The organism is Kitasatospora sp. NBC_01300, from assembly GCF_041435235.1.
In the GTDB taxonomy this organism is placed as follows: domain Bacteria; phylum Actinomycetota; class Actinomycetes; order Streptomycetales; family Streptomycetaceae; genus Kitasatospora.
The window spans coordinates 849,652-1,080,337 of the sequence record NZ_CP108408.1 but is presented as its reverse complement, the minus strand read 5'-3'; the positions used below and the strand labels follow the sequence as shown (position 1 = coordinate 1,080,337).

Sequence of the window (230,686 nt, the reverse complement as noted above, 5' to 3'; positions counted from 1 at the left end):
CCGACGCGGGGCGGGAGCCCGTGCCGGGAGGTCGGCCGGCGCCCCGGCCGTAGCCATCCACTATCGGGGACCGTAGACGGCGGAGCCCGTGTGGGCGGCCTCACACATCCGGCCGGTCGGGATCGGCGCAGGGTGACCGGCCGGTCACCGCTTCAGGAGGTCGGGTGCGAGCCTCCGGTGGCGGGCGGGGAGGTCGGTTCCGCCGCCGATTCCGGCTCCTGCTCCTGCTCGTCCGCCGGAGCCGCGTCGTGGGCCGTGCCGTGGACCGGGTCGAGGGCGAGGTCGCGGGCCAGGTCCCGGGCCAGCAGGGTGGCGCCCGCGACGGCCCCCGGCATGGCGAGCACCGTCACCAGCGGAACCAGGAACGCCAGGATCAGCGGTGTGCCGAAGCCCAGCGCCAGTCCGAGCCGGGAGCGCAGCAGCCGGATCCGCTCGCGCTGCGGCACCCCGCGCCGCTGGAGGGCGACGGCGACGAGCTCGACGGTCAGGAAGAAGCCGGACACCAGGAAGCCCAGCGCCGGCACCACCGTCTGCCCGATCACCGGGATGAAGCCGCAGGCGAACAGCACCACGCCGAACGCGGCCACCCGGACCAGGACGGAGGCGCTGTCCCGTGCCGCGATCACCAGTTCGCGCCACAGCGGCGACTCCGGCGGGGCGGGCGCACCGCCCTCGGTCTCGTCGACCTTCGCGGACAGTGCCTCGTAGAAGGGCTGCCCGACCAGCAGGGTGACGGCGGTGAAGGTGAGCAGCGAGAGCAGCAGGCCGCCGCCGAAGGCGACCGCGGCGAGCGCGTCGCGCAGCAGGCCCTGCCAGGGCGAGCTCCAGTGGTCGGCGAAGGGGGTGGCCCAGCCGGCGAGGTCCTTCGACCAGCCGCCGAGGAAGACGAGCGCGACGGCGTACCCGGCCAGGGTGAGCAGCGCGGGCAGCATGCCGAAGCCCCACCAGCGGCCGTGCCGGCCGACCCACTTCTGGCCCCCGACCAGGTACTTCATCCCCGCCACAAGATCTCGCATGGGCGATCACCCTAGGGGTTCCCCGTCCGGAACCCCGCATTGCCGTGTTCCTGCCAGTTTCGACCGGCAGGGCCGGGCCCCTCCTGTCGCGACGCCTGCGGGGCCACCCTCGGTGCTCCCCGACCTGTCGATGGAGGAGCCTGATGAAGCGTCAATTCGGAAGATTCATCGTGCTGTTGGCCAGCCTGGTGCTCGGCGCCGGCGCGCTCGTGCTGCCCGCCGCCGCCTCGCCCGCCCCCTCGACGTCGTCGCCGGGCGTGGTCGGCGGCACGCGGGCGGCGCAGGGCGAGTTCCCGTTCGTGGTGCGGCTCTCGATGGGCTGCGGCGGCGCGCTCTACACCCCGCAGATCGTGCTCACCGCCGCCCACTGCGTCAACGGCACCGGCGCCGACACCAGCATCACCGCGACCGCCGGCGCGGTCGACCTGCGCAGCGGCAGCGCGGTCAAGGTCCGCTCGACGTATGTCTACCAGGCGCCCGGCTTCGCCGGGGCGGAGAGCGGCGACGACTGGGCGCTGATCAAGCTGGCCTCGCCGGTCGGCGGCAGCCAGGTGAGCACGCTGCCGACCACCGACTCCACCGCCTACGACAGCGGCACCTTCACCATCATGGGCTGGGGCGCCGCGACCGAGGGCGGCGCGCAGCAGCGCTACCTGCTCAAGGCCACCGTGCCGTTCGTCGACGACGCCTCCTGCGCCAACGCCTACCCGGGCCTGAACAGCGCGGCCTCGCTCTGCGCGGGCTACGTCGACCAGGGCGGCGTGGACACCTGCCAGGGCGACTCCGGCGGGCCGATGGTCCACCGGGACGCGGCCGGCCGCTGGGTCCAGGTCGGCATCGTCAGCTGGGGCAACGGCTGCGCCCGTCCCGGCTACCCGGGCGTCTACACCAAGGTCAGCACCTACGCGGCCGACATCGCCGCGGCGGCGGCCGGGCTCTGACGCCGACGGCCGGAGAGCCGAAGAGCTGAAGAAGCGGAGAACCGGAGCGCCCGAGGGGGGATCCCCACCGGGCGCTCCGGCGCGTCAGCCGTCAGTGGTCAGTGGTCAGCCGTCCGCCGGGGGCCGGTGCGCCGTCGAACCGCCCAGCCAGGCCCGGGCCCGGCGCCGCTCGTAGGCGATCCGGCCGGTGGCGTCCGGCGGCAGCCGGGAGAGGACGGCGGCTGCGGCCTCGTGGCGCCCGGCCCGGGCGTACGCCCCGGCGAGGCGGCCGGCGACCAGCGCGTGGTCGTGCGGGTGGGCGGCCTGGTCCAGGCGCCCCAGGGCGGCGCCCAGGTGGGCCACCGCCGCGTGCGCGTGGGCGGTGTGGCCGGTGCGGACGGCGAGGTCCCGGTGGCAGGTGCCGTGGGCGACGCCCAGCACCAGGGCGGCCCGGGCGGCCCCGGGCGCCGGCTCGCCGGCCCGCAGGGCGGCCTCGGTCAGCCGTTCGGCGTCCGCCAGCGCCCGCCACGTCTCGGGCGCCGCGCCGGCCAGCGCGTGGGCGTGCGCCTGGGCGAGGGCGGCCCAGGCGCGCAGGCCGGGCAGGGTGCGGGCGGTGGCGTGGGCGGCCTCGGCCAGGGCGAGGGCGGTGGCCGGGTCGCCGCTCCACCAGTGCAGGGTGCTCTGCCGGGCGAGCAGGGCGGCCGCGGTCGGCTGGTCGTCGGCGGCGCGGGCCCACTCCAGCCCGGCCGCGTACCAGCCGAGCGCGCGGGTGCGGCGGTCCCCCTCGAAGTGGGCCCAGCCCGCGAGTTCGGCGTAGCGGGCGGCGAGCGAGCGGACGGCGGGGGCGGTTTCGCGCGGGGCGGCGTGCTGCCAGGCGGCCAGGGTGCGGGCGTGGTGTTCGAGGACGGTGGCGAGCTGTTCGCCGCCGGTGTGGGTGGCGGCCGCGCGGTAGACGTCGAGCAGGTGGCCGAGTACGGCGAAGGTGGCGGCGTCCGGGCGGCCCGCCGGGGGCCCCGTGCCGCTTCCGCCGAGGGGTGGCGGGGTGGGGGCGGCGAGTTCGCCGAGGTGCTCCCGCTCCTGCCGGACGGGCTGCCAGAGGGCGGCCAACTCGCCTCCGGTGAGCAGGAGTTCGTCGGCCCGGGCGGGGAGTCCCGGGGGTGGCCAGCGGCGGGCGTTCTCCACTCGGCTGATCAGTGAGTTGTGGTAGCCGAGCAGGCGGCCGAGTTCGGCCTGGCTGAGTCCGCGGGCCTCGCGCCAGTGGCGCAGCCGGTGGCCGAAGCGCAGGCGCGCGGACGCGGGGGCGGGGAGGGGTGGCAAGGGGTCTCCCGGGGGGTGGGGGAGCGCTCGTGGGGGAGCGCCATGCCCAGGTATCCCCTTTGACGTGCCATTGTCAAACTGTGGTTCGCATCCCTCGAACGGCACCGGGCCCGGGAGCCTCCGCAACGGCTCCCGGGCCCGGCACCGTCGCGCGGCGCGGACGGGTCAGGACTCCGCCGCCACCGCGGCCCGCCGCCGTCGGCCCACCACGGCCGAGGCCGCGAGCACGATCGCCGCGGCGACCAGCGACAGGTACATCTGCTTGCGCCCGTCGGCGTCGGTGAACATGTACGCCACCACGAACCCGATCATGCCGATGGCCGTCCAGGTCAGATAGGGGTACAGCCACATGCGGACGGTCAGCCGCTCGGGAGTCTCCCGCTCGATGATCCGGCGCATCCGCAGCTGGGAGAAGCAGATCACCAGCCAGACGAACAGCGCAACCGCGCCGGAGGAGTTGAGCAGGAACGCGAACACCGTGTCCGGCGAGGTGTAGTTGAAGAACACCGCGACGAAGCCGAAGACCACGGAGGACAGGATGGCCACCCGCGGCACGCCCCGCTTGGTCACGCTCGCGAAGGCCTTGGGCGCGTCCCCGCGTTGGCCGAGCGAGAAGGCCATCCGGGAGGCCGTGTACATCCCGGAGTTGAGGCAGGACAGCACGGCCGTCAGTACGATCACGTTCATCACCTGGCCGGCGCCCGGGATGCCCACGTGCTCCAGCACCGCCACGTACGGGCTGCCCTTGACGGCGTCCGAGTCCCACGGCAGCAGGGTGACCACGAGCAGGATCGAGCCCAGGTAGAAGATCCCGATGCGCCAGATCACGCTGTTGGTGGCCTTGCTGACCGCGCGCTCCGGGTCCTCCGACTCGCCCGCGGCCAGGGTGACGATCTCGCTGCCCATGAAGGCGAAGACCACCGTGAGCATGCCGGTGAACACCGCCCCCACGCCGTGCGGCAGGAAGCCGCCGTGGCCGGTCAGATTGCTGGTGCCGACCGCGTGGGTGCCGGGCAGCAGGCCGAAGACGGCGAGCGTGGCGATCACCAGGAACGCGGCGATCGCCACCACCTTGATCCCGGCGAACCAGAACTCGAACTCGCCGTAGGAAGCGACCGAGAACAGGTTGGTGGCGGTCAGCACCGCCATCACGAGCAGTGCGAACGCCCACTGCGGCACGCCGGGCATCCAGGCGTTGAGGATCTTCGCGCCGGCGGTCGCCTCCACCGCGAGCACCACGACCCAGAAGAACCAGTACAGCCAGCCGATGGTGAACCCGGCCCAGCGGCCGAGCGCGCGGTCCGCGTACGCCGAGAACGAACCGCTCTGCGGGTCGGCCGCCGCCATCTCGCCGAGCATCCGCATCACCAGCACGACCAGCACACCGGCCAGCGTGTAGGAGAGCAGGATGCCCGGCCCGGTGGAGGCGATGCCCGCGCCGGAGCCGACGAACAGGCCGGCGCCGATCACCCCGCCGATGGCGATCATCGACAGGTGGCGGTTCTTGAGCCCCGCCTTCAGATGGCCTTCGCCGCCGTGCCCGGGCGGCCCGGCCTGCTGGGGGACCTGGGCGGCTGCCGCAGGCCTGGTGGTGTCCGCACTCATCAGATGAGCCCTGTGCCTTTCCCGCGCGCGGCGCGACCCTCGGCTCGTTGCGCCGGAGGGTGGGGGACGGACCCGCGCATTGCGGTGCAACCTAACTTCTACGGCCGGGTATCGGAACAGAGCATCCGTAAATGTTCGGTAACCGGACACAAAAAGCCAGGTCAGAGTGGGTGGAATAGTGGTGCGAAAAGCTCAAATCTGACGCACCGCCAATGAGTTGAAGGCCCTTGAGGGCCCGGTTCGAGCCCCGCCGCGGCTCACGGCCCGCGCAGTTCCAGCACGGTGATCCGCGCCGCGTCCGCGGGTCGGCCGGTCAGCCGCGCCGCCAGGATCCGGGGGATGTCGTCCTCCTGCGAGTATCCGGGTACCACCTCGACCTCCGCGCGCCGGACGCCGGCCTCGCCCCGCACCGCGTACACCACCCGGTACACGGTCCGCTCCGGCGGCGGTGCGCCCTGCCCACGGCTCCGGACGGTCATCGGCATCGACCTCCTCGGCTCATTGTCGGCCCGGTGTGGCCGATCGGGGCAAACCCGGGCACAGTGGGAGTCTCGGCACGTCCTGGGCACGTGCTGGGCGCGTCCTCGGCGCGGGGACGCCGGGCCGGGCGGCAACGCCGGCGACGGGAAACTCCGGCAACGGGAAACTCCGGGAAGGAGCGACCCCCATGCAGACCACCTGGAAGGGGACGATCAGCTTCGGGCTGGTCAGCATCCCCGTCCACCTCTACTCGGCCACCCAGGAGCACGACGTCCCGCTGCACCAGGTGCACGCCAAGGACGGCGGACGGGTGCGGATGAAGCGGTACTGCGAGCGGGAGGAGAAGGAAGTCCCGTACGCGGAGATCGCCAAGGGCTACGAGTCCCCCGACGGCCGGACCGTCACGCTCACCGACGAGGACCTCGCCGACCTGCCGCTGCCCAGCAAGAAGATCATCGACGTGCTGGCGTTCGTGGACGCCGACGAGATCGACCCGCTGATGTTCTCCAAGGCCTACTACGTGGGCGTCGCCGACCAGGCCGCCGCCAAGCCGTACGCCCTGCTGCGCGACGCGCTCACCGCGTCCGGGCAGATCGCCGTCACCAAGATCGCGCTGCGCACCCGGGAATCCCCGGCGGTGCTGCGGGTGCACGACGGCACACTGGTGCTGCAGACCTGCATCTGGCCCGACGAGGTCCGCCCCGCGGCCGGCATCGCGCCCGAGGAGGACGTCACCGTCCGGCCGCAGGAGCTCAAGATGGCGCGCTCGCTGATGGACACCCTCTCCGAGGACTTCGACCTCGCCCAGTTGCACGACGACTACCAGCAGGCGCTCCAGCAGGTGATCACGGCCCGGTTGGAGGGCGTCGAGCTCCCGCACGAGGAGGAGCCGGGCGAGGCGCCCGACAACGTGATCGACCTGATGGAGGCGCTGCGCAGCAGCCTCAAGCGGGCCAAGGGCGGACGGGGGCACACCGCCGGGCCCGACGGGGACCGACCGGCGGAGGCACAGCCCGCGCCCCGCAAGCGCGCCCCGGCGAAGAAGCCCGCCGTCGGGAAGGCCGCTCCGGCGAAGAGCACGGCCCCGGCGAAGAAGACCACGACCGCGAAGGCCACGACCGCGAAGGCCGCGGCGGGAAAGACCGCGACCGGAAAGACCGCGACCGGAAAGTCCACGGCTCCGCGCAAGGCCTCCTGAGCCCCGCGGATCCGGCAGCCCCCCGAGAACCGGAGGCGATCCCGATGGACCTGCTGACGTACAAGGAACTCGACACCGACCCCGACCCCGAGGCCCCGCCGCCGCACCGGAGCCCGGTGCAGCGGGCCTGGCACTGGCTGCTCAGCCTCAACCCGACCGCCGTGGTGTTCATGGTCGCGCTCTCGCTCGGCCTGGCCATGGTCGGCGCCCAGGTGAGCTGGCTGCCGATGCTGGTGCTGATGGCCATCGTCTGGGGGGCGACCGTCCTCGCCCTGGTCGGCGTGATCGCCCGCTGGATGACGCCCGGCCGGGGCAGGCACCGCGTGGCGTCCTGACCCGGCCGCGTCCGCGTCCGGCTCGCGTCCGGTTCGCGTCCGGCTCCTGCCCGGCGGTCCGGGGGTGCTCAGCCGATCCACACCGTGGTGATGTTGCAGAACTCCCGGATCCCGTGCCCGGACAGCTCCCGGCCGAACCCGGAGCGCTTGACGCCGCCGAACGGCAGCGCCGGGTGCGAGGCGGTCATCCCGTTGAAGAACACCCCGCCGGCCTGGATGTCGCGGACGAAGCGCTCCTGCTCGCCCTCGTCCCGGGTCCAGACGTTGGAACTGAGCCCGAACGGCGTGTCGTTGGCGTGCGCCACCGCCTCGTCCAGGTCGGCGACCCGGTAGACCGTGGCGACCGGGCCGAAGGTCTCCTCCTGGTGGATCCGCATGGCCGGGGTGATGCCGGTCAGCACCGTCGGCTCGTAGAAGTAGCCGGTGTCCCAGCCCTCCGGGCGCCCGCCGCCGCACTCGACCCGGGCGCCGTGGGTGCGGGCGTCCTCGACCAGCTCCTCCAGGTCGTCCCGGCCCTGGCGGCTGGCCAGCGGACCGACGTCGGTCGCCTCGTCCATCGGGTCGCCGACGCGCAGCGCCCGCATCGCCTCGGTGAAGCCGGCGGTGAAGCGGTCGTACACGTCGGTGTGCACGATGAAGCGCTTGGCGGCGATGCAGGACTGCCCGTTGTTCTGCGCCCGGGCCCGGACGGCGGTGCGCACCGCCGCGTCCAGGTCGGCGCTGGGCAGCACCACGAAGGGGTCGCTGCCGCCCAGTTCCAGGACGGCCTTCTTCACCTCGTCGGCGGCGGTGGCGGCGACCGCCCGCCCGGCGGGCTCGCTGCCGGTGAGCGTCACCGCGGCCACCCGGCGGTCCCGGATCACGCCCTCGACCGCGCCCGAGCCGATCAGCAGGGTCTGGAAGCAGCCCTCCGGGAAGCCGGCCCGCCGGAACAGCTCCTCCAGCGCCAGCGCCGTCCGGGGCACGTTGGAGGCGTGCTTGAGCAGGCCGACGTTGCCCGCCATCAGGGCCGGCGCGGCGAACCGGACCACCTGCCAGAACGGGAAGTTCCACGGCATCACGGCCAGCACCGCCCCGAGCGGGCGGTAGCGGACGTAGGCGCGGGCGGCGCCGGAGTCGGCGACGTCGGCCGGGGCCGGGTGCTCGTCGGCGAGCAGTTCCTCGGCGCGGTCGGCGTACCAGCGCATCGCCGTGGCGCACTTGGCGGCCTCGGCCCGGGAGGCGGCGAGCGGCTTGCCCATCTCCTCGGTCATCGTGCGGGCGATCGCCTCCCGGTCCTGGTCCAGCAGGTCGGCGGCCCGGCGCAGCAGGTCGGCGCGGGCGGCGAAGGGGGTGGTGCGGTAGCCGTGGAACGCGGCCTCGGCGCGGGCCAGCCGCTGCTCGATGCCGGCCGCGTCGAGCGGTTCGAAGGTCTCCAGGATCTCGCCGGTCGCGGGGTTGACGCTGGCGATGGGCATGCGGGGCTCCCAGGGGGGTCGGGGTCCGGTGCGTCTGCGCCTCTCACCCTCCCCGACGGCCGGCCCGGGGGCACGCCACCACCGCCCGGCGTGTCCCGCCGGGCGGTGGTGGCGCGGGCACGTCTACTCGGGCAGCGACTCGACCCTGGCCGCCGCCTCGCGGGCCCGGGCGCCGGCCCTGGTCCGCCCGGCCGTCACCAGCCGGCTGGGAAAGCGGTGCAGGTACTCGGCCTCCAGCTGCCCGGTGCGCAGGGTGTGCCGCTTGAGGGCCTCCTCCGAGCCGTACAGGAAGGTCTCGTGGCGCGTGCGGTGCAGCTGTTCCAGCTCGTGCAGGAGCGTGTCGTTGCCCAGGGCGTGCGGGGAGACGCCCGCAGGCCGGATGTGCGGATCCTCGACGTGCCGCATCTGGTACCTCCTCGGCGGAAGCCCCCTCCTCCAGGGTGCCCGCTGCCCCCGGCCGGTGCACCAGTTCGGGTGGCCGGGGGCGCGCCCGTCAGGCCGGTCGTGATCGAACGGATCGTAGGATGAATGCTTCTGGACTCTTCGCTCCCGCCCCCTACAGCTCGGACAGATCCCCCATGCCGCTCCCCAAGGCCGAACTCCACCTGCACATCGAAGGCACCCTGGAGCCCGAACTCGCCTTCGCCCTCGCCGCCCGCAACGCCGTCACGCTGCCCTACGCCGACACCGAGGCGCTGCGGAAGGCGTACTCCTTCAGCGACCTGCAGTCCTTCCTGGACCTGTACTACGCGCTGATGGCCGTGCTGCGCACCGAGGAGGACTTCGCCGACCTCGCCGACGCCTACCTCACCCGGGCGGCCGAGGCGGGGGTGCGGCACGCGGAGATCTTCTTCGACCCGCAGGCGCACACCGCGCGCGGCGTGCCGCTCGGCGTGGTGGTCGACGGCCTGACCCGGGCGCTGGCGCGCAGCGAGGAGCGGCACGGGATCAGCACCCGGCTGATCATGTGCTTCCTGCGGGACGAGTCCGCCGAATCCGCGCTGGAGACCTTCGAGGCCGCCCGCCCGTACTTCGACCGGATCGCGGGCATCGGCCTCGACTCGGCCGAGGTCGGCCACCCGCCGGCCAAGTTCCGCGAGGTCTACCGACGGGCCGCCGAGGCCGGGCTGCGCCGCGTCGCGCATGCGGGCGAGGAGGGCCCGGCGTCCTACATCACCGAGGCGCTGGACGTGCTCGGCGTCGAGCGGATCGACCACGGCCTGCGCTGCCTGGAGGACGGCGAGCTGGTCGCGCGGCTGGTCCGCGAGCAGGTCCCGCTGACGCTCTGCCCGCTCTCCAACGTCCGCCTGCGGTGCATCGACACCCTCGCCGACCACCCGCTGCGCGAGATGCTGGAGGCCGGCCTGCTGGTCACCGTCAACTCCGACGACCCGGCGTACTTCGGCGGTTACGTCGACGACAACTTCCGGGCCGTGCAGCAGGCCCTCGCGCTCGACGAGGAGACGCTGCGCCGGCTCGCCGCCAACTCCTTCCGGGCCTCCTTCATCGACGACGAGCGCCGGGCCGAACTGCTGGCCGAGGTCGAGGAGTTCCGGTTCTGAGCGGCGTCTGACGGGCTGGTCGCCCGGCCCCGGAGCGGTAGGGCCCGGGGCCGGGCGGACGAGGTCGGCCGAACGGGGTCAGAGCAGGGTGCTCCAGTAGTACCAGAACCGGTTGAGGACCAGCAGGGCGATCACCGCGTACCAGAGCGCGGGGACGACCCAGTGGTAGCGCGCCGCCTCGCGGACGACCGGGCGCAGGGCGCGGCCGGTGGGGATGATCCCGGAGCGCAGGTTGTGCAGGGTGGTGTACCAGAACAGCGGGATCATCGAGGCCCAGACCACCATGCAGTACGGGCAGAGCGCGCCGATCCGGTAGAGCGCCTGGTACATCAGCCAGGTCACGAAGCCGATGCCGAAGACCGTCCCGGCCTGGAGGCCGAGCCAGAACCAGCGCCGGTACGCCGCCCCGGCGAGCAGCCCGGCGCCGATCGCGATGACGACCCCGAAGCCGACCAGGCCGAGCAGCGAGTTGGGGAAGCCGAAGGCCTCCGCCTGGTCGCTGCGCATGATCGAGCCGCAGCTGATGATCGGGTTGATGTTGCAGGAGGGGACGTACGACGGGTCCTTCAGCAGCCGGATCTTGTCCAGGGTGAGGACCGAGGAGGCGAACAGGCCGACCGCGCCGCCGATCAGCAGCAGCCAGGCGAACGGGCGGCTCGGGCCGTACGTCCGCGCGGCGGGGGCGGCGGCCGTCATCCGGTCACCTGCTTGACCATCGCGGTGAACTGCTCGGGCGTGGCGGCCTTGCCGCCGGTGAGGACGTCCAGCTTCCTGCCGTCCAGCTTGACGGTCGGGGTGCCGGTGACGTCGCTCTTGTTGAACTCCTCGTTGACCTTGGCCGCCCACGGCGCGTAGGTGCCGTCCTGGACGGCCTTGACGAAGCCGTCGGTCTTCAGCCCGGGCACCTGGCCGGCCAGGTCGAGGAGGTGGTTGACGTCGCCGAAGCCGTCGGTGCGCTCGTCGGGCTGGTTGGCGTAGAGCACGTCGTGGAACTGCTTGAACTTGTCCACGCCCTCGTTGAGCGCGGCACCGGCGGCGGCCAGCGCGGTGCGCGAGCCCTTGCCGCCGAGGTTCTTGTCCAGGAACGTCGCCAGGTGGTACTCGATCTTGTACGTGCCGTCGTCGGCGAGCTGCTGGATGGCCTTGCCGGTGGTGGTCTCCAACTGCTCGCAGAACGGGCAGCGGAAGTCCTCGTAGATCTCCAGGGTGTGCGGGGCGTCGGCCTTGCCGTAGGTGATCACGGTGCCGTCCTGGCCGCCCGTGTTGGCGGGGACGACCAGCGGGCCGCTCGCGGCCGCGTCGGCGGAACCGGAGCCGGAGGAGCCGCCGACGGCGAAGGCCACGCCCGCCACGAGGGCGAGCACGGCGGCGGAGGCGCCGCCGACCACGATCCGGCGGCGGATCCGGTCGGAGCGTTCGGCCTGGGCGCGGGCGGCGCGCATGCGGTCGGTGGCGCTGGTCTTGGCGGCGGCCTTGCGGGTGTTGCTCATGAGGTGTCGTCCTGTGCTCTCGGGCGTGCGGGGGTGCGGGCGCGCGGGGCGCGCGGCGAGAGGACCGGCCGGGAGCGGCGCCGAGCGGCGCGCGCCTGTCAGCAGGCCAGGGCGAGCGCCGGCGGACCGCGCCGGACGGTCGGGCGGACGACGACGTCCTCGGCCGGGACGAGGGTCCGGCTGGCCCGGGGGAACGGCACCCGCGCCACCGGACGGGCCGGGACGGGCGCGGCGAGCAGCCGCAGCCAGCGGGCGGCGGCCGGCAGGTGCCGGTGCAGGAAGTCGCCCAGCATCCGGACGGTGCGGGCGAGGCCGGCCAGCGCGGCGTCCGCGCGGCGCAGCCAGAACGCGCCGGCCAGCGCGATCGCGCCGTGCAGCAGCAGGAGCAGCAGGACGCCGATCTGCTGGGAGACGCCGTGGCCGAGCAGGAACCCGCCCAGCGAACCGCCGCCGCACAGCAGCGGCTGGAAGCCGCGCGCGGAGCCGGGCGGCAGGGACGGGCAGGTGGTCTGGGCGAAGTCGAACAGCGCGCTGACGCCCAGCTCCAGCGGCAGGAACACCGCCGCGACCGCCGGGTAGCCGCGCTCGCGGCCGGCCAGCGCGTACGCCACCGCGAACACGGCGACGCAGGCCAGGGCCATCGGGCCGGCCGGCAGCGCGCGGCCGGTGACCAGCACCTGGCCGAGCCCGGCGAGCAGCACGACCAGCGCGGCGAAGACCGCCGCGCGGAGCGTCCTGGTGACCGGGCCGATGTCCATGGCATCCGAGTCTGCCACAGGTTGAAAGCGAAACGGTCGGGCCGGTGGTCCGCTGTGAAGAGCCTCACCACCGGCGCTGAGCTGGGCTTATGCGACCCTTACGCGGGTCGGGCCGCCGTGCTCACCGGGGCTGCCCGCCGCGCTCACCGGGGCCGGCCGGCCGTGCTCACCCGCGTCCGACCGTCGCGCCGACCCGCTCCTCGACCAGATCCCGGAAGTGCTCCAGATCTCCCCGTACGGTCCGCTCGATCGCCCCGGCCAGGGCGAAGCCGCGCGGCCCGCCGAACGCCTCGTGCATCGCCTCCGGGTCGTACTCCACCCGGATCTGCAGCCGGGTGTGCCGGGCGTCCAGCGGCAGCAGCGCGAACGCGCCGTGCAGCCGCGGTTCGTCGAGCGTCCGCCAGGACATCACCCGGCCCCGGCCGCGGTCGGTGATCTCGGTGTCTACCGCCCGCTCGGCGCCGTCGACCTCCAACCCGAGGTGCGCCAGGTTCCGCCCGTGCGGGTGGGCGCTGCGGACGCCGTCGAGGAACTGCGGGTACTCGTGCACCCGGTGCAGTTGCTCCCAGGCGGCGAGGACGGGGACGGCGAGGTCGATCTGTTCCTCAAGGATGCTCATCACGGTGCTCCGTGGCGGGGGCGCAGGGGGGCGCTGGATACGGCGCGCAGTTCCAGCCTGCGCCCCGCGCGGGAGCCGGGCAAAGGCGCGCTCCCGGGCGGGCGGGCGTCGCGGGGCTGCGGGAGACTGGGCGCATGCCGGAGCTGCCCGAGGTCGAGGCGCTGAGCGACTTCCTGTCCGAGCGGCTGACCGGGCGCGTCATCGCCCGGGTGCAGCCGGTCGCGATCAGCGCGCTGAAGACGTACGACCCGCCGGTCACCGCACTGGAGGGGCGGACCGTCGGCCCGGTGACCCGGCGCGGCAAGTTCCTGGACATCGAGGCCGGCGGGCTGCACCTGGTGGTCCACCTGGCCCGGGCCGGCTGGCTGCGCTGGAAGGACGGCCTGCCCGCCGAACCGCCGCGCCCGAGCCCGAGGAACCCGCTGGCGCTGCGGCTGCGCCTGGCCGGGGAGGCCGGCGACGGCTTCGACCTGACCGAGGCGGGGACGAAGAAGGGCCTCGCGGTCTACGTGGTGAAGGACCCGGCCGAGGTGCCCGGGGTGGCCCGGCTCGGCCCCGACCCGCTGGACCCGACGTTCACCCTGGCGGACTTCGCCGCCCTGCTGAGCGGCGACCGGCGCCGGCTCAAGGGCGTGCTGCGCGACCAGGGCGTGCTGGCCGGGGTGGGCAACGCCTACTCGGACGAGGTGCTGCACGCGGCCCGGATGTCCCCGTACAAGCTCGCGTCCAGCCTGACGGAGGAGGAGACGGCGCGGCTCTACGAGGCGCTCGGCGCCACGCTGCGCGACGCGGTGGAGCGCTCGCGGGGGCTGGCGGCGGGGGAGCTGAAGGCGGAGAAGAAGCTGGGGCTGCGGGTGCACGGCCGGACCGGCCTGCCCTGCCCGGTCTGCGGGGACACCGTGCGCGAGGTGTCCTTCGCGGACTCCTCGCTGCAGTACTGCCCGACCTGCCAGACCGGGGGGAAGCCGCTGGCGGACCGGCGGCTGTCGCGGCTGCTGAAGTGAGGGCGCGGGCGGGGCGGGCCCGGTAGGGCCCGCCCGTTCCTGCGGGGCTGCGGTGGGGGCGGGCCCGGCGCGGGTTCAGCGCTTGACGGCGACGCCGCCCCAGTAGTACGCGGCCTTCGGGTCGGCCGGCGGCTCGCCGTCCGGGCGCCAGGCGAGGACGGGGGAGAGGCCCGGCTCGACCAGGTCCCAGCCGTCGAAGAAGCGCAGGACGTCGTCGTGGGTGCGCGGCACGAGGGTCATGCCGCCGGCCCGGGCGGCCTCGGTGACCTTGCCGACCGCCTCCGGGTCGAAGTCCTGGGTGGGGGTGGTGAGGGCGATGCAGCTGCCGGCGGGCAGGGCGTCGCGCAGGGCGGCGACCCGGCCCCACGGGTCGTCCTCGTCGGCGATGAGCATCAGCACGGCGATCATCAGCAGGCCGACCGGCTGGGTGAGGTCCAGCGTGGCGGTGAGCGCCGGGTCGGTGAACAGTTCCTCGGGCTTGCGCAGGTCGGCGTGGATGTAGGTGGTCCGGCTGGCCGGGCTGGACACCATCAGGGCGCGGGCGTGGGCGAGCACGATCGGGTCGTTGTCGACGTAGACCACCCGGGTGCCGGGGCTGACCGCCTCGGCGATCTCGTGGGTGTTGGGCGAGGTGGGGATGCCGGTGCCGAGGTCGAGGAACTGGCGGATGCCGTGTTCCCGGGCGAGGTGGCGGACGGCCCGGCCCTGGAAGGCGCGGTTCGCCTTGGCCATCTCCTTGACGCTCGGCACGGCCTCCTCGATGGCCTGCCCCATGGCGCGGTCCGGCGGGAAGTTGGTCTTGCCGCCCAGCCAGTAGTCGTACACGCGCGCCGAGTGGGGGGCGGTGGTGTCGACGCCGAACCGTTCCCACTGGCTCAGCTCGGCGGGGTCGTCGTCGGGCCGGTCCTGGTCCGGGATGTCCTGACTTGTCGTCATGGCCACGTCCTCTGATGGCAGATCATCACACTGGGGAAGGCACAGCGTAGCGGTCCGGAGGGGAGGCCGGGCGTCCGGTCGGGGAAGTGCTGGGGGAGCCGGGGGAGGGCGGGGTGTGCTTGCGCCGTCGGAGTGGTGATCGGGCCCGTCTGAGGCGCCATCGGGGAGCGGCGGCGGCACACGGGGGATGCATTCGGAATGTTGTCAGATCATCAGATTTCCTCACAAAAGCCCTCGCGGCGACTGCTGCTGGTCGCGGCCGGGATGTCCCTGCTCGGGGCGGCCGGCTGCGGCAGCCCCTGGAGCGACGCGGACGACGCCGGGGCGGGTGCCACGGCGCGGCCGCCGGGTGCCGCGCCGGAGGCCGCAGGGTCGTCCGCCGGGCCGGAGGCGGCTCAGGCCGCCGCCCCCTCTGCGGCGCCCCCGCCCGCCCCCGCGGCTGTGCCGCCGCCCGCCGACCAGCCGATGCCCGCCCGCCGGCGGCTCACGGAGGAGGAGGCCAAGCCGGTCAACGAACTCGACCCGAGCCAACGGGTGGTGGGGCTCACCATCGACGACGGGCCGGATCCCCGGTACACGCCGACCGTCCTGGCGCTGCTCCAGCAGTACGGGATCCGGGCGACCTTCTTCCTGGTCGGCGAGTGCGCCGTCGAGAACACCGGGCTGGTCCGGGAGATCGCGGACCACGGCCACCACATCGGCAACCACACCTGGACCCACCCCGACCTGCGGCACATGTCCGACGAGGCGGTGCGGGACGAGCTGGAGCGCACCTCCGAGCTGCTGTACCGGACCACCGGGCGCCAGCCGTCCTGGTTCCGCGCGCCCGGCGGGGACTGGTCGCCGGTCGCGATCAGGGTGACCACCGAGCTCGGGATGCGGCCGATGGGCTGGACGGTGGACCCGGAGGACTGGGCCACGCCCGGGACCGCGGTGATCACCGAGCGGATCCTCAAGAACGTCCGGCCCGGGTCGATCGTGCTCAATCACGACGGCGGCGGCGACCGGTCACAGACGGTGGCGGCGCTGAAGGCGTACCTGCCGGTGCTGATCGACCAGGGGTACTCCTTCTCGGCCCCGGCGAACTGAGTACGGGCGTGGGGCGGCGGGTGCGGGTGACGGTTCCCGGCAGAAGTCGCGGCTTTGCCGCTTAAACCACCTGAAAGAGTGGATTGGGAGAACCGTTTCTGCTGATTTTTGGCCTCTAGGGTGATCTCGCATCAATGCATCAGGTACCGCCAGGTACCTCCTGAAAGGCCATCAATCATGCGTCTCCGCAACACCGCACTCGCCGTCGCCAGCGCCGTCGCCCTCATCCTCGCGGTTCCGACCTCCGCCAACGCCGCCACCGGCGACTTCCTCTACAAGGTCGGCCGCCTCCCCGGCGTGCCGGCCGGGCTCGCCGACCCGGAGAGCCGCGAGTGCATCAACCTGTTCGGGGCCACCGAGGCGGACCCGGCCTTCGCGCCGCAGAACCTCACCACCTCGACGGCCACCGTCTTCCTGGACTTCGACTGCAGCGGCGACGTCTACTACGTCATGAACCCCGGCAAGAAGCTCGGCGACCGGCTGAAGCTGCGCTCCGTGATCTTCTCCTGAGCGGGGTGGCCCGGGCCGGTCGGTCGGCGTAGCGTCGAACTGTCCGGCCCGGTCGCCGGCGCCCCGCCGTGCCCGTGCGCGGCTCGCTGTGCCCCTGGTCGGGCGCCGAAAGCCTGGGCAGAGCGAAGGAGGGCCTGGGATGACCGGCAACGGCTACGCACACCCCGAGGCGCTGGTCGGTACCGAGTGGCTGGCCCACCACCTGGACGACGGGACGATCCGGGTCGTCGAGGTGGACGAGGACACCACCGCCTACGACCGGGACCACATCCCCGGCGCGATCGGCTGGAACTGGACCACCGACCTGCACAGCCAGGTCGGCCGCGACTACGCCGACCGGGAGGGCGTCCAGCACCTGCTGCGGGCGGCCGGCGTGGAGGACGACACCACCGTGGTGCTCTACGGCGGCAACAACAACTGGTTCGCCGCGTACGCCTACTGGCTGCTGCGGCTGCGCGGCTTCGGGCCCGTGCGGCTGCTGGACGGCGGGCGCAAGAAGTGGGAGCTGGAGGGGCGCGGGCTCACCGAAGAGGTGATGGACTACCAGCACACCGCCTACCGGCTGACCGGGCCCGAGCGCCCGGAGCTGCGGGCGCTGCGGGACGAAGTGCTCGGCAAGGCCGAGCTGTTCGCCAAACCCGGCTCGGACGCGGTGCTGGTCGACGTCCGCTCGCCCGCCGAGTACCGGGGCGAGCTGATCGCGCCGCCGCACCTGCCGCAGGAGCAGGCGCAGGTGCCCGGGCACATCCCCGGTGCGGTCAACGTCCCCTGGTCGCAGGCGGCCAATGACGACGGGTCGTTCCGCTCGGCGGAGGAACTGCGGGCGCTGTACGCGGGGAAGGGCGTGGAACCGGAGCGCGAGGTGATCGCGTACTGCCGGATCGGCGAACGGTCGGCGCACACCTGGTTCGCGCTCACCGAGTTGCTGGGGTACCCGCACGTGAAGAACTACGACGGCTCGTGGACGGAGTACGGCTCGCTGGTGCGGGCGCCGGTGACGCTCGGCGGGTGAGGGAGGCTCGCGCGAGGGGGGCGGGGGTGCGAGGGCGGGGCGTGAGGGACGGGTGGGGCGCCGGGGGCCGGTGGGGTGTGTGACGGTGCCGCGGCGGTGTGATGTCGGCCCGTTTCTTTTCATGAACATCTCACAATTGGGGAGTGGACCGGGAGCCGCCGGGACATGGATCGATCCGACCCATCGTCCCAGTGACCCTGGAGGACCACGTGCGCAAGAGGCTGATCGTCTCCGCTGCCAGCGCCCTGAGCCTGTTCCTGGCCGTCCCCGCCTCGGCGGCCGACTTCCAACCCGGCGCGGCCGGCATCGGAGACCCGTACTACCCGACCTACGGGAACGGCGGGTACCGCGTCTCGCACTACGACATCCGGCTGAAATACCAGCCCGCCACCGACGAGCTGGAGGGCACCACCACCATCCTCGCCACGGCGACCGAGAACCTCTCCCGCTTCAACCTCGACTTCGCGCTGAACGTCCAGGAGGTCCGGGTCAACGGACGTCCGGCGACCTTCGCCACCAGCGGCGAGCAGGAGCTGGAGGTCACGCCCGCCCGCCCGCTCGCCAAGGGCAGCCAGGCCACCGTGGTGGTCCGCTACAAGGGCGTCCCGTCCACCGTGAAGAAGTACGGCTTCACCGCCTGGCTGCGCACGCCGGACGGCGCGGTGGCCGCCGGTGAGCCCGAGTCGGCGTGGTGGTGGTTCCCGAGCAACGACCACCCGAGCGACAAGGCCACCTTCGACGTCTCGGTCCAGGTGCCGGACGGCAACCAGGTGATCAGCAACGGCATCCTGGCCGGTGCCGTCTCCCAGGCCGGCTGGACCCGCTACAGCTGGCGCGAGAACAAGCCGCAGGCGACCTACCTGGCCACCCTCGCGGTCGGCAAGTTCGACGTCACGACCGACTCCACGCCGAGCGGGCTGCCCGTCTACAACGCGTACAGCAAGGACCTCGGCGAGAACACCGACGCGGCCAAGGCGAGCGTCGAGCGCACCGGCGAGATCGTCGACTGGCTGAGCGGCTACTTCGGCGAGTACCCGTTCAGCTCGGTCGGCGGCTACGTGCCCAACGTCAAGACCGGCTTCGCCCTGGAGACCCAGACCCGGGTCTTCTACAGCCCCCGGCAGTTCGCGCGCGGCTCCAACACCTCCGTCGTCGTCCACGAGCTGGCCCACCAGTGGTACGGCGACAGCGTCTCGGTGTCGCACTGGAGCGACATCTGGCTGAACGAGGGCTTCGCCCGGTACTCGCAGTTCCTCTGGTCCGAGCACGAGGACGAGGGCACGGCGCAGGAGCTCGCCGACTACGTCTACGCCTCGCACCCGGCCGACGACCCCTTCTGGACCGTCAAGCCGGGCGACCCGGGCGCCGCCAACCAGTTCGCGAACGCCGTCTACGACCGCGGCGCGGTGGCCATCCAGGCGCTGCGCAACGCCGTCGGGGACGACAAGTTCTTCCAGATCCTGAAGGGCTGGCCCACCGAGCGCCGCTACGGCAACGCCTCCGTGCCGGAGTTCCAGGCGTACGCGGAGAAGGTCTCCGGGAAGAAGCTCGGGGACCTCTTCGCCACCTGGCTGTTCACCGCCTCGAAGCCGGCCGTCGGGCCGGCGCCGGCCGCGGCGGCCTCGCTCGCGCCGGGTGCGGGCGCGGTTGCGGGACAGGACGCCGGGCGACTGCCGGCGGAGCCGAAGTCCTGGAAGAAGATCCAGGAGACCAACTCGCTGCACGACGAGGAGCGTTGATTCCTGGCTCCGTCGAGCCCCCGGATGCGACCGGTGACTTGGTGACCCGGTGACTTCGTGACCTGGTGACGGGCGTGGTCCGGTCGGCCGCTTGAGGAAGCGGGCGGTCGATCGGGCTACGCCGCTCCGGCGCCGTCCGCCGCCAGCAGCTCGGTGAGGCGGCGGACGGCGAAGGGTATGAGCTCCCGGACCGGGATCAGCCGGCAGGGCGCGTTGCCGACCAGCACCTCGCGGATGCCCGCCCGCTCCTCGAACTCCTTTCCCACGACAGGGAAGTGGGTGTCGTTGTCGTCTCCCACGTCGGGTGCTTCGATCCAGACCCGCTCGCCCTGGATCGCCATCGGGAAGCGCCGGAGCTTGAGGCGGCGGTTGGGCGCGAAGGTCTCGGCGTAGTGCAGGAAGGTGTTGCGGTTGTGCCCGACACCGATCAGCAGCACGTACCCGCCGAGGTCGTGCAGCGCGCCGAAGGGCGACTCGCGGCCGACCGCGAAGCCCAGCGAGCGGCGGGCGGTGACCTCGCGGGCGTGCGCCCCGACCGCGGCGACCGAGGCCTGTGGATGCGTGCTGCGCAGGCTCTCCGGCAGCGCGCGCAGCGCCTCCGGTACGGCGCCCATCGGGGAGGGGAGCCCGGGGTGGAACAGCGGGACGGCGGCGCGCCGTTCGGCGACCTCGGGGCTCGGCAGGCCGGTGTGCTCCGGCACTGGGTCCCGGACGAGGGCGGTGGTGAAGGTGGGCACCGCGACCGTGCCGCCGGGCCCGACCGCCTCGCGCAGGCTGGCCACCACGGCCGCGGCGCCGCCGTCGACCCGGCCGAGGCTGGAGAGCGAGGAGTGCACGATCATCGCCATGCCCTCGCGGACGCCCACCCGCCGCCAGCCCTCGACGAGATCGGCGGTGCTGAGCGGCGCTTCGAGCGGTGCGTCGAGGGGCGCGTCGAGCGGGGTGGTGCGCGGGCCGGCGCTGTGCGCGGTGGTGCGGTGCGCGGTCATGGTGCCCCCTGGTGGTGCTGTGCAGGTGCTGGTGGGATCGTTCGGGGCCGACCATAGCGCGTGCCACTGACAACCGGTCAGGACGGGGTGGCCGTCCGGCAGTCCGCCCTGCCCGGTCGTGCGGTGCGGGGCCGACGGCCGTTCAGGGCCTCGAACCCGTCGCTTCGGCCAGCACCCGGGCCTCCTGCTCGGGCGTGAAGCCGTGGCCGAGGGGCGGTTCGCCGCGATCGCGGTCCCAGGCGAGCACGTCGGCGGCGGTGACCGCGAGCGGGGTCGCCGGCATCCCGGCCGCTCTGGCCCGGGCGGCGCTGCGCTGCTGCCCGGGCCAGAGCGGCACGTCCCGGACCAGCGGGAAGAACGGCGGCGGCGCGCTCTCCGGCGGCACCGGGACGACCTCCACCTCGGTGCCCGCGACCTCGGCGCAGGTGGCGATCAGCCCGCCCAGCGTGGTCGGTTCGGCCGGGCCGACGGCGTGGAAGGCGCCCGTCCGGTCGTCCTGGAGCAGCCGGACCACCAGCCGGGCCAGGTCGCGCGCGTCGACCACCTGGACGGGCTGCTCCGGCCGCCCCGGCAGCGCTTTCCGGGGCGCACGATCGTCGCCCGGTCCCCGTAGCGGGCGGTGACGTCGTCCTCGCAGGCCACCTTGAGCCGGCCGTACGTCTCCTCGGTGAGCTGCTCGGCGTCGCGCAGCGGCGCGCGGCGCGGGACGGACTCGTCCGAGCCGGGGGCCAGACCGCTGCGCTCGTACACCGCGTGGCTGGAGATGAACAGGTAGCGGCCGACCCGGTCGCCGAGCGCGTCCATGGCCTGGCCGACCTGGCGGGGGCGGTAGCCGCTGACGTCGACCACCGCGTCCCAGCGGCCGTCGCGCAGGGCGGTGTAGTCGCCGGTGTCGCGGTCGCCGATCAGGTGGGTGGCGGCGGGGAAGAGGCCGGGGTTGGTCCGGCCGCGGGTGAACAGGGCGACCTCGGCGCCACTGCGCAGGGCGTCGTCGGCGATCGCGCGGCCGACGAAGGAGGTGCCGCCTAGGAGGAGGATCCGCATGGGTCCAGCCTAGCGGCGGGGCCAACAGGCCCTGAGGGAAAGGCGGGTGTGGGGTGCCGGAGGGCGCCGCGTGGTGCGCGGCGCCCTCCGGCACCGGGCCTAGGCCGCCGCTCCGGCGGTGCGGGCCTCGGTGAGGATCAACTCCTCGATCCCGTACAGGAAGCGCTCCATCGCCGGGCGGGGGAGCACCGCTGGGTCGGCCGTCATGGCCAGGCTCAGCGCGCCCGGGGACTGCAGCGCGTCCAGGGCGTAGGTCAGGCCGGGGCGGGGCTCGAACTCCAGCGGCCAGGTCAGGGTGGTCCCGCCCTCGCCCTCGCCCGCGCCGGTGTCGGGGGAGGCGGCGACCAGCTCGCGGGTGTCGTTGAAGATGCAGGACCGGTCCGCGAGCGGGACGCCCTCGGCGGCGAGCCGCCCGATCTCGGCCTCCAGCCGGAGCTTGTCGTAGTAGGCGTGGCGGTAGGCGCCGATCGCGGCGGCGTTGGTGCGCCGGACGACGTCCCTGAACTCGGCGGTGGCGTCCGGGAGGTGGAACAGTCCGTCGCCCGCGACCACGCTCACCGCGTTGGTCAGCTCGGGCAGGAAGCGGTTGCTCACCACGACGTTCAGCACCGCGTCCGTCGAGCCCGACAGCCGGGCCGTCATCGCCGCCGTCGCCGCCAGCAGCACCGAGGAGGACGTCACCCGGTGGGCGGCCGCCACCCGGTCCACCGTGCGGGCCAGCGCGGGCGAGCGCAGGACGGCGTTCGGGAACCTGGGGGCCGGCGTGGCGGGCTCGCCGGGCGGGGGGAACAGCCGGGTCGGCGCCAGCCGCAGCTTGCGCAGGAACTGCTTGCGGGCGCCCTCGTCCCGTTGCCGACCGCGCTCCGAGGTCTGGAACGCCGCCTCCTCCAGCGGTTGTTGGGCGGGTTCGCGGATCTCGGCCAGCTCGGCCGGCGAGGTGCCCTGGCAGAGCGCGGTGAGGTCGGCCACCAGGCGGCTCATCCCCGTGCCGTCGACCGCGGTGTGCGAGAGCACCAGGCTCACGTACCGGGCCGACCCGCCCGCCGCCACGACGCCGACCCGGATCGGCCACTGGGTGGCGGTGTCGAACGGCAGCGCCGCCAGCTCCTCGTGCAGCCGCGCGCCCGCCTCGGCCGCCTCGGCCGGTTCCGCGCAGTGCCGCACCTCCACCTCCAACCTGCCCTCGGGGTCGACTACTTGGCGCAAGCGGCCGGCCTCGCCCGGCACCAGGCGGGTGTGCAGCGAGTCGTGCAGGTGGAGCAGCTTCTCCAGGCCGGCGAGCAGGGCGGGCAGCGGCAGCCCGGGGTCGAGCGGCGCCGCCGCGGCGATGTTGTAGCGCGGCGCGTCGGCCGGGGCGAGCCGGCTCACGGCGTCCCGGATGGCCTGTTGGCCCCAGGTGGCAGGGCCGGTCCCGGCCCGGCCGGACGAGAAGGCGATGTGCAGCAGTTGACGAGTGGTCACCGTGTGGCTCTCCGATGTGGCGGTGGATCGTGACGTCGTGCCGGTGCGTTGGGAGCGCGGATGCTGCTGGGGAGAGTGTGGCGCACCGCCCGCCCGCCGTCGAGGTCCGGCGGCCAGGGTGTGGGGCCCGGAGGGCGGGCGCGGCCGGGGCTTCCACATCTATCTCGACGTGAAGTATCTTGATGTCGAGATTGATGTCGATCATGCAACGGGGGCCTGCCATGCGGGGGAACGGACTGATGGCGCAGCTGCGGAAGCCGCCGGGCGGGCGGGACGCGCGGATCATGCTGCTGGCGCAGTGCGTCGACCGGACCGGGAGCGGGGTGTGGGCGGCGGCCTCGGTGCTGTACTTCACCTACGTGTGCGCCATGGACGCCCGGCAGCTCGGCGTGCTGCTGGGCGTGGGCGCGGCGGCGGGGATCGCCGGCTCCCCGCTCGCCGGGCGGGCGGCCGAACGGCTGCCGGTGCGGTGGCTGCTGATCGGGTGCCACCTGCTGCGGATCGGGACGATGGGCCTGCTGCTGGTCGTCGACGACTTCGCCACGCTGCTCCCCGCCGTCGCCCTGACCTGCCTGGCCGAACGGGCGGCCAAGACCCTGGAGATGCTGTTCGCCACCCGGATCGCGGGCGAGCGGCGCGGCACGTACCAGGCGCTGTTCCGCAGCGTGGCCAACGCCGGGTACGCGCTCGGCGCGGGCATCGCGGCGATCGGCCTGGCGATGGGCACCACGACCGCCTACCGCGCGCTGATCGTGGCCAACGCGCTCTCCTTCGTCCTCGCCGCCGTCCTGGTCTGGCGCACCCGGGAGCCGGCCGGGCGCGGCCTGGTCGCGGCGGCCTCCGGCGAGGAGCCCGCCGCCGCCCCGGCGGCCGTGCCCAGCCCCTGGCGCGACCGGGGCTACCTGCTGTTCGTCGCGCTGGACATGCCGCTGAACCTCGACGACTCGATCCTCAACGTCGGCCTGCCGCTCTGGCTCGTCCACCACACCGGCGCGCCGCACGCCGTCGTCCCGGCCTTCCTGATCCTCAACACGGTGCTCGTGGTGCTCCTGCAACTGCGCGTCTCGGCGCGGGCGGAGGGCCCGCGCGGGGCGGCCGCGGCGGTGGGCTGGTACGGCCTGACGCTGCTCGGCTGCTGCCTGCTGACCGCGCTCGCCACCGGCGGCGGGCCGTGGACGGCCTCGCTCGCGCTGCTCGCCGCGGCGATGCTGGTCACGCTGGCGGAGCTGATGCGCTCGGTGAGCTCCTGGGAGCTGGCGGTCGTCCTGGCGCCCCCGGGGGCCCGGGCCTCCTACCTGGGGGTGGCCGGGATGGCCCAGTCGGTGCAGAAGTCGGTGGGCCCGCTGCTGCTCACCGGCGTGGTGATGACGGCCGGTCCGGCCGGCTGGCTGGCCCTCGGCGCGGCGACCGTCGGCCTCGGCGCGCTCCAGCGCCGGGCCAGCCTGCGCCGGCTGGCGGCCCTGGCCGGCCCGGCGGCCGAGCCGTCGCCGCGGGTGGGCGCGGCGGTCGGCTGATCCGGCGCGTCGCGGCCGCCGGGGGCCCGCCGGGCCCGGTGCCACCGGCGGGCCGGAGCGGATGGCGGAGGGGGGCGTCAGGGCCTGGTGGCGTGCGGACGGGGGGGTCGGCCGCGCTGCCGCAGGGCGGCTCGTCAGATCATCTGGCGGGCCATTTCCGCCGGCCCGGGCCGGGTGGCGGTGACGACGTGGTAGTCGAGGAGGCCGCTGCGCCAGGCGGGGAGGAAGTTGCGGCTCCAGTGACCGGGCGGGACGGCGTCGGTGAGGTAGCGGTCGAGGCCGGGCCAGACGGCGTCGCCGATGGACTCGGTGGTGATGGTGGTGTAGCCGGCCGCGGTGAGGTCGCTGGTGAAGGTGGCGAGGGGGTGGGGGACGTCGAGGCCGTCGGCGAAGCTGGCGAGGAGGATGCTCAGGCGCTCGGTGATGTCCGGTCCGGCGGCGGCGAAGAAGGTGGTCACGACGAGGCGGCCGCCCGGGCGTAGGACGCGGGCGGTCTCGCGGGCGAAGCCGGTGAGCTCGCGGAAGTGCTGGGCGGCCTCGACGGAGTAGACGCCGTCCAGGGAGGCGTCGGCGAAGGGGAGTTGGTTGGCCGATCCGAAGGTGTAGGCCAGCCGATCGGGGTAGGTGGCCAGGGCTTTGGCGTTGACGGCGCGGGCGCGCTCGATCTGGTCCGGGTGGATGTCGACCCCGGTCACGCCCCCGAACCGGAACTCACGCAGGGCGAGCGCCGCGCCGAGCCCGCGCCCGCAGCCGACCTCGGCCAGCCGCAGCCGCTCCCGTGGCTCCGCGAACTCCCGCAGGACCCGCCGGTAGAGCTGCTCCTGGCTGTGGACCCGGTCCTCGGTCGTCGGGGCGGTGAGGTCCATGTCCTGCCAGTAGCCGAAGTTGATGAATCCACCGGCGAAGCTCGCGGCCCGGGACAGATCGCCGGCACCGTAGGTCCGGCGTACGGGGGCGGGGATGTGGTCGTGGCTCATGATGGTCGGTCTCCCGGTGTGTGATGTACCCGGTCTCGGCGGTGGAGTGACGACCCCGGACCGGGGGCGCTTGAACGTGCGGTGTGGCGGTGTGGCGGCGCTGCGACCGGCTCCGCGGTGCTCGGCGCCCGTCGGGCGCGCCGAGGTACGTACCCAAACCGGTGGTGATCCGAACACGGTACGTGATGGACCGCGGTCCGGGGCGGGAAAGGGGCGCGGAGGTGGCCCGGGGGGCTCAGAACACCGCCGCACTACCGGGGGCGGCTACCGGGCGCGCGGGACGGCGGCTTCCAGGCCGGTGCGATGCCACCGGCGCCACCCGGGCCGAGGCCTTCGCCGCCCGGCAGGCCGAGGGAGAACACGCGCGCCGTATCGAGCGCGCCGCCGAGACCCTCGACGTCACCGGGGCCAGGCCCGGTGGGACGCCGAGGTGTCGCTGCGGCCGGTGATGTCGCACCTGATCCACGACTGCGCCGGCACAGCGGGCACGCCGACTTCCTCCGGGAGGCGGTCGACGGGGGGGCGTAGCCGCGCCCCGTGGGGCTACCAGCCGAGGAGGTGGGTGCGGCGGGTGAGGGCGGTGAGGATGGATTCGGCGGCGCCGGCGGGGGTGAGGGAGCTGGTGTCCAGGGTGTGCGGGCCGGGGACGGCGCCCGGGGTGGGCTGGAGGACGACGAGGTGGAGGGCGGCGCCGGTGGTGCGGCTCTCGCGGCGGAAGGTGTCGAGGGTGGGCGGGGCGGCCGGGCACTCGACGACGACCTGGTAGCCGCCGGTCGCGTAGGCGAAGGCGGCCTGCGCGGCGGCGGCGAGGGCGGTGGTGTTCTGCCTCTCGGCCTCGGGGAGGTGCGGCGGGAGCTGGCCGCGCCGGATGACCCGCAGGAAGTCGTGCGCACGCAGGTGGACGCTCGGGTGCAGCTCCTCCGCGAGCCGGCTCGCGACCGGGCTCTGGCCGGCCCCGGCCGGGTCGACGAGGACGAGGACGCCGCCGGCGCCCCGGCCGCCCCCGAGCTCCGGCCCACCTACGGTCGTACGGTTCACAGCTGCTGATCCCTTCGCGGGCCGGGGACGGACGGGTAGCCGGGGCGAGGCGGTCGGAGTGCGGACGGGCCGGCCGGCCCGGATACGGACAGCCGACCGCCTCGTCCCTACGACTGGTGCTTTCGGGGATCAACCTAGTCCACGCCGGTGCCCCGAGTCGTCCCCACTCCTGGACCGGAGCGCTCAGCGGTCCTCGACGCGCAGCACGATCGGGTTGGTCAGGGCCGCCATCGGGCCCCACGGGAGGTCCGGGCCCATCGCGTTGCCCTTGCCGGGCGACCCGTCCGGCTTCGGGTGGCGGACCTCGGCCCGGACGTAGGCGGCGAGCGAGGCCGTCGTGCGCCAGACCACCGTGCCGGAGCCGTCGGCGGGCAGTGACTCCTGGTGCAGCTGGCCCTCGTCGGTGAGGAGGCGGACCGTCCCGCCGGGGACGCCGGAGACGGTGAGCCGGACGTCCAGCGGGGCGTCCGCCGGGACGGCCAGCTCCTCGCCGATGCCGGCCCGGCGGCCGTGCCCGGTGACGGTGAACTCCAGCTGGACGGCGGCGGATTCGGCGAGCCAGCTGCGCCCGTCGCGCAGCCCGTCGAGGATCGCGTCCCGGGTGAGGTCCTCGGCCAGGACGACGTTGTGCGGGGAGCCGATGACCTGCGGGGCGCTGTGCGCGTCGCTGTTGCCCAGGGCGGGCAGCCAGGAACGGCCCTCGCGCAGGGCGACGGCGAGCCGGCCGTCCCAGGTGTCGACCGCGGACTCGTCGTCGTACGTCCAGGGCCCGTTCCACACCTCGACGCCGTCGGCCTGCTCGTAGCCGAACTTCCACTGGCAGGCGACGTACGGGCAGTACGGGTGCGCGGGTATCACCAGGCCGCCGGAGCGGTGGACCTGGCGGACGAAGCGCGGGTACTCCTCGTCGCGGGAGCGGTAGCGCCAGTCGACGAACTGGCCCGCTTCGAGACCGAGGGCCAGCCAGTGGCCGTTGCGGGTGGTGATCTCCTCGCCCGGGACGATCAGCAGGTCGGGGCCGGCCAGCGGGCCCCAGACCGCGTGCGAGGAACTGGTGTTGTGGTCGGTGGAGACGATGAAGTCCAGGCCGGCCGCGCGGGCGCCGGCGGCCACCTCCTCCGGGAGGCGCCGTCCGTCGGAGTGCACGGTGTGCAGGTGGCAGTCGCCCCGGTACCAGGCGCGGCCGCGGCCGCGGGCCCGATCGGACGGGTAGAGCGGGGTGAACGCCGGCCCGGGGGCGCCGAACCGGAGGGTGACCTGGACGTGGTAGTCCAGCCCCTGCGGCGCGATCTGGTAGGGGCCGAGGGCGAGGTGCCAGGTGCCCGGGTTGATCGGGCCGGGGAGGTAGCCGGGGGTCGCGGTGTCGCGGGCGAGGCTGAACTCGGTGCGGAAACCGCCGGACCAGCCGCGGAAGCCGGGGCCGCCGAGGTCGGTGCCGCGTTCGTCGAAGATGCCGATGTCGCAGGAGTTGCCGGGGGTGCCGGCCGGGACCGGGGGCTTGTCGTAGCCGTAGCTGACGGCGATCTCGCGGACGCCGGCGGGGACCTCGACGGGCAGGTAGACGAAGTCGGGGGCGCCGGTGGGGAGGTGGCCGGTGAGGGTGAGGGTCCGCTCGGTGCCGGGGGTGCCCGGGGTGCCGGGTGCGGAGGCGGCGGCGGGGGTGGTCGCCGCGAGGCCGAGGGCGGCGGCGGCTCCGGTGGTGAGGCCGGTGCGGAGGAGGTCGCGACGGGCGGGGCGTGGGGTGTCGTGGTCGGCGGGCATCGGGTCCTCCGGGTCGGGGCGGGCGGGTCCGTCCGGGCCCTTACCCGTGGCGGTGAATCAGGGGTGAGCCGGGGCCCACGGGCGGGGGGCGGGTCGGTGAAGGGGGTCGCCGTCGGCCGGGTCGGCGAGTTGCGGGCGGTGACGAATGGTCCGTTCATATTCATAACGAGCGGATCGGATCATCGCGGAGGAGGCGGGTGTGGCACTGAGTCGGCGGGCGCTGCTGGCGGCGGTGGCCGGGAGCACGCTGGCGGGGTGCGGGCGCTCGGTGGGCGGCGGGACGGCGGCCCCGGCGGCGCCGGTGGTTTCCGCTTCGGGTTCCGGGGCCTCGGAGCCATCCGAGCCCCCCGAGGCCTCGGCGATATCGGCGGCGACGCCGTCGGAGCCCCCGACGACCGCCCCGACCGCCGCGCCCACTCCGACCGCTGCGCCCGGGCGCCGGGAGCCGACCCGGGCCGAGCTGGTCGTCCGGTACGGCGGCACCGCGCCGAAGCAGTGGGGGATGGAGGTCACCGGGGTGACCACCAAACTGCCCGACGGCGAGAGCGCGACGGCGCTCACCTTCGACGCCTGTGGCGGCCCCGGCGGGAGCGGGTACGACGCCGACCTGATCGACTTCCTGCGGAAATGTTCCGTCCCGGCCACGCTCTTCCTGAACGCCCGCTGGATCGACGCCAACCCGGACGTGTTCAGGCAGCTCGCCGCCGACCCGCTCTTCGAGATCGGCAACCACGGCACCGTCCACCGCCCGCTCTCGGTCACCGGCCGCTCCGCCTACGGCATCGCCGGCACCGGTGGCGTCGGCGAGGTGTACGACGAGGTCGCGGGCAACGCGCACAAGCTCGCCGGGCTGCTCGGCCACCCGGTGAGCTTCTTCCGCTCCGGTACCGCGCACTACGACGACGTCGCCGCCCGGATGGTCGCCGACCTGGGGGAACGCGCCGCGGGCTTCACCGTGAACGGCGACGGCGGGGCGACGCTCAGCGCCGCCGAGGTGCGGCAGGAGATCGCGGCGGCCCCGCCGGGGGCGATCGTGATCTGCCACATGAACCACCCGGGCGGCGGCACCGCCCCCGGGGTGGCGGCGGCGGTGCCGGGGCTGCTGGCGGCGGGGCGGCGCTTCGTCCGGCTGTCGGACGTGCTGCGGTGAGGTGCGGGGCGGCGCGCTGCGGTGACGTACTGCGGCGACGTGCGCGGACCGCGCTGCGGCGTTAGGCCAGTCGGAGGCCTCCCGGGTGCTCCTCCTCGATGATCCGGACCAGCCAGTCGAACACCGTCGGCCCCTTGCCGGCCCGGGCGGCGGCGAGGTCGGCGCGGACGTGCTCGCGGTTGGCGGGGTGGCAGTGGGCCAGCCGCAGTTCCAGCTGGCGGACCGTCTCCGGGTAGCCGAGGTTGCGCCGGGAGACCGCGTGGTCGCGCCACTCGATCAGGTAGTCGCCGTCCTCGGGGGTGCCGTAGCCGCCGCGCAGGCAGTCGGCGAAGGCGTCGAGGTTCCGGCCGAAGTAGCCGTCGCTGCCGATGGTCTCACCGACCACGTCCCAGAAGTCGTCCAGCGTGTGGATCCGGGTGCCAGCTATCACATAGGTCACGGTCACGGGGTCGAGGATATGCCGAGTGCGGTCGTCGGTGCGCCGCACTACCGGGCGACCGCGATGGCGGTGGCGAGCAGGCCGTCGCCGACGGCCCAGCGGCCTTCGAAGCCCTCGATGCGGCGGCCGTTGACGTTCGGCCCGGGGACCAGCAGGCGGGCGGTGAAGGAGCCGTCGGGGGAGAGGACCAGGTCGGCCTCGCTGAAGTCCAGGAACTGCTCGGTGAGCGGGAACCACGCCTTGTACACGGACTCCTTGGCGCTGAACAGGATGCGGTCCCACGGGGTGTCGGGGTGCTCGGCGAGCAGGTCGACGATCCGCTTCCCCTCCTCGGGCAGCGCGATGACGTCCAGGATGTCGTCCGGGAGCGGCAGGGCGGGCTCGGCGTCGATGCCGACCGAGGCGAGGTCACCGGAGCGGGCGACGGCCGCCGCTCGGAAGCCCTCGCAGTGGGTGAGGCTGCCGACGACGCCGTCGGGCCAGCTCGGGGCGCCGCGCAGGCCGGGGACCAGCGGGCGGTAGGGGATGCCGAGGCGGGTGAGGGCGGTGCGGGCGCAGTGGCGGACGGTGGTGAACTCCCGGCGGCGCTTGGCCACCGCCTGGACGACGGCGGCCTCCTCGGCCGGTTCCAGCCGGGCCTCCGGCGGGTCGTCGTAGGACACCTCGGTCACGACGGCGTCCGGCAGCAGGTCCCCGATCACACGCTCCCCCTCGGTCGGTGCGCGGACGGCCGCCGCGCGGATCGAGCCTAACCCGGGTGGGGGTGGTCCCGGCGGGCCTTCCGGGGAAGATCCGCCAGGGCCGCCAACACGCCGGGGCCGCCGGGCAGGTAGGTGACGGAGTGCAGGCCGCCGGTGTCCTGGAAGGGGCCGTGCCGATCAGTTGGCGGACGGATCCGCGGCCGAGCGTCGCGGTGCTACGGTCGTCCCCACTGGGGCGGTTCGGCAGTGCGGCCGAAGTCGCGCGGGTGGTCGGCTTCCTGGCGGGCGAGGAATCCCCGTTCGTCAGCGGTACCTGCCTCGCCGTGGACGGCGGAACGACCGCGATGCTGCCCGAAGCCCGTTGCGCTGACACCTTGTTCGAGGAGGGCCCGCTGTGCGTGCCGAACCGGTCGCCGACACACCGTACCTGGAGCTGGGCGAGGGCCCGTTGTGGGACGAGCCGGCGCAACTGCTGCGCTGGATCGGCATCCCCGACCGGCGGGTGCTCACCCTGGACCCGGCCTCGGGCGCGATCGGCTCGGTCGAACTCGACGTCACCCCCGGCACCTTGATGCCGTACGGCGACGGCGGGCTGATGCTCGCCACCGAGCGCGGCTTCGAACGGCTCGACCCGGCCACCGGCCGCACCACGCTGGTCGCCGCCGTCGAGGCCGACCGCCCGGACCGCCGGATGAACGACGGCAAGACCGACCCGTACGGCCGACCGGTCGCCGGCTCGATGGGGCGGGGGGAGCCGCGCGAGCCAGGATCGCTGTACCGGCTGGAGCGCGACGGCGGCGTCCGGGCGATCCTCGGCGGGCTCGACATCCCCAACGGCCTCGCCTGGCCGGAGCCCGACCGGCTCTGGCACATCGACACCACCACGCGCCGCATCGCCCTCTACCCCTACCCCGAGCACGGCCCCCTCGGCGAGCGGATCCGCACGCTCGACGTCTCCCACCTGACGGGCTACCCGGACGGCATGACGCTCGACACCGACGGCAACCTGTGGGTGGCGTTCTGGGACGGCTGGGCGGTGCGCTGCCTCTCGCCCGAGGGCGAGGTGCTGGCGTCGGTCGAGCTGCCGGTGCCGCGCGTCACCAGTTGCGCCTTCGGCGGGCCGGACGGGCGGACGCTCTACATCACGTCCGCCCGGTCCGACCAGGAACCGCTCTCCGGAGGCCTGTTCAGCGTCCGGGTGTGAGGGGGCCGGGTCTGGCGGCGCCGGGTTCGAGGGTCTGCGCCCCTACTGCCCGAGCAGGTGGGCGAAGTCCAGCCCGAGGCTGCCGAGCACCGGCAGCGCGCCGAGGTCGGTGACGCCGCCGACGGGGATGCTGTAGCCCTGGTTCACCGCGCGGGGCGCGGGCGCGGCGTCGGCGGGTGCGGCGTTGGCGGGTGCGACGGCGGCCGGGATCAGGGCGGCGCCGAGGAGCAGGGCGGCGAGTGCGGTGCGCATGGGGCGGGGCCTCCGGGGGTGGGCGTGGTGGCCTGTCAACACCCTGTGGCGCGGTGCGGTCACGTATCTTCGCCCCTTCGGCCGTATTGGTAAAGATTCCTGACTTGTGTTCATGTCAACATGGCGGCGGTCTGGACCATGCGGCCGTCGGGTGTATACGTTCTCTCCACTCGGACGGGCATCGGGCGGTTTCGCCGAATCCCCTTGTGGCTTCGGCGACTTCTGTCTGTCATGTCCATGGCTTGAGAACCGGAGGGAACCATGCGCGCCATCAGCAAGAACCTCAGGATCCTCGCGGGCGCCCCGCTCGCGGCCGCCGCCCTCATCGCCCTCACCGCCGGCACCGCCAGCGCGGCGATACCGATCAACACGCCCATGTCCGGCAAGGCCACCTACTACAACGACGCCGGCTACGGCGCCTGCGGCACCCAGATCAACGCCTCCAACCAGATGCTCGTCGCGGTCTCCCACACCTGGTGGACCAGCGCCAACCCCAACAACGACCCGCTGTGTCAGGGCATCTCGGTCAAGGTCAGCTACCAGGGCAAGACCGTCACCGTCCCCGTCCGGGACAAGTGCCCCTCCTGCGACGCCGGTCACCTCGACCTCAGCCAGCCCGCGTTCGCCCAGCTGGCCCCGCTCGGCCAGGGCGTCATCAACGGCCTCACCTGGCAGTTCGTCAAGGCCGGCCTGAACGGCAAGACCGTCGAACTCTCCGAGCCCGTCACCGGCTCCACCATCGGCTGAGACCGCGGATGAGCGACCGTGCCCGCCCCGTGACGCGGGGGCGGGCACGGCCGTCGCCAGGGGGCCGCTTCCGGGCCCGGGTGTCTCACCGTTTCAGCGCCTCAGCGCCTCAGCGCCTCAGCGCCTCAGCGCCTCAGCGCCTCAGCGCCTCAGCGCCTCAGCGCCTCAGCGCCTCAGCGCCTCAGCGCCTCGGGGCCTCACCGGCAGAGCGCGGCGTCGACGGCGTCGGCGACGCGCTGCTTGACGTCGGCGGAGGGCAGGGTGGTGACGGCGATGTCGGCGGCGCGACCGTCCTCGGTGACACCACCGCGGGTCACGTAGCCCGGGAGCGTGCCGCCGTGGCCCCAGTACACACCGCCGCAGGACAACGGGCGGCTGGCGAGCCCCAGCCCGTAACGGCCGCCGGGGCCCATGTACTCGGCGGGGACGGTGACCTGCATCTGGGCGAGCTGGGCCGGGGCCAGCAGCTCGCCGCCGAGCAGCGCACGGAAGAAGCGGTTCAGGTCGCTGTTCGTGGACACCAGGGCGCCGGCCGTCCAGGCCCAGGACATGTCCTGCTCGGTGACGTCCAGCGGCTGGCCGCCGGGCTCCTCGGTGTAGTAGCCGTGCGGGTGGCGCTCGTGCACCACCATGTCGCCCTGGGCGGGGAAGTACGTGTGACGCAGGCCGATGCGGTCGATGACCCGGTGGGTGATCTCCTCGCCCGCGGGTCGCCCGGTGACCTTCTGGATGATCAGACCGGCGAGCAAGTAGCCGGTGTTGCAGTACTTCCAGCCCTTGCCGGGCTCGAAGTCGGGCTTCTGGGCGAGCGCGAGGTCGAGCAGGTCGCGGGGCTCGTGGTACTGGGAGAGGCCCTGGTCGGGCAGGAAGTGGGTGTAGTCGGGCAGGCCGCTGGTGTGCTGGAGGATCTGGTGGACGGTGATCTTCCGCCCGTCGATCTCGCCACCGGCGCCGGTGCCCCGGACGAGGCCCGGCAGGTAGGTGTCGAGGGAGGCCTCCAGATCGACCTTGCCCTCGGCGACGAGCTGCAGGATGACGACGGCCGTGAAGGACTTGGTGTTGCTGCCCGCCCGGACCTGCCCGTCCACGGGCACCGCCGCCCCGGTGGCCAGATCGCCCACCCCGGCTGTGTAGGTGCGGGTGTGCCCGTTCCGGTCGCGTACGGTGGCCAGCGCGCCCGGCACACCGTCCTGCTGGACCAGCGCGTCGAGGCGCTGCTGGACGACGTCGGCTCGGGGCCCCGCCGCCTGGGCCGCGGGCGCGGCGGCCATGCCGAGCAGCAGGGCGCCTGCGGCGACGGCCGCTGCGCTGAGCCGGAGTGGTCGAGTCCTGTACGGCGTGGACGGGTTCACGGAGCGTCTCCTCTCGCCGGGCCGACGCGCCCGGGACCTCAAGGGCATCACGCGGCACCGGCGGCGGTCGTCCGCGCGCAGGAGGAGGACGGGCCGGAGCCGTGGTCCTGACGGTCTACGACCTGCGGTGTACGAACTGCGGTCCGGTCGTTGGTGCGTGACGGTGGGACTCACCCGAACCGGTCGCTCGATCGCCTCGAAGATGTCGGGTTGTCATCGGTCGTGTCCGCATCCCCTCGACGGCCGGTCAGAGCTGCCACGGCTCCTCCCCGTCCCGCAGGTAGCGGGTGCGGCTGTCGGCGAGTGCGCGGAGTGCGGCTTGGAGGCGGGTGCGCTGGCGCGCCCGCAGCCGGGCGGCCACCTCGGGCGCTGGGAGGAAGAGCGCTTCGGAGAGTTCGTCGTCATGGGGGCGGACGTCGGCGGCAAGGGCGGGGGCGAGGGTTCCGGCGTCGAAGATAAACGCGATCTGGTCGTCCCAGGGCCCGTGCGGTGCCACCCAGTCCACGACGAGAAGGGCGCCGACGGTGATGTCGAGGCCCAGCTCCTCCCGCAGCTCCCGCGCGGCAGCCCGGTCAGGTGGTTCGTTGGCCTCGACCATGCCGCCCGGCAGGTCCCAACCGTCCTTGTAGGTCGGGTTGACGGTCAGGAGGCGGCCGCTCACGTCTCGCAGGATGACGTCGGCCGAGACACGCTTGCGGGCCTGCCGCGCGTTGCCTTCGGAGAGGTAGGCGTTCCAGGCTTCGGTGTCGGTGGGTGCGGGCCTCACGATGAACCTCCCCGAGGTGACGGGATGATGTCGGCGAGTAGCAAGAGCCGGATTCTGCTCGCCTCGTCGAATCGTGCCAGGTATTCACGCACCGGGCCGTACTCCCGGTGCGTTCCCAGGAGATCACCCAGGCCGTCCAGTTGCCGGACGACGCGGACGGATCCGAGGGTGGGGCTGGTGGAGAGAAGCTCGGCTCCGACGGCGACGGCAGCGTCGAGGTCACCGTGTTGGGCATGGAGGCGGGCGAGGGTGATGCGGCTGAAGGCCAGCGAACGCGCGCGACCTTCCTCGCGGAGGGCCACGGCCTGTTCGCCGTGCCGGAGGGCGTCGGAGTGGCGGCCGAGGTCGGCGAAGGCCAAGGCGGACTCGCTGGCCAGCGTCGCTTGGTCGAACGGGCTCAGCCAGGGATGCGACTTGTCGGCCGCGACCGCGAGTGCTGCGTGGGCGAGGTCGAGCGATCGAATCGCTGTACCGAACTGGTCGGAGGCTGCGAGCGCGCGGGCGAGCATGGTGTGCAGCCGCGCTGTGAGGCTCGGCAGGCATGGGCCGTGCCGAGCCAGATCGATGCCGACCGTGGCCCAGTGAGTGGCCTGCGTCGGATCGTTGCGATGGAGCGCGAGGTGGCTTGTGCTCGCGGCGATGTGTGCGGCGAGCGGAAGGTCGCCGGCGGCCTGCGCGAGCGGGAACGCGCGGGCGAAGTGGCTGGCGGCGGCACAGTCACGACCCGAGTCGTGCGCCATCCAACCGGCCATCTCGGTGAGTGCGGCTGCGGCAGCGAAGACGTGTGGGCTGCTGCCGATGTCCACCAGCCGGGGAGCCACGCTCGCGGACAGGTGACGGACGACCGCGGCGTACAAACGCCCGCCGCCGGTCTGCCGGTCGGCGGTGCGGAACGCCTCCATGGCGGCGAGGTCGTCGTCGTTCGCCGCCGGGCCCGGAACGTCCGGGCCCGGCGGCGTGGACAGGGGTGTGGGTGGCTCCCACGGCCGTCGGGCGAGACCGAGCAGATGACCGGGGATGTGGAGGGCGTCGGCGATCTGCTCGAACAGTGCGAGCTTTTCGACTCGGGTCTTGCCATTCATGTAGTCATAGAGTCGGCCTTGGGTGATCTCCGCGGCCGCGGCGAGACGACGGGTACTGACACCACGGGAGTTGAGAAGCCGGAAGACGGCTCCCATGTCGCGCGCCGCGCATGCTGACAAGAGCCGCTCGTTGTCGAGCAACCCCGCAACGACCTGACGAGGGTCTGGCTGACGGTCCACCGATGGCTCCCCTGAATGCGTGAACAGATCGTACGGCCACGGAGAGTGTGGTGACTCCGACTTGGAGTCACTGGATCGGAGTCCTGTGCGTGATTCCGAAGAGGGTTGGGTGATTGCGAGCCGCCGAGGCCGGGCCATCCCCGGGGAAGGAACGGGCGGCCAGGTGGGTGGCCTGGGCCTGGCGAGGCCACCCCGAGCGCGTTGAGGAGCGACCGGCGATGACTCGACCCGTCGAGGTGGAGAACGCGACTGCAGCAAGGCGACTTTCGGTGGTGGCGGCGGATACCCGTGCTGGAGCCGTTGGTGCGGTTCCCTTGCCTGCGACCGTGATGCTTCCGTACCTGCCGGAGTCGGCTGCTGCGGCCCGGCGGATGGTTCGGGGGAAGTTGGCGGAGTGGGAGCTGCCGGAACTGGTCGACGATGGAGAGTTGATCGTCAGTGAGTTGGTGGCGAATGCGGCCAAGACCGGGTGTCTGACGCGGATGACGGTCACCATCCGGCGGATCACCGATCGGACGGTGAGGGTCGCGGTGCGGGACGGGTCCGGGGCGTTGCCGGTGCTGATGGTTGCGGGGGAGGACGAGGAGTGCCACCGGGGGCTGGCGTTGGTGCACAAGTTGACGAAGGGGCGTTGGGGAGCCGTGGTGGAGCCGTTCGGGAAGGTCGTGCATGCGGATCTGGTGGTAGGGCGGCCGTGAGGGGCGAGGACGAATGCGCCGAGCCGGCGGGGGTGTGGCTGGCGTGTGGGGTCTCCGTGGCCGGGGTGATGATGCTGATCCTTTGCGAGTCGTACGGGTGGGATGTCCCGGGGGCGTACGGCTGGACGCGGGTGCTGGAGCTGTTGGCGGTCTGACAGGGTGGCTGGCCGGGCGGGGGGATCTTGGCAGTGTGGGGGTGGTCCGGCGGGACCGGTGCGGCGTAGCGTCCGGGCAGGTCGGCGACGGGTGTGGGAGGTTCTGGTGGCGGTCAACGGCGAGGTGTCGTTCTGGTACGCGGCGAGCGGGCTGCCGGAGCCGGGGCCGGCGTTGCCCGGGAGCGCGGACGTCGACGTGTGCATCGTCGGCGGCGGGTACACCGGGCTGTGGACGGCGTACTACCTGAAGAAGGCGGAGCCGTCGCTGCGGATCGCGGTGCTGGAGCGCCGGTTCTGCGGCTACGGCTCCTCGGGGCGCAACGGCGGGTGGCTGTACAACGGGTTCGCGGGCCGGGGCGCGTTCGCGAAGCGGTACGGCCCGGGCGCGGCGGCGGCGATGCAGCGGGCGATGGACGAGGCGGTCGGGGAGGTCGTGGACGTCGCCGCCGCCGAGCGGATCGACGCGCACATCGTGCGTGGCGGGGTGCTCGAAGTCGCCAGGAACATGGCCCAGTTGGAGAGGCTCAAGGCTTTCGCCGCCGCCGAGCGGGCGTACGGCGAGGGCCGCGTCGAGCTGCTGGGCGCGAAGGAGGCCGCCGACCGGATCGCCGTCGCGGGCACCCTCGGCGGCACCTGGACGCCGCACGGTGCGCGGATCCAACCAGCAGAGTTGGTACGCGGGTTGGCGCGGGTGGTGCGGGAGCTCGGGGTGGCGGTGCACGAGGGGACGGCGGTGACGGCGATCCTGCCGGGCACCGCGTACGCCCGGCCGCGCGCGGTGACGCCGCAGGGCACGGTGACCGCCGAGTACGTGCTGCGCGCCACCGAGGGGTTCACGGCCGGCCTGCGCGGCGAGCGGCGGACCTGGCTGCCGATGAACTCGGCGATGATCGCCACCGAGCCGCTGCCGCCCGCCTTCTGGGCGGAAGCGGGCTGGCAGGGCCGCGAGGTGCTGGGCGACTTCGCGCACGCCTACATGTACGCGCAGCGCACCGCGGACGACCGGATCGCGCTGGGCGGCCGGGGCGTGCCGTACCGGTTCGGCTCGCGGACGGACGCGGACGGCGGCACCCAGGTGGAGACCGTGCGCCAGCTCCGGCAGATCCTGAACCGCTTCTTCCCGGCGGCCGCGAGCGCCCGGATCGACCACGCCTGGGCGGGCGTGCTCGGCGTGCCCCGGGACTGGTGCGCCACGGTGGAGCTGGACCGTGCGAGTGGCCTCGGCTGGGCCGGCGGGTACGTCGGCAGCGGGGTGACCACGACGAACCTGGCGGGCCGGACCCTGCGTGACCTGGTCCTCGGCCGGGACACCGGATTGACCGGGCTGCCCTGGGTGGGCCACACCGTGCGCGGCTGGGAGCCCGAGCCGCTGCGCTGGATCGGGGTGCACGCGATGTACGCGGCCTACCACGCGGCGGACCGCCAGGAGGCGGGCGGACGGGCCACCACCTCGCCGATCGCCCGCGTCGCGGACGTCGTCTCCGGGAGGTAGTGAACGCGGCCGCGCGGGTCCGGGCGGGTCCGGGCGGTGGCGAACACGGTGGCGAATCCGGGGCGCGGATCCGCCACCGTACGCGCCACGGCCGTTCGGACGCTCCGCCGTGCAAAGCCGCCAGGGAGCAAGCACGGTGGGGGCGTGCTGAGGAGAACGCTGGTGGCCGTGTGCGCCCTGTGCGTCCTGCTGTTCTGCGTGCCGGCGACCGGCGCGCAGGCCAGGTCGCCCGGGTGGGCGGTCGTGGTGGTGGACCAGGAGTCCCGTAGCGTCCTGGTGCTGCAGAGCGCCGAGGAGCTGATGGCCTACCGGGGCCCGGGGCGGCTGCCGGTCGTGTGGGGCTGGAGCGCCGACCGGGCGGCCGGGCTCGCGGACCTGACGCCCGCGCGGAGCTGGACGAATCCGGACGAGGCGAAGAGCCGGGTGCGGCAGGGCCGGCGCTACCTGCTGACCACCGCCTCCGGCGGCCTGGCCGCCGTCGTGGACACCACCACCGGCGCGACCCGCTGGGCGGCGGACCTGGGCGGGGCGGCCAATCCGCACAGCATCGAGCTGCTGCCGGACGGCAACGTCGCGGTCGCGGCGAGCGGCGGCGGGTGGGTGCGGCTGTACGCGGCCTCGCAGGGGCCGCGTGCCACCGCCCACGCCGGCTACCCGCTGCCGGGTGCGCACGGCGTGCACTGGGACGGCCGGACGGGCCTGCTCTGGGTGCTCGGCGACGACGTGCTGACCGCGCTGCGGGTGGGCGGCACCCCGGCGGCGCCCACCCTGACCGCCGTCCGCTCGACGCCGCTGCCCGACCACGGCGGGCACGACCTCGCGCCGGTGCTGGCCGAGCCCGGGCGGTTCTGGGTGAGCACGCTGACCGGCCTGTGGCGGTACGACCCGGCGGCCGACCGCTTCGCCGCCGTGCGGCTGGACGACCCCAAAGCCGTCCGGGACGTGAAGAGCGTCGGGGACGAGCCCGGCACCGGACGGCTGCTGACCGTGGCCCCCGACCACAGCGGGCCGTGCTCCTGGTGCACCTCGGTGATCACCCTGCACCGGCCGGACGGGACGCGGATGCTGCGCGGGACGCACCTCTACAAGGCGAGGTGGTGGGGAGGCTGGTAGCAGATCCGCGACGTGCAGGTGCCGGTTTCGGGGCTCGGGTCGGCGATGCCACCCGTTCTGCCGACGGCATTCGGATGATGGGGCATATTGTGTACCCCGGCAAACTACTCCAATAGAAGTGAGTTTCCCGTCGCCGTCCGTAAACCATCCGTCGACCGTGTCGGCTGGGATAGCGTCGAAGGCGTCGGGGGGCCGACACCGATTCGGTGTATTCGAACACCAGCTACCGGGCCGTAATGGCCGGAATGAGTCATGGAGAAAAACATGTCGAATTTGATGCCGGACAACATGCCGGAGAAAATGCCGGACACCGTCGACGACCTGCAACTCGCGGCGGAATCGCTGGCCGCTTTCCCGGCCCGGGGCGCGGCCGTCGGCGCCGATGTCACCGAGCGCCTCGCGGCGGTCGCCGAACTCTGCCGGTCGGTCGACGCGGTGCTCGACAGCCTGGTCGTCCAGGTCGCCGCGGAAGCGGCCGAGGAGGGTTGGACGGCGGCCCGGATGGCGGCGGAACAGTCCGGTTACTACGCGAGGTTGCGCCGGGCACTGCTCCCCGCCGCGACCGGCGCCGGGCTGACGCAGCAGTGAGCGCGCTGCACCCGGGCGTGCACGTGCTGTCCTGCCCCACCCGGTGGAGCGACGTCGACGAGAACGGGCACATCAACAACGCCCGGCTGGTCGGCTACGTCCAGGAGGGGATTTACGACATGTTCTGCCACCACGAGACCGCCGTCCGGGACGCCCTGTTCCCGTCCGGATTCATTATCGCGCGGCACGAGATCGATTTCCTGGAGCAGTTGTACCACCGGCCCGAGCCCTTGTCGGTGCAGTTGACGGTTGAACGGATCGGGCGGAGTTCCACGCATATCGTGGTGGATGTCTGCCGTGCCCCGCTCACCTTTATGCGGGCCAGGACCGTGGTGGTCGCACGGGACCGTGAATCCGGCCGCTCGCGCAAACTCAGTTCGAACGAGCGCAGTTTTCTCGAGGCGTTTATGCCGGACGAGGTGCGGGTCCCCGCCGCGCAGGCTGTGCCCGCTGCGCCCACCGCACCGGCCGCACCGGCCGCGCCGGTCGCGGCGCCTCCGCCGCAGCGCGTGGCGGCCCGCTCGGGCGCCGCTCTGCCGCACCGCACCCGCAGGCGGTGTCGGGCGTCGGTGGCCTGACACCCGGGCCCCTGGTGGCCCCGCGCCGGGCAGGGCGCGGGCCGGCGGCGTGATCGACAACGGCGTCGATCCGTCCGGCCGGTCTCCCTGCCGCCGTGCCGCCGTACCGCAGTACGCTGAGCAGCACGGGTACCGGCGAACCCCAGGCGGTCACGGACCGTGACGGCGCAGCCGACCGGACCTGGCCGCCACCAGCCGTCCGCCACGGGCCGTCCGCCACCAGCCGTCCGCCGCCTCCGGGCCACCGGGCCTCCGGGCCTCCGGGCCACCGGGCCGGGGATCGTCCGCGAGAGGGCCGGCGGCCCTCGGCCTCCGGCTTCCGGGCGGAGCGCAGCCGGTCCCCGCCGACCGGAAGGAGGACGCGATGACCATCTCCCCGGAGGACTTCCGCGCCCGCGTCGTCGACTGCGGGGAGTACCCGAGCGAGGCGGAGGCGGAGCACGCCATCCGGGTCGTGCTCGCACTGCTCGGTGAGCACCTGGTCGGGGCCGAACGGGCCGAGCTCGCCGACGCCCTGCCCGAGGCGTACGCCCCGCTGTTGCGCGATGCCGGGCCCGCCGCCGAACCGCTGACCGCCGAGCGCTTCGTGCGCGGCGTGGTCGGCTGGATCGACGGCGCGACCGAGGCGACCGGGCCGTGGGACATCGGGGCCGTGCTCGGCACCCTCGCCGACCTGGCCCCGGGGGAACTGGTCGACCGCGTGGTCGAGCAGCTCCCGGACGGCTACGACCTGCTGTTCGGCCACCCGGTGCCGGCCTGGGCCGGCGCGCCGGTGGTGGCCCGGAACAGCTCCGCACCCCGGCCGGTCAGCTCGACCGGTCCGGCGCCCGGCCGCAGGTAGACGGACGCGCCCCGGGGGAGGTCGAGGTCCGCGAAGCCGGGGGCGTGCAGTCGGGCGCGGCCCTCGACGCACAGCAGGATCTGCGGGGTGGGCAGCTCGGCGCGGACGGCGGCCGGACCGGGGCGCAGTCGGGAGAGTCTGAACTCCTCGGCAGGGGAGGGGAATTCCTCCTCGAAGCGGTCGCCCGGGAGCGCCGTGAGGACCTGCGGTTCACCGGTGCGGAAGGACGTGACCGCCAGCAGGCCGTCGACGTCGACGTGCTTGGGGGTGAGCCCGCAACGCAGCACGTTGTCCGAGTTGGCCATCAACTCCACGCCCACGCCCCGGAGGTAGGCGTGCGGAACCCCGGCGTCCAGGTAGAGGGCCTGGCCCGCCGTGAGCCGGACGTGGTTGAGCAGCAACGCGGCGATCAGGCCCGGGTCGCCGGGGTACTGCGCAGCGGCGCGGGCGTAGCCGGCACAGGCCTCGGCGAACGGGCCGCCCTCGGCCGCGAGCCGGTGCAACGCCCTGGTGACGTCGCTGAGTTGGGTCCGGGTAGGCCGGTCCTCGGCCAGGACCCGGCGCAGCAGCGCGGGCAGGGCCTCGGCGGCGGGGTGCGCGCGCAGGTCGTCCGCCCAGGGGGCGAGCAGCGGGACGGCGAGCGCGTCCAGCAGCCGGGCCGTGTCGGCGGCCGGGCGGAAGCCGCACAGTGCTTCGAAGTCCCCCAGGGCGCAGATGAGTTCGGGCTTGTGCCCGGGATCCTTGAAGACCCGCTCGGGTGCGTCGAGCGGGACGCCGCGAGCCTCCTCGGCCGCGTACCCGGCGGCCGCCTGGGTCCGGGTCGGGTGGACCTGGAGGGAGAGCGCCCGGTCGGCGGCCAGCACCTTGAACAGGAACGGCAGCGTCGGGCCGAACCGCCCCACGGTGTCCGGCCCGAGCATGGCGTTCGGGTACCGCTGGATGAGCTCGTCCAGCGGCTGCGGCCCGCCGGCGCCGTCCGGAGCCAGCAGCTCGGAGGGCGCCGACGGGTGTGCGCCCATCCACAGTTCGGCCTGCGGGGCGCCGGTCGGCGCGGTGCCGGTCAGCGCGGGGATGGCGGTGGGCGAGCCCCACGCGTACGGGCGGACCGGGTTGTGGAGCAGGGCGAAGGGCGGGAGCGACATGGCGCGGCCTCCGAGGGGGTCGGGTCAGCGGCAGAGCGCGGCCGCGCCGATCAGCCCGGCATCGGTGCCGAGTTCGGCGCGGCGGACGTCGAGGCCGCGGATGTAGGACAGCGTGGCGTAGCGGTCGAGGTGGCGGGCGAGCGGTGCGAACAGGACGTCGCCGGCGGTGGCGACGCCGCCGCCGACCACCACCCGGTCGAGGTCGACCAGGGCCGCGGTGGCGGCGATCCCGGCGGCGAGGGCCTGGGCGGCGCGGTCGAAGGAGGCGAGCGCGACCGGGTCGCCCGCCTCGGCGTCGACGGCGACGGCCCGGGCCGAGCGGTCCTCCCCGGCCGGGCGCCAGCCCTCGGCGAGGGCCCGGCGGGCGATCGCGGTGCCGCTGGCGAGGCCCTCCAGGCAGCCGCGCGAGCCGCACGGGCAGGGCTCGCCGTCCAGGTCGACGCTGATGTGGCCGAGGTGGCCGGCGTTGCCGCTGGGCCCGGGGCGGACGGTGCCGTCGAGCACCAGCCCGGCGCCGACCCCGGTCGACACCACCAGGCACAGCGCGTTGGCCGCGTCCCGGGCGGCGCCCTGCCAGTGCTCGGCGGCGGCCATCGCGACGCCGTCCCCGGCCAGTCGGACGGGCAGCCGCCGGGCGGCCACCGCCGGGTGCGCGGCGACCTCGGTGACCAGCGGGAAGTCGAGCCAGCCGGGGATGTTGACGGGGCTGACGGTGCCGGCGGCGAGGTCGACCGGGCCGGCGCTGCCGATCCCGACGGCCGTCACGGCGGCCCAGTCGGCGGTGGCGGCGAGCCGGTCCAGCACCTCGTGCACGACGGCGAGCACGGTCGCGCCCGGCTCCCGGGCCGGGGTGGGCAGTTGGTGCCGGTGCCGCAGCCGTCCGTGGCCGTCGACCAGCGCCCCGGCGATCTTGGTGCCACCGATGTCCACGGCGGCGAACAGCGGGGTGGCGGCGGGCGGCGGGGTGAGGGTCATCGCGGCGGACTCCAGGCGGGTTCGGGCGGGGGTGGCGCCCCGGCGGGCGGGCCGGGGCGCCGATCAGCGTAGTGCGGCATGCGGGGCGCGGCATATGGCGTGCCGGGCCCCGGACAGCGGGGGCCCGGCATGCAGCCCCGGGCGGCGGGGCCCCGAACAGCGGGGCCCCGCACGCCCGTCAGCCGGCCGTGCTCAGCCCGCCGCGCTCAGGCGCAGCGTGACCAGCTCGAACGGCCGCAGCGCCAGCCGCACCGCGCCGTCCTCCACGGCCACCTCGCCGCGGGTGCCGTCCCAGGGCCGCTCCAGCAGGTCGCAGGGGACGGCGCCGGCCAGCGGGTAGGAGGTGGTGAGCAGGCCCCGGGCGCGGCCGCCGCCCGCCTCGTAGACCCGGACGATCAGGTCGCCGCTGCGGTCGTCGGCGAGCTTGACCGCGCTGACCACCAGCGCGTCGTTGTCCAGCCGCACCAGCGGCGCGACCTGCTCGGCGCTGCCGGTGACGCGCCGCTCGGGCAGGCCGATCCGGTAGCCCTCGCGGACGGCGTCGCCGATCGCCGCACCCGGGACGAGGGCGTGCCGGAAGCGGTGCAGGCCCTGGTCGGTCTTCGGGTCGGGGAAGCGGGGCGCGCGCAGCAGCGAGAAGCGGACCGTGGTGGTGGTGCCGCCGTCGGTGTCGCGCACGGCGCGGGTGACGTCGTGGCCGTAGGTGGAGGCGGTGACGAGGGCGACGCCCCAGCCGGGCTCGTCGAGGTGGACGAAGCGGTGGTTGCAGGCCTCGAACTTGGCGGCGTCCCAGCTGGTGTTGGTGTGGGTGGGCCGGTAGAGGTGGCCGAACTGGGTCTCGGCGGCGTACCGCTCGGTGTGCACGTCCAGCGGGAACGCGGCCTTGAGGAACTTCTCGGTCTCGTGCCAGTCGACCTCGGTGTCGATGTCGAGCCGCTGCTCGCCCGCCCGCAGGGTGAGCGTCTGGACGACGGTGGACGAGCCGAAGGAGCGCGCCACCCGGACGGCGGCCTGGTCGGGGGCGGAGAGCGCCGTCAGCGCGTCCACGGCGGTCAGGTCGGTGACGGTGTTGCGGTAGAACTGGTCGACGTCCCAGGCGTCCCACATGTTGGGGAAGTCCGGGTGCAGCTGGAGCAGGTTGGCCCGGGTGCCGGGGGCGACGGTCTCCCGGCCGCTCGCCACCTCGACCACCGACGCCACCAGGCCGTCGGCGTCCACGACCACGTCCAGCAGCCCGTTGCGCAGCAGGAAGCCGCCCTCGGGCCGCTCGACGACCTCGCAGGCGCCCGCGCCGGACCCGGCCGGGGCGGCCCCGCCGGCCGGGACGGCCGAGCGCGGGTGCGGCGCCGAGTTGAACACCAGCTCGCGCCCGCCGGCGGTGTCCCCGGCCAGGGCCTGCTGGGCGCCGTCGATCAGCGAGTCCAGCTCGGCGGCCAGCGCCGCGTACGTCGCCTCGGCCTCGCGGTGCACCCAGGCGATGGAGGAGCCGGGCAGGATGTCGTGGAACTGGTGCAGCAGGACGGTCTTCCAGATCCGGTCCAGCTGCTCGTACGGGTAGGCCGCGCCGGTGCGCAACGAGGCGGTGGCGCACCAGAGTTCGGCCTCACGCAGCAGGTTCTCGCTGCGCCGGTTGCCCTGCTTGGTCTTCGCCTGGCTGGTCAGGGTGGCCCGGTGCAGCTCAAGGTAGAGCTCGCCGACCCAGACCGGCGGGTTCGGGTACTCGGCCTCGGCCTTGGCGAAGAACTCGGCGGGCTTCTCCCAGCGGACGGTGGCCGAGCCCTCCAGGTCCTTCATCCGGCCCGCCTTGGCGACCATCTCGCGGGTGGTGCCGCCGCCGCCGTCGCCCCAGCCGGTCGGGGCGAGCGAGTGCCGGGCCACTCCCTTGTCCTTGAAGTTCTTCGCCGCGTGGGCGATCTCGCTGCCCTTCATGGAGCAGTTGTAGGTGTCCACGGGCGGGAAGTGGGTGAAGATCCTCGTCCCGTCGATGCCCTCCCAGAGGAAGGTGTGGTGCGGGAACTTGTTGATCTGGCTCCACGAGATCTTCTGCGTCAGCAGCCACTTGGAGCCCGCGCTGCGGATGATCTGCGGCAGGCCGCCGGTGAAGCCGAAGGTGTCGGGCAGCCACGCCTCGTGGTTCTCCACCCCGAACTCGTCCAGGAAGAACCGCTTGCCGTGCACGAACTGCCGGGCCATCGCCTCCGAGCTGGGCATGTTGGTGTCGGACTCGACCCACATGCCGCCGGCCGGGACGAACCGGCCCTCGGCCACGGCCTTCTGCACCCGGGCGTACACCTCGGGGCGGTGCTCCTTGATCCAGGCGAACTGCTGCGCCTGGGACATGGTGTAGAGGAAGTCCGGCTCGTCCTCCAGCAGCGCGGTCATGTTGGCGGTGGTGCGCGCCACCTTGCGGACGGTCTCGCGCAGCGGCCAGAGCCAGGCCGAGTCGATGTGCGCGTGGCCGATCGCACTGATCCGGTGCGCGGACGGCACGGCGGGCGCGGCCAGCACGTCGGTGAGCTCCGAACGGGCTGCGGCCGCCGTGCCGTTGACGTCCTGGAGGTCGATCGCGTCGAGCGCCCGCTCGACCGCGCGCAGGACGTCCCAGCGGCGGGCGCCGTCCACCGGCAGCTCGGCCATCAGCTCGCCGAGCACCTCCAGGTCGATCACCAGCTGCCAGACCGTCTCGTCGAAGACGGCGAGGTCCATCCGGGTCAGCTTGTACTGCGGCTGGTCGCCGGCGGTGTCCTTGTCGCCCAACTCGGTGGGCAGGAAGGGGTGGTAGTCCAGGATGACCGGGTTGGAGGCCGCCTCGACGTGCAGCAGGACCTGCTCGCCGCCGGCCGCGGGGGCGGCGACGCGCACCCACTGGTTCTGCGGGTTGAGGCCCTTCACCGGGGTGCCGTCCGGGCGGTAGACCAGGCCCTCGCACTGGAAGCCGGGCATGTTGGCGTCGAAACCGAGGTCGATCAGCGCCTCGACCGTCCGCCCGGCCCAGGCCTGCGGCACGGTGCCGGTCACGGTGATCCAGCTGGTGCCCCACGGCGCGCCCCAGGCGTCGCCGACCGCGATCGGGGTGCGCGGCGCGGCCAGGCCCTCGGCGACCGGGACGGGCTCGCCGGGTGCCGTCCAGATGCCGACCTCCAGCGGGACGGACTCGGGGTAGACGGCCGGGCGGATGCGCTCGTCCAGGACGCGCTTGAGGCGGGACTCGACCAGCGTGCGGTCATCGTGCATGTCAGCGGGCTCCGTTGCGTGACTGAGGGGCGTGTGTGAGGTCGGGACAACAGGGGTCAGGGAGAAGGTACGTCGTCCGGGTGGACCACCTCGGTGATCCCGCGCGCGGCCAGGTGGGCCTGGTCCTCGGCGTGCTCGGCGAGGACGGTGGTCGGGCGGGCGCCCGCCTCGGCGAGGCGCATGAACGCCTCGTAGACGGCGCCGCCGGGCCCGCAGACCGAGCGCTTGGGCGCGGTCACCTCGTCCCCGGTGGCCACCACCACGGCGGTGGTGCGCGGCGCGGGCGGCTGCCAGGAGCGGCGTGCCTCGGCGGCGGCCTCGGCCAGCCGGGCGCCGGCCGGCTTGACCGCTCGGTCGGTGGTGAGCAGGCCGAGGCTGTACTCCAGCTCGGGGAAGTCGGCCAGCGAGCGGTCGACGTCGTGCGAGCACCACCAGGTGACGCCCCACACGTCCGGGCAGTCGAGCACGGCCTCGACGGTGGCGCCGGTGAACCGGGCGGCGTCCTCGGCGGTGATGTGCGGGGCGGGGGCGCCGACCTCCTGCAGCCAGACCGGGCGGGCCGGGTCGTCCGCCCAGGCCTTGGAGAGCTCGACCAGGTAGGCGGCGTGCTGCGCGGTGGCGGTGGAGTGGGCGCCGTAGCGCTGGGCGGTGCCGTTGAACACCCAGGAGTGCACGGCGGTGGCGGCGCCGATCCGGGCCGAGTGCCAGGGGGTGAAGGGGTGTTCGTCCAGGTACCAGGCGGCGTCGTAGCAGGCGTGCAGGTGCATCCGGCCGGGCGCGCCCTGCTCGCAGGCGTCGAGCATCCGGCGCAGCCAGGCGTCGGCCTGCCCGGGGGTGATCCGGTCGGGGTCGGGGTGCGGCTCGCCGGAGAACTGGTTGATCTCGTTGCCGAGCGTCATGCCGAGGAAGTTGGGCCGCTCGTGCAGCGCCTCGGCGAGGGTGCGCAGGTAGGCGGCCTGGCCGTCGAGGACCTCGGGGTCGGTGAAGATGTTCCGCCGGTGCCAGGTCTGCGTCCAGGAGGGCAGGAAGTCGAAGCTCGACAGGTGGCCCTGGAGGCCGTCCACCGCGACGTCCAGGCCGCGCTTGCCGGCCGCGTCCACCAGGGCCGCCAGCTGCTCGACGGCGCGCGGGCGGATCAGGGTGCGGTTGGGCTGGAACAGCGGCCAGAGCGGGAAGACCCGGACGTGGTCCAGGCCGAGTGCGGCGATGGAGTCGAAGTCGGCGCGGACGGCGTCGAGGTCGAAGTCGAGCCAGTGGTGGAACCATCCGGCGCTGGGCGTGTAGTTGACGCCGAAGCGGGGGCGCTGCGGTGCGGGGGTGCTCATGGGCGGGTGATTCCTCAACGGGTGTGGGGCGAACGGGCGGTGGGGTCGGCAATCGTCGGACACGGCCGGACGGGCCTAACCCTTGACGGCTCCCTCCTCGACGCCCTTGAAGAAGAAGCGCTGGCAGACGCCGAACACCACGACGATCGGCAGGAAGGCGATCATGGTGCCGGCCGCGATCAGCCGCGGGTTCGCGGAGAAGGTGCCGTTGAGGTACTGGAGTCCGACGGTGAGGGTGTACTTCTGCGGGTCGTTGAGCACGATCAGGGGCCAGAGGAAGTCGTCCCAGGCGCCGATGAAGGTGAAGATGACGATCACGCTGAGCATGCCGCGCACGTTGGGCAGGCCGATGTGCCACAGGCGCTGCCACACGGTGGCGCCGTCGACCAGCGCGGCCTGGTCGAGTTCGAGCGGGACGGCGGCGAAGGCGGTGCGCATCAGCAGCACGTTGAGCATGGCGATCGCGCCGGGCAGGGCGACGCCGGTCAGGCTGTCGGCCAGACCGAGGCCGCGCACCAGCACGTACTGGGAGACGATGGTGACCTCGCCGGGGAGCACCAGGGTGGCGAGGAAGAGGCCGAGGACGAGCTTGGCGCCGCGGAAGCGCAGCCGGGCGAGCGCGTAGCCGGCCAGGGTGCAGCCGACCACGTTGCCGGTGATGCAGATGGCGGCGACGATCAGCGAGTTGAGGGCGTAGGTCCAGACCGGGATGGTCTCGGCGACCTTGCCGTAGTTGCCGAAGGTCAGCTGTTCGGGGATGAAGCTGGGGGTGCTGGTGTAGACGTCCTCATTGGGACCCTTGAGGGAGGTGGAGAGCTGCCACAGGAACGGCCCGACCACCAGCAGCAGGACGAGCACCAGGAGCAGGTAGCGGCCGGCGGTCTGGGCGGGGGAGGGGGTGTTGAAGCCCCGGGAGCCCCGGAATCCCTGCGGGCTCTGGGAGCTCTGGGAGCCTTGAGCGCGGCGGGCGGCCTTCGAACGGGGGGAGGTCACGGGGTTCAGGCCGCCTTCCGGTTCAGGCGCATCAGCAGCAGCATCGGGCCGAGGGTGATGACGAACAGCATCAGGCTGAGCGCGGAGGCGTAGCCGAGGTGGCCGTTGAAGCCGCGGCTGTACATCTGGATCAGCATCACCACCGACATGTCCCGCCCGCCCGGGCCGCCCTGGCCGTGGGAGAGCACGTACAGCTCGGAGAAGACGCGCAGCGCGCTGACCGAGATGAGGACGGAGACCAGCATCATGGTCGGCCGCACCCCGGGCAGGGTGACGTGCCAGAACCGGCGGATCGGGCTGGCGCCGTCGACGGCCGCCGCCTCGTGCAGTTCGCGCGGGACGTTGGCGAGGGCGGACAGGTAGATGACCATGTAGTAGCCGAAGCCCTTCCAGACGGTCAGGGCGATCGCGCTGAACAGCAGCAGCCAGCGGTCGGTGAGGAAGGCGACCGGGGAATCGGTCATCCCGGACTGCTGGAGCAGGCCGTTGACCAGGCCGCGGTCGTCCAGCACCCAGCCCCAGATCAGCGCCACCACGACGGCGGAGGCGATGACCGGGGTGTAGAAGGCGGTGCGGAAGAAGGTGATGCCGGGGATCTTGCGCTGGACGAGCAGGGCGAGCAGCAGCGGCAGGATCGTCAGCAGGGGCAGGCAGACCAGCATGAAGACGATGCTGTTGAGCAGGGCGTCGGCGAGCTGTTCGTCGTCGAGCAGGCGCCCGTAGTTCTCCAGGCCGGTGAACTGCCCGCCGCCCAGGGGCTTGGCGCTGGTGAACGACAGGATCACCGTGTTGACGGCCGGCCAGAGGTTGAAGACGGCCAGCCAGAGTATCGCGGGCCCGGCGAGCAGCCAGGGGGTGAACCAACGCCGGTGGGTCATGCCGTTGCCTTCCTGGGGGTGGTGCGGGTCATTCCCGGGTGCGGCGGGCGGGGGGTGGCCCGCCGCTTGACCGGTACGGTCGGGGTGGCGGTGGCCGTTAGCCCTTGAGCAGCTTGTTGCACTGGTCGACGGCGGAGTCGAGCGCCTGCTTGGAGCTCGCGTCGCCGCTGATGGCCAGCGCGATCTGCTGGTTGACGATGGTGCTCATGGCGTCGTCGACCTGGACGGGCTGGATCAGCTTGGCCTTGGCGAGCGAGTCGAAGGCGACCACCTTGGCGTCGCCGGCGTTGGTGCCGTCGCTCTTGCTGAAGAACGGGTCGTTCGCGGAGGCCTTGGTGGACGGGAAGACGCTGGTCAGGTGGGAGAACGCGGCCTGGTTCTCGGCGCTGGTGACCCAGCGGGCGAGGGCGACGGCGGCGGCCGGGTTCTTGGTGTTCTTCGGGATGGTCAGGCCCTGCACGTACAGCGGCGGGACGCCCATGGTGGGGGAGGAGACCATCTTCGGGGCCATCGTCGGGTTGTCGGTGGCGAGGCTGGTGATGAAGTTGCCGCCGCCGGTGGTCCAGGCCGCCGTGCCCGCGTTGAAGAGCTTGGAGTTGCCGACGTAGGTGTTGGTCAGCACGTCCTTGGGCAGCAGGCCCTCCTTGAAGGCGTCGCGGTACTTGTCGAGCAGCGCGGCGGCCTCGGGGGTGTTGAAGGTGAAGGACTTGCCGTCGTCGGACATGAGCTTCACGCCGGCGTTGTAGAGGTCGCCGAGGCCCGGCTTGCGGCTCATCAGGTAGGTCTGGCCGCCGGACTTCTCCTTCATCGTCCGGGACTGGGCGATCAGGTCGTCCAGGCTGGCGGGGAGCTTCTTCGGGTCCAGCCCGTTCTTCGTCAGGAGTTCCGAATTCCAGTAGTTCACATCGGTGTTGAGGTACCACGGGTAGCCGAAAGTGCCGTTCAGGCCGGTGTAGCGGTAGGCCTCGACGCCGCCCGCGACGTACTCGTCGGCGAGCTTGGGGTCGGCCTTGAGGACGTCCAGCAGGAGGTCCTTCTTGGCCAGCGGGAAGGCGAAGTCCGGCGGGAGGTTGACCACGTCGGGCAGGCCGCCGGCCGCGGCCTGGCTGAGCACCTTGTCGGAGTAGCCCTCGCCGGGCTGGTCGAGCCACTCGACCTCGACGCCGGGGTACTTCTTCTTGAAGCCGTCGAGGACGCCCTGCATGTAGTCGGTGAACTTCGGCTTGAGCGCCCAGGTCTGGATCGAGACCTTGCCCTTGACCTCGCCGGTGGCGGCCGCACTCGCCACGCTGTCGCTGTTCTTGCTTTCGCTGGAGCCGAGTCCGCAGCCGGTGAGTGCGGCCGCGGTGATCGCCGTCGTGGTCAGTGCCGCCCAGATTCTTCGCATGAGGGTCTCCCGGTCCTGGGGGTGGGTGGGGGATCGTGCCGAGCTCGGGGGGTGGTTTTGGGTCACGGGGGTGGTGCCGAGTTCCAGAACCTGTCTTACTAAACCGGTCTAGCTATGCCAGGGACTATGCTCCCGCCTAAACTTGGATGTCAAGAGAGGAGTCGGGTTCTGTGGCCAGACCGACGATCGCCGACATCGCGCGCCAGGCCGGTGTCTCCAAGGGCGCGGTGTCCTTCGCGCTCAACGGCCGCCCCGGCGTGAGCGAGGCGACCAGGGCCCGGATCCTGCGGGTCGCCGAGGAGATGAACTGGCGCCCGCACAGCGCCGCCCGGGCCCTCGGTGGAGCCAGGGCCGACGCCGTCGGGCTGGTGATCGCCCGCCCCGCCCGCACCATCGGCGTCGAGCCGTTCTTCAGCCAACTGCTGTCCGGCCTCCAGGCGGTGCTCTCGGCCAGCTCCGTCGCGCTGCACCTGATGGTGGTCGAGGACACCGCCGCCGAGATCGAGGTCTACCGGCGCTGGGCCTCCGAGCACCGGGTCGACGGCTTCATCGTCGTCGACCTCCAGGTCCGCGACCCGCGGCTGCCGGTGCTGGACGAACTCGGCCTGCCCGCCGTCGTCCTGGGCGGGCCCGGCAAGGGCGCCGGCCCGCTGCGGATCTGGGCCGACGACCGGGAGGCGATGCTCTCCATCGTCGACTACCTGGCCGCCATCGGGCACCGCCGGATCGCCCACCTGGCCGGGCTGCCGCACTTCCAGCACACCCAGCGCCGGATCCGCGCGCTGCGCGACGCCTCCCGCCGGCTCGGGCTGGAGGAGGCCGTGTCGGTGCCCACCGACTTCAGCGACGCCGAGGGCGCCGCCGCCACCCGCACCCTGCTCTCCCGGCCCCGGCGGCCCACCGCGATCGTCTACGACAGCGACGTGATGGCCGTCGCCGGGCTCGGCGTGGCCGGGGAGATGGGCGTCGCGGTGCCCGCCGAACTGTCCATCGTCTCCTTCGACGACTCGGTGCTGGCCCGGATCGTCCACCCGCCGCTGACCGCGCTCAGCCGGGACACCTTCGCGCTCGGCGAGCAGGTCGCCCGCAGCCTGCTGGCGGCCCTCGACGAGGCCGGCTCCGGGCGCGACCTGCAGATGCCCACACCGCGGCTGACCGTGCGCGAGTCCACCTCGCCGCCGGGGGCCGAGCCACCCGACGGGGTGGTTGCTGCGCGAGTCGTTGACAGCGCTCCTGAACCGGTTTAGGTTCGCTGCGCCGAGCGGCCTCCGCCCGGCGCGTACCCAGGCCCGCACCCTCCGCAGGCCCGCACCCCCGGCGGGCCCGCCGCGCCGCGGCTGCGGCCGGCCGCAGCCGCGACACGGTCACCCCGCGTCCTCGCGCACCGCCACGCCCACATGCACCCGGCCCGTCCACGCCGACGGCCCGCCCCCACCCACCTCCGCTCGATCGGAGCCACCGCATGTCACGACGGATACCCCTGCTGCTCAGCGCCGCCCTCGCGGCCGCCGTGCTGGGCGCCGCCCCCGCCGCCCACGCCGGGCCACAGGCGCCCGCCGCCCCGGCCGCCGGCACCCCCGGCACCCAGCCCTACGCCTCGTACTGGTACCCCTCCACCATCCTCAACTGGGACCCGGCCACCGACCCGGACGCCCGCTTCAACCGCTCCCGCGTCCCGCTCCAGCCGCGCACCAGCGACCCCGCCCTCAAGGCCAACCCCAACGCCCGCACCGGCGAGGGGAAGATCGCCTCCCTGGTCTCCTTCGGGCCCACCTCCAACAACCCCTCCCAGGGCTCCGCCGACCCCAACTACTACGCCTTCGGCTACTGGCAGTACGTCGACAAGCTGGTCTTCTGGGGCGGCTCGGCCGGCGAGGGCCTGATCCTCGCCCCCAACCCGACCGTCATCGACGCCGCCCACCGCAACGGCGTCAAGGTCTACGGCACCGTCTTCTTCCCGCCCGCCGCCTACGGCGGCCAGCTCCAGTGGCTCCGCGACTTCGTCCAGAAGTCCGGCAACAGCTACCCCGTCGCCGACAAGCTCGCCCAGGCCGCCCAGTACTACGGCTTCGACGGCTGGTTCATCAACCAGGAGACCGGCGGCGGCGATTCGGCCCTCGCCACCGAGGTGCGCAACCTCATGCAGTACAGCAAGGCCAAGAGCGGCACCGAGTTCATGTGGTACGACGCCATGACCACCTCCGGCTCGGTCAACTGGCAGAACGCCCTCACCTCCGCCAACTCCCCGTTCCTCCAGGACGGTTCGAAGCGCACCTCGGACTCGATGTTCCTGAACTTCAACTGGAGCTCCGGCGGCCTGAACTCCTCCCGCGCGCTGGCCCGGCAACTCGGCCGCAGCGAGTACGACCTCTACTCCGGCATCGACACCGAGGCCAACGGCTACAACACCGGCGTCGACTGGAAGTCCCTCTTCCCGACCGGCCAGCCGCACACCACCTCGCTCGGCCTCTACCGGCCCGAATGGACCTGGAAGTCCGCCACCGACCGGGCCGACTTCTACGCCAAGGACGCCCGCTACTGGGTCGGCGCCGACAACGACCCGTCCAAGGCCAACCCCTCCGACAGCTGGCCCGGCCTGGCCGGCTACGTCGCCGAGTCCTCGCCGATCACCGCCAAGCCCTTCGTCACCAACTTCAACACCGGGCAGGGGGACTTCTACAACTCCGCCGGCACCCGGGTCGCCACCGGCGGCTGGAACAACCTGTCCCTCCAGGACGTCCCGCCGACCTACCGGTGGATGGTCGACTCCAGCGGCAGCAAACTCACCCCGTCCGTCGACTTCACCGACGCCTACCAGGGCGGCTCCTCGCTGCGCCTCACCGGCACCCTGGACGCCGCCAACACCGTGCGGCTGTACGAGACCAAACTGCCCGTCGCCGCGAACACCAAGCTGGACCTGGTGGTCAAGGCCCCGGCCGCCGGGCCCACCAAGCTCAAGGCCGCGGTCTCCTTCACCGACGCGCCGAACAGCTTCACCACGATCGACGTCGGCGCCAACTCCGGTACCGGCTGGGAGCGGCACACCCTCGACCTCGCCCCGTACGCGGGCCGCACCATCGCCCAGCTCGCCCTCCGGGCCGACGGCTCCGACCCCGCCTACGACGTCCGGATCGGCCAGATCTCCGTCCACGACGGCGACGTGGGCGCCCCCGCGGCGCCCAGCGGCCTCACCGTCCTCGGCGCGAGCGACGTGACGGCGGGCTCCAGCCAGTCGCTGCGGCTCTCCTGGACGGCCGCGCCCGGCGGCGACGTCCACCACTACGAGGTGTACCGGCGCAACGCCGACGGCAGCCGGACCTTCCTCGGCGCGACCCCCAACGACGCGTACTACGTCGGGCGGCTCGACCGGGCCGGCACCGAGGACGCCACCACCCTCGACATCGAGGCCGTCTCCACCACCTACGGCCGCTCCACCGCCGCCTCCACCACCATCGGCTGGACGGGCACGCCGCCCGCGACCGGCGGCAACCTGGCGCTGAACCGCCCGGCCACCGCCTCCGGCCAGTGCAACGCGAACGAAGGCCCGGCCAAGGCCGTCAACGGCAGCGTCACCGGCGGCACCGGCGACAAGTGGTGCAGCCTGAACAGCTCCAAGTGGCTTGAGGTGGACCTCGGTTCGGCCAAGCAGCTGTCGAAGTTCGTGGTCAAGCACGCGGGCGCGGGCGGCGAGAGCGCGGCCTTCAACACCCGCGACTTCTCGATCCAGGTCCGCTCGAACACCACCGACCCCTGGACGACGGTCGCCGACGTCACCGGCAACACCGCGGGCACCACCACCCACCCGGTGACCACCACCGCCCGCTACGTCCGGCTGGTCGTCACCAAGCCCACCCAGAACACCGACCCGGCCGCCCGGATCTACGAGTTCGAGGCCTGGGGCCAGTAACCGGGCACGTCAGCAACTCCCGCCGGGCGCGGCAGCCAATTCCGCGCCCGGCCCAGCGCCCGGCCCCCGTACCTGCACCGAAAGGACCCTCCCCGTGCCGGTCACCATCACCGCCGTCGAGAACACCGACCTCTTCACCGGTCCCGAGGAAGCCCCGCGCCAACTGCTGCGGGTCACCCTCGACGGCCCGGCCGCCCGGATCACCGTCAGCGGTCCGGGCGTGCGCGGCGAGGCGACCGGCACGGGGCTGGTCGAAGTCCCGCTGGAACTCACCGGCGCCCCCGAGCCGGGCACGCAACTCCCCGTCACCGTCGAGGCGGAGGGCGCCTCCGTGGACGCCCTGGTGGAGGTCGCCGAACCCGGCTGGACGATGTTCCTGGTCTCGCACTTCCACTACGACCCGGTCTGGTGGAACACCCAGGCCGCCTACACCTCCCCCTGGGAGCTGCTCTCCGCCGACGCCACCACCCGGCCGCTCTGGGAGCGCAACGGCTTCGCGCTCGTCGACGCGCACATGGACCTCGCGCTGCGGGACCCGGTGTACAAGTTCGTCCTCGCCGAAGTCGACTACCTCAAGCCGTACTTCGACCAGCATCCCGAGCGCCGCGCGACCCTGCGCACGCTGCTGGAACGCGGCCAGGTCGAACTCGTCGGCGGCACCTACAACGAGCCCAACACCAACCTCACCGGCGCCGAGACCACCATCCGCAACCTCGTCTACGGCATCGGCTACCAGCGCGACATCCTCGGCGGCGACCCGCAAACTGCTTGGCAGCTCGACGTGTTCGGGCACGACCCGCAGTTCCCCGGCCACCTCGCCGCGGCCGGCCTCACCGGCAGCGCCTGGGCCCGCGGCCCCTTCCACCAGTGGGGCCCGATCCAGAAGAACTTCCGCGAGGCCAAGGACGACGCCCGGGTGATGCAGTTCCCGAGCGAGTTCGAGTGGATCGCCCCCTCCGGCGAGGGCGTGCTCACCCACTACATGCCGCACCACTACTCGGCCGGCTGGTGGATGGACTCCTCCCCGGACCTCGCCACCGCCGAACAGGCCGTCTACGAGCTGTACCGCAAGCTCAAGCCCGTCGGCGCGACCAGGAACCTGCTGCTGCCCGTCGGCACCGACTACACCCCGCCCAACAAGTGGGTCACCGAGATCCACCGCTCCTGGGCCGCCAAGTACCTCTGGCCGCGCTTCGTCTGCGCCACCCCGCGCGACTTCCTCGACGCCGTCCGGGCCGAACTCGCCGCCACCGGCCGCCGGCCCAGCCCGCAGACCCGCGACATGAACCCGGTCTACACCGGCAAGGACGTCTCGTACATCGACACCAAGCAGGCCCAGCGGGCCGGCGAGGTCGCCGCCGCCGACGCCGAGAAGCTCGCCACCCTCGCCGCCGTCCACGGCCTGGGGCAGTACCCCACCGCCGCCCTCGACAAGGTCTGGCGCCAACTCGCCTACGGCGCCCACCACGACGCCATCACCGGCTCCGAGTCCGACCAGGTCTACCTGGACCTGCTCGGCGGCTGGCGCGAGGCGCACGACCTCGCGGCCGCCGTCCGGGACGAGGCGCTGGACGCGCTGACCGCGCGGATCTCCACCGCCGGCGTCGGCCCCACCGCCGGCGCGGGGTCGGCCGTGGTCGTCACCAACACGCTCTCCTTCGACCGGACCGACCTGGTCGTCGTCCAACTGCCCCCGCAGACCGGGGCGGTACGAGTGCTCGACGACCGGGGCGAGCCCGTGCCGAGCACCGTCGACCGGGGGGCCCTGCGCTTCCTCGCCGCCGACGTCCCCGCGCTCGGCTGGCGCACCTGGCGGCTGGTGGAGGGCCCGGCGGCGCAGCCCTGGACGGCGGCCGAGGGCGTGGTGATCACCAACGACCGCTACCGGGTGAGCGCCGACCCCGTCCGCGGCGGCGGCCTGTCCTCCGTCCACGACCTGCTGCACGACCGGGAGTTGATCCAGGGCGGCCGGATCGGCAACGAACTGCGGGTCTACGAGGAGTACCCGCAGCACCCCGACTTCGGCGAGGGCCCCTGGCACCTGGTGCCCAGCGGGCCGGTGCGCGGCTCGGGCACGGCCCCGGCCGACGTGCGCCGTGAGACCGGCCCGCTCGGCGAGCGGCTGGTGATCGGCGGCACCGTCGACGGGATCCGCTACGAGCAGACCGTCACCCTGTGGCGCGGTCTCGACCGGGTCGACTGCCGCACCCGGGTCGTCGACTACTCCGGCGCCGACCGGCTGCTGCGGCTGCGCTTCCCCGTCGACCTGCCCGGCGCGCTGCCGGTCAGCGAGGTCGCCGGCGCCGTCGTCGGGCGCGGCTTCGCCCTGCCCGACGTCGACTCCGCCGAGGCGCCGTGGACCTTGGACAACCCGGCCAACACCTGGTTCGGCCTCGGTGCCACCGCGCGCGCCGTGCTGTCCGATCCGGCCGGATCGCCGCTGGGGGAGCGGGCGCTGGGCGTCGCCGAGGTGGTCGTGCCGAGCCTGGACGACGCCGCCGACGCCCGCCCGCTGGTGGTCGCCCTCGCCCGGGTCGGCGTCACCGCCACCACCTCCGGCGCCGACTGGGCCCGGTACGGCTGGCTGGACGTCGACTCCAACCTGCCCGACTTCCGGATCGTCCTCGGCGGGCCGGAAGAGAACGACGCCGCCCGGGAGTTGATCGAGCGGGCCGGCGAGGAGTACGCGAGCGTCCTCAAGACGCGCGGCGCGGTCTGGGTGCCCGCACTCACCCCGCTCGCCGAGGTCTGGCAGCCCGGCGCCGACCTGCGGGACCTGCGGGCACTGCCCGCGCTGGTCGTCACGGACGCCGCCGCGCTGGTCGCCGACCTCGCCGACGCCCGGATCAGCGCCGTCTGCCCGTCCGAGGTCGTGGACCAACTCGCCGACCACACCGTCGCGTTGCTCAGCTTCGGCCTGCCCGGCTTCGCGGTCGACAGCACCGGGGCCCTGCACCTCTCGCTGATGCGCTCCTGCACCGGCTGGCCCTCCGGTGTCTGGATCGACCCGCCCCGGCGCACCCTGCCCGACGGAGCCTCCTTCCAACTCCAGCACTGGACCCACGAGTTCAGTTACGCGCTGGTCGGCGGCCCGGGCGACTGGCGGAGCCAGACCCTGCCCGCCCAGGGCCAGGAGTTCAACCACCCGCTCCACGCCCGGATCGCGCCGCCGCAGGACGGCCCGCTGCCGGCCACCCTGTCCTGGCTGCGGATCGAACCGCAGCGCGAAGTCCTGCTCGGCGCGCTCAAGCCCGCCGGCAACCCCATCGCGCACGGGTCGGCGGCGGCGGTCGGGCGCGAACTCGCCGTCCGGCTGGTCGAGTCGACCGGTCTGGGGCGCACGGCGGAACTCGGCGGCGCACTCGGGCTGAGCCACCTGCGGCCCGCCGACCTGCTGGAACGCCCCCTCGGCGAGGCCGTCGATCGCGTCGACCTGGCCGGCTCGCAGATCGCCACCCTGCTCGCCGCCCCCGGCGTCTCCGCCGAACCCGGCGGCCCGGTCCTCGGCCCGGTCGCCGAACCCGCGCAGCCCGTCCACGCCCGCTACTGGCTGCACAACCGGGGCCCGGCGCCGCTCGGCTACCTGCCGGTCTCCGTCGGCGCCTCGCCCGGCCTGCTGCGGACGGACGGCGAGGCGGTCGAACTCTCCGTCGCCCTGTCCTCGCAGCTGCGCGACGCGGCGGTCGAGGGCACGGCCGTCGTCCTGCCGCCCGAGGGCTGGCGGACCAGCCTCGGCAGCCGCCCCTACCGGCTGGAGCCCGGCGGCCACCTGCGCTTCCCGGTCACCCTCACCCCGCCCGCCGAAGCGCTGCCCGGCCTGCACTTCGCCGCCGTCCGGATCGTGCACGACGGCCAGGAGATCGAGGACGTCGTGACCATCGCCGTCGGCGACCTCCCCGACCTGCTGCCCGTCCCCGGCGACACCCCCGAGGACTGGACGATCGCCCAGGGCACCAAGGCCACCACCGGCCGCGACACCGGCCTGGACGTCGCCGTCTCCGAGGAGGCCCTGCGCGTCACCCCGGGCGGCCGCACCACCCTCGGCCTCACCCTCACCAACCGCACCCGCGGCGAGATCCGCGGCGAACTCCAACTCGTCTCCCCCTGGGGCACCTGGGAGGCCATCGCCGACCCGGTCCGCGGCTTCACCGTCCCGGCCGGATCGTCCTCGACCGTGGACTTCGAGATCGCCGCCCCCGAGTCCACCGACCCCGGCGCCTACTGGGCGCTGGCGAAGGTCATGTGGTTCGGCCGCTGCCAGTACGCCCCGACCGTCGCCCTGGAGGTGGAGGCGTGACCCTCGGCCTGCTCGACGGAAAGCCCCTCCCGCGCGCCGCCCTCGACCACCGCCTGGCCGCCCTCCGCACCGGCCCGCGCTCCACGGCCCTGCCCCAGCCCGGCAGTTCGGAGGACCGCCAGCTCACCCGCTGGGTCGCCCAGGTGCTGCTGACCGAGGCGCTGTGCGAGGCGGTCGCCACCGAGCGCGACCTGCCCGTACGGGCCACCGGCCCGGCTCGCCTGGACCAGCAGGCCGCCGTCGAACTCGGCTCCATCACCGCAGCCGCCTACGAGGGCAGCGCGGCCGTCCGGGCCGTCTACGCGGCGGTCACCGCCGACGTCGAACCCTCCGCGGACGACATCGCCCACTACCGCACCCTGACGGCCCGCCCGCAGCCGACCGTCTGGCACCTGGCCCTGCCCGACGGCGAACTCGACGCCGACCCCGACACCCTCCCGACCGCCCTCGCCGAAGCCCTCCGCGAGGCTCCGCCCGGCACCTGGGTCACCGTCGGCCCCTGGAGGGCCGCGCTCCGCTCCGTCCACACCACCTCGGAGGACCGCGACCCCACCGCCGACCTCACCGAAGCCGCCCGCCGAGCCGCCTTCGTCCGCTGGCTCGACCACGAGCGCGCCCGACGCCTCACCCTCGTCGAGGGATTGGAGCACCCCGGCGACCCGGCCCAACCCGACAACCACCACCGCCACTGAGGCACCGCCACTGGGGCACCGCCACTGAGACACCGCCGCTGCCGACCTCGCCGGGATCACCAGCGAGGTCGGCAGCGGAACGGGCGGTCAGACGATCTTGCAGGGCGCGTACGCGGAGCCCAGCTGAACGGCCGCGCCCAGGCGGTGGTTCCCGTCCTGGATGCTGATGCCGCCCGCGCTGACCTGGATCTTGATCGGTTCGAGCGCGGCGCTGTTCTTCATGCCGGTGACGGCGGCGCTGAGCCGCTTCTCGTCGAGCCCGCCCGCCACCGTCTGCGCACGACCGCTGGCCTGTTGCAGCAACGCGACGCTCACCTCGACCAGTTGGCCGGGACGCACGCCCTGCGCGGCGAAGTCCTGCAACTGGTCGATCTGCGCGCCCTCGAAGGTCCCGGCGCCGGCCCGGACGTGGTAGCTGGAGTCCCGCTGCCGGTTGACGTGGCCGCTCAGGTCCGCCTGGGCCTGCTCGGGGCCGATCTCCATGTTGACGAGCTTGTAGTAGGTCTCCAGGTCGTCGTCGGCCTTGATGTACCCGTAGCTGCCGTCCTCGTCGAAGATCACGCGATCCTCGGTGCCCGCCAGCTGGTAGATCTTCTCGTAGTGCTCGTCGGTCAGCTTCTGGTCCAGGATGAGCCGCAGGCCCGGATAGTCGGCGTCGACATGGGTGTGCTCGCCCTCCTCCCCGGCGGGCTTGGCCGTCGGGCGCCGCTGCACCGAGGGCTCGCCGGCCTGCGTGCCGTGCGCGTGGGCCGCGTGTTCCGCTGCGGACTCCCGGGCGAGCGGCCGGGACAGCACCCGGGAGGCGTTCGCCTCGGCCTCGCGCTCGAAGCGGTCCGAGGGGTCGCTGACCCGCAGCCCGCTCCCGTTGTCGGTGCCCGCGACGGGGCCGCTGCGCTGCTGGATGACGTGGGTCAACTCGTGCGCGAGCGTGTGCTTGTCGCCCCCTCCGGAGCCGAGCACGATGTGGCTGCCCGAGGTGTATGCGCGGGCGCCGATCCCGGCCGCCGACTCCCGGGCGGTCGCACCCGTGTGCAGCCGGACATCGGAGAAGTCCGCGCCCAGCCGCGTCTCCATCTCGGCCCGGATCCCGTCGGCCATCGGCGTGCCGGGGCTGCGCAGCACCTCGTGGACGGCGGAGCGCTGCACGTCGGCCGCGGCGTGCTGTTCCTGTTCCTGCTCCAGCATCCGGCTCACCGCGGCATTGCCCACGGCCCGCTGCATGGCGGTGAGCGCCGCGGGCGTCACGACCCTGGCACCGGACGGGCGCCGCACAGGAGTCATCGGCCGACTGCTACGGCCCGGTCGTCGGTCGGCGGCAAGCGCACTGCCGGGGTCATGGGCACGCACAGGAAAGGCCCCTTCGAGGGATCGGCGACAGTCCCACCCAGTCTGTTCGACCCCGCACCGCCAGCGGAAGGTACGCCAGGGCACCATCCGATGTCCCCAGGGGCCACACCCGTCGTCAGCTGGCCGAGCCCGGGCTGATGGCTTAGCTAGGCTGTCGGCATGATTCGCGCAGTGGTGTTCGATGTCGGCGAGTGCCTGGTGGACGAGACCCGGGAGTACGGCACCTGGGCGGATTGGCTGGGCGTGCCTCGGCATACCTTCGTGGCACAGTTCGGGGCGGTGATCGCCGAGGGGCGCGACTATCGCGAGGCCTTCCAGGTCTTCCGCCCCGGTTTCGACCTGTACGAGGAACGGGGGAAGCGGGCGGCGGCCGGTCAGCCCGAGACGTTCGGCGAGGAGGACCTGTACCCCGACGTCCGCCCGACTCTGGCCCGGCTCCGCGCGGACGGCCTCTGGCTGGCCATCGCCGGAAACCAGACCGTGCGGGCCGGGGTGATCCTTCGCCGGCTGTTCTCCGACGACGTCGACCTGATCGGCACGTCCGACGGCTGGGGCGCGAGCAAGCCGGATCCCGCCTTCTTCGAACGAGTCGCCACAGTGGTTCCGGCCGAGCCGGACGAGATCCTCTACGTCGGCGACCGCCTGGACTGCGACGTCCTGCCCGCCGCCCGCGCGGGGATGGGGACCGCCCTGATCCGCCGGGGGCCGTGGGGCTGGATCCAGCAGCACGACCCCGCAGCCGACCGCGCGACGTTCCGGATCGACTCGCTCGCCGAGCTGCCGGAGCTGATCGCGAAGGCTGACGCCGGAGCGAACTGAGCGTCGCGGAGCACGAGTAGAGGCGGCAGAGGGATTGGCGTTCAGACGATCTTGCGGGGGGCGTAGGCGTGGCCCAACTTGGTGGCCGCGCCCAGGCGGTGGTTTCCGTCCTGGATGCTGATGCCGCCCCCGTCGACCCGGATCTTGATCGGTTCGGGCGCGGCACTGTTCGTCATGCCGGTGAGGGTGGAGTAGGTCTTGCAGGCCGGCCCGCCGCGCTCACCCGAGCGCGGCGGGCCGGCCGTGTCGCCAGTGCTGCGACCGGGAAGGTGCGCCGGGCTGCCTGGGCCTCGGGCGTTGCGCGCCGCGCACCGGACGGTTCCGGTTGTCAGCCGGCGAGCGTGGCGTTGACGAGTGCCTTGATGTAGGGGAGGTCGTTGCCGGTCCCCGCCGGGTTGAGGGAGTACACCACGCGGTGTCGGAGGTCGCGGGTGGCGAAGACGCCGTTGTCCCAGCCGGGGCGGGAACCGGTCTTGCCCCAGGCGTACTCGCCGTTCGGGAGCTGGTAGCGCATGAGCCCGCCGATGCTGTAGCAGGCCGTTCGGCCGACGCAGTTGGTGTTGTCGGCGGCGTTCGACACGTTCGGCACCTCGAACACCAGCTTCTGCTGGGCGGGCGGGAGCAGGCGGCCCCGGAACAGCGCGGTGATGAAGTGGTCCAGGTCGGCGGCGGTGGAGATGATGCCTCCCTCGGCCCACGGGTACGGGCTCTGCTCGGTCACGTCCTGTCCGTCGAGGTACACCTCCGCGTGGGGCGAGGGGATGGTCGGGTCGTCGGCGGCGGGCAGGCTGGTGTGGCTCAGGTGCAGCGGCCGGATGATCCTGTGCTCCAGCTCGGTGGTGAGGGAGTGGCCGGTGACCTTCTCGATGATCAGGCCGAGGACCAGGGAGTTGAGCCCGTTGTACTGCTGCTCGGTAGGGGGCGCGAGCGGCACGTCGGTGGCTGCGGTGAACGAGGCGCGCAGGAGGTCTTCGGGCGTCACGGACTTGAGCTGCCATCCGGGTCCGTCGGTCGGGTCGGGAGTCCGGGCGGGCTTGGGCAGGCCGCTCGTGTGGTCGAGGAGCTGGCGCACGGTGACGCGGCCGTACGCCTGGGGCAGCACCTCGGGGACGTACTGCCGTGCCGGTGTGTCCAGGCCGATCCGGTGCTCGGCGACGAGTTGGAGAGCCACGGTGTTGGTGAACACCTTGGTGACGCTGCCGATCCGGAGGTAGGCGTCGGCGGTGACCGGGCCGGCGGTGGCGTCCACCCCGTCCTGCCTGATGAGCGCGCCCGCAACGACGGCGTCGGGCAGGTGGTCGAGGATGCCCTGGACGGTCGGGTTCACCAGCGCCGAGGCGTTGGAAGCAGGTGTGCCGGCGGCCGCCGGCAGGGCCGCGCCGGTGGTGAGTGCGGTGGCCAGGGCGAGGGTGGTGACAGCGAGGCGGATGCTCATCGGGGTTTCTCCGGGGCGGCGTTGACGGACTTGTTGACCGCGTCAACTCTGCTGCGTCCAGCTGCCGTCGCCCATCGGTGATCACCCTGACAACAACCCTGGACTGCCCCTGGGGGCGATCAGACGATCTTTGTTCCTGCCGGGTTGCTCTGACCGGCCCGACGGAGCACGGCGGTGGAATGTGATGGCGCAGCTCAGGGGAGCAGGGAGACCTGGTAGTGGGCGATGGACCAGCCGTCGGGCGAGCGGCGTAGCAGGACGCCGAGGTTGACGGTGAGGGTGGGGCGGTCGGGGAAGGCGAAGTCGACGGCCAGGTAGCCGAGGAGGAGGTCGTCGGTGAGGCGGCGGGTCTCCAGGACGCGGTAGGCGGCGGTCATGCCGGGTGGTTGGGAGGCGTAGTACTCGGCGATGCCGGTGCGCCCGACGGTGTACGGGTGGAGGCCCTGGAAGATCGCGTCCTCGGTGAAGCAGGCGGCGACCTGTTCGGGCCGGTGGGCGTCGACGGCGGCCTTCCAGCGGTCGAGGAGGTCGCGCAGGACGGCCGCGTCGTTCATCGGGTGCCTTCCGGTCGGCCGGGGTCGTTGGGGTGGGGGGAGAGCGGGGTGACGGTGTCCTGGCGCCATACCCGCAGGGGCATGGTGGCGAGCGCCTGTTCCAGCCGCTCCTCGTCGGGGGCGCTGAACAGGCCCCAGGTGCGCCATTCGCCGGGGGCGAGCGGCGGGCGCCAGAGCCGCAACAGGACGCCCTGGGCGGCGAGTTCGCCCGACCGCCGGGCCTCGCGGGCCCGGATGTCGGCGATCGCCTCCTCGGGGGTTCCGTCCGGGACGGTGGTCACCATGTCGACCAGGAATTCCATCGGCGTCCTCTCGTACGGGTCTACCGGAGTATCGAGGGGCGCGGCTGCCGGGAGTGCGCAGGCACGCCGGTCACGGCCGGGCGTCGTGGCCGGCGCGCAGGCTGAGGACGGAGCCGGCCAGGAGCAGGCCGACCATGGTCAGCAGCGGGGCCGTCCAGGAGCCGGTGGCGCTGTGGAGGGCGGCGATGAGGGCGGGGCCGGTGGCGGCGAGGAGGTAGCCGCAGGTCTGGGCCATGGTGGAGAGCGCGGCGACGTGGTCGTGGTCGGTGCCCCGGCGGGCGAAGAGCACGGCGGCCAGGGCCTGGCCGCCGCCCATGCCGATGCCGAGGATGCCGGTCCAGAGCGGGGCGCCGGTGGCGGGGGCGAGCACGACGCCGAGCAGGCCGAGGACGCAGACGGCCACCACGGCGAGCAGGTGCGGCCGCTGGTCGGTGCGGGCGGCGGCGAGGACGGGCGCGAGGAAGCCGCCGACGGCGAGGCCGAGGATGAGGACGGCCTGGTCGGTGCCGGCGGCGGTGCGGCTGAGGCCCGCGTCGACCAGGATCGAGGGCAGCCAGGCGAGGGTGGCGTAGAAGACCAGGGTCTGGATGCCGAAGAAGGCGGTGAGGCTCCAGGCGAGCGCGGTGCGGCCGACGGGTCGGCGGTGCACCGGCGAGGTGGCGGCCGGTATCCGCCGTTCCACCCGCAGTTGCGGTGCCATGCCCGCCGCCGCGAGGACGGCCGGGAGGACGGCGAGGGCGATCGCGGCCCGCCAGGACCACGCGTCGGCGACCGGCGCGACCAGGGCGGCGACCACGGCCGACCCGGCGCCCATCGCGAGGGCGTAGACGCCCATCATGGTGCCGATCCGCCGGGGTGCGAAGCGGGCCCGGACGAACACCGGGATCAGTACGTTGACCACTGCCACCGCGATGCCCACCAGCACCGTCCCCGCGTAGAGCCCGGGCAGGCCCGCCGTGCGCAGCAGCGCGCCCACGACGAGCAGCACGCTCGCCCAGAACAGCCCGCGCTCCTCGCCGATCCGCCGCCGGGCGAGGGCGCCGAGCGGGGCGAACAGGCCCATGCACAGCGGGGGCAGCAGGCCGAGCACGGTGACGGTGCCCTGGCCCCAGCCGGCGACCGGCGCGAGCGGTCCGACCTGCCCGAACGCGACCCGGGTGTTGAGGCTGAGCAGGACGAAGCCGATGACGAGCAGCGCGCCGGAGGCGGGGGCGGCGCGGCCGGGTGAGGTCCGGCTGGGGGCGGAGCTGGGGGCGGAGGCGGTGCTGAGCGGCATGAGCGGCGAACCCTTCGCTGCGGCAGGAAGTTAGGCTTGCCTAAGCTTTCACGCTCAAGTGCGCTTGAGTGCAACCCGCCGACCGTGACCTGTGAAGGAGACGAAGCGTGGAGCAGCTCTACTCGATCACCGAGGTCGCGCAGGCCTTCGGCCTCTCCGTCCCGGCCCTGCGCTACTACGAGGACTGCGGCCTGATCACCCCCGCCGCCCGCCGCGGCCGGGTGCGCCAGTACGACCGGGCGGCCCTGGAGCGCCTCGCCCTGGTCCAGCTCTGGCACGTGGACGGCATGATCCCGCTCGCCGGGACGGCCGCCGTGATGGCCAGCGAGCAGGCGGCGGAGCGGAAGGCGCTGCTGGCGGCGCAGCGGGACGAGATGACGGCCCGCGCCCGCCGCCTGGAGCGGGCCGCGGCCGTCCTGACCCACATGCTCGACTGCCACCGCGACCGCCCGCTGGACTGCCCGGTCACCCACGCGCACATCGGTGCCCGGGTCGACGCCGCCCTCGCCGGCGAGGAACTGGCCGACGACTTCCTCCCGCCCGCGCCCCCGCCCCCACCCGCGACCGTTTCCGGGACCGGGACAGGACCTACCCCAGCACCGCCGGCGTCGGCCCGTCGGGTCGCACGGTGATGCTGTAGGCGGAGCCGGTCGGGACGGAGCGGAACCGCACGGTGTGGGCGGGCAGCAGGAGTTCGAGCAGCGCGGTGGTCTCGCGGACGGCGAACTGGGTGCCGAGGCAGGCGCGGGCGCCGAGGCCGAAGGGGAGGTACGCGCCGTGCTGGGTGGGGCGGGTGCCGGTGGCGGTGAAGCGGGCGGGGTCGAAGCGTTCGGGGTCGGGCCACAGGGCCGGGTCGCGGTGGGTGAGGTAGGGGCAGACCAGGACTTCGGTGCCGGCGGCGATGTGGTGGCCGTCGATCACGTCGTCCTCGACGGCGTGCCGGGGGAGCAGCCAGGCCGGGGGGTAGAGCCGCAGGGTCTCGCTGACCAGGGCCTGCGGGTCGGCGCCGCGCGCCTCGGGGTGGCGGTCGAGGAGGAGGAAGAGCCAGGTGAGGGTGGTGGCGGTGGTCTCGTGCCCGGCGACGAGCAGGGTGACGAGTTCGTCCCGGATCAACCGGTCGGTGTACTCGGGGTGCTGGGCCGCGGCGTCGAGCAGGACCCGCAGCACGCCGGGCTCCTCGACGTCGCCGGCCGAGCGCGCCGCGTCGATGGCGGCCAGCGCGACGGCGTCGATCCGGGCGAGGTCGGCGGCGACGGCGTCCCGGGCGTCCCCGGCGTCGGTGGGCAGGGTCGGCATGGCCGCCACCACCCGTTCCACGCAGCGGAGTTCATGGTCCGTGCGGTCGTCCAGCGGCAGCCCGGTGAGGGCCCGCCAGACGGTGTCGAGGGCGAATCCGCGCATCTCCTCGCCGAGGTCGAAGGTCTCGCCGGTGCGCGCGTACCCCTCCCAGCGGTCGGCCGTCCGGCGGGCGGCGGCGGCGATCCGCTGCTCGTAGCGGCGCATCCCGGTGCCGGTGAACTGGGACTGCAGCAGCCGCCGTTGGCGCTTCCAGGCGTCCCCGCTGGCGGAGAGCACGCCGTCGCCGACCAGCATCCGCGCGCGGTGCGAGCGCTTGACGTAGCGGTCGGGGTGGCGGCCGAGCACGTGCTGCACGGCGGCCGGGTCGGTGACCAGCACGGTGGGCGTGGGGCCGAGCCGGAAGGCGGCGATGCCGCCGATGCCGCGCTGCGCCCGGGCGAGCAGGTCGACGAGGTCGGCCTCCTCGCTGCGCCACTGCTCGACGGCCTCGGCGGCCAGCTCCGGTACGGGGCGGGTGTCGGTGGTCACCGGGAGTCTCCTCGGGGGTCGGCCGTCGTGGGCGGGCGGCCCGCCCCGCAGCCGACTGTACGTCAGCCGAGTGGCGGACCGGTTACGTCCGGTGACCCGGGGGTGCGCCCGGCGCACAGCTGCGCCGCGATCCGTCCCCCTCGACGGACCGCGGCGCAGCGGCTTACGGGGTGTCAGGCGGGTGCCCTACGGGTCACACGGCCTGCCACAGGGCGGGGACGATCGGCGGCTCCCAGCCGACCTGGGCGGTGTGACCCTGGATGCAGCGGTAGCTGACCCCGTTGTAGGTCACGACGTCGCCCGCCTGGTAGGTGGTGCCGGGCGTCCAGGTGCCGCCGGGGTTGGTCGGGCCGTTGCCCACGACCAGCGAGAAGCTGGTGCTGTGGGTGGCGGAGCCGGTGCCGGTGAGCGTGATGCTGTAGGTGCCGGCCGCCGTGTTCGCGGCGGTCGCGATGGTCAGCGAGGCCGAGGCGCCGGACTGCACCGAGGACGGGCTGAAGGAGACCGTCACGCCCGCCGGGGCGCCGGAGGCGGTCAGGTTGACCGTCTGGGCGGAGCCGGAGGTGGTGGCGGTGGAGACCGTCGCGGTGGCCGAGTCGCCGGGGTTGACGGTGGCGGTGGCCGGGTTCACCGCGAGGGAGAAGTCGTTGGCGGGGGTGGTGCCGCCGACGGAGGTCTTCCAGATGGTGTAGGCCACGCCGTCGGCGCTGCGGTTCAGCGCGGTCGGGTCGATGTTGCTGGTGGTGTCGCAGGACTGGTGGTAGCAGGAGTCGTACGAACGGCCCGCGCTGCCGCCCCACTTGGTCGCCTGGCCGGAGGTCTTGACGGCGTCGGCGCCGGCCGCGTAGCCGGAGGTGGGGATGCCGGCCTGCTGGAAGGAGTAGTCGTCCGAGCGGCCCTGGCCCTCGACGTTCTCCTCCGGCTGGAGGTTGAGGGAGTCCCAGTAGGCCTTCATCGGCGCGGCGGCGGCGGAGGTGATGTTGTTGATGAAGTAGCCGGCGTTGGGCGAGCCGACCATGTCGAAGTTGTAGTAGGACTTGATCGCGGAGCGCTGGGTGGAGCTGAGCTGGCCGACGTAGGACTGCGAGCCCTGGAGGCCCTGCTCCTCACCGGTCCACCAGGCGAACCGGACGTGCCGGGTCAGGGTGGGGTTCTGCTGGGCGAGGACGAGGGCGTTCTCCAGCAGGGTGGCCGAGCCGGAGCCGTTGTCGTTGATGCCGGGGCCGGCCGAGACGCTGTCCAGGTGGGCGCCGAACATGGTGACCTGGTCGGCGGGGCCGCCGGGCCAGTCGGCGATCAGGTTGTTGGACTGGTAGGTGCAGGAGGTGCAGGTCTGCTCGGTCACGGTGTAGCCGGCGGCCTGCAGCTTGCCCTTGATGTACGCCACGGACTGGCTGTGCCCGGCGCTGCCGGCCCGGCGGTTGCCGCCGTTCTGGTTGGCGATGGTGTTCAGCTGGGTCAGGTGGGCCTGGACCTTGGCGACGTCGATGTCGGGCGCGGGCCCGCCGGGGGTGCCCCCGCCGCCGACGGTCAGGGTGTACTGGGCGGTGTGGGTGGCCGCGCCGGCGGTGCCGGTGACGGTGATCACGTACGTCCCGGCCGGGGCGCCCGAGGAGGCCGACAGGGTCAGCGTCGCGGACGAACCCGTCTGCACGGAGGAGGGGTTGAGCGTCGCGGTGACCCCGGTCGGGGCGCCCGAGGCGGTCAGGTTGACGGTCTGCGCGGTGCCCGAGGTGACGGCGGTGGAGACCGTCGCCGTGGTCGAGGCGCCGGGCTGGACCGAGCCGGAGGCCGGGCCGAGCGCGAGCGAGAAGTCGTTGTTGCCGGACGGCGTGCAGGTCGGGTCGCCGCTCTGCGCGGGCAGGCTGATCGCGTCCCAGGCGGCCTTGGTCCGGTTGAAGTAGTTGCAGGTCGGGTCGAGGTTCTTGGCGGCGGTCAGGGTGGTGGTGCGGTACCGCTTGTAGGTCATGCCGCTGGTCTTGAGCAGCATGCCGCCGTAGAAGATCTGGCCGGCCTGCTTGACGCCGATGCCGGTGACCGAGGAGTTGTTGCAGGTCGGGCTGGTGGGCTTGCCGCCGCCCGGGTTGGAGCCCATCGCCAGGAGGTAGAACCAGTGGTTCAGCGGGCCGGCGGCCGCGTGCACCTCGGTGCTGGGGATGGAGGAGGAGTAGCAGTTCGGGTCGTTGTTGACCAGCGAGGGCTGGTAGAGGCTGCGGATCGGCCCCTGGCCGACCAGGTTGACCTGCCGGCCGACCTGGTAGTCGGGGTAGTCGTAGGGCGCAGGCTGGTTGACGTACTCCTTGGTGAGCGCGCCGAAGATGTCGCCGGTGCCCTCGCCCAGGCCGTTCTCGTTGTTGGCGCCGCCGGGGGTGTACTGGTCGATGCCGTGGCCGAACTCGTGGCCGACGACGTCCTGGGCGGCGATCCACTCGTTGTTCTGGTTGTGGCCGATGGAGACGGAGCTGCCGTCCCAGTAGGCGTTGACGTCGTTGAGGCCGACCTTGACCGGCCAGCTGCCGCCGTTGCCGTTGTGGCCGTTGCGACCGAGCCAGTCGCGGAGCATGTCCCATTCCTTCTGGGCCGCCCACATGGCGTCGGCGCAACCGGTCTCCTTGCTGGAGGGGTTGCCGGTGCCCCAGGAGTCGGAGGACTTGCTGAACACCTGGCCGCTGCTGTAGTCGGAACAGGTCAGGCCGGGCCGGTTCGGGTCGCGCAGCGAGTACGAGCCGCCGGAGTTGGTGGTGCTGATGGTCAGCGGGCCGGGGCCGTTCCACTTGCTGTTGATGGTGCCGGCGCGGACATCGTCGTAGCTGTCGATCACCTCGCCGCTGGCGGCGTCCACGAAGACGTGCAACGTGCTCGGCGCGCTCTCGGTGCGGCCCTTGAGGACGGTCTCCCAGGCGAGCCGGCTCGCGCCGTCCTTGACCCGGACGACCAGGCGGCGTTCGGCCACCGAGTCCACCGCGGCCAGCTTGGTGCGCGCGGTCTTCTCCGCGTTCGCCGCGCTGACCTGCGGGGTTATCGAGCCGCCGACCGGCCCGGTGGCGGCCGACTGGAGGCCGCGGACCTTGCCCTGGCTGTCGGCGAGCACCACGGCGTCGCCGCCGACCACCGGCAGGCCGCGGTAGCTGCGGTCGTAGGCGACGGAGTAGAGGCCGCCGAGCCAGGGGGTGACGGCCCGGCGCTCGTAGGTCTCGCCGGGGCCCTTGGCCAGTGCGTCCAGACCGGCGGCCGCGGCCGCGTCGGCGGCGTTGACGGCTGCCGCGAGGGCGCTGGGTGGTGCGGGAGAGGGGGTGGGCGCGGCGGTGGCCGGCCCGGCCGTGGCGGCGATCATGCCGGCCAGCACGGTCAGGGTGGTCGCCGTGGTCAGCAACCGTCCTGTGGAAACTCTGCGTTGCATCGAGGCTCCTAGCATGTGGGGGTCCTCGACCGCGGACGGCATGGCTGGTGGCGCACCGCAGGGCCGTGTCTGGGGGACGGCCGTGCGGGCCGTCCGCGTTCGGGTGCCGGAACCCTCACACGGCGTCATGCTCTGGTCAATGGCTGGTGCACGCGATGCATAGGGTTGGCAAATTCCGTCAAGCTGGGCTTTTGCCCGAGTGGTTGAGACCACCTCATGTACGGACGGGGTGTCATCGAGTACCGTCCTGATGGTCGGGAGGTTGGCGAGGGGCCCGGGGGAAGCGACCGGAGGAGGCAGCCGTGCACCGGAACCGCGTGGCCGTGGCACCGGCGTCCGCACCTCCGTCCCCACCCGTCGCCCCGCCTACCGCCCCGTCGGCCCAGGAGCTGGGCGCCTGGCGGGACTTCGGCGCCCGGCTGCGCCACTGGCGGCGCCGGGCCGGACTCACCCAGGCCCAACTCGGCGCCGGCATCGGCTACGACCACACCGCGGTGAGCAAGATCGAGCACGGCGCCCGCCGGGTCACCCCCCGGATCGCCGACCGGATCGATGAACTCCTCGGCGCGGGCGGTGAGTTGCGGGCCGCCTGTCAGCGGGCCGAGACCGCCGAACTGCCCTCCCTGGCGCCCCTCGCGCCCGCCCTGCTGCGGCCCCCGCTGCCCACCGCGGCCGTGAACGGGCCCGGCGGCCCGGCCCGCTGGAGCGCCCCCGCCCAGCCGCCGCCCCGGCTGCCCGACTACGGCCTGCTCTGCCCGCTGCACGGCGCCGACGGCTGCGACGTCCCCGGCCCGGTCGAACTCGCCGCTCTGCACGCCGAGTTCTGCGCCGCGAACCCGGCCGCCGCGCCACCTCTGGACGCCGCCACCGCACACGCCCTCACCGGGCTGCTCGCCGCCCACCTGCGCTCCGGCGAGGCCGGCGGCCTGCCGGGACTGGCCGCCGCCGTCGAACGCACCCTGCAGGCCGTGCTCGCCCGGCTCGCCGCCGCCCCCGCCGCGCAGCGCCGTCCGCTCGCCCGGCTGGCCGCCGAGCACGCGCACGCCGCGGGCGCGCTGCGGATGCAGGACGGCCGCAACGCCACCGCGATGGCCTGCTTCGACCGCGCGCTCGCCTGGGCGGAGCTCGCCGGGGACCAGGCCACCCAGGTCGCCGCGCTGAGCGACATGAGCACCCTCGCCCGGATGGACGGCGACCCGGCCGCCGCCCTCGGCTACGCCCGGGAGACCGGCCGCGCCGCCCCCGGCCGGCACTGGGCCGGCGCGATGGGCCAGATCGGCCAGGCCCGCGCGCACGCCCTCACCGGCGACGTCCGGGCCACCATCCGGCACCTCGGCCGCGCCCGGCTGCACCTGGACCACATCGGCGCCCGGGACGAGGACGACGCACCCTGGCTCTCCATCGCCTCGATGCGGCTGCGGGTGGAGTCCGGCGCGGCCGCCGCGCTGCGCGACCTCGCCGCGGTCGTCGACGACCCCCGGCTGGCCCGCCGGGCGCTGACCGCGGCCGAGACCGCGCTCGGCCTGCTCGGCCCGGCCCAGCTCCCCTCCAGTCGTCTCCTCTTCACCGTCCGGGTGGCGGACTGCCACGCCTGCGCGCACGACCCGCAGACGGCCGTCCAGTTGCTCGGGCCCGCCCTGGAGACCGCCCCGGCGGCGGCCCTGCCGGCCCTGGTCGGGTACGAGCTGCGCGGCCTGCGCGACCGCCTCGCGGCACACCGCCCGGACGCGGCGTGGCGGCTGGCGGAGCTGGCGGGATCCTGACGGGCGGCGCCACCCGCACGGCCCGCGCCCTCGCGCCCGGCTCGCGCTCGCCCGGTGCCACCCGCGCCGTCCTCGCCGGACCGGGGGCCGGATCCGGGTCCGGACCGCTCCCTGTTCCAGGGGGGGGGCGTGCGACCTCGCCCGGCGCGGGTCCGACCGCGCTGCGCTCCGGTTTCTCCAACGTCTGCGAACAAACGCGCCCCTTTCGCGCCGGTCTTGTGTCAACTTCGTGCGCGGATCTTCCTCCGATCGGGTTATTTATGGCGTTAACACGTCGAATGACTGCCGTAGCTGACCGGTCCCGCTAGAGTCTCTGACGTTTCCAGTCATTAGTTCGCGAATAACCAAGGGGGCGCGTGCTGTCCGCCATTGCACGCCGGCTCGCTCATCCGCTTCTGCTCCTGGGGGTGCTGTGCACGGCCGTCGCCACACTGCACTTCCACTGGGAGCCCGACCGGGTCTCCCCGCTCGTGCTGGTCGGCGTCCTCGGGTACCTGGCCGTACTGGAGCGGGTGATCCCGTACCGGACCGACTGGCACCCGAGCGGGCGTGAACTGCGCTGGTACACCGTGTACTTCGTGCTGAGCATGGCCGGCGGTGCGATCGCCCAGGGGCTGGTGACGGCGCTGGTGCAGGTGCTCGGGACGGCCCATCCGGTGCTCCCGTTCGCCGTGGAGATCCCGCTCGCGCTGCTGGTCGGATCGCTCGGCGACTACCTCGTCCACCGCTGGTCCCACCAGAACCGGTGGCTCTGGCGCCTGCACGGCGTCCACCACGTGCCGGACAAGGTGAATGTCGCGAACAACGGCGTGAACCATATTCTCGACGTGTTCGTCGCGCAGTCCGTGGTGCAACTCCTGCTGTCGCTGATCGGCTTCTCGGCGGAATCCGTGTTCGTGGTCGGAATATTCATTCTTGCGCAGGGGTATTTCGTTCACGCGAACATCGACGTCCGCCTCGGGCTCCTCGGCCACCTGCTGGCCGGCCCCGAGCTCCACCGACTGCACCACAGCACCGACCTCGCTGAGGCCGGGCACTACGCCTCCGACCTCTCGCTGTGGGACCACGTGTTCGGCAGCTTCACCTGGCACCCCGGCCGGGTGCCCACCGCCGTCGGCCTCGCCGATCCGGCCGCCTTCCCGGCCACCGGCGAAGTGGGCGCCACCCTGCTGCACCCCTGGCGCCAGGTGAAGACCACCGAGCCGTCCGTCTGACCCTGCCCGCGAGGCCGCTCTTCCTCCGCCCGTGTCCGCGCCGCCACGCCATCACCCTCGGATTGGATCATGACCACCTCGCCCTTCGCCGTGCCCTGCGACCGGATCGCGATCACCGGCATCGGCTGCCGCCTGCCGGGACACGCCAACGACCACCGGACCTACTGGCGCAACCTCGTCGAGGGCCGGGACTGTCTCACCGCGACACCCGCCGACCGCTACGACACCGGCACGCTGGGCAGTCGGGACCGGTCCAAACCGGGCCGCCTGATCGGCGGCCGGGGCGGATACATCGACGGCTTCGACACCTTCGACCCGGACTTCTTCGGCATCAGCCCGCGCGAGGCCGAGCACATGGACCCGCAGCAGCGCAAGCTCCTGGAGGTGAGCTGGGAGGCCCTGGAGGACGGCGGCCTGCTCCCCGGCGAGCTGGCCGGCCGCGACGTCGGCGTCTACATGGGGGCCTTCACCCTCGACTACAAGATCCTCCAGTTCGCCGACCTCGACTTCCGCACGCTCGCCGCGCACACCGCCACCGGCACCATGATGACGATGGTGTCCAACCGGATCTCGCACTGCTTCGACTTCCGCGGCCCCAGCGTCTCGATCGACACCGCCTGCAGCTCCTCCCTGGTCGCGGTGCACCTCGCCTGCCAGAGCCTGCTCCGCGGCGAGACCGAACTCGCCCTGGCGGGCGGCGCGTTGCTGCACATGGCGCCGCAGTACACGATCGCCGAGACCAAGGGCGGCTTCCTGTCCGCCGACGGCCGCTCACGCGCCTTCGACGCCTCCGCCGACGGCTACGTCCGGGCCGAGGGGGTCGGCGTGGTCGTCCTCAAGCGGCTGTCGGACGCGCTGCGCGACGGCGACCCGGTGCACGCCGTCATCCTCGGCAGCGGCGTCAACCAGGACGGGCGCACCAACGGCATCACCGTCCCCAGCGCGGACGCCCAGGTCACCCTGATCGAACGGGTCTGCGCCGAGGCCGGGGTGCTGCCCGGCAGCCTCCAGTACGTCGAGGCGCACGGCACCTCCACCCCGGTCGGCGACCCGATCGAGGCGGCCGCGCTCGGCCGGGTGCTGGGCATCGGCCGCCGCCCGGGCGACCGCTGCTACGTCGGCTCGGTCAAGACCAACATCGGGCACACCGAGGCCGCCGCCGGCGTCGCCGGGCTGATCAAGACCGCCCTCGCCCTCAAGCACCGGCGGATCCCGCCGCACCTCAACCTGGAACGGCCCAACCCCGGCATCGACCTGGCCGCGCTGCCCTTCGACATCCCGACCGCCCCGGTCGACTGGCCCGAGCACGAAGGACCGGCCCGGGCCGGCGTCAACTCCTTCGGCTTCGGCGGCACCAACGCGCACGTCCTGCTGGAGGAGCCGCCGAGCGCCGGGCCCGCCGCCCCGGCCCCGCAGCCGGCCTGCACCGTGCTGCCGCTGAGCGCCAAGGACGCCGCCGGGCTGCCCGAACTCGCCGCCGGAATCCGCCGGGAGCTCGCCGCCGGGGTGCCGCTCGACGACCTCGGCCACACCCTGGCGCACCGGCGCCAGCACCTGCCCGAGCGGCTCGCGGTGGCCTACTCCACCCGGGACGACCTGGACGAGGCGCTGGCCGCCCACGAGCGCGGCGAGGCACACCCCCGGGTGCTCCAGGGCCGCGCCCGGGAGCGCCAACAGCGCCGCCTCGCCTGGGTGTTCACCGGCATGGGCCCGCAGTGGTGGGGCATGGGCCGGGGCCTGTACGAGAACGAACCGGTCTACCGGGCGGCCGTCCAGGCCTGCGACCGGGAGATCCGCGAGCAGGCCGGCTGGTCCCTGCTCGACGAACTGCACCGCGACGAAGCCGACTCCCGGATGGCCGAGACCTGGCTCGCCCAGCCCGCCAACTTCGCCGTCCAGCTGGGCCTGTCCGCGCTCTGGCGCAGCCACGGCCTGCGCCCCGACGCGGTGGTCGGGCACAGCACCGGCGAGGTCGCCGCGTTCCACGAGGCCGGGGTGTACGACCTGGCCGACGCCGTCCGGGTGGTGCTGGCCCGCAGCCGCCTCCAGCAGCGGCTGGCCGGCACCGGCACCATGCTCGCCGTCGGCCTCCCGGAGGCCGAGGCGGAGCGCCGGATCCGCCCGTACCGGGCCCGGGTCTCGCTGGCGGCCGTCAACAGCCCCTCCACCGTGACCCTGGCCGGCGACACCGACGCGCTGCGCGAACTCGCCGAGGAACTGCGCGGCCAGGAGGTGTTCACCCGCTTCCTGGACGTCGAAGTCCCCTACCACAGCGTGCGGATGGACCCGATCCGGGACGAGCTGACCGCCGCGCTCGCCGCGCTCAAGCCCAACGAGGCCCGGCTGCCGCTCTACCTCACCGCCCGCGAGGGCCTCGCCCGCGGCCCCGAACTCGACGCCGGGTACTGGTGGGACAACGTCCGCAACCCGGTGCGCTTCCGCGCCGCCGTCGAACGGATGGCCCAGGACGGGCACGGACTGTTCCTGGAGATCGGCCCGCACCCGGTGCTCGGCCACGCGATCCGCGAGTGCGTCGACGGCGCGCACGCCCTGCCGTCCATCCGCCGGCACGCCGACGAGCCCGCCTGCCTCACCCGCTCGCTCGCCGAACTGCACACCCTGGGCGTCGAACTGGACTGGCGTGCCCTGCACCCGGCCGGCCGCCCGGTGCCGCTGCCCGGCTACCCGTGGCGGCGCGACCGGTACTGGGTCGAGCCGAGCGCCGTCCGGCAGGTCCGGCTCGGCGAGGTCGACCACCCGCTGCTCGGCCGCCGCACCGCGAGCGCCCAACCCACCTGGACCACCGCACTCGACCCCGAGCGGCTGCCCTACCTGGCCGACCACCGGATCGAGGGCCAGATGGTCTTCCCGGCGGCCGGGTACCTGGAGATGGCCGCCCAGGCCGTCCGCGCCCTCACCGGCGGCACCGAGGTGGTGCTCGCCGAGATCGAGCTGAACCGGGCCCTGTTCCTCTCCGACACCGAGCCCACCCCCGTCCAGCTCGGCTACGCGCCGGAGGACGCCCGCTTCACCATCGCCTCCACCCCGGCCGGCGGCGAACCCGTGGTGCACGCCGGCGGCCGGGTCCGCACCGGCCAGCGCCGCGCCCACGGCCCGGCGCTGGACGCCGAGGCGATCCGCGCCCGCGGACAGCGCTTCGACGGCCCCGACTGCTACCGGCTCCTCGCCGCCCGCGGCTACGACTACGGGCCCGCCTTCCAGGCCGTCCAGGAGGTGTGGGCGAGCCCCGGCGAGGCACTGGCCAGGATCAGCCCGACCGACCGGCTCGGCCCCGAGGCGGCCGACCACCAGCTCCACCCGGTGCTGCTCGACGCCTGCTTCCAGACCCTGCTGGCCACCCGGCTGCTCACCCCCGAGGACGGCGGCGTCCGGCTGCCGGTGTCCATCGAGGAGGTCCGGCTCGACCAGGCCGGCGACCGGCCGCTGTGGGCGCACGCCACCGTCACCCGCGAGGGCGGCGGCGAACTCGTCGGCGACCTCGCCCTGTACGCCGAGGACGGCACCCCGGTCGGCCGGATCACCGGCTTCCGGGTCGCCGACGTCGCGCAGGCCCCCGCCTCGGTCGGCCTCGCCACCATCGACGGCTGGCTCACCGAACTCGCCTGGACGGATGCCCCGGCCGCGCCCGCCGACCAGGACCTCGGCGACCTGCTGCTGTTCGCCGACGCCGGCGGCCTCGCCGAACGCCTCGCCGCGCTGGCCGCCGAACGCGGCGCCCGCTGCCACCTGGTCCGCCCCGGCACCGACTACCGGCCCGGCGACGGGCGCTCGACCGTCCGCCCGGACTCCGCCGAGGACCTCACCCGGCTCCTCACCGACCTCGGCCCCGGCTACCGCACCGTCGTCCAGCTGTGGAACCTCGACCAGCCCGCCCTCGACACCACCACGGCCGACCGGCTCGACCGGCTCGCCACCCTCGGCGGCTACGCGCTGATCACCCTCGCCCAGGCCCTGCCCGCCGCCCTCCCGGACGCCCGGCTGCACATCGTCACCCGGGGCACCCAGGCCGCCGACCCCGACGACCGGGTCGAACCGCTCGGCGCACCCGCCTGGGGCATCGGACGGGTGCTCTGGCAGCAGGAACTCGTCGCCCAGCGCGGCACCCTGATCGACCTCGACCCCGCCGCCGACCCGCTCGACCAGGCCGAGGTGCTGCTCGCCGAACTCGCCTCCCGGGACGAGCAGGAGATCGCCCTGCGGGCCGGCCACCGCCGCACCAGCCGGCTCCGCCGGGCCGAGGGCCTCACCCGCCCGCTGCCGCCCGTCCTGCGCCCCGACGGCAGCTACCTGGTCACCGGCGCGTTCGGCGCGCTCGGCCGGCTGCTCTGCCGCACCCTGGTCCGGCGCGGCGCCCGGCGGCTGATCCTGGTCGGCCGCACCGCGCTGCCCGAGCGCGACCAGTGGCACCGGACCGACCCCGCCGGCCCGGCCGGGGAACGGATCGCCTTCCTGCGCGAACTCCAGGCGCTCGGCGCCGAACCGCTGCTCGCCCCCGTCGACGTCACCGACGAGACCGCCCTCGCCGCCTGGCTCGCCGACTACCGGCAGCGCCAACGCCCGCCCATCCGCGGGGTGTTCCACCTCGCCGGGCAGGTCAAGGACGTGCTGGTGCCGCAGATGGACCGGGCCGCCTTCGACGCCGGATACGCCCCCAAGGTGGTCGGCGGCCACCTGCTGCACCGGCTGCTGCGCGACGAACCGCTCGACCACTTCGTGCTGTTCGCCTCCGTCGCCTCGCTGCTCACCACCGCCGGGCAGACCAACTACGCGGCCGGCAACGCCTTCCTGGACGCCCTCGCCCACCACCGCCGGGCCGCCGGCCTGCCCGCGCTCAGCCTCGACTGGGGCCCCTGGGCCACCGGCATGATCGAGGAACTGGGCCTGGTCGCCCACTACCGCGACGCCCGCGGCATGAGCTCGCTCCCGCCGGACGCCGGCACGGCCGTGCTGGAACGCGTCCTCGGCCAGGACCGCGCCCAGCTGCTGGTCGCCACCGTGGTCGACTGGCCGACCTTCCTCGCCTGGTACCCCGCGCCGCCGCCGCTGGTCGCCGACCTGGCCGCCAGCGCCGCCGAGCAGGCCCCGGCCGAGACCGGCGGCTTCCTGGACGCCTACCGCACGGCGGATCCGCCGACCCGGCACCGGCTCGTCACCGAGCGGCTCACCGCCGCCGCCGCGGCCGTGCTGCGGATCGGCGCCGAGCGGATCGCCCCGGACACCAGACTCGGCGCGCACGGCCTGGACTCGCTGCTCGCGATGGAGCTGCGCGCCCGGGTGCACGGCGAACTGGGCGTCGCCCTGCCGGTGGTGGCGCTGCTCAGCAACGGCACCGTCGGCGACCTGGTCGACCTGCTCGTCGCCGGCCTGGCCGAGCGGCTCGACGCCGAGGGCGGCCCCGAGCAGGCCGAGGTCGAGCTGTACACCGACGAGGCCCGCTACCCGCTCACCCACAACCAGCAGGCGCTGTGGTTCCTGCGCCAGCTGCACCCGGACGGCTTCGCCTACAACATCGGCGGCGCGGTGGAGGTGCGCGCCGAGCTCGACCCCGAGCTGGTCTTCGCCGCCTTCCGCGCGCTGGTCGCCCGGCACCCCGGGCTGCGGGCCGCCTTCACCGCCGAGGAGGGCCGGCCGGTCCAGCGGATCCGACCGGAGGTGGTGGCCGACACCGGACTGTTCGACGTCGAGGGCCTCCCCTGGGAGGAGATCCACGCGCTGATCGTCGCCGAGTACCGGCGGCCGTACGACCTCGCGGACGACCCGCTGGTCAGGCTGCGGCTGTTCCGGCGCGGACCGGACCGCTGGGTCCTGATGAAGGCCGTCCACCACATCGTCTCGGACGCGATCTCCACCTTCACCTTCATCGAGGAGCTGTTCGAGGTCTACGAGGCGCTGCGGCACGGCCGCACCCCCGAACTCCCCGCCGTGGCCGCCCGCTACCTCGACTTCCTCAACCACCAGAACCGCTTCCTGGCCGGCCCCGACGCCCGGCGGATGCTCGACTACTGGCGCGGCCACCTGCCGGCCGAGATGCCCGTCCTCGCCCTGCCCACCGACCGGCCCCGGCCGGCCGTGCAGACCCACAACGGCGCCTCGGCGTTCTTCCGGCTCGACGCCGACCTGACCGCCCGCGTCCACGAGCTGGCCCGGGCGCACCACGCCACCCCGTTCATGGTGCTGCTGAGCGCCTACTACCTGCTGCTGCACCGCTGGTCGGGCCAGCAGGACATCGTGGTCGGCAGCCCCGTCACCGGCCGCACCCAGGAGGAGTTCTCCTCCGTCTACGGCTACTTCGTCAACCCGCTGCCGCTGCACGTCAGCCTGGCCGGGGAGCCGACCGTGGCCGAGCTGCTGGCCCGGGTGCGGGAGAGCGTGCTCGGCGGCCTGGACAACCAGGAGTACCCGTTCCCGCTGCTGGTCGAGCAGTTGGGGCTCCAGCACGACCCCAGCCGCTCGGCGGTGTTCCAGGCGATGTTCATCCTGCTCACCCACAAGGTCGCCGTGGAACGCTTCGGCTACCGCCTGGAGTACATCGAACTACCCGAGGAGGAAGGTCAGTTCGACCTGACGCTGTCCGCCTACGAGGACCGCGCGGACGGCTGCTTCCACTGCGTGTTCAAGTACAACTCCGACCTCTTCGACGCCGCCACCGTCGAGCGGCTGGCCGCGCACTACCGCAACCTGCTGGACGCCATGACCAGCGCCGGCACCGACCGCCCGGTCGGCCGGCTGTGGATGCTCGACGAGGCCGAACGCCGCCGCATCCTCACCGGCTTCAGCGGCGCCGACCGGCGGGCGGACCACGACACCCCGGTGCCCGAACTCGTCGCCAAGGCCGCCGCCGAACACCCCGAGGCCGTCGCCGTCACCGCCCCCCGCCCGGACGGCGCCCGCCGCCTCACCTACGGCGAACTCGACCGGCGGGCCCAGCGGACGGCCCTGCGGCTGCGCGAACTGGGCGTCGGCGAAGGCTCGGTGGTCGCGGTCTGCCTGGACAAGTCACCCGAGCTGATCGTCGTCCTGCTGGCGATCTGGCGGGCCGGCGCCGCCTACCTGCCGCTCGACCCCGGACACCCGGCCGACCGGCTCGCCTACCAGGTGACCGACGCCGGAGCCGCCCTCGTCGTGGTCGCCGAGCGGAACCCGTTCGGCACCGAGCCGCCCGTCCGCCCCGTCACCCTGGACGAGCTCGACCGGCCGGCCGCCGAGAGCGGCCCGCTGCCCGCCGCCGACCCGGACCGCCCCGCCTACGTCATCCACACCTCCGGCTCCACCGGCCGCCCGAAGGCCGTGCGGGTCGACCACCGCAACCTCGCCGCCGTCACCGCGGGCTGGCGCGCCGAGTACCGCCTCGACACCGAGGCCCGGGTGCACCTCCAGATGGCCGGGACGGCCTTCGACGTCTTCTCCGGCGACCTCGCCCGGGCGCTGAGCACCGGCGGCACCCTCGTCCTGGTCGACCGCGACCTGCTGTTCGACACCGCCCGGCTGTACCGCACCATGCGCGAGGAAGCCGTCGACTGCGGCGAGTTCGTGCCCGCCGTCGCCCGCGGCCTGCTGGCCCACTGCGAACGCGAGGGCCTGCGGCTGGACTTCCTGCGGCTGCTGGTCGTCGGATCCGACTCCTGGAAGGCCGCCGAGCACCGGCGGCTGCGCGCCCTGTGCGGCCCGGACACCCGGCTGGTCAACTCCTACGGCCTGACCGAGGCCACCATCGACACCAGCTACTACGAGGGCGGCGCGGACGCCCTGGAACCCGGCCGGATGGTGCCGATCGGCCGGCCCTTCCCCAACAGCGCGCTGTACATCCTCGACCACTACGGAGAGCCGGTACCGCCCGGGGTGCCCGGCGAGCTGTGGATCGGCGGCGCCGGTGTCGCCGCCGGCTACCCGAACGACCCGGAGCAGACCACCCGGCGCTTCACCACCCTGGAGCTCGACGGCCCGCCCGTCCGGCTCTACCGCACCGGCGACCTCGGCCACTGGGACGCCCACGGCACCGCCCACCTGCTCGGGCGGATCGACAACCAGGTCAAGGTGCGCGGCCACCGGATCGAGATCGGCGAGATCGAGGCCCACCTCACCGCCCGCCCCGAGCTCGCCCAGGCCTGCGTGACGGTCCGTGAGGACGCCACCGGCGAAGCCGTGCTGGCCGCCTACCTGGTCCCCGTCGAGGGGACCACCCTGGACCGCCGGGAGCTGCGCCGCCACCTGGCCGAGCACCTGCCCACCGTGATGATCCCCTCCCACCTCACCGAGCTGCCCGCCCTGCCGCTCACCCCCAACGGCAAGGTCGACCTGGCCGCCCTGCCCGAGCCCCGGATCGACACCGGCGGCGCGCAGCACGAACCGCCCGTCACCCTCTACGAGATCCGCACCGCCGAGCACTGGAGCAACCTGCTCGGCGTGGCGGAGGTCGGCCTCCAGCACGACTTCTTCGAGCTCGGCGGCAGCTCCATCCGGCTGATCGAGCTGATCCACCACCTGCAGGCCGAGTTCAACATCAGCATCCCGGTCGGCCTGCTGTTCAAGGTCACCACCCTGCACGGGATGGCCCGCACGCTGGAGCAGATCATCACCGGTGAAGTCGCCGGCGGGCAGCCGTACCTCTGGTTCAACCCCGGGGCGCCCGCGGGGCGGACGGTGTTCTGCTTCCCGCCGGCCGGCGGCCACGGCCTGGTCTACCGCCAGCTCGCCGCCCACCTGCCCGACCACCGGCTCGCCGCCTTCAACTACCTGACCGGCGACGACAAGACCGCCCGCTACGCCGACCTGGTCGAGGACCTGGAGGAGGCGGGGCCGTACGTCCTGCTCGGCTACTCGCTCGGCGGCAACCTCGCCTTCGAGGTGGCCCGGGAGCTCGAACGCCGGGGCCGTACGGTCAGTTCCGTCCTGGTGGTGGACTCCTACCGGATCCCCGAGCCCTTCGAGCTCGGCGAGGAGCACCTGGCCGTCTTCGAGCGCGAGCTCCACGAGCACCTGCACCGGCACACCGGATCCCGGATCGTCGCCCAGGAGACCCTCGAACAGGCCCGGGACTACCTGTCCTTCTGCAGTCGCACCCCCAACCTGGGCGTCCTGAAGGCCCCGCTCAACGTGGTCTGCGAGCGGGACCGGCTGGCGCTGCACGCGGGCGGCGAGCACGGCTCCTGGCACGGCGCCTCCCGCGCCGGCACCGCCGTCCACGCCGGGCACGGCAGCCACGCCGAGATGCTGGACGCCGAGTTCGCCGCCCGCAACGCCGAACTCGCGGGCGCCATCCTGGCCGGAGGCACCGCCGATGGCCGGGCCTGAGCGCGGACCGGACTGGTCGAGCCGCGAGCGGGCCCCCGGCGGCCCGCCCCGGGTCATCGTGATCGGCGCGGGCATCGGCGGGCTCTCCACCGGCTGCTACGCGCAGATGAGCGGGCTGGAGACCCGGATCTTCGAGAAGCACGTGCTGCCCGGCGGCTGCTGCACCGCGTGGTCCCGGCACGGCTACCTGTTCGACTACTGCATCGACTGGCTGATCGGCACCGCCGAGGGCACCGGGGCGAACCAGGTGTGGCGCGAACTCGGCGCCCTCGACGGCAAGTCGGTCACCCGCTTCGACGTCTTCAACCGCGTCGTCGACGAACACGGCCGCGCCGTCATCTTCTACGGGGACCCGGACCGGCTGGAACGGCACCTGCTGGCCACCGCCCCCGGCGACGCCAAGCCGATCCGCGCCTTCTGCCGGGACCTGCGCCGCTTCGCCGCCATCGACCTGCCCTGGGACCTCACCCCGCCGCCGCTGCGCGGCCCGGCCGAGCGGCTGCGCACCCTGCGCACCGTGCTGCCCGCGTTCCGGCTCTTCTGGCGGACCGCGACGACCCCGATGAGCGGCTTCGCCGAGCGCTTCCAGGACCCTCTGCTGCGGCGGGCGCTGCCCAACATGTTCCTCCAGGAGCCGGCCGGCTTCCCGCTGCTGCCGTACCTGTACACGCTGGCCGCCGCGCACAACGGCAACGCGGGCTTCCCGCAGGGCGGTTCGCTCGGGCTGGCCCGTTCGGTGGAGGAGCGCTACACCTCGCTCGGCGGGGTGATCGGCTACCGCTGCCGGGTGGAGCGGATCCTGGTCGAGGGGGACCGTGCCGTGGGCGTCCAACTCCGGGACGGCTCGCAGCACTTCGCCGACCACGTGGTGGCCGCCTGCGACGGGCCGACGGTGCTCGACCGGCTGCTCGAAGGCCGCTGGTCCAGCCCCGCCACCGACCGGCTGTACGGCGAGCTGCTGGACAAGCCCGGCAACCTGTACCCGGCCGTGGTCTCGGCCTTCGTCGGCGTGGACGGCCCGCTGCCCGAGGGCGAACCGCACAGCACCACCTACCTGCTGTCGCCCGAACAGGGCGCCCGGCTGCCCGGCTCGCTCCAGCACAGCCTGGTCGTCCAGCTGCGCTCGGACTACGCGGACGGCTTCGCGCCGCCCGGCAAGTCGGTGCTGCACTGCACCTACTTCAGCGACTACCGCTCCTGGAAGGACCTGCGGGTCCGCGACCGCCGCGCCTACCGCGCCCGCAAGCAGGAAGTCGCCGCGTTCGTCCGGGAGTTCCTGGAGCGGACGTACCCGGGGCTCGGCCGCCGGATCGAACTCGTCGACGTCGCCTCCCCGGTGACCACCGAGCGGTTCACCGGCAACACCTACGGCAGCATCCTCGCCTGGCAGGCCTTCTCCGAGGCCGAGGACGCCGCCAACCGGCTGGTCAACCGGGACCGGATGCGGCTGCCCGGTCTGCGCGGCTTCTCGATGGCCGGGCAGTGGGCCGGCCTCGGCGGTCTGATCCGCGCCGCCACCAGCGGCCGGTACGCCGCGCAGTACCTCTGCCGGGAGCTCGGCCGGCCGTTCCGGGCCTGGCCCAGCGACAACCAGGAACCTTGGCACGCGGGCAAGTTGGGCAAACTGCCGCAACTCGACCGGGCCACCGTGGGAGTGCCGGAATGACCGGAATGAGCACCAGCAGGCAGACCATGGTGATCGTCGGGGGCGGGCTGGGCGGCCTGTCGACCGGCTGCTACGCGCAGATGAACGGCTACCGCACCACCGTCCTGGAGATGCACGAACTCCCCGGCGGCTGCTGCACGGCCTGGGACCGCGGCGAGTTCACCTTCGACTGCTGCGTGAGCTGGCTGCTCGGCAGCGGCCCCGGCAACGAGATGCACCAGATCTGGCTCGAACTCGGCGCGCTGCAGGGCAAGGTGATGCGCAACTTCGACGTCTTCAACGTGGTGCGCACCCGGGACGGGCGCGCCGTCTACTTCTACTCCGACCCCGACCGCCTGGAAGCGCACCTGCTCGACCTCGCCCCGGAGGACGCCCGGCGGATCCGGCAGTTCTGCGAAGGGCTGCGCAAGTTCCGCCGCGCCCTGGTCCGTTACCCCTTCCTCAAGCCGGTCGGGCTGATGGGCCGGACCGAGCGCTGGCGGATGCTCGCCTCGTTCCTGCCGTACTTCAACGTCATCCGGCGCTCGATCACGGTGCTGATGAGCGACTACTCGGCGCGCTTCCGGAGCCCGCTGCTGCGCGAGGCGTTCAACTTCGTGCTCTACGAGAAGCACCCCAACTTCCCGGTGCTGCCCACCTACTTCCAACTCGCCTCGCACGCCGGGCAGTCGGCCGGGGTGCCGGAGGGCGGTTCGCTCGGGCTGGCCCGCTCGATCGAGCAGCGCTACCGGCGGCTCGGCGGCGAGATCAGCTACAACACCAAGGTGGCCGAGATCCTGGTCGAGCAGGACCGGGCCGTCGGGGTGCGGCTGAGCGACGGCCGGGAGATCCGGGCGGACATCGTGGTCGCGGCCTGCGACGGGCGCACCACCATGCTGGACCTGCTCAAGGGCCGCTACCTGAACGACACCTACCGCCGGCTGTACACCCGGACCATCACCGAGCCCGGCATGGTCTTCCCCGGCTACCTCACCGTCTTCCTCGGCCTGCGCCGCCCCTTCCCGGCCGGGGACCCGTGCACCACCTACCTGCTGGAGGACGAGGTCGCCGACCGGCTGACCGGCATCCGCCACCCCAGCATCAACGTCCAGTTCCGCAGCCGCCACTACCCCGAGCTGTCGCCCGCCGCGACGACCGTCGTCTACGCCAGCTACTTCTGCGACATCGCCCCCTGGCGGGAGTTGAGCACCGGCCCGGAGCAGGCGCCACGGCTGCGGCGGGGCGAGGAGCTGCACACCCTGCCGGTGGGGCGCGGGCGCGAGTACCAGCGCGAGAAGCGCCGGGTGCGGGACGCCATCGTGGACTTCCTGGACGGGCACCACCCCGGTCTGAGGGACGCCGTCGCCGTCAAGGACGTGTCCACCCCGCTCACCCAGGTCCGCTACACCGGCAACTACGACGGCACGGTGCTCGGCTGGCAGCCGTTCGTGGAGAGCGGCGAGACGCTGGAGGAGGAGATCAAGCGCAACGGGCCCGGGCTGCCGGGCCTGGCGAACTTCTACCTCTCCGGTGTCTGGGCGACCACCGGGGGACTGATCCGGGCGGCCGCCGCCGGCCGGCACGTCGTGCAGTTCATCTGCCGCGACGACGGCCGGCCGTTCACCGCCGCCGTGGACGACAGCGCGCCGCCGCCCACCCTGGTCATCGAACCGGTCGGGCCCGCCGACCGGCGGTTTGGAGTCACCTCATGAGGGTCGAGAAATGGGTCGTCCGCGAGCACGTGGACGGCGTGCCGGACGTCGAGCGGATGTACCGGAAGGTCGTCGAGGAGGTGGACGTCCGCCTCGCCGCGGACGAGATGCTGCTGCGGACCAGGTACGTCTCGGTCGACCCGTACCTCCAGGGGATCGCCCTGGACACCCCGATCGGCGACCACATGGGCGCGGACTCCATCATGGAGGTGGTGGAGGCAGGGCCGGACGCCGCCTTCGCCGTCGGCGACCTGGTGCAGGGCTTCGGCGGCTGGCGCAGCCACGTGATCAGCAACGGCGCCCCGGCGTTCTGGCAGACCGGCACCTTCCCGATGGTCTTCCCCGCCTACCGGCGGCTGGACCGGAGCGACTACGACGACGCCCTGCCGATCTCCACCGCCCTCGGCGTCCTCGGTGGCCCGGGGATGACCGCCTGGGGCACGGTCGAGAAGTTCCTGGAGGTCCGGCCGGGGGACACCGTGCTGGTCAGCGGGGCGTCCGGGGCGGTCGGCTCGGTGGTCGGACAGCTGGCCCGGCACCGGGGGGCCCGGGTCATCGGCACCACGGCCACCCCGGCCAAGGCCGCCCGGCTGCGTGAGCTGGGCTTCGACGCCGTCCTGCTCTACCGCGACGGCGACGACCCCGAGCGGCTGCGGGAGGAACTCGCCGAGCTCGCCCCGGCCGGCATCGACCGCTACTTCGACAGCCTCGGCGGGGCGCTCACCGACGCGGTCTTCTCGCTGCTCGCCGTGGAGAGCCGGGTCGCGGTCTGCTGGCAGTGGGGCAGCCAGGTCGGCGGGGACTGGGCGGGTCCGCGGCTGCTGCCGATGATCATGTTCCCGCGCACCACCATCCGCGGCATCTTCTCGCTGGAGTGGTTCACCGAGGAGAACTGGTCGGCGCTGCGGCAGGAACTGGGCGCCCTGGTCCGCAGCGGGGACCTCGGCTACCAGCAGACCGTCCACCGGGGCTTCGACAACATCCCGGCCGCCTACCGCAGCCTGTACGTGGACCGCTCCGCGAGCCGGGGCAAGGTGCTCGTCGAACTCTGAGCCGGGCGGTCGGCGGGGCCCGGCCGGGGCGGGCGGTTCGTGCGCCCGCCCCGGCCGCGCGCAGGTCAGTTCAGGGTGAACCAGGTGGAGCGGGACTTCTTCCACTCCGGCTGGGCGAGGTCCTTGGCGGCGGTGCCGTCGCCGTACAGGTCGGCGGAGCCGTCGTCGGTGATCAGCTGGGCCCGGGCGCCGGGGGCGTCCAGGTTCGGCACGTCCGGGACGGCCTCCCAGGCGCCGGCGTCGCTGGTCGGCAGGTCGACCAGCTTGACCGGCTGGGAGCCCGGCTGCCCGTTCCAGCGGTAGAGGGCGTACGGGGCGGAGTTGTCCTCGGCGGACCAGGAGCCGGCCACGATCAGGTACTGGCCGAGGTCGTTGCGGCGCAGGTCGCGGATGGAGAGCCCGCCGAGGTCCAGCTCGACCGGCTCGCCGAAGGTCGCGTGCGAGGCCGAACCGGACAGCAGCGACGGGAGGTTGGTGACCGGGACGAGCAGCGCGCGGCCGCCGGTGACCGCCGGGGTCAGCGGCGCGCGGAAGCCGATGTACGCGGTGGTGGTGCTGCCGGGGGCGAACTCCAGCCCCTCGACGTTGAACCCGTCGATCTGCTTGGGCGCCTGCCCGTCCGCCGCGCCCGCCGCGAACCCGTAGCGGTCGCCGTGGGCGCTGTCCCAGGCGATCAGGTCGTCGCGCAGGCCGTGGTACGAACCGGCCAGCGACAGCTGGGTGTCGGCGCCCGAGCCGGTGACCTTCGTGGTGAACAGGGTGTGCCGGTCCGGCTTGACCTTGCCGTCCTTGTTGTTGCCGAGCGAGCCCGTCCAGTAGATCGTGTCGCCGACCCGGGCCGCGGCCTCGATGTCGATCTCCTTGGAGACGCCGAGCGCGGAGCTGAAGTCCCAGGTGCGGACCGGCGCGCCGGAGGCGTTGCGGTCGTACAGCCGCAGCACGTTGGACTCGTCGTCGCCGACCAGGATGTAGCCGCCGCCCGCGTCCACCGCGGCCGAGGCGTCGCTGGAGCCGGTCAGGTAGCGGCTGGCGGCCGAGAACCGGACGGCGGGGGAGGCCGCGTAGTGCAGGGTGCGGGTCGCGGTCTTGCCGCCCAGGCCGGTCACCTTGATGGTGAGGTCGGTGTAGCCGACGCCCTGCGCGGCGACCGCCAGGGTGCGGGTGCCGCCGGTGCCTGTCACCGCCACGTCGCCGGTCCGGGCGACGGCGCTGCGGGTGCTCGCCGACGCGGCGACGGTCAGCGCCGAGGCCGCGGCCCCGCTCTGCGCCACCGCCACGGACACCGTCGGATCGCCGGTGGCGCCGACCGCGCCGGACAGGTAGCCGGCCGAGAAGGTGATCGTCGGCGTGCCGTACGAGGCCGCGGCGGCCGGGACGACCGGCAGGGCGAGCACGGGCACGGCCGCGACGGCGACGGCCAGCGGCAGCAGACGGCGGGGGGAACGGGACACGGTGACAGCCCTTCGACGCACGGAGAGGAGCGGGGGCGGTGCGGATCCGGACCAGCCTGGGCGGCCGCGGCGAACGCCAACCCTACGCGGGCGGACCGGACGGCGAACAGCAGGCCTCCAACGCCGGAAGGGAGTTGGTGCAAAGGCTCGTCAGCCTCGGATTCCGGCCGTGTGCAGGCGGCGGCGGACCTCCTCCCACTCCGGGGCGACCGGCGCGGTCGACCGCGCGCCGACACCCCGGTCCTTGAAACCGCTGGACGTCGACACGCACACCACCGGCCCCTCGGCCTCCCCGGGGCCCTCGACGCCGCCGAGGCTGCGCAGCCCGGCGAGCCCGGCCGCCGCGGACAGCTCCGTCCAGAGCCCGGCGCGGGCCAGTTCGGCCTGGGCGGCCGCGAGTTGGCCGTCGTCCAGGGTCAGCACCCGGCCGCCGCTCTCGCGGACCGCGACCACGCCCCGGTAACCGCCGACCGGGGAGGCGATCGAGTACGCCTCGCTCGGCCCCACCGTCACCCGGGCCGCCGGCAGGCCCTGGCGGACGGCCAGGGCGAGCGGCGCGCCGGCCGCGGACTCGCAGGCGAGGATGCGCGGCACCCGGTCGGCCAGGCCGAGCCGGTGCAGTTCGCTGAAGCCCTTCCAGACGCCGAAGAGCAGCTCCCCGTAGCCGGTGGGCACGAACACCGCGGCGGGCACGCCGATGTCCCGGAAGATCTCGTACGCCACGGTCTTGTAGCCCTCGGGGCCGTACGCGTGGCCGGTGTGGGTGGTGGTGAGGTTGCTGACCGGGTGCAGGCCCAGCCGGTCCACGACCTGGCGCAGCAGCGGCCAGCGGGCCTCCCACGGCACCGGCAGCACGACGGCGCCGTAGGCGTTGAGGAACGCGTCCACGGCCGGCGGCAGGTCGGGCCCGGTGAACACCACGCAGCGCAGCCCGGCCCGGGCGGCGTAGGCGGCGGCGGACGCGCCGTGGTTGCCGGAGGAGGCCACCGCGATCCCGGGCGCGCCGACGCCCACGGCGGCGCTGGTGGTGCAGCGGTTCAGCCGGTCCTTGTGGCTCCAGGTCGGGTTGCGGGCCTCGTCCTTGACGTACACCCCGGGTTCGAGCTCGACCAGCGGTGTGCCGCCCTCGCCCAGGCCCGGCGCGAGCAGCGGCGGCAGCAGGGGGGCCCACCGCTCCAGCCCGCCGCGCGGCGCCCCGGCGTCCGCGCCCGGGGCGAACAGGGCGGCCGCGTCGGCCTCGCGGTAGGCGTAGTCGACCTCGACGGGGTAGGAGACGTCCTCGGTGCCGGTGCGCGGACAGCCCGCCGTGAGCGGGGGCCACAACGGGTAGTCGAGGGCGGGGTCGCCGAGGGAGCGCTGGCCGGTTGCGAGGGAGCCGTCTGTCGCCATGTCAGGAGCCTAACCGGGCCCGCGCCGCCCGGTCCGGCGGATTCCGGGGCTCCTGCGGGCCTGCGGGCCGCTCCTGGCCGCTGGGGCCGCTACTGGGCCTGCCGGACGGCCGAGACGTCGAACTCCAGGACGACCTTGTCGCCGACCAGGACGCCGCCGCCCTCCAGGGCCGCGTTCCAGGTCACCCCGAAGTCCTTGCGGCTGATCGTCACCGAACCCTCCAGGCCCACCCGCAGGTTGCCGTAGGGGTCGACGGCGTTGCCCGTGTACTCGACGTCGATGGTGACCGGGCGGGTGACGTCCTTGACGGTGAGGTCGCCCGTCACCCGGAACTCGCCGTCCCCGTGCGGCTCGACCGCCGTCGTGGCGAAGGCGATGGTCGGGAAGTTCGGCACGTCCAGGAAGTCGTTGGTGCGCAGGTGCTGGTCGCGCTGCTCGACGCCGGTGTCGATGCTCTCCGTCCGGATCGTCACCCGGGCGGTGGAACGGCCCGGGTCGGCGCCGTCCAGGTGGGCGCTGCCCTCGAAGGCGGTGAAGGAGCCGCGGACCTTGGTCACCATGGCGTGGCGCGCCACGAAGCCGATCCGGGTGTGGGCGGGGTCGAGGACGTAGTCCCCGGTGAGCTCGGACAGGGAGACGGTCATGGTCGGCTTACCTCCTGGGCGGGTGTGGGGCCTCGACGGGGGCGGGGGTCGGGTCCTCGGGGGTCGCCGACCCCGGCGGCGCTGCCGCCCCGGTCGCCCCGGACCACGCTAGGTGCTGCGCCCCGTCCCCGCCCGTCGGGCCCGGGGCGCTGTCTTCCACGCGGGTGCCCCCGCCCGGGGCGGGCGGGGGCACCGGCGGGCGTCCGCGAGGTTCAGCGGTGGCTCGGGAACTGCACCACCTGCTGGTAGGTCGGACGGTTCTGCCAGGTGGTCCTGTCGTCCGTGACGCCGCCGAGCGGACGCTGGATGATCGTGTCGGCGCACCACTGGTCGCCGGCGGAGCAGTCCGCGTCGCCCGGGTAGACCTGGGCCGGGGTCTGGGCGGCCGCCCGCTTCAGGGTGTCCAGCAGCACGCCCCGGCAGGCGGCCAGATCGCCCCCGCCGCAGTAGGGGCGGGCCAGCGGGCCGGCCACCTGGTCGCCCAGGACGGACCGCAGGTCCTTGTCCAGGTAGCTCCACCAGCCGTACTGGAAGGCCGAGCCCTTGTGCGGGATCGCCTCGTTGGCACTCACCGGGCCGCCGCTGCCGGGGCCGCTCTGGCCGCCGGAGGGCGACTCGTTGATCTGCAGGGCGCCGGTCAGGGCCGTGAACAGCTGGTCCCCGAGGCCGGGCCGCATGACGCCCTCCGCGACCAGCGGCCACCAGGCGTCCAGGACGCGGATCGCGGCGGCGTCCGCGTAGCCGTGGCTGCCGGGCGACGTCTCCTTGCGCTGGGCGCCGCCGGCCAGCCAGGCCTCCAGCTGCTGGAGCGCGGTGGCGGCGGCCGGATCGGTGACGGGGGCGCTGCGCAGCACCCGGATCAGGTCCGGCAGGACGTCCTCGGCGCGCAGGTCGGCCAGGGCGGCGCTCGCCATGGCCTGGGTGAGCGAGACCCGGCTCGCCTTGCCGCCGTTGCGCAGCAGCGCCTTGACCCGGTCGTCGAGCAGGTTGCCGCGGTGCACCGAGCCGTTGCCGAACCCGGCCGAGGTGAAGCCGTCGGCCTGCTTGTTGTTCCAGGAGATGTAGTAGTCCTGGTTGACGGACTGCGGGTGCTCGGCCGCCGGGGTGTACCGGGCGGTGTTGGTGACCGGGTCGAAGTCGGCCCACTCGTAGGCCGGTTCGGCGCGCAGCGGCAGGCCGGCGTCGACCCCGGGGGCGCGCACCGGGTTGCTGCCGGAGTTGTAGTACGCGATGTCGCGGGAGTCGGCGTAGAACCAGTTGAAGGTGTAGTTGATGTCCTGCGCCGCCTGTTGGAAGCTCGCCGCGTCGTGCACCGCGCCGGGGTCGTTGAGCTCCTGGAAGCCGATGATGGAGTCCGCCTCGTGCCGGTAGGTGGAGCGCAGCGAGGTGAAGGCCACGGGGGCGCCGCCGACCGTGCCGCGGGCGGTCACCAGGCCGTACCTGCTGCGGTACATCACCAGGGTGTAGGAGCCGGCGGCGGTGGAGTCGGCGGTGGTCGGGTTCCAGGTGTTCTTGCGTTCCAGCCGGTCGAAGGGGACGCACTGGCCGTGCCAGAGGTAGGAGTTGGCGGCGGTGGTGGCCGGGGAGCCGTCGGTGGTGCAGAGCGGGACGGCGTAGGTGTCGGTGATGTCCTGCCCGGCGGAGGTGGCGCTCCAGGCGTAGTCCTGGCCGCGGCCGAGCTGCACGTAGAAGCTCAGGCCGGCGAAGGCCGCGCCGCGCGCGCTGATGCCGGGGCCCTGGATCTCCTCCAGCATCAGCAGCTGCGGGGCGAAGTAGCCGGTCTGCGGGCCGAACACGGCGACCGGGTGGCCGTCGTCGGTGTGGGCGCCGGAGACCAGCAGGGCGTTGGACATGCCGTGCTTGGCGGTGAGCAGGTTGCCGGGCAGCACGCCCGGGGCGGCGGTCTTCGCCGCGCCGGCGCCCGTGCCGGTGGCGTCGTAGATCATCCGCTCGGGCACCACCGAGCCGGGGTCGGGCAGCGCCTGGCCCTGCGGGGCGTCGGGGACGGGGGCGTAGGGGAAGCGCTGGCCGTCGTGCAGGGTCTGGACGGCCTCCGGGTCGTCGGCCTCGCGCAGCGACTTCCAGACCGCGTCCCCGGCGTCCTTGCCGTAGCGGGCCTCGGCGGCCGACTTGACCTGGGCGGAGGCGAGTTCACCGCCGCCGCCGGAGCCGAACAGAGCGCCGACCACGGAGGCCAGGGCGACCAGGTCGGTCAGTTTGAACGGCTCGATCGACCCGGCGTTGGTGATCGGGTCGATGTGCCCGGTCAGGTCGTACTCGCCGGGGAAGGTGCGGGCGTTGTAGGACTCCTTGGCGTACTGGTTGACGCCGTCGAGGTAGGCGTTCGCGTCGGTGAGGGCCTGGGCGGCCCGGCCGCCGCGGGCCGCCAGGGCGTCGATCTGCTGTTGCAGTTCCGCCTCGGTGTAGGGCGCGGCCTGCCAGAAGCTCTGCTCCAGCTGGCGGTTGGCGGCGGCGCCGCCGGCGAAGCCGGACAGCTGGCCGCGGCCCACGTGCCGGAACAGGTCCATCACCCACAGCCGGTCCTGGGCGGCGGCGTAGCCCGCGCCGTACTCGGTGCCGTAGCGGGTGGTGCCGGTGATGTGCGGGACGCCGGTGGCCTTGTCGCGGACGATGGTGACGTCGGCGCGCGGGCTGATGCTGCTGGCCACCTGGTCGGCGGGGACGCCGAAGGAGGCGTCGTTGAAGAAGTCGCGCAGCTTGGCCTCGGTCAGGCCCGGGTAGCCGGAGGCGAGGGCGGCGTACGGGCCGAGCTGGTCGTCGGTGTGGGCGGGGCGGCTGCCGAACATCCGGTTGAGCAGGATCTCGGCGAGCGTGGCGTTGCCGTTCTCGCCGGGCGGCAGGATGTCCCGGCAGTGGCCGCCGCAGTAGTCGGCCGCGGTGGCGGTCGGGGCGGCGGGGGCGGCGGCGGTGGGGGTGGTGGTCAGGGCGGCGGTGACGAGCAGGGCCGACGCGACGGCGGCGGCCGGGAAGCGCAGGGGGTGGGGGCGTAGGCGCAAGGGGAGCTCCTCCGTCGAAGCCACGGGAGCTCGACGGTAGGGGCGTTACTGACCGGTTGGCTAGTGGCGTGCATGCCATTTCCGGTGGGGCGCGGTCGAGTTGGCGATCCGTCCGGGCCGGTTACCGCCCGGCGGCGAGGCGGGTGGCGAGGTGGGCGGCGGTGGTGGCGGGGTCGGTGCGGGGCGGGCGGGGGTGGAGGTCGGCGAGGAGGTGGTGGAGGCGCTCGCGGATCGGGCCGGGGGCGGTGGCCACCGAGCCGGTGAGGACCAGGGGTTCGGTGGCGGCGGCGGTGGCGCGGGCGAGGGCGGCCAGGTGGTCGGCGGCGGTGTCGGCGATGGCGCGGGCGGCCGGGTCGCCCTGCGCGGCGAGCCGGGAGACCAGCGGGGCGAGGGTGGCGAGCCGGCGGGGCGGGCCGGCGTAGGCCCACTGGAGCAGGGCGTCGGGGGAGTCGGCGGCGCAGTGGGCGCGGACGGTGGTGCCGAGCGGGCCGGCCGGGTCGGCGTGGGCGTGGCGCAGGGCCTCGCGGCCGAGCCAGAAGCCGCCGCCCTCGTCGCCGAGCAGCCAGCCGAGCCCGCCGGTGCGCGCGAGCGTGCGGGCACCGGCGAGCCGGACGCAGATCGCGCCCGTGCCGGCGATCAGGACGGTGCCGTGGCCGTCGGTGACGCCGCCGGAGGCCAGGGCCGGGACGGTGTCGGGGACGAGTCGCACCGGGTGGCGGAGGCCGAGGGCGGCCCGGCAGCGCTCCGCGAACGCGTCCGGGTCCGGTAGGGCGCGGTACCCGGCGAGGCCGACCAGGCAGGCGGCGATGCGGCCGGGGTCGCGCCCGTCGAGGGCGGCCGTGACCGCCGCCGCCAGCCGGTCGAGCGCCGGCTCCGGGCCCTCTCCGGCGGGGTTGGCACCGGGGCTCTCGCCGCGGCCCCGGACGGCGCCCGCGGCGTCCAGGAGGACGGCGCGGGTGTGGCTGCCGCCGGCGTCGACGCCGAGGTGGAGGGTGGTCATCGGGCGGCTCCGGTGCGGGCGCGGCGGCTGGCCGGGTGGTGGTGAGCGGCATCAGGTCGGCGGCCGGGGGGCCGCGGACCTGTGCGAGCGGCCGGCGCCGACCGGTCCTCAGCGTAGAGGGACCGCGGCGGCAGGGCGGGCGGTCGTCGCCGTGACGGCCGCGTGGGCGGCCGTGACCAGTGCGGGGAGGTGCTGCTCCTCGGTGAGCCAGGCCAGGTGCCCGTCGGGCCGGACCAGGGCGGCGGTGACGCCGCGCCAGGCGGGCCGCGACGTGGCGAGCGGCGCGCTGTGCACCGTCACGCCCGGGCTGGTGGCGTGGGCGAGGGCGGCGAACCCGGCGCCGGCCCGGCCGGTGAGGTCGAGCAGGACGTGGCGGCCCGGGCGCAGCAGCGTGAACAGGCCGGTGCCGTCCGCGGGCCCGGCGAGCTTCAGGTCGGGCGCCCGGGAGCCGGTCAGCGGGTGCGCACCGTCGGCGGGGTCGGCCGGGTAGGCGGTCGCGAGGCCGGCCGCGCGACCGGCCAGTTCGTCCGAGAACTCGTGGACGCCGGTGATGAGTTCGGCGAGCAGGCCGCGCAGGGCCAGCGTCGTCCGCGAGTGGTCGGTCATCAGCCCGGACTGGGCGTGGGTGGAGCGCAGCAGCTCCACGCCGACCGGGTGGCGCTCGGCGTGGTAGCTGTCGAGCAGGCCGTCGGGGGCGGCGCCGGTGATGGTGCGGGCGAGCTTCCAGCCGAGGTTGGCGGCGTCCTGCATGCCGACGTTGAGTCCTGGCCCGCCGGCCGGGAAGTGCGAGTGCGCGGCGTCGCCCGCCACCAGGACCCGCCCGTGCCGGTACCGGTCGGCCTGACGGGAGGCGTTGCCGAAGGTGGAGATCCAGCCGGCCTCGCGCATCCCGAAGTCCGTCCCGGTGATCTCGCGGACCTTGGCGCGCAGCTGCTCGAAGGTCAGCGGGCCGGGCTTGGTGTGGACGGTCGCCGTGTCGTTGCCGACCACCCGGTGCACCCCGCCGGGCAGCGGGAAGACCATCACGGTGCCCTGCTCGTTGGCGACGGAGCGCCAGCGCGGCGGTGCGTCGAGCACGGCGTCCGCCATCCAGGCCCAGGCGTTGGCCGGGGTTCCGGGGAAGCCGATGCCCGCCGCCTCGCGCACGGTGCTGCGGGTGCCGTCGCAGCCGACCAGGTAGGCGGTGCGCAGCCGGTAGGGGCCGTCCGGGCCGTGGACGTGGACGGTGACCGCGTCGTCGCCTTGGTCCAGCCCGGTGACGCGGTGTCCGCGCAGCAGCCGGGCGCCGGTCGAGCGGAGGTGCTCGGCCAGCAGCTCCTCGGTGCGCACCTGGGGGAGCGCGAGCGTGAACGGGTACGGCGTGTCCAGCCGGCTGAAGTCCAGCCGGGGCGGCAGGGCGGCGAAGTGCCCGCCGGGGATGCGGACGCCCTCGGCGAGGAAGGGCTCCACCAGGCCGCGGGAGGCCAGCAGTTCCAGGGTGCGCGGGTGCACGGTGGTGGCCCGCGAGTGCGGGTCGGGTTCGGTGCGGCTCTCCAGCACGGTGACCTCGATGCCCTGCAGCCGGAGTTCGGAGGCGAGCCAGAGCCCGACCGGGCCCCCGCCGGCGATGACGACCTGTTCCATGGTCCATTCCCCTCTTGGTCAGTGACCAATGACTTGGCTCCAGTAGACTAGGTCAGTGACCAAGAAGCAAGCCCCGGGCGCTTCCCGGACCCCGCTCGACGCCGACACGGTGGTCCGTGCCGCCCTCGACCTGCTGGACGACAAGGGCGCCGCCGCCGTCTCCGTACGCGGCGTCGCCGAACGGCTCGGCGTCCGGATGAACACGGTGCTCTGGCACGCCAAGACCAAGGGCCGCCTGCTGGAACTCATGGCGGACGCGATCGTCGGCGAGATCCCGCTCGACGACCTGCCCGCCCCCTGGCACGAACGGGCCCGCGAGCTCGCCCACCGCTACCGCCGGTGCCTGCTGGCCCACCGCGACGGTGCGGTCATCGTCGCCGGCACCTACGCCGCCGAGCCCGGCACCCTGCGCTTCACCGACGCGATGATCGCCGCGCTCCTCGACGGCGGACTGGACGAGCGCCGCGCGTCCTGGGTGTTCTGGACCATCCAGTACCTGACCCTCGGCCTGGCCCAGGAGGAGCAGGCCCTGGCCGCCCAGGACGGCGTGCACACCCTCGGCCCGGCCCTCGCCGGCGGCGACTACCCGGCGCTCGCCCGGGTCGCCGCACACCTGGAGGACGCCGCCTTCACCGAGCGCTTCGAGTTCGGCCTCTCCCGGATCCTCTCCCCGGCCGGTCCCACCGCCCCCTGAATTCCCAGCAGCCGTCCGCTCGTTGCCCCGGCCGCTCCGCACGCCCCCCTCGGGTCCGCCTTTACCGGTGCTCGACGAGCGGCGGGTGGGGCGGCCGATCGTCCCTGTGGCGGCAGGTATTCCACCGACCGGCGGCGATTTTCGGCCCTCCTCCCACATCGGGCGATCCCGGCCGCGCCGCCCCGCCGGATCGGCCCCCGCCGTTCCCCGGCCCGGGAACCCGCTGGGCAGGCGCGAGATCGCCGTTTGTGAGGCTTGCCTAACCTGCGCCCCGCCGCGACCGGAGGGCGCTGTCCGCTTCGCGGTGTTGGCCGGATCGGGCGGCACGCGGACTTCTTGACAGGCGGGAGCCCGTACGCCGAAGCTCATCGCAGTTGGCGAATTTCTCACCGAACTCCCGCTCCGCTTCGGCCTCTTCACGAGGCGTTTTTCTCAGCAGTGGCTTCGTCATGAGGGAAAGTGAGATCCGCTTGACGTTCGTGACCGTGGAAACCCGCGCGGAACCGGCCCGCCCGGTGAAAGCGAGACACCGGGACAGCGGCGTTCCGGGCCACGGGCGGATGTACGGGCGGGCCGATGTCGAATTCCACACCACAGTGCGGGAATTCGGTTCTCCCGACCGCGCCGCCCCGGCGCGCCCCGTCCCGGCGTGCCCCGCGCACCTGACCGCACCTCCTCCGGCGACGGCCTGATCCGGAGGGCCCCGCCCGGTGCGGACGACCGCGCCGGGCCGCCCGCCCCTGCCCGTCCGGCCCGGTCCGTCCGGGACCGACCCGTCACCGCCGCTGCCGCACCACTGCCTCCGTACCACCGTGTCCGTACCACCGCACGGAAGGAACAGCCATGTCGCAGAACACCTGGGACAAGGAACCACGCCCCGCCAGGCTGGAGGAACGCCTGGACGACGGCGTGGTCCGATGTCATCTCAGCCCCCGGAACTGCCGGATCCGCCCCGGCCAGCACGGATTCTGCATGGTCCGGGCCAACCGGGACGGCCGCCTGGTGACCCTGAACTACGGGCGCTCGGTCCACGCCACCGAGGAGACCATCGAGACCGAGGCGGTGTTCCACTACGCGCCCGGCGCCCGGATCCTCTCGATGGGGAACGTCGGCTGCATGCTCAACTGCGACTACTGCCACAACTGGAAGACGTCGCAGGCGCGCCACGTGGAGGACAAGGACGTCTACCACTACACGCCCGAGGAGGTCGTGGACATCGCCGTCCGGCACGGCGTGAAGGTGATCTCCTGGACCTACAACGACCCGGTGGTGTGGCACGAGTTCGTGGTGGAGACGGCCGCCCTCGCCAAGGCGGCGGGAATCGTCAACCTCTACAAGTCCGCGTTCTTCATCAGCGGCGAGGCGATCGAGGAACTGATCCCGGTGATCGACATCTTCTCGGTGTCGATCAAGTCCCTGGACCCGAAGTACTACCGGAAGATCACCAAGGGCTGGCTGGAACCGGTCCTGGAGGGCACCGAGCAGGTGTTCCGGGCCGGGAAGCACGTCGAGGTCTCCACGCTGATGGTCACCGACCTCAGCGACGACGAGGCGACCGCCCGGGACATGGCGAGGTTCGTCGGCGAGCGGCTCAGCCCCGACGTGCCCACGCACTTCGTGCGCTTCCACCCGGACTACAAGATGACCAACACCATCCGCACCCCCGTCGACCGGCTGGAGCGGGCCCGCAAGGTCGCCATGGACATGGGGCTCAACCACGTCTACCTGGGGAACGTGTACGACACGGAGTCGACCAACACCTGGTGCCACCGGTGCGGGCAGCTCCAGATCACCCGCTACGGCCTGAACGCCGACCTGGTCGGCCTGGACGCGGCCGGCGCCTGCGTCGGCTGCGGCGCCCGCTCGCCGATCGTCCTGCTGCCCGACGCCCGCCCGCGCGCCCGGGTGCCGCACCTCCCCGCCGCCGAGGGCCTGGACCTGGCCCGCTTCGACTGGCACGGCGACGTCCGCGCCCTGCACGTCCAGGTGCGCAACACCTCCGCCGCGCCGGTGCGGGCCTACCACCGCCGCTACGGCGACCCGGCCGCGGACCAGGGCTGGCAGGTCATCGACCTGGCCCCGCAGGAGAGCTTCCGGTACATCGCGGCCAAGAGCACGGCGGGCGAGGTCGGCGTCCAGGTGGCCGTGCCGCCGCAGTGCACCTCCAGCCTCCACCAGGTCTTCGACCGCGCGCACTTCCCGACCGTGGAGGCCTCCGCCGGAACGCTGAACGAGGACGTCTCGCCGCTGCCGCTCTTCCAGCCCCGCGCCAGGTCATGACCGGGCCCGCGAGCACGACGGAGCAGGCGGGACCGATGCGGCACGGAACCGACTACCGCGTCCTGCCGTTCAGCGACGACCTGTCGGCCGTCCTCATCACCGGGAGCCACCGGCTGCTGCTCGCCCCGGCGGACACCGCCGAGCGGCTGGCCTCCGGCGTCGACCACCTGCGGGTGGACGAGCGGCGGGCCTGGGAGCGGCTGCAGGCCGGCGCCGCCACCGGCCGGGAGGCCAACCGCATCCGGCTCCGCGAGAGCGCGCTGTCCGACGGCGCCGACTTCGCGGTCAACGTCAACCTGACGAACGTGTGCAACCTCGCCTGCACGTACTGCTTCGCCGAGGGCGGGGACTACGGCCGGATCACCGAGGCGATGGGCGAGCACTCGATCGCCTGGATCTTCGACTTCATCCACCGCTACGCCGCGCCCGGGCAGCGGGTCCGCTTCGAGTTCTTCGGCGGGGAGCCGCTGGCGAACTTCACGGTGATCCGCAAGATCTGCGAGCGCGCCCGCGACCTCACCGGGCGGTCGGGCACCGAGTTCGTCCACCGGATCTCGACCAACCTCACCCTGATGCCCCAGGGCGTCGAGGAGCTGTTCCGCGACCACCGGTTCATCGTCTCGGTCTCGATCGACGGCGGCCGCGAGGTCCAGGACGCCAACCGCCCGTCCAAGAACGGGAAGGGCTCCTACGACCGGATCATCCGCAACCTGTTCCGGCTGCGCGAGGCGTGCGGCGACGACGTCACGCTGGTGGCCCGGATGACCATCGCGACGGCGCGGCCCAGCCTCACCGAGAGCGTGCTCGACCTGTGGGGTCTCGACCTCTTCGACTACTTCCAGATCTATCCGGGCGTCTACCCGGTGGAGCAGGGCACGACGGTGCCGATCGCCCTCACGCTGGGGGACCGGAAGCTGTCCGAGCCGAAGGGCATCCAGTACATCAACCACTTCCTCCAGCCCGGCATCGTGGAGCAGTTCAAGGACTTCCTGGTCCACTACCCGCGGCTGTTCGCCCCCGACAACCGGTTCAAGGGCGTGCTGGAGTACGAGCGCGCCGTGCAGATGGTCACGGAGGGCGCGGCGGCGCTGGCGTTCTGCTCGGGCGGGCGGACGTACTACACGCACTCCCCGGACGGGAGCGTCAGCCCCTGCCACCGCCTGGTCGGCGACCAGGGCTTCGACGTGGGTACCGGGGCCGAGGGCCTCACCCGGGACCACCCCGAGTGGCGGCGCACCGTCGACGAGCACCGGGTGTGCGGGTCCTGCTGGGCCCGCTACCTGTGCGGCGGGGGCTGCCGGCAGGAGAACCACGTGGCCTCGGGCGACGTGAACGTCCTCAACACCGAGTCCTGCCAGTACCAGTTGATGCTCGCGGAGGAGGTCGTCAAGATGCTGGCCCGCTCCGCCGCCGACTACCGCGAGCGGTCGCGGGCGCGCTACGACGACCTCTTCGTCTCGTGCGGGCGCCCGGTGGTCCCCAACGACCGGCCGCCCCTCGACGCGGCCGCCGACGTCCGTCCGTTCCAGGTCCTCTGCTGACGGCCTCCGCCCCCGGACCCGTCCACCACCACGCCAGGCCGGCCCCGACGAAGGAGCGACAGCAGATGGCCGAGAAGATCATCCGACGGAACATCCACACGTACCCGTTCAAATACCGGCACCACGAGTACGACGAGTACTTCCGCCCCGAGAACGCGGTGCTCTACCTGCACGTCCCGTTCTGCATCACCAAGTGCGGATTCTGCGACTACACCGTCTACATCAACCGGAACGAGCAGCACTTCGCCCAGTACGTCGACGTGCTCGAACGCGAGATCCGCGCCTTCGCCGCCAATCGGGCCTTCCCCGCGTTCCGGGTCGACGCGGTGTATTTCGGCGGCGGCACGCCCGGCATCCTCACCGGCGACCAGACGGCCCGGCTGCTGGACGCCTGCCGGGAATCGTTCGAATTCAACGAGGGCGCGGAGATCGGCCTGGAATTCGACCCCTCGACGGTCGACGAGGCCAAGATCGCGCGCATGCGGGAGGCCGGATTCACCCGGCTCAGCGTCGGCGTCCAGGCATTCGACGACCGGCTGCTGGAGATCTGCAACCGCTCGCACGACCTCGCCACCGCCGAACGCGCCTTCCGCACCGTCGTCGACGGCGGCTTCACGCACACCAACATCGACCTGATCTTCCCGTTGCCCGGCCAGTCCGTGGACGACTGGAAGCGCAGCGTCGACCGGGCCATCGAACTCGAACCGGCCTGCATCACGGCCTACGGCCTGGAGATCTGGCCCAAGACGGCGTTCCACTCGCTCATCACGTCCGGGAAGATGGCGCTCCCCTCGGCGCAGGACGAGCGCCGGATGTACGAGTACGCCATCGACGCGCTGGAGGCGGCGGGCTTCGCCCGGCGCAGCTCGACGGGGTACTTCCACCCCGACCGCTGCGCCGACTACTCGCGCTTCCTGGAGTACTACTGGCGGACCTGGCCGATGATCGGATTCGGCGTCTCGTCGAAGAGCGTGATCCACGACCGGCTGTTCGTCAACGTCAAGCCGCTCAAGAAGTACTACGAGATGGTCGGAAGCGGTCAAATTCCGCTGGATTTCGCCACGTACCTCACCAAGGAACAGGAAATGCGCCGCGTCATGATCCGCGGCCTCAAGATGTGCGAGGTCAACCGGCCGGACTTCCACGACCGGTTCGGCGTCACCATGGAGGCCGTCTTCGGGGCGGAGATCGAGCAGCTCATCGACAAGGGCTGGCTGGAGGAGCGGGGCACGGACGTGTATGCGCTGACCAGGCTCGGTCAGTTGTTGTCGACCAATGTGTACGAGCTGTTCTACGCGCCGGAAGATCTCAGTCCCGCCGAAGGGGATGAGGTACGGTTCGGCATATCGGAGCTCGTCGAGTGACCTGATCGGCGGGTGTTGTGACGAGGGGCAGAGCGAATTGTCGCGCACGTGCTCGCACCAGGCCTTCCGCCGGGCCTTGAGCCGGGACTTCCACCGGGGCTTTCATGGGGACTTCGACCGGGCCTTCCACCGGGGCTTTCGCCGGGACCTTCACCGGGGCTTTCATCGGACCGGAGTGATCGCGGTGACCTGCGGGGGAGCGCGGTGAACATCCTCCCCGCGTGGTTCGCCGGGCTCAGCCTCGGCTTCCTGGTCGCCCTGCCCCTCGGCCCCATCGGCCTGCTGTGCGTGCGCAGCGTCCTGCGCGACGGCTTCCCGACCGGCTGGGCGATCGGCCTGGGCGCGGCCCTGGTGGACATCACCTACGCCGGCCTGGGCCTCGCCGGGGTCGGCAGGCTGCTGGACGTCCCCGCGCTGCGCACGGCCCTGGGGCTGGCCGGGGCCGCCGTGCTGGTGTACATCGGCGCTCGCTCGCTGCGCTCCGCGTTCCGGGTCCAGGCGGCCGCGGAGGACGAGCGCAACCCCGAAGTGGTCCGCCCGCTGGCGGCGTTCCGCACGGCGCTGGCGGCTACCGCCTCCAACCCGGCGACGATCGGCTACTGGGCCGCCGCCTTCGCCGCGGCCACGGCGGCGAACGTCACCGGGACGCTGCCCGCCTCGGTGTCCATGCTGGTCGGCGTCGGCTGCGGCACGCTCCTGTGGTTCACCCTGCTGAGCACGGGCGTGGTGGTGTTCCGCCGGCGCTTCAGCGCCCGGCTGCTGAAGGGCGTCGACCTGGTCGCCGGGATCGGGGTCATCCTCTTCGGCGGCTTCCTGGCCTACCAGTCGCTCGCCTGAACCGGCCGCGGTGACGGCGTCGGGCGGCGGCTGACCGTGGCCCTTCGCCGAATCTCCGGCTGTGCGGCGGGAGTTCGGTGGCGGGCCCCGGCTTCCGAACAGCCCGGTGTCCGCGCCGCTGCCCGCCTCCGCGCCTCTGGGGACGGCAACGGGCCGGACGCCCGTCCCCCTGGAGGAACCGATGGCGTCCCACCGTCCCCCTGGCGTCGATCCGAACGGAAAACCCTGGCGGCTGGGCGAGTTGCTGCCCAGGGCGCTGGTGTACCTGGCCGGCTGCGTGGTCTTCTCGACGGGCGCCCACTTCTTCATCCAGTCCGATCTGGGCACCGACCCGCTGGACGTCTTCTCGCTGGGCGTGCTCAAGCACCTGCCGCTCACCATCGGCCTGTGCCAGGCGGCCGTCGCGGTGGTGTGCATCGGGGCGTGGGCGGCGTGGAACCGCAAGCGCCCGGTGGTCTCGCCCTTCGTGACCTTCTTCCTGTGCGGCAGCCTGATCGACCTCTTCCAATGGCTGCGGCCTGCCGCCTGGTTGGGGCTGAGCAGCTACCCGCTGATGCTGCTCGGCGCGCTGCTGTGCGCCTACGCCTCGGCGCTGATCATCATGAGCGGCTTCGGCATCCGGGCCATCGACCTGCTGGCGATCACCATCCGGCACCGCTGGACCTGGCCGTTCTGGTGCGCGAAGGGGCTGATCGAAGGAGTGCTGCTGCTCTGCGGCTGGCTGCTGGGGGGACCGGTGGGCATCGGCACGGTGGCCTTCCTGGTCTTCGTGGACCTGCTCATCGAGCCCTTCGTCCGGTTCAACCGGCGCTTCCTCGACATCCCGGACCACGGCTTCGCGGTCGCCCTGGCCGTGCCCTGACCGGGGGCGGTCCGGCCCGCTCCGGAGGCGGTTCGGTCAGCTCCGGCGACGGCCGGTGGCGGACCGGTTGCCGGAGTACCGTGGAAGGGGTCGAGGCACCGCCGCCGTCGGCGGTTGCCGCAGGTGTGGTGCGACGCGGGAACCGGAGGCGCCGGTGGCGCGAGAGAGCATGCCCGCGGTCGACGACTCCCGGCAGAGCCCGGTCGGAGCCGTCGGCAAGGTGACGGTGCCCATTCCGGCGGGCGGCCCGGGCGAGGTCCTGGTCGCCCTCCGGGGTGGTTCGGAGGTGTTCGCGGCCTGGTGCTCGGAGCCGGTCGGCCGGGACGTCCGGGTGGTCGTGGTGGACGCGATCTCGGCCCGTTCGGTGATCGTCGAGCTGTTGCCGCCCTAATCGCGGTTTCGGATCCCAGCTGGTCAGGTGGTCGGTCATGTTCTTCTGGCACGTTCCCGCACCCAACGAGGCGATGCTCATCTCCGGGTCCAAGCACCAGGCGCAGGACACCCAGTTCCGCATCGTCACCGGGCACGGCAGCCTCGTCCTGCCGGTCAAGCAGAAGGTCCGCATGCTCTCCCTGGCCCTGCGGGAGGCGGAGATCGCCGAGGACTGCGTGACCCAGCAGGGGATCCGGCTCACCGTGCGCGCGGTCTGCGTGTTCAAGGTCGGCGACGACGCCGTGTCGATCGCCAACGCGGCCCGCCGCTTCCTCTCGGAACAGGAGCAGATGGAGGAGCTCGTCGGCCGGATCTTCGCCGGCCACCTGCGCTCGATCGTCGGCGGGCTGACCGTCGAGCAGATCATCCGGGAGCGCAGCCGGGTCGCCCAGGAGGTGATGGCGGGCAGCCACGGCGAGATGGAGAAGCTCGGCATCGTGGTCGACGCGCTGCAGATCCAGGAGATCGAGGACTCGACCGGGTACATCGACAACCTGGCCGCGCCGCACGTGGCGGCGGTCGCCAGCCAGGCCCGGATCGCCCAGGCCAAGGCGGACCAGGAGGCCGCCGAGCGGGAGCAGCAGGCGGCCGCGCTGAAGGCCGAGTACGAGCGCGACACCGCGATCAAACGGGCCGGGTTCCTCGCCGAGACCGAGCAGTCCCGGGCCCGGGCCGCCCAGGCCGGGCCGCTCGCCGAGGCCCGGGCCTCCCAGGACGTCATCGAGGAGCAGACCGCGCTCGCCCAGCGCCGGGCCGCACTGGCCGCCCAGCAACTGGAGGCCGACGTGCGGCGCCCGGCGGACGCCGAGGCCTACCGGCAGCGGACGCTGGCCGAGGCCGCGCGCGACCGGGTGAAGTTCGAGGCGGACGGCAGCGCCTACAGCGAGCGGGCGCTCGCCCAGGCGCAGGCGGACGCCAACACCGCCCGGGCCGACTCCCTGCGCGGCGGCAACCAGGAGCTGATCGCGGCCAACCGGATCGTGGAGAACCTGCCGGCCCTCGCCGACGCGGCGGCCCGGGGCATGTCCGGAGCCGAGCTCACCGTCCTCAACGGCAGCGACGGGGTCAACCAGATGGCGGCGGGCATCGTCAGCCAGGGCCTCGCCATCCTGCACTCGCTCCAGCACTCGACCGGCCCGTTCGGCGACGGCAAGTCCAAGCCCCGCTTCCCGGAACGGACTTGAGGCACGCCGGGGCCTGCGGGTCGAGGCGTCAACGGGCGGTGACGAGGCCGTCGACCAGGGCGCGCAGGCCGTCCAAATAGGTGTCGTCGGTGGTCAGCGCGGCCCAGCGGTCAGCGACCTGGGCGAGGCGGGGGAGTTCGTCCGGGTCGAGGTCGGCGAACACCTGCTCCCGGTAGGTGGCGCGCTCGTCGTCGGCGCGCCGCCGGGCCGCCGCCGCGCGGACCACCAGCTCGCCGGCGGTGTAGTACCAGATCGTGCGGTACCCCTGTACGGCGCGTTCCGGTGTGAGGCCGCACGCGGTGAGGCCGTCGACGATCTGCTCGACGAACCAGAGGGCGGACGCGGACATCAGGTCGTCGGCGGTCAGCACCTCGACGATCCAGGGGCAGCCGGCCAGCGCCTCGTGGATCGCGGCGGCGGACCCGACGACGCGGTCGCGCGGGTCGGCGGGCAGCTCGGGCCGGCGCAGTGTCCGCGCCGCGTAGTCGTCCAGCAGCAGGACGAGCAGTTCCTCCTTGTCGCGCACGTGGTGGTAGAGCGCCATCGGCGTACTGCCGACCTCGGAGGCGAGGCGGCGCATGGTCAGCCGGCCGACGCCCTCCTCGGTCACGATCCGGCGGGCCGCCTCGACGACCTGCTCACGGGAGATGCGGGGCGGTCGGCCCGAGGTCCTGCGGGGTGTGGTCGGCATGGGCCCATCATTCCCCAGGGGTCGACAGCGGTGGCCGTCCGGGGTTAGTTTTCTTACGCGTATAGAAATTGCTGACCGGAAGGAACACCGCCATGACGCCCACCGCCGTCGACCTGTTCGCCTCGGCCCTGCACTTCCACCCCGACGGCGAAGTCCGAGCCGCCGAGCGGAAGATGGCCGGCGGCGCGCCGGGCACCTGGCACCTCGGCGCCTTCCACGTGGAGACCGACGCCGACGTCCACGCCGACCACTGGGAGATGCACCCGGAGGCCGACGAGGCGGTGTGCTGCCTCACCGGCGGCGCGCGGCTCTACCTCCGCCCCGCAGGCGGGGACGGCAACGGCGACGGCGCGGGGGGGCGGCGTCGACGAGATGGTGCCGCTGCCCGCCGGCAGCGCCGTGGTCGTCCCCCGCGGCCGCTGGCACCGCCTCGAACTGGACGGCCCCAGCGACCTGATGTCGCTCACCCTGCGCCACGGCACCCGGCTCGAGAAGCGCACCGACACCCCCTGACCGCGGGCGCGGCCCGGCGGCACCGCTGCCGGGCCGGTCAGGACTCCCCGCTCCACGACCGCCAGAGCTCCGCGTACCGCCCGCCGGCGGCGACCAGTTCGTCGTGGGTGCCCAGCTCGACGATGCGGCCCGCCTCCATCACGGCGACCCGGTCCGCGTCGTGCGCGGTCTGGAGCCGGTGGGCGATGGAGATGACCGTGCGGTCGGAGCGCACGGCCGCCATCGCCCGCTCCGCCTGCCGGGCCGTGGTCGGGTCGAGCAGGGAGGTCGCCTCGTCCAGGATCAGGGTGTGCGGATCGGCCAGCTGGACCCGGGCCAGGGTGAGCTGCTGCGCCTGCGCGGCGCCGAGTTCGGTCCCGCCGGCGCCCAGGAGCGAGTCCAGCCCGTCGGGCAGGTCGTGCACCCAGTCCGCCTCCACCAGGGCGAGCGCGGCCAGGACCGCCGCGTCCTCGGCGTCCGGGGCGGCCAGCGTCATGTTCTCCCGGAGCGTGCCCATGAAGACGTGGTGCTGCTGGGTGATGAGGACGACGCGGTTGCCCAGCTCGCCCGCCGCGGCGAGGTCCGCGACCGGCACGCCGCCGACCAGGATCCGCCCCGCGTCCGGGGCGTCGACGCCGGCGAGCAGCTTGCCGAGGGTCGACTTGCCGGCGCCGGACGGGCCGACCACGGCCAGCCGCTCGCCCGGCCGGACCACCAGGTCGACGTCCGTCAGCACGTCGTGCGAGCCGGCGTAGGCGTACCGCACGCCGACGGCCTCGATCCGGTCGTCGGCGGGGCGCAGGCCGGTGGCCGGCGGCTCCTGCGACACCAGGCCGACGCCCTTGATGCGGGCGAACGAGGCACCGCTGCTCTGCAGTTGCTCGACCCAGTTGAGCGCCCGGTCCAGCGGGTCGACGAGCTGCCACATGTAGAGGCCGCCCGCCACCACCGCGCCCAGCGTCACGGAGCCGTGGAGGTAGCCGAAGCCGCCCACCAGCAGGACGAGGGCCGTCGGCAGCGCGTGCGCGAACTCGGTGACCGGGAACAGCACGGTCCGCAGGAACAGGGTGCGCACCCGGGCCCGGTAGGCGGTGTCGACGGCCCGGTCGACCACGCCGTCCTGGCGCGCCCCGACCCCGTACGCCTCGATGGTCCGGGCGCCGTGGGCGGTGGAGTCGAGGACCTCGGTGACCCCGCCCGCCGCGGCCCCCTCGGCGAGGTAGGCCTCCCGGGCCCGGGACAGGTACCAGCGGCTCACCGCCCAGACGATCGGCAGGCCCGCCAGGGCGCAGAGCCCGATCAGCGGGTCGAGCAGGAACGTCGCGGTGAGGATGACCAGCACCTGGACGACGGCGATGAAGACGTCCGGGGCCGCGTTGCGCAGGGTGGCGGCCACGGTGCCCACGTCCAGCGAGGAGCGGGTCACCAGGTCGCCGGCGCCGACCCGTTCCGCGTACCGCCCGGGCAGCGCGAGCGTCCGCTCGACGACCTCCTCGCGGAGCCGGGCCAGGGCGCGTTCGCCGAACCGGTGGGAGAGGTAGCGGGCGTAGCGGGTGAGCACCAGCTGGGCGAGGGCGAACCCCAGGACCGCCGCGGCGAAGCCGTCCACCTGGCCGACCGTCAGCTCGCCGTTCTCGACCCGGGTGACGATGCGGCCCAGCAGCCACGGCCCGGCGACGCCCGAGAGGGCGGCGAGGCAGGTGAGGGCGACGATCGCGGCCATCGCCCGGCCGTCGTCCGCCAGCAGGCGCCAACTGGCCCGGCGCGCCGTCGCGGCGTCGGCGACCGGGAGGCGGTGGGGGACGTGGCGGCCGTCGGGGCCGTCGGGGCCGTCGGGGGCGTCGGGGCCGTTGGGGGTGCTCATCGGGCCGGTCCTTCCTCGGTGTCCGCGGCGACGCTCTGCGGGCGGCCGTCGGTCGCGGTGCCCGCCGGGCGGTCGTCGGTGCTGCCGCGGAACACCAGCGCCGCGTAGCCGGGGTCGCGCGCGAGCAGCTCGCCGTGGGTGCCGGTGGCCCGGACCTTGCCGTCCACCAGGTGGACCACCTCGTCGGCGCGGCCGAGCACCAGGGGGGAGGTGCTGACGACCAGGGTGGTCCGGCCGCCGCGCACGGCGCCGATCCGGGCCGCCACGGCCGCCTCGGTGAGCGCGTCCAGCGCCGAGGTGGGCTCGACCAGCAGCAGCACCTCGGGATCGGCCAGCAGCGCGCGGGCCAGCCGCAGCCGCTGGCGCTGCCCGCCCGAGACGTTGCCGGCGCGGTCGTCGAGCGGCGCGTCCAGGCCGCCCGGCAGGGCGTCGACGATGTCCTCGGCCGCGGCGGCGTGCAGGGCGCGCCGCAGCTCCTCCTCGGTGCGGTCGCCGCGGATCGACACCGCGGAGCGGAGCGTGCCGCCGAACACGTACGCGTCGTCGTCCGACACCAGGACGTGGCGCCGCAGTTCGGCGGACACCCAGTCGGACAGCCTGGTGTCGCCCCAGGTGGCGTCCGAGTCGGTGTAGCCGCCCAGCCGCTCGACGACGGCCCGGGCCTCCTCGGGCCGGGCGGCGGCCAGCGCGGTGAGCCGCCCGGGCCGCAGCAGCAGGCCGGAGTCGGGGTCGCTCAGCACCGCCGGAGCCTGCGGCGGGTCCGTCAGTGTCCGGCTGCGCGTCGGATCCGGCCGCAGCGCCAGGATGTCGGTGACCCGGCGGGCGGAGACCAGCCCGCGCGGCAGGTCGTCCGCGCCCTCGACGAAGGAGGAGACGGGCACCAGCAGGGCCGCCACGTAGCCGTAGACGGAGACCAGTCCACCGACCGTGATCGAACCGGCGGCCGCCATCCGGGCGCTGAGCCAGGTCACCACGGCCAGGAAGACCACCGGCAGGCAGGCGCCGAGCGCCTGCACCCAACTGGTGAACGAGGCCACCCGGTAGCCGAGCGGCACGAGGGCCTGCGAGCGCTCCCGGTAGCGCCGGGCGAACATCGGCTTGCCGCCGATGCCGTTCAGCACGCCCAGCCCGGCGACCAGGTCGCCGGCCAGGGCCGTCAGCGCCCCCTGCTGCTCGCGGTAGCTCCCCTCGGCGCCGTGCAGTTTCCCCAGCAGCGGGCCGACGGTGAGGGCCAGCAGCGGCACCCCGAGGAGGATCACCACGGCGAGCAGGACGGAGATCCGGACCAGCAGGACGGCGGTGGCGAGGTAGGCGACGACCGCGCCGACGCCGGGCCCGGTGATGGTCAGCGTCTGCGCGATCCGGCCGATGTCGCCGGCCTGGAGGTGGGTCAGCTCGCCGGCCGACACCTGGCGCGGCAGTGTCGTCCCCAGCCGGTTGACGTGCCGGGTGATGACCTGGACGGTGCGGTACGCGGCGTCCACCCGGATGAAGGTCATGGTGCGGTGCCGCAGGATCCCGAGGACGGCGATGAGCGCGCCGACCGCGAGGACGGCCGACACCCAGAAGACCAGCGCGCCGCCGTCGCGGGCCCGGAGCCCCTCGTCGATCGCCCTGGACATCAGGTAGGGCGGCAGCATCAGGGCGCACATCCACAGGCTGCCCCAGGTCGCGCCGAGCAGTACGCGGCCGCGCTGCCTGCGCACCAGCCACCAGAGGAAGCGCAGCGGACTCCGGTGGTCCGGCACCCCGGGATCGCGGTGGGGGACCCGGCGCGCACCCGCGGGCAGGACCGGTCCGGCGCCGGTCATCCCGCCTGCTCCCGGGCGGGCCTCCGAGCCGTGAACTGGTCCAGGATCCGGTGATGTCTCATTCCCGGAGTCTGGCAGACCGTCCCGCAACGGAACTGACGCACCCCCAGGTCGGGCGGCGGGGCCCGGCTCGCCCACTGCGTGGGGCTGACCCGGGGGTGGCCGGGGGGCGTCCTGACGGCCGGCCCCCACCGGGTCACTGCTGCGGGGCGCCGTCCGGGCCCACCACCAGCCAGTGGGACGGGAGGTCGATCCGGCTGCCGTCGGGCGCGAACTCGGTGAGGAACAGCGGCAGTTCGCCGGAGGCGAGGACGGTGAGCCCGGCGGTGCGGAACAGCTCGCCGAACGCCGAGTCGACGACCTCGGCGGGGGCGAGGCCGTGCTCGAAGACGGGGCGCAGCTTCGGGGGAGGGCCCTGCGGGCTCTGGGCGAGGCGGCCCAGGACGGCCTTCGCCGACGCGGACAGCTCGACGACGAACGCCCGGCCGCGATCCCCGACCAGGGTGGCGATGGCGTCGGCGACCGGCTGGCGGTCGGCCGGTTCGCACTGGTGGATCAGGGCGCGGACGTACACGTTGGCGTCGCCGAGACGGGCGTGCAGCTCCCGGACGCCCGGCCCGTCAGTGGCGTCGAGCTGGGCGAACTCGGGCCGCCCGTCCGGCTGCCGGGTGCGGGCGAGCTCCACGGCGGCGGCGGACAGGTCGACCCCGAGGACGCGGCCGAAACGTTCGGCGAGGAAGCCGGTCTGGGTGCCGTTGCCGCAGCCGACGTCGACGAGGGGCAGCGCCGGGTCGGCGAGGTAGGGGGCGAACAGCGCGAGGTGCACGCTCGCGGTGAGCGCCGGCTCCGCGTCCCAGATCACCGCGCCGGCCTCCGCCGGTGCGTCGCGCCAGAAGCCCTCCCAGGCGTTCAGGTACCGACTCGACACGGGCATGGCGGAGAACCTCCCAGCTGGTGAAGCACGGTGTCGGGATCGTCCCCGGACGGCGAGTGGCGCGTGGAGGCGCGCGGGGAATACCCGCGAAGGCCTGTGCCCCCCTCGGCTTTCCCCGACCCCCGAGCTGCGCGCAGCTCCGCCCGACCGGACGGCCGATGACGGTCAGTCACGCTAACGGCCCCGGCGGGCGGGGCCGGCCGGGAGTCACCCGAACGCGGTAATTCCGGGGGAAGTTCGCCCGAACGGCCGTCCCGCCGTGCGAGCGCGTCGCCGCGACCCCGCCAGGTCTGGCCGGGTCGGGCCGGGTCGGGTCGGGTCGGTGCGGGGCTCAGCCGGTCACGCCCGTGGGGGTGGCGGCGAGGCCGCGGACCGTGTCGGCGATGGCGTGGAAGTCCTTGCGCAGGATCTTGGAGTGATTGCTCGCGACCTTGGTGCTGACCCGGATGTTCGGGTTGCGGGCGAGCACCGGGTCGAGGTTGGCGCGGATCTGTTCCATCAGCTTCGCCTCGCCGCCCAGGTTGCCGCCCGTGGCGACCACGTACCGGACCGGTGCGGTCACCCGGTCGAAGACCGGGTCGAGGGCGGCGGGCGCGCAGAGCTCGTTGATTTCGAGGTTGATCTCGGCGTGCTGCTCGGCGCTCATCCGTGCGGCCATGCCGAGCCGGCGGGCGATCGGGAACAGCGGGCTCAGCCGGCGGAACAGCTTGCGGACCTGCTCCCGGGTCGCGTCGTCGAGCCATTCGTGCGGGAACGCGCCGTCCACGGACACCGCCCCGAGGACGCGGTCCGGGTGCCGGGCGGCCCAGTGCACCGCGAGCATCGCGCCGTAGGACCAGCCCACCAGGATCGGCCGGTCCACGCCCCTCGCGGTGAGGACGGCGTCGACGTCGCGCAGGCACGCTTCGAACGAGTAGTCCGCCGAGCGCTTCGACCGGCCACGGGCGCGCTCGTCGAAGGTGATGTGCCGGTAGTCGTCGCCGAGGTCGGCGATGACGCGCCGCCAGTGCGACTGGTCGGCGTAGGAGCCGTTGAGGTAGACCACGGGACGGCCGGGCCCGCCGGTGTCGGTCACGGCCAGGGCGGTGTCGTCGACGGAGACCATGCCGGTCCAGGCGGGCTGCTCGATGGTCATGGGGTGCCTTCTTCCGGTGCGGGGGTGGGTGCGGGGGTGGCGGGCTGCCGCGTGCCGCTCTGCTGCGGCTCGTTGTTTCTGACGATGGAAACGCTACGTTGCCTTCACGGATAGTGGCAACTATCTCGTTGCTCGTAATCAGCATCAGTGCAGGTGAAGGCGCGATTATCGTTGCAGTGGCTTTGAATTTAACGCAACGTCAGTCGTCGTGTTCGTTGCACTGGAATGAGGGTGAACGCTATGGTGGGGGCGTTCAGGGAAGCGTGAAGGGAGAATCGCGGTGCCGGGAGGCAGGCTCACTCAGCAGGAACGCCAGCAGATCGCGCTGGGGATGGCCGACGGCCTCGCCTACGCGGAGATCGCCAGGCGTCTCGACCGCCCCACCTCGACGGTCACGCGCGAGGTGATGCGCAACGGCGGCCCCACCGCCTACCGTGCCGACCTGGCCCACCGGGCCACCGAACGCCGCCGCGCCCAGCGGCGCAGGCCGGCCGCGCCCCGGGGGCCGGAGGCGCCCCCGCAGGCCCACGGGCGCGATGCCGAGGCCGTGCGCGAGTACCAGGAGACGTACACCACCGTCCTGATGGCCTCCGGCATGCCCAAGATGACGGCCCGGGTGCTGGCCTGCCTCACCCTCACCGACAGCGGCAGCCTCACCGCGTCCGAACTCGCCCGGCACCTCCAGGTCAGCCCGCCGTCGATCTCCAAGGCGATCGCGTTCCTCGACGGCCAGGGCCTCGTCCGCCGGGAGCGCGACGAGCGCCGCCGCGAGCGCTACGTCGTCGACGACGACGTCTGGTACCAGTCGATGATGGCCAGCGCCCGCGCCACCGCCCACCTCGTCGAGGTCGCGCGGCAGGGCGTCGGCGTCCTCGGCCCGCAGACCCCGGCCGCCACCCGCCTGGAGAACATCGCCCGTTTCGTCGACTTCGTCTCCGAGAGCATCGTCCGCGCGGCGGAGCAGGCCCGCGAGATCCTCCACGCGAAGCCCGAGGCGACCCCGTCCGGACCGGCCGCTCCGCGTCCGGACCACGGATAGCCGGCGGTCACCGGGAGGCGGCGCGGTAGGCGCGGCGCCAGGGGCCCGGGTCCGCGCCGAGGGCCTGGACGATGTCGGAGAGCAGTTCGACGTCCAGGCGTTGGCGTCCGCTGCGGAAGCAGTCGTAGACGGTGATCCGCCCGGGTGTGCGTTCCCCGGCCGGGACGCCGCGGGCTGCCCGGACGGAGCTGATCCGCCGGACGATGGTCGAGTAGGAGGGGCTGCCGGCCTCCTGCCTGAGCAGGGTGAGGGACTCGGCGAGCGCGTCCAAGGAGTGCGAACGGGCTAGCGTCGCAGCGGAGTTGACCTCGGCGGCCCGGCAGGAGCACGGGGCCGCCGTGGTGCGCATAGGTGACCAGGTCAACGCTCTGTCCTCCCCCCGCCGGGCCTGCGTGAACAGCCTCTTCGCGCCGGGGGTTCCTGTCAACTGAGGTGAATCAAATGGCGAAATCCATACACTCCCGTTTGTTCGGGATCGTTCGGAAAGCTGCCCAGGCCCTCAACTCCGCTGCCAGGATGGCCGCATTCCGCAGTGACACGACGTCAGAGAGGGAGGTGTCGGACCTCATGAAGTCCGCCCGAAAGATCGTCTCAGCCCTGGCACTCGCGATCGGCCTGAGCGTCTCGTTGCCCGTCGCCGCCGCGCAGGCCGACCCCGCCAATCCGCAGCCCTACGCCTACGGTTACCTCGCCGCGCTCGCCCGCCCGGCCAGCGGCGGCCCCAACGGCACCTACTACTGCATGGACGAGTACCGGCAGACCAACGGCGACGGCCGGCCGGTCGTCCTGCGCCCGTGTGACGGCTCCTGGAACCAGTTCTGGTTCGTCTCGGAGGACGGCCTCATCCACAGCACCAACGACGGCCGCTGTCTGTCGGGCCACGTCCCGAGCGGCCCGTCCGACAGCCCGGGCGCCACGGCGGTGGGGTGCAACGGGGGTGACCCGAAGCAGCGTTGGACGTTCGGCACCGACCGCGGCGTGTGCAACGCCGTCGGTGCCTGCCTGACCTACGTCGGCAACCAGGGCCCGCGGAACTCCTACGGACTCTGGACGCTGGGGCGGAACGCGAGCATGGGGCAGACCCAGGAGTTCGACTGGCACCACTCCGACAGCGACCGTCCGATCAACCCCAACATCTAGACATCTGGGCCCTGTCAGGGGACCGGCGTGGCCGGGGCCGAGGCGGTGATCGCCTCGGCCCCGGCCGAACGGGGGGCGCCGGTCACCAGACGCGGCGGTCGGCGGGGGTGCCCAGGCCGGTGCGGAGGTGGCGGACGAGGCTGCGCCGCAGCTCGCGGTCCTGGTCGGTCTCGACGGGGAGGTCGAGCTGGACGATGTCCACGCCGGCCGAGCGGAGCAGGCCGATGCGGGCGGCGACGGTGGCGGGGGAGCCGGCGTAGGCGGCGGTGAGCGAGCGGCGGATGTAGGCGGCGACCTGCTCGTCTCCCCGGGACGGGTCGGAGCGGCCGCGCTCGCGGTCGCGGTCGAGCTGGACCGCTTCCGTCCAGGGCCCGCCGCCGGAGGTGAGGCGGAGGGCGTCGCGGCGCAGCCGGCGGACGCGGTCGCGGGCCGCCTCGTCGGTGTCGGCGAGGACGACGGTGACGTGCCGCCAGATCCGCAGGGTCCGGCCGTGCGCGGCGGCGGCGGTGCGGACCTGGGCTATCCGCCGACGGGTGTCCGGCAGCGGCAGCGGGCTGACGGCGTAGACCTCTGCGTAGCGGGCCGCCAGGTCGAGGCCCTGCGGTGACGAGCCGCCGAAGGAGAGCAGCTCGCCGCCGGGTCTGGGGTGCAGGCCGGGCCGGGCGGCGGACACGGTGTAGAACTCGCCCTTGTGGTCGATGTCCTGGTCGGCGGCGAGGTAGCGGGTGAACAGGTCGAGGTACTCGTCGGCCCTGCGGTAGCGCTCCTGCTTGTCCAGGAGGTCGCCGTCGCGGGCCGTGTCGTGGTCGCTGGAGCCGATGATGACGTGGGCCGCCGCCCGCCCGCCGGAGAGGCGGTCCAGGGTCGCGAGGGAGCGGGCGGCGACGGTCGGCGCGGTGGTGCCGACCCGGTGGGCGACCGCGATGCGGAGCCGTGTGGTGGCGGCCAGGGCCCAGGAGGCCACCAGCCACGGGTCGGGCCACGAACTGGACTGCACCACCAGGGCGCTGTCCAGCCCGTCCTCCTCGTTCTCCCGCGCGGTGCGGGCGACGTACGCGGGGTCGGCGGTGCGGTCGCGGCCGTCGGGGGCCCAGCGCAGGGCCTGGCGTTCCTGCGCGGTGTGGCCGGGAACGGGTGCGGCGCGGACCCCGCCGCGGATTTCGAGTGGCACGGCTCTCCTCCGGTCGTGAGCGTCGTGAGGGTGGCAGGGGATGGGGACGGGTGGGGCGCGACGGTCAGAGGGCGGCCGGCCCGAGCCGGGCCAGGGTGTCGAGCAGCTTGGCGCGGCTGACGAACACCTCGGGCGGCAGCGACACGTACAGCTGGATGGTGGTGACGCCGGGGCGGTGGTAGGCGAGGATGCGCTCCCGGCACTCCTCCGGCGAGCCGCTGATGAACAGCCCGTCGACGACCTCGTCGGGCAGCGCCTTCTGGGCGCCCTCCGGGTCGCCGGCCGCCCAGAGGCGGTGGGTCTCGGCGAGGAGTTCGCCGTGGCCCAGCCACTCGTGGAACTTGCGGTACGGCTCGCGGTTGAGGATCCAGGCGAGGAACGGGCGGCTGGCGCGGTGGGCGTAGTCGGTGTCCTCGGTGGGGCAGACGAAGACCTTGACGACCAGTTCCTTGCCGGGCGGCTGCGGGCCGACGGCGTCCAGGATCTTCGGCACGTCGTGCGGGAACAGCAGGTTGGTGATGGCGCCGTCGCCCTCGTTGAAGCCGAGCCGGAGCATGTTGGGGCGCAGCGCGCCCAGGATGACCTTGACCGGCTCGGTCGGCGGGTGCGGCAGCCGGTAGCCGGTGATGTCGAAGGTGTCGAACCCGCCGGTGACGTACTCGCCGCGCAGCGCCCGGGTGGTGAAGCGCAGGACGTCCCTGGTGCGCTTGAACGGTTCGTCGAACGGGATGCCGTTGATGTCGGTGACGTGGGCGGGCACCGAGGCGCCGATGCCCAGCAGCAGGCGGCCCGGGGCGAGTTGGGCGAGCGTCGCGGCGGTCTGGGCGAGCACGGCCGGGCCGCGGGTGTGCACCGGGACGATGCCGGTGCCGATCCGCAGCGAGGGGGACCAGGCCGCCGTGGCGGCCAGCGGGGTGAAGGCGTCGGTGCCGCCGCCCTCGGCGCTCCACACGTCGGTGTAGCCGAGGTCGGGCAGCCGCTCGACCAGGAACCGGTGCCGGTCGATGGTCAGGCCGGGCAGCGGGAGGGTGATGCCCCACTTGGGCGGCGCGGCGTGCTCGGGGCCGTGCGCGGAGCCGGGCGGGACGGTCCCGCTGTGGTGGTGCGGTCGGTGCGGGTCGGTCATCGGGATGGCCGTCCTTCCTGTGGTGCGCGGTGCTCTTCGGCGGTGGCGGGGCGAGGGCGGGGGAGAGGCGGTGTCCGCGGGTCAGCGGACCCATACGGTGGTCAGGTCGAGGAACCAGGACTGCGGCTGCACGAGCCCCTGGACCTTCGGCGAAAGGGCCCGCGGATTGCGGTCGTTGACCACGAACAGCCAGGGCGCGTCCTGGGTGACCAGGGCGAGCGCCTTGCGGTACCCGGCCTGCCGGGCGGTCTGGTCGGCGTCGGCGGCCGACGACGCGAGCAGCTCGTCGACCTGCGGGTTGGTGTAGTGGCCGGTCCAGAACGGGCTCTTGGAGCCGATGAACAGCGGGAGCAGCGCCTCGGACTGGAACAGCGTGGTGGACTGGGCGACGGCGTCCGAGCCGAGCGCCACCTGGCCCTTGGCCTCGGCGCCGATCAGCGTGGTCCAGTCGGTGGTGCGCAGCTCGACCTTGATGCCGACGGCGGCGAGATCCCGCTGGAGGGCCTCGGCGATCGGTACCGGCAGCAGGTTGCCGCTGCCGCCGGTGGGCACGGTGACGGAGGTGCTGAAGCCGTTCGGGACGCCGGCCTCGGCGAGCAACTGCCGGGCCTTGGCCGGGTCGTAGGAGTAGGCGTCGCCGGCGGGGTCGTAGGCGGCGGTGGCGCGCGGCGCGGTCTGGTAGGCGGGGTCGGCGGTGCCGTGCAGCAGCTTCTCGGCGATGGCCTTGCGGTCGATCGCGAAGTTGGCGGCCCTGCGGACCAGCGGGTTGTCCCAGGGCGCCTTCGAGGTGTCCAGGATCCAGTACCAGAGGTGGTCGTAGCTGTTCGTGGCGATTTGGACGCCGTCGGACTTGAGGCTGTCGATGTCGTCCGGGTTCGGGTACTCGATCCAGTTCACGCCGCCGGAGCGCAGGGCGGCGGTGCGGGCCGCGGCGTCCGGCAGCGCCTTGATCACGAGCCGGTCGAGCTTGGGGGCGCCGCGCCAGTAGCTCCTGTTGGCGGCCAGCTCGATCTGCTGGCCCTCGGTCTGCGAGACGAACGAGAACGGGCCGGTGCCGACCGGGTGCTGGGCGAAGTCGGCCGAGCCGGACTTGCGGACGGCGGTGGGGCTCGCGATCAGGACGTGCGCGAGGTCCTCGGGGAAGTGGCCGTTGGGGTCCTTGGTGACCAGTTCGACGTGGTCGGCGTCGGTCTTGCGGTACGAGACGATGTCGCCCGCGTACTCGGCGGCGGCGGCGCCGAGGGCGTCGGTGTACTCGGGGCTCTTCTTGTCGAGGTAGCGGGCCAGGTTGAAGACCACGGCGTCGGCGTCGAACGGGGTGCCGTCCTGGAACGTGACGCCCTTGCGGAGGGTGAAGGTCCACGTCCTGGCGTCGGCGGCGACCTGCCAGTCGGTGGCCAGGGCGCCGGTGACGACCGGCGGCTTGTCGGTGTCCTTGAGCAGTTCGTACCGGGTGAGGCCCTCGTAGAGCTGGAAGGAGACCAGCCGCTTGCCCTCGAAGCCGGCGCCGCCGATCACGGTGTCGGGGTTGGGGAGTTTGCCGGTGGCGCCGATGACCAGGGTGCCGCCGCGGCCGTCACCGCCGCCCGCCCCCGCGGAGCCGCCGCCTTCGGAGCCGGCGCAGCCGGCCGCCGCCGCGAGCAGAACGGCGGCGGCCGGCAGGGCGACGGCTCTGGAGCGGATACGGCTGGTGCGCGTCATGGTGAGTCCTCGTCGGTTCGGTGGTGCGGAGGTTCGGCGGTGCGGGGGAGCGGGGGTGCGGGGGGTGTGTCGGCGCGGAGCTTCGGCGGCGGGTCACGCGACGCCGGTGGCGGCCTCCAGCAGCGCCCGGGTGTACGGGTGCGCGGGGGAGTCCCAGAGCAGGCCGGCGGGGCCCTCCTCGACCACCCGGCCGTGCCGCAGCACCAGCACCCGGTGGGCGAGGTGCCGGACGACGGCGAGGTCGTGGGAGATGAACAGGTAGGCCAGGCCGGTGCGTTCCTGGAGGTCGGTCAGCAGGTCGAGCAGGCGGGCCTGCACGCTGCGGTCGAGGGCGGAGGTCGGTTCGTCGCAGACCACCAGGTCCGGCCCGGTGGCCAGGGCCCGGGCGACGGCCACCCGTTGGAGCTGCCCGCCGGACAGCTCCCGCGGGTAGCGGTCGGCGAGCGCGGGCTCCAGGCCGACCTGGGTGAAGAGCCGGGCGACGGTGGCGGCGCGTTCGGCGCGCGGCGTGCCGTGCAGGCGCAGCGCGAAGGCGACCGCCTCGCCGGCGCGCAGGCTGGGGTTGAGCGATCCGCGCGGGTCCTGCGGGACGAACTGGAGCCGGCCCCGCAGCGCCCGGTCGGCGCGGCCGCGCAGCCGGTACGGATCGCGGCCGGCGAAGCGGACGTTGCCGGCGTCGGGGGCCAGCACCCCGAGGGCGAGCCGGGCCAGGGTGGACTTGCCCGAGCCGGACTCGCCGACCAGGCCGACGGTCTCGCCCGGCGCGACGGTGAGGCTGACGGCGTCCAGGGCGGTCCGGTCGCCGTAGCGCTTGGTGACGGCGTCGACGACCAGGAGCGGGCCCGGCGGGGCGGGGACGGCGTCCGGCCGGGCGTGGGCAACGGTGTTCATCGGCGGGCTCCCGGTTCGGCGGCCACCAGGGCGGCGGTGAAGGCGTGTTCCGGGTCGCCCAGCACCCGTTCGGCGGGCCCGAGTTCGACGATCCGGCCGGCCCGCATGACGGCCACGGTGCCGCCGATCCGGCGGGCCGCCGCGAGGTCGTGGGTGACCAGCAGCAGGGCGATGCCGCAGTCGGCGCGCAGGGTGGTGAACAGGTCGAGGATCCGCCCGCGGATCAGTGCGTCGAGCGCGGTGGTCGGCTCGTCGGCGATCAGCAGTTCCGGGCCGCAGCAGATCGCGACGGCGATGGCGGCGCGCTGGCGCAGGCCGCCGGAGAGCTCGTGCGGGTAGGCCCGGGCGACGCGTTCCGGGTCCGGGATGCCGGCGGTGGCGAGCAGCTTCGGGACGGCCGCGCGGGCGGCCCGGCGGTCGGCGGCGATCCCGTGCCGCCGCAGCACCTCGGCGAGCTGCGGGCCGATCCGGCGCAGCGGGTCGAGCGAGGCGGTCGGATCCTGCGGCACGTAGCCGATCCGCCGGCCGCGGACGTCGGCCAGTTCGCGTTCGCCGAGCGCCCGCAGGTCGGTCCCGGCGAGCCGGACGCCTCCGGTGACGGCGGCGCCGTGGCCCGGCAGCCCGAGCACGGTGCGGGCGACGGTGGTCTTGCCGCTGCCGGATTCGCCGAGCAGCACCAGGGAGCGGCCGGCGGGCAGGGCGAGGGAGACGTCGTCGACGGCCCGGACCCCGCCGGGGTACTCGACGCTCAGGCCGTCGATCTCCAGCAGCGCGCTCATGCGCCCACCCGCTTCGCGGCGCGCGGCCGGCCCGAGCGGTCGGCCGAGCCGTCGGCGGAGCGGTCGGCCGAGCGGTCGGCGGACCGGCCCGCGGCGGCGGGGGCGGCGTGCGCCAGCAGGGCGGCGGTGTCGCCGACGCGGGTGCGCAGCGTCTCGCCGAGGGTGTTGAAGACGACCGAGACGGCGAGGATGACCAGGGCCGGCAGGACCGCCACCCAGGGGTGGGTGAGCAGCGAGGGCCGCAGCTCCTCCAGCATCGCGCCCCACTCGGCGGTCGGCGGGGCGACCCCGAGCCCGAGGAAGGACAGCCCGGCGGCGTACATGATGGCCAGCCCGACCAGCGAGGACGCGTACACCAGGACCACCGGCGCCACCACCGGGGCGACCTGGCGCAGGACCAGCGACCCCCAGCCGGCGCCGCTGACCCGGGCGGCCACCAGGTACTCGGCGGCCCGGACCCGCCGGGTCTCGGTGAACGCGACCCGCGCCACCGCGGGGGTGAGCACCACCGACAGCGCGAGCACGGTCGCGCCCAGCCCGGGCGTGAGCAGCGAGGCGATGGCGATCGCCAGCAGCACCCCGGGGAAGGCGTAGAGCACGTCCAGCAGGCGCAGCAGGGCCTGTTCGGTGATCCGGCCGCCGAGCCCGGCCACGACGCCGAGCAGGGTGCCGACGACGGCGGCCACCGCGACCGGGACGAGCCCGCCGGTGAGCGAGGCGCGCCCGGCCCAGATCAGCCGGCTGAGCAGGTCGCGGCCCTGGCCGTCGGTGCCGAGCAGGTGGCCGGGGCTGCCCGGGTCGAGCAGCCGGTCCGCCAGCCGCCCGGCGGCCGGGTCGTACGGGGCGACCAGCGGCGCGGCGAGCGCGAGCAGGACCAGCAGCGCGGCCAGGGCGGCGGGGACGGTCAGGCCGAGGTTCGCTCGGGCGAGGACACGTGACGTCACATCAGTTCCTTACTCGCGGGTCGATCGCCGCGTGCGCCGCGTCCACGAGGATGTTGACGCCGACGAACGCGACCGCCACCACCAGCACCCCGCCCTGCACCAGGGGCAGGTCGCGGGAGGTGAGGGCGTCGTACAGCAGCCGGCCGACGCCGGGCCAGGCGAACAGGGTCTCCACGAAGATCACCCCTTCCAGGAGGTAGGCGAGTTGCAGGCCGCCGATGGTCAGCAGCGCCGGCGAGGCGTTGTGCACGCAGTGCCGCAGCACGGTGGCCGGGCGCAGGCCGCGGGCGCGCAGCGAGTCGGCCAGCTCGCCGGCCAGCACGCCTCCCAGCGCGGCCCGGAACACCCGGGCGGTGAGCCCGAGCGGGACGAGCGCGGCGGCCACGGCCGGCAGGACCAGGTGGCGGGCCAGGTCGGGCAGGCCGCCGGAGCCGAACACGTCGTGGGTGCCCCCGGCCGGCAGCCAGCGCAGGCCCACGGCGAAGACGGCGATCAGCAGCAGGGCCACCGAGTACTGCGGGGCGGAGACCGCGAGGGCGGACAGCGCGCCGGAGATCCGCCCGCCGGGGCCGCGCGGGCGCAGCGCGCCGACGGCGCCGAGCGCCACCCCGCCGACCAGCACCAGCAGGAAGGCGGCCGCGGTCAGGGTCAGCGTCTGGCCGAGCGCCGGGAGCAGCAGGTCGGCGACCGGACGCTGGCCGGAGACGGAGGTGCCGAGGTCGCCGGTGAGCGCGTGCCAGAGCCAGGAGGCGTAGCGGACGGGCAACGGCTGGTCCAGGCCGAGCCGTTCGGTGAGCTCGCGGCGGGCCTCGGGCGGTGCGCCCGGCCCGAGGAAGAGGGCCACCGGATCGCCGGGGACGAGCGTGACGGTCGCGAAGACGACGGCGGTGACGCCGAGCAGGGTCGGTACGGCCAGCAGGAGGCGGCGCAGCAGGAAGCGGGTCACCCGGCCCTCCGTGGCGTGGCGCCGGACTGGCCGGCGGCGGGCCGGTTGGGCGGGGCGGGCATGGGGCTGGTGGTCCTTCCGGGAGGGGTGGTTCGGGAGCGGGTCGGGACGGTCACCAGCGGTGACCGGCAGCCACCGGCGGCGTCCGGGGTGCCGGTGCGCCGGACCGGGGCCGTGGGACGGGCCGTCCGCCGGGGGCGGATGCCGCGTCCGGGCGGGATCGGGTGCCGGAGCACGGGTCGGGCGGTCCGTGGGACGTGGGACGTCGGTGCCGCTCCGGCAGCTGCGGCCGCTTGAAGGAGCGTTGCGGACCGGTGGCCCGGACAGCCAGTCAGCACTTGATGCTGTTACTCCTGGTCACAGCATCCGGAGTGTCAGGACCGCCACTGCCTACGGTGCTGAGCCCCGGTTCCGTCCTTGACCTGCACAAGGAACCGGACCTAGGGTTCCCCGCATGGCTATTCGGCGGACCGACATCACCCTGGTCGGGATCGGCGGCTCGTGGCACCGACGGTGTTTCGACGAGCTCTGTCGCCCGCGCGCTGCGCGCTGACCGCCCCGTTCCCAGCCGCTGCGGTCGGCGCCCCTTCCCAGTCCCGGATTCCGCAGCCGACGCCCGTGCGCGTCCTCGACGGATCCTCGCCGCAGCACCCGTGCCCACCGGCCCGGCCCGCCACCAGCAAGGGGACCGTATCGCCATGCCGTACCTCAGACGCCCCGCCTCCGCCCCCGGGGGTGCGCGATGGCAGCAGTGAGCAAGCTCGCCGTTCCGGCCGGCCCGCGCGGCCGCCGGCTTCCCGCCCGACGCGGCGCCTGCGGCGGCGCCACCCTGGTGGACGCCCCCGCCGCGGGCGCGCCGCCGGTGCGCGCCGCACCACCGGCGCAGGCCGAGATCGACAACCCGCTCGACCTGATCGCCGGTCACCAGCTGCTGGCGGAGACGGTGACGCCGCCGCCGTCGGTCGGGCCGACCGCCACCGGTTGTGGGTGCGGCCATCCGATGTGCGTGGAGGAGGACCGCGACCGCACGGCCGACGCCCGGGTGTTCCTGGTCGAGCGGCACTCGGTGGCCAGCGCCGGGCTGCGCAGCGTGCTGACGACCGTGCCCGGACTGGCCGTGGTCGGGTCCACCGGCGACCCGCTGCGCGCGGTGGCCGCCGTGCGCCGGGTCGCCCCCGACGTCATCCTGCTCGGCCGCGGCGCGAGCCTGGAGGCCGACCTCGCCGTCGTGGTGGCGCTGCGCGGCCCGGACGCGGCGCCCGACGCCCGGGTGCTGCTGCTGCGCCGGGCCGAGTCGACCGCCGAGGCGAGCCGGATGCTGCTGGCCGGGGCCAGCGGCTGCTTCCCGCTCGACCTGGCCGAGGACCGGATCATCAGCGCCGTCCAACTCGCCGCGGCGGGCGGGTCGGTGTTCCTGCCCGCGCCGCCGCCGGCCCGGACCCACACGGCGGTGCCCCCGCAGCACGTCGGCGAACTGCCGCCGCAGCACGCCGGGCTGACGGAGCGTGAGCGCGAGGTGCTGGTCCAGCTCGGGCTCGGGCTGAGCAACGCCGAGATCGGGCGGGAGCTCGCCCTGGCCGAGGCGACCGTGAAGAAGCACCTCACCCAGGCCATGCGCAAGATCGGGCAGCCCGACCGGCTGCGCGCCGCGCTCTACGCCCACCGGCACGGCCTCGCCGGGTAGTTCGTCTCAATACATCTTCGTCACCACCCTCCGGAGGGCGGGCCCCGCAGCGCGCGGGGCCCGCCCTCCGTCGTGTTCCGGCCGCCTCCCGCAGGTGACCTTCGGAGCATGCGCGAGGCGACGATCGGCGCCCTGAGCGGCGCCGTTCGGGGCTACCGGGGCGCCCGGCCCGCTCCGTAGCGTGGCGGGAAACGACCACCACACGAGACGGTCCGAAGGATCGTCCAGCCGAAGGGAGATGGCCCGATGGGGGGTGTGTCCGACAGGACCGGGGGCCCGACCGGTTCCGCCGGTGCGGCGGGTGCCGACGCCGGCCCGCGCACGGCGGTGCTGGCCGCCGCGAGCCACCGGAGCCCCGGCGCGGAGCAGCCGAGGTCCCCGTACCGCGCGATGTCGGACGCCGAGCGGTCCGCGCTCTGGCGCCAGCGGCTGCACGAGGCCGAGGCGGGCCTGACGCGGTACCTGGTGTCGCGCGGGAACGGGCTGCACCTGACCGACTGGTTCGTGCTGCAGTCCGAGCTCTTCGCCGACCTCCCCGAGCCGGACGCCCCGGCCCCGGAGTGGCAGCGGGTGTTCTTCCGCGACCAGGCGCTGATGGAACGCTTCCTCGTGCGCCGCTACGGCGAGGAGGGGCTGGGGGACTGGGCCCGGTCCAACGCCGAGGTGCACCGCGAGGTCGAGCCCGACCACGGCCGGGGCGCCGCCGACCCGATCCACCGGATCGCCCGGCAGGCCGAACTGTACGGCTCGGAGTACGAGTTCGACGACGAGGAGCCGCCCGGCGCCGAGCACGCGGCGCTCACCATCACGCACTGCGCGATCTGGGACTACCGCGAGAAGGCCCGCCGCTCGGGCGTCCAGCTGACCCTCGCCTCGCCCTGCACCTACTGCACCGAGGCGCTGTCCGCCAACATCCGCGCCAAGGGCTACCGGCCCGCGCACCGCCTGACCAACGGCCCGACCGGCCACGGCTGCCGCTGGGAGTCGAGCGCCGCAGCCGGGCCCGCCGCCAACGACGAACCGGGGGAGTCCTGAGATGTGCGGTGTCACCGGCTGGATCGACTGGGACACCGACCTGCGCCACCAGGCGCGGACGGTCCGGGAGATGACCGCCACCCTGGCCTGCCGCGGCCCGGACGCGGACGGCGTCTGGCTCTCCCGGCACGCCGCGTTCGGCCACCGCCGGCTGTCCGTGATCGACCTGGACGGCGGGGCCCAGCCGCTCGCCGACCGCCCGGGGCCCGACGCCGGCGCCGTCCTCTGCTACAACGGGGAGCTCTACAACCACCGCGAGCTGCGCGCGCAACTGGAGGCCCTCGGGCACGTCTTCCGGACCCGCTCGGACACCGAGGTGGTCCTGCGGGCCCACCTCCAGTGGGGCAAGGACGCGCCGACCAGGTTCAACGGCATCTTCGCCTACGCCCTGTGGGACGCCGCGCGCGAGGAACTGCTGCTGGTCCGCGACCACCTCGGCATCAAGCCGCTGTACTGGCACGCCCACGCCACCGGGGTGCTGTTCGGCTCCGAGCCCAAGGCGGTGCTCGCGAACCCGCTGTTCCGCGCCGAACTGGACGCCGAGGGCATCGCCGAACTGTTCGCGCTGCCCGCCGCGCCGAGCGCCGGCCACGGGCTGTTCCGCGGGCTGCACGAAGTCCGGCCCGGCCACCTGGTGGTCGTCGGTCGCGGCGCCACCCGCGAACTGCGCTACTGGCGGCTGGAGTCGGCCGAGCACCGGGACGACGCCGCGACCACCCGCGGCACCGTCCGGGACCTGCTCGCCGACGCCGTCGAACGGCAGCTGATCAGCGACGTGCCGCTGTGCACCCTGCTCTCCGGCGGCGTCGACTCCAGCGCCGTCACCGCGCTGGCCGCGGCCGCCCGCGAACGGGCCGGCCACGGGAAGATCTCCAGCTTCTCGGTGGACTTCCCCGGCAGCACCGACCGCACCCCGGACGCCTGGCGGACCACCCTGGACGCCCCGTACGTCCAGGCCGCCGCCGAGCACATCGGCACCCTGCACACCACCGTCCTGGTGCCCGACGACGACCTGCTGGACGCCCGGGACGCCGTCCTGCGGGCCCGGGACCGGCCCGGCTGGGGCGAGATGGACGCCTCGCTGCACCTGCTCTTCCGCGAGGTGCGGCGGCGCTCCACGGTCGCGCTCTCCGGCGAGGCCGCGGACGAGATCTTCGGCGGCTACCCGTACTTCCACGACGCGCAGGCCGTCGCCGCGCCCACCTTCCCGTGGCTGCACGGCAAGGCCACGCCCGCGGACCTGCTGCGCCCGGACGTCCGGGCCGAGGTGCGCCCCGAGGAGTACACCGCCGCCGCCTACCACCGCTCGCTCGGCGAGGTGTCGCGCCTGCCCGGCGAGTCGGCCGCCGACGCGCGGATCCGCGAGGTCTTCCACCTCGCGCTCACCCGCTGGCTCCCCCCGCTGCTGGACCGGGTGGACCGGGTGTCGATGTCGGTCGGCCTGGAGGTGCGGGTGCCGTTCTGCGACCACCGCCTGGTGGAGTACCTCTGGAACGTCCCGTGGGCGCTCAAGGCGCCGGACGGGCGGGCCAAGGGCCTGTTCCGCGACGCCGTCCGGGACCTCCTCCCGCCGCAGGTCACCGACCGGCCCAAGAGCGGCTACCCGTCCACCCCGGCCGTCCGCTACACCGAGGTGCTCACCGCCCGGGCGCACGAGCTGCTGGCCGACCCGAACGCGCCGGTCTTCGAGCTGGTGGACCGCGAGCTGGTCCGCCGGCTGCTCGCCGAGGGCCGCCCGCTGCCCAGCCCGCGCACCGCGCCGAACCCGGTCGGCGGCCTCGACCACCTGGTCCAGGTCGACGAGTGGCTGCGCGCCTACCGGGTGGGGCTGCGATGAGCGGCCCGGCAGGGGCCGTGACCACGGCGAAGGCCACCGAGGAGGCCTTCCGGGCCGCCTCCCGCGGCTGGACCACCGGGGTCGCGGTGGTCACCACCCGGGCGGACGAGGAGGTCTTCGCCAAGACGGTCTCCTCCTTCAGCACCCTCTCCCTCGACCCGCTGCTGGTCACCGTCGCGGTCAGCCGCCACAGCCCGCTGGTGGCCGCGGCCCGCGCTGCCGGACGGTTCGGCCTCTCGGTCCTGACGGACGGCCAGTCGGCGGTGGCCCGGCGCTTCGCCACCCCCGGGGCCGGGCGCGCGCTCGGCGGCTTCACCGCGGTGCCGATGCGGACGGCCGTCACCGGCGCCCCGCTCGTCGACGACGCCCTGGCCTGGTTCGACTGCCGGCTGCACGGCACCCTGCCCGGCGGCGACCACACCATCCTGGTCGGCCGGGTCGCCGCCGCGGACCGCGGCGACGGCGACCCGCTGCTCTACCACGACGGCCGGTACCGCGTGCTCGACCCGAAGCCCTTGAACCCTTGAACCCTTGACATCAAACGGAGTTGGCGCATGACACTGCTGGGCACCATCACCGGCCGCGGCGCACCCGCCACCGCCCGCGGCCTGCTGACCGGCGACCGGTACCGGGCCGAACTGGACGACGGCCGCGAGCTCTACCTCGACGGCAAGCGCATCGCGAACCCCGCCGAGCACCCCGCGTTCCGCCCGGCCGTGGACGAACTGGCCCGCCTGATCGACCTCCAGCACGACCCGGCCCACCGCGACCTGCTCACCTGGGAGGACCCGGACAGCGGCCTGCGGCTCGCCCGCGCCTACCAGCCCCCGCGCACCCTGGAGGACCTGCGGCTCCAGCGCCGCAGCGCCGAGCTGTGGCACGCCGAGGCACTGGGGCAGCAGGGCCGCTCGCCCGCCTTCATGGCCTCGATCGCCGTCGGCGTCTACGACTTCCGGCACCGGCTGGCCGGCGCCGACCCGCGCTTCGGCGCCAACGCCGAGGCCTGGTACCGGCACTGCGCGAGCAACGACCTGGTCCTCTCGCACGCCCTCGGCGACCCGCAGATCGACCGCTCCGCCAACCCGCTGGACGACCCGGACCTCGCCCTGCGCGTCGTGGAGGAGAACGACCGGGGCATCGTGGTGCGCGGCGCCAAGCAGCTCACCACGCTCGCCCCGATCGCCCACGAGGTGCTGGTCTACCTCTCGGCGTCGTTCACCGAGGGCCGCGGCGAGCAGTTCGTGACCTGGTTCGCCCTGCCGCTCAACACCCCCGGCCTGATCACCCTCGCCCGCGAACCGCTCGGCAGCGCCTCCTGGGGGCACGCCCACCCGCTCGGCGCGCGGTTCGACGAGCAGGACGCGATGCTCTTCTTCGACGACGTCCTGGTGCCCTGGGACCGCGTCTTCCTGCTGCGCGACGCGAACCTGGCGCGCACCGGCCTCGGCCGGATCAACGCCTGGAGCGCCTACGTCGGCCACATCCGCTACCGCGAGCGGCTGCGGACCCTGCTGGCCAGTGCGACCCTGGTCGCCGAGTCGATCGGCGTGGACGGCTTCCGCAACATCCAGGAGGATCTGGGCCGCCTCGCCGGGTACGCCGAACTGACCGAGTACTTCCTCGACGCCGCCGAGGCGCGCGGCGGCCTCACCGACGGCGGCCTGTTCGCCCCCGGCGACACGGCGGCCTCCCGGGTCTGGTCGGCCGAGGTGGCCGGCAGCGCGGTCGAGATCGTCCGCAAGATCGGGGCCTCCGGGCTGCTCATCCAGCCCACCGCCGGGGACCTCGCCAACCCCCGGCTGCGCCCGCACCTGGACCGCTACATGCGCGGCCGGGACATCGACGCCGAACGCAAGGCCCGGCTCTTCCGGATCGCCTGGGAGCTGACCGGCGACGGCTTCGGCCAGCGCCAGGACCTCTACGAGTACGTGCACCGGGGCGACCTGGCCCGCAACCGGATCAACCTCTTCAAGCGCTACGACCAGAGCGCCGCCCGCGAACGGCTGCTGCACCTGGTCGACCAGGGCGTCGCGGAGCAGCCCGCCGCCGCGGAGCAGCCAGCTACCGACCAGCCGTCCACCGCACAGTCGTCCACCGTGGAGGAGAACCAGCCGTGAGCACGTCCGCCGTCGAGATCCAGGCCCGTACCCTCGCGGGGTACGCCGACGCCAGCCGGCTGCGCCAGGTCCAGGACCGGGACTGGGTGCTCGACCAGGTCACCGGAGCCCCCGAGTCCCTGATCGACCTCGGCAGCGGGATCGGCCAGCTGCTCCAGGAGGCCCTGGAGCGCTTCCCCTCCCTGCGGCGCGCCGTCGGCCTGGAACGCTCCGAGCACCGCATCGCCGAGGCCGCCGCCCGGCTCCAGCCCTACGGCGAGCGGGTCGCCCTGCACCGGGCCGACCTCACCGTGCCCGAGCCGCTGCCGTTCCGGGCCGACGTGATCACCCAGACCTCGGTGCTGCACTGGCTGTACCCGGACGAGGAGCGGATCTTCGCCTGGGCCGCCGCCCACCTCGCCCCCGGCGGCCGCTTCCTGCTCACCACCTACCACCCGGCCCGGGACGAACGCGGCCTCGGCGGTGAGGACGAGCTGGTCCGCGACGCCCTGGTCGCGCTCGGCACCCCGTACGACGAGGTGCCCGGCGTCCTGGAGCGCGCCGGGGTGCTGCCGATCGCGACCCGGACCAGGACCGTCGACGAGCTCGCGGCGGTGGTGGGCCCGCACCTCGCGGTGGCCGGCCACCTGGAGCGCGACGCCGTGGTCACGGTCGACGGCGCCGCCCAGTACGAGCACTTCCACGCCGCCACCTTCGGCGACTACTACAGCCGTGCGGTGCCGGCGCAGCAGCGGCCCGCCTTCTTCCGCGCCGTCGGCGAGAGCGCCTGGCGCCGGCAGCAGGAGCGCGGCCACGTCAGCCACATGCCCGTCCGGCTGTGGCAGCTGACGTCTCGTTAACAACATGTGTAGCCCGCCGCTCACCCCTGGGGTGGGCGGCGGGCTGCGTCTACGCTGGTGGCAGCCCACACCCCCGCATTCGACGGCACCGACCAGGGCCGAGGAGCCAACCGTGTCAACTCCCCCCGCAGGCAGGGAACTCGGCGCCTTCCTGCGCGCCCATCGCGAGCTCCTCAAGCCTTCCGACGTCGGCCTCACCGCCACCACCCGGCGCCGCACCCCCGGTCTGCGCCGGGAGGAGGTCGCCTCCCTCTCCGGCGTCGGCCTGGCCTGGTACACCTGGGTCGAGCAGGGGCGGGTCACCGCCTCCCGGCAGGTGCTGGAGGCGATCGCCCGGGTGCTGCGGCTGGACGCGGCCGGGCTGCGGCACGCCATGCGCCTGGCCGGCTACCACGAGCCGACGGCGGCCGCCGCCTCGGAGGACGGCGCCGACCGGCTCGCCGAGGCCATCCGGCCGGTCCTGGACTCCTGGCCCACCAGCCCGGCCGTCCTGCTCGACCGGCACTTCGACCTGCTCGGCTGGAACGCCGCCTGGGTCGCGCTCTGGGGCTCGCCCGAGTTCGTCCCCGCGGACCGGCGCAACCTGATGTGGGTGATGGCCGCCGACCACCGGGTGCGGGCCGTGTTCCGCGACTGGGAGCCGCTCGCGATGAACGTCTTCCAGCAGTTCCGGGCGCAGGCCGGCCCGGCCCTGGCCGACCCCCGCACCGGCGAGGTCTACCGGCACCTGGACGAGGACGCGCCCGAGTTCCGGCACTGGTGGGGCTGCCACTCGGTGGCGGAGCTGACCGTCCGCACCGTCACCGTCGAGCCGGCCGGGCTCGGCCCGGTCCGGCTGACGCTGTCGTCCTTCCACCCGGTGGACGACCCGACCGCGACGGTGCTGCTGTTCACCCCGCACGGCGCCGCCGACCGGGCGCGGATGACCGAACTGGTCGATCATCCGTTGCGCGCGGTCGGCGGTGTGGAGGGGGAGCGCCGGGTCGGCTGAGCCGCCGGTCCTGTCGGTCCTGTCGGTCCTGCCGGGCATCCCGGCCGTTCCGGCGGGGCCTCAGGTGCCCGACGCGGTGGACCGGCGCAGGCCGAGGCTGACGGCCAGCGCGCCCAGGGCGGCCACCAGCGCGAGCCCGGTGCCGATCAGCAGGGTGCCGTCCGCGACGTTGCCGAACGTGCCGATCGCCCAGGCGCCCAGGCCGGTGCCCGCGTACATGGTCGAGGTCAGCCACGCGCTGGAGGTCGCCCGCAGCTCCGGGGCGATGGTGCCGGCCAGCGTCTGCTGGTCCGTCACGAAGCCTCCGGAGGCCAGGAACCACACCACCACGCCGGCCAGGGCGAGGACCAGGCCGGGCCCCTTGGCCGCCAGCGCGACGCCCGCCGCCAGCAGCACGCCCCACAGCGGCAGCATCGGCAGGTCGGAGCGCCCGGCGGTCCTGGCCCGGTCCCCGAGCCGGCCGCCCAGCAGCGAGCCGACCAGGCTGCCCGCGCCGACCAGCACGCCCACCAGGCCCAGGGCCTGCACCGACAGGTCGAAGCGCTGCACCAGCACCGCGCCGAGGAAGGTGTAGGCGCCCAGGTTGGCCGTGTTGAACACCGTGTTGACTAGCAGGGCGCGCCGCAGCGTCGGGTCGGCCCAGCCCGCCAGGATCGCCCGGACCGCCCCCACCTGCGGCGCGGCCGCCTGCGCCGAGCGGCGCTGGACCTGGCTCAGCAGCAGCGGCACGGCCGCCGCGGTCCCGATGGTCAGCGCCCAGAACGCCGACCGCCAGCCGGCCAGTCCGGCGAGGAAGCCGCCGAGCGGCACGCCGATCACCTGGCCGCAGGAGAACAGCGCCATGCCCAGGCCGAGGGCCCGCCCGCGCACCGCCTCCGGCGCGGTCTCGGCGATGTGCGCCCAGATCGCCGGCCCGGCCGCGGCCGCCGCCAGCCCGGCCACCGCGCGGGACACGACCAGCAGCGTCAGCCCGGTGGAGAGGGCGGCCGCCGCGTTGGACACGACGAACAGCACGGTGCCCGCCACCAGGGTGCGGCGGCGGCCGAACCGGTCGCTCAGCAGCCCGAGGAAGGGAGCCGCGACGGCGTACACCAGCACGTAGGCGGTGACGCTGGAGGCGGCGGCCGCCTCGGTGGTGTGCACCGAGTCCGCGATGGTCGGCAGCAGCGGCGACACCAGGAAGGTCTCCGTGCCGAACAGGAACAGCAGGAGGAACACTCCCGCGTAGCGCCACCGTTCGAAGGCCTGGGCCGGCGCCAGGGGCGGGACGTCCTCGGCCTGTTCGGGTCGGGGCGGGTCGGAGATGCTGCTCACAGCGATCACCACCTTGTCGTGCGAGGGAGCGGCCGGGCCTTCGGACGGCAGGCGGAAGCGGCCGCGACGGGAGGGCAGGAGTCCGATGCGGCCATCCTGCGGACGGCCCCCGCGGCCAGCCAGACAGGCGGTCATCCTGTGACCCCAGGTCACAGGCTGCCGTCCTGGTCCGGTCGGTGACACGGCCGGTGGCACGGTCGGTCGGCGGGCCGCCGGTGGCCTGCCGGTGGTCTGTCGGTGACCTGTCGGCGGTCTGGCGGTCGCTCGCCGGTCGTGCCGGCGTCCTGTGAGCGACCTGTCGGCCGCCGTGGCGAGACTGGCGGCACGACATCGACTCACGGGAGGTCCACCATGTCGAGCACCACGTCGAACAGCACCCGACCGCACCACTCGCGCACCACCTCGGTCCTGATCTCCGGGGCGGGCATCGCCGGCACCGCCCTCGCCTACTGGCTGGAGCGCTACGGCTTCCACGTCACGGTCGTCGAGCGCGCCCCGGAACTCCGGGGCGGCGGACAGGCGGTGGACGTGCGGGGCAACGCCCTGGAGATCATCGAGCGGATGGGCCTCCTGGAGGAGGTCCGGGCCCGCCGGACCGGACTGCGCGGCATGTCCCTGGTCGACGCGGACGGCCGCGAGCTCAAGCGCACCACCGAGTGGACGGCCACCGGGGGCGCCGTGGACGGCCCCGACGTGGAGATCCTGCGCGACGAACTGGCCGCCCTGCTGGCGGGGGCGGCCCGGCCCGGCGTCCGGTACCGCTTCGGCGAGTCGATCGACACCCTCGTGCAGCACGAGGAGGGCGTCCAGGTCCGCTTCACCAGCGGAGACGAGCAGTCCTTCGACCTCGTCGTGGGCGCCGACGGCCTGCACTCGAACACCCGCCGGCTGGTCTTCGGCCCCGAGGCGGACTACCTGCACCCGACCGGCATCTACATCGCCGGCTGGAGCGCCCCCAACCACCTCGGCCTCGACCGCTGGGAGGTCATCCACCGGCCCGCCGGCCAGGCCGTCTGGGGCAGCATGGCGATGACCGTCCGGGACAACAGCGAGCTGCGGGTCTTCACCGTCTTCACGTCCGACGAGCCGGTCGAGGACCTGCTCCCGCGCGACCCGGCGGAGCAGCGGCGGCTGGTGGCCGAGCGCTGCGCCGGGCTGCGCTGGGAGGTGCCGCAGTTCCTCAAGTCCCTGGGGGAGGGGGACGCCTTCCACTACGACGTGGTCGCGCAGATCCGGATGGACCGCTGGTCGCAGGGCCGGGTCGCGCTGCTCGGCGACGCCGGGTACTGCTGTTCCCCGCCACCGGCCAGGGCACCAGTGTGGCTCTGACCGGCGCCTACGTGCTGGCCGGGGAGCTGCACGCGGCCGACGGCGACCACGAGGCCGCCTACCAGGCCTACGAGCAGCGGCTGCGCGAACATGTGACGGTCAATCAGGCCATCCTCGAGCGCACCAGGGACCGGTTCGAGGTCACGGAGGCGGACCCCGAGGGGATGGAGGGCTTCGACCGGCCCGGCGTCGAGGTGCACGAGGCCTTCCGCGCCGCCACGGTCTTCGACCTGGTCGACTACTGACCGACCCCGCCGACCCTGCCGCCCACGCCGCGCCGTGGGTGGTCGCGATCACCAGGAAAGTGAGGTTAGGCTAACCAAACTTGATGGACGGTCGAGGGCGAGGGCGGTGCCGGGGATGCACAGTCAGGGTGAGCCGGGGCGGGCGCGGACACGGGATGGGCGGGAGCTGTTCTACATGCGGCGGCCGGGGCCCGACGGCGAGGGCGTGCCGACGGTCGTGCTGGAGGGCGGGCTCGCCTCCAGCCGCTCGTACTGGGCGCCGGTGCAGCTCCGGCTGGACGGGGTCGCGGCGACGGTGGCGTACGACCGCAGCGGGCTCGGCCGCAGCGCGCCGGACCAGGCGCCGCGCCCGCTGCGCCGCCTCGCCGAGGACCTCAATGACCTGCTCGACCACCTCGCCGGCCTCGGCCACGGGCCGTTCGTCCTGGTCGGGCACAGCTGGGGCGGGCCGATCGTCCGGCTCGCCGCCGCGGCCCGCCCCAAGCGGATCGCGGGCCTGGTGCTGGCCGACCCGACGGACGAGTCCTGCGACCTGGTGTTCGCGCCCTCGGTGCGCCGCCAGGAGCGGATCGGGCAGGCGGTCAGCATGCTGCTGGCCCGCACCGGCCTGCTGGCCCGGGCCTTCCGCCCGCTGCTCGACGCCCTCCCGGCGGACGCCGCGGCCGAGATGCGCGCGGAGGGCTTCACCGTCTCCACCATCCGCACCCGGGGCGCCGAACTCGGCTCCGTTGTCGCGGACTTGACCGCCATGAAGGAGAACCCGCCGGCCCTCGGCGGCATCCCGCTCACGGTGGTCTCGGCCGCCCGGACCTCGACCGGCATGGGCCCGAAGGTCCGGGAGGCCGTGAACGCCTCGCACGCCCGCCGCGTCGGCCTGGCCGAGGTCGGCCGCCATGTGCTGGCGGCCGACGCCGACCATCTGGTGCCGACCAGCGACCCCGACACCCTGGCGCGCGAGATCCGCAGGATCGTCGAAGGCCGGTCAAATGCCTAGGACTTGACCGGCCGTCAGTTCCTGATGATCTCCAGACTGGCGGCAGTGCCCGGAACACCGCCGGGGTAGGTGTTGCCGCCGAGGTAGAAGGTGTGGCCGTCCGGTCCGAGCGCCAGGCCGGTGGCGAGTTCCACCTGCTGCGGGTTCACCGTCTCGGCCGGGACGAGCGCGCGGGCCTCGGTGTCGTAGGAGAGGATCGCGCTGCGGTTGTGGTAGCCGGGAGGGGTGGGGCCGCCCGGGGTGATGAAGACGGACCAGGTGGAGGTGAAGTACAGCCGGCGCCCGTCCGGGCTGACGACCGGGTAGGCGAGGCCGGTGCTGCCCGGTGCGAAGTGGAAGTTCTCGGTGACGGTGTCGGTCGCGGTGTCGACGAGGTAGTCGCTCTGGTAGCCGCCGAGGCCGTACAGCGTGCCGCCGTCGGGGCTGAGCACCGCACTGCCGGAGGCGCCGTGCCCGGCGGTGAAGGTGCGGACGGTGGTGAGCGAGGTGGGCGTGGCGGCCAGGTGGACCAGGCCGTCCGCGGTGGTGACGTACAGGTCCTGGCCGTTGGGGCGCAGGACGATCGAACCGACACCGAAGCTGGTGACGTCGACGGAGGCGGTGAAGGCGCCGGCGGCGGTCGAGTACGCGAGGACCCGGGAGGGCAGGGCGCCCCAGCGCTGGCGCGGCCCGTTCTGGGCCAGGTAGACGCCGGCGCCGTCCGGGCTGACCACGAGGGAACTCGCCGAGCCGTCCACGTACCCGTCGGGGTGCGGCTGGACGGGGAGCGGGACGTCGGCGGCCACCGTGTCGCTGTCGGTGTCGACGGTGACCAGGCGCTGCGCCCCCACGGCCGCGTACAGCCGGGCCATGACGGGGCGCGCGACGGAGCACACGGCGCGGCGCGCGGGGCCGCACGATCGGTGACGTGGTCGAGGAGCAGGCGATGGGGCGGCGGCCGGGCCCGGGGTCAGGGGGCGTCCGGCGCCTGCGCCGCGCAGGCGGCCAGGGCGGCCAGGCGGTCCACCTCGACCCATTCGTCGAGGTGGAGGCCGATCAGGTGGTGGCCCCGGCTCCACGGGTGGTCCGCGGCGGGAGGGGAGGGCGGCGGCGTGGGGGAGTCGGCGTGGTGGAGGTACCAGGAGCTGAGGCGTTCCAGGGCGGCGCGGCGCTCGGCGGGACCGGTCTCGGCGGTGCAGCGTTCGGCGGCGTAGAGGCGCAGGAGGTCGTTGAGCCGGTAGCGGTGGCGGTCCTCGTGGGTGAGCAGGTGGGCGGTGGCCAGGTGGTCGAGGACGGGCTGGACGGCGGCGGTGGGGGTGTCGGTCAGGGCGGCTGCCGCGCCGGCGCTGACGCCGACGGCCGGGGCCAGGGCGAGCAGCCGGAGCAGGGACCGGGCCTCGGCGGGGAGCGAGCGGTAGGAGAGGTCGAAGGCGGCGCGGACCGCCGAGGTGGCGTCACCGTCGATCTGCAGGGCGCTCAACCGGTGTTCCGCGTCGAGGAGTTCGGCGGCGTGGTCGGCGAGGCTGCGGCCCGGGAAGGCGGCGAGGCGGCTCGCGGTGATGGCCAGGGCGAGGGGCAGCCGGCCGCAGGCGTCGGTGAGTTCGGCCGCGGCGTGCGGCTCGGCGCGGGTGCGGTGCTCGCCGGCGATGAGGGCCACGAGGCGGAGGGCCTGATGGGCGGGCAGGACGTCGAGCACCAGGGGGCGGGCGCCGTTGCGGGCGGTCAGGCCGTCGAGCCGGGTGCGGCTGGTGACCACCGTGCGGCAGTCCGGGGCACCCGGCAGCAGCGGGCGGACCTGTTCGGCGTCACGGGCGTTGTCGAGGACCACGAGCAGCCGGCGGTCGGCCAGCAGGGAGCGGTAGAGCGCGGCCGCCTCGTCCGGCGCCGCGGGGATCCGGTCGCCGGGCACGCCGAGGGCGCGCAGGAAGCGGGCGAGGACGGTGTGCGGGTCGAGGGGCGCGGAGACGGAGTAGCCGTGCAGGTCGGCGTAGAGCTGGCCGTCCGGGAACGAGTCCCGGGCGCGGTGGGCCCAGTCGATGGCCAGGGTGGTCTTGCCGACCCCGGCCGGGCCCGAGAGCGCGCAGACGGGGACGGCCGCGCCGGTGGCACCGGTCGTGGGCGTCGTGAGCAGTGAGTCCAGGACGCGGAGCTCCGTGCCGCGTCCGACGAAGGTGGGCAGTGCGGGCGGGAGTTGGGCGGGCGGAGGCGGCGGTGCCTCCACCGGGGGTGCCGCCGCTGGGGGTGCTACTGCCGGGGGTGCCGTCACCGGGGGTCCTGCCGCTGGGGGTGTGGCCACCGGGGCCGCTGTGGTCGGCGCCGCCTCGGGGCGGACCGGTTCGGCGCGGGCCGGCTCGGTGGCCAGCAGTTCCAGGTGCAGCGCCCGCAGCTCCGGCCCGGGGTCGAGCCCGAGCTCGTCGGCCAGCCGCTCGGCGAACCGGCGGTAGGCGGTGAGCCCCTCGGGCGCGCGCCCGGACCCGTGCAGTGCGCGCATCAGCTGTCCGGTGAAGCGTTCCCGGAGCGGGTGGTCGACCACCAGTGCGGTCAGTTCGGGGACGGCCGCGCGGTGCCGGCCGAGGGCGAGCTCCAGATCGAGGCATTCCTCCCAGGCGGTCAGCCGCAGTTCGTCCAGCGCGACCGCGCCCGGGGCGTCCGCGTCCACGGCGAGTCCGTCCAGCGCGGGGCCGCGCCACAGGGCGAGCGCCTCGCGGAGCCCGTCGACCGCCGCCGGGGACCGTCCGGCGGCGGCCTCGCGGCGGGCGAGGGCGAGCCGGTCGGTGAAGGCGCGGGCGTCCAGGTGGTGGCCGGTGAGCGTGATGCGGTAGCCGCGGCCGTCGGTCAGCAGCACCGGGGGTGCGTCCGGGTCGGCCTCGGCGAAGCGGCGCCGCAGCACCCCGGCGAGGTTGCGGACCTGGCGGGTGGCGGTGGCCGGCGGCCGCTCGTCCCAGACGGCGTCCACCAGGCGGGCGACGGGAACGGAGACGTCCGCGTTGAGCAGCAGGGCGGCGAGCAGTCGCTCCTGCCGGGAGCCTTCGGAGGGGACGCGCCTCCCGTCGCCGGTCCACACCTCCAGCGAGCCGAGGATCCTGAACTCCAAGTGTCCCTCCCTGGGATCCGCGGGCCGGGCCGGACCGTCGCTGCGAGTGGATGGGCACGGGCGGTGATGGATCTATGACCAGATCATGCCAGTTGTGTGCGTCCGGTTGAGACCTTTGCTGTGCACCGGCCGAAACGAGCCGGTCGCCTGACGAGACGCCTCGAACCAGGAGCAGTTGATGAACCGTCTGAAGAAGGCCGTCGCCACCGCGACCGCCGTCGCCGCAGCCGCCCTGATCCCGCTGTCCGCGGCCCCGGCCGAGGCCGCCACCGGACCGGGCACCCACCTGGGGATGACCTGGTCCGTCGTCGCCTACGGCCCGGAGGGCACCGTCCAGGTCGGCGGCCCCGGCGGCAGCCCGAGCAACGCCTACAACGGCGACACCGCGCCGTCGGTCTCGCTGCCCGTGCTCTGCCTCAACGTCGACGGCAGCCCGGCCCCGTCCGGGATCAGCCTCGGCTTCTACAACGGCTGGGCGCAGGGCACCGTCGCCCTCAGCCAGCCGGTCAAGGGCGCCCGGCTCAACAGCCGGGCCGCGGCGGACAGCCTCTGCCAGGCCTCCTTCGGGGCCGGCTGGCGCGAGGCCGAGTTCCACGACGGCCACTTCGGGTCCGACCTGGCGCAGACCGGCGGCTGGACCTTCTGGGCCTACGGCAACATCCCCAACAACACCCGGTTCTGGACGGCCATCAACGACCAGGCGGCCAACCCCTGGAACTGACCGGCGCCTGGAACCTCCGGGACCGCCGGCAGAAGGGCGACGGCCCGCACCGCGTGGTGCAGGCCGTCGCCCTTCCGCATGATCTCGTCCGAACCCGAGCTCCGAATCCCGAGCCCGAACCCCGAACCCCGGGAGCCGGCAGGCCGGGCCCCTCAGGCCTGCCGTCGTACCGCGATGACCGCCGCGCCGAGGACGCACGCGCCGGCGGCGGTGAGGTAGGCGAGGTGGTAGCCGGCGAGCTGGTCCGTGCTGGTCGCGGCGACCAGCACCATCACCGCGACACCCGCACTCGCGCCGATCTGCTGCGCCACGACGTTCACCGCCCCGGCGACGGCGTGTTGCCGCGCCGGGACTCCGGTGAGCCCGGCGGACGTCATCGAGGGGAAGTTCAGCCCCTGGCCGATGCCGCTGAGCACCAGGCCGGGCAGCACGTACTGCACGTACCCGCCGTCGTGGGGGGTGCCCAGCCACAGTGCGGCACCCCCGCCGATCAGCACGAGGCCGACCGCCATCAGCGTGCGCGGGGTGAACCGGGCCAGCAGGCGTCCGGTGGCGAAGTTGGCGGTGAGGAACACGGCCAGGGACATCGGCACCAGCGCGAGACCGGACTCGAAGGGGGAGTAGTCCAGCATCCCTTGCAGGTACAGCGGCGCGAAGAACAGCAGCCCGACCGATCCCATGTACTGGAGGAAGGCCGCCAGGCTCGCGGCCCGGACCGACCGGATCCGGAAGAGGCCGAGCGGGAGCACCGGGTCGGCGGTGCGGTGCTCGCGCACGACGAACAGCACCAGGAAGGCCACCGCGGCGCCGAGGACGATCCACGCCGTCGCACCGTCACTGCTCACGCCGACGACGAGCAGGGTGAGTCCGAGCGTGCCCGTGATGGCGCCGGGCAGGTCCAGCCGGCCGCTGTGCCCGGCGCCACCGGGCAGTCCGGCGCGGGTCGCGGCCAGCACGGCGAGCCCCAGCAGCACCGAGAACCACAGCACCGAACGCCAGCCGAGGAACTGGGTCAGGACGCCGCCCAGCATCACCCCGCCGCTGAAGCTCGCGGCGCCGACCGCCGCGTACACGCTGAAGGCCCGGTTGCGGGCCGGACCGGCCGGAAACGTCTCGGTGAGCAGGGCCAGCGCGGCCGGGCCGGACAGGGCGGCGCCGATGCCCTGGACGGCGCGCGCACCCAGCAGCACCGCGGTGTCCGGGGCCAGCGCCCCGACCAGCGCGGACACGGTGAACAGGGCGACTCCGACCTCGAACACCCGCCGCCGGCCGAGGACGTCGGCCAGTCGGCCGCCCACCAGCAGGAAGCCGGCGAACGTGACGGCGTAGGCGGTCATGACCCACTGGAGCGTGGTCTCGTCCAGGTCGAAGCGCGCTCCGACCGACGGCAGGGCGGCGTTGAGGACTCCGAGACCGCTCACGTCCAGGGCGAGCGCCCCGGCCAGTACGCCGAGTGCCAGTCCCGGCCGGAGCGCCGGCTTGGCCGCGGCGCCGCCGGCGCCGGTGGTGCCGGGGGTTTCGGTGGTGCCGGCCGTGTCGGTGGCGTCCGTCATGCGGGCCTGCCGTCGACGTCGCGGCCGGTGAGTCCGGCTGAGGAAGGGTCGGCACCGGCTGACGCCGCATCAAGATTCTCAACTGCCATGGGGGTCAGCTTGCATGGGTCACTGAGTCGCTGTCTACCCCAATCGCGTGCCGGTGGAGCGCGCCTTTCGCGGGGTCGTACGCCTATCCCGGGCGGGGCGCGGTGACGCGGTGGCGCCGCTGAGTCGGGGCGCCATTTCGGACCGCCGACAGCTCCAACCCGAACCGGACACTTGGAGATCAAATCTCGCCACTGCCTCAACCGGCCCTCGAATGGCGCTTGTCTCACCATTAACAAACTGGCACTCTGCTGTCCGCCGGTCGGATTAGCACTGACGATCCATTTTGCCTCCATCAGCATACTCGTCGCGCTTGACCAAATGGACCTTGGAACCCATCGACAGTAGCCGTGCAGGTGAAGATTCCGCGTACGCGATCCTGTCGTCGATGCACTCGCGGACCGATGTGACCCAGAGACGCCCGTGATTTCCCCCGCTGGGGGAACGAGCCGCGCCGCCGGCTGAAACAGCGGTACACGAACGGGAGTTCTCGCTCGCCGTGAACGCGGGGATCGGAAACGCCGATCTCATCCGCACGCCAACCGTCGGCCCCACCCAGGAACTTGATGCGGCGAAGGGGACCCTCCGCGTCATGAGCCGCCCCCCGTATCCGGCTGCCCGGGTGCGGAACCGAACCCCCCGACCGGTCGGCCGTGAAGCTCCACCCGTCCATTCCATCCGCCCTGTTGAGGGAGTCGCCGTGCCCCGAGAGCGCGCAGCGCGAGACATTTCCGCCGTAACGGATTTCCTGCTTTCCCGTGTTGTCGAGCTGTTGGACGTGTCCGCGAGCGCGGTGGACCGCTCGGCGCCGCTGCACCGGTACGGACTGGACTCGCTGAGATCGGTGACGCTCGCGGCCTCGCTGTCCGAGTTCCTCGGCTGGCAGGTCCCGGCCACCTGGATGTGGCAGTACCCGACCGTCGACGGGCTGGCGCGTGCGCTCGTCGACGGTCCGCGCGCCGCGGAGCCCGCCCCGGGTGCCGAGCGCCGCCGACCGCCCTCGCACGAGCCCGTCGCGATCGTGGGCATCGGCTGCCGGTTCCCCGGCGGGCCGGACCCGTCGGCGTTCTGGCGGCTGCTGGTCGAGGGCGGCGACGCCGTCGGGCCGGTACCGGCCGCGCGACGCGAGCTGCTGAACGACCGGGTGCGCTGGGGCGGCTTCATCGACGGCATCGACCGGTTCGATCCGCTGTTCTTCGGCATCTCGCCCCGCGAAGCCGTCCAGATGGACCCGCAGCAGCGCCTGATCCTGGAGCTGTCCTGGGAGGCGCTGGAGGACGCGGGCATCGCGCCCCACAGCCTGGTCGACAGCGACACCGGCGTGTTCATGGCCTCCTGTTGGGGCGACTACGCCGCCCTGGCGCACTACCGTGGCCCCGACAGCCAGATCACCCCGCACACCGCGACCGGCATGCACGACGGCATCATCGCCAACCGGGTCTCCTACGTCCTCGGCCTCCAGGGCCCGAGCATGGCCATCGACGCCGCCTGCGCCGGATCGCTGGTCTCGGTGCACGTCGGGTGCCAGTCGATCTGGCTGGGCGAGAGCGACCTGGTGCTGGCCGGCGGCGTGAACCTGAGCTTCGTCTCCGACTACTACACCGCCATGGACGCGATGGGCGCGCTCGCCCCGGACGGCCGCTGCAAGTCCTTCGACGCCCGCGCCGACGGCTACGTCCGCGGCGAGGGCGCCGGCGTCGTCGTGCTCGCCCCGCTGAGCGTGGCGCTGGAGCGCGACCTGCCGGTGTACTGCCTGATCAAGGGCAGCTCCTCCAACAACGACGGTCTGAGCAACGGCATGACGGCGCCGAACCCCCAGGCGCAGGAGAAGATGCTCCGCACCGCGTACCAGCGGGCGGGCATCGCCCCGCACCTCGTGGACTACATCGAGTGCCACGGCTCCGCGACGCCCCTCGGCGACCCGATCGAGGCCAACGCCATCGGCGCGGTGCTGGGCGGCGGCCGTACGGAGCCGCTGCGGCTCGGGTCCGTCAAGTCCAACGTCGGGCACCTGGAGGCGGCCGCCGGCATCGTCGGCCTGGTCAAGCTCGCGATGTCGATGCGCAACGGAGTGCTGCCGCCGAGCCTGCACTACAGCGCGCCGAACCCGCAGATCATGTTCGACGAGTACGGCCTCACCGTCCAGGACCGGCTGACGCCGTGGCCGCGACGCTCCGACGCCCGCCGGGGCGGCGTCAGCTCGTTCGGGTTCGGCGGCGCGATCTGCCACGTCGCCGTCGAGGAACTGCCGCGCCCCGAGAGCTCGCTGCTCCTGCTGGCCGCGGACTCCCGGGAGGGGCTGGCCGAGCGGGCCCGGGCGCTGCGCGACGAGAGCGACCTGCGCGCGCTCTGCCGCCGGACGCCCGGCGACGGCCCGTTCCGGCTCGCGGCCACCGCCCGCGACATGCCCGAACTCCGCTCCCAGCTGGACGCCTTCGGCAGCGGGGCGACGGCCCCCGGGCTGAGCGTCGGGGAGCGGACCGGACGCGAGCCGCGGGTGGCCTTCCTGTTCTCGGGCAACGGCTCGCAGTGGGTGGGCATGGGCCGGCAACTGCTCGCCGGAATGCCCGTGTTCCGCCGGTCCATGATGAAGTCCGACCGGCGGATGCGGGAGCTGCTGGGCTTCTCGCTCGTCGAGCAGCTGATGTCCCCGGACGGCCGCATCGACGACATGGACGTCTTCCAGCCGCTGCTGTTCTCCCTCCAGGTCGCGCTGGCCGAAGCCTGGCGCTCTCTGGGGGTGGAGCCGGACGTCGTCGTGGGGCAGAGCGTCGGCGAGTTCGCCGCCTCCCACATCGCCGGCGCACTCGACTTCGACGACGCCTCCCGCCTGGCCGCCCACCACGGCCGGCTCCTCCAGCAGCTCGCCGTGGGGCGCGGCGAGGGCATCGTGGTGATGATCGCCGCCGACGAGGTCAGGCCGCACCTGACCGGCCGGCTCACCGTCTCCGGCCACAACGGCCTGAACTCCACCCTGGTCACCGGCACGCCGCAGGAGATCGACGACCTCGTCCAGCGGCTGACCGCGGCGGGCGTCACCAACCACCGGGTCCGGATGGGCCACGCCCCGCACTCCCCGCTGGTCGACCACGTCCTCGCCCCGCTGAAGGTCGAACTCGACGGCATCAGGCCCCGGACCACCCGCATCCCGATGATCTCGACGGTCACCGGCGAACGCGTCGACGGCGCCGAGCTCGGGCCGGACTACTGGGCGGACAACCTGCGCCGGGAGATCCGGGTGGTCGACGCCCTGACGAGGCTGCGCGACCACGACGTCGACGCGGTGATCGAGATCAGCCCGCACCCCGTCCTGCTCAAGTCGGTGTCGGAGATCCTGCCGGCGGCCACCCTGCCCTCGCTGCGCCGCGGCGCCGACGAGGCCTCGACCCTGCTCGGCTCGCTCGGCGCCCTGTACACCGCCGGCCTCCCCGTCGCGGCCCACCCGTTCCTCGCGGGCGACCGCGGACGGCACGTCACGCCCGGCCGCAGCGACGCCGCCGCCGACGGGCAGGTGCACCTCGTCCCCGTCACCGCCCGGACGGCCGGCGCGCTGGCCGACACCTGCCGCGAGCTGTCCAACCACGTCGAACGCGACGCGGGCCTGCGGGTCTCCGACCTCGCCTACACGCTCGCCGCCAGGCGCAGCCACCACAACCACCGGATCGCCCTGTTCGCCCGCAACCGGCAGGACGTCCTGGACGGCCTCGCCCGGGTCGCCGCCGGCCGGCCGCACCCCGACGTCGTCACGGGCACGGTCTCCGGCACCGTCGACCGGCGGGTCGCGCTGGTGTTCTCCGGCGGCGGCACCCAGTGGGTCGGCATGGGCCGCGAACTCCTGCGCTCGCACGCCGGCTTCCGCACCTGGATGACCGCCTGCGACGCCGCCGTGCGCGCGGCCGGCGGCTGCTCGGTGCTCGACCTGCTGGCCGCCCCGGCCGACGAGGCCAGGTACGAGGAGATGGACTTCCAGCAGCCCGTGCTGTTCGCCCTCCAGGTCTCGCTGGCGAAGGTCTGGCTCGGACTCGGCATCCAGCCGACCGCCGTCGTCGGGCACAGCCTGGGCGAGGTCGCGGCCGCCTGCGTGGCCGGCGCGCTGTCGCTGGAGGACGCCGCCCGCGTGGTGGTCGCCCGGTCACACCTGCTGGAGCGCAAGGCCGCCGCGGGCGCCATGATCTCCGTCGACCTGCCGGAGGCGGAACTGCTGCCCCGGCTCGCCCCCTACGCCGCGCACGCGGCCGTCGCCGTCGTCAACAGCCCCACCAGCGCGGCGGTCTCCGGCTCGCCCGAAGCCGTCGACGCCCTGGAGGCCGACCTCAAGCGGGACGGGATCTCGACCCGGCGGATCCGGGTCGAACGGCCGGTGCACAGCCCCGGGATGGACCCGCTGCTCCAGCCGCTGCGCGAGGGCATCGACGGCATCACCCCGCTGACGCCCGGCATCGACTTCCACTCCACGGCACTGGCCGACACGGTGAACCCCGTCGCCGACGTCGACTACTGGGTGCACAACCTGCGCAACCAGGTCCGGTTCGCCGAGACGATCGGTGCGCTGGTCGACCAGGGCGTCGGCACCTTCATCGAGATCGGCCCGCACGAGACGCTGCGCGGCGCGGTCGAGGAGATCGCGCTGACCCGTGGCGCCCGGGTGCACGCGATCAACTCCCTGCGGCGCGACGAGAGCGACGTCCGCTGCCTGCTGGGCGCCGCCGCGTCGCTGTACGTCAGGGGCCTGCCGCTGACCTTCGACCCGCTGTTCGGCGACGACGTCGAGGTCGTGGAGACGCCGCTCGTCCAGTGGCAGAAGGAGCGCTACTGGATCGACACCGAGCCCCGCCCCGCCCCGGCGGCTGCCCCGGCCGTCGAAACCGTGGCCGCGCCCGTGGCCCAGGCCGGCCCGGAGCAGGAGCAGGCGGACCGGCCGGTGGCGGAGGTCGTCCTCGCCGAGCTCGCCGACGCGCTGGGCGTGCCGGTGAGCAGGTTCGACGTGAACGCCAGCATGCTCGACTTCGGCCTCGACTCGATGCTGGCGATCCGCCTCGTCAACAGGCTGCAGTCGCTGTTCGGGCACCGGGTGTCGCCGGTGGTGTTCCTGGACGGCCGGCCCATCTCCGAGGTCGTCGGCCACTTCGTCGAGCTCGCCGCCGGACCGGCCGCGCCCGCGACGGCCCAGCCCGTACCGGCATCGGCACCTGTCCCGGCGCCGGCCCCCGAGGCCGAGCCGGACCGGACGTACCTCGACGAGCTGTCCGAACTGGACGCCGAGGAGCTGGTGGACGAACTGGACGCGCGCGGACTGCTGGAGGCCACCGACGCACCGGCCCTGGACCAGCTGCGCGCCGACGGCCTCGGCCTCGCACTGGCACCGGCCTCGCACGGCCAGGCCTCGCTGTGGTTCATGCAGATGGTCGCGCCGGACGCCGTGCCCTACAACTTCATGGTCACCGCCCGGATCCGGACCGCCGTCGACGAGAAGGCCCTGGACCGCGCCGTACGGGCCGTGATGGAGCGCCACCCCGCCCTGCGCACCCTCTTCGTGGAGGCGGGCGGCCGCCCCTACCAGGTCATCCTGGACGAACCGGTGTACGAGTTCGTCGTGGCGGACGGCACCGACCTGGACGACGAACAGGCCCGCGAGGAACTGGCCCGCTACGGGCACGAGCCGCTCGACCTGGACAACGGGCCGCTGGTACGGATCGTCCTCCTGACGCGTGGGCCGGCGGACCACTACCTGCTGGTGCTCGTCCACCACATCGCGTCGGACGCGGCGTCGGCCGACGTCATGATCCGCGAACTCCAGGAGTACTACGAGGGCGCCGACCCCGCCGCCAGCGCGCCGGTCGCTCCCTACACGGAGTTCGTCGAACGGGAGCGGCAGTGGCTGGCCGGCCCGGCGGCCGGCGCGGCCCTGGACTGGTGGTCGCAGAAACTGGCCGACCCGCCCGCCCACCTCGACCTGTCCAGCAAGGAGCGGCCGCCGGGCGTCACCTACGAGGGCCGCGACCTCGCCTTCCGCTGGAGCGCCGAAGAGACCCGCCTGCTACGGGAGTTCGCGGTGCGCGAGGGCGTGTCGATCAGCACCGTCGTGCTGGCCGGGTTCTTCGCCGCGCTCAACCGCGCGGTCGGCACCGAGGACGCGGTACTGGCCACCGCCATCGCCCAACGCGCCGAGCCCGGCTGGGAATCCGCCATCGGCTACTACCTCAACACCGTGCTGGTGCGGGCGAACCCCGCCGGCGACCGCAGCTTCCGCGAACTGCTGCGCGAGGTCCACGCCTTCTCGCTCGGCCTCCTGGAACACATGAACTACCCCCTCGACCTGCTGGCCTCCCAGCTGCGGCCGCCGAGGGCCGAGGGCCGCTCCCCGTGGTTCGACGTGGTCGTCAACTGGCTCTCCTCGGACGCGTTCCCCCGGTCCGTCAAGCTCTTCCACGGCATCGGCGACACCATCACGCCCGACGGCGCGCTGCCGCTCGAACCGCTTCAGGTGCGCAGGCACCTCGCCAAGTTCGACCTCGAAATCTCGATGGCCGACATCGACGGCGAGGTGGCCGGCCACGTCCAGTTCAAACCGAGCTACCTGGAAAGGCAGACCGTGACGGCACTGCTCGCGCTGTACCGCACCGTGCTCTTCGACGCGATCGCCCAACCCGACCGGGCCCTCGGTGACTTCGCGCCGACCGGCCTCCCCGAGGAGACGGACCAGTGACCGAGACCCTGCACTCCGCGTTCGTCGAGCAGGCGCTCAAGAACCCCGACGCGACCGCCGTCTACTCCGACGCCGGCGTCCTGACCTACGGCGAACTGAACGAACGCTCAAGGGAGTTGGCCGAGCGGCTGGCCGCCGACGGCGCGGGCCCCGGCGTCCCGGTCGGCATCTGCGTCGAGCGCACCCCCGACCTGCTCGTCGGCATCCTGGCGGCCCTGCGCGCCGGATCCTGCTACCTGCCGCTGGACCCGAACTACCCCGCCGACCGGCTGACCTTCATGGTCCAGGACAGCGGGACCCGGCTGCTGCTCACCACCCCCGCGTCCCGGGCCAGTTGTCCGCCCGGACCGACCGTGGTCGTGCTGGGGGAGAGCGTGACGACCGAGCCCGGCGCGAAGCCCGTGGCGGTCGTGCCCGGCGACACCGCGTACGTCATCTACACCTCGGGCTCCACCGGCAGGCCCAAGGGCGTGGCCGTCCGGCACGGCGGCTGCGTGGCGATGCTCGCCGAGATGGACCGGGTCCTCGACGGCTGCGACCTGAGCGGAGTCTCGGCGGCGAGCTCGGTCTGCTTCGACCTGTCCGTGATGGAGATCTTCAACGCGCTGTGCCGCGGCGGCGCCGTCGTGCTCGTCGAGAGCGCCGTGCACCTGCCGGAGAGCCGGCACGCCGACCGGATCACCCACCTGAACGTCGTCCCGTCGGTCATGAACAGCCTGCTCGACGCCGGAGCCCTGCCGCCGAACGTGCGCACGGTGGTGTTCGGCGGCGAGGCCCTGCGCCGCAAGCTGGTGGACCGCACCTACCGGGAGACCGGCGCCGACCGGGTGTTCAACGCCTACGGCCCCACCGAGGGGACGGTCTTCTGCTCGTTCGGGCCGGTGCCCGAGGACGGGACGGACGAGCCGACGATCGGCCCGCCGACGACCAGCGACCGGGTCTACGTGCTCGACGAGCAGCTGAGGCCGCTCCCGGCCGGTGAGCCCGGCGAGCTCTACCTCGGCGGCGCCGGCCTCGCGCACGGCTACGTCAACCGGCCGCGCACCACGGCCGAACGCTTCGTGCCGGACCCGTTCCGCAACGGCGAGCGGATGTACCGCACCGGGGACGTCGTCAAGTTCACCGACGACGGAGAACTCCGCTTCCTCGGCCGCACCGACCACCAGGTCAAGCTGCGCGGCTACCGCATCGAGCTGGAGGAGGTCGAGGCCCGGCTCACCGGCTGCCCCGAAGTCCGGGAGGCCGCCGCCGTCGTCCGGGGCAACCGGCTCGTCGGCTACGTCGTGCCCGCCGGCGACGACGCGCCGCAGGCCGGCCCCCGGCTGGACGCCGCGCTCCAGAGCGCCGTCACCGGCAGGCTCGCCGTCGAACTGCCCGACTACATGGTGCCCGCGACGCTCGTGGTGCTGGCCGCCCTGCCGCTGGGGCCGGGCGGGAAGCTCGACCGCAACGCGCTGCCGGAGCCGCCGGCCGCCGACACCGGCGGGCCCCTGACGGCCGCCGGCACGCCGACCGAGGTGGCCCTGTCGGAGATCTGGGGCCAGCTGCTCGACCTCGAACCGTCGAGCATCGACGTGCAGTCCGCCTTCTACGACCTCGGCGGGGACTCCCTGCTGCTCATCCGCCTCGCCCGGCTGATGACCCGGCGCTTCGACCGCCGCGTCCGGGTGCCCGACCTCTTCAGCTTCCGCGACATCTCCTCCCTCGCCCGCTGGCTCGACGACGAGAGCGGCGCCACCCCCGAGGCGGTCCAGTCCGCCCGTGCGCGCGCCAACACCCGCCGGGCCGCGCTGCGCGGCCGCGGCGGCGCCACCGGCCGCTGAGCCGCGAGCCGCTGAGCTACGAGCCACGAGCCGCTGAGCTACGAGCCGCTGATTCTGCTGAGCCACCCTCACTCGAAACGAAGCAGGAGCCTCCCCATGACCGACAACCCCGAGCAGGACTACGACCCGGGCGACGTGGCCGTCATCGGCATGTCCCTGCGGGCACCCGGAGCCCGCACCAAGGAGCAGTTCTGGGACAACCTCGTCCACGGCCGGGAGTCCGTGTCGTTCCTGGCCAAGGACGACATCCACGTCGACGAGACCCTGATCCACAGCCCGTTCTACGTACGGGCCTGCGGCGTGCTCGACACGTACGACAAGTTCGACCCGTCGGTGTTCGGCATCAGCGACCGGATGGCGGCCGCGATGACCCCGGAGAACCGGCTGTTCCTGGAGAGCGCCTGGGAGACGCTGGAGGACGGCGGCTACGACCCCGACCGGCTCCGGGCCGAGATCGGCATGTACGGCGCCAACAACCCGCAGACCGCCGCGCTCTACAGCTCCCCGCCGGACCGGGTGTCGGTCGGCCCCGAGGCGATCGAGGCCAGCCTCGCGTGGTCGCCGGACACCATGACCTCCAACGCGCTGTACTACATGGGGCTCATCGGCGAGGCCGTCACCGTCGCCGCCGTCTGCGCCGGCTTCCACTACGCGGTGCACCTGGCCTGTCAGTCGCTGCTCCTCGGCCAGACCGACCTGGCGATCGCCGGCGGCGCGATGGTCCGCCTGCCGCACCCGCGCGGCCACCTGTGGGAGGAGAACCGCATCCTGTCGAAGGACGGCCACTGCCGCCCGTTCGACGCCAACGGCACCGGCACCGCGCTGTCCAGCGGCGTCGTCACCGTGCTGCTCAAACCGCTCGGCCACGCCGTCGCCGACCGCGACCACATCTACGCCGTCGTCAAGGGCTCGGCCGTCAACAACAACGGCGTCAGCGCGATGGCGTACGGCCTGGCCCAGCCCGAGCGGCTGAGCGCCTGCATCGCCAACGCCATGGAGGTCGGCGGCGTCACCCCGGACACGGTGTCCATGTACGAGGCCAACGGCCTCGGCCTGCCGATGACCGACGAGCTCGAAGTGCACGCGGCGACCATGGCGTTCGGGAAGCAGACCGCGACCACCTCGATCGGCGGGGTCAAGGGCAACGTCGGCCACGGCGGCGTGGTCTCGGGCGGCTTCGGCGCGATCAAGGCCGCACTGGCCCTGCACCACAAGACGCTCCCGGCGACGATCAACCTCACCGAGGTCAACCAGGACCTCGACTTCCCCAGCACCCCCTTCGTGCCGCAGGTCGAAGGGGCGCCCTGGGAGCCGCAGGCCGGCATCCGCCGCGCGGGCATCACCTCGATCGGTGGCGGCGGCTACAACGCGCACCTGCTGCTGGAGGAGGCCCCGACGGCCGCCGGGCGCGCCCCCGAGGACGAGGGCCGGCCGCGGCTGGCCACCCTGTCCGCCCTGGACGACGACGCGCTCGCCCGGCAGCGCACGCGGCTCAAGGACCGGCTGGAGGCCGACCCCGACCTGCGCCTGGACGACGTCTGCTTCAGCCTCAACCTCGGCCGCAAGGTGATGGCCCGCCGGTGGGCGGCCGTGGTCCGCAGCCGCGCCGAGCTGATCGCCGCGCTGTCCGACGACACCGCCCGCGGCCCCGCCACCACGACCGCCGCCGCCCCGCAGAGCGACCCGGGCTCCTTCTCCCGCACCGACAACGGCATCGTGCCCTCCGGCCAGGACGAGCGGGCGCTGGCCGAACTGGCCGCCGCCTGGGTGACCGGCCAGCAGGTGGACTTCGACGCCCTGCACCGGGGGCAGGCCAGCCACCGCGTGCCGCTGCCCACCTACCCCTTCCAGCCGCGCCGCTTCTGGCGCACGGACTGGTGACCATGAGCACGCCGCCACCGGACACCGTGGACCTGGGCGACCCGGCCACCTTCGCGGACCACGACCTCGACGGGTTCTGGCGCACCCTGCGGGACACCGCCCCGATGCACTGGAACCCGCCCGTCGACGGCCGCCGCGGGTTCTGGGTGCTCTCCCGCCACGACGACATCATGGCCACCTACCGGGACGACGCGAACTTCACGTCCGAGCGCGGCAACGTGCTCGTCACCCTCCTGGAGGGCGGCGACGCCGGGGCCGGCCGGATGCTGGCCGTCACCGACGGGCCCCGGCACCACGAACTGCGCAAGATCCTCCAGCGGGTGCTCTCGCCGAGGGTGCTCGACGAGGTCGCGCGGAGCGTCCGGGCCAACACCCGGCAGTGGATCCGCGAGGCCGTCGAGTCCGGCGGCTGCGAGTTCGCGGAGGAGATCGCCGGCCGGATCCCGATGACCACGATCTCGAACCTGCTCGGCGTGCCCGAGCAGGACCGGGACTACCTGCTCGGCCTGACCAAGACCGCGCTGTCGGCCGAGGACGAGGACGTCGACGAGGTCGACTCCGAGATGGCCCGCAACGAGATCCTGATGTACTTCCTGGACGTCGTCGAGGAACGGCGCGAGTCCCCGGGCGACGACGTGATCAGCATGCTGATCGCCAGCTCCGTCGACGGCGTGCCGCTCTCCGACGAGGACGTCGTGCTCAACTGCTACAGCCTGATCATCGGCGGTGACGAGACCAGCCGGCTGACGATGATCGACTGCGTCCACACGCTCGCCGCCCGGCCCGAGCAGTGGCGGCGGTTCAAGCACGGCGAGGTCGCGGTCGAGACCGCCGTGGACGAGGTGCTGCGCTGGGCCTCGCCCACGATGCACTTCGGGCGCAGCGCCGTACGGGAGACCGAACTGCACGGCGTACGGCTGCGCCCGGGCGACATCGTCACGCTCTGGCACGCCTCCGGCAACCGGGACGAACGGGTCTTCGCGCGGCCCGGGGAGTTCGACCTCGGCCGCACCCCCAACAAGCACCTGGCTTTCGGCTACGGCCCGCACTTCTGCGTCGGCTCGTACCTGGCCAAGGTGGAGATCGCCGAACTGCTCACGGCCCTGCGGGACTTCACCACCGGATTCGAGCAGACCGAGGAGGCACTACGGATCCGGTCCAACTTCCTGACCGGGTTCTCCACGATGCCGGTGCGGTTCGAGCCCGACCACCGCGGACTGAAAGAGGTCGACTGACCCGGATGAACATCTACATGTCAGGACAAGGGGGATTCGCGGTCGCGGTCGCGGAAGCCCTGCTGGACGACGGACACAAGATCGTCGGCGCGGCCGCCCCCCGGCTGCGCAAGGGGAAGTCCGACGAGGGCGACGCGATGTGCTGGGACCGCCTGCGCTCCTGGGCGTACCACAAGGACGTCCCGTGGACGGACTCGGCCGAACTGCGCGCGCGGCACATCCCGGACGGGGTCGACATCATCGTCGCCGCGCACTCGCACGCCTTCCTCGGCCGCCAGACCCGCGCCCGGGCCGCCGTCGCCACCATCGGCTACCACCCCAGCCTGCTGCCGCTGCACCGCGGCCGGGACGCCATCCGGTGGACGATCCGCGACGGCGACAAGGTGACGGGCGGAAGCGTCTACCACCTCACCGAGCGCACCGACGCGGGCCCGCTCGCCGCCCAGGAGCACCTGTTCGTGCCCCCGGGCTCGACCGCGCAGAGCCTGTGGCGCGACCACCTGGCGCCGCTCGGCGTGCGGCTGCTCCTGAAGGTGGTCGCCGACCTCACCGCGGACCGGCGGATCGAGGTCCCGCAGGACGAGAAGCTGGCCACCTGGGAGCCCGCGATGGGCGCGCCCCCGCTGTTCAAGCCCGAACTCATCGCGCTGCCCGGCACGGTGCAGGTCGACAGCAGCAGGTGGGCCCTGCACGAAGGGTGACAGCCGGGTGATCCGCCGGCGCCCCGCACACGCGTTGTGTGCGGGGCGCCGGACTGGACGCCGAGCCCGTCGTCGGAACTCGACAGCGTGAACGTGTACACCAGGGACGGCAATTCCGAGCGCCCCCCGTGCACCTCTGTACCTTCACCGCGAAGGAGTCCCGACCATGCGGAAGTTCATCACCGATCTGGCCGAACGCACCGTCGCCACCTACGCCGTGGCATTCCTCGGCCTGCTGCTGGCAGACGGATTCGACCTGACATCGATCGGCGCGTTCAAGGCGGCGGCCGTGGCGGCACTGCCGGCCGCGCTGGCCGTGGTCAAGGGAGTGGCCGCGACCTTCGTCGGCGACCCGAACTCGGCAGCCCTACTGGCCCGCCCCCACGAGTAACCGGCCCGGCCGGGCGCGCTAAACCGGGAACTCGCCCTCGCGAACAGCCGCGACGAAGGCGCCCCATGCGGGGGCGGGGAAGACGAGGACCGGACCGTCGGGGTCCTTGGAGTCACGCACGGGGACGCGGCCGGGGAGGCCAGAGGCGACCTCGACGCAGTCGCCACCGTCCGGACCGCTGTAACTGCTCTTGCGCCAGACCAACTTCATGCCGGGAACTCCCCATTCTGGAGGGCCGCGACGAAGGCTTGCCATGCGGGGGCCGGGAAGGCGAGGACCGGACCGCCGGGATCCTTGGAGTCACGCACGGGGACGAGGTCGGGGAGGCCGGAGGCGACCTCGACGCAGTTGCCGCCGTTGCCCCCGCTGTAGCTGCTCTTGTGCCAGAGCAGCTTCATACGGGGAACTCGCCCTCGTGAACGGCCGCGACGAAGGCGCGCCATGCGGCGGCGGGGAAGGAAAGGACCGGACCGCCGGGGTCCTTGGAATCACGTACGGGCACGCGGCCTGGGTACCCGTGGGCCACCTCGATGCAGTCGCCGCCGTTCGTGCCGCTGTAGCTGCTCTTGCGCCAGCTGGCCGCGTCGAGCTCGTTCTGCATCATCTCTGAACCCTTCCGGCGCCTTGGCGATTCGCCGCACTTGATCGCGGAGCTTGCGGTCGGTCCCCGCTTGATCTTCCGTCGTGCCATCACTGCCCCCTGCTGTGCACCACGTGCTCAACACGTGTATTTGGGCGTCACGGTACCTCCGCGTTCCGATCATCAGTATCGGAACGCGATCTTTTGCTTGCACAGAGTCACGCCGCGCGCCCTTCGCGCGCCCCTGTCCGCCGGTCCGCCTCGTACGGGCGTGAAAGGCCGGGTCGGGGCGTGGGGGAGGAGCCACGCGCCTGCGACACGCGAGGAACGCTACGTCGACGAACGGGCCCTTCCCGATAATGCAGGGGCCGCGTCACCGGGCCGCGCACGTCCCCGTTCCCAGGAAGGCGCACGACCATGGAAGGCTCCTCCTCGACCGCGCTCGCCGACATTGCGACCATCCTGCTGATCGGGCTCGTCCTCTCGCCGCTGCGCACCCGCCTGCGCCAACCGGTGGTGGTCGGCGAGATCGCGGTCGGGGTGATCCTGGGGCCCAGCGTCCTCGGGCTGCTGCCGGGCGATCTCCCGCACGTCCTGTTCCCGCCCCACGTCCGCGAGCACCTGTCGGTGATCGCCCAACTGGGCATCGCGCTCTTCATGTTCGCCGCCGGCTGGGAACTCGACCTGAAGCAGCTGAACGGGCGGGTCCGCACCGTGGTGGCGGTCACCGCGGCCTCCGTCGCGGTGCCCTTCGCCCTCGCGGTCGCCCTGGCCGTCGTCCTCGCGGCCAGGTGGCCCCGCCTCATCGGTACGGAGACGTCCCCCGTGCTGCTGGCCGTGTTCCTGGGCATCGCGCTGTCCGCCAGCGCGCTGTCGGTGCTCGCGCGCATCGTGGGGGAGAACCAGCTGCAGTCGACCCGCATCGGGGCCATGGCCACGGCCTGCGGGGCGCTCACCGAGATCACCGCGTGGTGCGGCGTCGCCTGCGTCGCCTCCGTGGCCCGGAGCGGCGGCTCGGACCGCGTCCTCCTCGCCTTCGCCGAACTCGCGAGCTACGCGGGGGCGATGGCGTTCGTGGTCCGCCCGCTGCTGCGCCGCCTGCTGCGCCGGCCGGCCCGCGTCGACGGGCATCCCCTGCTCGTCCTGCTGACCCTCGGCACCGGGATCCTGCTGTCCGCGTGGACCACCTCGTGGCTCGGCATGCACGCCGTGATCGGCGCCTTCGCCTTCGGGCTGGCCATGCCGCGCGACGCCGCCGAGGAACTGCGGCACGCCATCGAGGTGCCGCTGCGCCACGCGGGGGCGCTGCTGGTGCCGGTCTTCTTCGCGCTCACCGGGTTGTCCGTGGACATCGGCGGGCTGGGCTTCGGAAGCCTGGTGGCGGTGGCGGTGTTCCTGGCCGCCACCTGGGGCGGCAAGTTCGCCGGCGCCAGACTGGGCGCCCGGCTGATCGGCGTGCCGCGCGGCGAGGCCACGACGGTGGCCGTCCTGCTCAACACCAAGGGCCTCAGCGAGGTCCTCATCCTGACCCTGGGCCGTGACCTGGGCATCATCGGCGACCGGCTGTTCACCGTTCTCCTCGTCACCGCCTTCGCCGCGACCCTGCCCGTGAACCCGCTCGTACGGCGTCTCATCCGTGTTCCCGACGCCGCTTCCCCGGTCGGCGCAGCCGCTCTGCCCCGTCAACAGCAGGACTCCGCCGCGAGATCGGGCATCGAGGAGGCCAGCGGAGCGTGACGCACCGCGAGGCTCGGAGCACCGGCGGGGCGGAGACTTCCTGCGCCTGTCCAAGCGGCATCACCGCCGAGATGACCTTCGATGTCTCAATGAAGTCTCATTATTAGCCGCTCTGCCTGACGGCCGCTCTCGTGCCTCCGGCTACGTCGGCAGGTGGCGGTAGACCGTCGCCCGGGATACTCCGAGCTCTGCCGCGATCTGTTCGGCGGTGCGGCCGGCCGCGTGCAGGCGCCGGGCGGTGTCGACCATCGCCGGGCTCATCGCGCTCGGCCGGCCGCGCCGTTCACCGCCGACGCGCCCGGGGCCGGCCGCGGCGGGGGGTTCGGGGCCGTCCAGCAGCCGGTGCGCCCCGGCCAGGATGCAGGCGCGCAGGTCCTCGGGCGGGGCGTCGGCGAGCAGGATCACCGGGTCGGAGAGCATGGCGATCGTCTGGGCGGCGCGCACCCGGGCGACGAAGTCCGGGTGGGGCCCTGCCACCAGGACGTTCGCGCGCATCATCCCGTTGCGGAACCGTGTGAAGCCCGGGCCGGTGAGACCCGGCGCCGCGTCGTACAGGCTCATCCGCAGCAGGTCGCGGTGGCGCAGCCAGACGTCGAGCAGCCCCTCGATCGCCGCCCAGCGGGCTGCGGCCGGATCCGGCGGCCCGGTGGGCGCCAGCGCGGCGTCCAGGTCGTCCAGCATCGGTTCGATCAGCGCGCCGAGGATGTCCGCCTTGCTGGGGAAGTGGTACAGCACCGCGGCCTTCGTCACGTCCACCCGTTCGGCGATCCCGCGTACCGAGGTGGCGTGGTAGCCGTGCGCGGCGAACTCCTCCAGGGCCACCGCAAGGATCCGTGCCCGGGTGTCGGGGTTCTCGGCAGCAGTCATATGGGGAGCCTAGTCGCCGCCCCTTGCCTGACCGGCGGTCAGGGCGTAGCGTCGAATTACTGACCGATGGTCAGTCCGGGAGCGCCGACGCGACCGCTGACCGGCGAAGGCTGCCGCGAGTCGTCCTGACCGCGATCAGGTAGCAACGATCAGACGATGACGATCAAGCGGCGACGATCAAGCGGCGACGATCAGGCGATGACAGAAGGAGCGTCCATGAACGCCTCGACCAAGACGGCCGATCGCACCGTGCTGATCTCCGGGGCCGGCATCGCCGGACCGACGCTCGCCTACTGGCTGGCCCGCCACGGCTTCCAGCCGACCGTGGTCGAGCGGGCCGCGGCCGTGCGCTCCAGCGGCAGCCCGGTCGATGTCGCCGGGCGCGCGATGGAGGTCGCCGAGCGGATGGGGATCAGGGACCGCCTCCGGGCGGCCGCCACCCAGGTCACCGGTGTGGGCTTCTACAACGCCGCGGGCCGCCGGGTGGGCAGGATCGACCTGCGCGGCCTGTCGGGCGCGGACCGGGCCGACACGGTCGAGCTGCCGCGCGGCGATCTCGCCGCGATCGTCCACGAAGCCGGCCGGGACGACGCCGAGTTCGTGTTCGGCGACTCGATCGCGGGCCTGAGCCAGGACGAGGCGGGTGTCGACGTCACCTTCGAGTGCGGCCGCCCCCGCCGCTTCGCCCTGGTGGTCGGCGCCGACGGCCTGCACTCCGCCGTCCGCCGGCTGGCCTTCGGCCCGGAGTCCGGGTTCGTCCGCCACCTGGGGATGTACGTGGCCACCATGCCGTTGGCCGGGGCGGCGGGCGACCTGCGGGAAGTGGCGATCCACAACACGCCGGGCCACGCCCTCTGCGTGCATCCCGGATGCGGCAGGCCGCTGGCCGCGTTCATGGTCCGGTCCGCCGCCGTGCCGGACTTCGACCACCGCGACACCGAGCAGCACCGGCGACTGCTGACCGCCGCGTTCGCCGGGATGGGCTGGCGCGCGCCCGAGGTGCTGGCGCAGGTGCGCGAGAGCGAGGAGCTGTACTTCGACGCGGTGAGCCAGGTCCGGCTGCCGCGGTGGTCGCGGGGCCGGGTCACGCTGCTCGGCGACGCCGCGTCCTGCGTGTCGCTCTTCGGCGGCGGCTCCAGCCTGGCCATGGCGGGCGCCTACGCCCTGGCCGACGCCCTGGCCGCCGATCCCGCCGACCACCGCGCGGCCCTGGCCCGTTACGAGGCCGCGCACCGGGGGTTGGTGGACCAGGCCCGGCAGTCCGTACGCGCGGCCTTCGCGCTGCTCGTCCCGGCCGGCCGCGGCGGCATCCTGGCCAGGAACCTGGCCACTCGGCTGTCGCCGGCCGTGCTCGCGACAGCCCGGGCCGGGAGTGTGCTCAAGTCCCGTGCCGCGCGCGGATAGTCCCCTGCCGCACGGGAACTGCTCCCGCCGACTTCGCCGCCTGGACCCGGTTGCGCCGGTCTGGTGTGTGCCGGTGGTGTGGGTGGGGGGCGTCGGTGCGGTGGCGGCAGGTGTGAACCGTTCGTGGGCAGCCGGCCGTATCCACCGGTGAGGTGGCGAGCGGGCGGTGTCACCACGTCAGCTCCGGCCTCGTACGGCCGCGTTGGTGGTGGGTGGCGGTGTCGCGGCACGGGACGGTGCGGTACGGCATGCACGTCCCGTGCGGGAAAGCTCGCCACTGGCCCTCGCTGCCCGTCGAGTTCGGAGAAACTCCTTTGCGCAACAGCAGGTTCACCTCGGTCCTCCTGGCCGGCGTCACGACGCTGGCGGCCCTCGCCGTCGGCGTCGGCCCGGCGGTCGCCGACCCGTCCGACCCGGCGGCCGTCACCGCCTCCCCGGACGCCTCCCCGGACGCCTTCCCGGAGGCTTTCCCGGGCGGCCAGGACGTCGAGGTCTTCGCCGAGGACGGCGCCATCAGCCGGACCAAGGTCCCTTCGGCGTCCCCCTTCGTCGCCGAGCAGTCCATGAGCGTGGACGCCGCCGGGGCCGCTGCCGCGGCTGCCGCCGGGGACGGCACCGTCACGAAGGTCGTCAACAACGGGAGCACGGACAGCAAGCTGGACGTCGTCATGATCGGCGACGGCTACACGGCCTCGGAGCAGGACAAGTTCCGCAAGGACGCCGCGGCGAAGTGGAAGGACATCAGCGCCGTCGAGCCCTACGCCACCTACCGCAAGCTGTTCAACGTGTGGGCCGTGGGCGCCGTCTCCGCACAGTCGGGCGTCTCCGGGGACCCGAAGCAGGACACCGTCCGCAAGACCGCCCTCGGCTCGCACTTCTGGTGCAACTCCATCGAGCGGCTGCTGTGCGTGGACACCAAGGCCGTCGACGCCTACGCCGCCAAGGCCCCGCAGGCCGACCTCGTGATCGTCGTCGCCAACACCGCCAAGTACGGCGGCGCCGGCTACGGCAGCACCCAGTCGCCGCTCGGGTACGAGGGCATCGCCACCGTGGCGGGCGGCAACAGCGCGTCCGGGCAGATAGCGGTGCACGAGACCGGCCACTCACTGGGCAAGCTCGCGGACGAGTACTGGGCCGACGGGGCGGGGCCCTACAAGGGCGCGGAACCCACGCAGCCCAACATCACCACCCTGAGCGCCGACCGGATGCGCCAGGACAAGACCAAGTGGTACCGCTGGCTCGGCAAGACCTCTCCCGACGGCGGCACCGTCGGCGCCTACCAGGGCGGCAGCAACTACCCGACCGGCCTCAACCGGCCGACCGACAACTCGGTGATGCGCTCCCTCGGGCGGGAGTTCAACCTCCCGGGCCGCGAGGCGATGATCGCCGGCTTCTACCGGCACGCCTCCACCCTCTCCAGCGCCACGCCCGTCACCACCCGGCTGACCGCGACCGACCGCCTCACCGTCGACCTCCCGGTCTCCGGCACCAAGCTGCGGTGGTACCTCGACGGCAAGGAGGTGACGGCCCTGCGCGACCACAAGACGATCGCCGTCTCGGACCTCGGCCCCACCGGCCCCAAGCCCGCCGCCCACGGGCTCAAGGCCGTCGCGAACGACCCCACCTCGTCCGTCATCGACCCGGCCCTGACCCCGGCGCTCACCCGTAGCCTGGTCTGGAGCGTCACCCGCTGACCACGGGGCGTGGCCCCTCGCGTCCGGCCGGGACGGGAGGGGCCGCGCCCGCGGCGGAAGCCGCACCGGCCGGGGCCCGCGCTGGTAGGGGCCCGCACCGGCGGAGGCCCGCACTGGCCGGGGCCCGCGAGCCCCGGCCGGTGCTCGGCCCGGCCCCCACGCCGACGGCGATCTACCATGGCTAGGAAGGCTTCGTCTCCAAGCCCGCGCCACAGCGGCGAGGAGGTCGGCATGGCGTTCGACACGACGGGGTTCGAGCAGACGGACAGCGGACGGTACCTGCCGATCTCCGAGCACGGCCTGATCGGCGACCTCCGGACGACCGCCCTGGTCGGCACGAACGGCACCATCGACTGGTACTGCTGTCCGCGCTTCGACGCGCCCAGCGTGTTCGGGGCCATCCTCGACGCGGAGCGGGGCGGCTCGTTCGAGCTGGCCGCGGACGTCCCGACCCGCACCCGGCAGTTCTACTTCCCCGACACGAACGTGCTGATCACGCGCTTCTTCGCCGCGGACGGCGTGGCGGAGATCCAGGACTTCATGCCCGTGGCCGACGAGTCGCCCGAGGTCGCCCGGCACCGGCTGATCCGCCGGGTCATCTGCGTCCGGGGAATCCTCCCCTTCCGGGCGCGGATCGCCCCCCGCTTCGGCTACGGCGCCGAGGCGCACACCGTGTCCCTCGAAGGCCACGTCGCGGTGTTCCGCTCCCCGTCGCTCACGCTCGCGCTGACCGCCACCGCGCCGCTGGAGACCGACGGCCTGGACGTGTGGTCGCACTTCAAGCTCCTGGAGGGCGACGCCGTCGTGTTCGCCCTCGACCAGATCGGCGACGACGTCCCGGCCCGGTCGTGTCCGCGCGCCGAGGCCGAGGAACAGTTCGAGGCGACCGTCCGGTTCTGGCGCCACTGGCTGGCCGGGTCGCGCTACCAGGGGCGGTGGCGGGAGATGGTCCACCGCTCCGCCCTGCTGCTCAAACTGCTCACCTACGCGCCGACAGGCGCGATCGTCGCCGCACCCACCACCAGCCTGCCCGAACAGGTCGGCGGCGAGCGCAACTGGGACTACCGGTACATGTGGGTCCGCGACGCCGCCTTCTGCGTCTACGCCATGCTGCGCCTCGGGTTCACCTCGGAGGCCGAGGCGTTCATGGGCTTCCTCTTCGAGCGCATGCGCGACACCGCCGCGAACGGCCCGCTGCAGATCATGTACGGCATCGACGGACGCACCGAGCTGCCCGAGTACGCGCTGCCGCACCTGGAGGGCCACCAGGGCTCCGCACCCGTGCGGGTCGGCAACGCCGCCACCGGCCAGCTCCAACTGGACATCTACGGAGCCATGATCGACTCCATCTACCTGTACGACAAGTGGGGGCAGCCGATCAGCAGCGACGGCTGGGAGGACGTCGGCATGGTGGCGGACTGGCTCTGCGAGAACTGGGACCAGCCCGACGAGGGCATCTGGGAGACCCGCGGGGGCCGCAGGAACTACGTGTACTCGCGGCTGATGTGCTGGGTGGCGCTGGAACGCGCGATCCGGATGGCGAACCGCCGCGGCCTGCCGGCCGACCTGCCCCGCTGGCGGCAGACCCGGGACGCGATCTACCACCAGATCATGCGGCGCGGCTGGTCGAGCGAACTGGGCGCGTTCGTCCAGTCCCTGGACGACGGCGAGCTGGACGCCTCGCTGCTGATGATGCCGATGGCCAAGTTCATCTCGCCCACCGACCCCAAGTGGCTCTCCACCCTGGACGCGCTCACCAAGGGCCTGGTCTCCGACTCCCTGGTCTACCGCTACAACCCGGCCACCAGCCCGGACGGCCTGAGCGGCTCGGAGGGCACCTTCTCGATCTGCTCCTTCTGGTACGTGGAGGCACTGGCCCGCGCCGGCCGCCTGGAGGAGGCCCGGCTCGCCTTCGAGAAGATGCTCACCTACGCCAACCACCTCGGGCTGTTCGCCGAGGAGATCGGCCCGACCGGCGAGCAACTCGGCAACTTCCCGCAGGCCTTCACCCACCTCTCGCTGATCAGCGCGGCCTTCAACCTCGACCGCGCGCTGGGCTGAGATTGCGTCAGTTCGACTTTCGTCCGACCCCTTCGCGCCTCCCGTCTGGCCCCTTCGCGCCTCCCGTCCAGCTCCCACCCGGCGGGAACGAGCAGGTCGCGGATGAGCTGAGGTGAATGGCGATATCTCGTCGGCCCACATCCGTTGACGGCCCCAGGCGGCACTGCAATGCTCATGACCAAACCTGCGCAACATCTGAGCAGTGCCATCACCCTGTCATCACGGAAAGGGCCCAACCCTCATGCGCCGTACCGCTGTTGTCATGATGACCACGCTGCTGGCCTCCGCCGCGGCACTCACCGTCCCCGCCGCCGCCCAGGCGGCGTCCGCCGCCGCGCGCCAGTCCGCGCCCGTCACCGCCCAGGCGGAGCAGGCGAGTTCGAGCGCCACGCTGGCCGGCGGGTGTAACGCCCTGGCCGCCGGCGGTGGCCAGGTCATCGGAACCTGTTCGGGCATCAGCCCCCTGCAGATCTGGCGCGTGCAGGCGCAGTGCCAGTACTACGTCAACAACACCGGCCCGTACATGCGCATGGCGATCGGTGCGGCCGTCGTCGGCAGCGGGGTGAGCACCGCCATGTGCAACTTCGGTGACACCGTCACGTTCCCGCAGGTCGTCTTCCTCGGTACGGTGCCGCCGCCGGTCGCCGGGCCGCAGGGCCAGATCAGCGGCTACGCCAGCAAGTGCGTCGACGTCCGGGGCGGCGAGAACAAGAACGGCACCGCGGTCCAGATCTACGACTGCAACGGCACGAACGCCCAGAAGTGGACCGTCGGCGTGGACGGGACGATGCGCGCCCTCGGCAAGTGCATGGACGTGGAGGGCGGCAACACCGCCAACCACACCATGGTCCAGCTCTACGACTGCAACGGCAGCGGCGCCCAGCAGTGGAAGGCCCAGTCCGACGGCTCGCTGCTCAACCCGCAGTCCGGCCGCTGCCTGGACGACTTGGGCTTCGCCACCAACAACGGCAACCAGCTCGGCATCTGGGACTGCAACGGCGCCGACAACCAGAAGTGGAACCTCCCGCACTGATCCCCCCGCCCCCTCGGCCCGGCCGTGATCTCCCCTCACGGCCGGCCCGACGGCCCCCTCGAATCCCACCTCCGGAGCCACGGGGTCCGGAAGCCGGATTCCCGCCGGCAGCCCGACTGCCGCCGGCCGGTGGTCCCGTTGCGCGGCACGCCGCACAACGGGACCACCTTTCGCTGGGCCCAAATCGTCTCGCCTATAACCCAGTTGACCACGCTGGCAACGGGGGTGTCGTGCCCCGACCTGGAGGTCGACACCTCCCCGAAGGAGAAAGAAGCACGCATTCGATTGAGCCCGTGTGGACACCATGACGGTTTCCGAAGACCCGGATGTCTCCCCAGAGATCACGCCACGGGTCCGGATCCGGGCCCATGACTGACCGAGCACCAGGATCGGCGGGACTCGACGGCATGCCCCAAGGCCAACCGGGCGTTCCCGTCAACCAAGAACCACACGAACGTGGCACACGGGACGAAGGAGCAGCCCCACAAAGCCCTGGCCCCCACCGACGATGGCATCCCCCTCAACTACCGGGAGGCCGGGAGTCGTCGCCCAGGCAGCGAGCCAACCTACTTCCTCCTGATGCCGGCAACCCCGCCCGGAGGCGCGAAGCCGAAAAGGCCTGATTCTTCGCCTGGGCCTCCCCCCCCCGGAACAATCCCCGCAAGCGCGGGGCCAACTCCCGTCTCCGGGAGCCTCGAAGCACGCCGAGGAGCAATCCCTGCAAGCGCGGGGCCGATCTCCAGCGCGATGCCCTTGGTGCCCTGAACCGAGAGCAACCCCCGCGAGCGCGGGGCCGACTGGGCCGTGCTGTTCCCTGGCGAGCCGGTGCTGGAGCAATCCCCGCATGTGCGGGGGCCAACCCGTACAAGGCGGAGCAGGACATCGAGCGGCGGGAGTAATCCCCGCGAGCGCGGGGCCGATACCCCGAAGGCGCTGAGCCCGCGGACGCCCACGGAGCGATCCCCGCGAGCGCGGGGACGATGGGGGTCACTTCTCGGGGGTCGGCGGCGGATCGGAGCGATCCCCGCGAGCGCGGGGCCGACGTGGGAACTGACGTGGTGCAGATCTCCGAGCACGAGCAATCCCCGCGAGCGCGGGGCCGACTCGGCCGGGTTGCAGGACACGTCGCCCACGTAGGAGCAATCCCCGCGAGCGCGGGGCCGACATTAGGCGTTCCTGGAAGGGGGTGCGGATCACGGAGCAATCCCCGCGAGCGCGGGGCCGACATTAGGCGTTCCTGGAAGGGGGTGCGGATCACGGAGCAATCCCCGCGAGCGCGGGGCCGACGCTGCCGTGCTCCCGGACGAGCGGTACCTGACGGAGCAATCCCCGCGAGCGCGGGGCCGACGGGCACCCCGGCCGCGGCCTTGGCGACGGTCCGGAGCAATCCCCGCGAGCGCGGGGCCGACGTGGTGTTGTCGGTCGGCTTGTTGTAGACGCCGGAGCAATCCCCGCGAGCGCGGGGCCGACACTTGCTGACCTGCGGTGATTCGCGTCAGGGGCCGTCAGTTGATTTAGTTCGATTAGGCAGGCGGCGTGTGAAGGAGTTCATGCCTCTTCCCCTCGACGAGACCAGCTCCCGGTGGTCACCGGTGCGATGGGCTGGTCTCCTGAACCATCCCCGCGAGCGCGGGGCCGAGCTCTCCCAAGCCGTCCCCTTGGCCTTGTTCGGGGAACAACCCCCGCGTGTGCGGGGCCGACACTGCGGTGTTCGCCTTGATGGTGCCGAAGGTGGAGCAATCCCCGCGAGGGTGGGGCCGACCCGTGCCACTGGCTTGGCACTGATGCTAGCGGAGAGCGATTCCCGTGGGCGTGGGGACGACTGCTGCCGAACGAGGAGGCGCGCCGCGTCACAGTTCTGCAGATCACCAGCCTCTCCTGACCGCTTGCGTGGCTGTGCCCCACTGGCCCTGCCCAGTGGGGCACAGTCGTGTCCTGGCCTATGCGGGGAGGCCTTGGCCGGACGCGGCCATCGGCTCGACAAGCCGGCCCGTTCCCGAAGCGATGACGTGTGGCGTGGTCTGTACCAATGATTGCAGCGGCCATTGCCGACCTGGCTCGCCACTGCGCCCGGCGGCACCCGATCACCGTGTGGCCGCGATTGCATTTCCGCAGGTCAGAGTACCTGTCGTGGCTTCGCTGTCAGTGCGCGCCGCGCACTCACTCAGGCGGGTGAACCCCAGGTCACAACCTGGTCATGTCGATTGCGAGAATCGCAACGCGACTGTACGGTCACAGCATGGATGCCGGACTGATTGAACGCGTGCGTCAGGTCATCGGCTCAACGGGTGAGACCCAGGCCGTCATGGCGGAGCGCATTGGAATCTCCCCAGACAAGCTGTCGAAGTCGCTTGGCGGGAAACGCCGCTTCACCTCCCTCGAACTAGCGCTGATCGCCGATTTCGGCGGCAGAACCGTTGACTGGTTGCTGCGCGGCGTCGAGCCGCGCTCGGCGCTCGGCGCCGCCGCGCGGAAGACGGGCGCCTGTGAGCACACCACCGACGAAGTGCGCAGACTCCTGGGCCGGTACGAGCAGGTGATCGACGCCTTGGCGCGGATCGGGAGCGACCTGCCGAGGCGTGCCCACACCCGCCCAGAGGGAATCGACGGCACGCAGCTCGCCCAGGCCGCCCTGGAAGCAGTGGGAACCGACCCCTGGACCCTCTCGACCCAGAACCTCGCTTCAAGCTTCGAGCAGGCCTTCGGCGTGGAGATCGCGGGCGTCGATCTTCCCGACAAGCTGGACGGTCTGTCCTGGTCGACCGAAAGCTTCGACCTCATTCTCGTTGCCAAAACCAATGTGTGGACACGCCAGCGGTTCACCCTTGCCCACGAACTCGGCCACATCCTCGCCGGCGACGCACATGACGAGGCGGTCGTCGAGAAGGTGCAACCGGGCCGGTCGACCACCGCGATGGAAGTGCAGGCGAACGCGTTCGCCGCGGAGTTCCTGATGCCGCGCACCACCGTTCTGGCCGACGCCCGGGACCGAACGGCCGGCGGTGACCTGGTGGCGGAGCTGGCCTGGAAGTACCGCGTGTCGCCGAGCGCGATGGCAACCCGGCTGAAGGTGCTGGGAGTCCTGACTGCCGATCAGCGTCGGCAGTGGGGCGCGATGTTGACAGCCGACGGCGCCAGGATTGCCGGCGCCGCGGGGGCCTTGGAGCAGCACATGGTCAACACCGATCGCAGCCAACGGGGTTGGCATCCTCGACGACTAACAGAGCTGGCAATCAAGGCTTATGCTTCGGGTGATACGACAGTCCGGCCGCTGGCAGCCCTCCTGGACCTCGACCCGGACGTGCTCCTGGACCTCCTGGAGCCCGCCCAGCCCGAGCCCGAGCAGCAGCAGGCGGCACCGTCCGATCCCGGAACGGAGCTCGCGTTCAGCCCATGATCAGCTGCTTTCCCGACAACACGGTCCTGTGCAACTTCGCGTCCGTCTCCAGGCTCGACATCCTGGAAAACGTACTGAGCGGCCGGGGTCGATGGACGGAAGCAGTGGCGTACGAAGCCAAGCGATCATCTCGATATCTGCCGGCCCTGGACCCACCCGACGTCTCCCGCTGGCTGGGGGATCCGATCGAAGTCGACGACCCCGAGACCGTGGAGCGGATTCGACAGGGCGTGTTCTTCGGCAGCCCGTCGGATCCGCTCAAGCATCTCGGGGAGTCCGAGACCCTGCACGTCATCAACACCCGGGTGGAGTTCAAAGAGGCTACGTGGATCAGCGACGACAAGGCGTCGCTGGACCTCGCGCGACACAGAGGGATCCCGACGATGCGCACCAAAGACGTGATGGCGGTCGCCTGCGTCGGATTCATCGTCTCGCAGCAGGAGGGGTTCGCCCTCCTCCAGCAAATGGTGACGAACGGCCGGTCCATACGACTGCCCGCCACCGCAGATGATCTGATGCGCTGAACACGCCGCTGCGCCCCACCCCGAGTCTCCGGGGTGGGGCGCAGCGGCATCCGGCGTTGTCACGCCGAACACCCCAATCGGATCGGCACGACAGGGGCTTCTTAAATCCCCTCGGGATCGCGGGGCCGACGCCGGCACGGAAGTCCTGGCCGGTTTCCTCGAGGAGCAATCCCAGCGAGCGCGGGGCCGACGAACGCTGCGGGGAAGTGCCCGGCGAGCAGCAGGAGCAATCCCCGCGAGCGTGGGGCCGGCGCGGCAGCCGCGAAGGTATGCGCCCACAGGGTAGAGCAATCCCCGCGTGTCCGGGGCCGATGACGTCGCGCAGAGCGGCGGCGTCAAGATCCCGGAGCAATCCCCGCGAGCGCGGGGCCGACGAGCCGACGCAGATGGAGAACGCCGCCATCCCTGTGAGCGCGGGGCCAACTATGGCTACATGCCCGCCCCTATGCCCGAGGAGGAGCAATCCCCGCAGGCGCGGGGCCCGACCACTCGAGGTTGCCGATCTCGTCGTGGTAGCGGGAGCAATCCCCCCGTGTGCGGGGCCGATAGGGCGAGATGCTCGTCGAGCCTACGGCCATGGGAGCAATCCCCGCGCGTGCGGGGCCGACAGGGTGTTCCGTACCTGGTCCGTGGACTTCGCGGAGCAATCCCCGCGCGTGCGGGGCCGACGCTTCCCGAATCCCCTCGCCCCGCCCCGCCGAGGAGCAATCCCCGCGCGTGCGGGGCCGATGCCCGGGTCGCGCGCCGCTGCCCGGGGGCGGCGGAGCAATCCCCGCGCGTGCGGGGCCGATCTCTCACGCCCGATGCCGTAGCGGCCGCTGATGGAGCAATCCCCGCGCGTGCGGGGCCGATACCCAGACCCGCATGAGGTCCTCCACCCCGCCGGAGCAATCCCCGCGCGTGCGGGGCCGATTCCTCGGGGGTGATCGGCGGGACGGGGGTAGCGGAGCAATCCCCGCGCGTGCGGGGCCGATACTTCCTGACCTGCGGTGATTCGTGTCAGGGGCCGTCAGTTGATTCAGTTCGATTAGGCAGGCGGTCTGTGAAGGAGTTGATGCTTCTTCTTGCGGGTGGGGGAGCTGTCAGCTGTGTCTTGCGCTCCCGAAGCGTACTCGTGCGGGAAGGTTCGGGGCGGTGCTTGGGGACGGTTGACGTTGGTATCAGCCCGAGGGCAGGAGGTGGCTGGGTGGACGGGGGTGACGTGTTGCTGTCGCAAATGCTGTGTGCCGTGGTGGTGGCTGAGGTTGTTTGGGATCGCTTCCTGCCGCTGGCGACGTCGGGGCGTCTGGATGCTCTCGCGCGAGCCGAGGCGCGGATGCCGAGCGCAGGACCGCCAGGCTCCTGCTCGCAAGCTTGCCGCTCGTCGTCCCGGTGCCGGGTTCAGGGGTGTTGTCCGCTGTCCTGGAGGCCGTTCCGGTGGGTGGTGCAGGTGTCGATTGCGGGGCGTTGGCAGACGGTGCCGGCGAACTCGAAGGCGTCGCGGCGGGCTTCGGGTAGCACCGTGGTGTGTTGCCAGTGGCGCGGGTTCGAGTGCCGGTCGAAGGCGGTTGGACACGTCTTCGACCAGCCCTGGCGGGCTCGTGTCCGCCTTGCTCGCACGAACCATCTCCGCGAGCGCGGGGCCGATGGCGGGGTGTCCGGCGGCGTCGAGCTGATCGAGGAGCGATCCCCGCGAGCGCGGGGCCGATTCCGGGTGACTCAGTAGCGACAACACCTAACTGGAGCGATCCCCGCGAGCGCGGGGCCGATCTCCTCCTCGGCGTCGACCCCGGTACGCCCGGGGAGCGATCCCCGCGAGCGCGGGGCCGATCTGATGCCCAGGTCCCTGATCAGCTGCCGGCCGGAGCGATCCCCGCGAGCGCGGGGCCGATTGGGCCACGTGGTCTGTGGGGATGGAGCCGCCGGAGCGATCCCCGCGAGCGCGGGGCCGATAACGCGCGGGCGCTGGTCAACTCCGACGTCACCGAGCGATCCCCGCGAGCGCGGGGCCGATCCTCAACACCGTCCTCCAGCCACGCGAGGACCGGAGCGATCCCCGCGAGCGCGGGGCCGATACTTCCTGACCTGCGGTGATTAGTGGCTGAGGGGCTTGATTGATTCAGTTCGATCGGCAGAAGTCCCGTCGAACAGCCGATGCGTTGTTGCCATCTTTCCTTGCCCCAGGGCTGATTGTCAGTGTCGTGGCCTGACTCCCCGAAGCGTACCCGCGCGTGGAGATTGAGACGATGATTGAGGACCGCTGGCATCGGTATCTGCCCGAGGTCAGGGGCTGGCTGGGTGCGCTGTGGGGTAAGTCCGCCGAGCGTGTTGGGAATCTGCCACGGATCAGTCCCCACAAGTGTGGGGCCAACAGCGTGAGTTCGGCGATGGCAATGTGCCCCGCGGAGCAGTCCCCGCGAGCGCGGGGCCGACCACGACGAGGAGGGCGAGACGATCACCAGCCTGGAGCAATCCCCGCGCGTGCGGGGCCGACTGGCCCAAAAGGGCAGGGGTTTGGGGGGACTTGGAGCAATCCCCGCGCGTGCGGGGCCGACGTGATGAACACCTCGTGCTCGTGCCGGGAGAGGGAGCAATCCCCGCGCGTGCGGGGCCGACAGGTGGTGGCGCCGTACTCGGTCTGCGCACCCGGAGCAATCCCCGCGCGTGCGGGGCCGACCAGTGCGGTCGCCGACGCACGCTGCATCTGCAGGGAGCAATCCCCGCGCGTGCGGGGCCGACACTTCCTGACCTGCGGTGATTCGTATCAGGGGCCGTCAGTAGATTCAGTTCGATTGGGCAGGCGGCGTGTGAAGGAGTTCATGGGCCTGGATCCTCTCGCTCAGGCGACAGGCGGACCTCACGCAGGAGCGACTTGGGGAGCGCGCCGGACTTGACCGGCGCGCGATCGGGCGGATCGAGAACGGCCTCGCACCTGCGACGCTCGACCAACTCGGTGCCATCGCGCGGGCAATCGGCGTGCCACTCTGGCGTCTGGTCCGCGACGAGTAGCCCTGGCCGGCCATCGGGCCGGTCAGGGCCTTGAGCTGCTGCTACTCGTCTCGAAGCGGCTCCATGACGAACCCGAGCCGCGGGGGTACGGGCTCGCCGTCGGGACGTTCGAGCAATGGCCCGAAAGCTTCGAAGTCCTGCTGTCGGTAGCACGCGACCAGGTCTGCGTACCGCGGATCGATCCACTCCATCGGATACCTCCTACTCGGGTCAGCAGCGTACGCGTTCCGAGTCCGCTATTCAGCGGGCTTGGTGCAGGGCTTCTCCGGTTTCTTCATCGGCCTGATTGAACAGCTGGGCGAGTGCTGACAGTTCGCCGCTACGGTCACCAGGTTGTCGTCCGTCGGCGGCCGCCACAGTTCCTGGTCGACCTCGAAGCCCGCCTCCCGGATGGCAGCCTGGGTCTGCTCCATGATGTCCTGGTCGAAGTTGCCCGGGTCGAATCCCGGGCTGTGGTGCACGGAACCGGCCCTCGCGCTCGCACAACTCGGCGTACGCCTCGGTGTGGACGAGGAATGCGTGCCAGCCCTCGTCCACGATCCTGGACGGCGCCATGGCCAGGTGGGGGCGGCGGGCGCCCACGATCACGAACGCGATGGCTTCCCGGGTGATCCGGGTGGCCATCGCGACGTCCATGCCCTCGTTGTTGGAGAGCACGGTGGAGATGACGGAGCCGAACGTCGCCGCGCTCACGAACTGGTCCGGAGCGGTCGGGGGCGGCGCCAGCGCCGGGGTGGGTTCGGGAATGATCACGGTAGTGCTCCTCTCGGTGTGTCGAGTGGTGCAACCTCCTGGGCCGGCGTCGTCGTCAGGCCTGCGAGGAGGCGGAGGGTTGATCAGGGCGGTTCGACCTGATCGCGAGGGGCTGGTTCGGGCCACCGGTGGGAGATCCGCTCGTCAGGTTGCGAACGCAGGGGCACCCCGACTGGCCGCAGAGGCATGCCAGCACCCGAGCACCGCACTCGTCCCGCCGGCCGCCGGGACACCCGTGGCGGGCGTCGAGTTGGCACTCTGCGCTGACGTAGCGCCCGGCCTGGGCTGTGTCCAGAGTGATGACGATGCCGGACAGGACGTCCGGTCTGGAGATCATTGCGGCTCCTCCAGTTCGGCCCAAACGATCACCGCGCCAGTTGCGTCCGTGGATCCCCATGAGGTGCAGGACTGCACGATGGCCAGGACATCGGCCCAGCGTTCGACTGATTCGTCGACAGGCGCGGGGACGCTCAGGCGCACTACTCCAGCGTTGGGGCGCGTAACGCGTACGTGGGCGCCGGCGGCCTGACCGAGCGCAGTCTTCACGGCTCCTGTGCACATGCCGATCTGCACCGATCCCCCAGTACATGTAAGGATTAGGTCTACACATACAGTAGGGCCTGGCCGCATACTCTGTCACCAGCCGAGCACGGAACGTAGGAGGACATGCATGGCAGGCGACGCCGAATCCCCCTACCTCCGCATCGCAGACCACATCCGCGAACGGATCCTCACCGGCCAGCTCGCAGCCGGAGTCCAGTTGCCATCTCTCGCTGCACTGCGTGAGGAATTCGGCTACTCCCACGGCGTCGGCCAGAACGCCTACCGGCTACTCGAATCCGAAGGCCTGGTCGTCGCCCGCCACGGCCGCGGCTACTACGTCCGCAGCCAGGAACCGCCCACCGTCCTGGTGCGCCGTCAACGCGTACCCCGCGGCGACGGCAGCCCGACGGAGGCCACCCTCGCCAGACAGGGTGTCGCCGGTACTTGGCGGCACGAATCTCAGCCCCGTGCCGCCGAGGCCCGCATCGCGGCCCGGCTGGAAATCCAGCCCGGCGATCCGGTGATGCACACGACCTACGTGTACCTGGCCGACGGAGACCCGGTGCAGCTCGCAGAGAGCTGGGAACCGATGGCCATTACTGGCGGCAGCTTGATTGTCCTGCCCGAGGCCGGTCCACACGCTGGTATCGGCGTCGCCGACCGTATGTCGATCATCGGCATCGACGTGGGCGTGCCCGTTGAGCGCGTGAGTGCCAGGGCTGCCACGCGACCTGAGGCTCAGACCCTCGGCGTTGCACCCGCTGTCCCGGTGATGGCAATTGAACGGACCTACTACGACCAGGCCACCGGGCGCCCAGTTGAGACCGCAGACATCGTGCTCACCTCGCGCTGGGTTGCTGAGTACGGGCGCGCCCCACGTTCCTGACCTGCATGGTCCGATGCCGGTCGTACGGCGGCGGCATGGCCGGCACGCCGACGGACGGTCCTGGTGCGAGCCGGACGCGGACGACGTGTGGCAGTGGACGCACGACACCCCGTAACGACGAAGCGCCCCCGCCCGGCCGAAGCTGAGCGGGGGCGGAGCGATCCCCGCGGGCGCGGGGCCGATAAGGAGCGCAAGGCCAGATACCGGCCGGCGGAGGAGCGATCCCCGCGCGTGCGGGGCCGATGCGAGCCGGAGCTGGTCGATCAGCCAGGTGCGGGAGCAATCCCCGCGCGTGCGGGGCCGATCTCCGACGTTGGGTGCTGTGGGACCACACGCCGGAGCAATCCCCGCGCGTGCGGGGCCGATGCCTGCCTCACCGAACCGGTCTTCGACGCCCTGGAGCAATCCCCGCGCGTGCGGGGCCGACCGCCGGGTGAGCCGGCCGGGTATCGGCGCGCGGGAGCAATCCCCGCGCGTGCGGGGCCGACGGCCGGACCCGGGGAAGGTCCGGCCACCCCCTCGAGCAATCCCCGCGCGTGCGGGGCCGACATCAGGCCGCCCCAGATCAGCTCCACGACATTGGAGCAATCCCCGCGCGTGCGGGGCCGACTGGCTCATCCCGCTGCTGGAGACCGCCCTCGCCGAGCAATCCCCGCGCGTGCGGGGCCGACCCGCGCTAGTTGTACTGACCATGGAGGTTGGTGACGGGGTTCACGGCCAGGTGATCTTGAAATGAGTGAGGGCCTTCTGGCTCGGTGTGGATTGCGACATCTGCACCGGCGCCAGAAAGGCCCTCATGCCACACCGTAACGCACCGCTGACCGAGACCGGACGCCTGCGCCTGGCCCGCTGCGTGGTCGAGGACCGCTGGCCGCTACGCAGGGCCGCGGAACGCTTCCAGGTCTCACCCACCACCGCCAAACGCTGGGCGGACCGCTACCGCACGCTCGGCGAGGCCGGCATGAGCGACCGTTCCAGCCGCCCCCACCACAGCCCGCGCCGCACCCCGACCCGCACCGAGCGGCGGATCATCAAGGTCCGCGTGCTCCGCCGCTGGGGACCGGCCCGCATCGCCTACCTGCTCCGCCTCAACCCAGCCACCGTCCACCGGGTCCTGACCCGCTACCGACTCGCCCGCCTCTCCCACCTCGACCGCGCCACCAGCCTCCCGGTGCGCCGCTACGAACGCGCCGCACCGGGCGAGCTGGTCCACGTCGACATCAAGAAGCTCGGCAACATCCCCGACGGCGGCGGCCACAAGACCCTGGGCCGTCAGGCCGGCCGCAAGAACCGGTCCGCAGTGGGCTACAGCTACCTGCACAACGCCGTCGACGACCACTCCCGCCTGGCCTACAGCGAGATCCTGCCCGACGAACGCAAGGAGACCGCCACCGCGTTCTGGACCCGGGCGAACGCCTTCTTCGCCCGGGCCGGAATCACCGTCCAGCGGGTGATGACCGACAACGGCTCCTGCTACAAGTCACACGCCTGGCGTGATGCCCTCGCCGCCGAGGGCATCGCGCACAAACGCACCCGGCCCTACCGGCCGCAGACCAACGGCAAGGTCGAACGCTTCAACCGAACCCTGCTCGACGAGTGGGCCTACGCCAGGCCCTACCGCACCGAACAGGAACGCCGCGACGCCTACCCCGACTGGCTCCACACCTACAATCACCACCGCGGACACACCGCACTCGCAGGCAAGCCACCCGCCAGCCGCATCCCCAACCTCACGGGACAGAACAGCTAGTGCCGCCCGCTGGGAGCAACATCGGAGCAATCCCCGCGCGTGCGGGGCCGACTGCTCGACCAGGTGCTCCAGCATCGTGGCGACGGAGCAATCCCCGCGCGTGCGGGGCCGACGGTCTGCTCCGCCCCCTATGGCCGCCTCTGCCGGAGCAATCCCCGCGCGTGCGGGGCCGACGCCTGGCGGGCGGTCTCCGGGGAGCCGTCAGCGGAGCAATCCCCGCGCGTGCGGGGCCGACTCTTGACGGCCTCATCCACCACGATCACGATCAGAGCAATCCCCGCGCGTGCGGGGCCGACGAGCGGGCGCGGGCGTCGCCTTCGCCTGCGCCGGAGCAATCCCCGCGCGTGCGGGGCCGACCCGTGGCAGGTCGCCTACATCCTGGCCCCAGTGGAGCAATCCCCGCGCGTGCGGGGCCGACTGAGGGTGTACGTGGTGCTCAGGGTGTGCTCCGGAGCAATCCCCGCGCGTGCGGGGCCGACACTTCCTGACCTGCGGTGATTCGTGTCAGGGGCCGTCAGTTGATTCAGTTCGATTAGGCAGGCGGTCTGTGGAGGAGTTCATGCTTCTTCGTGCACGTGGGGAGAGTTGTCAGCTGTGTCTCGCGCTCCTGAAGCGTACTCGTGTGGGGAGGCTCGGGGCGGTGCTTGGGGACGGTTGGCGTTGGTATCCGCCCGAGGTCAGGAGGTGGCTGGGTGCGCGGGCGACGGAGTTGCTGTCGCAAATGCTGCGTGCCGTGGTAGTGGCGGGGTTGTTTGGGATCGCGTCCTGCCGTTGGTGACGTCGGGGCGTCTGGATGCTCTCGCTAGGGCCGATGTGCGGTGGCGAGCGGCAGGTCCGTCGGCAGCCTCTCGCTCGCCAGCTTTCCGCTCGTCGTCCCGGTGCCGTGTTCTGGGGTGTTGTTCGTTGTCCTGGAGGCCGTTCCGGTGGGTGGCGCAGGTGTCGATTGCGGGGCGTTGGCAGACGGTGCCGGCGAACTCGAAGGCGTCGCGGCGGGTGTCGGGTAGCACAGTGGTGTGTTGCCAGTGGCGTGGGTTCGCGTGCCGGGCGGAGGCGGTTGGACACCGTCTTCGGCCAGCCCTGGCGGGCTCGTGTCCGCCTTGCTCGTACCCTTGACGAGATCAGCTTCTGGTGGTCACCGGTGCGAGGGGCTGGTCTCCTGAACCATCCCCGCGTGTGCGGGGCCGACGGCCAGTTGGACACGCTTGCCTCTCGGGATGAGGAGCAATCCCCGCGGGCGCGGGGCCGATTCGGCCTGCTGGATGGCGAAGATGTGGCCGAGGGAGCGATCCCCGCGGGCGCGGGGCCGATGTGTCGGCCGGCGTGGCGGCCCTTCCGGTGAACGAGCGATCCCCGCGGGCGCGGGGCCGATAGGCCAATGCCGGATGAAAGAGTTGACTTGCCGGAGCGATCCCCGCGGGCGCGGGGCCGATGCTTTTTGGCCTGCGGTGATTAGCGCTCGAGGGGCCCGATTGGTTCAGTTCGATTGGTAGGGGGCCCGTCGAACGGCCGATGTGTTCTCCTTGCCCCAGGGGTGGTTGTCGGTGTCGTGGCCTGAGTTCTCGAAGCGTACCCGCATGTGGAGGTTGAGGACCGTTGGCAGTGGTAGCCGTCTGAGGTTAGGGGCAGCCTGTTGCTGTCGTACAGGCTGGACGCGGGGGCAGTGGCTGAGATTGTCCGGGGCCGCTGCCTGGCGCTGGTGACGTGGCGGCGTCTGAATGGTCTTGCGGGGCCAGGTCTGTTCGGCTGGTTGTGTGGGATGTGAGGCTGAGGCGGTTGTCCGCCGGGCGGTGTTCATGTGGGACAGGTAGGTGGTGGGCGCTGCTGGGGGGCAGGTCGCCGGCTGCCACGGTGAGTGTTGCCGGCCTTGGGGGAGGTCGTAGAGCTTCAGGGCCGCCGCAGTGAGTCCTGGAAGTCGGCGCGTGGGAGCACGGCTGTCAGAGGGGAGTTGCCGCTTGCCGCGGTGGAGACCGTTCTGGTGCGTGGAGTTGGTCCTCGGCGGGGTGTGTCGGATGGGCGGCCCCCACCGGCTGTGGGCGGGTGGGGGCCGGCGGGCGTCAGTGCAGCAGTAGTCGCAGGCTGAGCAGTCCGCGGTGCCTCGGGTTGTCCTGCCACTGTGCGGGCTCGGCCGGGTCGGCGAGGCGTAGGGCCGGGAAGCGGCGCAGCAGTTCGGTGAACGCCACCTCGGCCTGGAGGCGGCCCAGTTGGGCGCCGAGGCAGTGGTGGATGCCGTGGCCGAACGCGAGGTGGCGGGTGGCGTCCGGGCGGGTGATGTCGAAGCGGTCGGGGTCGGTGAAGACGGCCGGGTCGCGGTTGGCGGCGAGCAGGGCGATCTGGACGAACTCGCCGGCCGGGATGGTGGTGCCCGCGATGGTCACCGGCTCGGTGGTGCGGCGCAGCGAGGCGATGCTGAACGGGCTCTCGTAGCGCAGGACTTCCTCGATCGCGCCGGGAAGCAGTGCCGGATCCGCGCGCAGCGCCGCGAGTTGCTCGGGGTGGCCGAGCAGCACGTGGAGGCCGTTGGCGATCAGGTTGACGGTGGTCTGGTGGCCGGCGATAGCGAGCAGGAACGCCATCGAGGTGATCTCGGCCTCGGTCAGCCGGTCGCCGTCGGCCTGGGCGGCGAGGAGTCCGGATATCAGGTCGTCGCCCGGGTGGGTGCGCTTGTGGTCGACCAGGGCGCGCAGGTAGTCCGCCATGCCTTCGGCGGTTTCCACCGAGACTTCGCCGTCCGCTCCGTCGCCTGTCTCTCCGTCCGCGTCCGGGCCGGCGTCGACCGCGTTGCCCCGGACCTGGAGGTTCTCCCGTTCGGCCTGCGGCGCGCCGAACAGCTCGAAGACGACCGCGAGTGGCAGCGGCAGCGCGAACTCGCTGATCAGCTCGACCGGGTCGGGCCCGTCCAGCTGGTCCAGCAGTGCGCCGACGTGGCGCTCGACCATCGGGCGTAGAGTCGCCACCTGCCGTGCGGTGTAGGCCTGTTGGACCAGCTTGCGCAGTCGGGTGTGCTCCGGGGGGTCGGAGTTGAGCATGTGCGACATCAGGTCGCGGCCCGGGCCGCCTTCGGAGTTCCCGACGTGTCGGGCGAACGCCTCGGTGACGGCCTTCTTGCTCAGCCGGGGGTCGGTGAGGGCGGCCCGGCACTCGGCGTGGCCGGTGACGACCCAGCCTTCGAGTCCGGCCGCGCCGCCGAACCGGACCTTGCGGGCGCCGCCCTCGGTGCGCCAGCGGCGGTACGCGGCGTGCGGGTCGGCGTAGAACTGGCTGTCGGCGAACTCCGGTTCGGCGGTGCTGTGTTCGGCCCCGCTGTGGTCGGTCTGTATATGATCATCGTGCATGTGATCAGTGTGCATCCCGTGGCTTCAGGACGCGGACCTCGCTGACGCCGAGCAGGCCGAGCAGTGGCACCTTGGCGGTCCGCTGCTCGGGGTCGACGACCAGGCCGGCCGTACGGATCTGGTCCAGCAGCAGTTCGGCGAGCGGCATCACCATGTGCCGGCCCCAGCAGCGTTCGGAGGTGTGCCCGAACGGCAGGTAGCCGGGAGTGTTGTCCGGGTCGAGGTGGTCCCAGCGCTCCGGCCGGAACTCGTGCGGGTCCTCCCACAGCGCCGGGTCGCGGTGCGAGAGCAGCGGCAGGACGAGGACGTCGTCGCCGGCGCCGATCCGCGGGTCGATCGCGGGGTACTCGGGCGAGGCGCGGCGCAGGATGTTCCAGGACGGCGGCAGCAGGCGCAGCGACTCGAAGATGATGTTCCGGTTCGGCGTGCTGTCGTCGAACGGCGCGCCGAGCCAGAGCGCGTTCGCGACCAGGGTGGAGATGGTGAAGCAGACCGGTGCGGCGGCTCGGCGGTACATGCCCAGCGCGTACCGACGGTCCTGGTAGTTGGCCGCCTTCGCGGTGAGCTTGCCGAGTTCGGTGAGGTCGTCGCCGGGCTTGGGCCCGCCGGGCAGTGCGGCGCCGGCCGAGATCACCAACCAGGTGAGCAGGGGCGTCAGTTCGAGGTTGCGGCTCATCAGGATCCGCAGCCGGCGCGGGTCCCGGCCGAGGATGAGGTCGCGCAGGAAGAGGTGTCCGGTGAGCGGCCACGGGCCGGACAGGTCGATGTTCGGCGGCAGTGGGGCCTTCAGTGCCTCGCGCACGTCGCTGCCGATCGTCCGGGTCACCGAGGACGCCTCGGTGCGGGTGATCGAACGTCCGTGCAGCGGTTTGAAGGTGGGCCGTTCGATCTCGGTGGCGCGCCGGGCGGCGAGGATCCGGTCGGTGAGCTCGGGCCCGGCGACCCCGATCGTGTCGGGTTCGAGCCGGACGGCGTCCTTGCCCAGATGGTCCTTGAGCAGGGCCTCAAGTCGGGGGGAGAGCACGGTGGTTCGCGAACGGGCGGAGGCGGGGGAGAGGGCCATGTGATGTCTCCGAGACTTTGCCGGGAGCGGTCTCCGCCCCCGCCCCGGGCCCGATCTCCCGGCGGAGGCCGCGAGGGGGGGCAGGGGCGGGGGCGGATCAGCTGTTCAGGTACCGGAGGTACCGATCAGCCGGCTTAGTACCAGATGTACCAAGCGCTGGCCTTCAGGCTCTTCTTGGCGAAGGACGCGTCACGGATGGCGAACAGGATCTTCATCTTCGGGTCTCCCTTTCGTTACCAGGTGGCTGAGCGAACGTAAGGCCACTCTGCAGTCGCCCTACAGACGTAGACACGCAGCCGACTCCCCATCGGGTTCACGTTCGGGGGAGGTTTTTGTCGAGAGGCTCGGGGAGGTGGGGGGTTTGCCGGTGGATCTCCTGATTCGCCCCCCCGGCGGCGGGTGATGGACGGTGTCAGCCGCCGGAACAGTCCGCACACCGTCGCGGGCGCAGCCCGTCGAGGATGATGCCGAGGTAGCGGCGCCAGTCGGTGACCCCGGCCTGGACGACGTGGCAGAGGCCGATGTAGAGCGGTGACACGTCCGCGACGGTCAGGTCCTCTCGCACCGAGCCCTCGGCCTGGGCGCGTTTGAGCACCTTGTCGGTGAGCTCGTTGAGTTCGGCGATCGCCGCTGCGTCGAACGTGCTGCCGCCGACCATCGCGGTGACCGTCTCCGCGTAGCCCCGGTCCTGCTCCTGCATGGTTCCGCAGAACTCCAGGGAGCGGGCGAGGCCGTGCCAGGGGTCGGGGTCGGGGAGCACCTCGTTCCTGAGGAAGTCCAGGGTCTGCTGGAACCGGTGCTCCACGATCGCTTCCGCCAGCGATTCCTTGGTCGGGAAGTGGCGGTACACCGTGCCGACACCGACCCCGGCCCGGCGGGCGATGTCGCCCATCTGGGCGTCCCGCCCGGACTCGGAGAAGGCGGCTCGGGCGGCATCGAGCACCTTGAGCCGGTTGCGGGCGGCGTCGGAGCGCAGCTTGCCGCCGGTGGGCGTGCTGGAGCGGGCAGGGGGAGGGGAAGGGGTGTTTGACAAGGGGAACCGCGCCTCCGTATCGTCGCCATCCGGAACCGTGAGTCCGATTCCGGTTACCACTTTAACCCACAGGAGCGTATCCCTCCCATGGCCATGCCTCCCACGTCCTCCTTATCGACCTCGACCTTGACCCCCTCCCCGGATCCCCTCCGCTGGAAGGCGCTCGTCGTCCTGGCCGTCGCCCAGTTGACGGTGGTGCTCGACGCCTCGATCGTGAACGTCGCGCTGCCCTCGATCCAGCGGGACCTGCACTTCGCCGACTCCGACGTCCAGTGGATCGTCAACGCCTACGCACTCGCCTTCGGCGGCTTCCTGCTGCTCGGCGGCCGGACCGCCGACCTGCTCGGCCGGCGGCGGGTGTTCATGACCGGACTCGGGCTGTTCGCCGCTACGTCGCTGCTCGGCGGTCTCGCCCCGACCGCGGGCCTGCTGATCGCCGCGCGGGTGGGGCAGGGCCTCGGCGCCGCGATCATCGCGCCGGCCGCCCTGTCCATCGTCACCACGACCTTCACCGAAGGCGCCGAACGCAACAAGGCCCTCGGTATCTGGGGCGCGCTCGCCGGAGCGGGCGGCGCCATCGGCGTGCTGCTCGGCGGTGTGCTCACCCAGTGGGCGGGCTGGGAGTGGGTGATGTTCGTCAACGTGCCGATCTGCGTCGTCGCCGCCGTCCTCACGCCGAGGTTCGTCCGCGAGAGTCGCGGCCACGAACGCACGGGCATCGACTTCGCCGGTGCCGCACTGGTCACCGGCGGTCTCAGCGTGCTGGTCTACGCGCTCGTGGACGCCGAGCGGGCGGGCTGGGGCTCGGCCAGGACCCTCGGGCTGCTGGGCCTCGCGGCCGTCCTGCTGCTGGTCTTCGCCCTGGTCGAACTGCGCCTCGTCAAGCACCCGGTGATGCCGTTGCGGATCTTCCGCAACCGCAACCTCTCCAGCGCCAACGCGGTGTCCCTGCTGGTGGGCGCCGCGCTGCTGTCGATGTTCTTCTTCATCTCCCTCTACCTCCAGCAGGTGCTCGGCTTCTCCGCACTGGAGGCCGGACTGTCCTACCTGCCCTTCTCGGTGGCGAGCATCGTCGCCGCCGGTGCGGCCTCGCAGCTGGTGACCAAGGTCGGGCCCAGGCCCGTCCTCGCCTGCGGTCTGGCGCTCACCGCGGTGGGACTCCTGCTGTTCACCCGCATCCCCGCCGACGGCACGTTCGCCGGGGACGTGCTCCTGCCCTCGGTGGTCGCGGCACTCGGACTCGGCTTCTCGTTCGTGCCCGTGACCATCGTCGCCGTCTCCGGCGTGACACCGCAGGAGTCGGGCCTCGCCTCCGGGCTCATCAACACCACCCAGCAGATCGGCGGCGCGCTCGGCCTCGCCGTGCTCTCCTCGGTGGCCAACGCCCGTATCAGGGAGCTCCTTGACGGCAAGCAGGCCGGCGGCCCGGCCCTGGCCGGCGCGATGACGGAGGGCTTCCGGCTCGCGTTCGCCGTCGGAGCGGGCTTCGCCGTGCTCGGCGTGCTGATCACCCTGCTGGCCGTGCCCAAGGGCGAGCGCTCCGTGCGCGAGGACGTGCCGGTCACGCCGGTCTGACGAACGGCGGCCTCCGGACGGGACGCGCGACCGAACGGCGGCCTCCGGAGGCGCGACCGAACGGCGGCTTCCGGACGCGCGACCGGACGGCGGCCTCCGGACGCGCGAAGGCGCTCACCCCGGCCTCGACGGCTACGGGGTGAGCGCCCTCGCGTGCTCCCTGCACAGCGGTGTACGGCGGTGCCTCGGTAGGGACGGCTGCCTCAGTAGGACAGCCCCGGGCAGTACACCCCCTGCTGCGGCGCCGTGTACGAGCCGCGCACCACCAGCGTCTCCAGCCGCTCCAGGGTGATGCCCCGGGTGCGGAACGCCCAGCTCAGGGTCTCGGGCAGCAGCCGGCCCGGGATGCGCAGCCGGGGCGGCGCGCCGTCGGGGACGGCCCGGCGCATCAGCTCGCCGGCGCCCGTGTACAGCGCCCGTGCCGCGGCCTCCGAGACCGCCGTCAGGTGGCCCAGGTCGGACAGGCCCGTGGTGTAGCCGGCGAGCGCACCGCTCGACCGGTCGACGACCACGTACGGCTGCGACCAGCCGAAGGCCCGCTTGGCGGCCATGTGGATCTCTCCGTCCCGCGCATGGCCGTTGACGGAGCGGTACAGCGCCTGGCACGCGGGCACGTCGTCCTCGGCCATCGCGCGCACCGTGAAGCCCGCCATGTTCGCCGGGGTGGGTGGCGCGTACCCGGCGACCAGGGACAGCTGCTCGTACGGGGCGAAGCCGAGCGAGGAGTAGAGCCGGTACGCGCCCAGGTTGTTGGTCACCTGGACGGCCCGGACCGAGCCCCGGTCGTGCCGGGCGGCCGCGCCGATCACCTCGTCCATCAGCAGCCGGCCCACACCGCCGCCCTGCGCGCCGGGCGCGACGCTGAGCGGGCCGAAGGCGGCGACGGACTCGCCCAGGACGAGGAAGTTGGAGCCCGTCACGGAGCCCGCGCCGTCGACCGCCACGTAGGCGAGGCAGCCCGGGGCCGCGAGCCGGTCCCGGAACATCTCCGTCACCTCGTCCACCGACGACCACTCCGGGGCGAGACCGAGCGAGGCGTTCAGGGTGTTGAAGGCCTCGAAGCAGATGCCCGCCATCGCCGGAAGGTCCTCCCACGCCGCCTCCCGGACCCGGAGGGCCTGCGCACCGCCGTCCACGGCGTCGCCGCCGGGGAGGTCACCGGCGCCCGGTTCGGCGAGGCGGCCGATGCCCGGTTCGGCATGGCGGCCGGCGCCAGGCTCGGGGAAGTAGCCGACGCGGACGAAGAACCCGACGTACTTCTCGAAGAGTTCACGCGTCATCGGCGGGCAGTCGACGCCGGTACCGGCCAGCAGCTCCCGGGTCTGCGAGGTGTCGACGGACAGGTAGTGGTTGCGTCCGCTGTAGATGGTCGATTCGAAGGCGTCGATCATCGGGACCATCGCGTTGTCGCGGTCGGCGCGGATGCGCCGCACCCAGGCGTCCCAGCGGAGTTCGTCGAGGCGGTAGCCGAGGGAGCGGAGGGATTCCGTCATCGCGGAGAACGGGAGGTGCGTCCCGTTGGCGAGGTGGTGGTTGCGGCCCGCCGCCCGGTCGTCGCGGGACAGCCGCAGGATCGCCGCGCTGACGTGGTCGACCGGCACCAGGTGGAAGATGCCGGCGGGATCCTGCGGTACGGCACCGGCCTGCACGATGCCCTTCATGCTCAGCCAGACGAAGTCGTGGGTCTGGCAGAAGCCGCGCTCCGAGTCGCCGGAGATCTCGTCCACCCGGTAGACCGAGACCGGCAGGCCCCGCCCCCTGGCGAGTTCGATGATCTGCTCCGCCACCAGCTTCGTCTGCCGGTAGCCGGACGACAGCGCCTCGGCGGGGCCCGGCGGATCGGTCACCTGGAGGGCCTGCCCGGGGACCGCCTCCGCGGCGAACACGCCGGTGGACGAGACGTGGTGGACGGGCACGGTGCGGTGCCGCGCGGCCAGGCGCAGGATCTCCGCGGTGCCCGTGACGTTCGCGTCCTTCAACGCCGAGTACGGGTAGAGGCCGTTGACGGTCGCGGCGGCGTGGTAGACGCTGTCCACGCTGCGGGCGAGCGCGTCGAAGCGTTCGGGGTCCAGCCCCAGCAGCGGCCGGGCGAGATCGCCGACGACCACGGACAGCCGGTCCGGGTCGATGCCGTCCCAGAACTCGTACCACTCCAGGTTCTTGCGCAGCCGCGCCCACGCGTCCGCCTCGTCGGCCCCGCGGACCAGGCAGTGCACGGTCGCACGGGTCGTCCGCAGCAGGTCGCGCAGCAGGTACGCGCCCAGGAACCCGGTCGCGCCGGTGAGGAGCACCTCCTGCGGGTCGTCCGCGACCCGGATCACCTCGTCGGCGGGGGAGATGTCCGCGGCCAGGACGACCTCGGCGGCGAAGTCCACCGCGTCCTCGTCGACGCCCGGCGTGGCGGACACCGCAGCCAGCACCTTCGCGAGCAGGTGGTCGGCGAGCACCGCCGGGGTCGGGTGCTCGAAGACGAGCGTCGGGCGCAGGCTCACCCCGCAGAAGTCGCTGAACTGGTTGCGCATCTCCACGGCCATGAGGGAGTCGACGCCGAGTTCGAGGAACGGCACGTCGGGGTCGACGGCATCCGCGCTGTCGTGGCCGAGCACGGCCGCGACCCGGGTGGCGATCCGGTCGATCATGTGGAGCAGCTGCTTCTCCTCGTCCAGTCCGGCGAGCACGCCGGCCAGGCGGGCGGCGACCTCCGGGCGCTCACCCGGCTTGAGCACCCGCCCGGACGGGGCCGCCTCCTCAACTGCCGCCTCCTCAACTTCCGCCCCGGCCAAGGCCGGTGCCGGTGACGCGGCGGGAGCGGCGAGTGCGGGCAGCCAGTGACGCTTGCGCTGGAAGGCGTAGGTCGGCAGCGTGACGTGGCGGGCGGCGGTGCCGTCGAAGAACGCCGCCCAGTCGACCGGGACACCGGTGGCGTGGAGCGCGGCGGCGACACCGACGGCGGTCGCCGCGCCGGGCCGGTCGCGCCGGGAAACCGGCAGCGCACGGTGGTCGTTCGGCCGGCCACCTCCGTCACCCCCGTCGGCGTCGGCGTCGGCGTCGTCGACGATCTGACGCACCAGGGCCGTCAGGGACGCGTCCGGGCCCAGTTCGACGAAGGTGTCGGTGCCCCGCTCCCGCAGGGTCCCCACCGCGGCGGCGAACCGGACGGCCGAGCGGAGCTGCCCGGTCCAGTACGCGGGTGTCAGCAGTTCCGCACCGGCGAGGGCGCCGGTGACCGTGGAGACGAGCGGCACGTCCGGCACGCGGTAGGTGACGGTCCGGGCCACGGCCTCGAACTCCTCCAGCACCGCGTCCATCCGAGGCGAATGGAATGCGTGACTGACCGTCAGGTGCTTGGTCCTGCGGCCTCGTTCGGCAACGGCTCGCGCGACCTCCGCCGCGGCGTCCTCGTCGCCCGAGACCACGACGGAGCGGGGCGCGTTCACGGCGGCGATCCCCAGCCGGGACTCCTGGCCGGAGAGCAGCGGCAGGACCTCGTCCTCGGTGGCCTCCAGCGCGATCATGGCGCCGCCTTCGGGCAGCGCCTGCATCAACTCGCCCCGGGCGGTGACCAGTCTGGCCGCGTCCGCCAGCGAGAACACCCCGGCGACGTGCGCGGCGGCCAGCTCGCCGAGGGAGTGGCCGGCGAGCGCGTCGGGACGCACCCCCCAGGACCGCAGCAGCGCGAACTGCGCGACCTCCAGCGCGAACAGGGCGGGTTGGGCGAAGCCGGTGCGGTGGATGCGCCCGTCGTCCGCCGCGTCTCCGCCGGCGAGGAGCAACTGCCGTACCTGCGGCGACAGATGGTCGCACACCGTGTCCAGCGCTTCGGCGAACACCGGGAACGCCTCGTACAGTTCACGGGCCATGCCCGCCCACTGGGAGCCCTGGCCCGTGAAGAGGAACGCCGTGGTCCGGGCGGCACCGGCGTGATCCGTGGTCAGTCCGGCCGCGGGCTCGCCCTCCGCGAGTGCGCCGAGTGCGCGCAGCACTCCCTCCACCCCGTCCGCGCCGCGACCGAGGTCCGCGACGACGGCGGCCCGGTGTTCGAGCCCGGCCCGGGACAGTGCCAGGGTGCGCCCCACGTCCACGGCATCCCGCCCGGGCGCCGCGCGCAGGAACGACTCCAGCCGGCGGGCCTGGTCGCGCAGCGCGGCCGGGGACTTCGCGGACAGCAGCCACGGCACGGCGGTGAGCGCCCGGACCGGGGCCGGGGGCTCACCGGACGAGACCGGGGCCGGGGCCGGGGGCTCACCGGACGGGACCGGGGCCGGGGCCTCCTCGGCCGCGGGGGAGCGCGGCGCCTCCTCGGCCGCGGGGGAGCGCGGCGCCTCCTCCAGGACGACATGGGCGTTGGTGCCGCTGATGGCGAAGGAGGACACCCCGGCGCGCCGGGGCCGTCCGTCGGCGGTCGTCCACGGCCGCGCCTCGTCGAGCAGCCGCACGGTCCCCGACGACCAGTCGACGTGCGGTGACGGCCGGTCCACGTGCAGGGTCGCCGGGAGCACGGCGTGCCGCATCGCCTCCACCAGCTTGATGACACCGGCCATGCCCGCGGCGGCCTGGGTGTGGGCGATGTTGGACTTCACCGAGCCGAGCCACAGCGGCCGTTGAGGGTCCCGGCCGCGCCCGTACGCGGCGAGGATCGCCTCGGCCTCGATCGGGTCGCCGAGCATGGTCCCGGTGCCGTGGGCCTCGACCAGGTCGACCTCGTGCGCGGCCACCCGGGCGTTGGCGAGTGCCCGGCGGATCACCCGCTGCTGCGCACGGCCGTTGGGCGCGGTGAGCCCGTTGGACGCGCCGTCCTGGTTCACGGCGCTGCCCCGGATCACGGCGAGCACCTGGTGGCCCGCCCGCTGCGCGTCCGAGAGCCGTTCGAGCAGCAGCACCCCCGCGCCCTCGCCGAAGGCGGTGCCGTCCGCCGCGTCGGCGAAGGCCTTCACCCGGCCGTCCGGGGCGAGGCCCCGGTGCCTGCTGAAGGTGATCATGTCGTCCGGGGTGGACATCACCGTGACCCCGCCCGCGAGCGCGAGCCGCGACTCGCCGGAGCGCAGGGAGCCGCAGGCCAGGTGGAGGGCCACCAGGGACGCCGAGCAGGCCGTGTCGACGGTGACGGCGGGGCCGTGCAGACCGAGGGTGTAGGAGACCCGGCCGGACATCACGCTGCCCGAGGTGGCGAAGCCGAGATGGCCCTCGTACTCGGACCCGGGCGCGGCGAGCGTGCTGTACGTCTGGCCCTTGGTGCCGACGAAGACACCGGTCTCCGAGCCGGCCAGGCCGGTCGGGTCGAGGCCGGCCCGTTCGAAGACCTCCCACGCGACCTCCAGCATCAGCCGCTGCTGCGGGTCCATCGCGGTCGCCTCGCGCGGGGCGATGCCGAAGAAGCCGGCGTCGAACGCGGACGGGTCGGCCAGGAAGCCGCCGCGCGAGACGTAGCTGGTGCCGGGGTGGTCGGGGTCGGGGTCGAACAGGGAGTCCAGTGCCCAGCCCCGGTCGGCGGGAAAGTCCGAGGTGGCGTCCCGGCCTGCGGCGACGAGGTCCCACAGCTGCTCGGGCGACTCCACCCCGCCCGGGAAGCGGCAGGCCATGCCGATGATGGCGATCGGCTCGGCGCCGTCCGGGTCGGGCCCCGCGGGGGCCGTACGCTCGGCCGGGAAGGCTTCGGCGGCCGTGCGGGTGCCCGTCGGCTCCGTCAGCTCCGTCAGCTCCGACGGTTCTGTCGACTCCGACGGCTCCGTCAGCTCCGCGACCAGCCGGTCCGCGAAGGCGGCGGGTGTCGGGTGGTCGAACACCGCGGTCGCCGGGAGCCGCAGCCCGACCAGCGCGCACAGCCGCCGCCCGACCGCCACGACGGCGAGGGAGCCGAGGCCGAGATCCACGAACGGCCTGGTGGGCGCGACCCGTTCGGCTTCGACGCCGAGCGCGAGCGCCACCTCGGCGCGGACCAGGTCCAGCACCGTCCGGGCCCGCTCGGCCGCCGTCAGCGCCGCGAGACGGCCCGCCCACTCGCCCCGGTCGGACGCGGCCCCGCACTCCCCGTGTTCCCCGTGTTCCCTGCACTCCCCGCGCTCCCCGGGCCCGCCGGTGGACGCCGTGCCGAGCAACCGGGGGTCCGCGGCCGCCAGCAGGTGCCGGGTGACCTTCCCGGACGCGGTGCGCGGAACGCACGCGACGGCGTACACCTTCTCCGGCACCTTGAAGAAGGACAGCCGCGTCCGGCAGTGCTCGAACAGCGCCTGGACGTCGACGCCTTCGGGGCCGGGCACCACGTACGCGACGGGCACCTCGCCGAGCACCTCGTGCGGCTCCCCGCCCACCGCCGCGTCGGCCACGCCCGGCGCCGTGCGCACCACGTCCTCGACCTCCACGGGGTGGATGTTCTCGCCGCCCCGGATGATCAGCTCCTTGAGGCGGCCGGTCAGGGTCACCTGCCCGAGGGCGTCCCGGCGGGCCAGATCGCCCGTGCGGTACCAGCCGTCCCGCAGCACCTCCGCCGTGGCGTCGGGCTGCCCGTGGTAGCCCAGCATCAGGTTGGGGCCGCTGACCCAGACCTCGCCCTGCTCGCCGTCGGGCACCTCGGCACCGGAACCGCCGTCCACCAGGCGGATGTCCACGCCCGGAACGGGCGGCCCGGCCGCCCCGGCCGTCCGGTCACCCGTCGGCCGGTTCGAGGTGATCGCGCCGGTCTCCGTCGATCCGTACTGGTCCACCAGCGGGACCCCGAAGGCCTCCTCGAAACGGCTGCCGAGGGAGGCGCCGCCGGCCGAACCGGCGACGAACCCCAGCCGCAGCGACGGCAGCCGGGTGCGCTCCTGGCGGGCGCGGTCCAGCAGGTAGTGGTACGTCGTCGGCACCCCGGCGAGGAAGGTGACGCCGTCGTCGCGCAGGGCGTCCAGCACCTCGGAAGGGGCGAAGCCGCTCATCAGCCGGGCGCCGGCGCCCACGGCCACGACCGCCATGACGCACAGGTTCTGGCCCAGGCCGTGGAACAGCGGCATCGGCCACAGCAGTTGGTCGTCCTGCGTCATCCCGAGCACACCCACGTGGCAGGCCTCCACCAGCCACAGCGAGCTGCGCAGGGAGTAGAGCACCCCCTTGGGGCGGCCGGTGGTGCCGGAGGTGTAGAGCATCCAGGCCGGAGCGTCGAGCGGGTTCTCCTCGGGCGCCGGCCCGTCGTACGGGGTGCCCGCGAGCGCCTCGTACGCGGTGACGTCGTACCCGGTGGTGTCGGAAGCAGTGGCGCCGGGGGAGCTGCCGGTGAGCACGATCGAGGGCCGGGGCAGGCCGGACGCGGCCACCGCGCGCAGCAGCACGTCGAGCCGTGCCGGGTCGCACAGCACCACCGACGCCCCGGAGTCCCGCAGGAAGTGGACCAGTTCGGCCTCGGACGCCTGCGGATTCAGCGGCACGGTGATGCCGCCCGCCCGGATGACGGCGAGGCAGCTCTCCACCATCTCCACGCTGTTGCCCATGAGGACGGCGGCCCGGCCGCCGTTCTCCAGTCCCAGCGCGGCGAGCCGGCCGGCGAGCCGAGAGGTCCGCAGATCCAGTTCCCGGTAGCCGACGCCCCGCCGGGCGTCGGCGAAGGCCACCTTGTCCCCGATCCGGGCGGCGTGTCCGCCGAGCAGTTCGGACAGCGGACGGATCAGCGAAGGGGTCGTGTCAGGAGCCATGTCATCGCACCTCTCGGCTCTGTGTTCAGCGCTTGGTAGACGGTCGCGGTCGTGCCGTCAGCGAACGGCCAGCACGGTCCTGGTCGGGCAGGAGAACTCCAGGGAGCCGTCCGGCCCCGCGAGCACCCGCAGCGCCTCGCGCGCCTCGTCGGTCGCCTCGGCCACCCGCTCCGCGGGCACCAGGTCCCACTGCACGCGGGTGGTCACGGTCCTGGTCCACGCCAGGTAGTCGTCGATGGTCTCGAAGCGGGAGTCCGCCGGGACGTGGCGGATCCGCACATCGCTGAAGCCGGCGGCGAGGAAGGCGGCGGCCGTGGACTCCTCACCGGCCAGCGGGCCGCCGAGGCCCAGGACCACCTGCCACGGGTCGTCCACACCCTCGGGGAGGTGCTTGGCGAGCACTCCGGCGAGGATCTCGGCGGACTCCCACCCGGCGGCCAGCCTGCCGTTCTCGGTGGGGAAGGTGGTCGCGGCGAACCTGCCCCCGGGGCGCAGCGCCGCGGCGGCGCAGGACAGGGCCTTCTCCGCCTCCGGCAGCAGGAACAGGACCATCCCGGCGCTCGCCGCGTCGAACGGCTCGGCGAAGGCGAAGTCCTGGGCGTTGCCCAGCTCCGCGCGGGCCCAGCCGGCGACGCCGCGGGCCGTGATGTCGGCCGTGCAGGCGTCGACCATGCCCTGGGCCTGGTCGATGCCGAGCACGAAGCCCTCCGGGCCCACCGCGTGGGCGATCGGGAACAGGCAGGCGCCGCGCCCGCAGCCGATGTCGAGCACCCGCTCGCCCGGCGACAGCTCCAGGGTGTCGGCGATCATCTTCCCCAGCGGATGGAAGATCATCTGGCCGGCGGAGTCGTACTGCTCGGCGGCCTTGTCGTAGGCGTCCCTCACCAGTGAGGTGATGCGGAGGTCCTCGGTCATGACGCGCTCTCTTCCTGTTGTTCCGGGGTCGGCGGATTGTCGGACGTCACCGGCCGCACGATGCAGCCGAGACGGAATTCGGCACAATGCGTTTCGTCCGCCACGCGCCACCACAACTGGTCCGGGGTGGGCAGCATTTCGGACACGACGACTTCCCCTCCGGGAAGTCGCGCGATATCGATCACCGACAGCGGATCGGCGAAATCGACGTACAGCGGCTTGGGCTCGGCCGGATGCTTCACGTAGACGTGGCGCGGCATTCCCAGGGCGGCCCGGAGCCGTTGCACGGACAGCCACTGGGTGACGGTGTCCGCGGTTTTCTCCGGAGCCCTTTCCGGAATGCTCAGCCGCCAGCGGGCCCGCTGGACCACGACACCGTCCACCACGATCCTGGGGGTGTACGCCCCGAGGTCGACCGGCACCGGGACCAGCGCGGGCCGGGACACCGCGCGGTGCAGTGTCGACGACAGGTCGCCGGGGTAGAGCAGCCGCCGCCGGCCGTCCACCACCACCGCGTCGGCCGAAGCGGGCACGACGGCGTCCGCGATCGGCACCACGTCGGCCCGGTCCTTGCCCGAGAGGCCGCTCAGTTCGATGGCGGCGCCGGGGAGTTCGGGGGTCACATGGGCGCTGCGCCGGCGCGAGACGATGGTCGCGGCGCTCCCGGGCGGCACGGCTCGCGCCACCCGCTCGGTGAAGCCGGCCCACAGCCCGTCCGGGTCGCTGTGCAGCGGACGCTCCAGCCCGCCGAAGATCGAGCTGCAGTCGTCGTGCAGCTCCGAGAGCACCCAGTCGGCGGTGGCCGGGTCGGGGCCCGCCACCATCAGGTCGGGGCTCGGCAGGCACGCGTCGTCGGGGCCGTACGTCACGGTGTCCCACAGCGGCGCCAGCGCCTCGGCCAGTTCGCCGCCGCTCAGCTCCACGACCGGGGGGCGGCCGTCGGCCGTTCCCGCGGCCGCCACGGCCCGCCCGACCAGGCGGCGCAGCACGGCGTCCAGCCGGTCGCGGCGCGGTGAAGGAGCGGGTATCTCCCGTGCGGCCAGCGCGGCGAGCGGCACCGGGGCGCCCGCCAGCTCGGCGCGCAGGGCGTCGCGGGCGTCCTCCCTGGCCAGCAGCGCCGCGAGGAACACCAGCGGGAACACCGCCTCGGTGATCTCCCGGATGCGCTCCACGACCGGCGCCCCGAAGCCGACGCGCTCGCTCAGCGGACTCGACCTGTCCTCGTGGAACAGCTCGCGGTCGGCGTAGTGCCGCCCGCTGTCCTGCGAGACCCGACCGCCGTCCGCCGCGCGGGCCGCCCGTACGGCGAGGAGGTGCGCCGCCCGTTCGGGCCAGGGCGCCCGCGCGTACGTGTCGCGGACCTCCGCCAGGTTCACCACCGGGTCCGCGGGGTGCTCGGCCGCCAGCCTGGTCAGCGCGTGCAGCTCGGTCGCCGGCAGCCGCCAGGGGGAGACGACCAGCGCCGGCCCGAGCGCCTTCACCAGCCTGGCGGCGTACGCGTCGTCCGACCCCGCACCGGGCGGGGTCGGCACGGGGCCGGCGGCGCTGAGGAGCGAGTCGAGCCGGCTCCCCGGCGCCGCGGCGGCGGCGCTCCACAGCGCCAGCGCGGGCCCCGCGACCCTGAACCTGCGCCCGTCGACGGCCCGTTCCAGCACCGGGGACGAGTCCGGCCGGCGGAACAGCGGACTGGGCCACACCCGCTGCCGCGTCAGCGGCACCTCGCGGGCGGCCTGCTCCCGCAGCTCCTCCACCAGCCAGGCACTCGCCTCCACCACGACCTTCTCGCGGCCGGGCGCGCCGACCAGCAGGGTCTCCTCCCGCTCGGGCACCAGGCGGCCGAACAGCACCGGGCCGAAGAACGAGACGGTCTCGCACTTGGTGGCGAACCGGCGCAGGTAGCGGTGCAGGGTGTCGACCCGGCGGCGCAGGGTCTGCGGCAGGGCGCCGCCCCCGTCCCGCGCCTGCGCCCAGCCCGGGTGTGTCAGCGGCGGGGTCTCCAGGGCCGTGTGGTGGAACGAGGGGTTCGACACGAACACAGCGTGCCCGAAGTCCTCGCGGCCGGCGGCCCGCGCGGTGTGCAGCCGGGCCCGCAGCAGGGCCGCTTCCAGCTCGGTCCCGGCCGCCGTCAGCCGCTCGTCGAGCGCGGCGACCAGGGCGTTCCAGCGGGGCGCCCAGTCCGGCGCGCCGGTCGCCGCGAGGACCGCTGCGCACCGCTCGTCCAGGGGCGCGCCCCCGTCCACCAGCCGGCGGCAGCTCTGCAGGGCGCGCAGCGACCGCTGGCGCGGTTCGACCGTCCGTACGGCCTTGCGCAGCCCCGGCCACAGCTGGTCCAGGAAGTGTGCGCGCTCGGCGGCGACGGCCTGCTCCGCCGCGAGCACCCCGGCGGCGGTGCCGAGCAGTTCCTCGGACGCGAGCCCGTCCAGGAGTCCGGCGGGGAAGCCGGTCGCGCGCAGCAGCGACCAGGGCATCGTCTCGACCGAGAGTTCCCCGGCGCCCGCCCGCACGTTCCAGGTCAGCGACGTCGTCGGTGGAGCTTTCGGTGAATCCGTCAGTGACGCCATGTCAATTCTCCAGACTGGTCTCGCTTTTCGTCGGAGACTCCGGTAGGAAGGAAAAGGCCAGGGAATTGTCCGGTCATCCGGCCGGCGGCTATCCCGGTCATGCGGAGGGGAAAGAGAAGATGCGAATCTCGTCTCGGATCATGCGTGGTTGTCGCGAAAGCGTCGAACGCGCCGAACACGAACTGATAGCGCTGTCGAGGAGTATTCACGCCGAGCCGGAGACCGCTTTCAAGGAGCACCGCAGCGCCGCCAAGGTGAGCGGCCTGCTGCGGGACGAGGGGTTCGAGGTGGTGTCCGGCGTCGGCGGCCTGGACACCGCGTTCACCGCCCGCTACGGCAGCGGCCCGCTCACGGTCGGGCTGTGCGCGGAGTACGACGCGCTGCCGGGCCTCGGCCACGCCTGCGGCCACAACATCATCGCCGCCTCGTCGGTGGGCGCGGCCCTGGCGCTGAGGGACGTGGCCGACGACCTCGGCATCACCGTCATGGTGCTGGGCACCCCGGCCGAGGAGGAGGGCGGCGGCAAGATCGCCATGCTGGAGGCCGGGGTCTTCGACGAGGTGTCGATGGCGATGCTCGTCCACCCGGCCCCCGAGGACAACTGCGCTCCCCGCCCCCTCGCCCTGGTCGAGCTCGAAGTCCGTTACACCGGGCGCGAGTCGCACTCCGCCCTCGCCCCGCACCTGGGCGTCAACGCCGCCGACGCCCTGACCGTGGCGGAGGTCGCCGTCGGCGTGGGCCGCCAGCACTTCGAGCCGCGGCAGCAGGTGCACGGCATCGTGACCCGGGGCGGCGAGGTGCCCAACGTGGTCCCCGCGCACACCAGCGCCCTGTACAACCTGCGGGCCGCCGACATGGAGTCCCTGGGGCGCCTGGAAGCGCGGGTCAGGGCCTGCTTCGAGGGCGGCGCCGTCGCCACCGGCTGCACCCACGAGGTCCGCTCGACACCCGCGTACGCCGAACTGGCCCACGATCCCTTCCTGGTGGCGGCCTACCGGGCGGCGGCGACCGAACTGGGCCGCCCCCTGGTGTCCCCGGAGGAGGAGCGCGCGATGCCCACCGGCAGCACCGACATGGGCAACGTCAGCCGTGTCCTGCCCAGCGTGCACCCCAGCATCGGCATCGACAGCGGCGGCGCGGTCAACCACCAGCCGGAGTTCGCCCGGGCCTGCGTGGCCCCGGCCGCCGACCGGGCGCTGCTCCAGGCGTCCGTCGCCCTGGCCTGGACGGCGGTGCAGGCCGCCGAGGACGACCAGGCCCGGGAGCGGCTGCTCACGGCCCACGCCGCTCGTCGTGACGCGGGCCGCACGGCCGGCTGACCGTCGCCGTCCGGGCCCGCCCGGCCGGGCGGGCCCGGACGCCCCGGCCGCGGCGGTGCTGCGGCCGGGGCCGCCCGGTGCCCCCGCGGGTGCGGGGCGTGCGGGGGTCACGGAAGCCGCACCACCGTCTCGCCCTCGGCGGTGTCGACGTGCACCGCCGTGATGCGGGGGCCGGCCGCGGGGTCGACGAGGACGTCGAGCGCGGCGAGTCCGGGCCACCGGTCCGCCCAGTCACGCTCCCGCTCCGGCGCCGGGCCCGTCTCCAGGCGCCGCAGCGACGTCGGGCACACCCGGTGCCCGGCCGCCTCGAGGTCGCCCGGCACCCGTGCCGCGCGCGCCCGCGGGTCGCCGTAGCTCAGGAAGAACGGCAGCACCCGGCTGCGCCACGACAGGTCGAACGCCGCCTCCGCCCACGGCACGCTCCCTCCGTCGGCCCGGACCGACTCGCCGCGGAAGAGGTCCGGATCGGCGCCGGTGACCGCCTCCACCTCGCGTGCGGTGGACTCGATGTCGTCGGTCAGCGCCGCCCAGTTGAGGAAGTCCGGCCCGTCCGCCGTCCGTTCCAGGAACAGCCGGCCGAAGTCCTCGCCCGCCAGCCGCCGTTCGTCGTGGGTGACGAGCAGCTCCAGGTACTGCACGTCGGGCGTGTCGAAGGGCACCACCCAGCTCGCCGTGCCGTCCGGGTTGGGGCTGCCGTCGGTGATGCCGAACCCGTACTGGTCCCACAGCAGTTCGCGCAGCGGCTCGATGGTCCGCGCGCCGACGATCACGTGGTCGATGCGCATCAGGAGGCACCGCCCAGGGCGTGCGAGGGGCACATGCTGTACGGCAGGGCCTCCCAGTCGTCGCCGACCAGGCCGGCCGCCATGCCCTTGCCGGTGGCGCGCGCCGAGAGCAGCCCGTGCCCGGCGTGGCCGGCCGACAGGAAGATCCGCTCGTGGCCGGGCAGTGCGCCCGCCAGCGGCCGTCCGGTGCCGGAGACCGGGCGCAGTCCGGCGCGGAGCTCCACGGGCACCGAGTCCGCGAGCCCCGGCATGACGGTCGTGGCGAACCGCAGCAGGTTGGCGATGCCCTGGGTGGTCACGTGCTCGGCGAACCCGGTGTCCTCCTCCGTCGCACCGACGATGACGTCGTCCCCGACCCCGGGCGCGAGGTAGTAGGCGGAGGACAGGATGCAGTTCAGCTCCTCGTCGGTCCGCAGCACCGCCATCTGCCCGCGCTGCGGCCGGACTCCGGTCGCCTCGGCCAGGCCCTTGCCCGAGCTCCAGGCGCCGGCGGTGATCACCACCCGGTCCGCGCGGAGCGTCCCGTCGGAGGTCACCACCGAGACGGCCGCGCCCTCCTCGCGCACCTCCCGGACCGTGACGCCCTGCTGCCAGTCGACGCCCCGGGCCAGGCACCGGCGCCGTACGGCGTCCAGGTAGCGGCGGCCGTCGATCATCAGCCCGTCCGGGTCGAGGAGGTAGCGCCTGCTGGTGGGCAGCTTGAGCCCGGGCGCGGCCTGCGCGAGGGCGCCGCCCTCCACCCAGTCGCCGACGCCGAGCCCGCTGAGCACGTCGCCGTGGGCCTGCACGTCCGTCTCGCGCAGGGCGCGCAGGATGGGCCTGGCCACGCTGAACGCGCCGTACTCCGGCTCCAGCCGGGCGACGTCGGCGTCCAGGTCCCGTTTGGCGGTCCGCAGCCAGTCGTAGAACTCCCGGTCGGTGAGGTAGCGCAGCGAGGGAACCGCCACCCCCGCCGCGCGGTTGGTCGAGTGCCCGGGTTCGGCACCGGAGTCGAGCACCCGGACGGAGGCCCCGCTGTCGCTCAACTCCTCGGCGAGGCAGGCGCCGACGATCCCTCCGCCGACGAGCGTGAAGTCAGGGGGTGATGACGGTGACGACGGCATGTCCTGCACCTTCCATTTCGGCCGCGCCGGCGAGTACCAGCGAGCGGGTGGTCACGTCGCTGTCGCTGTGGACAGCCATGGGTGGGCCGGCCAGGCCGCGGGCCCGGCGCAGCAGGTGGACGGGCTTGCCCCGCAGGGCGAGGCGGAACCAGCCGCCGGGCCGGTCCGCGACCCTGGCCAGGCACTGGAGCCGGACGGTGCCGTCGCCGTGGTAGCGCTGGAGGCCCTCCACGCACCAGACGAGTTCCACCGCGTCCGGGGGCACCTCGGCCCGGGGTCCGTCGAGTTCGAGCCGGGCCAGCGGCGGCGGGCCGAACCCGCCGGTGTCGTGGTCCCACACGGCCCGGCCGAGCGCGATGCCCTCGGCGAGCGGGGGCGGCGGGCAGATCCGGCCGCCGTCGACCAGGACGGTGGGCAGCGCCGGGTCACCCCGGTCGTCCAGCCCCGAAGCGTCCTGCCCTGGCCCGTCCGGCCCCGATTCGGGCGGCGCCGACGGCAGGTCGGTCAGGGTCAGCTGCGGCAGGATGCGCCGCCCCGCCAGCCGGGCGGCGGTCGCGCGGCCCCCGCGCGAGGTCAGCGAGAAGGCCGCACCGGCCACCAGCACCGACGCCGCGGAGGGCCGCAGCAGCAGCGGCCGCTCGCGCCAGTCCTCAGGCGGGTCGGCCGGGACGAACGGCGCCGAGAGCGCCCCGAGTTCGTCCCAGGGCAGCGCCTCCACGAGCCCGGCCGGATCCCCCGGGCCGCTGGTGCCGAGCAGCACGGGGCCGCCGGGGGTCTCGACCCGGGCCAGCAGCTCGGCCCGCCTCGACACCGGCAGGCCGTCGCCGTCACGCCACTCGTGGACCTGCGCCACCGCGCTCTGGAGCCCGGCGACGGCCGACGCCGTCCGTTCGGCCGCCTCGGTGAGCAGCAGCCCGGTCTCCTTGCCCGCGTCCTGGTCCGGCGACCCGGCGACCCGGCGGGAGCCGGTGACCAGGCCCGTCGCGTCCCGTTCGAGGCGCAGGGTGTCGAGCGAGACGGTCAGCCGCGCCGCGCCGCGGGTGGGCGTGACGATTCCGGAGGCACGGGTCCTGGTCTCAGCCACGGGCCACCGCCCGCAGCCCGACGAGTCCGGTCGGCAGCCGGAATCCGGCGTTGGCGAACGACACCGGCACCGGGTACTGCCCCAGCTTCCCGCAGCCCCCGGTGGCCCGCAGATAGGCGGCGACCCGGTGCTCGTAGGGCCGCAGGCCCGCGAGCACCCGCGCTCCGTCACCGGTCACCGTCAGCGGGCCCAGCCGGGCGGTGCTGCCGTCGGCGCGGTGCAGCAGCGAGAACGGGGCGTGGAAGACGAAGGCGCCCGAGGCGATGTTCATCATGTCCAGCCGCAGCCCGTACGGGGCGATCCAGTCGCCCGAGGGCGGCTCCGGCTCGGCCGAGGCCTCGATCAGGGCCACGGTGTGGGTCATCCGGGGGATCGCCGGATGCCGGTAGCTCTGCTTGCGTCCGTGGCCCGTGCCGGGGCCGCCGCCGAGCAGGGCGGCGAGCGCCCGGTCGGTCATCGGCCGCCCCACCGTGCCCCGGTCGATCAGCCGCAGGGTGCGGCACGGGGTGCCCTCGTCGTCGAACGGGCTGCGGTAGCCCGGCCCGTCGTGCGCCCCGCCGTCGAGCACCGACAGCCACCCGGGTGCGACCGGCCGCCCGGCGCGCGCCCCGAGGTAGCTCGTTCCGGACGCGACCACGTCGGCCTCCATCGGGTGCCCGACGATCTCGTGGAAGAACGCCCCGGCGAGACCGGGCAACAGCACGAGGTCGGCGCCGTCCGGGAGTTCGGCGGCGAGCGGCAGTGCGAGGCGTTCGCGCACCGCGTCGGCCGTCCGCACGGCCGCCTCCCTCAGCCCGCCCGGGTCGGAGCCCGCGGGGGCGCACAGCAGCGACCGGGAGTGGACGGTGCCGTCGTCGCCGGCCAGCCTGGTCTCCAGGGTCGTGACGATCCGCTCCGTGGTGGCGACGCGGTCCGCGCTGCCGGCGGCGACGTGCTGCTGGGCCACACCCAGGGTCAGCTCCGCGCCGGTCTCGGCGGCGATCCCGGCCAGCTCGGCGCGCAGCTCGGGGGTCAGCTCGAACAGCGGCCGTTCCTGCACCGCGCGCAGCGCGTCGGCGGCCTCCGGGCCCGCCCCGGCGGCGCCCGAGGCCAGCAGGTCGTCGCCGTCGGCGAAGCGGTGCTCGGTGAAGCCCCGGTCGAGGTGCCGTTCGACGCTCATTCCGCGCACCGAGGTCCGCTCGGTGGAGACGGCGCCATCCGGGAGCACGTCGGCCCGCATCCGCAGCGAGTGCTCGGCGAAGAGCGTGGTGTGCGTCATCGCGTGCTGCTCCCATCGCTGTTGCCGCTGCTGCTGTCGTCGCTGCCGATGATCTGCATCCGCAGTTCGCTGGTGTAGCGCCGGCCCTCGCCGTCGCGCAGCCACAGCTCGTCCGGCCCCGGCGCCATCCGCTCCACGCCCAACTGCTCGGCGCCGCGCGCCACATGGCTGATCAGGTCCGCCGCGAGCGGCGAGGCCAGGTCGATCAGGTACGGCTTGCGCTCATGGGCGCTGCGGCAGAAGACGAACCGCGTTCCGGTCTCCCGGGCCAGCCTGCGCAGCGCGAGGAAGCGCGCTTCGGGTTCCGGTGCCGCGAGCGCCGCCGTGGGCACCTGCCACCGGGACCGCTGCAGGACGACCGACCCCAGGGCCACTTCGGGCTGCGCGTCCTCGGTGGTGAAGGTGGGGTGGAGCACCTGCGGATGCGAAAGGGCGGCGATCGGGGCGTACTTGACGAAGTCGCTCAGCGGGACGTACGCGCTGACCGGCTTGCCGTCCGGATCGTGCAGGGTCACGTCGTGCGGCCCGATCCGGACGGTGAGGTCCTCCGGCTTCAGCAGCTCCGGCTGGTCGTGGTCGGTCCAGGTCAGCGGACGCATCGCGACCTCACGGCCGGGGAAGCGGTAGTAGCCCTTGTTGCGGCGCCCGAAGTCGAGGCCGACGACCGCGCCGTCCTGCGCCGCCGTCCAGGCGGCGGCGTCCGCGCCGAGCCGGTCCGGATCCGGGTGCATCGTGCCCAGCCAGCTGCGCACCAGCAGGTGGTGGTGGGCGCGGGAGAGGACGAGCGGGGCGTCCGCGCCGAGGCCGGCGGCGTCCGGCGCCGCGGGGCACAGGTCGATGACCGCGTACCGGTCGCCGGCCAGCGCCCCGGCCTCCTCGGCCAGCCGCTCGACCTCGGACCGCCAGTCGGCGCCGGGGTAGATCGGTGCGTGGGCCGCCTGGAAGGTGCTGGTCGAGTCGGACCGGCTCGCGGCCGCTCGGGTCGCGTACGTGAGGAGGTCCAACTCCGTGGCCGGTGCCCCGGCGGGGCCCGTCCCTCCTCCGGTCTCGTCCGTGAAGGCGTCGCGCACCGCGGCCGCCGCGGCGCGCTGGGCGGCCTGCCCGTGCGCGGCGCACACCTCCATCACGGGGGCGAGCTGCCGCTCCCAGTCGCCGACCAGCCCGGCGCCGAGGGTCAGCGCGAAGGGCGACGCGCACTCCTCGAAGAACACGGCGCGGTCGGCGTACGCCGCACCGGCGCCCCGCCTGGCCGGCCTGCCGGTGAACTCGGTGAACCGCTCCTCCAGGGCGGCGACGGCGGCCGCCTTGCGCTCCAGCGGCGCCTGCGCCAACTCGTCGATGAGGGAGGAGAGTTCGGCGGTCCGGCCGAGCCACAGTACGCGGGCCGGTGAGGCGGGCAGCGCGGAGAGCTGGTCCCGCAGGGTCGCGAGCGGCTCCAGGTCGTAGTCGCCGCCGCCGAGGCCGATGGTGACGGCCTCCTCGGCCACCAGCCGCATCAGCGTCCTGGCCACGTCCCGGGCCGGCTGCCCGGCGGCGCGCACCACGTCGCGGAACACCGTTCCGTCCGGGGCCACGAGCGGCAGCAGCGGCTCCCGCGCCGCGTCACCCCGTCCGGTGGAGTGGAACGCGAGATGCGGAAGGATCCTGGGGTCCCGGGCGATCGCCGTGGCCAGCGCACGCGCCGCCCAGTGCGAGAAGAACACCCGGCGGACGCGGGGCACGTCGTCGCGCAGCACGGCGTCCTCGCCCTCGCCCACCGTGCCGTACGCCATGGGCCCGAAGAAGCTCACCGTCTCGTTCTTCGCGCAGAACCGCTGCACGTACGTGAACATCTGCCGGCGCACCCGGCGCCAGCGCGAGGTCAGCGGGCCTTCGTACGCCAGCAGCGGGAGCAGCATGTTGCGGTACGCGTCCGGGTTGGACAGGAACACGGCCTCGGAGACCCCCGGATCCGCCAGCAGGTCCCGCAGCCGCTTGCCGACCTCGTCGTCGGCCTGCCGGCAGGCGAGCGCGTAGCGTTCCCAGGAGTCGGCCCAGGCGCTCACCGCCCGGCTCCACTGCGGCCCGCCGGACGCCGGCAGCTGCCGCGCCCGTCCGCGCAGCACGTCGGAGCGCAGCGACTCGGCGCGGGGCCCGCCGAACTGCGTCTCCACCAGCTCCAGGACGGTCCGCTCGCGGTCGAGCAGCTCGTCCGCGAGTTCCAGCAGGGAGCGGGGCGCGCCCAGCTCCTCCAGCCAGTCGAACGGCATTCCCGCATGGCGCAGGATGAACTCCCGCCCGATGCGCCACTGTCGGCTCACTGGCTCCTCCGCATCACACCGGCCTGGACCAGCCGGTCGGTCAGTTTCCTTCGGGCCGCGTCGCCGATCCGGTCCAGGACGGCGGTGTCGCCGGACGAGAGCCGCTCCACGACCGGCGTCAGCTTCGGGTGCAGCCGGAACGCGCTGCCCGTCCGCAGGTTCACCACGAACGAACCCGGGCCCCGGCCGTCCGGGCCGGGCCCCTGCCCGGCCACGACGGCGGCCGACGGCTCCCACACCGCCGCCCCGTCCGGTGCGGCGAGCACACAGCAGGCGAACCGGCCGGGGAACAGGTCGGCCACGGCGCCGAGTTCGGCGTTGAGCGCGCCGATCGCCGCGGTGCGCGCCGTTTCGTCGAGCGTCCCGGGCCCGCTGAACCTGTCCCAGCGGGGCAGGTCGTGCCCCGGGGCCGGGTGCCGGATCAGCGGCACACCGCCCCAGGCCCGCGGTGCCGTGCCGCCCCGGGCCGTCGGCAGCCGGAACGGGCTGAGCCCCGCGAGCCGGGGGCCGGGCCCGGACAGCAGGCTCCGCGCCGTGCCGGTCGTCTCCTCGGCACTCACCCCGGGCGCCCCGACGAGCAGTTCGACCCGGAACAGGGCCCCGTCCGCCGCGTCCAGGACGCTCCGCAGATCGGTGCGGCGGCCGTCCGCCCCCGTCACCTCGGCCCAGGACTCCAGCCGTGCCACGGTCAGCGCCGCGCCCCGGCAGTCGCGCCACGCCTCGGCGGGCAGCGCCGCCGCCTCGTCGGGGGCCAGCCAGCCCGCCCAGGGGGCGCCGGCCGGCCAGTCGGCCGCGCGGCGGACCCAGCGGACCGGCGTGCCGTCCCCCGACCACTCCTTGCCCAGCCGCCAGGCCGGAGCCCAGTCGTCGAAGCCCGCCGCCGCCGAGAACGGGGCGAGCGCGCGCAGCGCCTCCCGGTGCGCGGTGGCGAACCGCCCGCACAGCACGACCCGTGCGGGGCCGAGCGCCTTCAGGAGCACTGCGGCGGCCGGGAGTTGCTGATCGGTCTCGATCACCAGGTGCACCCGCCCGTCCGGGGCCGCCGCGCGCGTCCACCGCGCCTCGGGCCCCAGCAGCTCGGTCCGCTGCGCGGCCAGCGCCACATCGGCGCCGCACTCGGTGGTGCCGTCGACGAGTTCCACGTCGTCCGCGGCCAGCCGCAGGGCCGGATCGGCCTCGCCGGCCAGCCGCAGCGCCATGCCCATGGCCCGCAGCCGGCCCGCGGCATGGCCGCCCCGCGCGGTGACCTGTGCGGCGGCCCGAGCGAACAGCGCCCTGGTCCGGTCCTCCGCGGGGTCGGCCCCGCCGCGCCTGCCGAGGTCGTAGTCCTCGGCCAGTGCGGCGACTGCCCCGGTGCCCGCGAGGCGGGCGACGAAGTGCGCGTTCACATCGATCAGTTCGTCGTCCGGCCCGAGCTCCGGTTCCAGACTCGGATCGAACAGGGGAGGGAGCACCACCCGGCGCGTCACCGCTCACCACCGCCCCGCAGATACACGCAGCGCAGCTCGGAGGCGAAGCGCAGCTCCCCGTCCCGCAGCCAGGCGTCCTCGGGTGCGGGCAGCGTCTCGGACAGCAGGAGCTGTTCCGCCGTGCCCGCCAACCGGGCCATGCCCTTGAGGAGTTCTGGGCTCGCGGCGTCCACGTACACCGGCTTGCGTTCGGCCGGTGACTTGGCGAAGAAGCGGTCGGGCAGGCCCCGTTCCCGGAGCAGCCGGGCCGTGGCGAGCAGCCGCTCGGCCTCCCGCTGGCTGCCGTGCGCCTCCAGCAGCGCCGCGCTCGGCAGCGCCCAGCGCCGCCGCGAGAACACCACGTTGCCCCAGCGCAGCCGCGGCACGTGCGGCAGGTCCGGCAGCACCGGGCGGCGGATCCGGGGCAGCGCCAGCGCGGTGTGCACGGCGGTGTCGAGCTCGCCGTTGTGGAACAGCAGGCTCCGGCCGGGGTGGGTGTCGCCGCGCAGGACGACCCGTTCGCCGTCGCTCTCCAGCCACAGCTGGTCCAGGCCGATCCGCTCCCGGTCCGCGCCGGCCCGGCCGCCCAGTTCGAGCACCACCCCGGGGAACTCCAGCGGCGGCAGCCCGGTCGTACGGCGCGAGATCACGTTGACGGCCAGCTGGTCGCCCAGCGCCCTGCGCACCCCGGCGTCCCGCTCGGCGAGCAGCGCCGCGGCGTCCGGGTGGAACTGCAGCGCCCACGGGGTGAGCAGCGCCGCGTCGTGGATGTCGCCGAGTACGAGCGGCGTCACCCCCGGCTCGTACCCGGCCAGGTCGGGCGCCGCGATCAGGACGTCGATGGAGCACAGCACCGGGGCGGCAGGCGGTGGCGGTACGGCGAGCAGCCCGGCCACGTCGAGTTCGGCCCGGTCCGCGCCTGCGGTCTCGATCACCCGGCTCAGCTCGACGCCGAGCTCTCCGCCCGGCTCGATGGCGAGGTCCGCGCACTCCCGCAGCGCCCGCAGCAGCGGGATGCGTCCCGCCCCCAGCCGGGCCGCGACCGCCCGGTTGGTGCGTACGCGGGTCGCCTCGGCCTCGTGGGCCAGCAGGTCGAGCACCGGCGCGACGGCGTCGCACATGTCGCGGGCCAGCGGTCCACGGACCTCCAGCCCGGCCGTGCCGACGGCGGCCTCGTGGATGACGACCCGGTCGTTGTAGAAGCGGCCGCGTTCCGCCGAGCGGTCGGTGACGGGCAGCAGCGACTCCAGTTCGGCCTGGACGGTCAGTTTCCGCTCGGGCGGCGCCGACGGGTAGCCGTCGAGCAGGTCGAGCACCTTCACCAGCAGGGCCCGCACCCCGGCCGCGCGGGCGGCCGTCTCGGGGTCCGAGGCGTCGATGCGCTCCAGGGTCCAGCGCAGCGGGTCGACGACGGTCGCCGGCGGGCACAGCGTGTGCGTCAGCGTCCCCTTCGCCACGGCGGCCGCGAACGCCTCCACGGCCTCCGGGGCGGCGGCGCCGCACCCGGACGCGATCCCGGCCACCGTCCGTACGCCGTCGGCCTCCCGCAGCAGCGCCGCGCCGACGCCCGTACCGCGGGGCGGCCCCGCCATCGTCTTGCGCACCGGCGCCAGCCGCTCGGCCAGTGCCGGATCGCCCAGCAGCAGGCCTTGCACGGCGTCGTTGACCCGGGCCGCGGTGTGCGCCTGGCGGACCCGGATCGCGGTGTGGCCCTCCCAGGCCAGCGCCGTGGCGGCGTCGGAGCCGGGGTCGAGCCTGCCGTAGTTGATGGGCCCGAAGAAGCTCATCGTCTCGCTCTTGGACGCCAGCCGCTGGGCGTAGGAGGCGAGTTGGCGCCGGATCCGGCCGCCGGTCGCCCCCCGTGCGAGATCGCGGTGGACGGCGGGCGACGAGCAGACGATGGCGTCGTTGACCCGCGGGTCGGTGCGGACGGCGGCGAGCGCCTCGTCGACCGTCGCCGTGTCGGCCTCGACGGTGGCGGCGAGCCGCTCCCGCACCGCGCTCACCCGCTCCGCCGCGGCGTTCCACTCGGCCAGCCAGTCGGCGGGCAGGTTGTCCGATGCGGGCAGCGGCCGCAGACCGCGCAACCTGGCCTGCTGGCCCCGGGACAGCCGCCCCGCCGGGTGCAGCCGTGACGCCACGTCGGCCGACCGGGCCTCCAGGGCGAACAGTTCCTCGACGAGCAGCCGGGTCCGTTCGCAGGACAGTCGCTCGACCATCTGCCAGGGGAACCCGGCGCTGCGCAGGACGACCGTGGGCAGCAGCTCCCAGCCGTGCCGCCGCGCCGCCGATTCCCTGGGCGACAGGTCGGACAGGTCGGACAGGTCGGACAGGTCGGACAGGTCGGACAGGTCGGATCGATCGGATCGGCGGGATCGGTCGGATCGGTGGGTCATGACGACGCTCGCTTCATGGCGATCCGGAACTCCGAGGTCACGGGGGCCCCGCCGTGGCGCAGCCACAGCGCGTCCGGCGCCGGCCTCATCTCGGCCAGCGACACCGTCGCACTGTCACCGGCCAGCACCATCGCCACCAGTGCGTCGACGGCCAGCGGACTGTCCAGGTCGATTCCGACCGGTTTCGGCTCGTGCGCGAGGGAGGCGAAGCAGAACCGGGGCACTCCGTGTCGGGCCCGCAGCGACTGGACGGCGAGGAAGGCGGCGGCGGGGTCGCGCGCCGCGTCGACCCCGAGGTCGGCCCGGTCGAACCACCAGCGCGCCCGCTGCACGAGCAGGTCGCCGACCACGATCCTGGGCGCGAAGTCCCCGATCCGCACCAGCGGCAGCCCCACTCCGGGTGCGGCGAACGCCCGCAGGTGCACGTGGTCGTCCTCGCCGGCGTACAGGGTCAGCTCCCCGTCCGGGGTGCGCAGCCGGGGCGTGCCGTCCACCAGGACGACGCTCAGATCGGTCAGCGGCACGGTCCGCTCCCGGTCGTCGGTGGCCACCGAGGTGATCTCGATGAAGCGGCCCGGGAACCAGTCGGCCACCAGGCCCTTGTGGCGCCTGCGGCGGATCACCGTGGCCAGCCGCTCGGGGCCGCCCCACGGTTCGAGACCCGCCGCGAAGTCGCCCAGCATCCGGTCCTGTTCGTCGCTGAACAGCCCCTGTGAGCCCCAGGCGAAGACGTACGGGTGCAGCTCGCCGAGCACCAGCAGCTCGCCGCCGTCCTCCCGGCTCTCCAGCATCAGGTCCGGGCTGACGAAACGGGGCCGGCCGGGCTCGGGCGCGAACGCCGCGAGTTCGGCGGGGGAGAGCCGGGCCTCCTGGCCCTGCACGGCGGACTCCACCAGCGCCGCGTAGTCCCGCTTGAACCCGATCAGCGGCCCGGCGAGCCGGTCCAGACCGCCCGCCTCGACCGAGGAGCGCATCCGGCGGATCAGCTCGTCGTACGGCATGGCGCCGCCGCCGGCCTCGCGCAGGATGCCCGCGCACAGCTCGGCCGCCGCGTGCTGCTGGAGCTCGCCGTAGCGGGCGGCGACGTCCAGCACCGGGCTGAGCTCGGACTCCCAGCGCCCGGCCACGTCGCCACCGACCACCACCGGGCTCTGGTCGCCCTTGGCGTCCAGGGACACCACCAGCCGGTCCGCGTACATCCGGCCGCCGGCGCGACGGGCGTCGACCTCGGTGAGCCGGGTGAAGCACTCCTCGACGCGCTCCAGCGCGGCCGCCCGGGCGCGGTGGCCGTCGGCCGCCGCGTAGGCGTCGCCCAGGTCGCGCAGTTCCCGCAGCTGTGCCGGCCAGGCGGTGCCCTGCGCGTAGCGGTCGGCCCAGGAGACCAGCCAGTCCAGCGGCCGTGCCGCGGTGGACGGCGGCTCGGGCCAGAGCCGGACGGCCCCGGCCTGCCGCAGCCGGTCCAGGACCCGGCGCGTCTCCGCGAGGTCGAGCCCCGCCAGCGCCGCCAGTTCGACGGGGGAGCGCCGGCCGTCGACGGCCTCGGCGAGCTGCCACCGTACGCCGGACAGGGTGATCCGGCGGCCGTCGGCGGACTGGATCGTTCCCGACTCCGGTACCTCTCCTGGTGTCCTGCCCGGTGTCCTGCGGCAGGACGGCATCCAGGCCACGGGCGGGCGGTCCCGCACCTGCGGGTCCGTGCCGATGAGCTTGGCCAGCTCGCACACCGCCCAGAACGCCGTCTGCGCCGCCAGGACGTGGTAGCCGCAGGCCGTCTCGGGGCCGAGGGCGGTGCCCTGGGCCCCACGGTCGACCCGGCCGTGCACCAGCGGACCGAAGAAGCTGGTCGTCTCGTTCTTCGCGCCGAGCCGCTGGCCGTACAGGTAGACCCGGCGGTAGAAGGACCGGTCCTTGGCGCGGTTGCGGCCCGTCGCGCTGTCCTGCTGCTGCCAGCCGTCGACCCAGCGCACCGCCTCGGTGTGGAAGGACGGCGACAGCTGGAGCAGGGCGTCGCACACCCGCTCGTCGCGGAGCAGGTCGCGGACCCGCTCCGGCCGCCGCAGCACCTCCTCACCCAGCGCGGCGGTCAGCCGCTCGCCCGCCCGCTGCTGAGCGGAGTGCGCCGCGCGGTAGCCGTCGACGGCCGATGCCACCGCCGACGCCACTGCCGATGCCATCGCCGATGCCGCGTCGCCGCCGCGCGGGTCGGGCTCCACCGGCAGCCGGCGGCCCACCCGGCCGCGCAGCTTCGACAGTTCGCGCAGTCCGGCCCGGTCCCGCTCGCGGTCGGCGCCGGTGACGGACTTGGCGATCGCCTCCTGGAGCCCGGCGCGGCTCCGCTCGAACCGCGCCACCGCCTCCCGGTACTCCGCGGCCGCGGCACCCGCCGGCCCGTCGCCGAGAGCGGTCAGCAGGCCGATGCCGAAGCCCGCCCGCCGCAGCAGCAGCCGATCGTAGAGCTGCCACCTGGCCCGCTGGCCCGTCTCCCCCTGGGTCGCATGGTCCGTCATGGCCTCAGTCCTGAAAGTTGATCAGGTCGAACGGGCGGTTGAGCTTGGTCCGCGGCTTGGGCAGCAGCCCTTGCAGGTCACCGCCGTCGGCGACGGCCTTCGCGAGGGCGTCCGCCGCCCCGGGACGGGTGAGGCTCAGCGGCGCCATGGCCGCCACCGACCCGGCCGCGGCCACGGAGCCGGTCGTCATCACCCGACCCGCCTGGGCCAGCGCGATGCGGTACGGGTCGCCCAGCAGCCGCGCCGCGGACTCGGCACGCTCGTACTGCTCGGCGCCCGCCCTCGCGTCACCGCCGGAGGCGTGCAGCATGCCCAGTTCGAGACGCACCTCGGTCTCGTGGAAGCGGTCACCCAGCTCGGCCGCGTTCACCAGCGTGGTGTCCAGGTCCGCCAGGGCGGCGTCCCGCTCGCCGACGAGCAGCCGCAGTCCGGCGCTGCGGTACGCGTGGTGCTTGCGGAAGCCCGCGTTGGACGAGCCGGCGGCCTGCTTGAACTTCTCCCAGGTCGCCAGGGCCGAGGCGTGCTTGCCCGCCTTCTCCTGGAGCACGCTGATGTTCGAGTACAGGTTGATCCGCAGATGCGCGGCACTGGCGTCGGTCAGACCCGCCATGCAGGCCAGCGCCTGCTTCTCGTGCTCGAAGGCCGCCCCGAGACGCCGCTCCGCGAACAGGGTCAGCCCGCGCAGGTTGTGCAGCCAGCCGCGCTCGCGGCGTACGCTCTCGGCCTCGCCCGGACGTTCCGCGACGACCACGAAGCCCTGCTCCACCTCGGCGACGGCCTCCGCCAGCCGGTTCTTGCGCTTGGACAGGGTGAGCGCGGAGTACAGGTGCGACTGGGCACGCAGCTCCGGGGACAGGCCAGCGGCGTCCTCCCGGATGGCCCGGAAGCAGGCGAGGGCCGTGTCCTGGTCCCCGCGGAAGCCCGCCTGGATGCCGAGCACCTTGAGCAGGAAACCGCGTACGTCGGCGGTGCCGCGCAGGATCGCCGTCTCGAACTCGATGGCGTGGACGAGCTCCCCCTCGCGCTCCGCCTCGGCGAGCAGCCCGGGTACGTCCGACTCGGGGATGCCGGCGAGCAGCCCGATCGCCTCGTCGGCGACGACCGCCATGCCCTCCCAGTTCGTGGAGAAGAACGCTCGGCGGCAGTAGGCCAGTGCGGCGGCCACCCGGTCCACGGCGGAGCCCTCGGAGTCCCTTGCCCGTAGGAAGAGTTCGCCCTCCTCGGACACGGGCGCGAACCCGGCGTCGGGAGCCGTACCCAGGTCCATGACCAGGTCGCCCTCGGTGATCGGCAGCCCCATGCGGCGCAGGCAGCGCACCCGCTCCGCGCGGTAGTCGGCGTACCGGCCGACCGGCTCGCGCACGGACGCCGGCGCCTCCAGCCGCAGTTCGGCGCCCTCGACGAGCTGCGCGTGCTCGAAGGCCCGCATGAAACCGCGCAGCGAGGACAGGTCGGTGCCGCCCATCCCGCTGAGCAGCAGGGGCCTGCCCAGCTGCGCGGTGCCCGTGCACAGGGCGGTCGCGGCCACCGTCAGCACGCGGTAGACCTGCTCGCTCTCCCGGTGCAGCCGCCGCTCGGACGGCGCGAGCGCGATCTCCTCCAGCGGCGCGGTGCCGGGCGCGGTCTCGGTGGGGAAGAGCTCCGCCCACTCGGACGGGTGCCCGGCCGCGAGGCCGGCGAAGTCGGCGCCCTCGGCGCGCAGGGCGTCGATGCCCGCCCGCAGCCCCGTGTACGAGGCGGCCGGGCCGGTGTTCACGTCGACCAGGACGGCGTCGGTGGATGCGCGGCTCACCTCGGCCGCCCGCGTCACCATCGCGAGGGCTCGGTGGTGGCGAGGGCGAGCGGCGCGATCTTGTTCTCGACCTCGTCGAGGTCGAAGTCGACGTCGTCCAGCTCGTCCAGCGCGTCCAGTTCGGCGTCCTCGGCGGTTTCCGCCTGGGCGGTTTCCGCCTGGGGGGTCCCCGCTTGGGCGGTCTCCGCTCGGGGGGCTTCCGTCCCCTCGGTGGTCTCCTCGGGCTCTGTGGACTTCGCGGTGGACTTCGCGGTGTCTTCCATGGCGCGCTCCATTCGGAATCACGGTCGGACGTGGGAATGCGGATGCGAAGGATCCGGTGTCAGGGCAGCCGGAACCAAAGGGGTGGGCGGGAATCGTGACGGCGGACGTACGGGGGACGTACGGGGGCGGACGTACGGGGGACGTACGGCGGGCGGCCGCGGTCGGCGGCGGGCCCCGGACGCTCAGCCGACCGGCGTGCGCATCCGGGCGAACTCGACCACTTGCCGTCCGACGGTGGCCAGTTGCGCGGTCAGATGCGGGTCGCCGGTGCCGCTGCCGGTGCCGCTGCCGGTGCTGTCGCCGACGCTGTCGTCGGACGCCAGGGTGACGCTCTCCGTGTTGATGGCCACGCCCAGGGGAGTGGGCCAGCCCCTCAGGGCGTGCACGACGGAGCGCAACCCCGCCAGTGTCGAAGCGGCCTGCGTCCCGCGCGCGGTGACGACACAGCCGACGGCGCGGCCGTGCAGATACGGGCGCGCGTCCTCACGCAGGTCCTCCAGGTAGTCGAGGGCGTTCTTCACCAGACCGGAAACGCCCCCGTGGTACGCGGGCGTGCCGATCACCAGGCCGTCGGCGAGGGAAACGGCCTCGACCAGCCGCCGGGCCGCCGGGGTACGCAGCGCCTCCCCCGGTGCGTAGAGCGGCAGTTGAAGTTCCTCGGCGCCCAGCAGCAGGGTCCGGGCCCCCGCCGCCGCGGAGGCCGCGAGGACCGCCCGAACCGCCCGTTCCGTCGAGGAACCGGAGCGGACGGTGCCCCCGATGCCGACGATCAGGGGCCCGGCATCGGCTGGGGCACCAACACCGGGATTCTCCACCGGAAGAACGGAACCCTGGTTCGTCTCCAGCACGGTTACACCAATCTCCTTGACCGGTCGCGGTTTTCGGAGTCTAGACAGGGCGGTTATGCGCTGGTTATGGGCTGGTTATGCGTGGGTTATGCATTGGTTACGCGTGGGCCGGAGGTCTGGTCCGCCGTCCGGGCGGGCGCGTCCTGGGTGCGCAGGACCCGGTCCAGCAGCCGCTGGGTGTCCGGGCTGACATCGATGTCCAGACCGTCCGACATCCGGGCCCGGCACAGCTTGTACCAGGACCTGGCCTGCGCTAACTGGCCCAGGTCGCCGTGTACTTGGATCAGGGTCCGGTAGACGTCCTCCTGGTACGGGTCGATGTCCAGCGTGCGGCGGCACATGTCGATGACCTTCGTCAGCTCACCCCGGTCCAGTGCCTCCTGGAGGAGGAAGTCCGCCGCTCCCACCGCGAGGGACCGTACCCAGTCCCGCTGCTCCCTGGCCCAGTCGGCGGTCTCACCGGGCAGGAAGTCCCCCGTGTGGAGGTCCAGCGCGCTGCGGTAGTACTCGGCCGCCGCGCGCGAATCACTCCGGGCCGCCGCCCGGTGCCCTTCGTTGCACAGCCGCTCCAACTCCTCGAAGTCCAGCCAGGCGTCGTGGAGTTTGAGCGAGTACCCGTACTCGCTGCAGACGATCTCCGCGGCCGGCTGCTCCTCCGAGGCCTGCTGCCCGCTGAGTATCTGGTGCACCGCGTGCTTGGCGACCTTGAGGGAACTGGAGCCCGCCGACCGGGTGCGGTCCGGCCACAGCGCGGCGTGCAGTTCGTCGCGGTCGACCGTGCGGCCCCGGTTGACGAGCAGGTAGAGGAACAGGGTGCGCGCTTTGCCGGCCCGCCAGCGTCTGACCGGGAGTCCGCCCAAGTCCAGTGAAAAGCCGCCGAGGCAGCGTACGACGGCAAGCGTGGAAATCTCGGTCATGTGGAAACCCTCCTTCTTCGTGGGGGTAACAGGATGCGAACGCACTGGCGCGGTCGGTCGGGCCAGGCCTGTGGGGGAGGCAACCCGGTCGACCGGTGGTACGACCGGGCTGAGGGCCGGTCGCCTTATATGTGTTGACGTACGGGACCGTCGTCGCCGTTCGGAGAATGCCGGTCAGGCGGACGGCGGGAAGTGGAGTCTCCGGTTCTGTTTGGCCCGTGTCGGTCTCCGGCCTCGACCGTGACGCGACGGCTCGGCGATCGCCTCCGCCCGGGTCGCGCCCGACCTGGAAACCCTGGTCTCACCGGAAGATACTGATGGCGTACTCGCCGATGGCGAGCTGTCGCGGGATCCTGGACAGGCCCACATGCAACTCGGCCTGGATTCTCCGAACTTCGACGCTCTTTCCGGCCTCGCCGATCAGCGACTTCACGAAGCACCCGGGTCGGTGTACGCACGATCGGCGTGCTGATTGCGCCGACACATCCCACCCCGCGGCAACGGCGGTGGAGCTGATGGCCGGTGTGACGAGCGTGAGCCCGACGGTCACCCCAGCGGCGGCGACCAGGGTCCCAAGTGGCTTGCGCGGCATGATGTGCGTTCTCCAGAGTTGCCTGCCAGGCACCGTCCGGCCGCCCGAGTCAGGAAGATCAGTAATGACTCTGGCTTCTGGCAATAAACAAGCAATGAACAGCAGGTACGGCCCCGACCCCCGCCCCTTCCGACTCGCCGGGTGAACGAACTACGCCGCCCCGAACCCCGAATCAAACCGGCCAATCGTTTGCCCCCGCACGACCACGCACCACGACGCTCCCGCGCACCCCCCGAAGCATGAATCCCGCCGCCCCGCCCCGACACTTACACGCCGAAGAACAGCCGCATGCCTCGCCCCCCGTCACACCGGTCGGGCCATCCCCGCACACGCGGGGCCTGCGCACCGCGCGAGCTGCAGGTGGACGACCACATGGGGCCATCCCCGCATGGGCGGGGCTGACGCGATCAGGTGGGTGGAGAGGGACCGCACCGGGGAGCAATCCCCGCGGGCGCGGGGCTGACCCGCCTACCGACTCTTGGCGGAGATCGGCGGGGGAGCAATCCCCGCGGGCGCGGGGCTGACGCTTCCTGACCTGGGGCGCTTCGACTCAGCGTAGACCAATCACGTCAGTTCCGATCGGCAGCTCCATGTGCGCAGGGCCGACGCCGCCCCGCCGTGCGTGGCGGCGTCCCTACCCGAGCGTCCGGGACTATCGGCTGAGGCCTTCCTCCGGGGTGTAGGTGATGCCGAGGGGCCCGCTGGTGCACCTGCCGGTCGTGGGGTCGAGGAGGGCCGTACGGCGGTAGCGCAGGGCGGGGCGGTGGAGTGTGGGCCAGGTGCTGGGGCGCGGGATCCCGTTGCGGTCCGACACCCAGGTCACCGGGATGGACAGGGTGTTGAGGAGGTAGTCCTTCTGCTGGCTGCGGCGATCGCGGCTGTCCGCCGGGTGGTAGAGCGTGTCTGCGATCAGCAGGCCGGCGCGGTCGTAGGTGAGCGCCCCGTTGGACTGCTGGTAGAGGGCGAGGCATTCGATCGAGGGGGTGCCGAGGCGGGAGAGCGCGGCGATGCCCGGGGCGCCGATGTCCCGGCCGCCGCCGTGTGCTTTGCCCGACGCGAGGTCGTAGGCGGTGGTCGGGGTCCGGCCCCGCCGGCCGTAGGGGCGGACCTGGCGGGCGGTCACCTCGTTGTTCTCATTGGTGATCGCGGCGTGCCAGTCCTCTTCGGTTCGGCCGAGGAGCTGCCCGAGCGCGCCGGGTTGTGGGGAGGAGGGGCCGTAGACCTCCCGGATGAGGGCGCCGTGCTCGCGGGCGTCCAGGGCGAACCGGCCGGCCTCTCCCGCGCGTCGGTCGAGGGCGTGCCAGCTGGCGGCGAGCGTGTACGGCGCGTAGACACCTCCGTCGGGGTTTCCGTGCGGCCTCCCGTTGCTCCGGTCCGGGGGCTCGACGACGGGCAGTTCGGCGCCGTCGGGCTGCCACAGCACGGTGAGCGCGGGCTCGCGGAACCACGGGGGCCGGGCGTTGTGGTGGTGCCGGTGGAGGCGCCCGTAGCGCTGGATGAGCAGGTCTATCGGGGCGAGGTCGGTGTAGTGCCGGTCGAAGTCGACGTCGAGGGACTGTTCGATGATCTGGGTGGCGATGACGAGGAGTCGGCGGGGGCGTCCGGGGTTGGGCCCGCCGGTGTCCGAGCCGGGGCCGAGGGCGTCGACCACCCGGGTTTCGAGCGGGAGGCGGTCGCGGCCCATGAGCCGACCGTGCAGCAGGATGATCTCGTCCTTCCGCCACCCGTTCCGCAGCCCCAGATCCCGCGCGGTGCGGTGCAGTTCGACCGCGGACGCGACCCGGTTGCGGACCACCGCGGTGATGCCTCCGTCCGCAGCCTCGCGCAGCAACTGGGTGGCGAGGCCCGTCGGCCCGGGCAGCGGCTGGAGGCGCACCTCGGTGCCGACCCGACGGGGCTGGACAGGTACCACACCGTCCTCATCCTCCCCGGCACGGCGGACGGTGCCGCCCTGGTCGACGACGGTGACGGGGCCGGTCCCCCCGGTGTCCCGGGCGAGGGCCCGGTGTCCCGTGCACCAGGCTCGGACGAGCGCCTCACGCACCGGCGCGGGGAGCGTCGCGGAGAGGACGACCACGGACGCCCCGGCATCCGCGAGCCATTCGACCGCCGCGCCGAGCATTCCCTGTTGGAAGAGCTGGTAGGCGTGGGCCTCGTCGATGACGACCGTCTTCCCCGCGAGCCCGAGGAAGCGCAGCATCCAGTGGCGGTTCCGCTGCGGGATCAGGACGACCTGGTCCACGGTGCCGATCCCGAACGTCGAGACCAGGCCGAGGCAGCTTCGCAGGTACCAGGGGTTGAGGACGACTTCGTCGGGCTTGCCGTCGCCGGCCTCGCCGCTGTCGTGCGCGGCCACGGCCACGGAGTCGGGAAGTGAACGCAGGGCGTTCTGCTGCCGGGTGGTGGCGGCGTCGATCAACCGGTGGACCAGGTCGGTGGCTTCGGCGGCGGCGTGGACGACGGCGAGGTTGTTGGTCGTGGCGCCGCCCGTCGAGCGCCGGACGAACTTCTCCAGCTCGCCCGCCGCCTGGTTGGTGGCGGCCCGGGTCGGCATGGCCATGAACAGGCCCTGGTGGCCGCAGGTCCTGGCGAGGTGGTGGGCGATGGCGAACGCCAGGCGGGTCTTGCCGGACCCGGTGCCGGACTCGATGACGACCAAGGCCGGTCCGTCCTCGGGGAGGGCGGCGAGTGCGGCGATCTGGAACGGGCGGGGCGTGGTGCCGGGGAACAGTTCGGGCCAGGTCCGGGGTTCCGGACGCCACCGGTCGAGTGCGAGGTCGGAGATCGCGTCCCGGGCCTGGTGCTGGGACGCGGACCACCAGTCGGCTGCCGGGGTGCCGAGCCGGCGGTAGGTGAAGTGGTCGTCGCTGGAGGCGATCCAGTCGGCCAGGATCACGAGACCGGTGAACATCGCCAGCACGGCGGGGCGTTCGGGCCTGACGAGGGCCGGCAGGGCCGGGAGGGGGACGCCGATGAGCTCGGCCGCCTCCGTGACGAGGCTGCGGTAGACGGGCTCCCACGCCTCCATCGGGGCGGCGCCGGAGGCCCGCTCGACCGTGTCGAGGTCGGGGATGTGGCCGTGGTGGCCGCCCAGCAGCAAGGCGACGGTGTGCAGGCCGGGGAACTCGTCCCCGGCTCCTCCGCAGCGCGGCCTGCAGCCGCAACCGAGGATCCGGGGCAGGTGCGCCGCCGTGATGTGCTCGTGCCGGGCGTCGGCCTGCCCGTCGGGGTGAGCGTCACCGGGGAGACCTGCGGCGAACGCCTGCTCCCGCCAGGCTTCCAACTCGCGGCCCCTGAGCAACACGTCGTCGTCGCGGCCCGTTCCGAAGGAACGGAGGAAGCAGCCGGACCCCTTGCCCAGGTCGTGCAGGCCGGCCAGCAGCATCACGGTCCTGCGCGCGGTCTCCTCGTCGCCGGCCCCGAACGCCTCCGCGAGCCGCAGCCGCATCCCGGGCGTGAGGTACCGGTCCCACAGCTGCCCGGTGCACGCGGCCGTGTCGAGGACGTGCGCCGTGAGCGGGTTCCATGCCGGACCGCCGGTTCCTCGGGATCGGCGCCGCTGGTCGGTCTTTCCCCAAATGGTTTGGTGCGTCGGAACATTGAGTAACTGTCGAAGTGTCAAGACCCACATCCGGGAGCTGCTACTGTCGTGCCGCGAAGACGAACCCAACGGAGTTTGTGAAGGAAGTGGCGTCTCGCGCGCGCCGGTTCGCCGAGACGGCGCGACCTCGCGGAGGGGAGGAGCGGACATGCGATGGGATCCACGCCACCAAGCATGTATCCCGGTACTGACAATCGACGGAGTCCCGGTTCGGCCCGGTCCCGCGGACGAGGGTGAACCGCTGCGGTCCAGCCCGGAGAACGGGGACGAACCGAGCCGGGCCGGCCTCGCGAAGGTCTCCGTCGTCCAGGCACTGCGGTACGCCGACCGGATCGCCGCCGTGTACGGACGGACCCCGGGGGAGACCGTCGCGGTGCTCGATTGGCTGCTCGGTGTGCTGTACGCCGCCGAGTGCTGCCCGGAGACGTACGGCGAGTGGCTGGCCTGGGTGGAGAGGCGCGAACCGCTCACCGAGGCCGCGGACTGGCTCGTCCGCCACGAGGGCGTGTGGGACCTGTTCGACGCCGAGCGTCCGCTCGGCCAGAACGCCGCTCTGCTGAAGCACCTGGACGCGTTCGGCGTCGGGCCGGCCCAGCTGGTGATCGAGCAGGCCGGCGACTACAACCAGCACTTCGACCACCGCCACCTGCACCACCCAGAACCGCTCCCGGCCGACGCCGCCTGGCGCGCGATGCTGACCCAGCACGCCTTCGGGCAGGGCCGTCGAGCCCGGATCCCGGCCAAGGAGATGGGCCTGCCGGCTCCGTTCACCAATCTGTCCACCTGCCGCCTGGGTTCGCGCATCCGGGTCCTCGCGCTCGGCCCCACGCTCGGCGACACACTGCGGCTCAACCTCGCCCCCTGGGACGGAAAGCCGGACGCGCTCAACCTGACCTGGGGCGACCGCTCCCGCCGGCCGTTCCGCCGCACCGGTGCCCACGAGACCCGCAGGCCCGAGGGCCCCGCCGACCTCCACACCGTCCTCGGCCGCTCGGTCGCGCTCCGCGCCGTGGCGATGGCGGACGGCGAGCCGGGAGTCGATCGGGTCCTCGTCGGACCGGGGGAGACGCTCGCCGAACTCCCCGACGTCTACCGCCAGGACGAGGTCATGGTCATGCGAGCCGGCAAGCCGGTGACGCTCAAGCCGCAGGCCTCCCGGGAGCTGTGGCGCGAGTCGCACGCGCTGTACGCCGCCGTCGCCGAACGCGTCAAGGGCAACGACCTGTACGGGCGCCTCGCCATGCTGCGCAGCGACCGCCCGGAGCTGTGGGCGGTCGGCCTGCTGGCGGACAAGGGCCAGCCGATCACCTGGGTGGACGACCGCTTCCCGTTCGTCCCCGGGCGCGAGGCCGGCCTCCGGCAGGCGAGCGAGCAGGGCTCGGCCGTCGCCGAGTACGCGGCCGGCGCGCTCCGAGCCGCCGCCACCACCGCCTGCGAGCACGTCTATTCGGGCGCCGGCGACCGGTCCGCCCACGTGGCCCGCTTCAACGGCGAGCCCGAGCTGTGGGCGGGCGCCGGCGTGGAGTTCCACGCCATGCTCGACGCCGTCGCGGACGGCCACCCGGTCGCGGACGCGCTGTCCCACTTCGGGACCGGGATCAGGACGCTCGCCACGGCCGCCCTGAAGGCCAGGTTGGACAGCCTCCGTCCGTCCGGCCGGGAGCTGAAGGCGCACACGCTGGCCACGGAGCGGCTCCAGGTCGAACTGGACCGCCCCGACGCGCCGAACCCGCTGAAGGAGACCACCCCATGACCGAGCCCTCACCGGTGCTCCCGGCGCCCGCAGAGCCCGAGCCGGACCCCGGGAAGCAGCTCACCGCCTGGCTCTGCGGCCTCGTCCGTGCCCGGCAGTACGGGCAGTTGGCCGATCTGCGCCGCCCGGAAGCCGTGACGCAGGCCCGCCTCATCGCCGCGAACTTCGCGCCGTCCGAGGAGACCCGGCCGGTCTTCGAGCACGTCGCCTTCCTCTTCGCCCGCTACCACGCCGGGCGGCTGGACCCGTCCCCGGGATCGGGCGACATCGGGGCCGCCCTCGGCCGCATCGGCACGGGGGCGGGACGTGGCCAGGCCAACCCCGGCGCGGTGCGGCTGCTGGACCGTGTCGTGGCTTCTCGCAGGGTCCCGTGGCGCCACCTCCAGCACGTGGTGGAGCGCGCCAGGTCCTGCGACACCGTCCCCCCGTCCTGGGCGGTCCTCACCGAGGACCTCGCCGGATGGTCCGGTCGGGGGCGGCCGGTTCAGTACCGGTGGGCCCGTTCCTTCTACACCCCGACCTACGCCCCGACCTACGCCCCGGCCTCCACGTCCGAGACCCCGACCAGTGTGCCCCGGCCGCGCGGGACCGCGCCCGCCGCCGATCCGATCGGAGACAGCAAGTGACCAGCACCGTAGAGCCCTCGACCACCGAAGCCGCCTCCTTGACCACGGGGGCCGCGCCGTCGACCGCCGGAGCCACCGACTTCACCGGCGCGCAGTACCTCTCCCTGCACCTCCTGGAGACGATGGTCGCGGTCCTGCCGGTGCGCGACGAGAACGGCATGCCCAAGTCGATCAGCCTCGGCGGCGACCTCCGGACGATGATCACCTCGCAGGCCCGTCGACGCGCGGAGCGCACCTACTCCCGCAACCGCGCCAACACCGGCGACGGGCCCCTGGCCGGTCACACGATGGGGCTGCGCACCCGGGAGTGGGCGAAGATCACCGCCGCCGAACTGGAGGCCGGGGGCTGGGAGCCGGGAACGGCCCTGGCCACCGCCAAGGCCGTGCTGAGCGGCATCGGGCTGAAGTTCGGCGACAAGCCCAACACCGCCGACCTCACCAAGGTGCTGCTGTTCGCCCCCGAGAACGCCGGGAAGGTCCTCGCCGACAAGCTCCTCGAACACCGCGCCGCCGTCGCGGAGTGGAGCAGCGCGTACGTGGCGGCGCAGGACGCCGCAGCGGAGAAGAAGGCGAAGGCCGCGGCCAAGCGCCGTGCCCAGGCCAAGGACCGCAAGGAGGGGCGGGTGCCCGCGGACGAGCCGCAGGAGAGCGGCGGCGAGGCCGGGGACGAGAAGCTGCCCGGCCTGCCGAAGGACCTGAGGTCCGCCGTCCTCACCGCCCTGGCCCCCGGTGACGCGATCGACATCGCCCTCTACGGCCGTTTCCTCGCCGGGATCGCCGACTCGCCCGACGTCGACGGCGCCGTCCAGACCGCCCACGCCTTCACCGTCCAGCCGGCCGAGCACATCGACGACTTCTACTCGGCCGCCGACGACGCCAAGCTCGACCGCAGGAACCGTTCCCGCGCCAACGCCCTGGACTACCTGGACGCCGCCGAGGACTCCGGCGCGGGCATGACCGGGTACCAGTCGCTGATCTCCGGGACCTTCTACCGCCACGCGGTCCTGGACCGCCACAAGCTGCGCGCCAACCTGAAGGCCGCCGGAATGACGACCGAGCGGATCGAGGCCGCGGCGGCCGCGGCCGAGCTGGAGGTGGTCGACGCCTTCGTCAACTCCCAGCCGAGGGCCAAGGCCAACACCACCGCCTCGACCGGCTCCCTGCCGAAGCTCGTCATGGCCTTCGACGGCAAGCGCCCGTTCAACTACGGCCTGGCCTTCGAGAATGCCGTCTTCGAGGAGGCCGACGGCCCGGCCTCCCTGGAGGCCGCCCGCCGCCTCCTCGCCCAGCACGCCCTCGTCCTGCGCAAGCGCGACGACATCAGCCCGGCCCGCCTGCTCACCTACGACCTCGCGGTCGAGCGGCTGCTCGGCGCAGAAGCGGAGAGCGGCAACCTGCCCGGTGTGGAGGTCGACACCATCGAGGAGCTGACCCGACCGTGACGGAGTCCGTCCTCCTCGCGCGGCTCGCGGCGCCCCTCCAGTCCTGGGGGAGCGGCTCGCACTTCGAGCGGCGTGACACCCAGCTGCACCCCACCAAGTCGGGGTGCGTCGGGATGGTCGCCGCCGCCCTCGGCCTCGACCGCACCGACGACATCGGCCACTTGGCCGCGCTGCGGTTCGGCGTCCGCGCGGACCGCCCCGGCACGCCCGCCCACGACTACCAGGTCGTCGGTGGCGGACCGATGCCGCTCCGGCCGCGCGACCTGATCACGGACCACCGGCGCGCCGATGCCGCCGCCGCACGCCTCGACGGCGAGCGCGGTCCGACCTTCGGCCGGGCCGCCGGCACCGCGCTCGCCTCCTGGTACGGCGCGCCGAAGGAGATCGCACCGGACGAGCGGACCGGGGTCCTCCTCGCCGGGAACCTCCGCCGCGACCCGATGCAGACCTACCGCTGGTACCTGGCGGACGCCGCCTTCGTCGTGGCCTTCGAGAGCCGGGACCGTGACCTGCTGGAGCGGATCGCCGGCGCGCTGGAGCAGCCCAAGAGGCTGCTGTGGCTAGGGCGGAAGTCCTGCCCGCCGTCCGGCACCATCGCCGGCGGGGTGCACCCGGGCACGCTGGAGACGGTCCTGCGGTCCACGGCGCCACTGCCCAACGCCACGGCGAAGGCGCCGTGGTTCTGGTGCGAGGTCCCGCCGGGGACCAGGGGCGCGAGCCGGACCACCGACCAGCCCGTCACCTTCGACCCCGAGCAGCGCATGCACGCCGTCCGCTGGGAGACCCGCACCCGCCTCACGCCCGACCCGGACGCCGCCATCCGCTGGGAGGACCTCATCCCATGACGAACCGACTGATCACCTGCCACAGCATCATCGCCCTGGACGCCCGGCACCCCGTCGCGGCCCGGAGCCTGCTCGACGCCCAGGACATGCACCGCCTGGTGATGAGCGGCTTCCGCGGCTGGGTGGAGGACGGCCAGTCGGACCCCCGCGCGCAGATGGGGATCCTGTCGACGTGGAACGTCGACCTCAAGACCGACACCCTGCTCCTGGTCGTGCAGTCCAAGGTCACCCCGGACTGGTCGCTCATCCCCCGGGAGGCGCTCACCAGCAGGATCGAGAGCATCAGCGTCGACCAACCCCTTCGCAAGGGCGACGAGTTCACCTTCCGTACGGTCCTGAGCGCACTGACCGCCCGCCCCGACGGCCGGCCCGGGACGGGGCGCTCCCGCAAGGTCCCGGCGGTCAGGCCGGACCAGGTCCGCGACTGGCTGACGAAGCGGTCGCAGCCGACCGTCGAGGGGCCGGGCTCGACGGCGGACAGCGGCGTGCGGTTCATCGGGGCGGAGATCGACCGGCGCTCGCTCGCGATCCGCATGCTGCCGCCGGTGACGAGCCGTCACCATGCGGGCTTGAAGATCACCCGCTCCGAGGTGCGGGGGCAGCTGGTGGTGGTCGACCCCGAGGCCTTCCACCGCACCCTGACGGACGGCCTCGGCTCCGGTCGGGCGTACGGCTGCGGGCTGGTACTGGTGCGGCAGAGCGGGCCCCGCCCCTGAACGGACGCGGCGGGCAGAGGTAGCATCACCTCTGCCCCGCCACTCGCGAGGATGACTCTGGAGTATGTGACATCGATGCTCCAGGCCTGGCCTCAGCCGGGACCGCCCCGACACCGCTCGACTCACCCCGGCCTGTCGCGCACCGGCCCCGCACCCAGCGGGGCGACCTTCCGCCTCTGCCGCCGTCGGCCCCGCACGCGCGGGGCCGATTTTCAGATCCTTGTCGGCAGCTCGGCTGCTGTCGGGAGTTGGTCGCGGTGTGCGGCGTGCCGCACACCGCGACCACTTTCGGAGTGGTCAAACGGTCTTGCCCGTAGGTCAGTTGTTCACGTCGAACACGTAAAAGGTCCACGGTCCGTTACATGGGCAAGCTCCTTCTGGAGGGGCAGAGCCAGTGGATGATCGCCGCAGTGCTGGAAGCCGCCGGCTTCGACACCCCGGCGACCCACGCCTACGAGAACCAGGGCGACACGTACTCGAGCAAGCGCAAGACGCCTCCGTCGAACCACTGGAACCCGACGAGTGTGGGCAAGATCCTGCGCTCGCCGTCGACCACGGCCTCGGCTACAGCTCGCCCCAACAAGCCGAAGACAAGCGATAAGTTGGTCGAGCGTCGGGCGCTGTAGTCATCGAGGAGTTGGCCTCGATCAAGCCCGGATCTGCCGAATCATCAAACCGAGGAGTCCTGGGCCGGCAGGATGGCCGGACCGGTAGTTGACGCCGGTGCTGGACGAGGAGCATGTGTGGGACCACATGTGATCGACGATCGCTTCCTGCTGGTGGGCGACAGTGCGCGCAGCGGCGGTCTGTCGAAGGTGCGAAAGGCCGTCGACACGGCAAACAGCGACAGTGACAGGCAGTTCGCGGCGACCAAGTTACTCAAGCGGCGCGACGACGAAATCATCAAGGTCTTCCTGGAGCGGGAGACCGCCGCACTCAAAGCTGTCGAGCACCCTCATATCGTGCGGATGCTGGAGTCGGGCTGGGACCCGGTTCTGGAGCGGTACTACATCGCCCTGGAGTGGGTGGAGCGCAGCCTGAAGGACGATCTACAGGCTCGTCGGCTGGGACGCCTGCTTCGAGAAGATCGTGTCACCACCTTGTGACAGTCAGCGATGATCAAGGAGCGGCATAGGATCGGGCCCATCGGCCGGGACCGCGCGGCGAAACCCCGGACGGGCATCGCTCCGGGTGAGAGGTTCGCCTGTTCGGCTCAGCGAGGATGACGGCCAGGAGACGGCGCCCGGAGACCTTCCTACCGTTGGACCCGGGGAGGCTGAATCCCCGCGGAGCCCGGCCGAGGACCTCTCGCCCGTCGGCCACCGCTCACGCCGAACCCGGCAGTCGACTTCCACCGTGACCACGCAGGGTCCGGGTCGAAGGAGATGAAGGACATGAACACCACGCGCACCGCCCGCACGCCCGCGACACCCGCACTGAACGGGTGCCGGACATCACGCCGCCGCCTTCGGGCACGGATCGGGCTCGCCGCGACGGCCACGGCCCTGTCGCTGCTGCCGATCGCCCCGTCCACCGCCAGCGCGGCACCCCATCTCCCGCTCACACAGATCGTGCGGGAGGCCAAGGTGAAGGCGCAGCAGGAGCACCCCGGCTCGCAGTTCTACGACGCGGACGCCGTCCTGCTGACACCCACGACCAACCCCAATGACGTCCAGGCCTGGTGGATCCGCTTCCGGGCCAAGGGCTCGGAGCCGTCCTTCGAGTACAAGTACTCGACCACCGGTCAGTACCAGAGCACGCAGCCGTGGAGCGTCCCGATCGGGATCCAGGCCATCTCCCCGTTCACCATGACGGAGGTCCAGGCCCACGATCTGGCCGTCAAGGCCGGGCACACCGGCGCGTTCAAGCCCCTGTACCTCAATGAGCCCGTCGTGCAGAACCCGCATCCCACCTACTACTTCTGCATTCCCAGCGAGGGCAGGACGGTGGCGGTGGACACCGTGACGGGCCACGTCACCACGCCCTGGCCGTGCTAGTCACCACGGTGTGAGCCCTGTCCGGTGGCCGTCACCCAGCGGGGGTGACGGCCACCGGCGGCCGGCGACCCTTGCCCTCCGCCCGCTCGGACCCGTGCTCCGTATCCTTCAGCAACCGCACATACCAGGCACCCAACTGCTTCCCGTGCCCGTCCTTGCACCCGCACCGCCGGTACACCCTGCCCCGCTGCGCATGCTGTCCCGGGTGCTTCTCCTTCTTGAACGTGGTGACTCTGGTCCAAGGCTTGCCGTTGGCTGGTGTTCAGGGCCGACGGAACCGGGTAACGTCTTTGCCATGTTCTTCCAGACTTACGAGTGAGCGCGTGATGGGCCCCTGCTGACGTCCTTCGATGTCGCCGCCCGTCCCCCACCGATGAATCCGTAGATCACTTCACTTCACTTCACCACCGGGAGAACCCACGACCGTGAGCAAGAACATCAACAACCCCGTGGGCATGGGCGGCGGCCAGCGCAAGAGGCAGTCCCGCGCCGAACGGCAGAACAACGGTCCGCACCGCAACCTCGACCGGCAGGGTGCAGCCGACCAGAAGGCGGAGCTGGTGCGCAAGATGCGCGAGAAGGCAGGAACGGCTGAGGGCGCCGGGCAAGCGGGCGGCGACACCGTACAGGGCTGACGCACCGCCGCCGCAGCGCGGCACCGCACGGGGGCAGGGCTCGGACCGCGACGCGCGGTCCGAGCCCTGCTGCCGTACCGGGCGGTCACGTGAATCGCTTTGCTGAAAAATCCACTCCGGGAGTGCCGTGCGACTTCCTTCGCCGCTGGCGTATGTGCTACCGAGAGGAAGCCCCGACGTGTGGAATGCCCTGCGTCGGGGCCGCCTCTTGATTCTGTCGAACTACCGGTTTCTGCCGCCTAGTTGTTCAGATCGAACACGGCGGTGACGGGCGCGTGGTCGCTCCAGCGCTCGGTGTGGGTGGTAGTTCGCTCGACGTAGGCCTCGACGGCCTTGGCGGCGAGGCCCGGGGTGGCGACCTGGAGGTCGATCCTCCAGCCGGAGTCGTTGTCGAAGGCGCGGCCGCGGTAGGACCACCAGGAGTAGGGGCCGGTGCGGTCGGGGTGGAGGGTGCGGACGACGTCGACGTAGCCGGCTTCGTCGTAAACGCGGGAGAGCCAGGCGCGTTCTTCGGGGAGGAAGCCGGCGGACTTCTGGTTGGCCTTCCAGTTCTTGAGGTCTTCGGGGCGGTGGGCGATGTTCCAGTCGCCGCAGACGACGACCTCGCGGCCGTCGGCGGCGGCGCGGGTGCGGAGGGCGGTGAGGTGGACGAGGAATTCCGCCATGAAGCGTTCCTTCTCGTCCTGGCGTTCGGTGCCGACCTCGCCGGAGGGGAGGTAGAGGCTGGCTACGGTCAGCCCGGGCAGGTCGATCTCGACGTACCTGCCCGTGTCGTCGAACTCCTCGGACCCGAATCCGATGACGGTCCGCTGCGGCTCCTGGCGGGACAGGACGGCGACGCCGGCCCGGCCCTTGGCGACGGACGGGGCCCAGACCGCGTGCCAGCCGTCGAGGTCGCGCAGTTCGACGGGCAGTTGCTCCGGCTCGGAGCGCACCTCCTGGAGGCAGACCACGTCCGCCTCGGTGCCGGCCAGCCACTCGACGAAGCCCTTCTTGGCCGCCGCCCGGATTCCGTTCACGTTCACACTCGTCACCACGATCACCCGGGCAGCCTACCGAGTGCCGGGGCCTGCGCCGAAGCGTGACGCGCGCCGCCGCGGGATGACGTGAACGCGGCATGAATGTGTGCGACAGTCGCACCAAGCCGCGCCATTGGTCTTGACCATCTCCGGACGATGCCCCTAGGGTCGCTTACTGCAAAGACCTTTAATAAAGAAGGACGGATAAAAGCCCGCTCTCCCACCTGCCGCATCCGCGGACAGCGGGCCCGGGATCCGACCTCCTTACCGCAGGGTGGACGAAGCAGGGTGGAGGACACGGTGGGGACGACTGGACAGCTTTCGGCGGTGCCGGAACCGAAGTACTGGCACCTGCGCACGGTGCTGCTGCGGGCCATCGACTCGGAGTTCTCCACCGGCCAGGTCCTGCCCAACGAGCGCGAGCTCTCCGCCCGCTTCGGGGTCGCCCGGGCGACCCTGCGGCAGGCCCTCGACCAGCTGGAGCTGGAGGGGCGCCTGGTGCGTCGCCGGGGGATCGGCACCCTGATCGCCGCCCCGCGGGTCGGCGTCCCGGTCAACCGGCAGGAGGAGGGCTGGCCCGGCGTCGGCCGCAACCACGCCTGGCGGACGGTCGACTGCACCACCGCTCCCGCCCCGGCGCAGCTGGCCAAGGGCCTCGGCATCGCCGAGGGCGCCACCGTGCACACCGTCCGCCGGGTGCGCCTGGTGGAGGGCCGGGCGGTGGCCACCGAGTCGCTGCACGTGCCGGCCGCCGCGCTGCCGCACCTGCCCGGCTTCCGGGCCGAGAGCGACCGGGCCCGCTCGGTGCTGCGCCAGCTGGAGCGGCTGGAGGTGGACGGCGAGTCCCGCGCGGTCGAGCTGGGTGTCGCCGAGGCCGACGAGGCCGCCCTGCTGGAGCGCCCGCCCGGTTCGCCGGTGCTGGTGATGACCACCCAGTACGCGTCGGCCGGCCGCCTGGTGGCGCTCGCCGTCGCCACCTACCGGGCCGACACCTGCAAGTTGACCTTCGGCTCGACCGGGCTGGTCGAGGTCACCCCGGTCGGCGCTGCGGCCGAGGTCCGCACCGCCTCCTGAACCACTTTTCCGACACCCTCAGACCGAGGCCCGAACGCCCGACTGGCGTCCGGGCCTCGGCCGTTGTGCGGGCGGAGTTGTCGGGGCGGAGTTGTCAGGGCGGAGCCGAGTCCGGACCGCCCCGCCCCGGGTTCAACCCAGGGCGGGGCGGTCCGGGCCCGTCAGGCGCGGCCGTTGCCGGTGGTCGGCGGGTCGACGGCGAACAGCTGGTCCTCGACGTGGTCGAGGGCGACGCGCAGCGCGCCCATCGCCACGACCTCGGAGCCGAGCGCGGCGAGTGCCACCTCGGGCGCGCGGAGGGTGAACTGGGCGAGGCGCTCGCGCAGCGGTTCCAGGACGCCGTCGAGGCCGGCCGCCCAGCCGCCGATCACGACGAGCTGCGGGTCGATGGCGAGGACGAGCGCGGCGACGCCCTGGACCAGGCGGGTGAGGAAGCGGTCCATGGCGACCTTCGCGACCTCGTCGCCCTCCCGCGCGAGCCGCAGGACGCGGGCGACGGCGGCCTCGTCGAGCGGGTTGAGCGGCTTGCCGGTGGTGGAGAGGAGCCGCTCGGGGGTGACCTCCTGGCCGAGCAGGTGGAGGGCGCCGATCTCGCCGGCCGCCCCGCCGTAGCCGCGGTGCAGTCTGCCGTTGATGAGGGAGCCGGCGCCGGGGCTGAGGCCGGCCATGACGAAGACGACGTCGCCGGCGCCGACCGCCGCGCCCTGCCAGTGTTCGGCGATGGCGGCGAGGTTGGCGTCGTTCTCGATCAGGACGGGGCAGCGGAAGGAGCGCCGCAGCCGGGCGCCGAGGTCGAGGCCGGTCCAGCCGGGCATGGCGGTGCCGAGTTGGATGGTGCCGTCGCGGTCGACGATGCCGGGGGTGCCGATGCCGACGGCCCAGAGGTTGTCGCGGGAGATGCCGGCCTTGCGCAGGACCTCCGCGACGGCGGTGCGGACGGCGGCGAGCCGGTCCTCGGCGTCCAGGGTCTCGTCGACCGGCTTGAAGTGACTGCCCACCACCTCGCCGGTGAGGTCGGCGAGGATGACGTGGATGTCGTGCACGCCGACCTCGATGCCGAGGATGTGCCCGGCCTCGGCGCGGAAGCGGAACCAGCGGGCCGGTCGGCCGCGCCGGCCGGTGCCGGGCTGGCCGTCCTCCTTGGGCTGGTCGACCTCGGCGACCAGCCCGGTTTCGACCAGACCCTCGATGACGCCCTCGACGGTCGGGCGGGAGAGCCCGGTCTCGCCGACGAGCTGAGTGAGGGTCACGGAGTGGCCGGTCCGCAGCGCCCGAAGCGTGACCGCCGCGTTGATCCGCCGCAGCAGCGAGGAGTCTCCTCCGGTGAGCCGATCCGCCAATGCGATGCCCTTCGCCGTTCGCGCGACTGCCCTGGCGCGCGGTGTCGAGTGCGCGGTGCCCACCGAATGGCCCGCGGGGGTGTGCCACCCCCGGAACGCGGCACGGCGGCGCGGGGCCGCCTGCGCCAGGGCCGGAGGACAAGCGGAGCCTACCCGGGGGTGGGCCCGCTGGGCGAGAATCCTCGCAGCTCATCCAGGCTTCGGTATCGAAATGGTACGCATCGGGTGGCGGTGCACGAGCCGGGCTTCACGGCCCGGCCACGGGCCGCCCGCCGCCGGGCCGCCGGGACCGTACCGACCAGCGGGAACGGGCGGAGAACAGCGAGCCGAGGCTCAGCCGGGAGCCGGCCGACAGGGCGCTGAGCACGGAGCCGGCCGACCCGAGGGACAGGACGCTGCCGGCGGACCCGATCGAGAGGACGGAGCCGGCCGAGCCGATCGACAGCACCGAGCCGACGGACCCGACGGAGGCGATCGAGCAGACGGAGGCCAGGGAGGCCAGGGATGCCAGGGAGGCCTTGGACCGGAGCGACCGCGGCCGCCGTTGGGGCTGGAAGGGGCGCAAGGACGGCAGGCGCTGCGGGAACCGCACGGGGGAGTCGGGCACGGCCCGATGGTAGCGGCGGCTCAGGGCATCCGCGCCGCGAACAGTCGCTGCCCGAGCAGTCCCATCGGGTGCCCGTCCTCGGGCAGCGCGAGGACGGTCGGGCAGCCGGCGGCGGTGAGGGCGGCCCGCCAGCGCTCGGCGGGGAGCGCCGGGAAGGCGGGGAAGCCGGGGGCGGTGGGGAAGCCGGGGGCGGCGGGGACCGGGACCGGGACCGGGATGGCAGCGGCGGGGACCGAGGAGACGGGAGCGCCAGGGCGGACAGCGGCGGCGGGGAAGGCCGGGGAGTCGGTGCGGGCCTCGGCGTCCCCCGTGATCAACAGGTCGAGCTGTTCGCCGGTGGGCGCGAGCAGCAGCAGTTGCCCGCCGGGCGCGAGCTGGTCGACCAGCTCCGGGACGACGGCGTCCGGGTGGCCGGTCACGGTGGCGACGACGAGGTCGTAGCGGCCGCCGTCGGGCAGCTGGTGGTGGTCGGCGCCGGGGCGGGGCCGGGCGGCGAGGGCCCGGGTGACGGTGGAGTCGGCGTCGTCCTGGCCGAGTTCGAGGATGCGCAGCGGCTGCGGCCCGTCGTGGGTCTCGGCGAGGCCGCGGACCAGCGCGCCGAGGGCGGCGCCGAGGTAGCCGCGGGCGGCCGTCCAACGGATCGGGGCGGCGGCCGGGCGGGGGGCCTCCTCGCCGGTGATCAGCCGGGGCAGCCGTAGTGCGCCGCGTCGGACCCGGTCCAGGGTGGCGACCGGGCCGAGTCCGTCGTTCCAGGCCTCGACGGCGGGCCGCCAGGCCTCCCGGACCTCGGCCGCGGTGAGTTCGGGTCGGCCGTAGTGGACGTCGTCGTGCCGGGTGATCAGGCCGTGCCGGGTGAGCGCGTCGAGCCAGCGGCCGACCCGGGGCCGCTGGGCGGGCGTGACGAGGGCGGCGGCGAGGATCTCGGCCTCGGTGTGCCCGCGCTCGGGGTCGGTGAGGACGCCGCTCTGCTGGAGGGTCAGCAGCAGCGCGGACAGTACGGCGTGGTCGAGGTGGGTGCCGAAGGCCTGGACCTGTTCGGCGGTGACGCCTATGGCGTGCTTCCAGGCGATGGCGTCGGCGGCGTCGGCGGCGGTGCGCAGTCGCCGGTCGGCGGCTTCGGCGTGGCTGTGCGGGGCGCGGACGTGGGCGAGGACGGCGCCGAGCGCGTCGACGGCGGCGTACACGTCGTCCTGTCGCGGTTCGGGGCCGACGTGCAGGACGAGCCGCAGGGCGCCGAGGTCGTGGTCGGCCAGGTCGGGGCGGCGGCTGAGGCTCCACAGCAGGGTGGAGGGCAGGCTGAGGTGGGTGGTGCCGCTGGCGGCGAGGTCGACGAGCTGCTGCTCGGGGTCCTGCCGGGGGTCGCCGCAGTGGACGGTGCCGCCGGCGAGCAGGGTGGCGAGGGCGAGTTCGACGGCGAGGTCGGTGGCGGGGTGGAGCACGGTGTGCCGGATGGGCGGCGGGCCGAGGACGCCCGCCCAGTGCCGCAGCCGCTGTTCGGCGGTGCGGGCGGCGGAGGGCGGCAGCGCGGCGTGGGCGGCGACGCGCTGGGCGAGGGCCCGGGGCAGGCCGCCCGGCGGCGAGACGCCGAGCAGCAGGCCGATGCCGCTGATCGCGCGCCCGTCGGCGACGACGGCGGGTCGGTCGCCGAGTTCGCGCAGCGCGCTGACCAGGGCTGGAGTCGTGGGCACGGTGATCACTCCGGGGTGCGGGGGAGAAGCCGCACTACTGAACCACGTGGTCGGGCCGGGTGATGCCGTGCACGGGTCAAACTTCTGTAATGATTTTCATATCGGACAGCCAAGGTGGGGGTCCGATCTCCACCCGAAGTGGTCGGAACTTCGCATTCCGAATCCGGTGTGCGACCCCTTGACAGCCGGTACGGGCGCTGGGTTACTTGGCGTGGGGGTCGTCCTGACCGAACGATCGGTCGGCACGCCCGTCCCGGCCGACCTGCGGAGGAGCGACGATGACCGGCAGCGCACCCGCCCCGCGCCCGTACGGCGAGGAGCCCGTCTGCGGGGAAGAACCCGGCAGCCGCGGCGACGAGCCCGCCCGCGCCGGGCAGCCCGCCTGCGGAGGGAAGCCCGCCCGGCGCCTGGGCGAGCCGATCCCGCCCGCTCTGCTGGACGCCGGCGAGCGGATGGGCGTCGACGAGCTGCGCGCCCACCAGCTCACCCGCCTCCGGGCCACCCTGCGCCACGCGTACGACAACGTCGAGCTGTACCGCCGCAAGTTCGACGCGGCCGGGGTCGGCCCCGAGGACTGCCGCACCCTCGCCGACCTGGCCCGCTTCCCCTTCACCACCAAGGCCGACCTGCGCGAGGGCTACCCGTTCGGCATGTTCGCCGTCCCGATGGAGCGGGTCCGCCGGCTCCACGCCTCCAGCGGCACCACCGGGCGCCCGACCGTCGTCGGCTACACCGAGCACGACCTGTCGATGTGGGCCGACGTGGTCGCCCGGTCGATCCGCGCGGCCGGCGGCAGGCCCGGGCACAAGGTGCACATCGCCTACGGCTACGGGCTGTTCACCGGCGGCCTGGGCGCGCACTACGGCGCCGAGCGGGCCGGCTGCACCGTCATCCCGGCCTCCGGCGGCATGACGGCCCGGCAGGTGCAGCTGATCCAGGACTTCCGTCCCGAGATCATCATGGTCACCCCCTCCTACCTGCTGACCCTGCTCGACGAGTTCGAGAAGCAGGGCGTCGACCCGCGCAGCACCTCGCTGCGCATCGGCATCTTCGGTGCCGAGCCGTGGACGGAGGAGATGCGGCGCGAGATCGAGGACCGGCTCGACCTGCACGCCGTCGACATCTACGGCCTCTCCGAGGTGGTCGGCCCCGGCGTCGCGCAGGAGTGCGTGGAAACCAAGGACGGGCTGCACATCTGGGAGGACCACTTCTACCCGGAGATCGTGGACCCGTTCACCGACCAGGTGCTGTCCGACGGCGCGAGCGGCGAACTGGTCTTCACCTCGCTCACCAAGGAGGCGCTGCCGGTCATCCGCTACCGCACCCGCGACCTCAGTCGGCTGCTGCCCGGCACCGCGCGGCCGGCCTTCCGGCGGATGGAGAAGGTCACCGGGCGCAGCGACGACATGATCATCCTGCGCGGGGTGAACGTCTTCCCGACCCAGATCGAGGAGGTCCTGCTGCGGACCCCGGGCGTCGCGCCGCACTTCCAGCTGCGGCTCACCCGGCAGGGGCGGCTGGACCACATGACCGTCCGGGTCGAGGCGCGGCCGGACGCCCCGGCCGAGCAGCGGGCGGCGGCGAGGGAGGCGATCGTCCGGGGGGTGAAGGACGGGGTGGGCGTCACGGTCGCGGTCGAGGTGGTGGAGCCGTATGCGCTGGAGCGCTCGGTCGGGAAGATCCGACGGGTGGTCGACGAACGGGAGTGAGGCCGACGGGGGCCCGCAGCCCTGCGGCCCGGGGGCGTGGGGTCCCGGGGGCGTGGGGCCTGCGAGGCCGGAGGCGTAGGGCTGTCCGGGGGGGGTGATGCCCTGCGCCTCCGACGTCTACAGCAATGTAGACGGTCGGGTGGTGGAGCGTCCAGCCGCGCACAGCCGCAGGCCCCGACCCGCGGCCTGCCGTCCCGCCAGCCTCCGCCTCGCGGACGCCTTTTGACGGACACCCGCCGACGGAGGCCGGAGACCCATTCGGCGCACCGGGATCGTGGTCGCGGCCGAAGGTTCCCAGACTCGAACGAAAGAGGGGTGGACCCAACCAATCGGAAAGGCATCCTCATGAGCATCGGGCTGCGCCGCGTCCTCGCGGTGACCGCAGCGATTTCCCTCGGCCTGGGCGCGGCGTCCTGCGACAGCGCGTCGCAGTCGTCCAGCGGAGGCTCCGGCGGCGGGCCGGCTCCCCTCCCGGCCGCGGCCGGGAGGGGAGCCGGGCGGATAGCCCTGCTGCTGCCGGAGGCCAGGACGACCCGCTACGAACAGTTCGACCGGCCGCTGATCGAGAAGCGGATCAAGGAACTGGCGCCGGACGCGCAGGTCGACTACTACAACGCCGGCCAGGACGCCGCCGTCCAGCAGACCCAGATCGACGCCGCCGTGAAGAAGGGCGCCAAGGTGCTGATCCTGGACGCGGTGGACGTCAAGTCGATCCAGGCGTCGATCCAGAAGGCGCACGACGCGGGCGTCAGGGTGGTCGCCTACGACCGCCTCGCCCAGGGGCCGGTCGACGCCTACGTGTCCTTCGACAACCGCAAGGTCGTCGAACTGCGGGGCCAGGCCGCGGCGGCGGTGGACGGCACGGCGGACGGCGGCGGGACGATCACGACCGACGGCTCGGCCACCGACGCCGACGCGGCCGATCCCGACGCTGCTGCCCCCGACGCTGCTGCCCCCGACGCTGCTGCCCCCGACGCGGCTGACCCCAACGCTGCCGCCCCCACCGCGGTCGAACCCAACGCGTCCGGTTCCGAGGCGTCCGGCCTGAGTGTCCCGTTGACCGGCCAGGACTTCCAACTCGACGGCGTGCAAAGGATCCTGGCGGGCGCCCAGGCCATGTCGGTCTACAAGCCCTTCAAGTCGCAGGCCGACGTGGCCGCGCAACTGGCCGTCGACCTCGCCTACGGCCAGGAGTTCGGCGGCGCCCTCGTGCCGACCACGGTGACCAGCGGCAGCAGCGACAAGGTGCCGGCCGGCCTGATCGCTCCGGTCGCGCTCACCAAGGACAACATCAAGGCCACCGTGGTCGCCGACGGCCTCTTCACCGTCGCCCAGATCTGCACGCCGGACTACGCCGCCGCCTGCTCCGCGGCCGGCCTCCAGTAGCTGCGGCGGGCGTGAGCACCCCAGCGCGGGCCCTATGCTGCGGAGATGCCGAGTGAGCTGCGCACTCTCAAGCCGGAGAC

General features: G+C 73.3%; 175 protein-coding genes, 3 pseudogenes and 6 CRISPR repeat arrays (1 of these 184 cut by a window edge). Of the genes and pseudogenes, 86 read left to right on the top strand and 92 right to left on the bottom strand.

All coding sequences use genetic code 11. The features are described 5' to 3' along the window. Positions 1 to 152: 152 nt before the first annotated feature. The gene (locus OG556_RS04605; RefSeq protein WP_371515989.1) at positions 153 to 1,016 is read right to left on the bottom strand and encodes an EI24 domain-containing protein; all 864 of its coding nucleotides are present in this window, start codon (positions 1,014 to 1,016) and stop codon (positions 153 to 155) included. Between the two features lie 143 nt (positions 1,017 to 1,159). On the opposite strand from OG556_RS04605, the gene OG556_RS04600 reads away from it, so the two are divergent. Continuing rightward, the gene (locus OG556_RS04600) at positions 1,160 to 1,957 is read left to right on the top strand and encodes a trypsin-like serine protease (protein ID WP_371515988.1); all 798 of its coding nucleotides are present in this window, start codon (positions 1,160 to 1,162) and stop codon (positions 1,955 to 1,957) included. A gap of 105 nt (positions 1,958 to 2,062) precedes the next feature. Here OG556_RS04600 and OG556_RS04595 read toward each other — a convergent pair whose 3' ends face one another. The 3 genes from OG556_RS04595 to OG556_RS04585 all read right to left on the bottom strand — a co-directional run bounded on the left by OG556_RS04595 (position 2,063) and on the right by OG556_RS04585 (position 5,337). Then, positions 2,063 to 3,253 (bottom strand): helix-turn-helix domain-containing protein, encoded by a 1,191-nt coding sequence (locus OG556_RS04595; RefSeq protein WP_371515987.1) that lies wholly within the window; start codon positions 3,251 to 3,253, stop codon positions 2,063 to 2,065. A 165-nt stretch (positions 3,254 to 3,418) separates the two neighbouring features. Next, positions 3,419 to 4,858, bottom strand: a complete 1,440-nt coding sequence (locus OG556_RS04590; RefSeq protein ID WP_371515986.1) for an amino acid permease — start codon at positions 4,856 to 4,858, stop codon at positions 3,419 to 3,421. A gap of 257 nt (positions 4,859 to 5,115) precedes the next feature. Then, positions 5,116 to 5,337: a hypothetical protein gene (locus OG556_RS04585; RefSeq protein WP_371515985.1), complete on the bottom strand. Its 222-nt coding sequence runs from the start codon at positions 5,335 to 5,337 to the stop codon at positions 5,116 to 5,118. Positions 5,338 to 5,525: 188 nt separating this feature from the next. Here OG556_RS04585 and OG556_RS04580 point away from each other — a divergent pair, with 188 nt between their 5' ends. Next, positions 5,526 to 6,536, top strand: coding sequence for a Ku protein (locus tag OG556_RS04580; RefSeq protein ID WP_371515984.1), 1,011 nt, complete (start codon positions 5,526 to 5,528; stop codon positions 6,534 to 6,536). Positions 6,537 to 6,580: 44 nt separating this feature from the next. Next, positions 6,581 to 6,871, top strand: coding sequence for a hypothetical protein (locus tag OG556_RS04575; RefSeq protein WP_371515983.1), 291 nt, complete (start codon positions 6,581 to 6,583; stop codon positions 6,869 to 6,871). A gap of 68 nt (positions 6,872 to 6,939) precedes the next feature. On the opposite strand, the gene OG556_RS04570 is transcribed toward OG556_RS04575, so the two are convergent. Both OG556_RS04570 and OG556_RS04565 read right to left on the bottom strand, forming a co-directional pair. Next, entirely contained in the window at positions 6,940 to 8,328 is a 1,389-nt protein-coding gene (locus OG556_RS04570) for an NADP-dependent succinic semialdehyde dehydrogenase (protein WP_371515981.1), read from the bottom strand. A gap of 123 nt (positions 8,329 to 8,451) precedes the next feature. Next, positions 8,452 to 8,733 (bottom strand): DUF6158 family protein, encoded by a 282-nt coding sequence (locus tag OG556_RS04565; protein ID WP_350883625.1) that lies wholly within the window; start codon positions 8,731 to 8,733, stop codon positions 8,452 to 8,454. Positions 8,734 to 8,906: 173 nt separating this feature from the next. Here OG556_RS04565 and OG556_RS04560 point away from each other — a divergent pair, with 173 nt between their 5' ends. Beyond that, positions 8,907 to 9,890, top strand: a complete 984-nt coding sequence (locus OG556_RS04560; RefSeq protein WP_363369635.1) for an adenosine deaminase — start codon at positions 8,907 to 8,909, stop codon at positions 9,888 to 9,890. A 78-nt stretch (positions 9,891 to 9,968) separates the two neighbouring features. Here the strand turns inward: OG556_RS04560 and OG556_RS04555 are convergent, their stop codons facing one another. The 4 genes from OG556_RS04555 to OG556_RS04540 form a co-directional block, all read right to left on the bottom strand. Then, positions 9,969 to 10,586, bottom strand: coding sequence for a vitamin K epoxide reductase family protein (locus tag OG556_RS04555; RefSeq protein ID WP_371515980.1), 618 nt, complete (start codon positions 10,584 to 10,586; stop codon positions 9,969 to 9,971). Further along, positions 10,583 to 11,380, bottom strand: a complete 798-nt coding sequence (locus OG556_RS04550; RefSeq protein WP_371515979.1) for a DsbA family protein — start codon at positions 11,378 to 11,380, stop codon at positions 10,583 to 10,585. The genes OG556_RS04555 and OG556_RS04550 overlap by 4 nt, the downstream gene beginning before the upstream one ends. Positions 11,381 to 11,478: 98 nt before the next feature. Then, positions 11,479 to 12,138 (bottom strand): hypothetical protein, encoded by a 660-nt coding sequence (locus OG556_RS04545; RefSeq protein WP_371515978.1) that lies wholly within the window; start codon positions 12,136 to 12,138, stop codon positions 11,479 to 11,481. A 166-nt stretch (positions 12,139 to 12,304) separates the two neighbouring features. Beyond that, positions 12,305 to 12,757, bottom strand: coding sequence for an SRPBCC family protein (locus OG556_RS04540; RefSeq protein ID WP_371515977.1), 453 nt, complete (start codon positions 12,755 to 12,757; stop codon positions 12,305 to 12,307). Between the two features lie 134 nt (positions 12,758 to 12,891). Here OG556_RS04540 and OG556_RS04535 point away from each other — a divergent pair, with 134 nt between their 5' ends. Continuing rightward, entirely contained in the window at positions 12,892 to 13,761 is an 870-nt protein-coding gene (locus OG556_RS04535) for an Fpg/Nei family DNA glycosylase (protein WP_371515976.1), read from the top strand. A gap of 75 nt (positions 13,762 to 13,836) precedes the next feature. Here the strand turns inward: OG556_RS04535 and OG556_RS04530 are convergent, their stop codons facing one another. Continuing rightward, positions 13,837 to 14,697 carry an SAM-dependent methyltransferase gene (locus OG556_RS04530; protein ID WP_371515975.1) on the bottom strand — a complete coding sequence of 287 codons (861 nt, stop codon included), beginning with the start codon at positions 14,695 to 14,697 and terminating at the stop codon, positions 13,837 to 13,839. 198 nt (positions 14,698 to 14,895) lie between these two features. Between OG556_RS04530 and OG556_RS04525 the strand changes: the two genes are divergently transcribed. The 4 genes from OG556_RS04525 (at position 14,896) to OG556_RS04510 (ending at position 19,047) form a co-directional block, all read left to right on the top strand. Then, positions 14,896 to 15,786: a polysaccharide deacetylase family protein gene (locus OG556_RS04525; RefSeq protein WP_371515974.1), complete on the top strand. Its 891-nt coding sequence runs from the start codon at positions 14,896 to 14,898 to the stop codon at positions 15,784 to 15,786. Positions 15,787 to 15,963: 177 nt separating this feature from the next. Beyond that, a complete protein-coding gene (locus OG556_RS04520; RefSeq protein WP_371515973.1) occupies positions 15,964 to 16,296 on the top strand; it encodes a hypothetical protein in 333 nt (110 codons plus the stop codon). 139 nt (positions 16,297 to 16,435) lie between these two features. Then, entirely contained in the window at positions 16,436 to 17,308 is an 873-nt protein-coding gene (locus OG556_RS04515; RefSeq protein ID WP_371515972.1) for a sulfurtransferase, read from the top strand. Positions 17,309 to 17,517: 209 nt separating this feature from the next. Beyond that, positions 17,518 to 19,047, top strand: coding sequence for a M1 family metallopeptidase (locus tag OG556_RS04510; protein WP_371515971.1), 1,530 nt, complete (start codon positions 17,518 to 17,520; stop codon positions 19,045 to 19,047). Positions 19,048 to 19,163: 116 nt separating this feature from the next. Here OG556_RS04510 and OG556_RS04505 read toward each other — a convergent pair whose 3' ends face one another. From OG556_RS04505 to OG556_RS04490, 4 genes are all read right to left on the bottom strand, one after another. Next, positions 19,164 to 20,036, bottom strand: a complete 873-nt coding sequence (locus OG556_RS04505; protein WP_371515970.1) for an aminoglycoside N(3)-acetyltransferase — start codon at positions 20,034 to 20,036, stop codon at positions 19,164 to 19,166. A 142-nt stretch (positions 20,037 to 20,178) separates the two neighbouring features. Beyond that, a complete protein-coding gene (locus OG556_RS04500) occupies positions 20,179 to 20,580 on the bottom strand; it encodes a hypothetical protein (RefSeq protein ID WP_371515969.1) in 402 nt (133 codons plus the stop codon). After that, a complete protein-coding gene (locus OG556_RS04495) occupies positions 20,469 to 21,080 on the bottom strand; it encodes a hypothetical protein (RefSeq protein WP_371515968.1) in 612 nt (203 codons plus the stop codon). Before OG556_RS04495 ends, OG556_RS04500 begins: the two co-directional genes overlap by 112 nt. A gap of 99 nt (positions 21,081 to 21,179) precedes the next feature. After that, positions 21,180 to 22,541, bottom strand: coding sequence for a condensation domain-containing protein (locus OG556_RS04490; RefSeq protein WP_371515967.1), 1,362 nt, complete (start codon positions 22,539 to 22,541; stop codon positions 21,180 to 21,182). Between the two features lie 239 nt (positions 22,542 to 22,780). Here OG556_RS04490 and OG556_RS04485 point away from each other — a divergent pair, with 239 nt between their 5' ends. Further along, the gene (locus OG556_RS04485; protein ID WP_371515966.1) at positions 22,781 to 24,055 is read left to right on the top strand and encodes an MFS transporter; all 1,275 of its coding nucleotides are present in this window, start codon (positions 22,781 to 22,783) and stop codon (positions 24,053 to 24,055) included. Positions 24,056 to 24,189: 134 nt separating this feature from the next. Here the strand turns inward: OG556_RS04485 and OG556_RS04480 are convergent, their stop codons facing one another. After that, positions 24,190 to 25,032: a class I SAM-dependent methyltransferase gene (locus tag OG556_RS04480; protein ID WP_371515965.1), complete on the bottom strand. Its 843-nt coding sequence runs from the start codon at positions 25,030 to 25,032 to the stop codon at positions 24,190 to 24,192. Positions 25,033 to 25,334: 302 nt separating this feature from the next. Here OG556_RS04480 and OG556_RS04475 point away from each other — a divergent pair. Next, positions 25,335 to 25,560: pseudogene (locus OG556_RS04475) on the top strand (DUF664 domain-containing protein); the annotation flags it as partial. A 15-nt stretch (positions 25,561 to 25,575) separates the two neighbouring features. Here OG556_RS04475 and OG556_RS04470 read toward each other — a convergent pair. Both OG556_RS04470 and OG556_RS04465 read right to left on the bottom strand, forming a co-directional pair. Then, on the bottom strand, positions 25,576 to 26,070 hold the full coding sequence (locus OG556_RS04470) for a hypothetical protein (RefSeq protein WP_371515964.1): 495 nt from the start codon (positions 26,068 to 26,070) through the stop codon (positions 25,576 to 25,578). Between the two features lie 183 nt (positions 26,071 to 26,253). Then, the gene (locus OG556_RS04465; protein ID WP_371515963.1) at positions 26,254 to 27,831 is read right to left on the bottom strand and encodes a CehA/McbA family metallohydrolase; all 1,578 of its coding nucleotides are present in this window, start codon (positions 27,829 to 27,831) and stop codon (positions 26,254 to 26,256) included. 199 nt (positions 27,832 to 28,030) lie between these two features. Here OG556_RS04465 and OG556_RS04460 point away from each other — a divergent pair, with 199 nt between their 5' ends. Continuing rightward, positions 28,031 to 28,981 carry a polysaccharide deacetylase family protein gene (locus OG556_RS04460; protein WP_371515962.1) on the top strand — a complete coding sequence of 317 codons (951 nt, stop codon included), beginning with the start codon at positions 28,031 to 28,033 and terminating at the stop codon, positions 28,979 to 28,981. Between the two features lie 61 nt (positions 28,982 to 29,042). Here the strand turns inward: OG556_RS04460 and OG556_RS04455 are convergent, their stop codons facing one another. Continuing rightward, the gene (locus OG556_RS04455) at positions 29,043 to 29,426 is read right to left on the bottom strand and encodes a barstar family protein (protein ID WP_063346419.1); all 384 of its coding nucleotides are present in this window, start codon (positions 29,424 to 29,426) and stop codon (positions 29,043 to 29,045) included. Between the two features lie 41 nt (positions 29,427 to 29,467). After that, entirely contained in the window at positions 29,468 to 30,121 is a 654-nt protein-coding gene (locus OG556_RS04450) for a 4'-phosphopantetheinyl transferase (RefSeq protein ID WP_371515961.1), read from the bottom strand. A gap of 17 nt (positions 30,122 to 30,138) precedes the next feature. Here OG556_RS04450 and OG556_RS04445 point away from each other — a divergent pair. Both OG556_RS04445 and OG556_RS04440 read left to right on the top strand, forming a co-directional pair. Then, positions 30,139 to 30,450: pseudogene (locus tag OG556_RS04445) on the top strand (hypothetical protein); the annotation flags it as partial. Between the two features lie 65 nt (positions 30,451 to 30,515). Then, a complete protein-coding gene (locus OG556_RS04440) occupies positions 30,516 to 31,325 on the top strand; it encodes an SMP-30/gluconolactonase/LRE family protein (protein ID WP_371515960.1) in 810 nt (269 codons plus the stop codon). Positions 31,326 to 31,367: 42 nt separating this feature from the next. Here OG556_RS04440 and OG556_RS04435 read toward each other — a convergent pair whose 3' ends face one another. Continuing rightward, positions 31,368 to 31,577, bottom strand: a complete 210-nt coding sequence (locus OG556_RS04435) for a hypothetical protein (protein WP_371515959.1) — start codon at positions 31,575 to 31,577, stop codon at positions 31,368 to 31,370. A 261-nt stretch (positions 31,578 to 31,838) separates the two neighbouring features. Here OG556_RS04435 and OG556_RS04430 point away from each other — a divergent pair, with 261 nt between their 5' ends. Beyond that, positions 31,839 to 32,324 carry a cysteine/serine endopeptidase inhibitor gene (locus OG556_RS04430; protein ID WP_371515958.1) on the top strand — a complete coding sequence of 162 codons (486 nt, stop codon included), beginning with the start codon at positions 31,839 to 31,841 and terminating at the stop codon, positions 32,322 to 32,324. Positions 32,325 to 32,521: 197 nt separating this feature from the next. Here OG556_RS04430 and OG556_RS04425 read toward each other — a convergent pair whose 3' ends face one another. The 3 genes from OG556_RS04425 to OG556_RS04415 form a co-directional block, all read right to left on the bottom strand. Further along, on the bottom strand, positions 32,522 to 33,676 hold the full coding sequence (locus OG556_RS04425; RefSeq protein WP_371515957.1) for a serine hydrolase domain-containing protein: 1,155 nt from the start codon (positions 33,674 to 33,676) through the stop codon (positions 32,522 to 32,524). Between the two features lie 247 nt (positions 33,677 to 33,923). Continuing rightward, entirely contained in the window at positions 33,924 to 34,442 is a 519-nt protein-coding gene (locus OG556_RS04420) for an NUDIX domain-containing protein (RefSeq protein ID WP_371515956.1), read from the bottom strand. Next, positions 34,439 to 35,665 carry a helix-turn-helix transcriptional regulator gene (locus OG556_RS04415; protein WP_371515955.1) on the bottom strand — a complete coding sequence of 409 codons (1,227 nt, stop codon included), beginning with the start codon at positions 35,663 to 35,665 and terminating at the stop codon, positions 34,439 to 34,441. The genes OG556_RS04420 and OG556_RS04415 overlap by 4 nt, the downstream gene beginning before the upstream one ends. Before the next feature lie 257 nt (positions 35,666 to 35,922). Here OG556_RS04415 and OG556_RS04410 point away from each other — a divergent pair, with 257 nt between their 5' ends. The 6 genes from OG556_RS04410 (at position 35,923) to OG556_RS04385 (ending at position 41,169) form a co-directional block, all read left to right on the top strand. Beyond that, positions 35,923 to 36,402 (top strand): ATP-binding protein, encoded by a 480-nt coding sequence (locus OG556_RS04410; protein WP_371515954.1) that lies wholly within the window; start codon positions 35,923 to 35,925, stop codon positions 36,400 to 36,402. 258 nt (positions 36,403 to 36,660) lie between these two features. Beyond that, positions 36,661 to 38,049 carry an NAD(P)/FAD-dependent oxidoreductase gene (locus OG556_RS04405; protein WP_371522562.1) on the top strand — a complete coding sequence of 463 codons (1,389 nt, stop codon included), beginning with the start codon at positions 36,661 to 36,663 and terminating at the stop codon, positions 38,047 to 38,049. A 144-nt stretch (positions 38,050 to 38,193) separates the two neighbouring features. Beyond that, positions 38,194 to 39,162: a DUF6528 family protein gene (locus tag OG556_RS04400; RefSeq protein ID WP_371515953.1), complete on the top strand. Its 969-nt coding sequence runs from the start codon at positions 38,194 to 38,196 to the stop codon at positions 39,160 to 39,162. 264 nt (positions 39,163 to 39,426) lie between these two features. After that, positions 39,427 to 39,750 carry a hypothetical protein gene (locus OG556_RS04395; RefSeq protein ID WP_371515952.1) on the top strand — a complete coding sequence of 108 codons (324 nt, stop codon included), beginning with the start codon at positions 39,427 to 39,429 and terminating at the stop codon, positions 39,748 to 39,750. Continuing rightward, complete coding sequence (locus OG556_RS04390; RefSeq protein ID WP_371515951.1) at positions 39,747 to 40,328, top strand: acyl-CoA thioesterase; 582 nt, start codon at positions 39,747 to 39,749, stop codon at positions 40,326 to 40,328. The genes OG556_RS04395 and OG556_RS04390 overlap by 4 nt, the downstream gene beginning before the upstream one ends. A gap of 364 nt (positions 40,329 to 40,692) precedes the next feature. Beyond that, positions 40,693 to 41,169, top strand: a complete 477-nt coding sequence (locus OG556_RS04385) for a DUF2267 domain-containing protein (RefSeq protein WP_079135401.1) — start codon at positions 40,693 to 40,695, stop codon at positions 41,167 to 41,169. Here OG556_RS04385 and manA read toward each other — a convergent pair. The 7 genes from manA to OG556_RS04350 all read right to left on the bottom strand — a co-directional run bounded on the left by manA (position 41,052) and on the right by OG556_RS04350 (position 51,103). After that, positions 41,052 to 42,311 (bottom strand): mannose-6-phosphate isomerase, class I, encoded by a 1,260-nt coding sequence (gene manA / locus OG556_RS04380; protein ID WP_371515950.1) that lies wholly within the window; start codon positions 42,309 to 42,311, stop codon positions 41,052 to 41,054. The two genes, OG556_RS04385 and manA, sit on opposite strands and share 118 nt — an antisense overlap. A 24-nt stretch (positions 42,312 to 42,335) precedes the next feature. Beyond that, positions 42,336 to 43,286 carry an ROK family protein gene (locus OG556_RS04375; protein WP_371515949.1) on the bottom strand — a complete coding sequence of 317 codons (951 nt, stop codon included), beginning with the start codon at positions 43,284 to 43,286 and terminating at the stop codon, positions 42,336 to 42,338. A gap of 192 nt (positions 43,287 to 43,478) precedes the next feature. Next, entirely contained in the window at positions 43,479 to 46,520 is a 3,042-nt protein-coding gene (locus OG556_RS04370) for an alpha-mannosidase (protein ID WP_371515948.1), read from the bottom strand. Positions 46,521 to 46,576: 56 nt separating this feature from the next. Further along, the gene (locus OG556_RS04365) at positions 46,577 to 47,845 is read right to left on the bottom strand and encodes a glycosyl hydrolase (protein ID WP_371515947.1); all 1,269 of its coding nucleotides are present in this window, start codon (positions 47,843 to 47,845) and stop codon (positions 46,577 to 46,579) included. A 75-nt stretch (positions 47,846 to 47,920) separates the two neighbouring features. After that, the gene (locus OG556_RS04360; protein ID WP_371515946.1) at positions 47,921 to 48,838 is read right to left on the bottom strand and encodes a carbohydrate ABC transporter permease; all 918 of its coding nucleotides are present in this window, start codon (positions 48,836 to 48,838) and stop codon (positions 47,921 to 47,923) included. Positions 48,839 to 48,843: 5 nt separating this feature from the next. Continuing rightward, positions 48,844 to 49,716, bottom strand: coding sequence for a carbohydrate ABC transporter permease (locus tag OG556_RS04355; RefSeq protein WP_371515945.1), 873 nt, complete (start codon positions 49,714 to 49,716; stop codon positions 48,844 to 48,846). A 97-nt stretch (positions 49,717 to 49,813) separates the two neighbouring features. Further along, positions 49,814 to 51,103, bottom strand: a complete 1,290-nt coding sequence (locus tag OG556_RS04350) for an ABC transporter substrate-binding protein (RefSeq protein WP_371515944.1) — start codon at positions 51,101 to 51,103, stop codon at positions 49,814 to 49,816. Positions 51,104 to 51,273: 170 nt separating this feature from the next. On the opposite strand from OG556_RS04350, the gene OG556_RS04345 reads away from it, so the two are divergent. From OG556_RS04345 to OG556_RS04330, 4 genes are all read left to right on the top strand, one after another. Further along, complete coding sequence (locus OG556_RS04345) at positions 51,274 to 52,350, top strand: LacI family DNA-binding transcriptional regulator (RefSeq protein WP_371515943.1); 1,077 nt, start codon at positions 51,274 to 51,276, stop codon at positions 52,348 to 52,350. 215 nt (positions 52,351 to 52,565) lie between these two features. Further along, entirely contained in the window at positions 52,566 to 55,010 is a 2,445-nt protein-coding gene (locus OG556_RS04340; protein ID WP_371515942.1) for a discoidin domain-containing protein, read from the top strand. Positions 55,011 to 55,104: 94 nt separating this feature from the next. Continuing rightward, positions 55,105 to 59,307, top strand: a complete 4,203-nt coding sequence (locus OG556_RS04335; protein ID WP_371515941.1) for an NEW3 domain-containing protein — start codon at positions 55,105 to 55,107, stop codon at positions 59,305 to 59,307. Further along, the gene (locus OG556_RS04330) at positions 59,304 to 59,999 is read left to right on the top strand and encodes a hypothetical protein (RefSeq protein WP_371515940.1); all 696 of its coding nucleotides are present in this window, start codon (positions 59,304 to 59,306) and stop codon (positions 59,997 to 59,999) included. The genes OG556_RS04335 and OG556_RS04330 overlap by 4 nt, the downstream gene beginning before the upstream one ends. Before the next feature lie 87 nt (positions 60,000 to 60,086). Here the strand turns inward: OG556_RS04330 and OG556_RS04325 are convergent, their stop codons facing one another. Next, positions 60,087 to 61,280, bottom strand: a complete 1,194-nt coding sequence (locus OG556_RS04325; RefSeq protein WP_371515939.1) for a DUF4157 domain-containing protein — start codon at positions 61,278 to 61,280, stop codon at positions 60,087 to 60,089. 225 nt (positions 61,281 to 61,505) lie between these two features. Between OG556_RS04325 and OG556_RS04320 the strand changes: the two genes are divergently transcribed. Then, complete coding sequence (locus tag OG556_RS04320; RefSeq protein WP_371515938.1) at positions 61,506 to 62,165, top strand: HAD family hydrolase; 660 nt, start codon at positions 61,506 to 61,508, stop codon at positions 62,163 to 62,165. Between the two features lie 41 nt (positions 62,166 to 62,206). Here the strand turns inward: OG556_RS04320 and OG556_RS04315 are convergent, their stop codons facing one another. The 5 genes from OG556_RS04315 to OG556_RS04295 all read right to left on the bottom strand — a co-directional run bounded on the left by OG556_RS04315 (position 62,207) and on the right by OG556_RS04295 (position 65,732). Continuing rightward, on the bottom strand, positions 62,207 to 62,341 hold the full coding sequence (locus OG556_RS04315) for a hypothetical protein (protein WP_371515937.1): 135 nt from the start codon (positions 62,339 to 62,341) through the stop codon (positions 62,207 to 62,209). A gap of 152 nt (positions 62,342 to 62,493) precedes the next feature. After that, the gene (locus OG556_RS04310; protein WP_371515936.1) at positions 62,494 to 63,600 is read right to left on the bottom strand and encodes a serine hydrolase domain-containing protein; all 1,107 of its coding nucleotides are present in this window, start codon (positions 63,598 to 63,600) and stop codon (positions 62,494 to 62,496) included. 194 nt (positions 63,601 to 63,794) lie between these two features. Then, positions 63,795 to 64,154: an SgcJ/EcaC family oxidoreductase gene (locus tag OG556_RS04305; RefSeq protein ID WP_371515935.1), complete on the bottom strand. Its 360-nt coding sequence runs from the start codon at positions 64,152 to 64,154 to the stop codon at positions 63,795 to 63,797. Then, positions 64,151 to 64,456, bottom strand: a complete 306-nt coding sequence (locus tag OG556_RS04300) for a muconolactone Delta-isomerase family protein (protein ID WP_371515934.1) — start codon at positions 64,454 to 64,456, stop codon at positions 64,151 to 64,153. The genes OG556_RS04305 and OG556_RS04300 overlap by 4 nt, the downstream gene beginning before the upstream one ends. A gap of 70 nt (positions 64,457 to 64,526) precedes the next feature. After that, a complete protein-coding gene (locus tag OG556_RS04295; protein WP_371515933.1) occupies positions 64,527 to 65,732 on the bottom strand; it encodes an MFS transporter in 1,206 nt (401 codons plus the stop codon). A gap of 107 nt (positions 65,733 to 65,839) precedes the next feature. Between OG556_RS04295 and OG556_RS04290 the strand changes: the two genes are divergently transcribed. Beyond that, positions 65,840 to 66,364 (top strand): MerR family transcriptional regulator, encoded by a 525-nt coding sequence (locus OG556_RS04290; RefSeq protein ID WP_371515932.1) that lies wholly within the window; start codon positions 65,840 to 65,842, stop codon positions 66,362 to 66,364. On the opposite strand, the gene OG556_RS04285 is transcribed toward OG556_RS04290, so the two are convergent. Further along, positions 66,321 to 67,559 (bottom strand): cytochrome P450, encoded by a 1,239-nt coding sequence (locus tag OG556_RS04285; protein ID WP_371515931.1) that lies wholly within the window; start codon positions 67,557 to 67,559, stop codon positions 66,321 to 66,323. The genes OG556_RS04290 and OG556_RS04285 overlap by 44 nt on opposite strands. Before the next feature lie 193 nt (positions 67,560 to 67,752). After that, positions 67,753 to 70,959: a M28 family peptidase gene (locus tag OG556_RS04280; protein WP_371515930.1), complete on the bottom strand. Its 3,207-nt coding sequence runs from the start codon at positions 70,957 to 70,959 to the stop codon at positions 67,753 to 67,755. A 302-nt stretch (positions 70,960 to 71,261) separates the two neighbouring features. On the opposite strand from OG556_RS04280, the gene OG556_RS04275 reads away from it, so the two are divergent. From OG556_RS04275 to OG556_RS04250, 6 genes are all read left to right on the top strand, one after another. Continuing rightward, positions 71,262 to 72,722, top strand: coding sequence for a helix-turn-helix domain-containing protein (locus OG556_RS04275; RefSeq protein WP_371515929.1), 1,461 nt, complete (start codon positions 71,262 to 71,264; stop codon positions 72,720 to 72,722). A gap of 356 nt (positions 72,723 to 73,078) precedes the next feature. Then, positions 73,079 to 73,936, top strand: coding sequence for a sterol desaturase family protein (locus tag OG556_RS04270; RefSeq protein WP_371515928.1), 858 nt, complete (start codon positions 73,079 to 73,081; stop codon positions 73,934 to 73,936). A 69-nt stretch (positions 73,937 to 74,005) separates the two neighbouring features. Next, positions 74,006 to 83,248 carry an amino acid adenylation domain-containing protein gene (locus tag OG556_RS04265; RefSeq protein WP_371515927.1) on the top strand — a complete coding sequence of 3,081 codons (9,243 nt, stop codon included), beginning with the start codon at positions 74,006 to 74,008 and terminating at the stop codon, positions 83,246 to 83,248. Further along, positions 83,235 to 84,914, top strand: a complete 1,680-nt coding sequence (locus tag OG556_RS04260) for a phytoene desaturase family protein (RefSeq protein ID WP_371515926.1) — start codon at positions 83,235 to 83,237, stop codon at positions 84,912 to 84,914. The genes OG556_RS04265 and OG556_RS04260 overlap by 14 nt, the downstream gene beginning before the upstream one ends. A gap of 5 nt (positions 84,915 to 84,919) precedes the next feature. Beyond that, positions 84,920 to 86,605, top strand: a complete 1,686-nt coding sequence (locus tag OG556_RS04255) for a phytoene desaturase family protein (protein ID WP_371515925.1) — start codon at positions 84,920 to 84,922, stop codon at positions 86,603 to 86,605. Next, complete coding sequence (locus OG556_RS04250; RefSeq protein ID WP_371515924.1) at positions 86,602 to 87,657, top strand: zinc-binding dehydrogenase; 1,056 nt, start codon at positions 86,602 to 86,604, stop codon at positions 87,655 to 87,657. The genes OG556_RS04255 and OG556_RS04250 overlap by 4 nt, the downstream gene beginning before the upstream one ends. 65 nt (positions 87,658 to 87,722) lie before the next feature. Here the strand turns inward: OG556_RS04250 and OG556_RS04245 are convergent, their stop codons facing one another. From OG556_RS04245 to OG556_RS04220, 6 genes are all read right to left on the bottom strand, one after another. Beyond that, complete coding sequence (locus OG556_RS04245; RefSeq protein ID WP_371515923.1) at positions 87,723 to 89,108, bottom strand: hypothetical protein; 1,386 nt, start codon at positions 89,106 to 89,108, stop codon at positions 87,723 to 87,725. Positions 89,109 to 89,258: 150 nt separating this feature from the next. Further along, the gene (locus OG556_RS04240; protein ID WP_371515922.1) at positions 89,259 to 90,497 is read right to left on the bottom strand and encodes a pyridoxal-phosphate dependent enzyme; all 1,239 of its coding nucleotides are present in this window, start codon (positions 90,495 to 90,497) and stop codon (positions 89,259 to 89,261) included. 89 nt (positions 90,498 to 90,586) lie between these two features. Then, entirely contained in the window at positions 90,587 to 91,141 is a 555-nt protein-coding gene (locus tag OG556_RS04235) for a YceI family protein (RefSeq protein ID WP_371515921.1), read from the bottom strand. Positions 91,142 to 91,353: 212 nt separating this feature from the next. Beyond that, positions 91,354 to 94,158 (bottom strand): penicillin acylase family protein, encoded by a 2,805-nt coding sequence (locus OG556_RS04230; protein WP_371515920.1) that lies wholly within the window; start codon positions 94,156 to 94,158, stop codon positions 91,354 to 91,356. Between the two features lie 121 nt (positions 94,159 to 94,279). Beyond that, complete coding sequence (locus OG556_RS04225; RefSeq protein ID WP_371515918.1) at positions 94,280 to 95,158, bottom strand: N-acetylglucosamine kinase; 879 nt, start codon at positions 95,156 to 95,158, stop codon at positions 94,280 to 94,282. Positions 95,159 to 95,266: 108 nt separating this feature from the next. Beyond that, a complete protein-coding gene (locus OG556_RS04220) occupies positions 95,267 to 96,781 on the bottom strand; it encodes an FAD-dependent monooxygenase (protein ID WP_371515917.1) in 1,515 nt (504 codons plus the stop codon). A gap of 55 nt (positions 96,782 to 96,836) precedes the next feature. Between OG556_RS04220 and OG556_RS04215 the strand changes: the two genes are divergently transcribed. From OG556_RS04215 to OG556_RS04180, 8 genes are all read left to right on the top strand, one after another. Continuing rightward, positions 96,837 to 97,475, top strand: a complete 639-nt coding sequence (locus OG556_RS04215) for a TetR/AcrR family transcriptional regulator C-terminal domain-containing protein (RefSeq protein ID WP_371515916.1) — start codon at positions 96,837 to 96,839, stop codon at positions 97,473 to 97,475. A gap of 843 nt (positions 97,476 to 98,318) precedes the next feature. Beyond that, positions 98,319 to 99,755, top strand: a complete 1,437-nt coding sequence (gene amrS / locus OG556_RS04210; RefSeq protein ID WP_371515915.1) for an AmmeMemoRadiSam system radical SAM enzyme — start codon at positions 98,319 to 98,321, stop codon at positions 99,753 to 99,755. 35 nt (positions 99,756 to 99,790) lie between these two features. Continuing rightward, positions 99,791 to 101,296, top strand: a complete 1,506-nt coding sequence (locus OG556_RS04205; protein ID WP_371515914.1) for a radical SAM protein — start codon at positions 99,791 to 99,793, stop codon at positions 101,294 to 101,296. Positions 101,297 to 101,361: 65 nt separating this feature from the next. Then, positions 101,362 to 102,660: a coproporphyrinogen-III oxidase family protein gene (locus OG556_RS04200; RefSeq protein WP_371515913.1), complete on the top strand. Its 1,299-nt coding sequence runs from the start codon at positions 101,362 to 101,364 to the stop codon at positions 102,658 to 102,660. Between the two features lie 204 nt (positions 102,661 to 102,864). Next, positions 102,865 to 103,497 (top strand): LysE/ArgO family amino acid transporter, encoded by a 633-nt coding sequence (locus tag OG556_RS04195; RefSeq protein WP_371515912.1) that lies wholly within the window; start codon positions 102,865 to 102,867, stop codon positions 103,495 to 103,497. Between the two features lie 181 nt (positions 103,498 to 103,678). Continuing rightward, the gene (locus OG556_RS04190) at positions 103,679 to 104,359 is read left to right on the top strand and encodes a YitT family protein (RefSeq protein ID WP_208869047.1); all 681 of its coding nucleotides are present in this window, start codon (positions 103,679 to 103,681) and stop codon (positions 104,357 to 104,359) included. Positions 104,360 to 104,513: 154 nt separating this feature from the next. Further along, positions 104,514 to 104,750: a hypothetical protein gene (locus OG556_RS04185; protein WP_350880803.1), complete on the top strand. Its 237-nt coding sequence runs from the start codon at positions 104,514 to 104,516 to the stop codon at positions 104,748 to 104,750. A 37-nt stretch (positions 104,751 to 104,787) separates the two neighbouring features. Continuing rightward, the gene (locus tag OG556_RS04180; protein WP_371515911.1) at positions 104,788 to 105,975 is read left to right on the top strand and encodes an SPFH domain-containing protein; all 1,188 of its coding nucleotides are present in this window, start codon (positions 104,788 to 104,790) and stop codon (positions 105,973 to 105,975) included. 28 nt (positions 105,976 to 106,003) lie between these two features. Here OG556_RS04180 and OG556_RS04175 read toward each other — a convergent pair whose 3' ends face one another. After that, positions 106,004 to 106,666 (bottom strand): TetR/AcrR family transcriptional regulator, encoded by a 663-nt coding sequence (locus OG556_RS04175; RefSeq protein ID WP_371515910.1) that lies wholly within the window; start codon positions 106,664 to 106,666, stop codon positions 106,004 to 106,006. 92 nt (positions 106,667 to 106,758) lie between these two features. On the opposite strand from OG556_RS04175, the pseudogene OG556_RS04170 reads away from it, so the two are divergent. Next, positions 106,759 to 107,179: pseudogene (locus tag OG556_RS04170) on the top strand (cupin domain-containing protein). 37 nt (positions 107,180 to 107,216) lie between these two features. Here OG556_RS04170 and OG556_RS04165 read toward each other — a convergent pair. The 4 genes from OG556_RS04165 to OG556_RS04150 all read right to left on the bottom strand — a co-directional run bounded on the left by OG556_RS04165 (position 107,217) and on the right by OG556_RS04150 (position 112,902). Beyond that, positions 107,217 to 109,022, bottom strand: a complete 1,806-nt coding sequence (locus OG556_RS04165; RefSeq protein ID WP_371515909.1) for an ABC transporter ATP-binding protein — start codon at positions 109,020 to 109,022, stop codon at positions 107,217 to 107,219. Further along, a complete protein-coding gene (locus OG556_RS04160; protein WP_371515908.1) occupies positions 109,019 to 110,833 on the bottom strand; it encodes an ABC transporter transmembrane domain-containing protein in 1,815 nt (604 codons plus the stop codon). The genes OG556_RS04165 and OG556_RS04160 overlap by 4 nt, the downstream gene beginning before the upstream one ends. 196 nt (positions 110,834 to 111,029) lie before the next feature. Continuing rightward, positions 111,030 to 111,767, bottom strand: coding sequence for a class I SAM-dependent methyltransferase (locus tag OG556_RS04155; RefSeq protein WP_371515907.1), 738 nt, complete (start codon positions 111,765 to 111,767; stop codon positions 111,030 to 111,032). Between the two features lie 331 nt (positions 111,768 to 112,098). After that, positions 112,099 to 112,902: an alpha/beta fold hydrolase gene (locus tag OG556_RS04150; protein ID WP_371515906.1), complete on the bottom strand. Its 804-nt coding sequence runs from the start codon at positions 112,900 to 112,902 to the stop codon at positions 112,099 to 112,101. Positions 112,903 to 113,182: 280 nt separating this feature from the next. On the opposite strand from OG556_RS04150, the gene OG556_RS04145 reads away from it, so the two are divergent. Next, positions 113,183 to 113,941: a helix-turn-helix domain-containing protein gene (locus OG556_RS04145; protein WP_363581874.1), complete on the top strand. Its 759-nt coding sequence runs from the start codon at positions 113,183 to 113,185 to the stop codon at positions 113,939 to 113,941. Between the two features lie 7 nt (positions 113,942 to 113,948). On the opposite strand, the gene OG556_RS04140 is transcribed toward OG556_RS04145, so the two are convergent. Beyond that, on the bottom strand, positions 113,949 to 114,305 hold the full coding sequence (locus OG556_RS04140; protein WP_363581876.1) for a hypothetical protein: 357 nt from the start codon (positions 114,303 to 114,305) through the stop codon (positions 113,949 to 113,951). 203 nt (positions 114,306 to 114,508) lie between these two features. On the opposite strand from OG556_RS04140, the gene OG556_RS04135 reads away from it, so the two are divergent. After that, the gene (locus OG556_RS04135; RefSeq protein WP_363581878.1) at positions 114,509 to 115,081 is read left to right on the top strand and encodes an RICIN domain-containing protein; all 573 of its coding nucleotides are present in this window, start codon (positions 114,509 to 114,511) and stop codon (positions 115,079 to 115,081) included. A gap of 82 nt (positions 115,082 to 115,163) precedes the next feature. On the opposite strand, the gene OG556_RS04130 is transcribed toward OG556_RS04135, so the two are convergent. From OG556_RS04130 to OG556_RS04100, 7 genes are all read right to left on the bottom strand, one after another. Then, positions 115,164 to 116,252, bottom strand: coding sequence for an LLM class flavin-dependent oxidoreductase (locus tag OG556_RS04130; protein ID WP_363581880.1), 1,089 nt, complete (start codon positions 116,250 to 116,252; stop codon positions 115,164 to 115,166). 64 nt (positions 116,253 to 116,316) lie between these two features. Further along, complete coding sequence (locus tag OG556_RS04125; protein WP_371515905.1) at positions 116,317 to 117,378, bottom strand: LLM class F420-dependent oxidoreductase; 1,062 nt, start codon at positions 117,376 to 117,378, stop codon at positions 116,317 to 116,319. A gap of 81 nt (positions 117,379 to 117,459) precedes the next feature. Continuing rightward, a complete protein-coding gene (locus tag OG556_RS04120) occupies positions 117,460 to 119,079 on the bottom strand; it encodes an ABC transporter substrate-binding protein (RefSeq protein WP_371515904.1) in 1,620 nt (539 codons plus the stop codon). Between the two features lie 93 nt (positions 119,080 to 119,172). Further along, on the bottom strand, positions 119,173 to 119,970 hold the full coding sequence (locus tag OG556_RS04115; protein ID WP_371515903.1) for an ABC transporter ATP-binding protein: 798 nt from the start codon (positions 119,968 to 119,970) through the stop codon (positions 119,173 to 119,175). Continuing rightward, positions 119,967 to 120,749 (bottom strand): ABC transporter ATP-binding protein, encoded by a 783-nt coding sequence (locus OG556_RS04110; RefSeq protein WP_371515902.1) that lies wholly within the window; start codon positions 120,747 to 120,749, stop codon positions 119,967 to 119,969. Before OG556_RS04110 ends, OG556_RS04115 begins: the two co-directional genes overlap by 4 nt. Then, entirely contained in the window at positions 120,746 to 121,693 is a 948-nt protein-coding gene (locus OG556_RS04105) for an ABC transporter permease (RefSeq protein WP_371515901.1), read from the bottom strand. Before OG556_RS04105 ends, OG556_RS04110 begins: the two co-directional genes overlap by 4 nt. Before the next feature lies 1 nt (position 121,694). Beyond that, positions 121,695 to 122,639 carry an ABC transporter permease gene (locus tag OG556_RS04100; RefSeq protein WP_371515900.1) on the bottom strand — a complete coding sequence of 315 codons (945 nt, stop codon included), beginning with the start codon at positions 122,637 to 122,639 and terminating at the stop codon, positions 121,695 to 121,697. A 742-nt stretch (positions 122,640 to 123,381) separates the two neighbouring features. Here OG556_RS04100 and OG556_RS04095 point away from each other — a divergent pair. From OG556_RS04095 to OG556_RS04065, 7 genes are all read left to right on the top strand, one after another. Further along, on the top strand, positions 123,382 to 124,323 hold the full coding sequence (locus OG556_RS04095) for a LuxR C-terminal-related transcriptional regulator (RefSeq protein WP_371515899.1): 942 nt from the start codon (positions 123,382 to 123,384) through the stop codon (positions 124,321 to 124,323). A 255-nt stretch (positions 124,324 to 124,578) separates the two neighbouring features. Next, the gene (locus OG556_RS04090; RefSeq protein ID WP_371515898.1) at positions 124,579 to 125,358 is read left to right on the top strand and encodes a hypothetical protein; all 780 of its coding nucleotides are present in this window, start codon (positions 124,579 to 124,581) and stop codon (positions 125,356 to 125,358) included. A 1-nt stretch (position 125,359) separates the two neighbouring features. Continuing rightward, the gene (gene asnB, locus OG556_RS04085; protein ID WP_371515897.1) at positions 125,360 to 127,195 is read left to right on the top strand and encodes an asparagine synthase (glutamine-hydrolyzing); all 1,836 of its coding nucleotides are present in this window, start codon (positions 125,360 to 125,362) and stop codon (positions 127,193 to 127,195) included. A 17-nt stretch (positions 127,196 to 127,212) separates the two neighbouring features. Beyond that, on the top strand, positions 127,213 to 127,722 hold the full coding sequence (locus OG556_RS04080) for a flavin reductase family protein (RefSeq protein ID WP_371515896.1): 510 nt from the start codon (positions 127,213 to 127,215) through the stop codon (positions 127,720 to 127,722). A gap of 27 nt (positions 127,723 to 127,749) precedes the next feature. Beyond that, on the top strand, positions 127,750 to 129,312 hold the full coding sequence (locus OG556_RS04075; RefSeq protein WP_371515895.1) for a 4-hydroxyphenylacetate 3-hydroxylase family protein: 1,563 nt from the start codon (positions 127,750 to 127,752) through the stop codon (positions 129,310 to 129,312). Further along, positions 129,309 to 130,151 carry a trans-aconitate 2-methyltransferase gene (locus OG556_RS04070; protein WP_371515894.1) on the top strand — a complete coding sequence of 281 codons (843 nt, stop codon included), beginning with the start codon at positions 129,309 to 129,311 and terminating at the stop codon, positions 130,149 to 130,151. Before OG556_RS04075 ends, OG556_RS04070 begins: the two co-directional genes overlap by 4 nt. 112 nt (positions 130,152 to 130,263) lie before the next feature. Then, positions 130,264 to 131,142 carry a helix-turn-helix domain-containing protein gene (locus OG556_RS04065; protein WP_244293271.1) on the top strand — a complete coding sequence of 293 codons (879 nt, stop codon included), beginning with the start codon at positions 130,264 to 130,266 and terminating at the stop codon, positions 131,140 to 131,142. Positions 131,143 to 131,202: 60 nt separating this feature from the next. On the opposite strand, the gene OG556_RS04060 is transcribed toward OG556_RS04065, so the two are convergent. Next, on the bottom strand, positions 131,203 to 132,456 hold the full coding sequence (locus OG556_RS04060) for an MFS transporter (RefSeq protein WP_371515893.1): 1,254 nt from the start codon (positions 132,454 to 132,456) through the stop codon (positions 131,203 to 131,205). A 351-nt stretch (positions 132,457 to 132,807) separates the two neighbouring features. On the opposite strand from OG556_RS04060, the gene OG556_RS04055 reads away from it, so the two are divergent. The 3 genes from OG556_RS04055 (at position 132,808) to OG556_RS04045 (ending at position 135,024) form a co-directional block, all read left to right on the top strand. After that, on the top strand, positions 132,808 to 133,785 hold the full coding sequence (locus OG556_RS04055; protein ID WP_371515892.1) for an FAD-dependent monooxygenase: 978 nt from the start codon (positions 132,808 to 132,810) through the stop codon (positions 133,783 to 133,785). Further along, positions 133,776 to 134,030 carry a hypothetical protein gene (locus tag OG556_RS04050; RefSeq protein WP_371515891.1) on the top strand — a complete coding sequence of 85 codons (255 nt, stop codon included), beginning with the start codon at positions 133,776 to 133,778 and terminating at the stop codon, positions 134,028 to 134,030. The genes OG556_RS04055 and OG556_RS04050 overlap by 10 nt, the downstream gene beginning before the upstream one ends. 175 nt (positions 134,031 to 134,205) lie before the next feature. Continuing rightward, complete coding sequence (locus OG556_RS04045; protein WP_371515890.1) at positions 134,206 to 135,024, top strand: alpha/beta fold hydrolase; 819 nt, start codon at positions 134,206 to 134,208, stop codon at positions 135,022 to 135,024. A gap of 14 nt (positions 135,025 to 135,038) precedes the next feature. On the opposite strand, the gene OG556_RS04040 is transcribed toward OG556_RS04045, so the two are convergent. Further along, positions 135,039 to 135,875, bottom strand: a complete 837-nt coding sequence (locus tag OG556_RS04040) for a hypothetical protein (protein ID WP_371515889.1) — start codon at positions 135,873 to 135,875, stop codon at positions 135,039 to 135,041. 98 nt (positions 135,876 to 135,973) lie between these two features. Next, positions 135,974 to 138,097: a BTAD domain-containing putative transcriptional regulator gene (locus OG556_RS04035; protein ID WP_371515888.1), complete on the bottom strand. Its 2,124-nt coding sequence runs from the start codon at positions 138,095 to 138,097 to the stop codon at positions 135,974 to 135,976. Between the two features lie 178 nt (positions 138,098 to 138,275). Between OG556_RS04035 and OG556_RS04030 the strand changes: the two genes are divergently transcribed. Further along, positions 138,276 to 138,818 (top strand): hypothetical protein, encoded by a 543-nt coding sequence (locus tag OG556_RS04030; RefSeq protein ID WP_371515887.1) that lies wholly within the window; start codon positions 138,276 to 138,278, stop codon positions 138,816 to 138,818. A gap of 152 nt (positions 138,819 to 138,970) precedes the next feature. On the opposite strand, the gene OG556_RS04025 is transcribed toward OG556_RS04030, so the two are convergent. Beyond that, entirely contained in the window at positions 138,971 to 140,371 is a 1,401-nt protein-coding gene (locus OG556_RS04025; RefSeq protein ID WP_371515886.1) for an MFS transporter, read from the bottom strand. 679 nt (positions 140,372 to 141,050) lie between these two features. On the opposite strand from OG556_RS04025, the gene OG556_RS04020 reads away from it, so the two are divergent. From OG556_RS04020 to OG556_RS03995, 6 genes are all read left to right on the top strand, one after another. Next, complete coding sequence (locus OG556_RS04020; RefSeq protein WP_371515885.1) at positions 141,051 to 147,164, top strand: acyltransferase domain-containing protein; 6,114 nt, start codon at positions 141,051 to 141,053, stop codon at positions 147,162 to 147,164. After that, positions 147,161 to 148,987 carry an amino acid adenylation domain-containing protein gene (locus tag OG556_RS04015; protein WP_371515884.1) on the top strand — a complete coding sequence of 609 codons (1,827 nt, stop codon included), beginning with the start codon at positions 147,161 to 147,163 and terminating at the stop codon, positions 148,985 to 148,987. Before OG556_RS04020 ends, OG556_RS04015 begins: the two co-directional genes overlap by 4 nt. A gap of 96 nt (positions 148,988 to 149,083) precedes the next feature. Continuing rightward, positions 149,084 to 150,868, top strand: a complete 1,785-nt coding sequence (locus tag OG556_RS04010; protein WP_371515883.1) for a beta-ketoacyl synthase N-terminal-like domain-containing protein — start codon at positions 149,084 to 149,086, stop codon at positions 150,866 to 150,868. After that, positions 150,865 to 152,103 carry a cytochrome P450 gene (locus OG556_RS04005; protein WP_371515882.1) on the top strand — a complete coding sequence of 413 codons (1,239 nt, stop codon included), beginning with the start codon at positions 150,865 to 150,867 and terminating at the stop codon, positions 152,101 to 152,103. Before OG556_RS04010 ends, OG556_RS04005 begins: the two co-directional genes overlap by 4 nt. Positions 152,104 to 152,108: 5 nt before the next feature. Beyond that, positions 152,109 to 152,804, top strand: coding sequence for a formyltransferase family protein (locus OG556_RS04000; protein ID WP_371515881.1), 696 nt, complete (start codon positions 152,109 to 152,111; stop codon positions 152,802 to 152,804). Between the two features lie 166 nt (positions 152,805 to 152,970). Further along, entirely contained in the window at positions 152,971 to 153,195 is a 225-nt protein-coding gene (locus OG556_RS03995) for a holin (RefSeq protein ID WP_371515880.1), read from the top strand. 18 nt (positions 153,196 to 153,213) lie between these two features. On the opposite strand, the gene OG556_RS03990 is transcribed toward OG556_RS03995, so the two are convergent. The 3 genes from OG556_RS03990 to OG556_RS03980 are packed head-to-tail and all read right to left on the bottom strand — an operon-like array spanning position 153,214 to position 153,799. Further along, the gene (locus OG556_RS03990; RefSeq protein WP_371515879.1) at positions 153,214 to 153,405 is read right to left on the bottom strand and encodes a DUF397 domain-containing protein; all 192 of its coding nucleotides are present in this window, start codon (positions 153,403 to 153,405) and stop codon (positions 153,214 to 153,216) included. Continuing rightward, complete coding sequence (locus tag OG556_RS03985) at positions 153,402 to 153,593, bottom strand: DUF397 domain-containing protein (protein ID WP_371515878.1); 192 nt, start codon at positions 153,591 to 153,593, stop codon at positions 153,402 to 153,404. Before OG556_RS03985 ends, OG556_RS03990 begins: the two co-directional genes overlap by 4 nt. Then, positions 153,590 to 153,799 carry a DUF397 domain-containing protein gene (locus OG556_RS03980; RefSeq protein ID WP_371515877.1) on the bottom strand — a complete coding sequence of 70 codons (210 nt, stop codon included), beginning with the start codon at positions 153,797 to 153,799 and terminating at the stop codon, positions 153,590 to 153,592. Before OG556_RS03980 ends, OG556_RS03985 begins: the two co-directional genes overlap by 4 nt. Positions 153,800 to 154,192: 393 nt before the next feature. Here OG556_RS03980 and OG556_RS03975 point away from each other — a divergent pair, with 393 nt between their 5' ends. Further along, complete coding sequence (locus OG556_RS03975) at positions 154,193 to 155,512, top strand: cation:proton antiporter (RefSeq protein ID WP_371515876.1); 1,320 nt, start codon at positions 154,193 to 154,195, stop codon at positions 155,510 to 155,512. Positions 155,513 to 155,653: 141 nt separating this feature from the next. On the opposite strand, the gene OG556_RS03970 is transcribed toward OG556_RS03975, so the two are convergent. After that, the gene (locus OG556_RS03970; protein ID WP_371515875.1) at positions 155,654 to 156,379 is read right to left on the bottom strand and encodes a TetR family transcriptional regulator; all 726 of its coding nucleotides are present in this window, start codon (positions 156,377 to 156,379) and stop codon (positions 155,654 to 155,656) included. A gap of 216 nt (positions 156,380 to 156,595) precedes the next feature. Between OG556_RS03970 and OG556_RS03965 the strand changes: the two genes are divergently transcribed. From OG556_RS03965 to OG556_RS03935, 7 genes are all read left to right on the top strand, one after another. After that, a complete protein-coding gene (locus OG556_RS03965) occupies positions 156,596 to 157,783 on the top strand; it encodes an FAD-dependent monooxygenase (protein ID WP_371515874.1) in 1,188 nt (395 codons plus the stop codon). A 314-nt stretch (positions 157,784 to 158,097) separates the two neighbouring features. After that, on the top strand, positions 158,098 to 159,477 hold the full coding sequence (locus tag OG556_RS03960; RefSeq protein WP_371515873.1) for a M64 family metallopeptidase: 1,380 nt from the start codon (positions 158,098 to 158,100) through the stop codon (positions 159,475 to 159,477). Positions 159,478 to 159,708: 231 nt separating this feature from the next. Next, positions 159,709 to 161,538: a glycoside hydrolase family 15 protein gene (locus OG556_RS03955; RefSeq protein WP_371515872.1), complete on the top strand. Its 1,830-nt coding sequence runs from the start codon at positions 159,709 to 159,711 to the stop codon at positions 161,536 to 161,538. 262 nt (positions 161,539 to 161,800) lie between these two features. Next, complete coding sequence (locus tag OG556_RS03950; protein ID WP_371515871.1) at positions 161,801 to 162,571, top strand: ricin-type beta-trefoil lectin domain protein; 771 nt, start codon at positions 161,801 to 161,803, stop codon at positions 162,569 to 162,571. 2,239 nt (positions 162,572 to 164,810) lie between these two features. Beyond that, on the top strand, positions 164,811 to 165,968 hold the full coding sequence (locus OG556_RS03945; RefSeq protein ID WP_371515870.1) for a helix-turn-helix domain-containing protein: 1,158 nt from the start codon (positions 164,811 to 164,813) through the stop codon (positions 165,966 to 165,968). After that, a complete protein-coding gene (locus OG556_RS03940) occupies positions 165,965 to 166,492 on the top strand; it encodes a hypothetical protein (RefSeq protein WP_371515869.1) in 528 nt (175 codons plus the stop codon). The genes OG556_RS03945 and OG556_RS03940 overlap by 4 nt, the downstream gene beginning before the upstream one ends. Positions 166,493 to 166,948: 456 nt before the next feature. After that, positions 166,949 to 167,465: direct repeats of the CRISPR family, unit length 28 nt; unit sequence GGAGCAATCCCCGCGCGTGCGGGGCCGA. 625 nt (positions 167,466 to 168,090) lie between these two features. Then, positions 168,091 to 168,546: a CRISPR direct-repeat array (repeat unit 28 nt; unit sequence GAGCGATCCCCGCGAGCGCGGGGCCGAT). A 268-nt stretch (positions 168,547 to 168,814) separates the two neighbouring features. Next, positions 168,815 to 169,210: a CRISPR direct-repeat array (repeat unit 29 nt; unit sequence GGAGCAATCCCCGCGCGTGCGGGGCCGAC). A gap of 90 nt (positions 169,211 to 169,300) precedes the next feature. Beyond that, entirely contained in the window at positions 169,301 to 169,480 is a 180-nt protein-coding gene (locus OG556_RS03935) for a helix-turn-helix domain-containing protein (protein WP_371522560.1), read from the top strand. Positions 169,481 to 169,720: 240 nt separating this feature from the next. Here OG556_RS03935 and OG556_RS03930 read toward each other — a convergent pair whose 3' ends face one another. Next, positions 169,721 to 170,233: a hypothetical protein gene (locus tag OG556_RS03930; RefSeq protein ID WP_371515868.1), complete on the bottom strand. Its 513-nt coding sequence runs from the start codon at positions 170,231 to 170,233 to the stop codon at positions 169,721 to 169,723. A 670-nt stretch (positions 170,234 to 170,903) separates the two neighbouring features. On the opposite strand from OG556_RS03930, the gene OG556_RS03925 reads away from it, so the two are divergent. Together OG556_RS03925 and OG556_RS03920 are read left to right on the top strand one after the other, a co-directional pair. Then, positions 170,904 to 171,662 (top strand): GntR family transcriptional regulator, encoded by a 759-nt coding sequence (locus OG556_RS03925; RefSeq protein ID WP_371515867.1) that lies wholly within the window; start codon positions 170,904 to 170,906, stop codon positions 171,660 to 171,662. A 154-nt stretch (positions 171,663 to 171,816) separates the two neighbouring features. Next, positions 171,817 to 172,332: direct repeats of the CRISPR family, unit length 27 nt; unit sequence GAGCAATCCCCGCGCGTGCGGGGCCGA. Positions 172,333 to 172,458: 126 nt separating this feature from the next. Continuing rightward, on the top strand, positions 172,459 to 173,412 hold the full coding sequence (locus OG556_RS03920; RefSeq protein WP_371515866.1) for an IS481 family transposase: 954 nt from the start codon (positions 172,459 to 172,461) through the stop codon (positions 173,410 to 173,412). A gap of 22 nt (positions 173,413 to 173,434) precedes the next feature. Next, a CRISPR array of direct repeats spans positions 173,435 to 173,891; the repeat unit is 29 nt; unit sequence GGAGCAATCCCCGCGCGTGCGGGGCCGAC. Positions 173,892 to 174,575: 684 nt separating this feature from the next. Beyond that, positions 174,576 to 174,842: direct repeats of the CRISPR family, unit length 23 nt; unit sequence ATCCCCGCGGGCGCGGGGCCGAT. 624 nt (positions 174,843 to 175,466) lie between these two features. Here OG556_RS03920 and OG556_RS03915 read toward each other — a convergent pair. The 4 genes from OG556_RS03915 to OG556_RS03900 form a co-directional block, all read right to left on the bottom strand. Beyond that, positions 175,467 to 176,744 carry a cytochrome P450 gene (locus tag OG556_RS03915; RefSeq protein WP_371515865.1) on the bottom strand — a complete coding sequence of 426 codons (1,278 nt, stop codon included), beginning with the start codon at positions 176,742 to 176,744 and terminating at the stop codon, positions 175,467 to 175,469. Positions 176,745 to 176,748: 4 nt separating this feature from the next. Beyond that, a complete protein-coding gene (locus OG556_RS03910) occupies positions 176,749 to 177,807 on the bottom strand; it encodes a cytochrome P450 (protein ID WP_371515864.1) in 1,059 nt (352 codons plus the stop codon). Between the two features lie 134 nt (positions 177,808 to 177,941). After that, positions 177,942 to 178,022, bottom strand: a complete 81-nt coding sequence (locus tag OG556_RS03905; RefSeq protein ID WP_224285092.1) for a tryptorubin family RiPP precursor — start codon at positions 178,020 to 178,022, stop codon at positions 177,942 to 177,944. Positions 178,023 to 178,219: 197 nt separating this feature from the next. Beyond that, positions 178,220 to 178,840 (bottom strand): TetR/AcrR family transcriptional regulator, encoded by a 621-nt coding sequence (locus OG556_RS03900; protein ID WP_371515863.1) that lies wholly within the window; start codon positions 178,838 to 178,840, stop codon positions 178,220 to 178,222. A gap of 126 nt (positions 178,841 to 178,966) precedes the next feature. On the opposite strand from OG556_RS03900, the gene OG556_RS03895 reads away from it, so the two are divergent. Continuing rightward, positions 178,967 to 180,415, top strand: a complete 1,449-nt coding sequence (locus OG556_RS03895; RefSeq protein WP_371515862.1) for an MFS transporter — start codon at positions 178,967 to 178,969, stop codon at positions 180,413 to 180,415. A 203-nt stretch (positions 180,416 to 180,618) separates the two neighbouring features. On the opposite strand, the gene OG556_RS03890 is transcribed toward OG556_RS03895, so the two are convergent. Genes OG556_RS03890 through OG556_RS03880 form a run of 3 tightly spaced genes read right to left on the bottom strand, consistent with a single transcriptional unit; the run spans position 180,619 to position 191,555 of the window. After that, complete coding sequence (locus tag OG556_RS03890; protein ID WP_371515861.1) at positions 180,619 to 188,079, bottom strand: thioester reductase domain-containing protein; 7,461 nt, start codon at positions 188,077 to 188,079, stop codon at positions 180,619 to 180,621. 57 nt (positions 188,080 to 188,136) lie between these two features. Then, entirely contained in the window at positions 188,137 to 188,994 is an 858-nt protein-coding gene (locus OG556_RS03885; protein ID WP_371515860.1) for a class I SAM-dependent methyltransferase, read from the bottom strand. Beyond that, entirely contained in the window at positions 188,991 to 191,555 is a 2,565-nt protein-coding gene (locus tag OG556_RS03880) for a lantibiotic dehydratase (protein WP_371515859.1), read from the bottom strand. The genes OG556_RS03885 and OG556_RS03880 overlap by 4 nt, the downstream gene beginning before the upstream one ends. A 119-nt stretch (positions 191,556 to 191,674) precedes the next feature. Here OG556_RS03880 and OG556_RS03875 point away from each other — a divergent pair, with 119 nt between their 5' ends. Continuing rightward, the gene (locus OG556_RS03875; protein WP_371515858.1) at positions 191,675 to 192,874 is read left to right on the top strand and encodes a M20 family metallopeptidase; all 1,200 of its coding nucleotides are present in this window, start codon (positions 191,675 to 191,677) and stop codon (positions 192,872 to 192,874) included. Positions 192,875 to 192,981: 107 nt separating this feature from the next. Here the strand turns inward: OG556_RS03875 and OG556_RS03870 are convergent, their stop codons facing one another. From OG556_RS03870 to cas3, 14 genes are all read right to left on the bottom strand, one after another. Further along, a complete protein-coding gene (locus OG556_RS03870) occupies positions 192,982 to 193,659 on the bottom strand; it encodes a VOC family protein (protein ID WP_371515857.1) in 678 nt (225 codons plus the stop codon). Next, the gene (locus OG556_RS03865; protein WP_371515856.1) at positions 193,659 to 194,762 is read right to left on the bottom strand and encodes an NAD(P)/FAD-dependent oxidoreductase; all 1,104 of its coding nucleotides are present in this window, start codon (positions 194,760 to 194,762) and stop codon (positions 193,659 to 193,661) included. The genes OG556_RS03870 and OG556_RS03865 overlap by 1 nt, the downstream gene beginning before the upstream one ends. After that, entirely contained in the window at positions 194,734 to 195,846 is a 1,113-nt protein-coding gene (locus tag OG556_RS03860) for a hypothetical protein (RefSeq protein WP_371515855.1), read from the bottom strand. The genes OG556_RS03865 and OG556_RS03860 overlap by 29 nt, the downstream gene beginning before the upstream one ends. Continuing rightward, complete coding sequence (locus OG556_RS03855; protein WP_371515854.1) at positions 195,839 to 197,104, bottom strand: metallopeptidase TldD-related protein; 1,266 nt, start codon at positions 197,102 to 197,104, stop codon at positions 195,839 to 195,841. The genes OG556_RS03860 and OG556_RS03855 overlap by 8 nt, the downstream gene beginning before the upstream one ends. Next, positions 197,101 to 199,404: a lantibiotic dehydratase gene (locus OG556_RS03850; RefSeq protein ID WP_371515853.1), complete on the bottom strand. Its 2,304-nt coding sequence runs from the start codon at positions 199,402 to 199,404 to the stop codon at positions 197,101 to 197,103. The genes OG556_RS03855 and OG556_RS03850 overlap by 4 nt, the downstream gene beginning before the upstream one ends. Further along, a complete protein-coding gene (locus OG556_RS03845; RefSeq protein ID WP_371515852.1) occupies positions 199,401 to 200,861 on the bottom strand; it encodes a hypothetical protein in 1,461 nt (486 codons plus the stop codon). Before OG556_RS03845 ends, OG556_RS03850 begins: the two co-directional genes overlap by 4 nt. An 8-nt stretch (positions 200,862 to 200,869) precedes the next feature. Continuing rightward, positions 200,870 to 203,248 (bottom strand): lantibiotic dehydratase, encoded by a 2,379-nt coding sequence (locus OG556_RS03840; RefSeq protein WP_371515851.1) that lies wholly within the window; start codon positions 203,246 to 203,248, stop codon positions 200,870 to 200,872. Further along, on the bottom strand, positions 203,245 to 205,755 hold the full coding sequence (locus OG556_RS03835; protein ID WP_371515850.1) for a lantibiotic dehydratase: 2,511 nt from the start codon (positions 205,753 to 205,755) through the stop codon (positions 203,245 to 203,247). Before OG556_RS03835 ends, OG556_RS03840 begins: the two co-directional genes overlap by 4 nt. 4 nt (positions 205,756 to 205,759) lie before the next feature. Continuing rightward, positions 205,760 to 207,547: a hypothetical protein gene (locus OG556_RS03830; RefSeq protein WP_371515849.1), complete on the bottom strand. Its 1,788-nt coding sequence runs from the start codon at positions 207,545 to 207,547 to the stop codon at positions 205,760 to 205,762. Positions 207,548 to 207,561: 14 nt separating this feature from the next. Beyond that, complete coding sequence (locus OG556_RS03825) at positions 207,562 to 207,810, bottom strand: ammosamide/lymphostin RiPP family protein (RefSeq protein ID WP_371515848.1); 249 nt, start codon at positions 207,808 to 207,810, stop codon at positions 207,562 to 207,564. 183 nt (positions 207,811 to 207,993) lie between these two features. After that, positions 207,994 to 208,659: an NADPH-dependent FMN reductase gene (locus tag OG556_RS03820; protein WP_371515847.1), complete on the bottom strand. Its 666-nt coding sequence runs from the start codon at positions 208,657 to 208,659 to the stop codon at positions 207,994 to 207,996. 86 nt (positions 208,660 to 208,745) lie between these two features. After that, positions 208,746 to 209,576, bottom strand: coding sequence for a BTAD domain-containing putative transcriptional regulator (locus tag OG556_RS03815; RefSeq protein WP_371515846.1), 831 nt, complete (start codon positions 209,574 to 209,576; stop codon positions 208,746 to 208,748). A 301-nt stretch (positions 209,577 to 209,877) separates the two neighbouring features. Beyond that, entirely contained in the window at positions 209,878 to 210,168 is a 291-nt protein-coding gene (locus OG556_RS03810; RefSeq protein WP_371515845.1) for a hypothetical protein, read from the bottom strand. A 652-nt stretch (positions 210,169 to 210,820) separates the two neighbouring features. Further along, a complete protein-coding gene (cas3, locus tag OG556_RS03805; protein ID WP_371515844.1) occupies positions 210,821 to 213,799 on the bottom strand; it encodes a CRISPR-associated helicase Cas3' in 2,979 nt (992 codons plus the stop codon). Positions 213,800 to 213,917: 118 nt separating this feature from the next. Here cas3 and OG556_RS03800 point away from each other — a divergent pair, with 118 nt between their 5' ends. The 9 genes from OG556_RS03800 (at position 213,918) to OG556_RS03760 (ending at position 221,783) form a co-directional block, all read left to right on the top strand. Further along, positions 213,918 to 215,522 carry a type I-E CRISPR-associated protein Cse1/CasA gene (locus OG556_RS03800; protein WP_371515843.1) on the top strand — a complete coding sequence of 535 codons (1,605 nt, stop codon included), beginning with the start codon at positions 213,918 to 213,920 and terminating at the stop codon, positions 215,520 to 215,522. Next, the gene (casB, locus tag OG556_RS03795) at positions 215,519 to 216,148 is read left to right on the top strand and encodes a type I-E CRISPR-associated protein Cse2/CasB (protein ID WP_371515842.1); all 630 of its coding nucleotides are present in this window, start codon (positions 215,519 to 215,521) and stop codon (positions 216,146 to 216,148) included. Before OG556_RS03800 ends, casB begins: the two co-directional genes overlap by 4 nt. Then, complete coding sequence (locus OG556_RS03790) at positions 216,145 to 217,590, top strand: type I-E CRISPR-associated protein Cas7/Cse4/CasC (RefSeq protein ID WP_371515841.1); 1,446 nt, start codon at positions 216,145 to 216,147, stop codon at positions 217,588 to 217,590. The genes casB and OG556_RS03790 overlap by 4 nt, the downstream gene beginning before the upstream one ends. Continuing rightward, a complete protein-coding gene (cas5e, locus tag OG556_RS03785; RefSeq protein WP_371515840.1) occupies positions 217,587 to 218,435 on the top strand; it encodes a type I-E CRISPR-associated protein Cas5/CasD in 849 nt (282 codons plus the stop codon). The genes OG556_RS03790 and cas5e overlap by 4 nt, the downstream gene beginning before the upstream one ends. Then, positions 218,432 to 219,151: a type I-E CRISPR-associated protein Cas6/Cse3/CasE gene (locus OG556_RS03780; RefSeq protein ID WP_371515839.1), complete on the top strand. Its 720-nt coding sequence runs from the start codon at positions 218,432 to 218,434 to the stop codon at positions 219,149 to 219,151. Before cas5e ends, OG556_RS03780 begins: the two co-directional genes overlap by 4 nt. A gap of 362 nt (positions 219,152 to 219,513) precedes the next feature. Beyond that, positions 219,514 to 219,777, top strand: coding sequence for a hypothetical protein (locus tag OG556_RS03775; RefSeq protein WP_371515838.1), 264 nt, complete (start codon positions 219,514 to 219,516; stop codon positions 219,775 to 219,777). Between the two features lie 129 nt (positions 219,778 to 219,906). After that, on the top strand, positions 219,907 to 220,257 hold the full coding sequence (locus OG556_RS03770; RefSeq protein WP_371515837.1) for a hypothetical protein: 351 nt from the start codon (positions 219,907 to 219,909) through the stop codon (positions 220,255 to 220,257). Between the two features lie 288 nt (positions 220,258 to 220,545). Next, positions 220,546 to 221,148 (top strand): hypothetical protein, encoded by a 603-nt coding sequence (locus OG556_RS03765; protein WP_371515836.1) that lies wholly within the window; start codon positions 220,546 to 220,548, stop codon positions 221,146 to 221,148. Between the two features lie 425 nt (positions 221,149 to 221,573). Continuing rightward, positions 221,574 to 221,783, top strand: coding sequence for a DUF6243 family protein (locus OG556_RS03760; protein WP_063352004.1), 210 nt, complete (start codon positions 221,574 to 221,576; stop codon positions 221,781 to 221,783). A 239-nt stretch (positions 221,784 to 222,022) separates the two neighbouring features. On the opposite strand, the gene OG556_RS03755 is transcribed toward OG556_RS03760, so the two are convergent. Next, positions 222,023 to 222,817 (bottom strand): exodeoxyribonuclease III, encoded by a 795-nt coding sequence (locus tag OG556_RS03755; protein ID WP_371522558.1) that lies wholly within the window; start codon positions 222,815 to 222,817, stop codon positions 222,023 to 222,025. Between the two features lie 285 nt (positions 222,818 to 223,102). Between OG556_RS03755 and OG556_RS03750 the strand changes: the two genes are divergently transcribed. Further along, on the top strand, positions 223,103 to 223,876 hold the full coding sequence (locus OG556_RS03750; protein ID WP_371515835.1) for a GntR family transcriptional regulator: 774 nt from the start codon (positions 223,103 to 223,105) through the stop codon (positions 223,874 to 223,876). 161 nt (positions 223,877 to 224,037) lie between these two features. Here OG556_RS03750 and OG556_RS03745 read toward each other — a convergent pair whose 3' ends face one another. From OG556_RS03745 to OG556_RS03735, 3 genes are all read right to left on the bottom strand, one after another. Then, entirely contained in the window at positions 224,038 to 225,216 is a 1,179-nt protein-coding gene (locus OG556_RS03745; RefSeq protein ID WP_363586694.1) for an ROK family protein, read from the bottom strand. Between the two features lie 247 nt (positions 225,217 to 225,463). Next, positions 225,464 to 225,823: a hypothetical protein gene (locus OG556_RS03740; RefSeq protein WP_371515834.1), complete on the bottom strand. Its 360-nt coding sequence runs from the start codon at positions 225,821 to 225,823 to the stop codon at positions 225,464 to 225,466. A 20-nt stretch (positions 225,824 to 225,843) separates the two neighbouring features. After that, on the bottom strand, positions 225,844 to 227,511 hold the full coding sequence (locus OG556_RS03735) for a hypothetical protein (protein WP_371515833.1): 1,668 nt from the start codon (positions 227,509 to 227,511) through the stop codon (positions 225,844 to 225,846). 452 nt (positions 227,512 to 227,963) lie between these two features. On the opposite strand from OG556_RS03735, the gene paaK reads away from it, so the two are divergent. The 3 genes from paaK to OG556_RS03720 all read left to right on the top strand — a co-directional run. After that, positions 227,964 to 229,220 (top strand): phenylacetate--CoA ligase PaaK, encoded by a 1,257-nt coding sequence (gene paaK, locus OG556_RS03730; protein ID WP_371522556.1) that lies wholly within the window; start codon positions 227,964 to 227,966, stop codon positions 229,218 to 229,220. A 345-nt stretch (positions 229,221 to 229,565) separates the two neighbouring features. After that, complete coding sequence (locus tag OG556_RS03725) at positions 229,566 to 230,606, top strand: substrate-binding domain-containing protein (protein ID WP_371515832.1); 1,041 nt, start codon at positions 229,566 to 229,568, stop codon at positions 230,604 to 230,606. A gap of 45 nt (positions 230,607 to 230,651) precedes the next feature. Continuing rightward, positions 230,652 to 230,686, top strand: the 5' portion of a protein-coding gene (locus tag OG556_RS03720; RefSeq protein WP_371515831.1) for a methyltransferase. It continues 727 nt past the right edge of the window; the window shows 35 of its 762 coding nt (coding positions 1-35); its start codon is at positions 230,652 to 230,654; its stop codon lies off the right edge, out of view.

Bases quoted from the DNA above. Each gene is read 5' to 3' on its own strand.
- OG556_RS04305 (WP_371515935.1), bottom strand. From the start codon at position 64,154: ATGAACGACGCGGCCGTCCTGCGCGACCTCCTCGACCGCTGGAAGGCC.
- OG556_RS03980 (WP_371515877.1), bottom strand. From the start codon at position 153,799: ATGATGCAGAACGAGCTCGACGCGGCCAGCTGGCGCAAGAGCAGCTAC.
- OG556_RS04410 (WP_371515954.1), top strand. From the start codon at position 35,923: ATGACTCGACCCGTCGAGGTGGAGAACGCGACTGCAGCAAGGCGACTT.
- OG556_RS03835 (WP_371515850.1), bottom strand. From the start codon at position 205,755: ATGACGGACCATGCGACCCAGGGGGAGACGGGCCAGCGGGCCAGGTGG.
- OG556_RS04350 (WP_371515944.1), bottom strand. From the start codon at position 51,103: ATGCGAAGAATCTGGGCGGCACTGACCACGACGGCGATCACCGCGGCC.
- OG556_RS04175 (WP_371515910.1), bottom strand. From the start codon at position 106,666: ATGCCGACCACACCCCGCAGGACCTCGGGCCGACCGCCCCGCATCTCC.
- OG556_RS04255 (WP_371515925.1), top strand. From the start codon at position 84,920: ATGAGCACCAGCAGGCAGACCATGGTGATCGTCGGGGGCGGGCTGGGC.
- OG556_RS04495 (WP_371515968.1), bottom strand. From the start codon at position 21,080: ATGCGGATCCTCCTCCTAGGCGGCACCTCCTTCGTCGGCCGCGCGATC.
- paaK (WP_371522556.1), top strand. From the start codon at position 227,964: ATGGGCGTCGACGAGCTGCGCGCCCACCAGCTCACCCGCCTCCGGGCC.
- OG556_RS04540 (WP_371515977.1), bottom strand. From the start codon at position 12,757: ATGAGCATCCTTGAGGAACAGATCGACCTCGCCGTCCCCGTCCTCGCC.
- OG556_RS04155 (WP_371515907.1), bottom strand. From the start codon at position 111,767: ATGCCCGTGTCGAGTCGGTACCTGAACGCCTGGGAGGGCTTCTGGCGC.
- OG556_RS04010 (WP_371515883.1), top strand. From the start codon at position 149,084: ATGACCGACAACCCCGAGCAGGACTACGACCCGGGCGACGTGGCCGTC.
- OG556_RS04165 (WP_371515909.1), bottom strand. From the start codon at position 109,022: ATGAGCACCCCCAACGGCCCCGACGCCCCCGACGGCCCCGACGGCCCC.
- OG556_RS04265 (WP_371515927.1), top strand. From the start codon at position 74,006: ATGACCACCTCGCCCTTCGCCGTGCCCTGCGACCGGATCGCGATCACC.
- OG556_RS03925 (WP_371515867.1), top strand. From the start codon at position 170,904: ATGGCAGGCGACGCCGAATCCCCCTACCTCCGCATCGCAGACCACATC.
- OG556_RS04095 (WP_371515899.1), top strand. From the start codon at position 123,382: ATGGCAGCAGTGAGCAAGCTCGCCGTTCCGGCCGGCCCGCGCGGCCGC.
- OG556_RS04205 (WP_371515914.1), top strand. From the start codon at position 99,791: ATGCGGCACGGAACCGACTACCGCGTCCTGCCGTTCAGCGACGACCTG.
- OG556_RS03875 (WP_371515858.1), top strand. From the start codon at position 191,675: ATGCGAATCTCGTCTCGGATCATGCGTGGTTGTCGCGAAAGCGTCGAA.
- OG556_RS04310 (WP_371515936.1), bottom strand. From the start codon at position 63,600: ATGAGCATCCGCCTCGCTGTCACCACCCTCGCCCTGGCCACCGCACTC.
- OG556_RS04300 (WP_371515934.1), bottom strand. From the start codon at position 64,456: ATGGAATTCCTGGTCGACATGGTGACCACCGTCCCGGACGGAACCCCC.
- OG556_RS04235 (WP_371515921.1), bottom strand. From the start codon at position 91,141: ATGACCGTCTCCCTGTCCGAGCTCACCGGGGACTACGTCCTCGACCCC.
- OG556_RS04075 (WP_371515895.1), top strand. From the start codon at position 127,750: ATGACACTGCTGGGCACCATCACCGGCCGCGGCGCACCCGCCACCGCC.
- OG556_RS03910 (WP_371515864.1), bottom strand. From the start codon at position 177,807: ATGGCCCTCTCCCCCGCCTCCGCCCGTTCGCGAACCACCGTGCTCTCC.
- OG556_RS04580 (WP_371515984.1), top strand. From the start codon at position 5,526: ATGCAGACCACCTGGAAGGGGACGATCAGCTTCGGGCTGGTCAGCATC.
- OG556_RS04115 (WP_371515903.1), bottom strand. From the start codon at position 119,970: ATGAACACCGTTGCCCACGCCCGGCCGGACGCCGTCCCCGCCCCGCCG.
- OG556_RS04025 (WP_371515886.1), bottom strand. From the start codon at position 140,371: ATGACGGACGCCACCGACACGGCCGGCACCACCGAAACCCCCGGCACC.
- OG556_RS03970 (WP_371515875.1), bottom strand. From the start codon at position 156,379: ATGACTGCTGCCGAGAACCCCGACACCCGGGCACGGATCCTTGCGGTG.
- OG556_RS04605 (WP_371515989.1), bottom strand. From the start codon at position 1,016: ATGCGAGATCTTGTGGCGGGGATGAAGTACCTGGTCGGGGGCCAGAAG.
- OG556_RS04280 (WP_371515930.1), bottom strand. From the start codon at position 70,959: ATGCAACGCAGAGTTTCCACAGGACGGTTGCTGACCACGGCGACCACC.
- OG556_RS04560 (WP_363369635.1), top strand. From the start codon at position 8,907: ATGCCGCTCCCCAAGGCCGAACTCCACCTGCACATCGAAGGCACCCTG.
- OG556_RS04485 (WP_371515966.1), top strand. From the start codon at position 22,781: ATGGCGCAGCTGCGGAAGCCGCCGGGCGGGCGGGACGCGCGGATCATG.
- OG556_RS03995 (WP_371515880.1), top strand. From the start codon at position 152,971: ATGCGGAAGTTCATCACCGATCTGGCCGAACGCACCGTCGCCACCTAC.
- asnB (WP_371515897.1), top strand. From the start codon at position 125,360: ATGTGCGGTGTCACCGGCTGGATCGACTGGGACACCGACCTGCGCCAC.
- OG556_RS04515 (WP_371515972.1), top strand. From the start codon at position 16,436: ATGACCGGCAACGGCTACGCACACCCCGAGGCGCTGGTCGGTACCGAG.
- OG556_RS04190 (WP_208869047.1), top strand. From the start codon at position 103,679: ATGGCGTCCCACCGTCCCCCTGGCGTCGATCCGAACGGAAAACCCTGG.
- OG556_RS04200 (WP_371515913.1), top strand. From the start codon at position 101,362: ATGGCCGAGAAGATCATCCGACGGAACATCCACACGTACCCGTTCAAA.
- OG556_RS03765 (WP_371515836.1), top strand. From the start codon at position 220,546: ATGAACACCACGCGCACCGCCCGCACGCCCGCGACACCCGCACTGAAC.
- OG556_RS03800 (WP_371515843.1), top strand. From the start codon at position 213,918: ATGCGATGGGATCCACGCCACCAAGCATGTATCCCGGTACTGACAATC.
- OG556_RS04525 (WP_371515974.1), top strand. From the start codon at position 14,896: ATGTTGTCAGATCATCAGATTTCCTCACAAAAGCCCTCGCGGCGACTG.
- OG556_RS03870 (WP_371515857.1), bottom strand. From the start codon at position 193,659: ATGCGCATCGACCACGTGATCGTCGGCGCGCGGACCATCGAGCCGCTG.
- OG556_RS03940 (WP_371515869.1), top strand. From the start codon at position 165,965: ATGATCAGCTGCTTTCCCGACAACACGGTCCTGTGCAACTTCGCGTCC.
- manA (WP_371515950.1), bottom strand. From the start codon at position 42,311: ATGTCGCTCCCGCCCTTCGCCCTGCTCCACAACCCGGTCCGCCCGTAC.
- OG556_RS04240 (WP_371515922.1), bottom strand. From the start codon at position 90,497: ATGGCGACAGACGGCTCCCTCGCAACCGGCCAGCGCTCCCTCGGCGAC.
- OG556_RS04545 (WP_371515978.1), bottom strand. From the start codon at position 12,138: ATGGACATCGGCCCGGTCACCAGGACGCTCCGCGCGGCGGTCTTCGCC.
- OG556_RS04375 (WP_371515949.1), bottom strand. From the start codon at position 43,286: ATGACCCTCACCCCGCCGCCCGCCGCCACCCCGCTGTTCGCCGCCGTG.
- OG556_RS04340 (WP_371515942.1), top strand. From the start codon at position 52,566: ATGTCACGACGGATACCCCTGCTGCTCAGCGCCGCCCTCGCGGCCGCC.
- OG556_RS03840 (WP_371515851.1), bottom strand. From the start codon at position 203,248: ATGACCCACCGATCCGACCGATCCCGCCGATCCGATCGATCCGACCTG.
- OG556_RS04125 (WP_371515905.1), bottom strand. From the start codon at position 117,378: ATGACCGACCCGCACCGACCGCACCACCACAGCGGGACCGTCCCGCCC.
- OG556_RS04110 (WP_371515902.1), bottom strand. From the start codon at position 120,749: ATGAGCGCGCTGCTGGAGATCGACGGCCTGAGCGTCGAGTACCCCGGC.
- OG556_RS04355 (WP_371515945.1), bottom strand. From the start codon at position 49,716: ATGACCCACCGGCGTTGGTTCACCCCCTGGCTGCTCGCCGGGCCCGCG.
- OG556_RS04220 (WP_371515917.1), bottom strand. From the start codon at position 96,781: ATGGAACAGGTCGTCATCGCCGGCGGGGGCCCGGTCGGGCTCTGGCTC.
- OG556_RS03890 (WP_371515861.1), bottom strand. From the start codon at position 188,079: ATGGCTCCTGACACGACCCCTTCGCTGATCCGTCCGCTGTCCGAACTG.
- OG556_RS04555 (WP_371515980.1), bottom strand. From the start codon at position 10,586: ATGACGGCCGCCGCCCCCGCCGCGCGGACGTACGGCCCGAGCCGCCCG.
- OG556_RS04530 (WP_371515975.1), bottom strand. From the start codon at position 14,697: ATGACGACAAGTCAGGACATCCCGGACCAGGACCGGCCCGACGACGAC.
- OG556_RS03915 (WP_371515865.1), bottom strand. From the start codon at position 176,744: ATGCACGATGATCATATACAGACCGACCACAGCGGGGCCGAACACAGC.
- OG556_RS04020 (WP_371515885.1), top strand. From the start codon at position 141,051: ATGAGCCGCCCCCCGTATCCGGCTGCCCGGGTGCGGAACCGAACCCCC.
- OG556_RS03965 (WP_371515874.1), top strand. From the start codon at position 156,596: ATGAACGCCTCGACCAAGACGGCCGATCGCACCGTGCTGATCTCCGGG.
- OG556_RS04370 (WP_371515948.1), bottom strand. From the start codon at position 46,520: ATGCACGATGACCGCACGCTGGTCGAGTCCCGCCTCAAGCGCGTCCTG.
- OG556_RS04430 (WP_371515958.1), top strand. From the start codon at position 31,839: ATGCGCGCCATCAGCAAGAACCTCAGGATCCTCGCGGGCGCCCCGCTC.
- OG556_RS04570 (WP_371515981.1), bottom strand. From the start codon at position 8,328: ATGCCCATCGCCAGCGTCAACCCCGCGACCGGCGAGATCCTGGAGACC.
- OG556_RS04600 (WP_371515988.1), top strand. From the start codon at position 1,160: ATGAAGCGTCAATTCGGAAGATTCATCGTGCTGTTGGCCAGCCTGGTG.
- OG556_RS03810 (WP_371515845.1), bottom strand. From the start codon at position 210,168: ATGCCGCGCAAGCCACTTGGGACCCTGGTCGCCGCCGCTGGGGTGACC.
- OG556_RS04120 (WP_371515904.1), bottom strand. From the start codon at position 119,079: ATGACGCGCACCAGCCGTATCCGCTCCAGAGCCGTCGCCCTGCCGGCC.
- OG556_RS03815 (WP_371515846.1), bottom strand. From the start codon at position 209,576: ATGACCGAGATTTCCACGCTTGCCGTCGTACGCTGCCTCGGCGGCTTT.
- amrS (WP_371515915.1), top strand. From the start codon at position 98,319: ATGTCGCAGAACACCTGGGACAAGGAACCACGCCCCGCCAGGCTGGAG.
- OG556_RS04250 (WP_371515924.1), top strand. From the start codon at position 86,602: ATGAGGGTCGAGAAATGGGTCGTCCGCGAGCACGTGGACGGCGTGCCG.
- OG556_RS04040 (WP_371515889.1), bottom strand. From the start codon at position 135,875: ATGGCCCGGCTGTACGCGGCCGTGGGGGCGCAGCGCCTGGTCACCGTC.
- OG556_RS03990 (WP_371515879.1), bottom strand. From the start codon at position 153,405: ATGAAGTTGGTCTGGCGCAAGAGCAGTTACAGCGGTCCGGACGGTGGC.
- OG556_RS04325 (WP_371515939.1), bottom strand. From the start codon at position 61,280: ATGACTCCTGTGCGGCGCCCGTCCGGTGCCAGGGTCGTGACGCCCGCG.
- OG556_RS03780 (WP_371515839.1), top strand. From the start codon at position 218,432: ATGACGAACCGACTGATCACCTGCCACAGCATCATCGCCCTGGACGCC.
- OG556_RS03725 (WP_371515832.1), top strand. From the start codon at position 229,566: ATGAGCATCGGGCTGCGCCGCGTCCTCGCGGTGACCGCAGCGATTTCC.
- OG556_RS03865 (WP_371515856.1), bottom strand. From the start codon at position 194,762: ATGCCGTCGTCACCGTCATCACCCCCTGACTTCACGCTCGTCGGCGGA.
- OG556_RS04505 (WP_371515970.1), bottom strand. From the start codon at position 20,036: ATGACCGCGCACCGCACCACCGCGCACAGCGCCGGCCCGCGCACCACC.
- OG556_RS04225 (WP_371515918.1), bottom strand. From the start codon at position 95,158: ATGACCACCCTCCACCTCGGCGTCGACGCCGGCGGCAGCCACACCCGC.
- OG556_RS04520 (WP_371515973.1), top strand. From the start codon at position 15,964: ATGCGTCTCCGCAACACCGCACTCGCCGTCGCCAGCGCCGTCGCCCTC.
- OG556_RS04150 (WP_371515906.1), bottom strand. From the start codon at position 112,902: ATGACCATCGAGCAGCCCGCCTGGACCGGCATGGTCTCCGTCGACGAC.
- OG556_RS04135 (WP_363581878.1), top strand. From the start codon at position 114,509: ATGAAGTCCGCCCGAAAGATCGTCTCAGCCCTGGCACTCGCGATCGGC.
- casB (WP_371515842.1), top strand. From the start codon at position 215,519: ATGACCGAGCCCTCACCGGTGCTCCCGGCGCCCGCAGAGCCCGAGCCG.
- OG556_RS03955 (WP_371515872.1), top strand. From the start codon at position 159,709: ATGGCGTTCGACACGACGGGGTTCGAGCAGACGGACAGCGGACGGTAC.
- OG556_RS04315 (WP_371515937.1), bottom strand. From the start codon at position 62,341: ATGACGAACAGTGCCGCGCCCGAACCGATCAAGATCCGGGTCGACGGG.
- OG556_RS04575 (WP_371515983.1), top strand. From the start codon at position 6,581: ATGGACCTGCTGACGTACAAGGAACTCGACACCGACCCCGACCCCGAG.
- OG556_RS04000 (WP_371515881.1), top strand. From the start codon at position 152,109: ATGAACATCTACATGTCAGGACAAGGGGGATTCGCGGTCGCGGTCGCG.
- OG556_RS03985 (WP_371515878.1), bottom strand. From the start codon at position 153,593: ATGAAGCTGCTCTGGCACAAGAGCAGCTACAGCGGGGGCAACGGCGGC.
- OG556_RS04535 (WP_371515976.1), top strand. From the start codon at position 12,892: ATGCCGGAGCTGCCCGAGGTCGAGGCGCTGAGCGACTTCCTGTCCGAG.
- OG556_RS04030 (WP_371515887.1), top strand. From the start codon at position 138,276: ATGAACCGTCTGAAGAAGGCCGTCGCCACCGCGACCGCCGTCGCCGCA.
- OG556_RS03920 (WP_371515866.1), top strand. From the start codon at position 172,459: ATGCCACACCGTAACGCACCGCTGACCGAGACCGGACGCCTGCGCCTG.
- OG556_RS04480 (WP_371515965.1), bottom strand. From the start codon at position 25,032: ATGAGCCACGACCACATCCCCGCCCCCGTACGCCGGACCTACGGTGCC.
- OG556_RS04045 (WP_371515890.1), top strand. From the start codon at position 134,206: ATGCGGCGGCCGGGGCCCGACGGCGAGGGCGTGCCGACGGTCGTGCTG.
- OG556_RS04465 (WP_371515963.1), bottom strand. From the start codon at position 27,831: ATGCCCGCCGACCACGACACCCCACGCCCCGCCCGTCGCGACCTCCTC.
- OG556_RS03775 (WP_371515838.1), top strand. From the start codon at position 219,514: ATGGGCAAGCTCCTTCTGGAGGGGCAGAGCCAGTGGATGATCGCCGCA.
- OG556_RS03975 (WP_371515876.1), top strand. From the start codon at position 154,193: ATGGAAGGCTCCTCCTCGACCGCGCTCGCCGACATTGCGACCATCCTG.
- OG556_RS04550 (WP_371515979.1), bottom strand. From the start codon at position 11,380: ATGAGCAACACCCGCAAGGCCGCCGCCAAGACCAGCGCCACCGACCGC.
- OG556_RS04385 (WP_079135401.1), top strand. From the start codon at position 40,693: ATGACCATCTCCCCGGAGGACTTCCGCGCCCGCGTCGTCGACTGCGGG.
- OG556_RS04565 (WP_350883625.1), bottom strand. From the start codon at position 8,733: ATGCGGCACGTCGAGGATCCGCACATCCGGCCTGCGGGCGTCTCCCCG.
- OG556_RS03945 (WP_371515870.1), top strand. From the start codon at position 164,811: ATGGATGCCGGACTGATTGAACGCGTGCGTCAGGTCATCGGCTCAACG.
- cas3 (WP_371515844.1), bottom strand. From the start codon at position 213,799: ATGTGGGTCTTGACACTTCGACAGTTACTCAATGTTCCGACGCACCAA.
- OG556_RS04590 (WP_371515986.1), bottom strand. From the start codon at position 4,858: ATGAGTGCGGACACCACCAGGCCTGCGGCAGCCGCCCAGGTCCCCCAG.
- OG556_RS04180 (WP_371515911.1), top strand. From the start codon at position 104,788: ATGTTCTTCTGGCACGTTCCCGCACCCAACGAGGCGATGCTCATCTCC.
- OG556_RS04320 (WP_371515938.1), top strand. From the start codon at position 61,506: ATGATTCGCGCAGTGGTGTTCGATGTCGGCGAGTGCCTGGTGGACGAG.
- OG556_RS04435 (WP_371515959.1), bottom strand. From the start codon at position 31,577: ATGCGCACCGCACTCGCCGCCCTGCTCCTCGGCGCCGCCCTGATCCCG.
- OG556_RS03825 (WP_371515848.1), bottom strand. From the start codon at position 207,810: ATGGAAGACACCGCGAAGTCCACCGCGAAGTCCACAGAGCCCGAGGAG.
- OG556_RS03885 (WP_371515860.1), bottom strand. From the start codon at position 188,994: ATGACCGAGGACCTCCGCATCACCTCACTGGTGAGGGACGCCTACGAC.
- OG556_RS04585 (WP_371515985.1), bottom strand. From the start codon at position 5,337: ATGACCGTCCGGAGCCGTGGGCAGGGCGCACCGCCGCCGGAGCGGACC.
- OG556_RS04365 (WP_371515947.1), bottom strand. From the start codon at position 47,845: ATGAGCACCCCCGCACCGCAGCGCCCCCGCTTCGGCGTCAACTACACG.
- OG556_RS04395 (WP_371515952.1), top strand. From the start codon at position 39,427: ATGTCGAATTTGATGCCGGACAACATGCCGGAGAAAATGCCGGACACC.
- OG556_RS04260 (WP_371515926.1), top strand. From the start codon at position 83,235: ATGGCCGGGCCTGAGCGCGGACCGGACTGGTCGAGCCGCGAGCGGGCC.
- OG556_RS03905 (WP_224285092.1), bottom strand. From the start codon at position 178,022: ATGAAGATCCTGTTCGCCATCCGTGACGCGTCCTTCGCCAAGAAGAGC.
- OG556_RS03950 (WP_371515871.1), top strand. From the start codon at position 161,801: ATGATGACCACGCTGCTGGCCTCCGCCGCGGCACTCACCGTCCCCGCC.
- OG556_RS04160 (WP_371515908.1), bottom strand. From the start codon at position 110,833: ATGACCGGCGCCGGACCGGTCCTGCCCGCGGGTGCGCGCCGGGTCCCC.
- OG556_RS03880 (WP_371515859.1), bottom strand. From the start codon at position 191,555: ATGGCGTCACTGACGGATTCACCGAAAGCTCCACCGACGACGTCGCTG.
- OG556_RS03855 (WP_371515854.1), bottom strand. From the start codon at position 197,104: ATGACGCACACCACGCTCTTCGCCGAGCACTCGCTGCGGATGCGGGCC.
- OG556_RS04055 (WP_371515892.1), top strand. From the start codon at position 132,808: ATGTCGAGCACCACGTCGAACAGCACCCGACCGCACCACTCGCGCACC.
- OG556_RS04295 (WP_371515933.1), bottom strand. From the start codon at position 65,732: ATGCCGCTCAGCACCGCCTCCGCCCCCAGCTCCGCCCCCAGCCGGACC.